This is a genomic window from Sulfitobacter sp. SK025 (genome assembly GCF_003352105.1).
Classification (GTDB): Bacteria; Pseudomonadota; Alphaproteobacteria; order Rhodobacterales; family Rhodobacteraceae; genus Sulfitobacter; species Sulfitobacter pontiacus.
On sequence record NZ_CP025808.1, the window covers coordinates 994,445 to 1,222,183 of the forward strand.

At 59.9% G+C, this 227,739-nt stretch carries 223 protein-coding genes, 2 tRNA genes, 5 pseudogenes and 1 riboswitch (2 of these 231 only partly in view); of the genes and pseudogenes, 138 read left to right on the forward strand and 92 right to left on the reverse strand.

Annotated elements, in window-relative coordinates; translation table 11 throughout:
- The 10 genes and pseudogenes from C1J04_RS04790 to urtE all read left to right on the forward strand — a co-directional run.
- Positions 1-509: pseudogene (locus C1J04_RS04790) on the forward strand (LysR substrate-binding domain-containing protein) (it extends 397 nt beyond the left edge of the window).
- A gap of 291 nt (positions 510-800) precedes the next feature.
- Positions 801-1,503, forward strand: a pseudogene (locus C1J04_RS04795) (IS3 family transposase); the annotation flags it as partial.
- Positions 1,504-1,702: 199 nt separating this feature from the next.
- Positions 1,703-2,773, forward strand: coding sequence for a malate/lactate/ureidoglycolate dehydrogenase (locus C1J04_RS04800; protein ID WP_009826197.1), 1,071 nt, complete (start codon positions 1,703-1,705; stop codon positions 2,771-2,773).
- Between the two features lie 165 nt (positions 2,774-2,938).
- Entirely contained in the window at positions 2,939-4,075 is a 1,137-nt protein-coding gene (locus C1J04_RS04805) for a TAXI family TRAP transporter solute-binding subunit (protein WP_009826198.1), read from the forward strand.
- 94 nt (positions 4,076-4,169) lie between these two features.
- Positions 4,170-6,164 (forward strand): TRAP transporter permease, encoded by a 1,995-nt coding sequence (locus tag C1J04_RS04810; protein ID WP_009826199.1) that lies wholly within the window; start codon positions 4,170-4,172, stop codon positions 6,162-6,164.
- Between the two features lie 339 nt (positions 6,165-6,503).
- Complete coding sequence (gene urtA / locus C1J04_RS04815; RefSeq protein WP_009826200.1) at positions 6,504-7,796, forward strand: urea ABC transporter substrate-binding protein; 1,293 nt, start codon at positions 6,504-6,506, stop codon at positions 7,794-7,796.
- A 74-nt stretch (positions 7,797-7,870) separates the two neighbouring features.
- The gene (urtB, locus tag C1J04_RS04820; protein ID WP_037954189.1) at positions 7,871-9,805 is read left to right on the forward strand and encodes an urea ABC transporter permease subunit UrtB; all 1,935 of its coding nucleotides are present in this window, start codon (positions 7,871-7,873) and stop codon (positions 9,803-9,805) included.
- A 3-nt stretch (positions 9,806-9,808) separates the two neighbouring features.
- Positions 9,809-10,975: an urea ABC transporter permease subunit UrtC gene (urtC, locus tag C1J04_RS04825; protein ID WP_009826202.1), complete on the forward strand. Its 1,167-nt coding sequence runs from the start codon at positions 9,809-9,811 to the stop codon at positions 10,973-10,975.
- Positions 10,972-11,724 (forward strand): urea ABC transporter ATP-binding protein UrtD, encoded by a 753-nt coding sequence (urtD, locus tag C1J04_RS04830; protein ID WP_009826203.1) that lies wholly within the window; start codon positions 10,972-10,974, stop codon positions 11,722-11,724. Before urtC ends, urtD begins: the two co-directional genes overlap by 4 nt.
- Positions 11,717-12,412 (forward strand): urea ABC transporter ATP-binding subunit UrtE, encoded by a 696-nt coding sequence (urtE, locus tag C1J04_RS04835; RefSeq protein ID WP_009826204.1) that lies wholly within the window; start codon positions 11,717-11,719, stop codon positions 12,410-12,412. Before urtD ends, urtE begins: the two co-directional genes overlap by 8 nt.
- Here urtE and C1J04_RS04840 read toward each other — a convergent pair.
- Complete coding sequence (locus C1J04_RS04840) at positions 12,409-14,805, reverse strand: PAS domain-containing sensor histidine kinase (RefSeq protein ID WP_009826205.1); 2,397 nt, start codon at positions 14,803-14,805, stop codon at positions 12,409-12,411. The two genes, urtE and C1J04_RS04840, sit on opposite strands and share 4 nt — an antisense overlap.
- A 282-nt stretch (positions 14,806-15,087) precedes the next feature.
- On the opposite strand from C1J04_RS04840, the gene C1J04_RS04845 reads away from it, so the two are divergent.
- The 3 genes from C1J04_RS04845 (at position 15,088) to C1J04_RS04855 (ending at position 17,755) form a co-directional block, all read left to right on the forward strand.
- Positions 15,088-16,059 (forward strand): mechanosensitive ion channel family protein, encoded by a 972-nt coding sequence (locus tag C1J04_RS04845; protein WP_009826206.1) that lies wholly within the window; start codon positions 15,088-15,090, stop codon positions 16,057-16,059.
- Between the two features lie 24 nt (positions 16,060-16,083).
- Positions 16,084-16,599 carry a DUF421 domain-containing protein gene (locus C1J04_RS04850; RefSeq protein ID WP_009826207.1) on the forward strand — a complete coding sequence of 172 codons (516 nt, stop codon included), beginning with the start codon at positions 16,084-16,086 and terminating at the stop codon, positions 16,597-16,599.
- A gap of 61 nt (positions 16,600-16,660) precedes the next feature.
- The gene (locus C1J04_RS04855; RefSeq protein ID WP_009826208.1) at positions 16,661-17,755 is read left to right on the forward strand and encodes an alpha-hydroxy acid oxidase; all 1,095 of its coding nucleotides are present in this window, start codon (positions 16,661-16,663) and stop codon (positions 17,753-17,755) included.
- Here the strand turns inward: C1J04_RS04855 and C1J04_RS04860 are convergent.
- From C1J04_RS04860 to C1J04_RS04895, 8 genes are all read right to left on the reverse strand, one after another.
- Positions 17,736-18,551 (reverse strand): energy transducer TonB, encoded by an 816-nt coding sequence (locus tag C1J04_RS04860; protein WP_009826209.1) that lies wholly within the window; start codon positions 18,549-18,551, stop codon positions 17,736-17,738. The two genes, C1J04_RS04855 and C1J04_RS04860, sit on opposite strands and share 20 nt — an antisense overlap.
- Complete coding sequence (exbD, locus tag C1J04_RS04865) at positions 18,548-19,039, reverse strand: TonB system transport protein ExbD (RefSeq protein WP_005851864.1); 492 nt, start codon at positions 19,037-19,039, stop codon at positions 18,548-18,550. The genes C1J04_RS04860 and exbD overlap by 4 nt, the downstream gene beginning before the upstream one ends.
- Before the next feature lie 5 nt (positions 19,040-19,044).
- Complete coding sequence (exbB, locus tag C1J04_RS04870; RefSeq protein ID WP_009826210.1) at positions 19,045-19,908, reverse strand: tonB-system energizer ExbB; 864 nt, start codon at positions 19,906-19,908, stop codon at positions 19,045-19,047.
- A 1-nt stretch (position 19,909) separates the two neighbouring features.
- Positions 19,910-20,593 carry a Fe2+-dependent dioxygenase gene (locus tag C1J04_RS04875; RefSeq protein WP_009826211.1) on the reverse strand — a complete coding sequence of 228 codons (684 nt, stop codon included), beginning with the start codon at positions 20,591-20,593 and terminating at the stop codon, positions 19,910-19,912.
- Between the two features lie 64 nt (positions 20,594-20,657).
- Positions 20,658-23,084, reverse strand: coding sequence for a TonB-dependent receptor (locus C1J04_RS04880; protein ID WP_254655147.1), 2,427 nt, complete (start codon positions 23,082-23,084; stop codon positions 20,658-20,660).
- A gap of 186 nt (positions 23,085-23,270) precedes the next feature.
- Positions 23,271-23,747 carry a hypothetical protein gene (locus C1J04_RS04885; RefSeq protein WP_009826213.1) on the reverse strand — a complete coding sequence of 159 codons (477 nt, stop codon included), beginning with the start codon at positions 23,745-23,747 and terminating at the stop codon, positions 23,271-23,273.
- Entirely contained in the window at positions 23,744-23,908 is a 165-nt protein-coding gene (gene hemP / locus C1J04_RS04890; RefSeq protein WP_009826214.1) for a hemin uptake protein HemP, read from the reverse strand. The genes C1J04_RS04885 and hemP overlap by 4 nt, the downstream gene beginning before the upstream one ends.
- Positions 23,909-24,265: 357 nt before the next feature.
- Positions 24,266-25,909: a BCCT family transporter gene (locus C1J04_RS04895; protein ID WP_009826215.1), complete on the reverse strand. Its 1,644-nt coding sequence runs from the start codon at positions 25,907-25,909 to the stop codon at positions 24,266-24,268.
- A gap of 366 nt (positions 25,910-26,275) precedes the next feature.
- Between C1J04_RS04895 and C1J04_RS04900 the strand changes: the two genes are divergently transcribed.
- From C1J04_RS04900 to C1J04_RS04910, 3 genes are all read left to right on the forward strand, one after another.
- Positions 26,276-27,037 (forward strand): hypothetical protein, encoded by a 762-nt coding sequence (locus tag C1J04_RS04900; RefSeq protein ID WP_009826216.1) that lies wholly within the window; start codon positions 26,276-26,278, stop codon positions 27,035-27,037.
- Positions 27,038-27,073: 36 nt separating this feature from the next.
- A riboswitch (cobalamin riboswitch) is annotated at positions 27,074-27,251 on the forward strand.
- A 50-nt stretch (positions 27,252-27,301) separates the two neighbouring features.
- Entirely contained in the window at positions 27,302-27,982 is a 681-nt protein-coding gene (gene bluB, locus C1J04_RS04905; RefSeq protein ID WP_009826217.1) for a 5,6-dimethylbenzimidazole synthase, read from the forward strand.
- Between the two features lie 237 nt (positions 27,983-28,219).
- Positions 28,220-29,218 (forward strand): hypothetical protein, encoded by a 999-nt coding sequence (locus C1J04_RS04910; RefSeq protein ID WP_009826218.1) that lies wholly within the window; start codon positions 28,220-28,222, stop codon positions 29,216-29,218.
- A gap of 203 nt (positions 29,219-29,421) precedes the next feature.
- Here the strand turns inward: C1J04_RS04910 and C1J04_RS04915 are convergent.
- Positions 29,422-29,496: transfer RNA gene (locus C1J04_RS04915), tRNA-Thr, on the reverse strand.
- Between the two features lie 84 nt (positions 29,497-29,580).
- Between C1J04_RS04915 and C1J04_RS04920 the strand changes: the two genes are divergently transcribed.
- The 6 genes from C1J04_RS04920 to C1J04_RS04945 all read left to right on the forward strand — a co-directional run bounded on the left by C1J04_RS04920 (position 29,581) and on the right by C1J04_RS04945 (position 33,945).
- Positions 29,581-29,781 (forward strand): hypothetical protein, encoded by a 201-nt coding sequence (locus tag C1J04_RS04920; protein ID WP_009826219.1) that lies wholly within the window; start codon positions 29,581-29,583, stop codon positions 29,779-29,781.
- A 3-nt stretch (positions 29,782-29,784) separates the two neighbouring features.
- Positions 29,785-31,056, forward strand: a complete 1,272-nt coding sequence (gene murA / locus C1J04_RS04925) for a UDP-N-acetylglucosamine 1-carboxyvinyltransferase (RefSeq protein WP_009826220.1) — start codon at positions 29,785-29,787, stop codon at positions 31,054-31,056.
- The gene (locus tag C1J04_RS04930; RefSeq protein WP_005851890.1) at positions 31,053-31,523 is read left to right on the forward strand and encodes a DUF2948 family protein; all 471 of its coding nucleotides are present in this window, start codon (positions 31,053-31,055) and stop codon (positions 31,521-31,523) included. The genes murA and C1J04_RS04930 overlap by 4 nt, the downstream gene beginning before the upstream one ends.
- Before the next feature lie 81 nt (positions 31,524-31,604).
- Positions 31,605-32,906 (forward strand): histidinol dehydrogenase, encoded by a 1,302-nt coding sequence (hisD, locus tag C1J04_RS04935; protein ID WP_009826221.1) that lies wholly within the window; start codon positions 31,605-31,607, stop codon positions 32,904-32,906.
- Positions 32,907-33,000: 94 nt separating this feature from the next.
- Positions 33,001-33,480 carry a UPF0262 family protein gene (locus C1J04_RS04940; protein ID WP_009826222.1) on the forward strand — a complete coding sequence of 160 codons (480 nt, stop codon included), beginning with the start codon at positions 33,001-33,003 and terminating at the stop codon, positions 33,478-33,480.
- Positions 33,481-33,945 carry an arsenate-mycothiol transferase ArsC gene (locus C1J04_RS04945; protein ID WP_005851897.1) on the forward strand — a complete coding sequence of 155 codons (465 nt, stop codon included), beginning with the start codon at positions 33,481-33,483 and terminating at the stop codon, positions 33,943-33,945. It abuts the gene before it with no gap.
- 35 nt (positions 33,946-33,980) lie between these two features.
- On the opposite strand, the gene C1J04_RS04950 is transcribed toward C1J04_RS04945, so the two are convergent.
- The 3 genes from C1J04_RS04950 to C1J04_RS19285 all read right to left on the reverse strand — a co-directional run bounded on the left by C1J04_RS04950 (position 33,981) and on the right by C1J04_RS19285 (position 35,935).
- Positions 33,981-34,340 carry a hypothetical protein gene (locus C1J04_RS04950; protein WP_107277672.1) on the reverse strand — a complete coding sequence of 120 codons (360 nt, stop codon included), beginning with the start codon at positions 34,338-34,340 and terminating at the stop codon, positions 33,981-33,983.
- A 156-nt stretch (positions 34,341-34,496) separates the two neighbouring features.
- Positions 34,497-35,591: a porin gene (locus C1J04_RS04955; RefSeq protein WP_009826224.1), complete on the reverse strand. Its 1,095-nt coding sequence runs from the start codon at positions 35,589-35,591 to the stop codon at positions 34,497-34,499.
- An 11-nt stretch (positions 35,592-35,602) separates the two neighbouring features.
- The gene (locus C1J04_RS19285) at positions 35,603-35,935 is read right to left on the reverse strand and encodes a hypothetical protein (protein ID WP_156775796.1); all 333 of its coding nucleotides are present in this window, start codon (positions 35,933-35,935) and stop codon (positions 35,603-35,605) included.
- Between the two features lie 11 nt (positions 35,936-35,946).
- On the opposite strand from C1J04_RS19285, the gene lepA reads away from it, so the two are divergent.
- Positions 35,947-37,746 carry a translation elongation factor 4 gene (gene lepA, locus C1J04_RS04960; protein ID WP_009826225.1) on the forward strand — a complete coding sequence of 600 codons (1,800 nt, stop codon included), beginning with the start codon at positions 35,947-35,949 and terminating at the stop codon, positions 37,744-37,746.
- A gap of 59 nt (positions 37,747-37,805) precedes the next feature.
- On the opposite strand, the gene C1J04_RS04965 is transcribed toward lepA, so the two are convergent.
- The 6 genes from C1J04_RS04965 to C1J04_RS04990 are packed head-to-tail and all read right to left on the reverse strand — an operon-like array spanning position 37,806 to position 43,791.
- Positions 37,806-38,555, reverse strand: a complete 750-nt coding sequence (locus C1J04_RS04965; RefSeq protein WP_009826226.1) for a polysaccharide deacetylase family protein — start codon at positions 38,553-38,555, stop codon at positions 37,806-37,808.
- A complete protein-coding gene (locus C1J04_RS04970) occupies positions 38,552-39,691 on the reverse strand; it encodes a glycosyltransferase family protein (protein WP_009826227.1) in 1,140 nt (379 codons plus the stop codon). Before C1J04_RS04970 ends, C1J04_RS04965 begins: the two co-directional genes overlap by 4 nt.
- Positions 39,688-40,269, reverse strand: coding sequence for a histidine phosphatase family protein (locus tag C1J04_RS04975; RefSeq protein ID WP_009826228.1), 582 nt, complete (start codon positions 40,267-40,269; stop codon positions 39,688-39,690). Before C1J04_RS04975 ends, C1J04_RS04970 begins: the two co-directional genes overlap by 4 nt.
- Entirely contained in the window at positions 40,266-41,342 is a 1,077-nt protein-coding gene (locus C1J04_RS04980; RefSeq protein WP_367582021.1) for a glycosyltransferase family 4 protein, read from the reverse strand. The genes C1J04_RS04975 and C1J04_RS04980 overlap by 4 nt, the downstream gene beginning before the upstream one ends.
- Positions 41,342-42,589: a glycosyltransferase family 4 protein gene (locus C1J04_RS04985; RefSeq protein WP_009826230.1), complete on the reverse strand. Its 1,248-nt coding sequence runs from the start codon at positions 42,587-42,589 to the stop codon at positions 41,342-41,344. Before C1J04_RS04985 ends, C1J04_RS04980 begins: the two co-directional genes overlap by 1 nt.
- On the reverse strand, positions 42,586-43,791 hold the full coding sequence (locus C1J04_RS04990; RefSeq protein ID WP_009826231.1) for a glycosyltransferase family protein: 1,206 nt from the start codon (positions 43,789-43,791) through the stop codon (positions 42,586-42,588). The genes C1J04_RS04985 and C1J04_RS04990 overlap by 4 nt, the downstream gene beginning before the upstream one ends.
- A 411-nt stretch (positions 43,792-44,202) precedes the next feature.
- Here C1J04_RS04990 and C1J04_RS04995 point away from each other — a divergent pair, with 411 nt between their 5' ends.
- Together C1J04_RS04995 and C1J04_RS05000 are read left to right on the forward strand one after the other, a co-directional pair.
- Positions 44,203-46,635 (forward strand): mechanosensitive ion channel family protein, encoded by a 2,433-nt coding sequence (locus tag C1J04_RS04995; protein WP_009826232.1) that lies wholly within the window; start codon positions 44,203-44,205, stop codon positions 46,633-46,635.
- A 79-nt stretch (positions 46,636-46,714) separates the two neighbouring features.
- Entirely contained in the window at positions 46,715-47,485 is a 771-nt protein-coding gene (locus tag C1J04_RS05000; protein WP_009826233.1) for an MBL fold metallo-hydrolase, read from the forward strand.
- A gap of 74 nt (positions 47,486-47,559) precedes the next feature.
- Here the strand turns inward: C1J04_RS05000 and C1J04_RS05005 are convergent, their stop codons facing one another.
- The 4 genes from C1J04_RS05005 to C1J04_RS05020 are packed head-to-tail and all read right to left on the reverse strand — an operon-like array spanning position 47,560 to position 53,429.
- On the reverse strand, positions 47,560-48,714 hold the full coding sequence (locus tag C1J04_RS05005) for an ABC transporter permease (protein WP_009826234.1): 1,155 nt from the start codon (positions 48,712-48,714) through the stop codon (positions 47,560-47,562).
- The gene (locus C1J04_RS05010; protein ID WP_005851921.1) at positions 48,711-49,739 is read right to left on the reverse strand and encodes an ABC transporter permease; all 1,029 of its coding nucleotides are present in this window, start codon (positions 49,737-49,739) and stop codon (positions 48,711-48,713) included. Before C1J04_RS05010 ends, C1J04_RS05005 begins: the two co-directional genes overlap by 4 nt.
- Positions 49,736-51,661 carry an ABC transporter substrate-binding protein gene (locus C1J04_RS05015; RefSeq protein WP_009826235.1) on the reverse strand — a complete coding sequence of 642 codons (1,926 nt, stop codon included), beginning with the start codon at positions 51,659-51,661 and terminating at the stop codon, positions 49,736-49,738. Before C1J04_RS05015 ends, C1J04_RS05010 begins: the two co-directional genes overlap by 4 nt.
- Entirely contained in the window at positions 51,654-53,429 is a 1,776-nt protein-coding gene (locus tag C1J04_RS05020) for an ABC transporter ATP-binding protein (protein WP_174226598.1), read from the reverse strand. The genes C1J04_RS05015 and C1J04_RS05020 overlap by 8 nt, the downstream gene beginning before the upstream one ends.
- Positions 53,430-53,589: 160 nt before the next feature.
- Here C1J04_RS05020 and C1J04_RS05025 point away from each other — a divergent pair, with 160 nt between their 5' ends.
- From C1J04_RS05025 to C1J04_RS05075, 11 genes are all read left to right on the forward strand, one after another.
- Positions 53,590-54,084 carry a class I SAM-dependent methyltransferase gene (locus tag C1J04_RS05025; RefSeq protein ID WP_009826237.1) on the forward strand — a complete coding sequence of 165 codons (495 nt, stop codon included), beginning with the start codon at positions 53,590-53,592 and terminating at the stop codon, positions 54,082-54,084.
- A gap of 165 nt (positions 54,085-54,249) precedes the next feature.
- Complete coding sequence (locus tag C1J04_RS05030) at positions 54,250-55,305, forward strand: C4-dicarboxylate TRAP transporter substrate-binding protein (protein WP_037943567.1); 1,056 nt, start codon at positions 54,250-54,252, stop codon at positions 55,303-55,305.
- Positions 55,306-55,332: 27 nt separating this feature from the next.
- The gene (locus tag C1J04_RS05035) at positions 55,333-55,866 is read left to right on the forward strand and encodes a TRAP transporter small permease (RefSeq protein WP_009826239.1); all 534 of its coding nucleotides are present in this window, start codon (positions 55,333-55,335) and stop codon (positions 55,864-55,866) included.
- Complete coding sequence (locus C1J04_RS05040; RefSeq protein ID WP_005851928.1) at positions 55,866-57,206, forward strand: TRAP transporter large permease; 1,341 nt, start codon at positions 55,866-55,868, stop codon at positions 57,204-57,206. Before C1J04_RS05035 ends, C1J04_RS05040 begins: the two co-directional genes overlap by 1 nt.
- Positions 57,203-57,979: an IclR family transcriptional regulator gene (locus C1J04_RS05045; RefSeq protein WP_009826240.1), complete on the forward strand. Its 777-nt coding sequence runs from the start codon at positions 57,203-57,205 to the stop codon at positions 57,977-57,979. The genes C1J04_RS05040 and C1J04_RS05045 overlap by 4 nt, the downstream gene beginning before the upstream one ends.
- Before the next feature lie 28 nt (positions 57,980-58,007).
- A complete protein-coding gene (locus C1J04_RS05050; RefSeq protein WP_009826241.1) occupies positions 58,008-60,104 on the forward strand; it encodes an FAD-dependent oxidoreductase in 2,097 nt (698 codons plus the stop codon).
- A gap of 46 nt (positions 60,105-60,150) precedes the next feature.
- Positions 60,151-61,356 carry an acyl-CoA dehydrogenase family protein gene (locus C1J04_RS05055; RefSeq protein ID WP_114865255.1) on the forward strand — a complete coding sequence of 402 codons (1,206 nt, stop codon included), beginning with the start codon at positions 60,151-60,153 and terminating at the stop codon, positions 61,354-61,356.
- Positions 61,353-62,486, forward strand: a complete 1,134-nt coding sequence (locus C1J04_RS05060) for an acyl-CoA dehydrogenase family protein (protein ID WP_009826243.1) — start codon at positions 61,353-61,355, stop codon at positions 62,484-62,486. The genes C1J04_RS05055 and C1J04_RS05060 overlap by 4 nt, the downstream gene beginning before the upstream one ends.
- Positions 62,437-62,895 (forward strand): PaaI family thioesterase, encoded by a 459-nt coding sequence (locus C1J04_RS05065; protein WP_235208512.1) that lies wholly within the window; start codon positions 62,437-62,439, stop codon positions 62,893-62,895. Before C1J04_RS05060 ends, C1J04_RS05065 begins: the two co-directional genes overlap by 50 nt.
- Positions 62,892-63,665 carry an oxepin-CoA hydrolase, alternative type gene (locus C1J04_RS05070; RefSeq protein WP_009826245.1) on the forward strand — a complete coding sequence of 258 codons (774 nt, stop codon included), beginning with the start codon at positions 62,892-62,894 and terminating at the stop codon, positions 63,663-63,665. Before C1J04_RS05065 ends, C1J04_RS05070 begins: the two co-directional genes overlap by 4 nt.
- Before the next feature lie 83 nt (positions 63,666-63,748).
- Entirely contained in the window at positions 63,749-65,242 is a 1,494-nt protein-coding gene (locus C1J04_RS05075) for a class I adenylate-forming enzyme family protein (protein WP_009826246.1), read from the forward strand.
- A gap of 97 nt (positions 65,243-65,339) precedes the next feature.
- Here the strand turns inward: C1J04_RS05075 and rpe are convergent, their stop codons facing one another.
- Positions 65,340-66,029 (reverse strand): ribulose-phosphate 3-epimerase, encoded by a 690-nt coding sequence (rpe, locus tag C1J04_RS05080; protein WP_009826247.1) that lies wholly within the window; start codon positions 66,027-66,029, stop codon positions 65,340-65,342.
- Between the two features lie 240 nt (positions 66,030-66,269).
- On the opposite strand from rpe, the gene C1J04_RS05085 reads away from it, so the two are divergent.
- The 5 genes from C1J04_RS05085 (at position 66,270) to C1J04_RS05105 (ending at position 70,177) form a co-directional block, all read left to right on the forward strand.
- Positions 66,270-67,289, forward strand: a complete 1,020-nt coding sequence (locus C1J04_RS05085; RefSeq protein WP_037954195.1) for an ABC transporter substrate-binding protein — start codon at positions 66,270-66,272, stop codon at positions 67,287-67,289.
- A 69-nt stretch (positions 67,290-67,358) separates the two neighbouring features.
- Complete coding sequence (locus tag C1J04_RS05090) at positions 67,359-68,126, forward strand: ABC transporter ATP-binding protein (protein ID WP_009826249.1); 768 nt, start codon at positions 67,359-67,361, stop codon at positions 68,124-68,126.
- Positions 68,119-68,925, forward strand: coding sequence for an ABC transporter permease (locus C1J04_RS05095; RefSeq protein WP_174226599.1), 807 nt, complete (start codon positions 68,119-68,121; stop codon positions 68,923-68,925). The genes C1J04_RS05090 and C1J04_RS05095 overlap by 8 nt, the downstream gene beginning before the upstream one ends.
- Before the next feature lie 67 nt (positions 68,926-68,992).
- Positions 68,993-69,208, forward strand: coding sequence for a DUF2945 domain-containing protein (locus C1J04_RS05100; RefSeq protein ID WP_009826250.1), 216 nt, complete (start codon positions 68,993-68,995; stop codon positions 69,206-69,208).
- Positions 69,209-69,211: 3 nt separating this feature from the next.
- Positions 69,212-70,177: a DNA topoisomerase IB gene (locus C1J04_RS05105; protein ID WP_009826251.1), complete on the forward strand. Its 966-nt coding sequence runs from the start codon at positions 69,212-69,214 to the stop codon at positions 70,175-70,177.
- A gap of 7 nt (positions 70,178-70,184) precedes the next feature.
- On the opposite strand, the gene C1J04_RS05110 is transcribed toward C1J04_RS05105, so the two are convergent.
- On the reverse strand, positions 70,185-70,502 hold the full coding sequence (locus tag C1J04_RS05110; RefSeq protein WP_009826252.1) for an ArsR/SmtB family transcription factor: 318 nt from the start codon (positions 70,500-70,502) through the stop codon (positions 70,185-70,187).
- Between the two features lie 84 nt (positions 70,503-70,586).
- Positions 70,587-70,973 carry a hypothetical protein gene (locus C1J04_RS05115; RefSeq protein ID WP_009826253.1) on the reverse strand — a complete coding sequence of 129 codons (387 nt, stop codon included), beginning with the start codon at positions 70,971-70,973 and terminating at the stop codon, positions 70,587-70,589.
- A 71-nt stretch (positions 70,974-71,044) separates the two neighbouring features.
- On the opposite strand from C1J04_RS05115, the gene C1J04_RS05120 reads away from it, so the two are divergent.
- From C1J04_RS05120 to C1J04_RS05185, 14 genes and pseudogenes are all read left to right on the forward strand, one after another.
- On the forward strand, positions 71,045-71,785 hold the full coding sequence (locus C1J04_RS05120; RefSeq protein ID WP_009826254.1) for a cytochrome c biogenesis CcdA family protein: 741 nt from the start codon (positions 71,045-71,047) through the stop codon (positions 71,783-71,785).
- An 18-nt stretch (positions 71,786-71,803) separates the two neighbouring features.
- On the forward strand, positions 71,804-72,376 hold the full coding sequence (locus C1J04_RS05125) for a thioredoxin family protein (protein WP_009826255.1): 573 nt from the start codon (positions 71,804-71,806) through the stop codon (positions 72,374-72,376).
- A 117-nt stretch (positions 72,377-72,493) separates the two neighbouring features.
- Positions 72,494-72,970 (forward strand): sulfur oxidation c-type cytochrome SoxX, encoded by a 477-nt coding sequence (gene soxX / locus C1J04_RS05130; protein ID WP_009826256.1) that lies wholly within the window; start codon positions 72,494-72,496, stop codon positions 72,968-72,970.
- Between the two features lie 38 nt (positions 72,971-73,008).
- Positions 73,009-73,428 (forward strand): thiosulfate oxidation carrier protein SoxY, encoded by a 420-nt coding sequence (gene soxY, locus C1J04_RS05135; RefSeq protein WP_037954197.1) that lies wholly within the window; start codon positions 73,009-73,011, stop codon positions 73,426-73,428.
- 18 nt (positions 73,429-73,446) lie between these two features.
- Positions 73,447-73,776 (forward strand): thiosulfate oxidation carrier complex protein SoxZ, encoded by a 330-nt coding sequence (gene soxZ, locus C1J04_RS05140; protein WP_009826258.1) that lies wholly within the window; start codon positions 73,447-73,449, stop codon positions 73,774-73,776.
- Positions 73,777-73,803: 27 nt separating this feature from the next.
- Positions 73,804-74,658, forward strand: a complete 855-nt coding sequence (gene soxA, locus C1J04_RS05145) for a sulfur oxidation c-type cytochrome SoxA (RefSeq protein WP_009826259.1) — start codon at positions 73,804-73,806, stop codon at positions 74,656-74,658.
- 96 nt (positions 74,659-74,754) lie between these two features.
- Positions 74,755-76,458 carry a thiosulfohydrolase SoxB gene (gene soxB / locus C1J04_RS05150; RefSeq protein WP_009826260.1) on the forward strand — a complete coding sequence of 568 codons (1,704 nt, stop codon included), beginning with the start codon at positions 74,755-74,757 and terminating at the stop codon, positions 76,456-76,458.
- 94 nt (positions 76,459-76,552) lie between these two features.
- Positions 76,553-77,680, forward strand: a pseudogene (gene soxC, locus C1J04_RS05155) (sulfite dehydrogenase).
- A complete protein-coding gene (locus C1J04_RS05160; protein ID WP_037954200.1) occupies positions 77,664-78,689 on the forward strand; it encodes a c-type cytochrome in 1,026 nt (341 codons plus the stop codon). The pseudogene soxC and the gene C1J04_RS05160 overlap by 17 nt, the downstream one beginning before the upstream one ends.
- Before the next feature lie 72 nt (positions 78,690-78,761).
- Entirely contained in the window at positions 78,762-79,199 is a 438-nt protein-coding gene (locus C1J04_RS05165; protein ID WP_009826264.1) for a DUF302 domain-containing protein, read from the forward strand.
- A 183-nt stretch (positions 79,200-79,382) separates the two neighbouring features.
- Positions 79,383-80,267 (forward strand): MBL fold metallo-hydrolase, encoded by an 885-nt coding sequence (locus tag C1J04_RS05170; protein WP_050766236.1) that lies wholly within the window; start codon positions 79,383-79,385, stop codon positions 80,265-80,267.
- A 4-nt stretch (positions 80,268-80,271) separates the two neighbouring features.
- On the forward strand, positions 80,272-81,999 hold the full coding sequence (locus C1J04_RS05175; protein WP_009826266.1) for a SulP family inorganic anion transporter: 1,728 nt from the start codon (positions 80,272-80,274) through the stop codon (positions 81,997-81,999).
- Positions 82,000-82,100: 101 nt separating this feature from the next.
- Positions 82,101-83,669: a class I adenylate-forming enzyme family protein gene (locus tag C1J04_RS05180; RefSeq protein WP_009826267.1), complete on the forward strand. Its 1,569-nt coding sequence runs from the start codon at positions 82,101-82,103 to the stop codon at positions 83,667-83,669.
- Positions 83,670-83,683: 14 nt separating this feature from the next.
- Complete coding sequence (locus C1J04_RS05185) at positions 83,684-85,255, forward strand: acetolactate synthase large subunit (protein WP_254655148.1); 1,572 nt, start codon at positions 83,684-83,686, stop codon at positions 85,253-85,255.
- A gap of 83 nt (positions 85,256-85,338) precedes the next feature.
- On the opposite strand, the gene C1J04_RS05190 is transcribed toward C1J04_RS05185, so the two are convergent.
- The 5 genes from C1J04_RS05190 to C1J04_RS05205 form a co-directional block, all read right to left on the reverse strand.
- Positions 85,339-87,777 carry a mechanosensitive ion channel domain-containing protein gene (locus C1J04_RS05190; protein WP_009826269.1) on the reverse strand — a complete coding sequence of 813 codons (2,439 nt, stop codon included), beginning with the start codon at positions 87,775-87,777 and terminating at the stop codon, positions 85,339-85,341.
- A 161-nt stretch (positions 87,778-87,938) separates the two neighbouring features.
- Positions 87,939-89,195: an OpgC family protein gene (locus C1J04_RS05195; protein ID WP_009826270.1), complete on the reverse strand. Its 1,257-nt coding sequence runs from the start codon at positions 89,193-89,195 to the stop codon at positions 87,939-87,941.
- Positions 89,170-90,948, reverse strand: coding sequence for a glucans biosynthesis glucosyltransferase MdoH (mdoH, locus tag C1J04_RS05200; protein WP_009826271.1), 1,779 nt, complete (start codon positions 90,946-90,948; stop codon positions 89,170-89,172). The genes C1J04_RS05195 and mdoH overlap by 26 nt, the downstream gene beginning before the upstream one ends.
- Positions 90,941-91,105 (reverse strand): hypothetical protein, encoded by a 165-nt coding sequence (locus tag C1J04_RS19425; protein ID WP_005851989.1) that lies wholly within the window; start codon positions 91,103-91,105, stop codon positions 90,941-90,943. Before C1J04_RS19425 ends, mdoH begins: the two co-directional genes overlap by 8 nt.
- Positions 91,102-92,664: a glucan biosynthesis protein gene (locus C1J04_RS05205; RefSeq protein ID WP_174226600.1), complete on the reverse strand. Its 1,563-nt coding sequence runs from the start codon at positions 92,662-92,664 to the stop codon at positions 91,102-91,104. Before C1J04_RS05205 ends, C1J04_RS19425 begins: the two co-directional genes overlap by 4 nt.
- Before the next feature lie 361 nt (positions 92,665-93,025).
- On the opposite strand from C1J04_RS05205, the gene nhaC reads away from it, so the two are divergent.
- Positions 93,026-94,519: a Na+/H+ antiporter NhaC gene (gene nhaC / locus C1J04_RS05210; RefSeq protein ID WP_037954620.1), complete on the forward strand. Its 1,494-nt coding sequence runs from the start codon at positions 93,026-93,028 to the stop codon at positions 94,517-94,519.
- Positions 94,520-94,584: 65 nt separating this feature from the next.
- Here nhaC and C1J04_RS05215 read toward each other — a convergent pair whose 3' ends face one another.
- The 4 genes from C1J04_RS05215 to doeA form a co-directional block, all read right to left on the reverse strand.
- Entirely contained in the window at positions 94,585-96,192 is a 1,608-nt protein-coding gene (locus C1J04_RS05215; protein ID WP_009826274.1) for a class I adenylate-forming enzyme family protein, read from the reverse strand.
- 138 nt (positions 96,193-96,330) lie between these two features.
- Positions 96,331-97,704 carry an aspartate aminotransferase family protein gene (locus tag C1J04_RS05220; protein ID WP_009826275.1) on the reverse strand — a complete coding sequence of 458 codons (1,374 nt, stop codon included), beginning with the start codon at positions 97,702-97,704 and terminating at the stop codon, positions 96,331-96,333.
- A 27-nt stretch (positions 97,705-97,731) separates the two neighbouring features.
- Positions 97,732-98,724 (reverse strand): N(2)-acetyl-L-2,4-diaminobutanoate deacetylase DoeB, encoded by a 993-nt coding sequence (gene doeB, locus C1J04_RS05225; RefSeq protein ID WP_009826276.1) that lies wholly within the window; start codon positions 98,722-98,724, stop codon positions 97,732-97,734.
- A 4-nt stretch (positions 98,725-98,728) separates the two neighbouring features.
- Entirely contained in the window at positions 98,729-99,904 is a 1,176-nt protein-coding gene (gene doeA / locus C1J04_RS05230) for an ectoine hydrolase DoeA (protein WP_009826277.1), read from the reverse strand.
- Positions 99,905-100,022: 118 nt separating this feature from the next.
- Between doeA and C1J04_RS05235 the strand changes: the two genes are divergently transcribed.
- Positions 100,023-100,478, forward strand: coding sequence for an Lrp/AsnC family transcriptional regulator (locus tag C1J04_RS05235; RefSeq protein ID WP_009826278.1), 456 nt, complete (start codon positions 100,023-100,025; stop codon positions 100,476-100,478).
- Positions 100,479-100,499: 21 nt separating this feature from the next.
- Here C1J04_RS05235 and C1J04_RS05240 read toward each other — a convergent pair whose 3' ends face one another.
- The gene (locus C1J04_RS05240) at positions 100,500-100,940 is read right to left on the reverse strand and encodes a PACE efflux transporter (protein WP_009826279.1); all 441 of its coding nucleotides are present in this window, start codon (positions 100,938-100,940) and stop codon (positions 100,500-100,502) included.
- Positions 100,941-101,217: 277 nt separating this feature from the next.
- Here C1J04_RS05240 and C1J04_RS05245 point away from each other — a divergent pair, with 277 nt between their 5' ends.
- From C1J04_RS05245 to C1J04_RS05260, 4 genes are all read left to right on the forward strand, one after another.
- The gene (locus C1J04_RS05245; RefSeq protein ID WP_114865256.1) at positions 101,218-102,735 is read left to right on the forward strand and encodes an ATPase domain-containing protein; all 1,518 of its coding nucleotides are present in this window, start codon (positions 101,218-101,220) and stop codon (positions 102,733-102,735) included.
- Between the two features lie 8 nt (positions 102,736-102,743).
- The gene (locus tag C1J04_RS05250; protein ID WP_009826281.1) at positions 102,744-104,201 is read left to right on the forward strand and encodes a sensor histidine kinase; all 1,458 of its coding nucleotides are present in this window, start codon (positions 102,744-102,746) and stop codon (positions 104,199-104,201) included.
- A gap of 48 nt (positions 104,202-104,249) precedes the next feature.
- On the forward strand, positions 104,250-104,630 hold the full coding sequence (locus C1J04_RS05255; RefSeq protein ID WP_037954204.1) for a response regulator: 381 nt from the start codon (positions 104,250-104,252) through the stop codon (positions 104,628-104,630).
- A gap of 128 nt (positions 104,631-104,758) precedes the next feature.
- Positions 104,759-106,429 (forward strand): mechanosensitive ion channel family protein, encoded by a 1,671-nt coding sequence (locus tag C1J04_RS05260; protein ID WP_254655149.1) that lies wholly within the window; start codon positions 104,759-104,761, stop codon positions 106,427-106,429.
- 103 nt (positions 106,430-106,532) lie between these two features.
- Here C1J04_RS05260 and C1J04_RS05265 read toward each other — a convergent pair whose 3' ends face one another.
- Positions 106,533-107,027 carry a ferritin-like domain-containing protein gene (locus C1J04_RS05265; RefSeq protein ID WP_037954206.1) on the reverse strand — a complete coding sequence of 165 codons (495 nt, stop codon included), beginning with the start codon at positions 107,025-107,027 and terminating at the stop codon, positions 106,533-106,535.
- A gap of 317 nt (positions 107,028-107,344) precedes the next feature.
- Here C1J04_RS05265 and C1J04_RS05270 point away from each other — a divergent pair, with 317 nt between their 5' ends.
- Genes C1J04_RS05270 through C1J04_RS05280 form a run of 3 tightly spaced genes read left to right on the forward strand, consistent with a single transcriptional unit; the run spans position 107,345 to position 109,513 of the window.
- Positions 107,345-107,905, forward strand: coding sequence for a hypothetical protein (locus C1J04_RS05270; protein ID WP_009826285.1), 561 nt, complete (start codon positions 107,345-107,347; stop codon positions 107,903-107,905).
- Positions 107,902-108,300 (forward strand): phage holin family protein, encoded by a 399-nt coding sequence (locus C1J04_RS05275; protein WP_005852019.1) that lies wholly within the window; start codon positions 107,902-107,904, stop codon positions 108,298-108,300. The genes C1J04_RS05270 and C1J04_RS05275 overlap by 4 nt, the downstream gene beginning before the upstream one ends.
- The gene (locus C1J04_RS05280) at positions 108,290-109,513 is read left to right on the forward strand and encodes a DUF3618 domain-containing protein (RefSeq protein ID WP_009826286.1); all 1,224 of its coding nucleotides are present in this window, start codon (positions 108,290-108,292) and stop codon (positions 109,511-109,513) included. The genes C1J04_RS05275 and C1J04_RS05280 overlap by 11 nt, the downstream gene beginning before the upstream one ends.
- Positions 109,514-109,746: 233 nt before the next feature.
- Here the strand turns inward: C1J04_RS05280 and C1J04_RS05285 are convergent, their stop codons facing one another.
- Genes C1J04_RS05285 through C1J04_RS05300 form a run of 4 tightly spaced genes read right to left on the reverse strand, consistent with a single transcriptional unit; the run spans position 109,747 to position 114,428 of the window.
- Positions 109,747-111,957 (reverse strand): xanthine dehydrogenase family protein molybdopterin-binding subunit, encoded by a 2,211-nt coding sequence (locus C1J04_RS05285; RefSeq protein WP_009826287.1) that lies wholly within the window; start codon positions 111,955-111,957, stop codon positions 109,747-109,749.
- Complete coding sequence (locus C1J04_RS05290; RefSeq protein WP_009826288.1) at positions 111,954-112,928, reverse strand: FAD binding domain-containing protein; 975 nt, start codon at positions 112,926-112,928, stop codon at positions 111,954-111,956. Before C1J04_RS05290 ends, C1J04_RS05285 begins: the two co-directional genes overlap by 4 nt.
- Positions 112,925-113,431, reverse strand: coding sequence for a 2Fe-2S iron-sulfur cluster-binding protein (locus C1J04_RS05295; RefSeq protein ID WP_005852029.1), 507 nt, complete (start codon positions 113,429-113,431; stop codon positions 112,925-112,927). Before C1J04_RS05295 ends, C1J04_RS05290 begins: the two co-directional genes overlap by 4 nt.
- Positions 113,432-113,486: 55 nt before the next feature.
- Positions 113,487-114,428 (reverse strand): LysR substrate-binding domain-containing protein, encoded by a 942-nt coding sequence (locus C1J04_RS05300; protein WP_009826289.1) that lies wholly within the window; start codon positions 114,426-114,428, stop codon positions 113,487-113,489.
- 117 nt (positions 114,429-114,545) lie between these two features.
- On the opposite strand from C1J04_RS05300, the gene C1J04_RS05305 reads away from it, so the two are divergent.
- Together C1J04_RS05305 and C1J04_RS05310 are read left to right on the forward strand one after the other, a co-directional pair.
- A complete protein-coding gene (locus C1J04_RS05305; RefSeq protein WP_037943629.1) occupies positions 114,546-115,250 on the forward strand; it encodes an SDR family oxidoreductase in 705 nt (234 codons plus the stop codon).
- On the forward strand, positions 115,240-115,488 hold the full coding sequence (locus C1J04_RS05310) for a DUF6552 family protein (RefSeq protein WP_009826291.1): 249 nt from the start codon (positions 115,240-115,242) through the stop codon (positions 115,486-115,488). Before C1J04_RS05305 ends, C1J04_RS05310 begins: the two co-directional genes overlap by 11 nt.
- Positions 115,489-116,144: 656 nt before the next feature.
- Here the strand turns inward: C1J04_RS05310 and C1J04_RS05315 are convergent.
- From C1J04_RS05315 to C1J04_RS05375, 13 genes are all read right to left on the reverse strand, one after another.
- A complete protein-coding gene (locus tag C1J04_RS05315; RefSeq protein WP_009826292.1) occupies positions 116,145-117,032 on the reverse strand; it encodes a polysaccharide deacetylase family protein in 888 nt (295 codons plus the stop codon).
- Complete coding sequence (locus C1J04_RS05320) at positions 117,033-117,458, reverse strand: hypothetical protein (protein WP_037954208.1); 426 nt, start codon at positions 117,456-117,458, stop codon at positions 117,033-117,035. It lies immediately after the preceding gene.
- Between the two features lie 16 nt (positions 117,459-117,474).
- Positions 117,475-118,965 carry an amidohydrolase family protein gene (locus tag C1J04_RS05325; protein ID WP_254655150.1) on the reverse strand — a complete coding sequence of 497 codons (1,491 nt, stop codon included), beginning with the start codon at positions 118,963-118,965 and terminating at the stop codon, positions 117,475-117,477.
- A gap of 68 nt (positions 118,966-119,033) precedes the next feature.
- Positions 119,034-120,059, reverse strand: a complete 1,026-nt coding sequence (locus tag C1J04_RS05330) for an ABC transporter substrate-binding protein (RefSeq protein ID WP_009826295.1) — start codon at positions 120,057-120,059, stop codon at positions 119,034-119,036.
- Between the two features lie 35 nt (positions 120,060-120,094).
- On the reverse strand, positions 120,095-120,868 hold the full coding sequence (locus C1J04_RS05335) for an ABC transporter permease (RefSeq protein WP_174226601.1): 774 nt from the start codon (positions 120,866-120,868) through the stop codon (positions 120,095-120,097).
- A gap of 10 nt (positions 120,869-120,878) precedes the next feature.
- Positions 120,879-121,730 (reverse strand): ABC transporter ATP-binding protein, encoded by an 852-nt coding sequence (locus C1J04_RS05340; protein WP_009826297.1) that lies wholly within the window; start codon positions 121,728-121,730, stop codon positions 120,879-120,881.
- A 200-nt stretch (positions 121,731-121,930) separates the two neighbouring features.
- Positions 121,931-122,644, reverse strand: coding sequence for a TetR/AcrR family transcriptional regulator (locus C1J04_RS05345; RefSeq protein ID WP_254655151.1), 714 nt, complete (start codon positions 122,642-122,644; stop codon positions 121,931-121,933).
- 175 nt (positions 122,645-122,819) lie between these two features.
- Positions 122,820-124,409, reverse strand: coding sequence for a gamma-glutamyltransferase (gene ggt / locus C1J04_RS05350; RefSeq protein WP_037954216.1), 1,590 nt, complete (start codon positions 124,407-124,409; stop codon positions 122,820-122,822).
- Between the two features lie 71 nt (positions 124,410-124,480).
- Complete coding sequence (locus C1J04_RS05355; RefSeq protein ID WP_009826300.1) at positions 124,481-125,494, reverse strand: ABC transporter ATP-binding protein; 1,014 nt, start codon at positions 125,492-125,494, stop codon at positions 124,481-124,483.
- Positions 125,491-126,465 carry an ABC transporter ATP-binding protein gene (locus C1J04_RS05360; RefSeq protein WP_009826301.1) on the reverse strand — a complete coding sequence of 325 codons (975 nt, stop codon included), beginning with the start codon at positions 126,463-126,465 and terminating at the stop codon, positions 125,491-125,493. The genes C1J04_RS05355 and C1J04_RS05360 overlap by 4 nt, the downstream gene beginning before the upstream one ends.
- Positions 126,462-127,361 carry an ABC transporter permease gene (locus C1J04_RS05365; RefSeq protein ID WP_037954218.1) on the reverse strand — a complete coding sequence of 300 codons (900 nt, stop codon included), beginning with the start codon at positions 127,359-127,361 and terminating at the stop codon, positions 126,462-126,464. Before C1J04_RS05365 ends, C1J04_RS05360 begins: the two co-directional genes overlap by 4 nt.
- Entirely contained in the window at positions 127,358-128,308 is a 951-nt protein-coding gene (locus tag C1J04_RS05370; protein WP_009826303.1) for an ABC transporter permease, read from the reverse strand. Before C1J04_RS05370 ends, C1J04_RS05365 begins: the two co-directional genes overlap by 4 nt.
- A complete protein-coding gene (locus tag C1J04_RS05375; protein ID WP_009826304.1) occupies positions 128,308-129,912 on the reverse strand; it encodes an ABC transporter substrate-binding protein in 1,605 nt (534 codons plus the stop codon). Before C1J04_RS05375 ends, C1J04_RS05370 begins: the two co-directional genes overlap by 1 nt.
- Positions 129,913-130,085: 173 nt before the next feature.
- Between C1J04_RS05375 and C1J04_RS05380 the strand changes: the two genes are divergently transcribed.
- On the forward strand, positions 130,086-130,394 hold the full coding sequence (locus tag C1J04_RS05380; protein ID WP_114865257.1) for a GntR family transcriptional regulator: 309 nt from the start codon (positions 130,086-130,088) through the stop codon (positions 130,392-130,394).
- Between the two features lie 121 nt (positions 130,395-130,515).
- On the opposite strand, the gene istB is transcribed toward C1J04_RS05380, so the two are convergent.
- From istB to C1J04_RS05400, 4 genes are all read right to left on the reverse strand, one after another.
- Entirely contained in the window at positions 130,516-131,280 is a 765-nt protein-coding gene (gene istB, locus C1J04_RS05385; protein WP_114865258.1) for an IS21-like element helper ATPase IstB, read from the reverse strand.
- A complete protein-coding gene (gene istA, locus C1J04_RS05390) occupies positions 131,277-132,776 on the reverse strand; it encodes an IS21 family transposase (protein WP_114865400.1) in 1,500 nt (499 codons plus the stop codon). The genes istB and istA overlap by 4 nt, the downstream gene beginning before the upstream one ends.
- A 213-nt stretch (positions 132,777-132,989) precedes the next feature.
- Positions 132,990-133,448, reverse strand: coding sequence for a hypothetical protein (locus C1J04_RS05395; protein ID WP_114865259.1), 459 nt, complete (start codon positions 133,446-133,448; stop codon positions 132,990-132,992).
- Complete coding sequence (locus C1J04_RS05400) at positions 133,445-134,509, reverse strand: hypothetical protein (protein ID WP_114865260.1); 1,065 nt, start codon at positions 134,507-134,509, stop codon at positions 133,445-133,447. The genes C1J04_RS05395 and C1J04_RS05400 overlap by 4 nt, the downstream gene beginning before the upstream one ends.
- Positions 134,510-134,732: 223 nt before the next feature.
- On the opposite strand from C1J04_RS05400, the gene C1J04_RS19290 reads away from it, so the two are divergent.
- From C1J04_RS19290 to tnpC (C1J04_RS05410), 3 genes and pseudogenes are all read left to right on the forward strand, one after another.
- A complete protein-coding gene (locus C1J04_RS19290; RefSeq protein ID WP_009825779.1) occupies positions 134,733-135,128 on the forward strand; it encodes a transposase in 396 nt (131 codons plus the stop codon).
- Positions 135,125-135,478 carry an IS66 family insertion sequence element accessory protein TnpB gene (gene tnpB, locus C1J04_RS19295; RefSeq protein ID WP_009825780.1) on the forward strand — a complete coding sequence of 118 codons (354 nt, stop codon included), beginning with the start codon at positions 135,125-135,127 and terminating at the stop codon, positions 135,476-135,478. Before C1J04_RS19290 ends, tnpB (C1J04_RS19295) begins: the two co-directional genes overlap by 4 nt.
- A 54-nt stretch (positions 135,479-135,532) precedes the next feature.
- Positions 135,533-136,606, forward strand: a pseudogene (tnpC, locus tag C1J04_RS05410) (IS66 family transposase); the annotation flags it as partial.
- 406 nt (positions 136,607-137,012) lie between these two features.
- On the opposite strand, the gene tcmP reads toward tnpC (C1J04_RS05410), so the two are convergent.
- Both tcmP and C1J04_RS05420 read right to left on the reverse strand, forming a co-directional pair.
- Entirely contained in the window at positions 137,013-137,942 is a 930-nt protein-coding gene (gene tcmP, locus C1J04_RS05415) for a three-Cys-motif partner protein TcmP (protein ID WP_114865261.1), read from the reverse strand.
- Positions 137,909-138,742 (reverse strand): DUF5131 family protein, encoded by an 834-nt coding sequence (locus C1J04_RS05420; RefSeq protein ID WP_114865262.1) that lies wholly within the window; start codon positions 138,740-138,742, stop codon positions 137,909-137,911. The genes tcmP and C1J04_RS05420 overlap by 34 nt, the downstream gene beginning before the upstream one ends.
- A gap of 79 nt (positions 138,743-138,821) precedes the next feature.
- Here C1J04_RS05420 and C1J04_RS05425 point away from each other — a divergent pair, with 79 nt between their 5' ends.
- Complete coding sequence (locus C1J04_RS05425) at positions 138,822-139,058, forward strand: hypothetical protein (protein WP_114865263.1); 237 nt, start codon at positions 138,822-138,824, stop codon at positions 139,056-139,058.
- A 303-nt stretch (positions 139,059-139,361) separates the two neighbouring features.
- On the opposite strand, the gene C1J04_RS19750 is transcribed toward C1J04_RS05425, so the two are convergent.
- From C1J04_RS19750 to C1J04_RS05440, 3 genes are read right to left on the reverse strand one after another with little or no spacing between them, the layout of a single operon-like run.
- Positions 139,362-139,562 carry a heavy metal-binding domain-containing protein gene (locus C1J04_RS19750; protein WP_368074100.1) on the reverse strand — a complete coding sequence of 67 codons (201 nt, stop codon included), beginning with the start codon at positions 139,560-139,562 and terminating at the stop codon, positions 139,362-139,364.
- Entirely contained in the window at positions 139,510-139,956 is a 447-nt protein-coding gene (locus C1J04_RS19300; protein ID WP_162797825.1) for a hypothetical protein, read from the reverse strand. Before C1J04_RS19300 ends, C1J04_RS19750 begins: the two co-directional genes overlap by 53 nt.
- A 12-nt stretch (positions 139,957-139,968) precedes the next feature.
- Positions 139,969-140,709, reverse strand: coding sequence for a LexA family transcriptional regulator (locus C1J04_RS05440; protein WP_114865266.1), 741 nt, complete (start codon positions 140,707-140,709; stop codon positions 139,969-139,971).
- A 105-nt stretch (positions 140,710-140,814) separates the two neighbouring features.
- Between C1J04_RS05440 and C1J04_RS05445 the strand changes: the two genes are divergently transcribed.
- From C1J04_RS05445 to C1J04_RS05705, 54 genes and pseudogenes are all read left to right on the forward strand, one after another.
- Entirely contained in the window at positions 140,815-141,057 is a 243-nt protein-coding gene (locus tag C1J04_RS05445) for a hypothetical protein (RefSeq protein ID WP_162797827.1), read from the forward strand.
- Positions 141,057-141,284 (forward strand): hypothetical protein, encoded by a 228-nt coding sequence (locus tag C1J04_RS05450; RefSeq protein ID WP_114865268.1) that lies wholly within the window; start codon positions 141,057-141,059, stop codon positions 141,282-141,284. The genes C1J04_RS05445 and C1J04_RS05450 overlap by 1 nt, the downstream gene beginning before the upstream one ends.
- Positions 141,281-141,796, forward strand: coding sequence for a hypothetical protein (locus C1J04_RS05455; RefSeq protein ID WP_114865269.1), 516 nt, complete (start codon positions 141,281-141,283; stop codon positions 141,794-141,796). Before C1J04_RS05450 ends, C1J04_RS05455 begins: the two co-directional genes overlap by 4 nt.
- A 1-nt stretch (position 141,797) precedes the next feature.
- Positions 141,798-142,052, forward strand: coding sequence for a hypothetical protein (locus C1J04_RS05460; protein WP_114865270.1), 255 nt, complete (start codon positions 141,798-141,800; stop codon positions 142,050-142,052).
- Positions 142,049-142,285 carry a hypothetical protein gene (locus tag C1J04_RS05465; protein WP_114865271.1) on the forward strand — a complete coding sequence of 79 codons (237 nt, stop codon included), beginning with the start codon at positions 142,049-142,051 and terminating at the stop codon, positions 142,283-142,285. Before C1J04_RS05460 ends, C1J04_RS05465 begins: the two co-directional genes overlap by 4 nt.
- Complete coding sequence (locus C1J04_RS05470; protein WP_114865272.1) at positions 142,285-142,554, forward strand: hypothetical protein; 270 nt, start codon at positions 142,285-142,287, stop codon at positions 142,552-142,554. The genes C1J04_RS05465 and C1J04_RS05470 overlap by 1 nt, the downstream gene beginning before the upstream one ends.
- A complete protein-coding gene (locus tag C1J04_RS05475; RefSeq protein ID WP_114865273.1) occupies positions 142,551-143,435 on the forward strand; it encodes a ParB/RepB/Spo0J family partition protein in 885 nt (294 codons plus the stop codon). The genes C1J04_RS05470 and C1J04_RS05475 overlap by 4 nt, the downstream gene beginning before the upstream one ends.
- Positions 143,435-145,576, forward strand: coding sequence for a DDE-type integrase/transposase/recombinase (locus C1J04_RS05480; RefSeq protein WP_162797828.1), 2,142 nt, complete (start codon positions 143,435-143,437; stop codon positions 145,574-145,576). Before C1J04_RS05475 ends, C1J04_RS05480 begins: the two co-directional genes overlap by 1 nt.
- 59 nt (positions 145,577-145,635) lie before the next feature.
- Positions 145,636-146,379, forward strand: a complete 744-nt coding sequence (locus tag C1J04_RS05485; protein ID WP_114865275.1) for an AAA family ATPase — start codon at positions 145,636-145,638, stop codon at positions 146,377-146,379.
- Positions 146,376-146,987 carry a hypothetical protein gene (locus C1J04_RS05490; RefSeq protein ID WP_114865276.1) on the forward strand — a complete coding sequence of 204 codons (612 nt, stop codon included), beginning with the start codon at positions 146,376-146,378 and terminating at the stop codon, positions 146,985-146,987. The genes C1J04_RS05485 and C1J04_RS05490 overlap by 4 nt, the downstream gene beginning before the upstream one ends.
- Positions 146,984-147,355, forward strand: a complete 372-nt coding sequence (locus C1J04_RS05495; RefSeq protein ID WP_114865277.1) for a hypothetical protein — start codon at positions 146,984-146,986, stop codon at positions 147,353-147,355. The genes C1J04_RS05490 and C1J04_RS05495 overlap by 4 nt, the downstream gene beginning before the upstream one ends.
- Positions 147,352-147,705: a helix-turn-helix domain-containing protein gene (locus C1J04_RS05500; protein ID WP_114865278.1), complete on the forward strand. Its 354-nt coding sequence runs from the start codon at positions 147,352-147,354 to the stop codon at positions 147,703-147,705. The genes C1J04_RS05495 and C1J04_RS05500 overlap by 4 nt, the downstream gene beginning before the upstream one ends.
- Positions 147,702-147,926, forward strand: a complete 225-nt coding sequence (locus tag C1J04_RS19500) for a hypothetical protein (protein WP_114865279.1) — start codon at positions 147,702-147,704, stop codon at positions 147,924-147,926. Before C1J04_RS05500 ends, C1J04_RS19500 begins: the two co-directional genes overlap by 4 nt.
- Entirely contained in the window at positions 147,923-148,102 is a 180-nt protein-coding gene (locus C1J04_RS05510; RefSeq protein ID WP_114865280.1) for a hypothetical protein, read from the forward strand. The genes C1J04_RS19500 and C1J04_RS05510 overlap by 4 nt, the downstream gene beginning before the upstream one ends.
- Positions 148,089-148,739, forward strand: coding sequence for a DUF3164 family protein (locus tag C1J04_RS05515; protein WP_114865281.1), 651 nt, complete (start codon positions 148,089-148,091; stop codon positions 148,737-148,739). Before C1J04_RS05510 ends, C1J04_RS05515 begins: the two co-directional genes overlap by 14 nt.
- Positions 148,740-148,821: 82 nt before the next feature.
- Entirely contained in the window at positions 148,822-149,145 is a 324-nt protein-coding gene (locus C1J04_RS05520) for a helix-turn-helix domain-containing protein (protein ID WP_162797830.1), read from the forward strand.
- Positions 149,142-149,594: a gp16 family protein gene (locus C1J04_RS05525; protein ID WP_114865282.1), complete on the forward strand. Its 453-nt coding sequence runs from the start codon at positions 149,142-149,144 to the stop codon at positions 149,592-149,594. The genes C1J04_RS05520 and C1J04_RS05525 overlap by 4 nt, the downstream gene beginning before the upstream one ends.
- Positions 149,591-149,845, forward strand: coding sequence for a hypothetical protein (locus C1J04_RS05530; protein ID WP_114865283.1), 255 nt, complete (start codon positions 149,591-149,593; stop codon positions 149,843-149,845). The genes C1J04_RS05525 and C1J04_RS05530 overlap by 4 nt, the downstream gene beginning before the upstream one ends.
- Positions 149,842-150,213 carry a helix-turn-helix domain-containing protein gene (locus C1J04_RS05535; RefSeq protein ID WP_114865284.1) on the forward strand — a complete coding sequence of 124 codons (372 nt, stop codon included), beginning with the start codon at positions 149,842-149,844 and terminating at the stop codon, positions 150,211-150,213. Before C1J04_RS05530 ends, C1J04_RS05535 begins: the two co-directional genes overlap by 4 nt.
- Before the next feature lie 102 nt (positions 150,214-150,315).
- Positions 150,316-151,182 (forward strand): N-acetylmuramoyl-L-alanine amidase, encoded by an 867-nt coding sequence (locus tag C1J04_RS05540; RefSeq protein WP_114865285.1) that lies wholly within the window; start codon positions 150,316-150,318, stop codon positions 151,180-151,182.
- 18 nt (positions 151,183-151,200) lie between these two features.
- The gene (locus C1J04_RS05545) at positions 151,201-151,419 is read left to right on the forward strand and encodes a hypothetical protein (RefSeq protein WP_074635308.1); all 219 of its coding nucleotides are present in this window, start codon (positions 151,201-151,203) and stop codon (positions 151,417-151,419) included.
- 6 nt (positions 151,420-151,425) lie between these two features.
- Positions 151,426-151,836 carry a hypothetical protein gene (locus C1J04_RS05550; protein ID WP_114865286.1) on the forward strand — a complete coding sequence of 137 codons (411 nt, stop codon included), beginning with the start codon at positions 151,426-151,428 and terminating at the stop codon, positions 151,834-151,836.
- Positions 151,836-152,231, forward strand: coding sequence for a hypothetical protein (locus tag C1J04_RS05555; RefSeq protein WP_114865287.1), 396 nt, complete (start codon positions 151,836-151,838; stop codon positions 152,229-152,231). The genes C1J04_RS05550 and C1J04_RS05555 overlap by 1 nt, the downstream gene beginning before the upstream one ends.
- A complete protein-coding gene (locus tag C1J04_RS05560; RefSeq protein WP_074635311.1) occupies positions 152,231-152,533 on the forward strand; it encodes a VpaChn25_0724 family phage protein in 303 nt (100 codons plus the stop codon). Before C1J04_RS05555 ends, C1J04_RS05560 begins: the two co-directional genes overlap by 1 nt.
- Before the next feature lie 20 nt (positions 152,534-152,553).
- Positions 152,554-152,847 carry a VpaChn25_0724 family phage protein gene (locus C1J04_RS05565; RefSeq protein WP_074635312.1) on the forward strand — a complete coding sequence of 98 codons (294 nt, stop codon included), beginning with the start codon at positions 152,554-152,556 and terminating at the stop codon, positions 152,845-152,847.
- 1 nt (position 152,848) lies between these two features.
- Positions 152,849-153,421: a DUF3486 family protein gene (locus C1J04_RS05570; protein WP_074635313.1), complete on the forward strand. Its 573-nt coding sequence runs from the start codon at positions 152,849-152,851 to the stop codon at positions 153,419-153,421.
- 43 nt (positions 153,422-153,464) lie between these two features.
- Positions 153,465-153,737, forward strand: coding sequence for a DUF6527 family protein (locus C1J04_RS19755; RefSeq protein WP_368074103.1), 273 nt, complete (start codon positions 153,465-153,467; stop codon positions 153,735-153,737).
- Positions 153,734-154,054 carry a DUF7694 domain-containing protein gene (locus tag C1J04_RS05580; RefSeq protein WP_216825231.1) on the forward strand — a complete coding sequence of 107 codons (321 nt, stop codon included), beginning with the start codon at positions 153,734-153,736 and terminating at the stop codon, positions 154,052-154,054. The genes C1J04_RS19755 and C1J04_RS05580 overlap by 4 nt, the downstream gene beginning before the upstream one ends.
- Entirely contained in the window at positions 154,054-154,329 is a 276-nt protein-coding gene (locus C1J04_RS05585; RefSeq protein WP_114865289.1) for a hypothetical protein, read from the forward strand. The genes C1J04_RS05580 and C1J04_RS05585 overlap by 1 nt, the downstream gene beginning before the upstream one ends.
- A complete protein-coding gene (locus C1J04_RS05590) occupies positions 154,326-156,023 on the forward strand; it encodes a hypothetical protein (RefSeq protein WP_114865290.1) in 1,698 nt (565 codons plus the stop codon). The genes C1J04_RS05585 and C1J04_RS05590 overlap by 4 nt, the downstream gene beginning before the upstream one ends.
- Positions 156,023-156,271 carry a hypothetical protein gene (locus tag C1J04_RS05595; RefSeq protein ID WP_114865291.1) on the forward strand — a complete coding sequence of 83 codons (249 nt, stop codon included), beginning with the start codon at positions 156,023-156,025 and terminating at the stop codon, positions 156,269-156,271. Before C1J04_RS05590 ends, C1J04_RS05595 begins: the two co-directional genes overlap by 1 nt.
- Positions 156,261-157,904, forward strand: a complete 1,644-nt coding sequence (locus C1J04_RS05600; protein WP_114865292.1) for a DUF935 domain-containing protein — start codon at positions 156,261-156,263, stop codon at positions 157,902-157,904. The genes C1J04_RS05595 and C1J04_RS05600 overlap by 11 nt, the downstream gene beginning before the upstream one ends.
- Positions 157,897-159,051: a phage head morphogenesis protein gene (locus C1J04_RS05605; RefSeq protein WP_254693852.1), complete on the forward strand. Its 1,155-nt coding sequence runs from the start codon at positions 157,897-157,899 to the stop codon at positions 159,049-159,051. The genes C1J04_RS05600 and C1J04_RS05605 overlap by 8 nt, the downstream gene beginning before the upstream one ends.
- A gap of 4 nt (positions 159,052-159,055) precedes the next feature.
- Entirely contained in the window at positions 159,056-159,556 is a 501-nt protein-coding gene (locus tag C1J04_RS05610) for a phage virion morphogenesis protein (protein WP_114865294.1), read from the forward strand.
- Positions 159,549-159,875 carry a hypothetical protein gene (locus C1J04_RS05615; protein WP_114865295.1) on the forward strand — a complete coding sequence of 109 codons (327 nt, stop codon included), beginning with the start codon at positions 159,549-159,551 and terminating at the stop codon, positions 159,873-159,875. The genes C1J04_RS05610 and C1J04_RS05615 overlap by 8 nt, the downstream gene beginning before the upstream one ends.
- Positions 159,876-160,085: 210 nt before the next feature.
- The gene (locus C1J04_RS05620; RefSeq protein WP_216825232.1) at positions 160,086-161,135 is read left to right on the forward strand and encodes a phage protease; all 1,050 of its coding nucleotides are present in this window, start codon (positions 160,086-160,088) and stop codon (positions 161,133-161,135) included.
- Positions 161,135-161,572 carry a hypothetical protein gene (locus tag C1J04_RS05625; RefSeq protein ID WP_114865297.1) on the forward strand — a complete coding sequence of 146 codons (438 nt, stop codon included), beginning with the start codon at positions 161,135-161,137 and terminating at the stop codon, positions 161,570-161,572. Before C1J04_RS05620 ends, C1J04_RS05625 begins: the two co-directional genes overlap by 1 nt.
- 12 nt (positions 161,573-161,584) lie before the next feature.
- A complete protein-coding gene (locus C1J04_RS05630; RefSeq protein ID WP_114865298.1) occupies positions 161,585-162,478 on the forward strand; it encodes a Mu-like prophage major head subunit gpT family protein in 894 nt (297 codons plus the stop codon).
- Between the two features lie 12 nt (positions 162,479-162,490).
- Entirely contained in the window at positions 162,491-163,045 is a 555-nt protein-coding gene (locus tag C1J04_RS05635) for a hypothetical protein (protein ID WP_114865299.1), read from the forward strand.
- An 80-nt stretch (positions 163,046-163,125) separates the two neighbouring features.
- Positions 163,126-163,554 carry a gp436 family protein gene (locus C1J04_RS05640; protein WP_114865402.1) on the forward strand — a complete coding sequence of 143 codons (429 nt, stop codon included), beginning with the start codon at positions 163,126-163,128 and terminating at the stop codon, positions 163,552-163,554.
- Entirely contained in the window at positions 163,554-163,982 is a 429-nt protein-coding gene (locus C1J04_RS05645) for a phage tail terminator protein (protein ID WP_114865300.1), read from the forward strand. The genes C1J04_RS05640 and C1J04_RS05645 overlap by 1 nt, the downstream gene beginning before the upstream one ends.
- Positions 163,982-164,128, forward strand: a complete 147-nt coding sequence (locus C1J04_RS19310) for a hypothetical protein (RefSeq protein ID WP_159431869.1) — start codon at positions 163,982-163,984, stop codon at positions 164,126-164,128. The genes C1J04_RS05645 and C1J04_RS19310 overlap by 1 nt, the downstream gene beginning before the upstream one ends.
- Entirely contained in the window at positions 164,129-165,061 is a 933-nt protein-coding gene (locus C1J04_RS05650) for a hypothetical protein (RefSeq protein WP_114865301.1), read from the forward strand. It begins immediately after the preceding gene.
- Positions 165,062-165,080: 19 nt separating this feature from the next.
- Positions 165,081-165,410 carry a hypothetical protein gene (locus tag C1J04_RS05655; RefSeq protein ID WP_114865302.1) on the forward strand — a complete coding sequence of 110 codons (330 nt, stop codon included), beginning with the start codon at positions 165,081-165,083 and terminating at the stop codon, positions 165,408-165,410.
- 158 nt (positions 165,411-165,568) lie between these two features.
- Positions 165,569-165,763: a DUF1799 domain-containing protein gene (locus C1J04_RS19760; RefSeq protein ID WP_368074129.1), complete on the forward strand. Its 195-nt coding sequence runs from the start codon at positions 165,569-165,571 to the stop codon at positions 165,761-165,763.
- Positions 165,760-168,531 (forward strand): phage tail length tape measure family protein, encoded by a 2,772-nt coding sequence (locus C1J04_RS05665; RefSeq protein ID WP_114865304.1) that lies wholly within the window; start codon positions 165,760-165,762, stop codon positions 168,529-168,531. The genes C1J04_RS19760 and C1J04_RS05665 overlap by 4 nt, the downstream gene beginning before the upstream one ends.
- Positions 168,528-168,950 carry a hypothetical protein gene (locus C1J04_RS05670; protein WP_114865305.1) on the forward strand — a complete coding sequence of 141 codons (423 nt, stop codon included), beginning with the start codon at positions 168,528-168,530 and terminating at the stop codon, positions 168,948-168,950. The genes C1J04_RS05665 and C1J04_RS05670 overlap by 4 nt, the downstream gene beginning before the upstream one ends.
- Positions 168,947-169,471: a hypothetical protein gene (locus C1J04_RS05675; RefSeq protein WP_114865306.1), complete on the forward strand. Its 525-nt coding sequence runs from the start codon at positions 168,947-168,949 to the stop codon at positions 169,469-169,471. The genes C1J04_RS05670 and C1J04_RS05675 overlap by 4 nt, the downstream gene beginning before the upstream one ends.
- A complete protein-coding gene (locus C1J04_RS05680; RefSeq protein ID WP_114865307.1) occupies positions 169,468-169,884 on the forward strand; it encodes a C40 family peptidase in 417 nt (138 codons plus the stop codon). Before C1J04_RS05675 ends, C1J04_RS05680 begins: the two co-directional genes overlap by 4 nt.
- Positions 169,881-173,189, forward strand: a complete 3,309-nt coding sequence (gene gpJ, locus C1J04_RS05685) for a TipJ family phage tail tip protein (RefSeq protein WP_114865308.1) — start codon at positions 169,881-169,883, stop codon at positions 173,187-173,189. The genes C1J04_RS05680 and gpJ overlap by 4 nt, the downstream gene beginning before the upstream one ends.
- A gap of 9 nt (positions 173,190-173,198) precedes the next feature.
- Positions 173,199-175,133 (forward strand): hypothetical protein, encoded by a 1,935-nt coding sequence (locus tag C1J04_RS05690; RefSeq protein ID WP_114865309.1) that lies wholly within the window; start codon positions 173,199-173,201, stop codon positions 175,131-175,133.
- 41 nt (positions 175,134-175,174) lie between these two features.
- The gene (locus C1J04_RS05695) at positions 175,175-175,915 is read left to right on the forward strand and encodes a hypothetical protein (RefSeq protein WP_162797831.1); all 741 of its coding nucleotides are present in this window, start codon (positions 175,175-175,177) and stop codon (positions 175,913-175,915) included.
- Between the two features lie 118 nt (positions 175,916-176,033).
- The gene (locus tag C1J04_RS05700) at positions 176,034-176,603 is read left to right on the forward strand and encodes a hypothetical protein (RefSeq protein ID WP_114865311.1); all 570 of its coding nucleotides are present in this window, start codon (positions 176,034-176,036) and stop codon (positions 176,601-176,603) included.
- Positions 176,604-176,870: 267 nt separating this feature from the next.
- Positions 176,871-177,326 (forward strand): annotated as a pseudogene (locus C1J04_RS05705) (IS66 family transposase); the annotation flags it as partial.
- A 269-nt stretch (positions 177,327-177,595) separates the two neighbouring features.
- Here the strand turns inward: C1J04_RS05705 and C1J04_RS05710 are convergent.
- The 3 genes from C1J04_RS05710 to C1J04_RS05720 all read right to left on the reverse strand — a co-directional run bounded on the left by C1J04_RS05710 (position 177,596) and on the right by C1J04_RS05720 (position 179,530).
- Positions 177,596-177,670, reverse strand: a tRNA-Gln gene (locus C1J04_RS05710).
- 293 nt (positions 177,671-177,963) lie between these two features.
- Positions 177,964-178,953: an NADPH:quinone reductase gene (locus C1J04_RS05715; RefSeq protein ID WP_009826310.1), complete on the reverse strand. Its 990-nt coding sequence runs from the start codon at positions 178,951-178,953 to the stop codon at positions 177,964-177,966.
- Positions 178,954-179,023: 70 nt separating this feature from the next.
- Positions 179,024-179,530: an SH3 domain-containing protein gene (locus C1J04_RS05720; protein WP_009826311.1), complete on the reverse strand. Its 507-nt coding sequence runs from the start codon at positions 179,528-179,530 to the stop codon at positions 179,024-179,026.
- Between the two features lie 126 nt (positions 179,531-179,656).
- Between C1J04_RS05720 and C1J04_RS05725 the strand changes: the two genes are divergently transcribed.
- The 4 genes from C1J04_RS05725 (at position 179,657) to C1J04_RS05740 (ending at position 186,675) form a co-directional block, all read left to right on the forward strand.
- Complete coding sequence (locus tag C1J04_RS05725; RefSeq protein ID WP_037954222.1) at positions 179,657-180,643, forward strand: 2-hydroxyacid dehydrogenase; 987 nt, start codon at positions 179,657-179,659, stop codon at positions 180,641-180,643.
- Positions 180,644-180,724: 81 nt separating this feature from the next.
- The gene (ggt, locus tag C1J04_RS05730; RefSeq protein ID WP_009826312.1) at positions 180,725-182,533 is read left to right on the forward strand and encodes a gamma-glutamyltransferase; all 1,809 of its coding nucleotides are present in this window, start codon (positions 180,725-180,727) and stop codon (positions 182,531-182,533) included.
- Between the two features lie 30 nt (positions 182,534-182,563).
- The gene (locus C1J04_RS05735) at positions 182,564-183,976 is read left to right on the forward strand and encodes an FAD-binding oxidoreductase (protein WP_009826313.1); all 1,413 of its coding nucleotides are present in this window, start codon (positions 182,564-182,566) and stop codon (positions 183,974-183,976) included.
- A gap of 206 nt (positions 183,977-184,182) precedes the next feature.
- Entirely contained in the window at positions 184,183-186,675 is a 2,493-nt protein-coding gene (locus C1J04_RS05740) for a GcvT family protein (RefSeq protein ID WP_009826314.1), read from the forward strand.
- A 9-nt stretch (positions 186,676-186,684) separates the two neighbouring features.
- Here the strand turns inward: C1J04_RS05740 and C1J04_RS05745 are convergent, their stop codons facing one another.
- The 14 genes from C1J04_RS05745 to xdhA all read right to left on the reverse strand — a co-directional run bounded on the left by C1J04_RS05745 (position 186,685) and on the right by xdhA (position 202,334).
- Positions 186,685-187,452 carry an HNH endonuclease gene (locus C1J04_RS05745; RefSeq protein WP_009826315.1) on the reverse strand — a complete coding sequence of 256 codons (768 nt, stop codon included), beginning with the start codon at positions 187,450-187,452 and terminating at the stop codon, positions 186,685-186,687.
- Between the two features lie 90 nt (positions 187,453-187,542).
- Positions 187,543-188,325, reverse strand: a complete 783-nt coding sequence (locus C1J04_RS05750; protein WP_037954224.1) for a glycoside hydrolase family 25 protein — start codon at positions 188,323-188,325, stop codon at positions 187,543-187,545.
- 4 nt (positions 188,326-188,329) lie between these two features.
- Positions 188,330-188,980, reverse strand: coding sequence for a DUF938 domain-containing protein (locus C1J04_RS05755; protein WP_009826317.1), 651 nt, complete (start codon positions 188,978-188,980; stop codon positions 188,330-188,332).
- Positions 188,977-190,062 carry an NAD(P)/FAD-dependent oxidoreductase gene (locus C1J04_RS05760; protein WP_009826318.1) on the reverse strand — a complete coding sequence of 362 codons (1,086 nt, stop codon included), beginning with the start codon at positions 190,060-190,062 and terminating at the stop codon, positions 188,977-188,979. The genes C1J04_RS05755 and C1J04_RS05760 overlap by 4 nt, the downstream gene beginning before the upstream one ends.
- 104 nt (positions 190,063-190,166) lie before the next feature.
- Positions 190,167-190,781, reverse strand: a complete 615-nt coding sequence (locus C1J04_RS05765) for a glutathione S-transferase family protein (protein WP_009826319.1) — start codon at positions 190,779-190,781, stop codon at positions 190,167-190,169.
- A gap of 87 nt (positions 190,782-190,868) precedes the next feature.
- Entirely contained in the window at positions 190,869-192,254 is a 1,386-nt protein-coding gene (locus tag C1J04_RS05770) for a PepSY-associated TM helix domain-containing protein (RefSeq protein WP_009826320.1), read from the reverse strand.
- Between the two features lie 68 nt (positions 192,255-192,322).
- Positions 192,323-192,688 carry a hypothetical protein gene (locus C1J04_RS05775; RefSeq protein ID WP_009826321.1) on the reverse strand — a complete coding sequence of 122 codons (366 nt, stop codon included), beginning with the start codon at positions 192,686-192,688 and terminating at the stop codon, positions 192,323-192,325.
- A 131-nt stretch (positions 192,689-192,819) separates the two neighbouring features.
- Positions 192,820-193,893, reverse strand: a complete 1,074-nt coding sequence (locus tag C1J04_RS05780; RefSeq protein ID WP_005852062.1) for a BMP family ABC transporter substrate-binding protein — start codon at positions 193,891-193,893, stop codon at positions 192,820-192,822.
- Between the two features lie 52 nt (positions 193,894-193,945).
- Positions 193,946-194,866 (reverse strand): ABC transporter permease, encoded by a 921-nt coding sequence (locus C1J04_RS05785; RefSeq protein ID WP_009826322.1) that lies wholly within the window; start codon positions 194,864-194,866, stop codon positions 193,946-193,948.
- On the reverse strand, positions 194,866-195,948 hold the full coding sequence (locus tag C1J04_RS05790; protein WP_009826323.1) for an ABC transporter permease: 1,083 nt from the start codon (positions 195,946-195,948) through the stop codon (positions 194,866-194,868). The genes C1J04_RS05785 and C1J04_RS05790 overlap by 1 nt, the downstream gene beginning before the upstream one ends.
- Before the next feature lie 87 nt (positions 195,949-196,035).
- Positions 196,036-197,556, reverse strand: a complete 1,521-nt coding sequence (locus C1J04_RS05795; protein ID WP_009826324.1) for an ABC transporter ATP-binding protein — start codon at positions 197,554-197,556, stop codon at positions 196,036-196,038.
- On the reverse strand, positions 197,553-198,524 hold the full coding sequence (gene xdhC / locus C1J04_RS05800) for a xanthine dehydrogenase accessory protein XdhC (RefSeq protein ID WP_009826325.1): 972 nt from the start codon (positions 198,522-198,524) through the stop codon (positions 197,553-197,555). The genes C1J04_RS05795 and xdhC overlap by 4 nt, the downstream gene beginning before the upstream one ends.
- Complete coding sequence (gene xdhB, locus C1J04_RS05805; RefSeq protein WP_009826326.1) at positions 198,514-200,919, reverse strand: xanthine dehydrogenase molybdopterin binding subunit; 2,406 nt, start codon at positions 200,917-200,919, stop codon at positions 198,514-198,516. The genes xdhC and xdhB overlap by 11 nt, the downstream gene beginning before the upstream one ends.
- Positions 200,916-202,334 (reverse strand): xanthine dehydrogenase small subunit, encoded by a 1,419-nt coding sequence (xdhA, locus tag C1J04_RS05810; RefSeq protein ID WP_037954227.1) that lies wholly within the window; start codon positions 202,332-202,334, stop codon positions 200,916-200,918. The genes xdhB and xdhA overlap by 4 nt, the downstream gene beginning before the upstream one ends.
- 224 nt (positions 202,335-202,558) lie before the next feature.
- Between xdhA and dnaE the strand changes: the two genes are divergently transcribed.
- Positions 202,559-206,092, forward strand: a complete 3,534-nt coding sequence (dnaE, locus tag C1J04_RS05815; protein ID WP_009826328.1) for a DNA polymerase III subunit alpha — start codon at positions 202,559-202,561, stop codon at positions 206,090-206,092.
- Positions 206,093-206,137: 45 nt separating this feature from the next.
- Here dnaE and C1J04_RS05820 read toward each other — a convergent pair whose 3' ends face one another.
- The gene (locus tag C1J04_RS05820; RefSeq protein ID WP_009826329.1) at positions 206,138-206,332 is read right to left on the reverse strand and encodes a SlyX family protein; all 195 of its coding nucleotides are present in this window, start codon (positions 206,330-206,332) and stop codon (positions 206,138-206,140) included.
- A gap of 158 nt (positions 206,333-206,490) precedes the next feature.
- Here C1J04_RS05820 and hisS point away from each other — a divergent pair, with 158 nt between their 5' ends.
- From hisS to hisG, 3 genes are read left to right on the forward strand one after another with little or no spacing between them, the layout of a single operon-like run.
- A complete protein-coding gene (hisS, locus tag C1J04_RS05825) occupies positions 206,491-207,999 on the forward strand; it encodes a histidine--tRNA ligase (protein WP_009826330.1) in 1,509 nt (502 codons plus the stop codon).
- Positions 207,999-209,078: an ATP phosphoribosyltransferase regulatory subunit gene (locus C1J04_RS05830; RefSeq protein ID WP_009826331.1), complete on the forward strand. Its 1,080-nt coding sequence runs from the start codon at positions 207,999-208,001 to the stop codon at positions 209,076-209,078. Before hisS ends, C1J04_RS05830 begins: the two co-directional genes overlap by 1 nt.
- Positions 209,075-209,764, forward strand: a complete 690-nt coding sequence (gene hisG, locus C1J04_RS05835) for an ATP phosphoribosyltransferase (protein WP_009826332.1) — start codon at positions 209,075-209,077, stop codon at positions 209,762-209,764. Before C1J04_RS05830 ends, hisG begins: the two co-directional genes overlap by 4 nt.
- A 135-nt stretch (positions 209,765-209,899) precedes the next feature.
- On the opposite strand, the gene C1J04_RS05840 is transcribed toward hisG, so the two are convergent.
- A complete protein-coding gene (locus C1J04_RS05840; RefSeq protein ID WP_005852088.1) occupies positions 209,900-210,331 on the reverse strand; it encodes a DUF1489 family protein in 432 nt (143 codons plus the stop codon).
- 123 nt (positions 210,332-210,454) lie between these two features.
- Between C1J04_RS05840 and C1J04_RS05845 the strand changes: the two genes are divergently transcribed.
- The 4 genes from C1J04_RS05845 to C1J04_RS05860 all read left to right on the forward strand — a co-directional run bounded on the left by C1J04_RS05845 (position 210,455) and on the right by C1J04_RS05860 (position 214,895).
- Positions 210,455-212,737 carry an adenosylcobalamin-dependent ribonucleoside-diphosphate reductase gene (locus tag C1J04_RS05845; protein ID WP_005852090.1) on the forward strand — a complete coding sequence of 761 codons (2,283 nt, stop codon included), beginning with the start codon at positions 210,455-210,457 and terminating at the stop codon, positions 212,735-212,737.
- Positions 212,738-213,058: 321 nt separating this feature from the next.
- Complete coding sequence (locus C1J04_RS05850; protein WP_009826333.1) at positions 213,059-214,108, forward strand: AAA family ATPase; 1,050 nt, start codon at positions 213,059-213,061, stop codon at positions 214,106-214,108.
- Positions 214,109-214,189: 81 nt separating this feature from the next.
- Entirely contained in the window at positions 214,190-214,642 is a 453-nt protein-coding gene (locus C1J04_RS05855; protein WP_009826334.1) for a DUF6634 family protein, read from the forward strand.
- Position 214,643: 1 nt separating this feature from the next.
- The gene (locus tag C1J04_RS05860) at positions 214,644-214,895 is read left to right on the forward strand and encodes a hypothetical protein (RefSeq protein WP_009826335.1); all 252 of its coding nucleotides are present in this window, start codon (positions 214,644-214,646) and stop codon (positions 214,893-214,895) included.
- A gap of 98 nt (positions 214,896-214,993) precedes the next feature.
- On the opposite strand, the gene C1J04_RS19505 is transcribed toward C1J04_RS05860, so the two are convergent.
- The 10 genes from C1J04_RS19505 to C1J04_RS05910 form a co-directional block, all read right to left on the reverse strand.
- On the reverse strand, positions 214,994-216,799 hold the full coding sequence (locus tag C1J04_RS19505) for a hypothetical protein (RefSeq protein WP_216825233.1): 1,806 nt from the start codon (positions 216,797-216,799) through the stop codon (positions 214,994-214,996).
- Positions 216,800-217,135: 336 nt separating this feature from the next.
- On the reverse strand, positions 217,136-217,972 hold the full coding sequence (locus C1J04_RS05870; RefSeq protein WP_009826337.1) for an OST-HTH/LOTUS domain-containing protein: 837 nt from the start codon (positions 217,970-217,972) through the stop codon (positions 217,136-217,138).
- A 215-nt stretch (positions 217,973-218,187) separates the two neighbouring features.
- Positions 218,188-219,714, reverse strand: a complete 1,527-nt coding sequence (gene tnpC / locus C1J04_RS05875) for an IS66 family transposase (protein ID WP_009827234.1) — start codon at positions 219,712-219,714, stop codon at positions 218,188-218,190.
- Between the two features lie 54 nt (positions 219,715-219,768).
- Entirely contained in the window at positions 219,769-220,122 is a 354-nt protein-coding gene (tnpB, locus tag C1J04_RS19315) for an IS66 family insertion sequence element accessory protein TnpB (RefSeq protein WP_009825780.1), read from the reverse strand.
- A complete protein-coding gene (locus C1J04_RS19320) occupies positions 220,119-220,514 on the reverse strand; it encodes a transposase (RefSeq protein ID WP_009825779.1) in 396 nt (131 codons plus the stop codon). The genes tnpB (C1J04_RS19315) and C1J04_RS19320 overlap by 4 nt, the downstream gene beginning before the upstream one ends.
- A gap of 495 nt (positions 220,515-221,009) precedes the next feature.
- The gene (locus tag C1J04_RS05890) at positions 221,010-222,452 is read right to left on the reverse strand and encodes an argonaute/piwi family protein (protein WP_009826338.1); all 1,443 of its coding nucleotides are present in this window, start codon (positions 222,450-222,452) and stop codon (positions 221,010-221,012) included.
- Positions 222,449-223,795: a DUF4365 domain-containing protein gene (locus C1J04_RS05895; RefSeq protein ID WP_009826339.1), complete on the reverse strand. Its 1,347-nt coding sequence runs from the start codon at positions 223,793-223,795 to the stop codon at positions 222,449-222,451. The genes C1J04_RS05890 and C1J04_RS05895 overlap by 4 nt, the downstream gene beginning before the upstream one ends.
- Positions 223,796-223,955: 160 nt before the next feature.
- A complete protein-coding gene (locus tag C1J04_RS05900) occupies positions 223,956-225,344 on the reverse strand; it encodes a hypothetical protein (protein ID WP_162797832.1) in 1,389 nt (462 codons plus the stop codon).
- A gap of 709 nt (positions 225,345-226,053) precedes the next feature.
- A complete protein-coding gene (locus C1J04_RS05905) occupies positions 226,054-226,386 on the reverse strand; it encodes a hypothetical protein (protein ID WP_009826341.1) in 333 nt (110 codons plus the stop codon).
- A gap of 132 nt (positions 226,387-226,518) precedes the next feature.
- Positions 226,519-226,857, reverse strand: coding sequence for a hypothetical protein (locus C1J04_RS05910; protein ID WP_009826343.1), 339 nt, complete (start codon positions 226,855-226,857; stop codon positions 226,519-226,521).
- 403 nt (positions 226,858-227,260) lie between these two features.
- Between C1J04_RS05910 and C1J04_RS05915 the strand changes: the two genes are divergently transcribed.
- On the forward strand, positions 227,261-227,739 hold the 5' portion of the coding sequence (locus C1J04_RS05915) for a hypothetical protein (RefSeq protein WP_009826344.1). It continues 244 nt past the right edge of the window; 479 of the gene's 723 nt are visible here — the first part of the coding sequence; its start codon is at positions 227,261-227,263; its stop codon lies beyond the right edge, outside the window.

The window sequence follows — 227,739 nt, forward strand, 5'->3', positions numbered from 1 at the left end:
CCATCGAAGGCAGTTTTGATTTGGCCCTTAGAAGTGCCCCGCTGGCGGACAGCAGTTTGAAAGAGCGAAAGTTGTCGGATGACACTCGCGTTCTGTGTGCATCGCCAGGCTATCTGGACGCCCACGGTACGCCCACGCGCCTATCCGACCTGTTGAACCACCGTTTCATTGCATGGTCCAACCTTGAACCACGGGAATTGCTTAGCACCGAGGGTGAAATTGCAAAGCTTGATCCGCAAGCCATGACATGCCGCACAATCGTTGATGACGGCGACGCGCAGCGCGAGACGACGGTATCAGGTGTCGGAATTGCAATCAGTTCGCTGTGGAACATCGAACGCGAAGTCGCGGCAGGACGCCTGGTCCGTGTGCTTCCGGAATGGTCCTTGAACGAAGCGACGGTCCTTTGGCTGGTCTATCCCCGCTCCAATGTTTTGACACCAAAAACAAAAATATTCATAGATTTCCTGATCAAACGGTTGGGAAACCGGTCTGCCTGGTCGATGTGATACCACGTATCTTCGAGGCATGGGTCCAATCTTCAAACTCTCAGGTGTTTCGGTGAACTTGCAGTTCCGGTGTGGTGGGTATTCAGAGCACATTTCGGGGGCTAAACGTCCTATTCGACACTGCAACAAATATCGCGCATTTACTCGGAATAGGGGAAGTTTCATGTGACGATGTATCGAGAGCTGAAAGCGCAAACTCGGCTCTCAGACAACGGTTGCGTTCTGAAGGTAGTGAATAGCCCCTAGATTTGTAGACGCTTTCTTCCCTAACTTTGAGGCAAGAAGGCCGTTATGGGGAAGCCAAATTTCAGTGAAGATTTCAAGCGCGATGCAGTCCATCGGATAACAGTGCGGGGATATGCCGTTCGCGAGGTTTCGGAGCGGTTGGGCGTCAGTACATATTCGCTCTACAAATGGATGAAGCTCTACGCAAAAGCTGGGTCACAGACATCATCTGTTGACCATGAAGCTGAGAACCGCAGGCTCAAGCGTGAGTTGGCCCGTTTGGCTGGGATCCGGGCAGAGATCGGGTACAAACGTAAGCCGGGCAAGTATGGTGGAAGGCCGTCAGTCGTCGTCGACAACACGTTAGACCGGCAGTTTGATGTAACAGCGCCAGACACCGCCTGGGTGTCCGATATTACTTACATCAAAACCTATGAGGGGTTTCTCTATCTGGCGGTTATCATCGACCTTTACTCACGACGTGTGATCGGCTGGGCGACACAATCGCGGCAACCAACAGACCTCGTGCTGCAAGCCCTTCTGATGGCTGTCTGGCGACGCAAACCGAAGCGACGTGTCCTGATCCACACGGATCAAGGCAGCCAATACACCAGCAGGGACTGGGCAGCGTTTCTGCGGGCCCACAATATCGAACACTCGATGAGCAGGCGGGGGAATTGCCATGACAATGCGCGCGTCCATTGTCCTCGGACCAATGGCGGACAAAGACTTGCCTGAGAGCTTCTTCAACCTGCTCAAACGGGAACGCAACGGGGAAACCCAAGCTGCCCCGGGCACCATTTAAACTCTCCGTTGAAAACTTCCCCGCCGTAGACGCCCGCATTGGCTCCTTCCGCTTCCGATGACCCTCCGGCTTGCAGTTTCCGCTTCTTGGCGCGAGGTTGCGATCGTGGGCGTTCGCTTTGGGAGAGGCGGCGTGGACAGCATATTTGGGGGAGGACAGACCGATGGCGGTTGATGCGGGGCGGTTGACGGATTTTGCGACGGCTATTTTGGCGCATGCGGGGCAGGATGCCGGGCGGGCGGCGAAGGTTGCGGCGCGGTTGGTGGGGGCTAATCTGGCGGGGCATGACAGTCACGGGGTGGGGATGATACCCGCCTATGTGGACGGTATTCTTGCAGGGCAGTTGGACGCTGCGGCCGATATCGAGCTGGTGCAGGACAAGGGGCCGTTCCTCTTGGTCGATGGCCACCGTGGCTTTGGCCATATCGTGGCAGAGCAGGCGATGACGCTGGCGATTGATCGTGCGCAGGCCCACCATTTCGCGACGCTGTCCTTGCGCAACAGCTTCCACCTTGGGCGGTTGGGCGACTGGGGCATCATGGCGGCGGAGGCGGGGTTTATCTGCATCCTTTACGCGAATGTTCAGTCCGCGCGCCCCCTCGTGGCACCGTTCGGCGGCAGTGATGCGCGGTTTGTCACCAATCCTTACTGCACGGCGATACCGGCGACCGAAAAGCATCCGATGTTTGTGCTGGATATGGCGACCAGTACCATCGCGATGGGCAAGGCGCGAGTGGCTCAGCTTAGCGGCAAGCCTGCGCCCGAAGGGGCGTTGATTGATGCGCAGGGCAATGCCACGCGCGATCCGTCGGTGGTATTTGACGGTGCGGGCGGGGCGTTGACGGCCTTCGGGCAGCATAAAGGGTTCGGGCTCGCCTTGCTGGGGGATATCTTAGGTGGATCGTTCAGCGGGGGCGGGGCCTATGCACCCGAGCGCGAGGTGCCCGACCGGATCGTGAACAACATGATGGCGATCTTGATCGATCCGAATGTCTTTGGTCTTGCGCAAAGCTTTGGTGTGGATGTGGACAGCTATACAGATTGGGTAAAAGCATCCCCCGCAGCGCCCGGAACGGCGGGGGTGCAGTTCCCCGGCGACCCCGAAAGGCGCAGTACGGCAGAGCGATCGGCCAAGGGTATTCCGCTGGATGCAGGCACATTGGCGCAACTGACGGCGGCGGCGCGAAAGGCGGGTGTTCCCGCGTCAGAACATCTCTGCTCTACCTCTGATTGACGTCACTCTGCGCAGACGCGCCTCGCGCGGTCTTTTGTTGACTCAAGGAAAGGCGCGCTCTTATCCTTTTCCACAGGGCGGAACCACGTTTCACAAGAAAACGGGCCGCTAACCCTGCCGCAGACACGAATGTTCCGTGCCGCAGGATTTTCTGGGAGGAAAGATATGAACGTATTGAAGACGACGGTCGTGGCATTTGGGCTCACGGCTTCCATGGCGTTCGCGCAGGATCTGGACCTGCCGCGTCAACTGAGCTGGACAGCCTATGACACCGGGTCGGCGGGCTATAATCAGGCCGTGGCAATCGGTGCTGCGTTGCAAGATGCCGCGGGGGTGAACCTGCGCGTGCTGCCGGGCAAGAACGACGTGTCGCGCACAGAGCCATTGCGACAGGGGCGGGTTGAATTCTCGGCCACGGGTGTGGGCGGTAGTTTTATGGCGCAGGAAGGTGTGTTTGATTTCGGGGCCGAAAACTGGGGCCCGCAGCCGATCCGCGTGCTGCTGGCGAACAACGGCGGCGCGATCAACCTTGCGGTCGGTGTCGCGGGCGATCTGGGGATCGAGACCTATGCCGACCTCAAGGGGAAGCGCGTGTCCTATATCGTTGGTGCCCCTGCGTTGAACGTGAACACCGAAGCCTATCTGGCCTATGGCGGCTTGACCTGGGACGATGTGGAGCGGGTTGATTTCGGCGGGTTCGGGGCCAGCTGGACCGGCCTGATCGAAGGGCAGGTCGATGCGGCTTTTGCTTCGACCAACTCGGGCAAGGCATATGAGGCCGAAGCGGGGCCGCGCGGGCTGTTCTGGCCGCCGATTGATCCCGACGACACCGAGGGTTTCGCCCGTATGCAGGAGATTGCCCCCTTCTTCACGCTGAACAAGGCCAAGGTCGGGGCCACCATCGACGGGACCGACGGCTATCAGGGCGCGGGCTATGCCTATCCGGTGCTGACCTCGATTGCGGCCACGGACGAAGCGCTGGTCTATAATATGACCAAGGCGATGGTAGAGCTGTTCCCGAAATATGACGGCAATTCCCCCGGCATCGGTGGCTGGGCGCTGGACAAGCAGAACATGGAATGGGTGGTGCCCTACCACGAAGGGGCGATCCGCTATTTCGAAGAAGTGGGCGCTTGGTCTGACACCGCGCAGGCGCATAACGACACACTTGTGAAACGCCAAGAAGCGCTGGCCGCGGCATGGGAAGCGACGAAAGCATCCAACCCTTCTGACTGGGAAGCCGCCTGGTCCGAGGCGCGCCGCAAGGCCTTGGCAGACGGCGGGTTCTCTGTCGTTTTCTGAACCTTTCCAAAGTTCGGGGCGGGCTGGTCATGGTGCCGGCCCGTTCCTGCTGTGCCGCTTACCGGCCTGTACCCCCTAATATGAAAGCGTTTTTATGACCGATCCCGATACATCGCGCACCCCGCAGCCGAAGTTCGAGGAGGTGGCGATTGACGGTGCCACCCCGGCAGAGCGGATCTCGGGGGTGGCACGTTGGGTCGTGGTGATCACCACGCTGCTGTCGCTGGTGCTGGTGGTCAACCAGCTGTTCAACCTTCAGCTTTTCGGGATTGTGCTGATCGACGGGCGGTATCTGTATATCCTTGGGGGGATGTTCCTGGCGTTGACGTTCCTTATCTTTCAGGCCCGCGGCGGCAAGGGGGGGGAGCCGACATTGCTGGACTGGGTGCTGTTTGCCGCTTCGGTCGGGACCACGGGCTATCTGGCGCAGACCGCGCAGCAGAACCTGTCGCAGGGGTGGGAATATGCAGCCCCTGAAACGGCGCAATATGTCTCGGTCATATTCTTCTTTCTGATCTTGGAGGCAACGCGGCGGGCAGGGGGGCTGGTGCTGTTCCTGATTGTCACGCTCTTTGCGTTCTATCCAACCTTCGCGGGCCACGTGCCGGACCCGTTTTCGGGCTTTCAAAGCACGTTTCTGCAAACGGTACCTTACCATATCTATTCCGCCGAAAGCTCTTTCGGCATTCCGATGAAGGCGTTCGGCGGTGTTGTCATCGGCTTCATCCTGTTCGGCGCGGTGCTGCAACGGACAGGCGGCGGGCAGTTTTTCAATGATCTGGCGCTTGGGCTTGTGGGCGGCTACCGCGGGGGCGCGGCGAAAGTGTCTATCTTTGCCAGCGGCTTTATGGGGTCGATGTCCGGCTCTGTCATCTCAAATGTCTTGACCACGGGGGCGGTGTCGATCCCCGCGATGCGCAAGACCGGGTTCTCGGCCAAGACCGCCGCCGCGACCGAGGCCTGCGCCTCGACTGGCGGGGTATTGATGCCGCCGATCATGGGGGCGACGGCCTTTGTCATGGCGTCCTTCCTGTCACGCCCCTATGTCGAAATCGCGCTGGCCGCCGCCATTCCGAGCATTCTGTTCTACTGGGGGCTGTTTGCCCAGATCGACGCCTATTCCGCGAAACGCGGGCTGCGCGGATTGCCCAAGCCCGACCTGCCACGGCTGCGACAGGTGATGATAGAAGGCTGGCCCTATATCTTCGTTTTCGCGCTGCTGCTCTATATGATGATCGGGCTGCGGCAGGAATCCTCTGCGCCCTTCTATGCAACCGCGTTGCTGTTGGTGGTGAACCAGTTCCGCGCCAGCCATCGTCTGAACCTGAGCCGCCTTGGCAATATGATCGTCGGTGTCGGCATGGGGCTGTCAGAACTGACCGCGATCCTGCTGGGGGTCGGGCTGATCGTTGGGTCGTTCTCGGCCACGGGGCTGGCGGGCACATTGGTGAACGAGCTGGTGTTTCTGGCCGGCGACAGCACGTTGATCCTGTTGCTGATGGGGGCGATCACCGCCTTTATCTTTGGCATGGGGATGACGGTGACCGCCTGCTATATCTTCCTTGCGGTGGTGCTGGCCCCCGCGCTTGAGGCCGGCGGGCTGAACCAACTGGCAGTGCATCTGTTCATTCTCTACTGGGGCATGGTCAGCTATATCACACCTCCGGTCGCGCTTGGCGCTTTTGCGGCCTCGACCATGGCGGGGTCCAACCCGATTGCCACGGGGTTCGAGGCGATGCGCCTTGGCGGTGTCATCTATATCGCGCCCTTCTTCTTTGTGCTGAATCCTGCGTTGATTGGTCAGGCCCCCGCGTGGGAGGTCGTCGTCGCGCTCAGCTGTGCGATGATCGGGGTGACCCTGATCTCGGCGGCGCTGCAGGGGTACATCAGCCTTGTCGGCCCGATTGAAGGCCGTGGGGCGCTACCGATGCGGGTCGCGCTGTTCTTTGGCGGCGTGCTGATCGCCATGCCGCAGAACGATCTGGCCGGTTTGGGCTACAGCCTGTCCTTCCTCATCGGGGGCGCCCTTTGTGCGCTGCCGATGTTGCGGGCGTGGCAGGCGACCTCCGCCGCGCGCGTCACCCCCTAAGGCGAAGATGCCGGTGCGCGCTTGTCGCGCGCCTTTCCCCGCAGCCGTGTGCCTGCCGGTTACATTTTAGGCGATCCCGATCTTTGGTGCCAAAAAAAGAGGCGCGGCTAGGGGTGTGTCCTGCGACATGCCATTTTTTCTAGCGACTCCGCCACTGCCCTAGGCATCTTGGCCTTGTGCCGACACAGGCAACACCGTCGCACGGCCAGCGATCCTGGCAGATGTAACAAGCCATGCGACGATCACAACAATATGCTGCGCCTCCTGTCTAACGTGCTTGGGGGCCCCGGAAAAGTGCGTTCTGACGCGCGGGGTAGCAGCGCCAACAGGGGATAGAAGATGACAACATTCACCAAACTCGCCGCCTGCGCGACCGCAGCATTGATGGGCTCCACCTCGCTGGTGATGGCGCAGGACTGTGCCGATCCGGTCAAGGTCGGCGTGCTGCACTCGCTGTCAGGGACCATGGCGATTTCCGAGACGACGCTGAAAGACACCATGCTGATGTTGATCGACGCGCAGAACGAAAAGGGTGGCGTATTGGGCTGCGAGATCGAGGCGGTCGTGGTTGACCCTGCCTCCGACTGGCCGTTGTTCGCAGAGAAGGCGCGCGAGCTGCTGACCGTGAACGAGGTCGACGTGATCTTTGGCAACTGGACCTCCGTGTCGCGCAAATCCGTGCTGCCCGTGATCGAAGAACTGAACGGCCTGCTGTTCTACCCCGTGCAATACGAGGGCGAGGAATCATCCAAGAACGTGTTCTACACAGGTGCCGCGCCCAACCAGCAGGCGATCCCTGCGGTTGATTACTTCCTCGAAGAGCTGGGGGTCGAGAAATTCGCCCTGCTCGGGACCGACTATGTCTATCCGCGTACCACCAATAACATTCTGAAATCCTATCTGATGTCCAAGGGCATTGCCGAAGAAGACATCTTTGTGAACTACACCCCGTTTGGCCATTCCGATTGGGCCACGATCGTGGGCGATGTCGTGGCACTGGGTCAGGACGGCAAGCAGGTGGGCGTTGTGTCGACCATCAACGGTGACGCGAACATCGGTTTTTACAAAGAGCTCGCAGCGGCAGATGTGTCGGCGGATGATATCCCCGTCGTTGCCTTCTCGGTGGGCGAGGAAGAGCTGTCGGGGCTCGATACATCGAACCTTGTCGGGCATCTGGCGGCGTGGAACTACTTTATGTCCGCAGACACCCCTGCAAACGCTGAATTCATCGAACAGTGGAAAGCGTCCATCGGCGACGACAAACGCGTGACCAATGACCCGATGGAGGCGCATTACATCGGCTTCAACATGTGGGTGAATGCGGTTGAACAGGCTGGCACCACCGATGTCGATGCCGTGCGCAGCGCGATGTACGGGCAGACCTTCCCGAACCTGACCGGCGGCACCGCCGAGATGCTGGTGAACCACCACCTGTCCAAACCCGTGCTGATCGGCGAGATCACGGCGGACGGTCAGTTCGACATCATCAGCCAGACCGATCCGGTGCCCGGTGATGCCTGGACAGACTTCCTGCCCGAAAGCGCTGTGCTGACCTCCGATTGGAAAGATCTGGAATGCGGCATGTACAACACCGAAACGGAAACCTGCGTTCAGCTGACCTCTAACTACTGATCCTAACGCCGGGGCGGGCAGGCTGACTGGCCGCCCCATCACCTTATTTCCCAGACTTACCACAAGGGTTCCCTATGTTCCGCCACCTGTTAATGCTCCTCTGTTGGGTGGGCATCGTGGGAACGGCACAGGCGCAAGATTTGCAGCCCGTGCTTCAAGCTCATGCCGATGAAATTGCCAAACCCTCGCGCAGCTCTGTCTCTGTCGCGCTGGATGATCTGGTTGCCTCCGGTGCGCCGCAGGTCAGCGCGTTTCTTGAACGCTGGCAGGACAAAGGGGTCTGGCAACGCGACGCGGATGGTGTGTTCTTTTTCGGCACCGAGACAGGCGACACGCTGGCCTTGCGCGATATCGACAGCGATGCGGAAAGCACGGCACCGGCAAGCGGGTTTTCGCAGCTGAAACCCAATGGCGGAGTGCGCCGCCTGATCGGCACCGCGCTTGTCCAGTTCCAACTGACCGACCCTGATCTTGCACGCCGTCAAAGTGCCGTCGATTCCATCGCCCGCCGCCCGGAGGCGGACCAACTGGCCCCCCTGCGCGCCTCGATCGAGGCAGAGACAGACGCGGCGCTGAAGGCCCGCAAGATCCAGCTGGCTAACTTCCTCTCTGCCAGTTTTGGCGACACAGCCGCCGACCGTATCGCGGCGATCACATCAATGGCCAGCGATACCTCGATCGAGGCGCGGGCGGTGATGAACCAGATTCTGTCGACCAAAACAGCGACGCCGTCTGAAACACCCAGCGGCAACGTCGCGCGGGTACTGACTCCGGGGGAGGATATTTCACCCGATGCGGCCTATGCCCAGCTTGTGGCGGCTGATCTGGCCCCGGCGCCTGTGCCCCCCGCCGCGATCCGCGACGCTTTGGCCGCGAACGTTGTCAACGGGCGTGTGGGTGGTATCCCGACAGCGCGACTGAATACCGATGCGGCGCGTGCGACGGCCTATGCCGCACTCGCCGCTGCGGGCACCGTGCCGCCGCTGGTGACTGCGCGGGACCAGCAAGATGCCATCGCGGGCATGACGTTCTACGAGGTGTATGACGAGCCCGACAGCGCCGTCACAGACGCCGCGCGGGCCACGCTCGACAGCATCGAGACCCGCGTCGCCGCCGCGCAAACCGTTGACCTGACGCTGGACGCGCTGTCGCTCGCGTCGATCTATTTCCTTGCCGCTATCGGCCTTGCCATCACCTTTGGCGTCATGGGGGTCATCAACATGGCCCATGGCGAGTTTATCATGATGGGGGCCTATACCGGCTATGTCGTGCAGCTGTTCGTGCCCGATTACACGCTGTCGATCATCATCGCCCTGCCACTGGCCTTTGCGGTCACATTTGCCGCCGGTGTGGTGATGGAGCGGTTGGTGATCCGGCATCTTTACCACCGTCCGCTGGAGACGTTGCTGGCGACTTTCGGCATCTCTATCGCGTTGCAGCAACTGGCCAAGAACATCTTTGGCACGCAGGCACGCCCGCTGACCTCTCCGGCTTGGCTGGACGGGGCTTGGGTGATCTCGGATGTGATCCAGATCAGCTATATCCGCATCGCGATCTTCGTGCTGGCGCTGCTGTTCCTGGGGCTGATCCTGTTTGTGCTCAAACGCACCCGACTGGGGCTAGAGGTGCGCGCCGTGACGCAGAACCCCGGTATGGCGGCCAGTATGGGTATTAACCCCGACCGCATCAACATGATGACCTTTGGCCTTGGCTCGGGCATCGCGGGGATCGCGGGGGTGGCCATCGGGCTTTATGCCAAGGTCACGTCCGAGATGGGGGCCGATTACATCGTGCAATCCTTCATGACCGTGGTCGTGGGCGGCGTTGGTAACGTCTGGGGCACGCTGGCCGGGGCCTCGCTCATCGGGTTCCTGCAAAAGGGGATCGAATGGTTCAACCCGTCCAATACCCTCGCGGCACAGACCTATATGGTGCTTTTCATCATCCTGTTCATTCAATTCCGTCCCAAGGGCATCGTTGCCCAAAAGGGTCGGGCAGCGGCGGATTGATCCATGCGTAAAACATTCCTTTCCGAAAACCCTTCCGTCCTGTGGTTCATCGCGCTGTTGGGGCTGTTTACCCTCGCGGTCGCCATCGGGTCAGAGGCGACAGGCACGGGCCTGATCTCTACCTCTATGGTCAAGACATTGGGCAAAACGCTGTGCCTGTGTCTGATCGCCATCGCGATGGATGTGGTCTGGGGCTACTGCGGCATCCTGAGCCTCGGGCATTTCGCCTTCTTTGGCATCGGCGGCTATGCCATCGGCATGTGGCTGATGTATGCGCGGACCGAAGGCATCGTCTTGTCGAGCCTTGAAGGTCAGGTGATCCCGCCCACGCCGCAAGAGGTGCAGGACGCCATCGGTAACCAGATTTTCGGCGTTGTTGGCAGCTCTGACTTCCCGTGGCTCTGGGCCTTTTCCGACAGTCTGTTCCTGCAATTGCTGATGGTGGTGATTGTCCCGGGGCTGCTGGCGCTGGTCTTTGGCTGGCTGGCGTTCCGCAGCCGTGTCACGGGCGTTTACCTGTCGATCCTGACGCAGGCGATGACGCTGGCGCTGTCGCTGTGGCTGTTCCAGAACGACAGCGGCCTGCGCGGCAACAACGGGCTTTCCGGTTTGCAGAATATTCCGGGGTACGAAGACACCTCGCAGGCGACCATTAGCCTTGTGTTCTTTATGGGGTCGGCGCTGGCACTGGCGCTTGGGTATATCCTGTTTGCATGGGTGGTATCGGGCAAGATGGGCAGCGTGGTGCAAGGCATCCGCGATAACGAGGCCCGCGTCCGCTTCCTTGGCTACCGTGTGGAACGCTACAAGCTGTTCATCTTTACCCTGACCGCCGTGATCGCCGGTATCGCCGGGGCGCTTTATTACCCGCAGGCGGGTATCATCAACCCGGCAGAGATCGCGCCGATTGCGTCGATCTATCTGGCGGTCTGGGTCGCGATCGGTGGGCGCGGGCGGCTTTACGGCGCGGTGATCGGGGCGGCGTTCGTATCCTTGCTGTCGAGCTGGTTCACGGGCGGCGGTGCCCCTGCCATCAACCTCGGGTTCTATACGATCCTATGGACCGACTGGTGGCTGGTGCTGCTTGGCGTCTCCTTTGTTTGCGTCACCTTGTTCTTCCCCAAGGGGATCGGCGGCCTGTTTGATTATCTGGTGAGGAAACCGTCATGAACGATACCCTGTTAGAAGTCTCCGGCGTGTCGAAATCCTTTGACGGGTTCAAGGCGATCAACAACCTCTCGATCCAGATCGCAGAGCCGGAACTGCGCGCTGTGATCGGGCCGAACGGGGCGGGCAAGACCACCTTTATGGACATCATCACCGGCAAAACGCGCCCCGACAGCGGCCATGTCGTCTGGGGGGAGCGGAATATATCGCTGCTAGGTATGTCAGAGGCGGATATCGCGAACGAAGGGGTGGGGCGCAAGTTTCAGAAACCCACCGTATTCGAGGCGCAGACCGTGCGGCAGAACCTTGCCATGGCGCTGAAGAACCCGAGGGGGCCGCTGGCCGTCCTGCTGCACCGCAAGACCCCGCCCAACGCTGCGCGGATCGAAGGCATCGCGGCAGAGATCGGCCTGACCGACAGCCTGACCCGCATCGCCGGAGAGTTGAGCCACGGGCAGAAACAATGGCTCGAGATCGGCATGCTGCTGGCGCAGGAGCCGCGTCTGCTGCTGGTCGACGAACCCGCCGCCGGCATGACGGTAGAGGAACGCGAAAAGACCACCGATATTCTGAAACGTGCTGCCAAGACCCGCGCCGTGGTAGTGGTGGAACATGACATGGAATTCGTGCGCAGGCTCGACTGCAAGGTCACGGTACTGCACGAAGGATCGGTGCTGGCCGAAGGCAGTCTTGACCACGTGACATCCAACCCGAAAGTGATCGAAGTTTATCTGGGGCGCGGCCATGCTTGAAGTTGAAAATCTGGACCTGCACTATGGTCAAAGCCGCATTCTTTACGAGGTGTCCTTTCAGGCGCCCAAGGGGCAGATCACGACCTTGATTGGCAACAACGGGGTGGGCAAGACATCGACGCTCAAAGCGATTGCCGGGCGGCATCCGGCATCTGGCGGGACGATTACTGTTGACGGGACGCCAGTGCGTTTGACCACAGCCTTTCAGGCGGCGAATGCGGGCATTGCCTATGTGCCGCAGGGGCGCGAGGTTTTCCCGATGATGACGGTGGAGGAGAACCTAGAAACGGGGTTTGCCTGCCTGCCCAAGGCCGACCACCACATCCCCGATCACATTTACGATCTGTTCCCTGTCTTGCGGGATATGAAAGCGCGGCGCGGGGGGGATCTGTCGGGCGGGCAGCAGCAGCAGCTTGCCATCGCACGGGCGCTGATCACGCGACCGCGGGTCTTGTTGCTGGACGAACCGACTGAAGGCATCCAGCCCAATGTGATCCAGCAGATCGGGGATGCGCTGCGGTTGCTGCGCACCCAAGGCGAGATAGCAATTGTATTGGTCGAACAGAATGCCGATTTCGCCTATGCGCTGGGCGACAGCTTTATCGTGGTCGAAGGCGGGCGCAACGGGCCGCGTAAGCTGAAGGCCGATTACACCAAGGATATGCTGATCGCCGATCTGGCGCTTTAGGCCACCATCGCCACGTCGGGGTCTTCGGTCGAGGGGCAGGTGAACCAGAACACGGTTTCCTCCCCCGGCACACTGTCGAACCCGATTTCCCCGCCCATGGCCTCTACCAGATGGCGCGAGATATTGAGCCCAAGCCCGGTGCCACCGCGCTGTCGCGTGTTCGATGCCTCGGCCTGCGAGAACGGCTGGAAGATACGTTCGCGGAACTCCTTCGAAATGCCGTTACCCAGATTGGTGACAGAGATTTTGGTCATGTCGCCCACCGGCGCTGTGGTCACTGTCACTGCGGTTTCAGGGTAGGCGAACTTGCAGGCATTGGACAAGAGGTTGGTCAGCACCTGCATAATGCGGTTCTTGTCGGTCAGCACGTGGTGATCGGGATCGGGCGTGTCTACGTCGATCTCGACTTTCCATTCGCTGGCATAAGGCTCTACCTGTTCGGCGGCGAGGGTGACGATATCGCCCAGCTTTTCCGGTTTCGGCACAACGGTCATGCTGCCTGCGTTGATCTTTTCCATGTCCAGAATGTCATTTACCAGCGCGACAAGCCGGTCGCAGTTGGCCGTGGCGATCTGCACCAGACGCACCGCGCCGGCATCCGGATCGTCCTGTGTCTGGGCCTCAAGCAGCCCCAACGCCCCCTTGATAGAGGTCAGCGGCGTGCGTAGCTCATGGCTGACGGTGGCGACAAAGTCGTGCTTCATCTGTTCAAGTTTGTTGCTTTCGGTGATGTCGATCTGAATACCCAGCATCCGCAGGGCGCGCCCGTTCTTCGCCCGCTCTACCACGACCGCATCCGATTTGATCCAGCGCCAGTTGTCCTGACCGACGCGGATGCGAAAGCGGGCCTCGGCGCGGTCGGTCATCCCGTTCAGACAGGCGAGTTCGATCTTCTTGACCACCGCCGCATCGTCGGGATGCACATGCTGCATCTTGCCATAATAGGGGTTCTGACAGGCGGGATCAGCGGGGTGGTGCATGATGTCGCGCCATGTGTCCGACACCACAGATGTGCCATTTTCCAGATCAATGTCAAAGACCCCGATATGCGCACTGCTGAGCGCGAGGCTCCACCGTTGTTCGGTTTCCGCAATCTTGAGCGTGCGGCGTTCGCTGTCGGTGATATCGCGCAGCATCAAGGTGATACGGGTCTCTGCGTCGGCGGTAAGCCAGGTGTTCTTCTCGACCTCAAGTGTGCGGGATTCTGTCGTACCTTTGTGGGGCGGCACGACGACCTTCGCCCCGCCGTCGGCACGGTGGATGTCGATCTCGGGCAGCAGGTCTTGCACGAAGTCGCCCGTCGCGTCCTTGCGGTGCCCGGCAGCGATCAGATGCTGTCGCGCGGCGTCGTTCAGATGCAGGATTTCACCCGATTGCCGGACCGAGATAATCGGCAGCATCGCGTTTTCGAGGATCGAGCGTTTCTCTTGGTGTTGCGTCTCAAGCTCGCGGGTTTTGTCGGCCACCGTCTGGTTGATGGTCAGATTGCGTTTCAGGATCACCGACTGGATCATCAGGATCAGCGCCGTGATGGTCAGCGACAGCGCCAGCACGATCCATTTGGCGTTGTTCGGTTGCGCGGCCTCGAACGCCGGGGTGCTGGCCCAGTGCAGGGTCATGCGTTGGCCATAGCCCGTATGGTTACGCGAAAATTCAAAGGCCGGTGCGGGGGCATCGCTGGCGACGGTCGGGTGGTGCTGGAACGGGGTGCCATTCTCATCATAGAAGGACACATCCAGCGTGATGAGGTCATTTTGCGCGGCGAAGAGATCGCTAAAGATTTCGTCCACATCGACCATCGCAAAGGCGACGCCCAGAAACGCCGCATCATGATCGCGGGTGCCGTCAGAAGCGGCGGCAGGGCGGATAATCGGTTTGATCAGCAGGGCATGGCAGTTTTCACCGTGGAGCGCAGGGGTTGTCGAAAGCGTCTCGCCGCTTGCATAGGTGGCGAGGGCCGTGGCCAGAAGATCTGCGTTGCTTGAAAACTTTGTCCCGACCATACCGACGAAATCTTGTGACGGCGTGGCGCGCTGGATCACGAAATCCTTCAGCGTGCCGTCGGTTTCGTCATACACAGGGACGGCAAAGCCGATGGCGTCCAGCACGTAGGAACCGTCTGCAATATGGACCGACGTGGCGTAGGTCTCCATATCCTGCGCCGTCACCTCGTCAGAGGCAGCGACAAAGCCCGCGACACCGTCGAGCGTCCTGCCGTATTCGTCGGCGCGCCGCCCCATTGACGACAACCCTTGGCTGACCAACGCGTGAAACCTGTCCTGCGCTTGGACCTGCACAGTATTGCCCGCCACAAAGAAGAACAAAAAGGAAAGCCCGATGCAGACGCAAAGGGTAAACAGTTGGAAGTAGGCTAGCTTGCGCGGAATTGTCATCGTTGCCCTGTCACTCAGTCCTGCGCAGAGGGTCGTCCGCTCTGCATCTCGTGAATTTCTCTGCCATCGTTAATGATTTCTGAAACTGGCGGAATTATGGCGCTGTTGCTCATTTCACACAAAGCGCTTGCGGCCTTGGACGTGTTTGCAGCGCATATACCAAGGGTGTTTCGGGAACCCGCCGCTGTTTCGGGTCGTTTGTCTTGGGGATGTGATCAAATAGCCACGTGAGAACGGGCCTTTTGTGCTCCCGCTGATTCAGTAACGAGTAAGGAAGAACCCATGGAAGAAGTCGACGCCAACCCCGGCCTGATTTTCGATAAACTTGACGGCTGGTTGGACGGCTTTTTCAGATTGCTCCCGAATATCGGCGTTGCGCTGGTTGTGGCCGTGGTGTTCTGGTTTCTGGGAATGGGCATCGGCGCGCTGATCCGCAAATCTGCCGGGCGCCGCGGACGCGAGAATTTGGGCAACGTGGGCGGGTCGCTGATGCGGTGGGCCGTGACGATCATCGGCTTCATGCTGGCGGTGACCATCGTCGCCCCGACGGTCACACCGGGGGATCTGATTGCCGGGTTGGGCGTCAGTTCTGTCGCGATCGGCTTCGCGTTCAAGGATATTTTGCAGAACATGCTGGCAGGTATTCTGATCCTGCTGCGTCAGCCCTTTGAAGTCGGCGACCAGATCGTGTCGGGCGGGCATGAGGGCACGGTCGAAAAGATCGAGACCCGCGCCACGATGATCAAGACCTACGACGGTCGCCGCGTGGTGATCCCGAATTCGGACATCTATACAGATAGCGTGGTGGTCAATACCGCCTTTGACACGCGCCGGTCGGAATATGACGTCGGCATTGGCTGCAGCGACGATTGGGACACCGCGCGCAAGGTCATGCAGGATGCCTGCGCCAGCGTTGAGGGTGTAGAGGCCGACCCAGCCCCTGAAACGATACCGGTCGAACTGGGCGATTCCGCCAACATCGTCCGCTTGCGGTGGTGGACAAAGTCGGACCGTGCGTCGCAGATCCATACCTTCGGGGCGGTGCTGCAGGCCGTCTATAAGGCGCTGGATGAAAAAGGCATCGATATGCCCTATCCGACGCAGGTGCATCTGTTCCACGACCAGACCGAAGCGACCGACGGCGACCGCCGCGCGCAGCGCGAGGGGTGGCCCGCGGGCGAGGGCGACGTGCCGAAATCGCGTGCTCAGCAACGTGACGAGAAAGAAGAGAAAGCGCGTCAATCCGACGCCTAATCAATCCAGAAAAGAAGGAATTATATGTTTTTCGACAACACGGTACTGGATGTTCTGGCCCGCGGCTTCGTGCTCAGCGGTGTGGCGCTGATCTGGATCATCCTCATGGTGCGGATCGTCGGGCTCAATTCCTTCTCCAAAATGACGAACTTCGACTTTGTGACCACCATCGCCTTCGGCTCTTTGCTGGCGGGGGCGGCGCAAGCGTCGGATTGGACGGCGTACTTCCAGACTTTGGTTGCGACCGCTTGCCTGTTCCTTTTCCAGTTCGGCCTATCCTATCTGCGCCGCCGGTCAGAAACCGCTTTGCATACCATCCAGAACGCGCCAGTCTATCTGATGGAGCATGGCAAGATCTGTGAAGAGGCGATGCGGGTCAATCGTGTGTCGCGCAGTGACCTGATGGAGAAGCTGCGCGAATCCAACGTCATGCGGCTGAGCGATGTGCGTGCCGCCGTGTTCGAGACGACGGGCGAAGTCTCTGTTCTATGTGGGGACGAGGTGGATGACGCGATGCTGGAGTACGTCCAACGCGTCTAACCGATATACCTGAGTATTTAAGTCGCTTGTGGCGGCGGGCGTTTTGCGCGATCTGTGGGGTATGCCTGTGACCTTATCAGATTTCGAAGCCTCCGCCCACGCGACCCTTGCCGCTGATGTGTTTGCCTACCTTGAAGGCGGCGCAGAAGGGGAGCTGTCGCTGCGCCAGAACCGCGCCAGCTTTGGCCGGATAGGAGTGCTGCCGCGCCTGTTGGCTGACTGTGCAGGCGGCCATACGCGCACGGCGATATCGGGGCAGCCCGCGGCGCATCCGATTATGGTCGCGCCGATGGCGTTCCAACGGCTATTCCACACGGAAGGGGAAACTGCGACGGCGCTGGCCGCTGCCGCGCAGGAGGCGGTGATGGTGGTCAGCTGCCAGACCAGCACCGCGCCCGAAGACATCGCCACTATCCCCGGGCGACGCTGGTTCCAGCTTTATATGCAGGCGGATCACGATAGCACGATGACTTTGGTCAACCGCGCGGTGGACTGCGGGGCAGAGGCGCTGGTGGTGACACTTGACGCCCCGATCAACGGCCTGCGCGACCGCGAGGTTGCCGCGGGCTTTGCGCTGCCGGATGGCGTGCGCCCCGTGATGCTGGACCCGCTGCCGCAACCGCCGCGACCGCAATTGCAAGACGGGCAGAGCGTGGTGTTCGACGGGATGATGGTCTTTGCCCCCACATGGGCAGACCTGACGCGGCTGATTGCGGACAGCCCCGTTCCGGTGATCATCAAAGGCTGTCTGCGTGCCGCGGATGCGCGGCGGTTTGTGGATGCCGGTGTTGCGGGGATCATCGTTTCAAACCACGGGGGCAGGGTGCTGGATACCGTTCCGGCCCCCGTCACGCAGTTGGCCGCCGTGGTGCAGGCGGTGGGGCAGGATGTGCCGGTATATTTGGATGGCGGCATCCGGCGCGGGAGCGATGTGTTCAAGGCGCTGGCGCTAGGGGCCGAGGCTGTGCTGGTCGGTCGCCCCGTGATGCACGGGTTGATCGTCGACGGGGCACGCGGGGCCAGTCAGGTGTTGCGTCGCTTGCGGGACGAGCTGGAAGTGACGATGGCGCTATGCGGCTGCGCAACAGTTGCGGACATCACCCCCGATATGATCATAGCCTTCGGCGGCGGCCCGATCAGCGAAAGCGATAGCTGATCGGGATTGCCAGATTGAACGGGCCGGCACCCATAGCAGAGGGCGGACGCGGCAGTGTTTGCAGCCGGTCAAAGATATCCAGCGCCGCCTGATCCAACACGGGCCAGCCGGAGGATTTGGACACCTCGCGGGCTTTGATCTGACCGTATTGATCCAGCGTGAAGGCCACGGTTGTCGTCCCCTCGGCGCGGGCTTCGCGGGCGCGGCGGGGGTAATCCTTGGCGGCGTTCAACGCCAGAACCAGCGACTTTTGCCAATCCGTGATCTCTGCCCGTTCGGCATCTGTCAGGCCCTGTTCCTTGGCCGCGCTTTGGTCCTGTTCGTCCTGACCCGCGCTTGCCTTGGGGGCGGCAGCCGTGCTTTGGGCGGCGTTCTCGTTTTCGGTCTCTTCCTGCAACTCGGTCGGCGTTTCGGTCGCCTCCTTGTCGGTGTCGACTTCCTGATCGGGGTTGGCGATCTTGAACTGCAGTTCGGGGTCGTCCGGCGTGTGCGGTATCTGCGCCAGCAGCGGATCGTTTGACGCTTTGGCTTCCTCGCGTTCGGCCGGGCTTTCGAGCGTGGCTTGGCTATCCTCGGCGGGTGGCCCGTCGGGGAGGTCGGTTTCAGGCGCGGCCATGATCATCTCGACTTCGGCCAGATCGATCAGCTCGCGGCCCTGAATGCCCGCTTCTTCCGGTGGCTCGTAGGCCGCGGCCTGTGTCAGCCAAAGTGCGACCAGCGCGCCATGCACGCCGATGCTCAGCCCGGCCCCCAGCATCAACCCGGCACCATATCGCGGGGCGTAGGCAAAGCTCATTCTGCGGCGTCCTGCGCAGCGGGGGCAGGCGAAGCGGTTGCCACGTCACCTGCTGCCGCAGGGGCGGCCCCGCCCTCGTCCTCAAGCCCGACGAGGCCGATCTTCAGATAGCCCTCGCTGCGCATGCGGTTCATCACGGCCATCACCTCGCCATAGGGAACCGACCGATCGGCATTGATATAGATGCGCGTGCCCAGATCCAGACGGGTCAGGATGCCAAGCCGCATGTTCAGATCCCCCAAAGATACCTCTTCTTCGCCCACGCTCAGGCTGAGGTCCTGATGGATGGTGACAAAGACCGGATCATCGGGGCGTGGCGCGGGTTTGCCGGTGGCGACCGGCAGCTCTACGTTGACGTCCACAGTGGACAGCGGGGCCGCCACCATAAAGATGATCAGCAGGACCAGCATCACGTCGATAAACGGTGTGATGTTGATATCCGCATTGGGGGCAAGATCGTCGCCGCCGTCAGAAAGTCGCACGCCCATCGGGGTTACTCCGCTGCCAGTTTGGTGGCGATATCAAGGGTGGTATGGGGCACGTCGGCGGTACGCTCTGCACGGTCCAGATCACGCGACAGACAGCGTTCCACCAGCGCCGCGGCATCCCCCACACGCGCACGGTACCCGGTGACGACGCGGGTGATGTGGTTATACAGCAGCACGGCGGGGATCGCGGCGACCAGACCGATGGCGGTGGCCAGCAGCGCTTCGGCGATACCGGGGGCGACGACTGTCAAGCTGGTGCTGCCGCTTTCAGCGATGCCGATAAAGCTGTTCATGATGCCCCAGACCGTGCCGAAAAGCCCGATGAACGGTGCCGTCGACCCGATCGAGCCCAAGATCATCGCACCAGACTGCATCGCGCGCGCGGCCCCCGCTTCGATCCGCGAAAGTTCGGAGGCGACGCGTTCCTTGATGCCCGCCTTGTTCAACCCGTCAGAGATGTCGATCTCGGCCAAAGCGGCGCGGATCATGGCGCGCATGGGGCCGGAAAAGGATTTCGCCTGCGCGCCTTTGACGGCACCTGCCTTGGCAAGCTTGCGGTAGGACCGGCGCAGCCGCGCGTTGGCCCAGCTGACCTGCAGGATCTTGCCCGCCCACACGGCCAAACCCAGAACCGAGGCGATGGCCAGCCCGAACATCACCGCCTTCACGACGATATCGGCCCCCATGAACATCGCGAGCGGCGAATGGCCGCCCTGTTGCGCTGCGACGCGCATCGGCTCGGACAGGGCAGGGCCGATCCATTCGTCAGCCCATGTGATCAGCGCGATATTGACCGACGCGGTGTCGGCTGCGGCCAGTTGCGGCGTAGCGACAAGGACGGCCGCCAGAAGGATGCTTGGAAATTTCATATCAGGTCTCTGCCCATTGTCGGATGAGGTTGTGGTAGATGCCGGTCAGGCGCACAGCGGTCGGGTCGTTCAGACCCGCGCTGGCCGACAGCTCTTGGATGGATTGATCCAGATCGAAGAGAATCTCGCGCTGGCCGCCGTCGCGGATCATCGACTGCACCCAGAAGAAGGACGCAACACGCGCACCACGGGTGACAGGCGTGACCTGATGCAGCGAGGTTGACGGATAAAGCACGCAGTGCCCCGCCGGTAGTTTGACCGACTGGGTGCCGTAGTTGTCTTCGATGACCAGCTCGCCACCGTCATAGTCGTCGGGGTCATTCAGGAACAGCGTGCACGACAGGTCGGTCCGCAGGCGCTGGCCGGTTTGCGGGTTCACGCGGATGGCGTTGTCGACATGCACGCCGAAGGTCTCTGCCTCTTCGTAGCGGTTGAACATCGGGGGCAGGACATGCAGCGGGAGGGCAGCGGAAACCCACGTGGGGTTGCCCATCAACCGCTGGAGCACCAGCGTCTGCAGATCAGGCAGAACGGGGCTGTCGAGGGGAATTTGCTGATTGCGCTTGGTTTGCGCCGATTGCGCGCCGGCGGTGTTGCGGCCGTCGTCCCATCGGGCCGTGTCGATCACAGATCGGATATGGGCAACTTCCTGCGGTGACAGGATATTTTCAACGCAAAGCAACATGGTGTATCCTTTCGAGGGGATCGGCTGGCGGCGCGGGTCTGCGCCGCCTGCCTTGGTGTGTGGTTTAGAACTTCATGCTGACAGAGATGGACGCAGAGCGACCCGGTGCCACATAGACGAACGGCGTGCCGGAGCGGTACAGCGCGTCATAGTAGGTTTCGTCCAGCACGTTATCGATGCGGAAGTTGACCGAGGCATCATCCGTGATGTGGTAATCCGCCATCAGGTCAAAGCGCCAGTAGCTTGGCAGCTCGTTGCCGTTGGTGGCCGCGAATGTGCCGCCCTGAACGCTGCCGCGCCATGTGGCTTGGCCGCCGAAGCTCCACTGGTCGTTATAGTCGTAACGGGCCAGTACGTTGAACTGCTCGTGCGCGATATTCGCGAACTCTTCGCCAATGTTGTCGGGGTTGCTGCTTTTCAGCACTTCGCTGTCCATCAGGGTCGCACCGCCGAACAGGCTCAGCTTTTCGGTGATGTTGCCGCCAAAGCCCAGTTCGATCCCGCGGACGCGGTATTCGCCGGTCGCGGTGGTCACAACAGGTGCGCCGCGGCCGCCTGTGCTTTCACGGGCATTGTCCTTGGTGGTCTGGAACAGCGCAGCGGTGGCGGTCAGGTTGCCGAACTGCCATTTGGTGCCCAATTCAATCGCGGTGTTTTCTTCAGGCTCCAGCAGCAGGTTCGAGGAATCGATCCCGTTGTAGCTGCCGCCGCCTGCGTCCAGTTCATCCCCGACGGGGTTGGTGGAAGTGGCATAGGACAGATAGATCGACCCGTTGTCGCGGGGTTTCCAGACAACACCGGCATTCCAGTTGAACATGGTGTCATCGCGCGACAGCGTATCGGCACCGGCTTCCGTGGTGGTCCGGCTGACGCTGTAGTCATCCAGACGGGCACCAAGGTTCAACTGCCATTGCGGATTAAAGGTGATCGTGTCGTTCAGATACAGCGACCGTGTGGTGACATCGGTCAGCGTCGCATCTGCGCTGCGGACAGGTGTCGCTGTAGAACAGCCGCTGGTGTCGGGATTGTAGATCGCGACAGAGCACCCTGCCAAATTGTCTTCGACAGTGCCGCCGCCCACTTCGGAGGATAGGCCAACATAGCCGCGCTGGCTGATCTCTTCACGCGAAAGCGCGAAGCCCGCGATCATGTCATGGCGCGCCGACCCGGTGTTGAAACCAAAAGAAAGCTCGCTGGTGTTCGACGCCACTTCGTTGACCTGATACCGGCTTTTGGGGGAGGCCGTCAGCGTCCAGTTCTGCGGATCGGCATCCGAAGTGTCAGGGCGTTCAGGCGCCGACACGATATAGTCGTTCTCGGTCCGGCTGAGACGGGAGCGGTTGGTGAATGTCATGCCCGGTGTGATGTCAAAGGTCGCGCCGAAGGTGGCAACGCTTTGTGTCGCATCGTGGAAATCGCGGTCTGGGTTGCCGTAGAAGGTGTCACGGTCCAGCGTGGGACGGCCTGCGGCGGATTCGGTGAAGGGCACGCCGTTGGTGCCATCCCATGGCACGCCCCAGTCTGGCATCTGTTTCATTTGCAGCTGGTAGGCTTCGAAATCCAGTGTCAGACGGTCGGTCGCTTCGTATTCGGCAGCGATGGACAGACCCAGACGGTCGTCTTTGCTCCCGTCGCGGCCGGCAACGTCACTCACTTGGGCGACGGCACCGATGCGGGTCTTGAAGCGGTCGTTCCAGACCTTGTTCCAGTCGACTTCCTGACGCGCCAGATCGGCGGTGCCAAAGGTCGTGGTGGTTTTGACAAAGTCCGTATCCTGCGCCTTTTTAGTCACCAGATTGACCGCGCCGCCTGTGGTCGAGCGGCCACCGATGGAGCCCGACGGGCCTTTGGTGATCTCGACCTGTTCGGCCATGAATGTTTCGCGCACGGCAACACCGGAATCACGCACGCCGTCGATGAAGACGTCGTTGGAGGACCGGAAGCCGCGGATGAACAGAACGTCGCCGAATGCGTTGCCGCCTTCGCCGGTGCCCAATGTGATGCCGGGGGTGGTGCGGGCGAGCTCGCGCACCGATGTCGCGTTCTTGTCGCGCAGCACTTCCTGGGTGACAGCGGTAACCGTGCGCGGTGTATCGACCAGCGGTTGGGTCAGCAGCGAGTTGCCCGATTGGACGGCCTGATATCCGGCTTCGGGGTTGGCGTAGGGCGACAGACCGTTCTCGCCAGCGACGGGCGCGGCGGGGGCGGCAGCAACGGGGGCCTCGGCCACGACGGGTGCAGGGGCGGGTGCCGGTGTCGCGCGGGGGGCAGGGGCCGCCGCGGCGCGTTTCTTGGCGGGTTGTGGCTTGGGCTTGGCAGCCTGCGGCTCGGAGGTTTCAACCTCGATCCCGGGAAGCAGCAGCGGCTCGTCGCTGGATTGCGCATAAAGTGCTGCAGGAGACGTCGCGCCGATGGCGGCGGCCGTCATCATGCCGATGCTGCGGCTGGCCGTGTGGCCACGCAAGCTGTGTGGTGTTTTCGTCTGAGTCATATCGCCCTCGTCATTGCCCATTCGGGCTGTTTTTAGGGGGCTGGTCTGGACGATTGGCTACCTATTCACGGGCGGGTTACTAAGGCTGATAAAAACAATCAAGTATTAAACTTCGGCAACCTTACAAAAATTTCAATGGGTTGTAGAGTTGCACATAAGGCGCCAATCGGGCGCGCGAAGCGCCCGTTAATGCAGCGTCGGTGCTGCTTCCATTTGCGCGACCTCGCTTGGTGCGCTCAGGCGCATCCGTTTGAGCGCCAGCCCGAAATCCGCAGCAAGCGATGCCACCAGCGGGGCCATATCGGCGCGTACCAGCAGGGTCGCGATCAGCATCGCGTCTTCGCGGTGTCCGTCCGTGGCTGTCGCGATGAAGTTCGCAAAGCAGGATTCGTCCGATCCCAGACATTTGCACGTGACCGAATGGCGCATCAAAGGCCGCCGCCCGAACCGTGCACAAAGCGAGCATAGCTGTTCAAACGTAGCGAGCGCCTTGCTCCCGTTGGTGTGGCCGAGGACGCTGGCAAAATCGCTGCTGACTTTTTCCTGTGCGTCAGGCCCGTCACACCACATCCGCAAATAGATGACCGACGCGGCCTGAAGGCTGTCCAGCTCTGTGATGAACCCTACCGGGGCACCGCCGGGGTGCTGATGTGCGTCATTCATTTGGTCAGGATCAATTTGCCAGCGCGTGTGATCCGCAGGGTGTAGGTCTGGGTATCCAGCACGATTTGGGCCAGATCTCCGCCTTCGGTCAGGTCGCGGGCAGAGTAGGTCGGCAGCGCGTTCATCGGGGCTTGGGTCTTTGGGGGGGCATGAAATGTCATAGGGCTGCTCTATCAATGGTCATGGAAAAGGAACGTTGCACGCGGCACCGATCATCAGGCAGCCCTGCGGCTTGGTCCTGACGGTGAACGGCAGTCTGCGTTCTGGGGAATGGTCTCATCGTGGGACTCCTCACATCATATGTGTCGGGCGTCCCCGTGGTCACGGGCGGGGTGGCTAGACGTTTCCATAAACCTGATTGAAATTATAGGGTATGTCAATCCGACAGTTTTAGTCGGAATACTTTGGGCGCATTTTTGTTTGTCTGTGTCGTGCAAAAGAATACCCCCCGCAGCACGGGGCGGCGGGGGGTATCAGGTGCTTTGACCGGCAAAGCACAAACGTCGGTAAGGGTTGCGTTATTGCGTCTTCATCTCGGCGCGCAGGCCGCGGAAGATTGCGTAGCACAGGAACAGCAGCACCACAGTAAAGGGCAATCCGGTAGAGATAACCATCGACTGAAGCGACTTGAGCCCGCCCGCAGACAGCAGCAACACGATCGCTACGGCACCTTCGAAGATGCACCAGAACACGCGCTGTGGCGCAGGTGCATCGACCTTGCCGCCTGCCGTGATCGTATCGATCACCAGCGAGCCGGAGTCAGACGAGGTCACGAAGAACACGATGACCAAGACGATCCCGATCAGCGATGTGATCCCGGCAAGTGGCAGCGCATCCAGCATGGCGAACAACTGGCGTGGCAGCTCGGCTTCTTGCGCGGCGGTGTAGCCGTCGCTGATCACCTGATCGATCGCAACGCCGCCAAAGACGCTCATCCACAGGACGCAAACGAGGCTCGGGATCAGCAGAACGCAGGTCAGGAACTCACGTACGGAACGGCCACGGCTGACGCGGGCGATGAACATGCCGACGAAAGGCGACCAGCTGATCCACCATGCCCAGTAGAACGATGTCCAGCCTTGCATAAAGTTCACGTCTTCACGGCCGATCGGATTGGACAGACCGGGCAGATATTCCGCATAGGCCAGCAGCGATGACCCGAAAGTCGACAGGATCGCCAACGTTGGTCCGACCAGCAGCACGAAGGCCAACAGCAAAAACGCCAGACCCATGTTGATCTCTGACAGGACTTTGACCCCGCCATCAAGGCCGCGCAGCACGGATACGGTCGCAATCGCGGTGATGCCGGTGATCAGCAGAACCTGTGTTGTTGGACCAACCGCCACACCAAAGAGCTCGTTCAAGCCCGCGTTGGCTTGCGTGGCACCCAGACCAAGCGATGTCGCCAGACCAAAGAGCGTTGCAAATACGGCGAGAATATCGATCACGTGACCGGGCCAGCCCCAGACGCGTTCCCCCAGGATCGGGTAAAAGGCAGAGCGGATGGTCAGGGGAAGACCCTTGTTATAGCTGAACAGCGCCAGCGCCAGACCAACAACGGCATAGATCGCCCAGGGGTGCAGGCCCCAGTGGTAGATCGTGGCCGCCATACCCAGACGCACCGCTTCGGCCTGATCGCCCGCTGCCGCGCCCAAAGGTGCCCAATCGGTGCGCAGGCCGTCTTCGCCAACAGCAGTGCCACCCATGGAGCTCGAGAAATGCGATAGCGGTTCAGAGACGCCATAGAACATCAGACCGATGCCCATGCCCGCCGCGAACAGCATCGAGAACCATCCAAGGTAGGTATAGTCGGGGCTTGCTTCGGCCCCGCCAAGACGCACACGGCCCAAAGGCGTGACGATCAGGAACAGGCAGAACAGCACAAAGATGTTACCGGCAGAGATAAAGAACCAGTCAAAGCCCTTTGTCACCGACGAGAACAGCCATGTGAACAGCGCGCCAGACTGTTCGGGCAGCGCGAGTGTATAGAATACAAAGGCAACAATACACACACCCGAGATCGCGAAGACCGGGTTGTGAATGTCGAAGCCGAAGGGCCCCACGCTGCCTTCTTTGTTGTCTTGGCCGATCTCGTAATCCGTGTCGATTACGGCAGCGGCCCCGTCGGGTGTCGGGATACCCGGCGACGTTTCATCTGTCATTAGATGCTCTCCATTTTATGTATTTGCGACTAATCATAGCGCAACTCCGACAAAACGACCACCGCTGCGCGGGAAATAAGTAAATGAATATCATGGCTTAGCCCCCGGATGCGGGCTTGACGCCCCGTTTGCGGGTCGCGGGCTATGCGTTTTTTCCGTGCTTTACCGCGAATCCCCTCTTTGGATTCGGGTGAAACACCGAGGCGGTTCCGCGTGCCGCACTGCCCACGCCCGTCTGAACGGAGGGGGCAACCGCACCGCGGGATAGCGCCCTATCCCAAAAGATATGCCGCCCTATCCGTCCATGGCCCCGACCCACCTGCTTGCGCAAATGAAAGCGCGGTCGTCTGCGGTCACCATGGTCCCATGACAAATTTTTTCATCATGGGGGATGATATGAAAGTTACTTGCACACTACCAATTATCGCAACCGCGGCACTTCTGGCCGCTACCACTGTCAGCGCCGAAGGGTTCAGCCTGTCCGGTGCGCGCTCTGCCATGCAAAGCGACATCTCGTTCAACGTCATGCAATCCGCAGGGCAGGGTCAGATCAAGCTGCGCCATAAGGTCCAGCCCAAAGCGCAGGTCCGGTCCAAAACCGTGAGCAGCCGCAGCCGGTCTTTCCAAGAGCTCAGCGGGGTCAGCACTGCCGCGGACCTCAAAAGCCTCATCGCTTGGGCCGAGGCGGGTCCAAAGGGCTATGACGCCGTGCAATACGGGGCCAAACGGCTGCCGCCACAGCGTCCGACGCAAATGACCATCGGCGAAATCTACCGCTGGATCGACCGCACGCCGGGCCAACCGCATGCCATCGGTCGATACCAATTCATTCCATCCACGCTGCGCAGTCTGGTGCGACAGGCGGGCCTGAGCAAGAATGACCGCTTTACCTCGGCGGTGCAGGACGGGCTGGCGGATATCCTTTTGGTCGATGCGGGGTTTAACGCGTTCAAGAAGGGCAAGATCAGCCGCCACCGCTTTATGGAAAACCTCGCACGTATCTGGGCCGGTTTCCCGACCTCTAACGGGCAGTCCTACTATCACGGCTATGCGGGCAACAAGGCCGTCATCTCGTGGAACGAGTTCGACGCCGTAATGAAGAAGATTTTCGCAACCAAACGCGGCTGATCCCCGCGTTAGGGCTTGTTCCGGGCGGACAGCCGTGGCCCAATGGCCGGGTCTGGTGTCCGCCTCGCGGAAGAATCGGGAAGCTGGTGAAACTCCGGCACGTGCCCAACGCTGTAATGGGGATGGTTTGCGCATAGGCCACTGGAATATTCCGGGAAGGCGCGCGGACCAGACGACCCTAAGTCAGAAGACCGGCCAGACAGTACAGCTTGCCCCGCATGGACAGCGGGATTGGCGCATAAACGTATTGTTGGGGACTGAACAATGCCGATACCCTCTGCGCTGGCACCCGCCGCGCCTTTTTCAGATGCTGAACGCGACGCCGTGTACAAGGCGATCTTTACCCGCCGCGATGTACGCGATCAGTTTTTACCCGATCCCGTGGCCGAGGATGTGTTGCACCGCATACTGACCGCCGCGCATCACGCACCGTCCGTCGGGTTGTCACAGCCGTGGAATTTCATCGTCATCCGGGATCAGGCCGCACGCGATCAGGTCTGGCAAGCCTTCAACCGCGCAAATGAAGAAGCCGCCCAGATGTTCGAGGGCGACCGCCAGACAACCTACAGGTCGCTGAAGCTCGAAGGCATCCGCAAAGCCCCGGTCAATATCTGCGTGACCTGTGACCGCAGCCGTGGCGGTAAGGTCGTGCTGGGGCGCACCCATAATCAAAGCATGGATCTTTATAGCACCGTCTGCGCGATCCAGAACCTCTGGCTTGCCGCCCGCGCCGAGGGCATCGGGATGGGCTGGGTCAGCGTGTTCCGCGATGCCGATCTGCGTGATCTGCTTAAGATCCCCGACCGGATAGAAATCGTCGGCTACCTCTGCCTGGGCCACGTGGACGAGCTTTACCAGACGCCCGAACTTGAGGTGAAAGGCTGGAGCAAACGGCTCCCCGTGGACGAGATGATCTTTGACGGCACGTGGCAGGGCGATCCTTAGGCGGTTCCTCGTCGTTCGCGACGTCACCTCTCGCGGTGCGGGTATTTTGTATCATCAGCGGAACCATGCCGGTTCCCTGACGTTGCCTTTGTGAAGCCGACGCATACCGCGTGCGGCACGCATAGAGGAGTTCTTCCAAATGGGCGGTATCATTTATCTCGTTGGTCTTGTGGTCGTGGTTATGGCGGTGCTGTCGCTGGTCGGCTTGGCGTAAACAAACGCCGGGGAGGCATTTACATGAACACGACACTCACTGAAAAAACTGCCGATGGATCCTATGTCGACTGGCCCGCAATTTTCGCGGGCACCGTTGTCGCTGTGGCGATCGGCCTTTTGCTGACCACCTTCGGCGCGGCACTTGGCCTGTCGTCGATCACGCTGGACGGAACCGACAATTCATCGACGCTTGAACTGGTGCTGACCGCGCTATGGATGGTGATCACGCTGGTCGCCTCCTATCTGGCCGGTGGTTATATCGCGGGCCGCATGCGCCGCCGCGTCGAAAGCGCTACGGATGACGAAGTGACCGCACGTGACGGGATCAACGGTCTGGTTGTTTGGGGCCTCGGGTCTGTGATCACCGCCGTGATGCTATCCAGCGCGCTGAGCTTTGCAGCCAATACTGCGGGCAATGTTGCTGCGGGTGCAGGCAAAGCGGCTGGTACGGTCGTCGAAGCTGCGGGCTCTGCCGTGGGAGGTGCTGCCTCCGGGCTGGCCGATGCGGCGGGTGCTGCAATCCCGGATGAGGCCAAGAATGATCCGACAGATTACCTGTCGAACCAGCTTTTGCGCCCCAATCAGGTCGACCCGTTGACGGCCGATCCCGAGCAACTGGCAGAGCAGACCGCCAGCATCGTCGCGAATATCTACCGCACGGGTGAGGTGAGCGAGGAAGACCGGACCTATCTTGCCGGCGCTGTTGCTGCACGCACCGACCTGACCCAGGCTCAGGCGAAAGAGCGTGTGGACCAGATTGTGACCCAAGCGCAGGAAGCACGTCAGGAAGTCGAAGACGCTGTAGCCGCTGCCAAGGCCGAGGCTGAACAAGCCGCGGCAGAGGCGAAAGACGCGGCGGTCGAAGCTGCGCGAACCGCGCGTAACGCCGGTATCCTGACCGCCTTTGTGCTGGCCGCTGCGTCGCTGATTGCCGGTGTGGCATCTGTTGCAGGGTCGGTCCACGGGGGTCGCCACCGTGATCAGGGCCGTCTTTTTGCCGGTCTGACATATCGCGGCTAAATTGCTTCACGTGAAAATCGAAACCCCGGCGGCGCAAGCGGTCGGGGTTTTCTTATGCCATCGTGATTCGGGACGTTTTGGGGCAGGGGGCGCTGCGACGCCTTCAGGCGCATCCATGGCGCATGCCAAAACCGCAACGTCAGCTAAATAAGGCCAGCTAAATAAGGCACCAGGGCCAAGCGATATGTTTCAAGGGGGGGATCTGGTGCTGAAGGGGAGGATTGAACTCCCGACCTCGTCATTACCAATGACGCGCTCTACCACTGAGCTACTCCAGCACTGTGGGCGGGTGATTAGACCCATTCGCAATATGGTGCAAGCGTAATCTGGACCATATCGGTCCGCTGCGCTAGACAATCGACATGTCAAAGGATACCGCCCCACAAAAGCCGCCAAAACCCAATGTATTGCGGGAAGACAGGCTGAAAGCCGCGCTGAAAGCCAATATGGGCCGACGCAAGGCGCAAGCGCGTGCGCGCAGCGACAAAAGCCAAAGCGACGACACGCAAAATAATAACGCGCAGACAGATAACGGGCCGACCGGCCAAACCAAGGAAGGCTGAAGGATGGATTCGATTGTGGTCAAAGGCGGCGGTGCGCTGTCGGGACAAATTCCGATTGCGGGGGCCAAGAACGCCTGTCTGACGCTTATGCCCGCGACCCTGCTGTCCGAAGAGCCGCTGACGCTGACCAACGCGCCGCGCCTGTCCGACATCCGCACCATGACCGAATTGCTGCGGTCCCTTGGGGCAGAGGTGACATCGATGCAGGACGGTCAGGTTCTGGCGATGTCCTGTCATGGCGAGATCAACACGCGCGCCGAATATGACATCGTGCGCAAGATGCGCGCGTCGAACCTTGTGCTGGGGCCGCTGCTGGCCCGCGAAGGCCACGCGCAGGTATCACTGCCGGGCGGCTGCGCGATTGGTGCGCGTCCGATGGATATTCACACCGATGGTCTGGCCCTGATGGGCGCAGAGATCGACTTGCGTGACGGCTATCTGCACGCCAAGGCGCAAGGCGGGGCATTGAAAGGTGCGGTCATCGACTTCCCCTTTGCCTCTGTCGGCGCGACCGAGAACATCATGATGGCTGCGACTTTGGCCAAGGGCACGACGGTGATCAACAACGCCGCGCGCGAGCCCGAGATCGTGGATCTCGCGGATTGTTTGCGTGCTATGGGCGCGCAGATCGAAGGCGACGGCACCAGCCGGATCGAGATTCAGGGCGTTGACCGCCTGCATGGGGCCACCCACCGTGTTGTGACCGACCGGATCGAACTGGGCACCTATATGCTCGCCCCGGCGATGTGTGGTGGCGAGGTTGAATTGCTGGGCGGGCGCATCGACCTGCTGTCGGCTTTCTGCGAAAAGCTTGACGCGGCAGGGATCGACGTGACCGAGACGGACAAGGGTCTGAAAGTCGCGCGGCGCAATGGCGTGATCAACGCGGTGAATGTCACGACTGAACCTTTCCCCGGTTTCCCCACCGACCTGCAAGCCCAGATGATGGCGCTGCTGTGTACGGCGGACGGTACCTCGGTGCTGGAAGAGAAAATCTTCGAGAACCGCTTTATGCACGCGCCCGAGCTGATCCGCATGGGGGCCGATATCGAGGTCCACGGCGGCACCGCGACGGTTCACGGGGTCAAAAAGCTGAAAGGTGCGCCGGTGATGGCGACCGATCTGCGCGCATCGATTTCCCTGATCCTTGCCGGTATGGCCGCCGAAGGCGAAACCAAGGTAAGCCGCGTCTACCATCTGGATCGCGGGTACGAACATGTGGTGGCCAAACTGCGCGGCGTGGGCGCAAATATTGAACGGATCAAAGACCAATGACCGAAGATGCACGTTTCGAAGACGGGCGCGAAGCCCCGCTGAACCTCGGCGCGCTGGATGCCGATGACCTCAAGGTGATCTCCTCGCTGGCGCAGGATGCTGTGTTTCCGGGATCGGAAATGCGCTGGCTGCAAAAAGAGGGGCGCTTTGCCCTGCTGCTGAACCGCGTGCGGTGGGAAGACGCGGGCAAGTCGCGCCACGCCCCGGAACGCGTGCAAACAATCTTGATGTTCAGCAACGTGCAGCGCGTGTCCAGCCAGGGCGTGAACAAGGGGGATGCGGATACCATCCTGTCGCTGTTGCAGATCGAATTTACCGAAACCGATGCGCCCTCGGGCGACGTGCTGCTGACCCTCGCGGGGGACGGTGTCATCCGGCTGACGGTCGAAGCGCTGGATGTGACCTTGAAGGATGTGACGCGCCCCTATGTGGCCCCGTCGCGCAAGCTGCCAGAACATCCGGCCTAAGCGTTCTTCCACATTCTTTGCCGTGCGGGGTGCCCGCGTGGCATCCCTTCAAAGCCCATTGCACGTTGCAAAGGACATCCGATGCCCCAATTCCTAGACTTCGATCAGCCCGATTTCGAACAGGCGTTCACCGCGCTGCTCTCTGCCAAACGTGAAGACAGCCCCGACGTGGACGACACGGTGGCCGAGATCATCGCACATGTGCGGTCCAAGGGCGATGCCGCGGTGATCGAGCTGACCCAGAAGTTCGACCGCATCGCGCTGACCCCTGACACCCTGCGCATCACCGCGGCAGAGGTCGACGCCGCGATTGCCGAAGTCTCGGACGCGGATCGCACAGCGCTTGAGCTCGCCGCAGCGCGTATCCGTGCCTATCACGAACGGCAGCTGCCCGAGGATGCGCAGTGGCAGGACGACGCCGGTGCCACGCTCGGCTGGCGGTGGAGCGCGGTATCCGCCGCAGGGCTTTATGTGCCCGGTGGTCTGGCAAGCTATCCTTCCTCTGTCTTGATGAACGCGATCCCGGCCAAGGTCGCGGGGGTAGAACGGCTTGCGATGGTCGTGCCCACGCCGGACGGGGTGTTGAACCCGCTGGTGTTGCTGGCTGCGCGGCTGGCGGGCGTTGACGAGATTTACCGCATCGGTGGGGCGCAGGCGGTGGCGGCGCTGGCCTATGGCACCGACACGATCCCCCCCGTCGACAAGATCACCGGCCCCGGCAATGCCTATGTCGCTGCCGCGAAGCGGCGGGTGTTCGGCAAGGTGGGCATCGACATGATCGCGGGCCCGTCCGAAATTCTGGTGATCGCGGATGGGGACAACGATGCTGACTGGATCGCCCTTGATCTGCTTAGCCAGGCCGAACACGACGAAAGCGCCCAATCTATCCTGATCACCACGGACAAGGCGTTTGGCCGCGCGGTGTCGGATGCTATGGATGCGCGGCTGGAAACGCTGGAGCGGCGGGCGATTGCGGGCATCAGCTGGCGCGAGAACGGGGCGATCATTACCGTGCCGGATCTGGCGACAGCCGCCAAGCTAAGCAACCGTATCGCACCTGAACACCTTGAACTTTGCGTCGCGGATGTGGATGCGCTAAGCGCGCAGATCACCCACGCGGGGGCGATCTTCCTTGGTCAATGGACGCCCGAGGCGATTGGCGATTACGTTGGCGGGCCGAACCACGTGCTGCCCACGGCGCGCTCTGCGCGGTTTTCCAGCGGGCTGTCGGTGCTGGACTTTATGAAGCGCACGACTTTGGCGCGGATGACGCCGGACGCGCTGCGCGCGATCGGCCCGTCGGCGGAACGTCTGGCGCGATCCGAAAGCCTTGAGGCGCACGGTCTGTCGGTCACCGCACGGCTGCGCAAACTGAACGACTGACGCAACGGCCCTTTGCCCGGCCCGCCGATGTCAATTGTAGAACCCCGCCGCCCGGTCTAAGGTCGGCGGGATAGACACTAAATGAGACGTCCCCATGTCCCGGATCACGCATATCGCGCTTGACGACGCGAACCTGCCCCCGCCCACGCCCGAGATAGAGCAAGAGCGCAAGGTCGCCATGTTTGATCTGCTGGAGGACAATGTTTTTACCCTGCCGTCGCGCGATGATCGCCCGGTGCCGCAAGGGCCGTATCATCTGGGCCTGTCGATCCGTGACAAACGGCTGGTTTTCGATGTGAACACCGAAAGCGCTGAAAAGGCGGCGGAATTCCATCTGTCGCTGGGGCCGTTCCGGCAGGTTGTCAAAGACTATTTCCAGATTTGCGAATCCTATTTCGAGGCGGTCAAGAAATCCGCCCCCTCGCAGATCGAGACCATCGATATGGCACGGCGCGGGATTCACAACGAAGGCTCTCGGGTGTTGCAAGAGCGGCTTGAAGGCAAGGCCGAGATCGATACAGACACGGCCCGCCGCCTGTTCACCCTCATCTGCGTTCTGCACTACGGCGGCTAGATGACCCAGAAACTGCCCCAATCGGTGCTGTTTTGCTGCGATCACAACGCGGTGCGGTCGCCTATGGCCGAAGGGTTGATGAAAAAGTTCTACGGCACGGGCACCTATGTGCAATCCGTCGGCGTGATGAACGATCTGGAAATCGATGGGTTCTCTATCGCGGTGTGCCAAGAGCTGGACGTGGAATTGTCCCGCCACCGGTCCCGCAGTTTCGACGAGATGGAGAATTGGGGCGATGATCTAAGCTCTTTCGATCTGATCATCGCGCTGAGCCCCGCCAGCCAACGCCGCGCGCTGGAACTGACGCGGTTCTATCATCTGACTGTGGAATATTGGCCGATCCTCGATCCGACAGGGCTGGGGGAAACGCGCGATGCAAAGATCGCGCAATACCGTGCCGCCCGTGATCAGATCAAAGACCGGCTGATTGACCGTTTCGGCCCGCCTTCGCGGCCACAAATCTAGGGCAGGGGCGTACCCCTGCCGCCGGTGTCACGGTCTTAGGTGGCGCTGCACAGGGTCGATGCTGTCTGGCCATAGGCTTTCCATACAGCCCAGAAATCATTGTCGCTTTTGCGGTCGGACTGGCGCGCCTCTTGCAGGCTGTGAGGGTCCGAGAAAACGCGTACGCCACGGCGCTGTTCTGACGAAGAAAGCTCTTTGTCGGCAACGGCCTGGATACAGCCGCAGCGCGCCGCGCTCGCCTGTTTGCGCCCCGATTTCATGCAGGCGTTGTGGATCGGCCCGGTGGCGAACAAGACAGCGCCCCGGCCAAAGCCGCCGCTGGGGTTATAGCCGCGCGGTCCGCCGCAAGCGGCCAGCGTGCCAACAACACAGATCATCGTGAAAAGTCGTACCATCGTTTTGCCTCATCTCTCGGACGCCGGGTTAATCCCGAGGCTGCCCTAACTGCTGCTGGCATTTATGCCGGAAAACTGCAGATTGAGCAATTCACGATTGAGGGCGCAAAACGGAAATGCCTTTGCCCGAACAGGTCGGGCAAAGGCGTGTGTTGCTTAGAACTTCCAGCGCGCACCAACGAAGGTCACGTCCAGATCCTGATAGGATGCCGACGGATCGTCGAAGTCATAGGTGCGGTGTGTTGCGTAAAGCTCGGTGTTATATGCGTCGAGACGCTGAACAACGGCGACACCCACGGAAGAGGTGCTGGACCCTGCGACAACAAAGTCGTTCCCGTCGTAGTAATCAACGGAGAAGGATGTCGAACCCGCTGCGATGTAATCACGGGTGATGCCCGCTTTGATGTAGGCGTAGTCTGCGTCACCCGCAACGCGGCGACCTGCGGAAACCGCGAGGTTCAGACCGGTTGGTTGGTGCAGAACAGCGGCGGAGCCCATGACCAGATCGTTGCTGGTGTCGCGGAACGAATAGCCCAAGCGCGCGTCGACCGAATAGTCGCCGTAGTCTTGAACGTAGCGTGTGCCGACATCGTAGTAGTCGTTGTCATCGCCCGATTTCAAGACTTCCTGACCGTAGGAAACCGATGCGGAGAAGCCGTTGAACACAGGTGTGTCATAGCGCACACGGAAACGGCGGCTGCCGTCGAAAGAGCTGTTGGTGCCCCCGATTGCAAGGGTCGACAGCGTGCCATCCGCGAAACGCAGTTGCTGGCTGCCCGCGATCTCGTTGATGCCCACATAGGCGGCAACACCGGTGCCCGAGAGGTCCGCTTCGGCCGTGCCATCTGTCGACGTGCTGCCTTGACCAAACGAGAAGATACCCGCGTTTGGCGTGCGGTATGTCAGGTCCAGTTTGCGCAGTTCGGTGCGGTGGTAGTCGAAATCCAGGCTGTCGTCGTCGCCATTGATGGCGGAGGACCCGGTCAGGCCAAGGCCTGCTTCGAAGGTCAGACGCAGTTCGGACCCGTTTTGCAGCGCTTGGGTCATGGTCAGACCAACGCGGCTGTTGGAGTTGTCGTTGTCGATAAACGTGGTGTTTGTGTCTTCACCATCGTCAACGCTCAGAACGCCAAAGTTCAGTTGGCCGTAAACGTCCCAGACGGGGCCTTCTTGGGCCTGTGCCAGCGCGGGAAGCGACGCCAGACCAAGGGCTGCAACGGTCACTGTGCCAAGCGAGTGTTTCATCTTCATCTCAAAATTCCTTATTCGCCCGATCTGCAAGAGTGCAGACCATTTGAGAAGGCTGATCCAACGCCGCCGCCCGCGGGATAAAACCATAAGGCAGCCATACGAAATGCCGGTGTTGCAACATTGCTAAAGGGAGCGGTACCGCGCAGTACTGCCAAGCGCCTTGATACATTGGCGTTGGCGGCGGTATGCGGTTTCTGCATGGCAGGTGACCGCGAAAAAATCACATCCCCCCTTTGACGTTTGCGATCAGAATGCAGGTAAATCCGCTGACGCGCGTCAAATGCCCTAAGGATCAAGGGGAACAGGCGATCCAGCCCATTGACCAGCGCTTGAATCCGCACCATATCCTTGCCTCATGACACCACTTTCACATATCCGCAATTTCTCCATCGTCGCGCACATCGATCATGGTAAATCCACGCTCGCCGATCGCCTGATCCAAGAGACGAACACCGTTTCCCTGCGCGATATGAAAGCGCAGATGCTCGACTCGATGGATATCGAGCGCGAGCGCGGGATCACGATCAAGGCCCAGACGGTGCGGATCAACTACACCGCCCAGAACGGCGAGGAATATATCCTCAATCTGATCGACACCCCCGGTCACGTCGACTTTGCCTACGAGGTCTCTCGCTCCATGCGCGCGGTCGAAGGATCGCTGCTGGTCGTGGACAGCACCCAAGGCGTAGAGGCGCAGACGCTCGCCAACGTGTATCACGCGATTGATGCGGATCACGAGATCGTGCCGGTTCTCAACAAGATCGACCTGCCTGCGTCCGACTGCGACCGCGTGGCGGAACAGATCGAGGATGTGATCGGGATCGATGCTTCCGAAGCGATCCGTGTCTCGGCCAAGACAGGTCAGGGCATTGTCGAAACGCTTGAAGCCATCGTGCATAAGCTGCCCGCGCCTACCGGCACGCAGGACGCGCCGCTCAAGGCGATGTTGGTCGATTCATGGTATGATAGCTATTTGGGCGTGATCGTTCTGGTGCGGATCATGGATGGTCAGCTGAAAAAAGGCGACCGCATCCGCATGATGCAGAACGGGTCGGTGCACCACGTCGACCGTATCGGCGTTTTCCGTCCCGCCATGACCGAGATCGACAGCCTCAACCCCGGCGAGATCGGGTTTCTGACCGCATCGATCAAACAGGTCCGCGACACGCGGGTCGGGGATACGATCACCCACGAGAAAAAGGGCACCGAGACCCCGCTGCCGGGCTTTAAGCCAGCGCAGCCCGTGGTGTTCTGTGGTCTGTTCCCAGTGGACGCCGCCGAGTTCGAAGACTTGCGCGACAGTATCGAAAAGCTGGCGCTGAACGACGCGTCTTTCAGCTTCGAGATGGAAACATCCGCCGCCTTGGGTTTCGGTTTCCGCTGCGGCTTCCTTGGCCTGCTGCACCTTGAAGTCATTCGTGACCGGATCGAGCGCGAGTATGACATCGACCTGATCACCACCGCGCCGTCGGTTATCTATGACATCCACATGAAAGACGGCACGGTCGAGCAGTTGCACAACCCCGCCGACATGCCCGACCTGACCTTCGTGGACCACATCGAAGAACCGCGCATCAAGGCGACCATCCTTGTGCCGGATGACTATCTTGGTGACGTGCTCAAGCTGTGTCAGGACCGCCGCGGCATCCAGATGGACCTGACCTATGCGGGCAGCCGCGCGATGGTTGTTTATGATCTGCCGTTGAACGAAGTGGTTTTCGACTTCTATGACCGGTTGAAGTCGGTGACCAAGGGCTATGCCTCGTTCGACTATCAGATGATCGGCTACCGTCAGGATGCGCTGGTCAAAATGTCTATTCTGGTTAACGACGAACCTGTGGATGCGCTCAGCACTATGGTGCACCGCGACCGTGCCGAAATGCGCGGCCGTGCCATGGTTGAAAAGCTTAAGGATCTGATCCCGCGTCACATGTTCAAGATCCCTATTCAGGCGGCCATCGGCGGCAAGGTGATCGCGCGCGAAACCCTATCGGCGATGCGCAAGGATGTGACCGCGAAATGCTACGGCGGCGATGCCTCGCGGAAACGCAAGCTGTTGGATAAACAGAAGGCGGGTAAGAAGAAAATGCGCCAGTTCGGCAAGGTCGACATCCCGCAAGAGGCATTTATCTCTGCCTTGAAGATGGACAGCTAAGACGATTATTCCAAAAGGGGCGCTTCATGCGCCCCTTTTTCGTTGAATGACACCAAAGGTCAGGGCAGCTCTGTCATCTGTGCAGGCACCGCCCCACCGTCCAGCAGCCGCGCCAGACAAGCGTGGGTGAACCCCCAGATATCTTCGTCATGCACCAGGTGGTGGGTCAGAAACCCCAAGGGTTCCTGCGGATCCGTCAGCCCTTTGCGGCGGTCCTGCAGCAGTTTGGTGATATCCGCAATCAGCGTGTCCGGCGGCACAAGGCTGCGAGTGCCGCGCCAGAAAATCGGGTCGATATGGGTGTTGATCTGCACCAGCCCCGGGGCGGCAATCCGGTTGTTCCGCGGCAGATAGGTCGACACCCCGACATAGCCTGCGTCTGCCAGCACCGGCAGCAACCCATCGTCTAACCGGTTCCACGGCGGCACAAAGATCGGCAGCAGGTCGTCGCCGAAAAGCTGTTGCATCCGGTTCAGCGCTTGGGCCAGCTCGTGGGCCGCATCGGGGCGCGGGTGTCCGAACTCTACCTTTTTCGCCCCGTCGGGCGCGTGGCTGATATGCTGCCAGCCATGCACCAGCGGACGGATCAGCGGACGGTCCTTGCTATAGGCGGCAAGCGCGGGTTCTGCATGTTTAGGGATCACGGCGATATGCACGGGCAGGGACAGATCCTCCGCCAGTGCGGCAAGGCGATCCAGCGCGGGGGTTGGGGCGATGGCATCATCATCGCGCCACCAGATCGGCAGGTGCAATCCCTCTGCACGCCATATTGCAAGCTCGGCGTCAAGATTGGCCCAATCCACGGTCATCGCGTGCCCTTTCGCATCGTCTCGGTCAGGGTGACCGTCCTCGCGGCCCCGTCAAACCCGTCTGTCTGCGCAGGCCGGGTCGGGGCGGCGTGCAGAGTTGCCAAGGCGGATAGCAACCTGTCCGGTGTCAGATCAGCGCTGCGCAGCACCTCGATCCCCGTTAGCGCGGACAGCGCATCGGCGCGCAGCCCCTGTTCCACCTCGTTGCCGGCGTCAAAGGGGACAAACAGCGCCCGCACCCCGCTTTGCAGCACATCCAGCGCGGTATTGTAACCGCACAAAGAGACAGAGGCGGCGGCGTGATACAGCATCTGGCGGAATTCGGGGCGCGCCGGTTCGATCACCACATTCGCGGGGGCATCCTGCATCAGCGCGGCGCTGCGTGCGGCCGCATCCTGCCCCCCCAGCAGCAAGCGCCAGACCCGCCCCGCATCACGCGCGGCCGCGGCGCGGCAGGTGTCGAACACATGCGCGCCCACATCGCCGCCCCCTGCGCTGACGATAATCTCGCCCGCGCCAAGCCGGTCGGGATGGGGGCTGGCGGGGGGCGGTGCAACGAAACCGGTATAGCGCAGCTTGTCCTGCATCGCGCCGGACACCGGCCAGCTGAGCGAGAGCGGCGTCACGGCCTCGTCCGCATGGACCAGCACCGCATCGTAATACTGCGCAACCAGATCATCGGCCAGCTGCGCCTTGGCGGGTTTGGATGGCGGCGCGAGGATATCGCGTACCGATGCGCAGACCAGCGGGCGCGTGGGCAGGGCAACTGAGGCGTCAAGCAGGGCCATGAACTCTGCCTTGAGGGTGCGGCGCCCAAAGGGGAACAGTTCGGTGATCAGCAGATCGGGGGCGCGGGTCTGGATGTGGGTGACCAGCACCTCGCGCCGCGCTGCCTTCAACGCTTCAGAGGCGACCGCACCGTCTTCATCCAGCAGCCGTGCGAAATCCACTCCGTCAGAGCGCAGCGGCGGCAGTTGCACCACGTCAACGCCGTCGCTGTTCAACTGCGGTGCGGGCATCCCGCCCGAGACGACCTGCACATCATGCCCCGCCGCCCCATAGGCGCGGCCAAGGGTCAGGGCGCGGGCCAGATGGCCGGTGCCCAGCAGATGCGTGACGACGATGCTGACCTTCATAAGCGCGGCTCCAGTCGGATGGGATCAGGCTGGGCGGCCCAGCCCTTGGGCGAAATATCCAGCAGATATAAGCGGTTGCGCTTGATCTGAAAGGGGGCGGGGCCAGCGAAATCCCAGCCGGTCGCATGGGCCAGCAAAACACGCATCACGCCAATATGGCAGACGGCGACAGTATCGCGCGTCAAGCCGTTGGCCCAGGGGATCAGCCGTGCGCGCAGGCTGTCGGGGCTTTCGCCGCCGGGTGGGGTGTAGCCCCAGCCCCAATCCTCGATATCGCGGAACCCGCTGGTGGGGTCTGCCTTAAGCTCTACGCCGTGCAGCCCTTCCCATTGGCCCCAGTCCATCTCCATCAGCGCGGGCGCGGTTTTCGGCGCGCGGTCTGCGACCAATCGGGCGGTTTCAGCGGCGCGAGACAGGGGGCTCGACACAAGATCGGCACGGTCCCAAGGCACGGGCAATGCCAGTGCCGCCAGACCGGCGCGAGCGTCATCATCCAGCGGGATATCCGTGCGCCCTTGAATGCGGCCCGCACGGTTCCAGCTTGTATGCCCGTGGCGGAGCAGGGCAAGCCGGATCACGGGCGCACCCCGCAGCTTTCCAACCCCGCCAGCAAGGTCGCGGTGGCCGTGGGAAGCAGATGATGTTGCGCAACAAAATCGCGGGCGGCTTGGGCGCGTGTTTGGCGTAGGGTGGCATCCGACAGCAGCGCTGTGATCTGTGCAGCAAGCGGGGCGGTGCCGCTTTCCGGCGCGGGATAGGGGCCGGGGGCCAGCACATCGCGCACGCCGGGGCGGTCTTGGGCCACGACGGGCAGGCCCGCGGCCTGCGCCTCCAGATAGGCGAGGCCAAAGGCTTCGTTCACCCCGGGCCAGAACAGCAGCGATGCATGACGGTAGGCGGCGGCCATGGCGGTCGCATCAAGCTCCCCAAGAAACCGAACCGCATCGCCAAAGGGGGCCATCATCGTCTCTATCTCGGTGCGGGCGGGGCCGTCACCCGCGATATCCAACCGCCAGCTGTCTGCTGGCAGCAGCGCCAGCGTCTCCGCGATGATCTGATACGAGGCGCGTTTATCCCCGTCGCGCAGCATACCGACAGCCAGCATCGGGCCATCCAGCGCGGACGGCAGAGGCAAAGCGTCCTGTGCGAGAAACGGCGGTAGATGCACCAGCCGCTGCCCCGCGGTCTGATCGCGGCGCAGCGTTTCGGCATCGCGGTGCGTGAGGTAAAAGATCACATCCGCCGCGTCGCTTGCGGCCTCGGCAGCTTGGGCGAAACCGGCCCACGGGCCTGTCAGCCGTTTGCGCGCACGGCTGGATTCGACCAGCAGATAGGGGATGCCAAGGGCGCGGGCAACGGCGGGGCCGATCAGGTCGGGGGCCTTGTAATAGTTATGATAGGTGATCCACGCCTGCCAGCCTTCGGTACGACCGCGGACGATGGCTTGGGGCACTTCGGCCTCGGCAGCGTTGAACAGCAGGGTCTGCGCCGCGCTGTCGCCCGCCCCGTCGCGGCTGCGCAGGGTGCTTGCGACTGTGACGGTCGCGCCCCCCCGTTGCAGGGCAGTCATCAACCCACGCGCCATCGCCCGATCCCCCGAGGGTACCGGATGATCAGGCGACTTTAACGGAGCGTAGAACGCAAGCCGCATCAGCCGCCCTGTGCCAGCATCGCCGTCAGCCGCTTGTGTAGCTGGCGAATGCCGGGGGCCATGGTGAACTCTGCATGCAGGCGGTCGTGGGCGGCTTCGGCCAGCCGAGGGCCAAGCGATGGATCCTCCGCAAAACGCTGCATCGCCTCGGCAAGGGCGGCGGGGGCATCGTCGCTTAGCACGCCGGTGGTACCGCTGGTGATGAATTCGGGGATGGCCGATACGGGCGTGCTGAGCAGCGGAAGCTTCTGGCTTGCCGCTTCCATCAGCACATTGGGCAGCCCGTCGCGGTCACCGTCCTTGGCAATGCGCGAAGGCAGCACGAACAGATCGGCGGCGCGCATGGCCGCGATCACCTCTGGCTGGTCGCAGGCCCCGCGCCATGTGATCCGGTCGTTGATCCCGTGCGTTTCTGCGCGTGCTTTCATCGGTTCCGACAGGTCGCCGCCGCCGATATGGGTCCAGTGCCAGTCAAACTCATTCGGCAGCAGCGCCAACGCGTCGATCAGGTTATCAAAGCCCTTCTTCTCGACCATGCGCCCGACAGACATCATCTGGAACGGGTCGCTTTTGGCGCGTTGGACCCGGGTTGGCGGTTCGGGGAAACGCGCCAGATCCAGCCCGTGATAGACCAGATCGATCCGGTCTGGGGCGGTGGTAAGACTGCGCAGATGTTGCGCGTTAAAGTCCGTGCAGGTGGCGCCAAAGGCGGCACCGTGGCTGGCGGGCTCCAGCTTTTCGCGCAACTCCCATTCGGGCGAGGTCCAGATGTCCTTGGCGTGGGCAGAAAAGCTCCACGGCAGTCCGCGCAGGATCGCGGCATAGCGCGCGACCGAGGACGGGGTGTGCAGGAAATGCGCATAGATGCCGCGGGTCTCGGCGGGGAGCTCATGTGCCATGACGCAGGCCTGCCCAAAGCGGCGACGGCGGTTAGGGGTGTCATCGCGCAAGAGGTCTTGTTGGAAAACCTCCCATGCCGCGTCGTAGCCGGGCATGGCTTTCGCGGCCTCTTGTGCTGCGGCCACACGTTCGGGATCGTCGCGCAGGTATTCCGGTAAATAGCGCACGCGCGCTTGCAGCCGGTCGTGCAACGGGTGGGTTTTCGTATCGGTCGGGTGGCGCAGCGACCAGATGTCGAAGCGCAGACCGGCTTCTTCAAGGGCGACAAGTTCTTGTGCGATGAAGGTCTCGGACAGGCGCGGCCAGCCTTTGACCACAATGGCGAGAGGGGCGGGGGTGTCGGTCATGCGCCACCGCCCATCAGGGCGCGGCCCCGTTCAACCACCACGTCAAGCCCGTCCAGCAGCCCGTCTGCACCGGCTTGCGAGGGTTTGTTCTGATGCGGCAGGTTGCGGATTGCGGCGATCATCGCCTGCGGCGTCATGCCATCACGGGTTTCTTCTAGCATGCGGACAAGCCCCAGCTCTTCGGCGCGGCTGGCACGGATCCATTGTTCCAACCGGGGCACGGTGCGCGGCACGATGACGGCGCGTTTGTCAAAAGACAGCACCTCGCAGAAGGTGTTGTAACCGCCCATGCAAATCACGCCCTCAGCCCCGACATAAAGCTGTTCGATCCGGCTATCAAAGCCAAGCGCGGTCACCCGCCCGCCCAGCTTGGCCACCCGCGCGTCAAAGGCGTCGCGGACGTCGCCGGACAGGAAGGGGCCGTAGATCAACTTGGCTTTTGGCGTCAGGTCGGGGTCTTGCTCGTAGGCGTCCAGCACCAGCGACACCATCGCGGCACCGTCCCCGCCGCCGCCGGGGGTAATCAGCACATAGGGCTCTTCGGCGGGGGGCGTTTCGTCCGGGGCCTCGCGGCGCAGGTAGCCGGTCCAATGCATCCGGTCGTGGGTCGCCTGCGACAGGGGCAGCCCCTTGGTCGGGTCATACACATCGCGCATGCCGTAGACCCAAATCTCGTCATAGTATTTCTCAGTCGCTTCAACCGCGCCCTTGCGTTCCCATTCGGCGGCCAGCACCTCGGGTTCGTCCAGCACGTCGCGCAGGCCCAGCACGACTTTGGTGGTGCCATGTTCGCGCAGCCAGTCAAGGCTGGGCAGCAGTTCCCCGCGAAAGCCCGTCGGCTCTTTATCCACGATCAGCAGATCGGGGGTGTATTCCTCGATCGCGGTGCGGATCAGACCGGCCCGCAGGGAGGTGACCTCGTCGATATCAAGGCCAAGCGTTTGCGCCACATAGCTGCCGTCGGCCAGCTTCGTCACGCCGGGAAGGCGGATGTGGTCGACGCCTTTGGGAAAGGTGAAACGCCCCGCGACGGGGGATCCGGTCAGGATGATGGCCGAGGCATCTTCGTCCCCGTCCATCAAGGCGGCAGCCAGTGCGCGCGACCGCCGTAAGTGGCCCAATCCAAAGGTGTCGTGGCTATAGAAAAGCACCCGCCGCGCTGGTTTGCCATTGCGGGCGTTGTTCGAGACCGTTTGGCGCATGGGCCGATCCTAACTTAGTCAAATATCCTTGGCCGCACCTATCAGTCTGGCGGCTAGAAAGCGTTTATTGTCAAAGGCAGGTGAACCCGTCCCGCCCGATGCACCCAGAAACCGAATACACTCAAATCACCTTGGTCTGCCGGTCGAACAGCCCAATAAGAATACCTTAGGCATCTATGGTGAACATGTCATGCATTTCAGCACCTTCCGCCGTCGCCGCCCCTGAATAGGCTGCGAAAACCGGCGTTTGAGCGGGCCAAGCCCGTGGGCAGATGCGGCGCGTGTCATACTCGGCGTCCTTCGCGGTTCATCGTCAGGGGGAGTAGGTGGGGCCGGGGGGTTAAGATTGCAATGGCACGTGGGGTGCCTTAGCGTCTCAAGACTGCGCCCCAAAGCCATGAGCGAGGACATATGCGGCATTTCATCTTCACCCTTCTTTTGTCGCTGTGGGTCTTGCCCTTTGCCAACGCCGCGACGGCGCAAGGGGTTCTGTCCCTTTTGCCAACAGCGCAAGAAACTGCCGTCAGCGATGCAGAAGGCGACGCCGCACGTCTGCAAGAGGTCATCAGACAAGCCGCTGAAAGCGGGGTGAGCGTGGTGGTGGTCGATAGCGCGGGCCAGTTGTTGAACCAGCCCGCATCTGCCCAACCGGTCGAGGGAGACCGGCAAGAGGCGGCGCTGGCCAAGGAAACCTCTGCGCTGATGCACCTGCAAGAACGGGGCAACCAGTTCCGCACCGCCTTGATCGAACGCATCGTGCAGTTGCCCGACGCGATCAATGAGGTGATCTATATCCTGCGGGCCGCCAGCCCGGATGGCACGCTTTGGGCCTTTGGTGAGACGCTGCTGGTGGCGCTCGCGCTGTTTGCCGTCGGGGCCGTGGTCGAGGTAGAGCTGTTCGGCAAGCGAATGGCACGCGGCTTCGTCACCGCCAAAGTGCAGGCGAACCCCGTCGGCTATACCGAAAAGATGCCGTTTCTGGTGTTTCGGTTTTTCATGGGGATCATCGGCGTTCTGGTGTCGATGGTGGTGGCCTATATTCTGGGCACGCTGCTGTTTGGACCGCTTGAAGACACGGCGATCCAGTTCACTGTCACGCTGATCAACATCGGCTATTTCGTCTGTCGCGTGGCCGCAGGCCTGTGGCGGATGATCCTGTCACCCTTCCTGTCGCAATACCGCATCCCTGTGTTCAGCGACCGCGACGCCAAACGCCTGCACCGCTGGCTGTGGATGATGGCAAGCCTTGATACCGTCGCGATCCTGTTCGGTATCTGGATCGCTGAACTGGGGCTGAACTATGATGTCTATGCTTTCATCGCCTCCCTGATGTCGGCGGCGATCGTCGTGGCCAATATTCTGATGATCTGGGTCAACCGCCGCCCCATTTCAAACGCGCTGCGGCAGGGCAAGCCCGCGTCGGAATGCAGCGCCGTGGGGCGTTTTATGTCGCGGGCCTGGGCACCGCTGGTGGTGGCCTATGCGATTTTTGCCTGGTTCGAACTGACCTATGATCTGGTGCTCGAGAACCCGAGCTCCGTGCCTCTGATCGCGGGGGCCTATGGTATTCTGGTGTCGATCATCGTGGTCTACGGTGTGATCAACTATGCTATTGAACGCGGTTTTGCCCGCGCGCGCATGATGCGCCGCCTGAACGAGCTGCGCCGCGAGAAGCGCGCTGATGCCGCCCTGGACGAGGACGCGCCCGAGGCCGCCGGCACAGCGCAAGCGGATGACACCATGTCGCTGGACGAGGCTGACAGACAGGCCGCAATGGTGCCACGCCAAAGTCTCACCAGCTTTGAAGGTCTGGCGCGGCGCGTGGCCGGTATCCTCGCCTTTGTTACGGGGGCCTATGCGTTCTTCTATATCTGGGACACAGAGGCAACATTGATGGTCGAAAGCCATGCGGACAAGCTGCTGGACGTGATGGTGATCCTGTTTATCGGCTACGTCGTCTATCACGCCTTCCGCATCTGGATCGACAGCAAGATCGAGGCCGAAACCGCCGACCAGCCCGAGGCGGAACTGGGTGACGAAGGAAGCGGCGCGTCCTCTGCCAGCCGATTGGCAACGCTGCTGCCGCTGTTTCGCAACTTTGTCCTGATCGTTCTGATCGTGACCATCGCCCTGATCGTGTTGATGGAATTCGGGATAAATGTCGGCCCGCTGTTCGCCGGCGCAGGGATCGTCGGTGTTGCCGTCGGCTTTGGCAGTCAGGCGCTGGTGCGCGATATCTTTGCCGGCGCGTTCTTTCTGTTCGACGATGCCTTCCGCAAGGGGGAATACCTTGATGTGGGCGGCGTGAAGGGCACGGTCGAGAAAATCTCGGTCCGGTCGTTCCAGCTGCGCCACCATCTGGGCGCGCTGCACACCATTCCCTTTGGCGAGCTGCAGGTGATGACCAACTACAGCCGCGACTGGGTGATCATGAAGCTGCCGTTGCGGGTGACCTATGACACCGATGTCGAACGCGTTCGCAAGCTGATCAAAAAGCTTGGCATCGCGCTGCTGGATGATCCGGTGATCGGCGACAACTTTATCCAGCCGCTGAAATCGCAGGGCGTGATTGAAATGCAGGATTCCGCGATGATCATCCGAGTCAAGTTCATGACCAAACCGGGGGATCAATGGCTGGTGCGCAAGAAGGTCTATGAGGAAATCCGAGCCTTGTTCGAGCGCGAAGGAATCCGTTTTGCCCATCGGGAGGTCACTGTGCGTCTGGCCGACGGCAAGGTCAAAGACCTGAGCGACGAGGAACGCGATGCGGTGACCGCAGCGGCGCAGGCATCGCTGGAAGAAGAGGCACAAACCGGCCCGGAACCGGGCGGGGACGACCGATAGCCGCGTCTCGCGCAGTTGTGACATTGAAACGGCGGCGGCGGGCGCTAGCATCATCGCCACCTGCAACAGGAGAATTCCCATGAAACAGTCCAGACGCCAATTCCTGACGACCACCGCCGCCACCGCCGGGGTTGTGACGCTACTGCCTTATGCCGCGCAAGCCGCGGCTCACGGCGGTAATATGTTCCCCATGACCGGCGGCGAGGTCAAAGTGCACCCCATCGACCACGCGTCCTTTGTGATGGAGACGCCAGCCGGCGTGATCTACTGCGATCCCGTGGGCGAGGTCGCCAACTACAGCGATTTTGCCACCCCCGATCTGATCCTGATCACCCACGAGCACGGCGATCACTATAACGCCGAAACACTGGCCGGTGTGGTGGGCGAAAACACGCAGATCCTTACCAATCCTGCCGTTTTCGACATGCTTCCCGAGGCGCTGAAGGCCAAGGCGAATGCACTGGCCAATGGCGAGCAGGCGATGTTCAACGAGGTCTCGATCGAGGCGATCCCCGCCTATAACACCACCGAAGAACGCAAGCAGTTCCACCCGCAGGGGCGTGACAACGGCTATATCGTGAACCTCGGTGATTTCCGCGTGTATATCTCGGGCGATACCGAAGCGACGCCGGAGATGCTGGCGCTAGAGGATATCGATCTGGCGTTTGTCTGTATGAACCTGCCGTTTACCATGGACGCGACCTCGGCCGCGGCTGCGGTGTCGACGTTCAAACCCTCCTTCGTCTACCCCTACCACTACCGTGGGCGCGACGACGGCACGCAAGACCCCGCCGCCTTTGCCGCTATGGTCGGCGAGGGGATCGAAGTCAAAATGGGCGACTGGTACTGACCCGGCGCAGCGGGGGGCCAGCCCCCCCGCACCCCCCGGGATTTAGACCATTTGGAACTGAAGGCCCCAATGGGTCAGGATTTATACGGATCAAGACTTGCGCGCAGACCATCGCCCAAAAAGTTGAACGCCAGCACCACGACGATGATCGGCAGCATGGGAATGGCGGTCCACCAGTAGATTTCGATGCTCGCCAGATTTTGCGCGTCATTCAGCATGACGCCCCAGCTGACGGCGGGCGCGCGTAGACCCAACCCGAGGAAGCTAAGCGCGGTTTCCCCAAGAATCATCGCCGGGATTGATAAGGTCGCGCTGGCGATTAGATGCGACATGAAATTCGGCAACAGGTGTTTGCGGATCACCCGTGCGGGCGACGCGCCCATCATCTCGGCCGCTTTGACGTATTCCTCTTCACGCAGGCTCAGGAATTTTGACCGTACCGCCCGCGCCAGGCCGGGCCAGTCCAGAATGCCGAGGATGATCGAGATGATAAAGAACACCGACACCGGCCCCCAGTTCGACGGCACCGCCGCCGAAAGTGCCAGCCAGAGCGGGAGCTCTGGCAAGGACCGCAAAATCTCGATCGCGCGGTTGACCAGCCAGTCCGTCTTGCCGCCGAAGTAACCGGCCAGCGATCCAAAGAAGATCCCCAGCACAAAGCTGACCGTGATGCCGATCAACCCCACCGTCAAGGACAGCTGCGCGCCATAGAGGATGCGGCTGAACACATCGCGCCCCAACCGATCCGATCCCCAGAGAAACACCGTCGCCCCGTCAGGCGCACAAAACAGGTGGGTGTCGCTGGGGATGAGCGCAAAGAGGTGGTAGGTTTCACCCTTACAAAAATACTCAATCTTGCGCGGGTTGCTGGTATCGGTGTCGTAGACCCAGCGGAAATTCACCAGATCCGCAGTGCCCGTCGTCTCGTAGACAAAGGGGCCGATGAAACTGCCCTCGTGCCAAAGGTTGATGCTTTGGGGTGGCGCGTAGATGTGTTCGGCATTGCGCTCGTTTGGTGTGTAGGGCGCGATGAACCCCGCCACTGGCAAGATCAGATAGCAGAAGGCCAGAAACAGCCCGGATACCAGCGCCAGCTTGTGCCGCCGGAACTTGCGCCACATGAGCCGAGCGACAGAGGCGTCCATCTCGGCGCGCTCAGGCGCGGAAAGATCGGCGTCGTCGGTCCAGGGTGTGGTGTCGACAAAGCGGTTGTCCGGCTGGATGCTCATGAGCTGCGTGCCCCGTAACGGATGCGCGGATCAAGCAGGACCAGCAGCATGTCAGAGATCATAGTGCCGATCAGCGTCAGCAGGGCCACGAACATCAGAATGAACGCCGCGAGGAACTGGTCTTGGGACTTAAGTGCCACCAGCAGATAGGGCCCGATGGTTTGCAGGCCCAGCACCACCGATACCAGCACAGAGCCCGACACCATTGCAGGCAGCAGGTTCCCGATATCCGCGACAAAGGGGTTGAAGGCCACGCGCAGCGGATATTTCGACAGCAGCCGCGCGGGGCCCATACCCTTGGCCTTGGCGGTCTCCACATAGGGTTTATCAAGTTCGTCGAGCATATTCGCCCGCAACCGCTGCATCATCGCGGCGGCACCGGCGGTGCCGATCACAAAGGTCGGAACGATCAGGTGCAGCAGGACTGAGCGTACTTTCTCCCATGACATGGGCTGGCCCTCAAGCTCGGGGGCCATAAGCCCGCCAATCGGCAGGTCAAAGTATTTATGGCCATAGTAAAACAGGATCAGGGCCAGCAGGAAGTTCGGTGTCGCGAGCCCGAGGTAGCCCAGAAAACCGGCGGTATAATCGACCCAGGTCTCGGATTTGGCAGCGGCGAGCACCCCAAGCGGCAAGGCGATAAGATAAACGAATAATACGGCGGCGAGATTGACCAGCACCGTCATCCATAGCGCATCGCCGACGATTTCGCCCACGGGGCGGTCAAACTCGAACGACCAGCCGAAATTGCCTTGGATCAAGCCGGCAAACCCTTGCGGCCCCGGCACCATGCCGACCCAGATCAGGTATTGTTTCCAGATCGGTTCATCCAGCGCGTATTCGTGACGCAGAAACTCGGCCTTGGCGACGCCTTCGGCCTGACCCGTCGCGCGCAACTCGGCGATCTGGTTCGACAGATAGTCGCCGGGGGGCAGGTTGATGATGACGAAGACCAGAAGCGAGACCACCCAGAGGGTCAGTAGCATGGTGATGAAACGCCACACGGCGTATCGGAGGAAGATCATCGGCTTACCTGCACATGGGGGTCTTGGAAGTAGAATTCGTCGATGCGGTGAATGCCGAAATGCGCGCCGGGATCAAAGGCCCAGATTCCATGCTCCGGTACATTCATCAGATCGTTTGAGACGACGACGGGTTGCGGGGCCTCGGCCAGCACGCCGATGGCGAATTGCTGTTCGGCGTGGATGGCGAGCATCCGCTTCCAGATGTCTTCGCGCACCTGTGGGTCGTCGGTGTGGTTCCAGTCATTCGCCAGCAGCATCAGCCGTTTCGCGGGCTGCATATCGGGGGGCGACCCGGCCTGTCCGACTGTTTGGTAGTATTGTCCCCACATCGGCCAGGCAAAGAATTCCTGATTGGTGGGTGCCAGATAGGAAGGAGAGGTCGACGGCCCCGGAAGCCCGTTGTCCCAGCCGAACCAGACCGAGGCCATGGTCCGCCCCGCATAGATCCGGTTGCGCAGGATATCGCGGTCCAGCGGGCGCATGATCAGGCGGATGCCCAGATCACGCCACGTGTCCGCGATGATCGCCAGCGCGTTTTCTTCCTCGCTGCGTTCGCCGGCGGTTTCGATCACGAATTCCATCGGGCGGCCATCGGGAAGCTTGCGGAGCCCTGCGGGGGTGCGGTCGGTCAGACCCATATCATCCAGCAGCGCGTTGGCGTGGGCGAGGTTCATCATGGACCACGCATGTGTGTTGTCGTCGTTGTAAAGCGCGCTTTGCGACAGGGCGGACATGCCGCCTTCGCTGGCGAGGCCGAAATAGAGCGCGCGGTTGATCATGCGTCGATCGATGCCGAGGCTCAGGGCGCGGCGAAAACGCACGTCGCGCATGACCTCGCGCCACACGGGGTCGGCGAAGTTCAGGTTGGGATAGATGGCGATCTGGCTGGCGGCACCGTTGGCCCAAAGCAGGGTGCGGTATTTGCCGCCGTCCGCCTCGCCTTTCTTGAGGATCGCGACATCGGGGAAATCGAGCCCGCGCGCCTGCAGGTCGACCTCGCCCGCGTTGGCCTTGGCCGCGATCAGCCCGCCGCCGACCACGGTCATCTGCACCACGTCGATATAGGGCAGCTGCACGCCCCGGCTGTCGATACGGTGGAAATAGGGGTTACGCACAAAGAGCTTGCGCGAGCTGTCCTTGTCCGAGGTGTTGATCCACGGCTGCAGGGTCGGCAGCGCGGGGTTGTCGAACTTGTACATATTGTCGCGCTTGTTGTGCAGCGCGGCCCAGCTTTTGACCCGCGCGGCTTTGATCTTTTCGACCAGCGCATCGGGATCGGCGAACTTCTTGTGGAACTGCGACAGGTAGTGGGCGGGGCGATAGATGAACGGTGGGCTTGCTTGCGCCAACAGCGGCAGGAAGTTCGGATTGGGGATCTGCCATTCGAACACGACCGTATGTTCATCGGGGAAGGTGACCTTTCCCAGGCGGTTGTCCACGATCATGAAATCCGGCGGCCCGCTGGGGGTGATGTCTGGGTCGTTGGCAACATTTTCCCACCAGTAACGGAAATCATCCGAGGTGAAGGGCATGCCGTCTGACCAGCGGTGACCGGGGCGCAGGTGAAGCGTAAATTTGCGCCCTTCTTCCACGTCCACCGCGGCGAGGATATCGGGGGCAAGCGTGTAGTCAGGCTGATACCCTACCAGCCGCGCGTAGCCGTAAACGACCATTTGCCGCACGTCCTTGGTGCGCGAGATCAACGTGCGTAGCGTACCGCCCTGACGCCCAAAGCTGCGGCCCTTGGCTTCGAGGTCGACGACCAGCGGCTCTGACGGGATGCGGTCCTGCACGTGAGGCAGGCTGCCGGCATTCACCTCTTGCGCCCAAAAGCTGCTTTCTTGCAGCACGGGGCCGTCGCTATGCGCGGCAAGGGGCGCAAAGGCGAGGGTCGCGGCGAGGGCAAGGAGGAACTTACGCATGACAACGTACCTTATGGCCGGGCTCAAGCTCTCGCAGGGCGGGGGCGTGATGGCCTTCAAAGCGGAACTGTTCGGGCCAGAGCATGGGAGAGCCCGCGCCCTTGGCGACCAGATCAAGATCGATGGGCCGGCTGATGTCGGGTTCGGGCTGTGCTGCGATCAAGGCGCGGGTGTAGGGGTGTTGCGGATTGTAGAACAGCGTGTCGGGCGGGGCCTGTTCGACGATCACGCCAGCGCGCATGACCGCGACCTCGTCCGCGATGCGGGCAACGACCGCCAGATCGTGGCTGATGAACAGATAGCTCAGGTTGGCGCGGTCGCGGATGTCTTCGAGCAGGGTCAGAATTTGCTCTTGGACCGAGACATCCAGCGCCGAGGTGGGTTCGTCGCAGATCAGCAGCTTCGGGTCGAGCGTCAGCGCGCGGGCAATGGACAGCCGTTGGCGCTGGCCGCCTGAAAACGCATGCGGGAAACGGCCAAGCATATCAGGGTTCAATCCGACCCACCGCAGCATTTCGGCCGCCTTTTCGCGGCGGTCGCGGGCAGTGCCGATGTTGTGCACCTCCATCGGTTCGGTCAGGGCTTGCTGCACGCGCATCCGCGGGCTGAGCGAGGAATACGGGTCTTGAAACACCATCTGCGCTTGCCGTTGAAATGCGGTGCGCTCAGTGGGCGACAGATCATGCACGGCCAGCGGTGCGGCGGCGGGGTCGGGGCGAAACAGCACTTCGCCGCCGGCATCGGGACGTTCGGCCCCCATGGCGATGCGGGCGCAGGTGGTCTTGCCCGATCCGCTTTCGCCGACAATCGCCAGTGTCTTGCCACGGGGCAGGTGCAGGTCAACGTGCTGGCAGGCGGAGACGGACACCGGCTTACGCCAGCCGCCCGCCCGCATGGTGTAGGTCTTGGACACGTCGCGCAGATCAAGGATCACATCATCTGCGGGCTTCGTGGATGCGGGGGCAGGGGCGGCCACGGCGGGAATCATCGGGGCGGCGGCGAAGAGCTTGGCGGTGTAGGGGTGGGCAGGGCTGCCCAACACCTCTTGCGCATCGCCCCGTTCCATCACGCGGCCCTTGTTCATCACCACGACACGCTGCGCCATATTCGCCACGACGCCCAGATCATGGGTCACAAGGATCACACCCATACCGGTTTCTGCCTGCAACGACCGGATCAGCCCGAGCACCTGCGCCTGTGTCGTCACATCCAAGGCGGTCGTCGGTTCGTCCGCGATCAACAGCTCGGGCTTGGCAACCATGGCCATAGCGATCATCGCGCGCTGGCGCATCCCGCCGGACATCTCGAACGGATAGCTTTTCCAGGCGCGCAGTGGATCGACAAAGCCGACCTTCTCAAACTGTTCGAGCACTGCACGTTTGGCTGCCCTTCGTCCCATATTGCGGTGCAAGCGCAGCACTTCGGCGACCTGATCGCCAAGCCGGTGCAGCGGCGATAGCGACCGCATGGGCTCTTGAAAGATCATCGAGATGCGATCCCCCCGAATGGCGCGCATCTTCTTTTCGGGGAGGGACAGCAGGTTGACGGCACCCTCGGCCCCGTTGAACCGGATCGACCCGCCGCGCATCTGTGCCGCATCGGGCAGCAGGCGCAAAACCGACCGGCAGGACAGCGTTTTGCCAGACCCGCTTTCGCCCACCAGCGCGAGGGTCTCGCCCGCGTTCAACGCAAAGCTGACGCCGTCCACGACCGAGGGGCCGTTGCCGAAACCGATCGATAGATCATTTACTTCAAGAAGGGGGGCCATTGTCATCCCAAGCGGGTCAGAGCGATCATTACCTATCGAGTGAAGCCGATAAACACCCAAGCGTCTAGGGGGCAGCGCAAAAACCAAGCGTCAGCGGTACACAAAGCGGGGCGGCGTCCCCATGTTGCATCAGTACGACCCAACCCGAAGGAGAACAGCGATGAGCCGCCTGGACATATTTATCAACCGTATGGTGTCACAGCGTGCGTGTATCGACCATGCCGCCGCCCTGACGCAGACAATGACGGGGCCGGTGTTCGAACTGGGATTGGGCAATGGCCGTACCTTTCACCACATCCGTGAAACGATGCCCGACCGCGATATCTTTGTGTTTGAACGCGCGGTTGCATCGAATCCCGATAGCACGCCCGAGGACCATCAGCTGATCCTGGGCGATGTGCACGAAACCCTGCCTGCCGCGCGGGCGCGCTTTGGTGCGAATGCGGCTCTGATTCACGCGGATCTTGGCGGGCACAACCTTGCAAAAAACGATGCTTTCGCGCGTGAAATCTCGCCCTTGATCGAGCCGTTATTGGCCGTCGGGGGCATCATGGTGTCCAGTGACCGGATGTATTTCGACAATTTGATCGAAATCCCCTTACCACCTGAAGCTGTGGAGGGGCGCTGCTTCATGTACCGCCGAGAGAAGTCATGAACTGAATTAAGTACTTGATACGTAATGGTTAAATAGTAAGCGGCGTCGGTATTCCGGCGCCGCTTTAAGTTTCGCTTGCACGTTCCATATCCCCTCCCTAGTGTGCGCTCGAGACATAGTGAAACGATGTTTCGCATGGTAAAACAATTCTTGGGAGGGAATTACATGTCCTTTTTGAAAAACCTATCTTTCGCTGCTGCAATGACTGTGGCGGCTTCCGTTGCCGGTGCTGAAACCGTGCTGATCCACGGCGAAGCGGGCCCGAATCGCGGTGCCCGTGCAGATGCGTTGCAGTGGTTCGCCGATCAGGTTGCCGAGCGGTCGGAAAATGATCTGCGCCTCGACATCCAGTGGGGCGGCGCGCTGTTCAAGGCGAATGCGGCCGTACAGTCCATCGGTGACGGTGTGGCTGACATGGGGTCGGTGATCGCGGTGTATTACCCGCAGGAAATGGCCGCCTATGGCATCGCCGATCTGCCCGTGAACAACCCGGATGCCTGGGTCGGTATGCGCGCCACGGACGAACTGATGCGCTCGAACCCCGCGATTGCGGAAAACCTGGCTGAAAAGAACCTCGTGTACATCGGCACATGGACCACAAGTCAGGTGAACATCGGCTGTAAGGGCGACGCGATCCGTTCGGTCGCTGATATCGCGGGCAAGAAAGTTCGCGGCACAGGGGCCTACGGTAAGGTCTTTGGCGACGAAGGCGCGAACATGGTCAACATGTCGATCTATGACGCGTACCAAGGGCTCGACACCGGTCTGATCGATTGTAGCCAAGGGTATTCCTACGCTGTTGCCGCGCTGAAGCAGGCCGAAGTCATGGACAACTACACCCTGTTGAACTGGGGCCAGGTTGGCGGCGTCGGCATCTTCATGAACAAAGACATGTTCGATGCGCTGTCCGAGGATCAGCAAGCTGTGCTGCTGGAAACCGGTGCGGATCTGTCCGATGAATTCGGCCGCATGATCACAACCGCGAACGACAACGCCATTGCCGCGATGAAAGAGCAAGGCGTCGAAGTGTTCGAACTGCCCGCGGAAGAGCGCGCCAAGCTGGTCGAAGGCGGCGAGAAGTATCTGGCCGAGTGGGTCGAGACAGCCAACCGCACCGGTCTGCCGGGCGAGCAACTGCTGGAAGACTACAAGGCGCTGATCGCCAAATACACGCAAGAGCGCGACGAGAACGGTTACCCTTGGGCCGCTGACAACAATTAAACACAAGCTTTGGGAGGAGCAGGGACCATGTTGGTACCACTTGAGAAAATCCTGTTGGGGTTGGGCGCGGCTGCGGTCATCCTTTTGGGGATCTTGATCACGTCCAACGTGGTCGCACGCGCCGTCTTCGCATCTAGCGTACCCGATAGCGTTACTTTGGTGCGGGAGCTGATGGTTGCGGCCATCCTCCTGCCCCTTGCGGCAGCGACCGCAAACCGCGCTCACGTTAGTGTGGCTTTTGTGTCCGACCGGCTCGGGCCCAAACTCCGGTCCTGGCTTATTGTGCTGGGGTCGGTCATGGGGATGATCGCCTTGGGCGGTCTGATCTATTCCGGCGGCCGCGAATTCCTGAGCGTTTGGGAAAAGGGCAGCTTTTTCTACGGTGACCTGAATCTGCCCAAATGGCCCGGACGTCTGTTGTTTGTGGTCGGTATCGCCGCCTGCTGGCTGCGGCTGGCGGAACTGGCGATCCGCGATGTGCGGACCATCCTCTCCGGGGGCATCGTTTCGGACGAAGAAAACCACACAATCGAGCTCGTTGCCGAAAAAGAGGTGCTGTAATGGATGCGTCGACCATCGGGCTGATTGCCTTTGCTGCCGTTCTGATCCTGTTGGCGCTGCGTGTGCCGATTGCCTTTGCGCTGGCCAGCGTCGCGACGATTGCGACCTTCTTTATCTTTGCCTTTCGCACCGGCACTTTCATGCCCGAACGTGCCATCCGTGCGACAACGTCGATGGTGTTCTCGAACTCCTTTGACCTGATACACTCCTACGATCTATCGATGATACCGCTGTTTGTCGCCCTTGGGCACATTGCCTATCGCGCAGATATCACGACCAAGATCTACCACGCGGCCAAGGTCTGGCTGACGCGTCTGCCCGGCGGTGTTGCCATGGCAAGCGTCATGGGCTGTGGCGGATTTTCGGCCATTACCGGCAGCTCTATCGCCTGTGCCTCGACCATGGGGAAAATCTGTACGCCCGAGATGCTGCGCATGGGTTATGACCCGCGTCTGGCAACAGCGTCGGTCGCGGCAGGGGGCACGCTGGGGTCGCTGATCCCGCCGTCGGTTCTGTTCATCATCTACGGTATCTTCACCGAGACCTCGATTTCGTCGCTGTTCCTTGCGGGTGTTTTGCCGGGGCTGCTGACGCTGGCGGGCTTTATCCTCGTGATTGCCGTCTGGGTCTGGCGCTCGCCAGAAATCGCTCCTTCGACAGCGACACGCTACTCCGCCAAAGAACGCTTTGCAGCGGCGGCTGAAAGCTGGCCTGCGGTCATGCTGTTCGTGTTGATCATTGGCGGTATCTACGGCGGTATCTTTACGGCGACCGAAGCGGCGGCTGTCTGCGTGGTCGCGGCGACGCTGATCGGTTTTGCGCAGCGCAAGCTGACCTTGCAGGGGCTGTGGGATGCGGTCAAAGAGACGTGCATCCAGACCGCAGCGATCTTCTTTATCGCGGCAGGGGCCAAGATCTTTGTGGCCTTTATCGCCCTGACCAACGTTGCCCCGATGATTGTGAACGTCGTGGCCGAGGCAGAGCTGTCCGTCGTGGTCCTGCTGCTGGCGATTGCCGCGATCTATCTGCTGCTTGGCATGTTCCTTGATCCCATCGGCATCATGGTTCTGACCCTGCCGCTGATGATCCCGCTGGTGGAAAGCTATGACATGAACCTGATCTGGTTTGGTGTTGTGGTGATTAAACTGCTGGAAATCGGGCTGATCACGCCGCCTGTCGGGTTGAACGTCTTTGTTATCGCCAATGTGGTGGGCAAAGAGGCTCCGATCGACAAGATCTTTGCCGGTATCACGCGCTTCCTCAGCGTTGACGTGATCGTGCTGGTGCTGATCATGTCCTTCCCGATGATCTCGCTGCTTATTCCTATGGCGGCGCGATGAGTGGGGACACCACAGACAGGAAGTTTGCCAACACTCTGGCGCGGGGGCTTGCTGTATTGCGGGCCTTTCGCGCCAGCGACAGCGGGCTGACCCACGCGCAGATTGCCGACCGGACGGGGCTGCCCAAGCCTACGGTGTCGCGGCTGACCTATACGCTGTGCGAACTGGGCTACCTCAGCCACGGCGGGCGCAATGACCGCTTTCGGCTGGGGCCATCAGCCATCGCGCTTGGCTCTGTCGCATCGGTGGCGGTGAACTTTCTGGATTTGGTGTCCGACGCCATGCAAGAGCTGGCCGATAAAACGGGCACGTTGTTGCTGGTCGCCGTGCGCGACGACGAGAAAATGATGCTGGTGCGCACATGGCGGCCACAGAATGCATCGACCATCTGGCTGGAGCCGGGGCACCGGATTCCTGTGTTCGGATCGTCGTCGGGCATGGCCGTCGTGGCGTCACTTGGCGAAGAGCGCTTTGAGCAGTTGACGCCCGAAGCGGATATGCGAAGGTTCCGGGCGGAGGGATATTCGCAATTGATAGAACAAGGGTTCGCCTACGCGTCGGAGGGCACACGATATGCCAGTACGATCAACGCCGTAAGTGTCCCCTATTTTGCCGAAGAGTTCGGCGAACCGGTATCGTTCACCGCCGGGGCCATGCCACATGATTTGCCCGATTCCCGTATCGTGCAAGAGGTCGGCCCCGCGTTGCGTGAACTGGTGCGCGCGCTTGAACAGCGCACCGGGCGCACCCCCGCGCTCAGCCGCCGGGACTGAAACAAGACTAGACCAAGGAATATGCTAAATGACTGACAAGATTGGATATACCCGCAAAGGCGACGTGGCCGTACTGCGGATCAAGAACCCCCCGGTCAATGCGTTGTCCCATGCTGTTCGTGAAGGTCTGGTTGCCGGTATGGCGCAGGCCGAGGCCGATGACGGCGTCAAAGCCGTGGTTATCGTCGGCGAGGGCCGCGCCTTTATCGCCGGTGCGGATATCACCGAATTCGGCAAAACGCCGCTGGAACCTTTCCTGCCGGATGTGTGCAAACGGATCGAGGATTCCCCGCTGATCGTTGTCGCCTCCATGCATGGTGTGTCCTTGGGCGGCGGGCTCGAGATCGCGCTGTCGGCGCATTACCGTGTGGCGCAGCCGTCGGCCAAAGTGGGCCTGCCCGAAGTGCATCTGGGCCTGATCCCCGGTGCCGGTGCGACCCAGCGTTTGCCGCGTCTGATCGGCGTGGACCCCTCGCTTGATCTGATCACCTCTGGCCGTCAGGTCAAAGCGGCCGAAGCCGAAAGCCTTGGCATCGTCGATCAGGTCGCCGAGGGCGACCCCGAGGATGTGGGCGTCGCCTATGCCGAGAACCTGATCGCCACCAACGCACCGCGCCGCCCCGTCAGCGAGATGGCCGCACCCGCGCCGATTGACTGGGACGCGGCCTATGACGGGACGCTGAAAAAGGGGCGGGGGCAAATCTCTCCGGCGCAGGCGGTCCGCGCGGTTCAGGCTGCGGCAGAGCTGCCCTTTGACGAAGGCATGCTGGCCGAGCGCAAGATTTTCATGGAGTTGATGGAGACAGACCAACGTCAGGGCATGATCCACGCGTTCTTCTCTGAACGTGCGGTAGGCAACCTGCCGGAACTGAAAGGCGTCGAACCCCGCGCGTTGCAATCCATCGGCATCATCGGCGGCGGCACCATGGGCGCAGGCATCGCCACGGCGGCGCTGTTGGCAGGCTTCAACGTCGTGCTGATCGAGATGAAGGAAGACGCCGCAGAGGCCGCGCGCGGTCGCATCGCGGGCAATCTTTCCGGCGCGCTTAAGCGTGGCAAGATCACGCAGATGAAATATGACGCGATGACCAACACCGCGCTTGAGGTGTCGATCAACTATGACAGCCTCGCCTCGGTCGATCTGGTGATCGAAGCCGTGTTCGAGGATATGGGTGTCAAGAAAGAGGTGTTCGGCAAGCTTGATGCCGTGTGCAAACCCGGTGCTATTCTGGCGTCCAACACATCCTATCTGGATGTGGACGAGATCGCGGCCAGCACCTCGCGCCCTGCGGATGTGATCGGGCTGCACTTCTTTTCGCCTGCGCATATCATGAAGCTGCTCGAAGTGGTCGTCGCCGAAAAGACCGCCCTCGATGTGGTTGCCACGGGCTTTGCCCTTGGCAAGGCGCTGAACAAGATTTCCGTGCGCGCCGGTGTCTGCGACGGGTTTATCGGCAACCGTATTCTGGCAACTTACCGCACCGCTGCCGATCACATGGTGCTTGATGGCGCATCGCCGTTCCAGATCGACAAGGCGCTGGTGGATTTCGGCTTTGCCATGGGCCCCTTTGCCGTGGGCGATCTGGCTGGACTCGATATCGGCTGGGCCACACGCAAGCGCAAGGCGGCGACGCGCCACCCTGCCGAACGCGTGCCGACATACCCCGACAAGATCTGCGAAGCCGGCAACTTCGGTCAGAAGACCGGCAAAGGCTACTATATCTATGAGGCCGGATCGCGCGGCGGCGTGCCGAACCCCGAAGTGTCCGAGCTGATCGCCGCCGAACGCGCCGAGCGTGGCATCACCCCGCGTGACTTTACCGACGCAGAGATCGTCCGCCGCTATATGGCCGCGATGGTCAATGAGGCGGCAAAGGTCGTGGGCGAGGGTATCGCAAAGCGGCCCTTGGATGTGGATATGGTCCTGCTCTTTGGCTACGGCTTCCCGCGCTACTGGGGTGGCCCGATGAAATGGGCCGACCTGCAAGGGCTGCCTGCACTGCTGGCCGACATCGAAAGCTACGCCAAGGAAGACGCCTGGTTCTGGGAACCCGCGCCGCTGCTGAAACAGCTGGTGGCCGAAGGGCGCAACTTTGACGACCTGAACAAACAAGCCGCTAAGTAAATGAACAAGGGCGCAATGCCCGACAGTATAAACCGGAGGAAGACAAATGGATCTGAGCTATAGCGACGAAGAAAAGGCTTTCCGCGCCGAAGTGCGGGCCTTTCTTGAGGAAAAGCTCCCCAAGGAAATGAGCGACAAAATCCGCAAGGGTGAAGAGCTGGGCAAAGACGGTCAGGAACAGTGGCATGCGATCCTGAACGCCCAAGGTTGGCTGGCCCCGAACTGGCCCAAGAAATTTGGCGGTGCGGAATGGAACGCGGTGCAGCGTCACATCTTCGAAGAAGAAGCCGCTGCCGCCTATGCGCCACGCATCGTGCCTTTTGGCCTGTCGATGCTCGCGCCTGTGCTGCAAAAATTCGGCTCGCAAGAGCAGAACGACTACTGGCTGCCCCGCATCCTGTCGGGCGAAGACTGGTGGTGTCAGGGCTATTCCGAGCCGGGTGCGGGGTCCGACCTTGCCTCGCTCAAGACCGAAGCGGTTCTGAACGACGAAGGCACGCACTACATCGTCAACGGCCAGAAGACGTGGACCACGCTGGGTCAGCACGCGAATATGATCTTCTGCCTTGTGCGCACCGACAAGACGGTGAAGCAGCAAGAGGGTATTTCCTTCCTGCTGATCGACATGGACACCCCCGGCGTCGAAGTGCGCCCGATCATCCTGCTCGACGGCACCCACGAGGTGAACGAGGTTTGGTTCACGGATGTTAAAGTCCCGGTCGAAAACCTTGTCGGCAAAGAGAACGAAGGCTGGACCTATGCCAAGTACCTGCTGACCCACGAACGCACCAACATCGCGGGCGTCGGGTTCTCGCAAGCGGGTCTGACCGCGGTCAAACGTATCGCCAAGGCAGAGATGTCCGGCGGCAAGCCGTTGATGCAGAACCCGCATTTCGCGGCACGTGTGGCACAGGTTGAAATCGACCTGATGGCGATGAGCACCACAAACCTGCGCATCGTCTCTAAGGCGGCAGCGGGTGCGGCACCGGGTGTTGAATCGTCCATGCTGAAGGTCAAAGGCACGATCATCCGTCAGGAAATCAACGACCTCGCGCGTCGTGCTGCGGGTGCCTATGCGATGCCATTCGCATCCGAAGCGATCGAAGGGTCGAACCTGGCCCTGCCTGATCCGTTGAATGCCGGCCCCGTTGCCGCGCAATATTTCAACAACCGTAAACTGTCGATCTTTGGCGGCTCGAACGAAATCCAGCGCCAGATCATTGCCAAAACAACGATGGGAGGTGGAGAATGAACTTCGACCTGACAGAAGAACGCCAAATGCTGCAAGACAGTCTGCGCCGTTTCCTGCGCGACAAATACGATACAGCAGCCCGCAACAAGATCCTTGAAAGCGACACCGGCTTTTCCGCTGACATCTGGAACGGTCTGGCCGAACTGGGCGTCATCGGCGCGCTGTTCACCGAAGATCAGGGCGGCTTTGGCGGCGCCGGTTTCGACATCGCCGTCGTGTTCGAGGAACTGGGCCGCGCAGGCGTGGTCGAACCCTTCCTTGATACCGCCATTCTGGGCGGCGGTCTGATTGCCGATTTGGGCAACGACGACCAGCAGGCCCACATCGAAGAGCTGATCGGCGGCACGCTGCAGGTGGCCTTTGCCCACGGTGAACCCACCAGCCGCTATGACCTGAACCAGGTCACGTCTACTGCCAAGGCCGAGGGTGACAACATCGTGCTGAACGGTCGCAAGGCTGTTGTGGTCAACGCTGAAAACGCCGACATGCTGATCGTTTCTGCCCGCGAAAGCGGCGAGGCAGGCGACGAAAACGGGATCTCGCTGTTCCTCGTGCCCGCAGATACCAAAGGCATCACGCTGCAAGGTTATGCGCTGCTGGCCGGTGGTCGTGCCGCCGAAGTCACGCTGGATGATGTGACCGTCCCTGCCTCTGCCCGTCTGGGTGAAGCTGGCAAAGCGTTCAAGGCGATCGAGGCGCGCGTCGCTGCGGCAAACGTCGCGATCTGTGCGGAAACTTTGGGTGCGATGGAAACGGCGACACGCCTGACCCGCGAATACCTGATGACCCGCAAGCAGTTCGGCAAGCCCATCGGCACGTTCCAGGCGCTCGCGCACCGCATGTCCGACCTGCTGATCGAGATGGAGCAGGCGCGCTCTGCCGTGATCGTTGCCGCGGGCAACCTCGAAGCGGAGTACAAAGCGCGCGAGACGCATATCTCTGCCGCCAAGAACCTGCTGGGTCGCGCGGGCCGTTTGGTTGCCGAAGACAGCATCCAGATGCACGGCGGTATCGCCATGACGCAAGAATACGAACTGGCCCACATCGCCAAGCGTATCATCATGGCAGACCACCGCTTTGGTGACACAGACCACCATCTGGAGCGTTTCATTGCCCTTGCAGCAGCCTGACGAAAGCCAGCTGATCCGGGACGAGACCGGCACCCAAACCCTGGTCGGATATGTCGTCGACATATCCGATCCGGCCCACGGGCGCTGCTTTCTTGATCTGGGTCCGCAACACTTCAACCGCCATGGGGTTCTTCATGGCGGTATTGCCGCCACATTGCTGGATAACGCCTGTGGCATGACCGGATCGCTGAGCGTGGATCCCACCGGCCAGCACCCGTTCCTCACGATCTCGTTGACGACGCAGTTTCTGGCCGCGGGCCAACCCGGGCGCGTGACCGCGACCGGCACGATCAAGGGCGGTGGTCGCAGCCTGCTGTATATCGACGCTGAGCTTGTCCACGAAGACGGCACGGTCATTGCGACATCCACAGGCGTGTTCAAGCGCGTCCCACAGGAGAAACTGAAATGAGCGCTCGGATCGAAGACAAGGGTGACCGGATCGTCATCTGGAACGGAAACGCGCATAAGCGGGGTGCCCTGTCACCCGAGCTTTACGCCTGCATCGGCCAAGCGATTGAAATGGCCGCCGCGCCGCGTATCCGTGCCGTGATCCTCACCTCCGAAGGGGATTTCTTTTGCGCGGGCGGCGATCTGAATGTCCTGATCGCACGCCGCGACATGCCCAAAGATGAACGTCGGGGCAAGATCAACGAATTGCATAGCCTGATCCGCGCGATCCGGTCCTGTCCGGTGCCGGTGATCGCCGCCGTCGAAGGCGGTGCCGCGGGCGCGGGGCTGTCTTTTGCGCTGGCCTGCGATCTGATCGTTGCCGCCGCCGGTGCCAAGTTCACCGCTGCTTACGTCAAGGCGGGGCTGGTGCCTGATGGGGGGCTGACCGCCTCGCTCGCGCGTGCGCTGCCGCGGCAGCTCGCGATGGAGATGTGCTTGCTGGCGCAGCCCGTCACCGTTGAACGCATGCATGATCTGGGCGTGGTAAATGCCGTCACCGACAAGGGTGGCGCGTTCGAGGCCGCGATGGCGCTTGCCGACCGCTTGGCCGCAGGCCCCCGCGAAGCCCAAGGGGTGATCCGCGGGTTGGTCGCACAGGGCTATGACGTGTCCGAGGCCGACCAGCTTGAAGCGGAATGTGACGCCATGGCCCATGCCACCGGCGCAGATGAGGCTGCCGAAGGCATCGCCGCTTTCCTCGAGAAGCGCACACCGAATTACGGCGGCTGACCCTCGGCCACCGATCTATTGACCCAACCCGCAGCCAGACGCGCTGACCGGGTTCTGAAAGACTGCGGGGAGGCAGAGAATATATGGTACGTGTAGAGCAATTTCTGGCGGATCAAGTGGCCGCACGCGGGGACGCGCCCGCGCTGAGCGACAGCACAGGGGTACGCTGGACGTACAAGATGTTCGACAAGGCAAGCGACGACATCGCGCAGGCGCTCAAGGATGCCGGTGTGCAGCCCAACGACCGCGTGCTGATGCTGTCGGAAAACTGTGCCGCCGCCGTGGCCACTGTGTTTGGCACGTGGAAAGCTGGCGCCGTCATCATCCCCGTCAATGCACGTCAAAGCGCGGGCGAAATCCAGCGGATCATTGAACACGCGGCACCTGCTGCCGTGCTGATGACCTGCCACGCCTCACCCGATGCGACAGCCCATGCGGAACGGCTGGGTGCCGCAGAGATCACCGGTGCCTTCGGCGCGATGCATCTGGCCACGCCGATCGCCAGCAACCCTGATGGGGATCTGAGCGATGTGGCGGTGCTGCTGTATACCACCGGGACAACGGGCGACCCCAAGGGCGTCATGCTGACCCATGCCAACGTGCGCTTTGGCGGCAATGCCTCTGCGACGCTGCGAGGGATCAATCCGGGCGATGTCGTCTATGGCGTGTTGCCCCTGACCCATGTTTTCGGACTGTGTTCGGTTATGACCGCATCCTGCTGCGCCGGTGCCGAAATCCGGCTGGAGGCGCGTTTCTCGGCTGAAAAGCTTTATACCGCGCTGACCACGGGGGTGAACTTCCTGTCGGCCGTGCCGCAGATGCACGCGCTGCTGATGCAATACACGAAAGAGCAAGGGCTGACGCAGCTCAACTCCAAAACGCTGCGCTATGTATCTTCGGGGGCGGCGCCGCTGGACCCCACGTGGAAGCGCAAGGCCGAAGCCTTTTACGGCGTCGCGATCCAGAACGGCTATGGCATGACGGAATCCACCGCCGGTATCTCGGCCACCAGCAACCCGCTGGGATCGCCTGATATCTCGGTCGGCCCGTCCTTGCCCGGTGTCGAGACCAAGATCGATGACACTGTCGAAGGCGGCAGCAATGGCAAGGGCGAGGTCTTGACCCGTGGAGCCCACGTCATGAAGGGCTATTACAAGAACCCCGAGGAAACGGCCAAAGTCCTTGGCCAGGATGGCTGGCTGCGCACCGGAGATCTGGGGACGTTCGACGAACACGGTCACCTGCATATTCTGGGCCGCTCGAAAGAGCTGATCATCCACGGCGGGTTCAATGTCTACCCGCCCGAGGTAGAGGCCGCGATCAACGACCACCCGCAGGTCATTCAGGCCGCTGTGGTGGGCCGGTCCACCGGCAACGATGAAGAGGTGCTGGCCTTCGTCCAGATCGCCGAGGGCGACACGCTGGACCCGCAAGACCTGAAGGCCTTCGTCAAGGAACGGCTGACAGGCTATAAACGCCCTAGCCAGTTTATTATCGGAACGGCCCTGCCTGCGGCCCCCACGGGCAAGATCCTCAAGCACAAGCTGATCGAGACATTCAAGGACCAGTTGGCCTGATTGGCTTCTGATTGTTCCCTGTGCGGTGTCAAGGAAAAGGCCGGTCCCCCGTGTTGGGGGCCGGCCTTTTCCTTTGTCGCTGGTTTGCGGCTGGCGCTTAGACGTAGACGCCTTCGGCAGCGGCGCGGATAGCGCGGATGTTTTCGCCGTAGGGGGAAGGGTTGCTGACCGACCCGCCACGGAATACCGCGGAACCTGCGACCAGCACATCAGCCCCCGCCTGCGCCACACTAGAAGCGGTGTTTACGTCCACACCGCCGTCAATTTCGATATGCACCGGGCGGTCGCCGATCATCGCGCGCAGGGTGCGGATCTTGTCGCTCATATCAATGAACTTCTGCCCGCCGAAACCGGGGTTCACGGTCATCACACAGACCAGATCGGCAACGTCGAGCAGATGCTCTACCGCTGCGGCAGGCGTGCCGGGGTTTAGCGCGACACCGGCCTTGGCACCGGCACCGCGGATCGCTTGCAGCGTGCGGTGGATGTGGGGGCCTGCTTCGACATGGGCCGTGATCACATCGGCACCGGCTTTGGCAAAGGCATCGATGTAGGGATCAACGGGTTCGATCATCAGATGCACGTCCATCACGCCCTTGATATGGGGGCGGATCGCGGCGCAGGTGGTCGGGCCAAAGCTGATATTCGGGACGAAATGCCCGTCCATTACGTCGACATGTACCCAGTCCGCACCCTGTGCTTCGATGGCTTCGCACTCTGCCCCGAAATTGGCAAAGTCGGCAGCAAGGATGGAGGGGGCGATTTTGATCGAACGGTCGAAGGTCATGGGATCGGGCCTTTTGTGAAAGGGAGGGGGCTGATGCAGCGGTGACGCCCATATAGGCAATGTCGCGCGCGCTGGCAATCTGAGGAGCCTTCGGCGAGGATTTAAGGCCATTTGGAAGCGGGCGAGGCTGGGTGCCACAGGCCGTGACGCTTCGTTCGTGAGGGTGGTTTTCGGGGGCCTGCGCTTGACACTACGTCATGCCACGACCCATTGTGCGCGCAAATTCAAGGGGAGGATATCATGACCACATTCAACCGCCGCCAAACATTGGCGACCATGGGGGCCGCTGCCGCGGTCGGGCTTGCTGCACCGGCTGTTGCGCAGGGCAAAAAGATCACTCTGGGCGCGCTGCGCTTTACCAGCCATTCCGGTACATTCGTGGCCTATCAGCGCGAATATTTCAAGCAGGCCGGTCTGGATGTCGAGCTCAAGTTCTTTCAGGCCGCGCAGCCGATGGCCGTGGCGATTGCCAGCGGGGATGTCGACTATGCCGTGACCGCGATCTCGGGCGGGCTGGTGTCGCTGGCGGATAAGGGTGCGATCAAGGTGATCGGCGGTGCCTTGTCTGAAGAGAAGGGCATTGACGGGCAGAAGTTTCTGGCCTCGGACGCGGCCTATCAGGCGGGTGTGACCGCGCCTGCGATGCTGGACGGGAAGAGCTTTGGCATGACCACGGCGGGATCGTCGTTCCATTATATGGGGTCAAAGATGGCGCAGGCCGAGGGGATCGAGTTGTCGTTCAAGCCGTTGCAGAAGGTGGGTGCCATCATCGGCGCGCTGAAGACCGGCCAGATTGATGCCTGGTCCATCGTGCCCCATATCGCCAAGCCACTGGCGGGCTCGGGTGCCGTGCATATCATCGGGAACGTGTCCGATTATCTGCCCGACTATCAGGTCACCACGGTCTTTACCTCGACCAAGAACGCGAGCAAGGAAAAGCAGCAGACGCAGGATTACCTTGCGGCCTATGCCAAGGGGGCGGCTGACTACAACGCCGCGATGATCGAACAGACCGCCGGTGCGGAAGGCGTGGCCGAGATGGTCAAGCTGATCCACAACTACGTCTACACCGACAAAACGCTCGAGGCCGCGACGCCGGGGATTGTCAACGGCACCATGCGTCTGAACGAGGGGGCCGCGTTGAACGTCGCCTCTGTGCGTGACCAGCTGAGCTGGTTCCAGTCCGAGGGGCTGGTGGATGCGGATATCACGCTTGAGACGTTGATCGACACGTCTTTCGTCGACACCATCGGCGCCTGATCGCGCCATCTATACCAACGACAGGTCGGGCAGGCTTTGCCCGGCCTTTGATATTTCAGGACGTTTCTCATGGATCTTAGGTTAGCGGGGGTCAGCCATACTTATGGCGAGACCGAAGTGCTGCGCGATATCAACCTTGATATTCCGTCAGGGCAGATTGTCTGCATCGTCGGGCCTTCGGGCTGTGGCAAGTCGACCTTGCTGCGGATGCTGGGCGGGCTGGAGCAGCCGACTTCGGGCGAGGTGCTGCAACTGGGCACGCCCCCAGCCGGCTGTCTGAACCCGCTTACCTACGTATTTCAGGATTTCGCCTTGCTGCCCTGGCGCAGCGTGCGCGGCAATGTGGCGCTGGTGCTGGAGGATCACGGGCTGGATGCCGCCGCGCGGGCGCGGATCATCGACGATGTGCTGGCCCGTACCAAACTGACCGAATTTGCCGATGCCCTGCCCAAGCAGCTTTCTGGCGGGATGAAACAGCGGGTGGCCATTGCACGCGCCCTGGCGGTGAACCCTGCGGTGATGTTGATGGACGAACCGCTGAGCGCCTTGGACAGTCAGACGCGCGAACTGTTGATGGACGATCTGATCAGCCTGTGGACCCGCCAGCCCTTCACCGCCGTCTACGTCACCCACAATCTGGCAGAGGCCGTGCGGCTGGGGCACAGAATCGTGGTCCTGTCGCGCCGCCCCGGGCAGATCCGCGAGGTGGTTGAACTGACGACACCGTTGGCAGAGCGTGCCTATGGCGATGCCGCCCTCGAGGCGCAACAACAACATTTGTGGGGGCTGATGCGCGAAGAAGCCGCCGCCGCCGATGCGGAGTTGATCCATGTCTGATGCAGCACATACAAACAGCCGCCCCGTCGCCTTTCGCGGTGGCGGTTTTGCCCCCAAGCAACGACGGGGCATGGGGGTCTTGGTCTTTGTCCTGCTGATCCTGTTGGCCGAATGGGGCACGCGCAGCGGCTTTATCTCTAACCTGACGTTGCCGCGTCCCTCGGATGTGGCGATGACCTTTGTCGAACTGTGGCAATCGGGGATGCTGTTCAAACATCTGGCCCCCTCGCTCAGCCGCTTGGCTGTGGGGGCGACGCTCGGGGCCTTGGTTGGAGTCGGCGTCGGGGTGATGATCGGGCTGTTCAGCTATGTGCGTGCCGGGCTGGTGCCCCTGGTTGCGGCGCTGTTCCCGATCCCCAAGATTGCGCTTTTGCCGTTATTCGTGATCTGGTTCGGCATTGACGAGGGCAGTAAATACGCGCTGATCGCCTTTGGGACGTTCACGCCGACGGTCGTGGCGACCTATGCGGCGGTGGACAACGTGGACCGCGGATTGATCCGCATGGGGCAGAGCTTTGGTCTGTCGTGGTGGTCGATCGTGCGCAAGATCGTACTGCCGGGGGCGATGCCGGGCATCCTGTCGGGGCTGCGGATCTCTTTGGCGATTGCGATCATCCTGCTGGTGGCAGCTGAAATGCTGGGCGCGGAATATGGCATCGGGGCGTATATCCTTGAGGCCGGCAGTCTTTATGATCTTGAACGTCTGTTTGCGGGTGTCGTGATCCTGTCGGTGTTGGGGGTTTGCGTGAGCGCCGTGATTGCCGCCATCGAAACCCGCGTGCTGCGCTGGCGGGTCTGACCGGAGGGAACCCGTTTCGGGCATAGGTCGTTATCCTTTCACACCAAACAGTGCAGAGGGGACGACGATGTCAGGCATATCCAAGGGCACCAAGGTCAAATGGGACTGGGGGCAGGGCACTGCCAGTGGCAAGGTGACAGACCGCTTTACCAAAAGTGTGACCCGTACGTTGAAAGGGTCCGAGGTCACGCGCAACGGGTCCGATGATGATCCGGCGCTGTTGATCGAGCAAGACGACGGGGATGAGGTGCTCAAGCTATCGTCGGAAGTCGAGGCCGCCTGACATATGGGCGGCGCGGGGCTGACCTATTATGGCGATGACCGCCCCGGCATTTCGCGTCAGCGTCGCGGGCGCGGGTTTACCTATAAGGCACCGGACGGCACAACCATTGCCCGCGGAGAAGAGCGCGCGCGGCTGGAAGCGATGGCGGTGCCGCCCGCCTATGAAGACGTGTGGATGACGCCTTTGGCGAACGGGCATTTGCTGGCCACGGGGCGCGACACCCGCAATCGCAAACAATATCGCTATCATGAAAAATGGTCAGAGGCGCAGGCAGAGACGAAATTCGCGAGCCTGGTGGATTTTGCGCATGCTTTGCCGCGCCTGCGCCGCTTTGTCGCCCGCGATCTGGATCAGCAGGCAGGGGAGCGCAGCTTTGCCTTGGCCAGCGCCGTCACGCTGATCGACCGCGCGTCGCTGCGGGTGGGTAATCCGGACTACACGCGCGAGAATGGCAGCTATGGCACGCTGACCCTGCGGTCGCGCCATGTCAAACTCGACGGGAATGTGATCCGGCTGCGCTATACGGCCAAGGGCGGCAAGAAGGTGCGGCGGCAGATCAACGACCGGACGCTGGCCAAAACGCTGGAGAAAATTAACGATCTGCCGGGGGCGGAGCTGCTGACATGGGCCGATGCGCAGGGCGAGGTGCATCAGTTGAACTCAGCCGGACTGAACGCCTATATCGCCGAAGTAACGGGGTGCGACGACTTCACCGCCAAGACGTTCCGAACATGGGCGGGCACCGTTGCCGCCTTCGAGGCCGCCGAGAAGGGGCAGGCCACCATCAAGCAATTGGCCGAAGCCGCCGCCGCACAGTTGAGCAATACGCCGACCGTGGCGCGCAACAGCTATATCCATCCGGCGGTGATCGATCTGGCGGGTGAAGCCCCGCCCGAGATCAAGGTCGGGCGCAAGACCGGGCTATTCGCCTCGGAGGCGCGGCTGCTGACGTATCTGGAGCAGGTCTGAGCCGCGTTTACGCGTCGCTGTCCGGTTTGCAGAACATATCATAGACGACTTCCATGATCTTTTGCGGACGGTCATCGGCCAGCCTGTAAAAGATCGTTTTGCCGTCGCGGCGTGGCGTTACCAGCCCTTCAAGCCGCAAGCGTGACAGCTGTTGGGATACCGCCGCCTGACGGGCGGACAGCAGCTCTTCCAGCTCGGTGACGGATTTTTCGCCTGCAGAGAGGTGACACAGGATCATCAACCGCCCCTCGTGGCTGATCGCCTTGAGGAAGTTAGAGGCACGTGCGGCGTTTTCGGCCATACGGTCCCGATCGGCTTGGCTCATTTCTGTGTCGGAACCGGGGGTGCCCACTGGTTAACATCCTTGGCTGAATAAAGGGGGATTGGCGTGCGCATATCGCAATGGGCGCTAGCTTTTGTCGGGGTCTGGCATCAATTTGGCGTCGGATAGCATTTTTTCCAGAACGCCCCAAAAGAAATCTTCGCCCGGGTAGCCTTCGATGCGCGACACCTCATGGCCGTCGACCATCAACACGAACGTCGGCGTGTAATGCAGGCCGCGGGCAAAGTGCAGATCGGCGGGTTTGTCATCGTTGATATCAACGCGGCGTAATGGGGCTGCCTTGCCCGCTTGGGTCTTGGGATAGATCGGGGCGATCTGCTCATTCCAACGGGCACACCACACGCAGCCCTGTTCCTCGACCATGATCAGCGCGGTCTGGGCCGCTGCGACCACAGGGGAAACCGCAAGGCCTGCGGCCACCGAGAGAGACAAGAAAGCAGTGCGCAACCGCATAGGAAATTCACCTGTTGATTTCAAAATACTTAATGTGAATATGTGAATGGTACAAGAGAAAGGCAACCTGCATGCTTGAAATCACCTTTCTGGGCGCGGCGTTTGCCGGGCTTTTGTCCTTTTTGTCGCCCTGCATCCTGCCGATCGTGCCCTTTTATCTGAGCTATCTGGCGGGCGTCGGCATGAACCAGATCACGGCAGACGGGCCGGTGGATGCCGCCGTGCGCCGGCGCGCGGTGATCGCGGCGCTGTTCTTTGCAGCGGGGGTTATCACGATCTTTGTCGGGCTGGGAGCGGTGGCCACGACCTTTGGCCAGATCGTGCGGGACTATTTCGATATTTTGCGATGGGTCGCTGCGGCTGTTATCATTGCGATGGGGCTCCATTTTCTGGGCGTGATCCGTATCGGTTTTCTATATCGCCAGTTTCGTGCGGATGCGGGGAACACGACGGCAACCAGTTTTCTGGGGGCCTATGTGATCGGGCTGGCCTTTGCCTTTGGTTGGACCCCTTGCGTCGGGCCGGTGCTTGCGGCCATCCTGTTCACCGCCGCGGGGGCCGAGACGGCGGGCTCGGGCGCGCTGTTGCTGCTGACCTACGGCTTGGGCATGACCGCGCCTTTCGTGCTGGCGGCGCTGTTCATCGGGCCGTTCATGCGCTGGATGGCGGGGTTCCGGCAACATCTGGGCACGGTAGAAAAGGCGATGGGGGTTCTGCTGATTGTCTTTGGCCTGCTGATTGCCACCAACTCGATCAACTATATTGCGCAGTGGATGCTTGAAACCTTCCCCGTTTTCAGCGCCATTGGCTAACAACCGGAGGGACTTTTGATGAAGATGATCCGAAACGCTTTGGCCGCGCTGGCGGCTGTCGCTTGTATGGTGACTGCGGGCAGTGCCGCGACCCTGGGGGATGATGGTTTGCACAAGACCGCCTGGATGCGTGAGACCTTCAAAGATCTGCGCGACGATCTGGCCGAGGCGACGGACGAGGGCAAGCGGCTGATGGTCATCATCGAACAGCGCGGCTGCATCTACTGCAACAAGATGCACGAAGAGGTTTTCCCGCTGCCCAAGATCGATGCCTACCTACGCGAGAACTTCTTTGTCGTGCAGATCAACATGTTCGGCGATGTCGAGGTCACCGACTTTGACGGAGAGACATTGCCCGAGAGGGACATGGTGCGCAAATGGCGTCAGATGTTCACGCCGACGCTGATGTATTTCCCCCAGACCGTGGAGGAAGGGCAGACGGCCGTTGAAGCGGCGGTCGCGACGGTGCCTGGTGCCTTTGGTCCGGCGACGACCTTTCACATGATGAAGTGGATCGTCGACAAGGGATATGAAGGGGACGAGACGTTCCAGAAATATCACGCGCGTATGCTCGTTGAAGAGCAGGAATAAGGGCGAGGATCCGCTAAATGCCGTGCTTCAATAAAAAATTCAATAAGATGAATTTATAGTTGCGTCATTTTGGCGCGGGGGGTAGGCTTTTGAAAAGGAATGTCTGTGGGAGGACGCATGAAAGTTTCCGTATTTGCCCTAGTGGCCTCTGTCGGCTTTGCTGCGGCGGCGCATGCGGCCGACGTGGCCCCCGGTGACGTGGTCTATGATGAGTATGGCGCGGTTGAACAATCGCTGACCGGCACCCCCGGCAACCCCGAAGAGGGGGCTAAGATCGTGGGCAGCAAAAAGCTTGGCAACTGCGTCGCCTGCCATCAGGTCAGCGCTTTGCCCGATGTCCCGTTCCAGGGCGAAATCGGCCCGATGCTGGATGGCGCGGGGGACCGCTGGACCGAGGCTGAATTGCGCGGCATCGTCGCCAACGCGAAGATGCTGTTCGAGGGGACGATGATGCCCGCGTTCTACAAGGACAGCGGCTATACCCGTCCGGGCAAGGGCTATACCGGCAAGGCGGCCGACGACACGCTGGGGCCTCTTCTGGCCGCCCAGCAGATCGAGGATGTCGTGGCCTATCTTGCCACGTTGAAAGACTAAGAACCCCACCGCGCGGGATCTGACCAGGAGTGATGATAATGGAATTTACACGACGTAGTGCGATTGCGATGGGGGCAGGTGCCTTTGCCGCACTGTCCCTCCCCAAGCTGGCCGTGGCCGCTGCCGGGGATGACGCGATTGCTGCCTTCACCGGCGGTGCAGAGATGGCTGATACCGGCGTGACCCTGACCGCCCCCGAGATTGCGGAAAACGGCAATACCGTCCCGATCGAGGTCGACGCCCCCGGTGCCACTGAAATCATGGTGCTGGCGCTTGGTAACCCCACGCCGCCTGTGGCGAGCTTCAAGTTCGGCCCGCTGGCCGCGTCGCAGCACGCCTCCACCCGCATCCGCTTGGCGGGCACGCAGGATGTGGTGGCCATCGCCAAGCTGGCCGACGGCTCTTTCGCCAAGGCGACCAGCACTGTCAAAGTAACAATCGGCGGCTGCGGCGGCTAAGGCGAAAGGAAGAATAACATGGCATCTGGTGTAAAACCCCGCGTCAAAGTCCCCAAGTCAGCAGCGGCTGGCGAAACCATCACGATCAAGACCCTGATCAGCCACAAGATGGAATCCGGCCAGCGCAAGGACGGGGACGGCAACACGATCCCGCGGTCGATCATCAACCGTTTCACCTGCGATTTTAACGGTGAGAATGTGATCGATGTCGCGCTGGAGCCCGCGATCTCGACCAACCCGTATTTCGAATTCGACGCTACCGTGCCCGAAGCGGGGACATTCACCTTCACGTGGTATGACGATGACGGCGATGTCTACGAGGAAACTAAAGACATCGCGATCGGCTAAGCGTCTGCATCCTTGGGAGGAACAGGAATGAGCAATTTCACAAAAGGTCTGGGCGCGTGCCTTGCTGCGGCGCTGATGTCGACGGGGGCCTTCGCCGATCCCGCGGATGATACGCTGGTAATCAACGGAGAGATCGACATCGTGACCCGCACTGAAGCCCCCGCGCATATGGCGGACTCGTTGGACGAGGTTATGTCGGGCTGGCTTTTCCGCGGTGCCGAGACCCGCGCGATGCAGGCCGATGATTTCGACAACGCGGGCATGATTTTTGTGGAACAGGCCGAAGATGTCTGGAACACCGCCGACGGATCAGAGGGTAAATCCTGCGCGGACTGTCACGGGGCCTCGGCCGAGATGGCAGGCGTGCGTCCGGTCTATCCGAAGTATGTCGAATCCGCAGGCGAGGTGCGCACGCTGGAAATGCAGATCAACGATTGCCGCGAGAACCGCATGGGGGCGGAAAAGTGGAAATACACTGGCGGCGACATGGTGAACATGACGGCGCTGATCGCCTCTGTCTCGCGGGGGATGCCGGTGAACATCGCCATCGACGGTCCGGCCCAATCCACATGGGAGCAGGGCAAAGAGATCTACTATACCCGTTTCGGCCAGCTTGAACTGTCCTGTGCCAATTGCCACGAGGACAATTATGGCAACATGATCCGTGCCGACCACCTGAGCCAGGGCCAGATCAACGGTTTCCCGACCTATCGTCTGAAAAACACCAAGCTGAACGCGGTGCAGGCCCGTTTCAAAGGCTGTGTTCGCGACACCCGTGCCGAGACCTTTGCCCCCGGCAGCCCCGAGTTTGTCGCACTAGAACTTTACGTCGGCTCGCGCGGGAACGGGCTGTCGGTCGAAGGGCCATCTGTCCGGAACTGACCTGAAAAGACCCGTCTCGCCGATGCGAGGCGGGTCTTTCCATCACATTGTTATTCAAATATGCGCATATGAATTGCGCGTCGAAAAGGCCAACCTATGATCTCTCGTCGTGATTTCCTTCAGGCCAGCATGGCTGCAACGGCTTTGTATGGTGCGTCGTCCTTTGGCAACTGGGGCAAGCTTGCCGCGCAGCAGGCGTTGACGCAGGACAAATTGCTTGAATTCGACACCTTCGGCAACGTCAGCCTGATCCATGTGACCGACATTCACGCGCAGTTGAAACCGATCTATTTCCGCGAACCTTCGGTCAACATCGGTGTGGGCGAGAACCGCGGGAAGGTGCCGCATCTGACCGGCGCGGATTTCCGCAAGCTTTACGGGATCGCGGACGGCAGCCCCTCGGCTTATGCGCTGACCTATAACGATTTTTCGGCGCTGGCGCAGGGCTATGGCAAGATGGGCGGTCTGGACCGTGTGGCGAGTGTGATCAACCAGATCCGCGCGGACCGGCCCGATGCGCTGCTGCTGGATGGCGGCGACACCTGGCACGGCAGCTACACCTGCTACCACACGCAAGGTCAGGACATGGTCAACGTGATGAACGCGCTCAAGCCTGACGCGATGACCTTTCACTGGGAATTCACGCTCGGCTCTGACCGCGTGGCAGAGATCGTCGAGGGGCTGCCCTTTGCCGCCCTGGGGCAGAACATCTTTGACGCCGAATGGGACGAACCGACAGAGCTTTTCCCGCCCTACAAGTTCTACGAGACAGGCGGCGTTAAAGTCGCGGTGATCGGGCAGGCTTTCCCCTATATGCCGATTGCCAACCCCGGCTGGATGTTCCCCGAATACTCGTTCGGTATCCGCGATGAGCGGATGCAGGAAATGGTGGACGAGGTCCGCGCCAAAGGGGCCGAACTGGTCGTCTGCCTGAGCCACAACGGCTTTGATGTGGACAAACAGATGGCGGGCGTGGTGACGGGGATCGACGTGATCCTGTCGGGTCACACCCATGACGCGCTGCCCGAGCCTGTGCTGGTGGGCGAGACGATCATCGTCGCCTCGGGGTCGAACGGCAAATTCGTCAGCCGCGTCGATCTGGACGTGCGCAACGGGCGCATGATGGGGTTCCGACACAAGCTGATCCCGATCTTCTCTGACGTGATTGCGCCTGATCCGACGATGACCGCGCTGATCGACGCACAACGCGCGCCATACCTTGACCAGCTGACAGAGGTGATCGGCACCACCGCCGAAGACACGCTGCTGTACCGGCGCGGCAATTTCAACGGCAGCTGGGATGACCTGATCTGCGACGCGCTGCTGTCCGAGCGCGAGGCGGATATCGCGCTGAGCCCCGGTGTGCGGTGGGGGCCGTCGATCCTGCCGGGGCAGGACATCACGCGCGAGGATATCTGGAACGTCACCTCCATGACCTACCCCGAAGCCTACCGGACCGAGATGACAGGTGAATTCCTGCATGTCGTGCTGGAAGATGTGGCCGACAACCTGTTCAACCCCAATCCCTATTACCAGCAGGGCGGTGACATGGTGCGCACAGGCGGGCTGGGCTACCGCATTGACGTGACCCAGCCGCAAGGCAGCCGCATCACTGAACTGACCTTGCTGAAAACCGGGGAACGTATCGATCCGGCCAAGACGTATCAGGTTGCAGGCTGGGCCAGCGTGAACGAAGGCACCGAGGGCCCCGCGATCTGGGACGTGGTCGAAAGCCACATCCGCAAGCAGGGCAGCGTGTCGCTGGACCCCAACACCAGCGTCATCGTCAAGGGCGCGTAACAGGGCAGCATGAAAGCCAAGGCCATGGCACCACGGGAAGACAGCGAACAGACGGGCCTTCTTGCGTGGCGCGCCGACTGCTGGACGAGGGGCGATGGCGGCCCGTAGCGCTGCCGCGCACTCGCCCGTCCCTTGATCGTTGAGCCGCAACCCTGGGCGCAGGGCTTGGGCGATGGGGTGGATGTCACGCCCTACGGTCTGCCGATCCGGTTTGAGCAGGACGTGGTGCGGCGCAATGTGCCGTGGCTGACAGGGCTGCGCCTTTGAGCGGCATCACTCGGGCGCGATCGAACTGTCTAAGCAGGATTACCGCCTGATGGTGAACGGTTTGGTAGACCGCCCGCTGGTGTTCACCTACGCCGATCTGGAGCGTTTCCCGCGCGAAAATCATGTGTATTTCTGCGAATGTGCGGCCAATTCGGGTATGGAATGGGCGGGCGCGCAGTTGAACGGGGCACAGTTCACCCATGGCATGATCCACAATATGGAATACACCGGCGTGCCCCTGCGGTTGCTGCTAGAGGAAGCCGGCTATGACCCTGCGGGCAAATGGGTCTATGTCGAGGGCGCCGATGCGTCGTCGAACGGGCGGTCGATCCCGATGGATAAGGCGCTCGACGATGTGCTTGTCGCGTTTAAAGCGAATGGCGAGGCGCTGCGCAAGGAACACGGCTACCCCGTGCGGCTTGTCGTGCCGGGGTGGGAGGGCAATCTCTGGGTCAAATGGCTCCGCCGGATAGAGGTCACGGACGCGCCCGTCGAGAGCCGCGAGGAAACGTCGAAATACACCGATACGCTGGCCGATGGCACCAGCCGCAAATGGACGTGGGCGATGGATGCAAAATCCGTCATCACCGCACCAAGCCCGCAAGCGCCGGTGCCCCATGGGGCGGGGCCTTTGGTGATCACCGGGCTGGCATGGTCAGGGCGCGGTGCGATCACCCGCGTGGATGTGTCGACGGATGGTGGCGCAAGCTGGCGAACCGCGCGACTGGCCCAAAAGGGGACGCCGATGGCGCTCAGCCGCTTTTACCTCGATGTGCAGTGGGACGGCACAGAGATGCTGCTGCAATCCCGCGCGATGGATGACACGGGCTATGTCCAGCCGACGAAAACGCAACTGCGCGCGGTGCGGGGGCTGAACTCTGTCTACCACAACAACGGCATCCAAACATGGTGGCTGCACGCGGACGGGAGCGTTGAAAATGTCGAAGTCTCTTAAGACCTTTGCTTTGTGCCTCATCGCCACGGCCACGGCTTTGCCCTTGGCGGCGGCCCCCTACGGCCTGGGCCGCGCCGTGCTGCCGGAAGAGATCGCGGCCTGGGATGTGGACGTGATGCCCGATGGGCGCGGTCTGCCCGAGGGGCAGGGCGATGTGCTGACGGGCGAAGCGATCTTTACCGAAAAATGCGCCGCCTGCCACGGGGACTTTGCCGAAGGCCGCGGGAACTGGCCTGCGCTGGCGGGCGGGCAGGACACGCTGGCGGATGCCGACCCGGTCAAGACGGTCGGGTCCTATTGGCCGCATCTGTCGACAAGCTTTGATTATATCCGCCGATTGATGCCCTATGGCGATGCGGGAACGCTGACGGCGGATGAGGCCTATGCCATCGTGGCGTATATCCTGTATTCCAACGATCTGGTGGCAGAGGAATTTACCCTGTCCAAAGACAACTTCGCCACGGTCCGGATGCCCAATGCCGACGGTTTCCTCCGCGATGATCGCGACACTATGGAATTGCCGCGCTGGCAGATCGATCCGTGTATGGAGGACTGCAAGGAAAGCGTGAAAGTCACCATGCGCGCGCTGTCACTGAATGTGACACCCAACGACGCCGCCCCCGCGACTGTGCCGCAAGAAACGCCCGTTGCCGATGTCGAGCAAGTGTCAGAGCCTGCTGCCGACCCCGCCTTGCTCGCCGATGGAGAGTTGGTGTTCCGCAAATGCAAAGCCTGCCATCAACTGGGCAAACGCGCCAAAAACCGCGCGGGCCCGGTCCTGAACGGGATCGTCGGTGCGCCTGCCGGTGGGGTCGAGGGGTTCAAATACTCGCGCGCCCTGATGGCGCAGGCAGAGGATGGTCTGATCTGGACACCCCAGACGCTGGACGCCTTTCTGGCATCACCGCGCAGCTTCATGAAGGGCACCAAGATGGTGTTTTCCGGCTTGAAAAGCGATGCCGAGATCAAGGCGGTGATCGCCTACCTGAACAACTTTCCGGCCCCGTGACGGTGCGCATGATTGGCGACGCGCAGCGAGGGTGTTAGGATAGGCCTGCGCCCGTTTGTGAAAGGACCAAGGATGAGACCGTTACAGATTGCAGCAGCACTTTGCCTTTGTGCCGCGCCGCTCGCCGCGCAGGATCAGGCCGTGACCTATGCCTACGACGGTAGCTTTGACGATGCGACCTTCGCGGTCGAGAACGCGATTGTCGGCAAGGGGCTGGTGATCGACCACGTCAGCCACACGGGCGAGATGCTGGCCCGTACCGCCAGCGACGTCGGCAGCGATGTCGAGATCTTTCGCGCGGCAGACGTGTTTCTGTTCTGCTCTGCCGTGATGTCGCGCAAGGTGATGGAGGCGGACCCGATGAACATCGCCCATTGCCCCTACAGCATATTTGTCACCGACATCGATGGCGAGGTTTCTGTCGGGTATCCGACCTACCCCGACGGCCCCATGCAAGAGGTGCAGGCCCTGCTGGACGAGATCACGCAAAGCGCGCTGGACGGGTTTTGAATGCCCCCGGTGTTGCGTAGAAAAGGCGGCAGGCACAGGACGCTTTGTCGCGGCGGCTATGGCGGGCAGACAGCACAATCCGCTTCTTTGATGACAAATTCCATAGTATGAATATGTTCGACTCGACGGCCGGGGCGCAGCCTTCAGATGTCGGGCGAAAAAGCGCAAACGGAGCAGGTGATCATGACTGAATACCACGTGAATATGGATGTCATCCCCGACGTCTCGGGCCACTTTGATCCGGTGACCAATACGATCAGCTATATCGTGCGGGATCCGAACTCCAACGCCTGTGCGATCATCGATTCCGTGATGGATATCGACTATGCCGCCGGACGGATCACCTATGACCACGCGGACAAGCTCATCGCCGAGGTCGAAGCGCAGGGGCTCGCGCTGGAGTGGATCATCGAGACCCACGTCCATGCCGACCACCTGTCCGCCGCGCCATATATCCAGCAAAAGCTGGGCGGCAAGATCGGCGTCGGAGAGCAGATCATGACCGTGCAGGACACTTTTGGGAAAGTGTTCAACGAGGGGACGGAATTCCAGCGCGACGGGTCGCAGTTCGACGCCTTGTTCAAGGATGGCGATCGCTACCGCGTCGGCGGCATGGAATGTTTTGCTATCTACACCCCCGGTCACACGCCCGCCTGCATGGTGCATGTCATGGGCAACGCTGCCTTCACGGGCGATACGCTGTTCATGCCCGACGGCGGCTCTGCCCGCGCGGATTTCCCCGGTGGCGACGCCGGAGAGCTGTATGACAGCATCCAGAAGGTCTTGTCCCTGCCGGACGACATGCGCCTGTTCATGTGTCACGACTACGGGCCCAATGGGCGCGATATCCAGTGGGAAACCACCGTGGGCGAAGAGAAGGCGCATAACATCCATGTGGGCGGCGGCAAAACGCGCGAAGAATTCATCGCCTTTCGCACCGAACGCGATGCGCAGCTGTCGATGCCGAAGCTGATCATCCCGTCGCTTCAGGTCAACATGCGCGCAGGACATATGCCGCGCGACAAGGACGGGAACCTGATGCTCAAGGTGCCGGTGAACGGGTTGTAATCAGGTGCGTATTCCCGCCGCTGCCCGCCGCTATCTGCCTGTCCTCGATTGGGGGCGCGACTATGACAAGGCGGCCTTGTCCAATGATCTGAACGCGGCGGTGATCGTTACGATCATGCTGATCCCGCAATCGCTGGCCTATGCGCTGCTGGCAGGGCTGCCGCCCGAAGCGGGGCTCTATGCATCGATCGCGCCGATCCTGCTTTATGCCGTCTTTGGCACCAGCCGCGCGTTGGCGGTGGGACCGGTGGCGGTGGTGTCGCTGATGACAGCCGCCGCCTTGGGCAATATCGCCGATCAGGGGACGATGGGCTATGCCGTCGCCGCGCTGACGCTGGCCTTGCTGTCTGGGGTGATGCTGCTGGTGATGGGGGTGTTCAAGCTGGGGTTTCTGGCGAATTTCCTGTCCCACCCCGTGATCTCGGGCTTTATCACCGCCTCTGGCGTGATCATCGCCGCCAGCCAGATCAAGCATATTCTGGGCATTGATGCCTCTGGCGGCAATCTGGCAGAGCTACTGATGTCGATCTGGGCCAATCTGGGCACGGTGAGCGGGACGACGGTGGTGATTGGTGTGTCTGCGACGCTGTTTCTGTTCTGGGTGCGCAAGGGGCTGAAACCTTTCCTGCGCGCGCGCGGCGTGGGGCCGCGGGCGGCGGATGTGGCGACCAAGGCGGGGCCCGTGGCGGCGGTGGTTGTCACCACATTGGCGGTCTGGGCCTTTGATCTTGCGGGGCAGGGCGTCAAGATTGTGGGGGCCGTGCCGCAAAGCCTGCCGCCGCTGACCCTGCCGGACCTGTCGTTCGATCTGATGGGCAGCCTGCTGCTGCCGGCTTTTCTGATCTCTGTCATCGGGTTTGTTGAATCCATCTCTGTCGCGCAAACGCTTGCCGCGAAACGGCGTCAGCGGATCAATCCGGATCAAGAGCTGATCGGTCTGGGGGCGGCCAATATCGGCGCGGCCTTTACGGGGGGCTATCCGGTCACGGGCGGGTTTGCGCGGTCTGTGGTGAACTTTGACGCAGGCGCGCAGACACCGGCGGCGGGGGCCTATACCGCTGTGGGGCTGGCCGTCGCGGCACTGGCGCTGACGCCGCTGGTCTTCTTTCTGCCGCAAGCGACCCTGGCCGCGACGATCATCGTGGCCGTGCTGACACTGGTGGATTTCTCGATCCTGAAAAAGGCATGGGGCTATTCCAAATCCGATTTCGCTGCCGTGCTGTCCACCATGTTGATCACCTTGGGCAGCGGAGTCGAATTGGGGGTGACCTGCGGGGTGGTGCTGTCGATCTTTCTGCATCTCTATAAAACCACCAAACCGCATATTGCCGAAGTCGGGCTGGTGCCGGGCACCGAACACTTCCGCAATATCAACCGCCACGAGGTCGAGACCTGCCCAACGGTGCTGACCCTGCGCATCGACGAAAGCCTGTATTTCGCCAACGCGCGGTTCCTGGAGGATTGCATCTACGACCGGCTGGCGGGCAATACCTGTCTGCGCCATGTCGTGCTGATGTGCTCTGCCATCAACGAGATCGACTTTAGCGCGCTGGAATCGCTTGAAGCGATCAACGCGCGGCTGCGCGATATGGGGATCAAACTGCACCTGTCCGAGGTCAAAGGGCCTGTCATGGACCGTCTGAAAAAGCAGCATTTCATCTCGGATTTGACAGGCAGCGTGTTCCTGTCCCAGCATGCAGCCTATGTCGCCTTGGGAAAAGCTGCCGCATAGTCACCCATCGTTTGCAAGTTCCTGTTTGATCGTTACAACTGCTGTCAGGGGCTGCGGAACGGCGTTCCGCAGCGGGGAGAGAACTATTTCAGGACAGTGATATGATACCGATCAATCCGCCGGCACCGGCGACGACACCCACGAAAACCATCGTCGAGGTCGTGCGCGACAACGCCAAAGCACATCCGGAAAAACCTGCGCTGGTCTGTGACGGGCAAACCGTCAGCTGGGGGGCATTCGACCAGCGCATCAACAAGATCGCCAATCTGCTGCTGTCGCTGGGGGTGAGCAAGGGCGACAACATCGCGATCATCTCGCCCAATTCCATTCCTTATGCAGAACTGTTTATGGGCATCCTGCGGGCAGGGGCCTGCGTGACGCCGCTGTCGACGATGGCCTCGCCCGATGCGCTGCAAAAGATGCTGACCGACTGCGGCGCACGCGCGATCTTTGTCGCGGCGCAATATCTTGAACTGGTCGATGGCTTTATCGCCGATCTGGATCTGGCGCGCTTTGCCATTGATTTCGACCATCCCGCGTTTCAGCCTTATGGCGCTGCGGTTGACGGTGCTTCGGACTCCGACCCCGAAATCCAGATCGAGATGTCGGATGCGTTCAACCTGATCTATTCCTCGGGCACGACCGGCACGCCCAAGGGCATCTTGCACAATCACTGGATGCGGTCGGCGCAGATGGACCGCGTGTCGCCCAACGGGTATGACGATAACGCCCGCACGCTGCTGTCGACGCCGCTCTATTCCAACACAACGATCGTGTCCTTCCTGCCGACGCTCTATGGCGGCTCGACCGTCTATCTGATGCCGAAGTTCGACGCCCGCGGGTACCTCGAGATCGTGCAGCGTGAAAAGATCACCCACACGATGCTGGTGCCTGTGCAATACAAACGCATCATGGACGTGGCTGACTTTGACGCCTTTGACCTGTCATCGATGCAGGTGAAATTCTCCACCTCCGCGCCGCTGCGGGCCGAGGTCAAGGCGGATGTGCTGGCGCGCTTCCCCGGCAAGCTGCTGGAGTACTATGGTCTGACCGAAGGCGGCGGGGTCACGGTACTGAATTCTGCCGAACATCCCGACAAGCTGCACACGGTGGGCCAGCCTGCGCCGGGCAATGAAATCCGCCTGATTGACGAGACCGGTGCAGAGGTTCCCAAGGGCACTGTGGGCGAAATTTGCGGCCGCGGGCCGACGATGATGGCGGGGTATTTCGGGCGCGATGACCTGACCGCTGACTACATCTGGCGCGACGCAGCGGGCAACGTCTTCTTTCGCTCGGGCGATATGGGCCGTTTTGACGAGGACGGCTTTTTGATCCTGTCGGACCGCAAGAAAGATATGATTATCTCGGGCGGGTTGAACATCTATGCCGACGATCTTGAACTGGTGCTGCTGGCGGACCCCGATGTGACGGATGCCGCCGTGATCGGCGTGCCCTCTGACGCTTGGGGCGAAACGCCCTACGGGTTGGTGGTGCTGCGCGAGGGGGCGACGCGTTCGGGCGAAGATATCTGCGCTGACGCCAACGCCAAGCTGGGTAAAAGCCAGCGTCTGTCGGCGGTGGAACTGCGCGAAGAGCTGCCGCGCAGCTCTATCGGGAAGATCCTCAAGAAAGAATTGCGCGCGCCCTTCTGGGCGGCGGTTTCTGCGTGAACAAGGAAGATGACATGAGCAACCAAGACGATACAGACCAGATGAACGGGGCCGATAGCCTTGTGCAGACGCTGCTCGATAGTGGGCTTGATACCTGTTTCACCAATCCCGGCACGTCGGAAATGCACTTTGTTGCCGCGCTGGACCACGTGCCCGGCATGCGGTCGATCCTTGTCCTGCAAGAGGGCGTGGCGACGGGGGCGGCGGATGGGTACTACCGTATGGCCGGCAAGCCCGCCTGCACCCTGCTGCACCTTGGGCCAGGGCTCGCCAACGGGTTGTCGAACCTGCACAACGCGAAAAAGGCAGGATCGGGCGTGGTGAATATTGTCGGCGAACATGCGGTCACGCATATCGAGCTGGACGCGCCGCTGACCTCTGACATCGAAGGGATCGCGCGGCCCGTGTCCCATTGGGTGCACACGTCCATGTCGGCGGCGGATGTGGGCGCGGATGCGGCCCGTGCGGTGCAGGCGGCAAATGTGGCACCGGGGCAGGTGGCGACGCTGATGCTGCCCAGTGACACCGCCTGGAACGAAGGCGGCGCTGTCGCGCCCGCGCGAGAGCCTGCACAGCGCCTTGCCTTTGACGAGGCCGGGTTGGAGGAAGCCGTCGCCGCGCTGTCCGGCCCCGACAGCCTGCTGCTGTTGGGCGGTGCCGCGTTAAGTGCTGAGATGCTTGAGATTGCGGGACGGATCGCGGCCAAGACGGGCTGCAAACTGCTAAGCGAATGGGCCAATGCGCGGCAGGAACGCGGGGCAGGGCGTGTGGTGGTCAACCGCGTGCCCTATCCCATCGATCAGGCGCTAGAGACGCTGGCCCCGTTCAAGCGCATCGTTCTGCTGGGCGCACGCGCACCCATCGGCTTTTTCGCCTATCCGAACAAGCCCGCGATCCTGACCGCCGAGGGCACGCAGATCACCAACCTGTGCACCACTGCGCAGGATATCGCAGGGGCGCTGGAGGCGCTGTGCAGCGGTGTGGGTGCGGCGGACACTCCACCCGCCCATGTGGCCGAAGCCGCCACCGCCGACAAACCCAGCGGCCCGTTGGAGCCGGGCGGCATCGCGCAAGCCCTAGCGCGCACCATCCCCGAGGATGCGATTGTCATCGACGAGGCGATCACCACAGGCCGCGCGTTCTTCCCCGCAACAGCAGGGGCCCCGAAGCACACTTGGGTGAACAACTGCGGCGGGTCCATCGGCTATGGCATGCCCGTGGCGATCGGGGCGGCCGTGGCCTGCCCTGACCGCAAGGTGATGGCGCTGATCGGGGATGGCAGCGCCATGTACACGGTGCAGGCGCTTTGGACGATGGCGCGCGAGGGGCTGGACATCACCATCGTGATCTTCGCCAACCGCGTCTACAAGATCCTGCGTGGCGAGCTGACCAATGTCGGCGTCAGCAATGCGGGCCCCAAGGCGATGGATATGCTGTCGCTTGACCAGCCGACGCTTGAATTTGCACAGATGGCAAAGTCGATGGGGGTAGAGGCAACACAGGTCACAGATTGCGAAGCGCTTGAGCTCGCGATCGAGACAGGGCTGGCGCACAAAGGCCCGTATCTGATCGAAGCGGTGATGTAGCGCCCGCGCCAACCACCCTATACAAAAAGGCCCCCGATCAGCGCTGATCGGGGGCCTTTTTCTATTTCAGTCATCCGCGTCTGTTAGCGGTCTGCACCACCGTCGCCGTCGGCATCATCGCTGTCCGGCACATCGTCTGCCTCGATCGGCTTGGACACGGTTTTGGTCGGCGGCAGGCCTTGATCCTGCGCGGCGGGGCCTTCGATCTTGAACGGCTGGGTGGTGCCGTCCTTGTTCTCGCCCAGCCAGATGGTCTGCTGCGGGAAGGGGATCTCGATCCCACGCTCGTCAAAGACCGTCTTGAGGTATCCGTTGTACATACGCCCGATGCCCCATTGCTTGCCGGGGTCGGTCTTGATCCGCACACGCAGCACCACGGCGCTGTCACCAAGGGATTGCACGCCGAACCATTCCAGCTCTCCCATGATGCTATTGGCGATCTCTGGCTCGTTTTCCATCATGCGGTCGAAGGCGTCGTACATGGCCTGCTTGGCCTCTTCGACATTCTCGCGGTAGGCGATGCCCATGTCACAGACCGTGTAAGAGAAGCCGCGCATATAGTTGCTGACCACATCCACGGTAGAGAAGGGGATCATGTGGAACACCCCTTGCACATCGCGCAGGGACACAGAGCGCACCGACAGCTTTTCGACGGTGCCAGTGGTGCCGCCCACGGTGATCACATCGCCCACGTTGATGACGTTCTCGAATTGGATGAACACGCCGGTGATGATGTCTTGCACCATCTTCTGCGCGCCGAAACCAATCGCCAGACCCAAGACCCCGGCAGAAGCGAGCAGTGGCCCGATATCCAGCCCGATCTCGCTCAGCACGAACATCAGCGTGAGGATGATCAGCGCAATGGTCGCCGCATTGCGCAGCAAGGTGAGCAGGGTGGTTTCCCGCGAGGTTGGCACAGCCCCGTATTCGGGGTTCAGCTTGTAGTCGACAAAGGATGTCAGCGCGAGCCAGATGGCGAAGGCCACCGTCAGGATCAACCCGACAGAGATCAGCGCCTTGGTCATTGCCAGCCCGACCTGCCCCTCAAGCCAGCTGCGCATGTCGATCGTGCCGATCACGTCCAGCGTAAAGAACAGCACGCAGACCAGGAGAAACAGCCGCAAGGCGCTGAAGGCGCGGGGGACAAAGGTGTTGATGCGACGTTCCAGCAGCGGCAGCTTGGCGTTCACGTCCTCGGGCAGTGAAATGCCGCGGTGCACGGCCTGTGCCAACCATCCCGACAGCAGGGCGGCGATGATGATTGCGGCAAGGATCTTGCCCGACCCGACAATCGCGTTCAGCGTAACCTCGGCGGGCTGGGTCATGACCACGATGAACATCACCGCGATATAGGCCAGCGCGAACCAGTGCCAGATGCCTGCCAACCCGTGCAGCGTGCGCGCGATAAAGCCGCGGCGCGCCTCTGCGATGGTGGCGGGGTCGACGCCCTCGGCGGCTTGCGCCTCGCTGGGGTCGGCCTCGCTTTGCAGCCAGCGGGTGACGGCCTTGCGACGGCGCAGCACGATGTAGACAAAATACAGCAGTACAAGGACCGATAGAAGAGCCGACACGCCAGCGCCCGCGGCCGTGTTGACGCTTTGGTTGACGATTGGCACGACCAGCAGTTGCCCGTAGCCCAGAACACTGACCACGATGCTCAGATAGCGCGTCAGCGCCGCGGCGGCCTTGTCACCGACGGGCACCAGACGCAGACCCGACGCAACGGGCGACAGGAACGACCGGATGACGACTTTGGTCATTTCGACCAGCAGGAAGGCGTTCAGATACATCGACTGGCGGATGCCGATCTGCCCGACTTCGCCAACGGCGAGGATGGTGATCAGATAACCAGCGGCCCATGCCACAACAACGATAAAGGCGTCCAGCAGGTTCGACCCCAGAAATAGCCCGATAGAGCGGAAGAGGCCCACATGTTCAGCCGTGCGCCCCATGCGCGCATACAGCCCCCGCGCAAGGTAGCGCAGCACCACAAAGAGCGCGACGGTGATCGCAATGACCGCAAGCAGGCCGGGGATCGCTTCCAGCAATACGGTCAGTTCCGCACCGCTGAGGCCAGAGAAGACCTTGCCGCCGCGTTGGAACCCGTTCCAGAAAGAGGTGAGCGTATTAACCGTGTCTTGGCCGATCTGCTGGGTGATCAGGGCGATTTGCCGCCCGACCGATACGCCTTCGGCATCCGCGGCGGCGGTGATGGTTTCAATCGCGGGGTTTTCATCACCCGCGGGGTCGCCCGAGGCATCCAGCGACTTTTCAAGGTCGGCGATCAGCGCCGCGCGGGCGTTATCGTCCTTAAGCACTTCAAGCAGGGTATCCAGCGGTGCCTTCGCCTCTGCCTCGGGTGTCGTTTCGGTTGTTTCCGTGTTGGAAGATCCGCCACCGGTGAACAGCGATTGCGCCTGCGCCGCGAAGGGGGCAAGCGTCAGGAAGAGTGCCACCACAAGCCCCGTCAGTACGTAGAGCCACCCTTGGGTTGGCATCGCGATCTTTCCGGTTTTTGACATGGGGGCCTCTTTCAACACACTAATTTACACTACGAGATAGGGGAACATTCCCTATTTCCACTGTTTTTCGCTTATGGGCGGTCTTGGACGTAAAGAAAACCCGATGGCAGGGCGAGTCTGCGCATCGGGCGGTCTTTCGGTCATGGCACTAACGGGCTTGTTTACGCAGTGGAACTGCCGGTGATCACCTCGGCGCGCGGGGCCTCGGCTTTGGTCGGGGCGGGCTGCTTTGGCTGCGGCTGTTTGCGGGCGGCTTCGGCCAGCAGGGCGGCGGCATAGCACACAGCGATGGCGGCCAGCGGCAGGGTCCACGGCAGGGCGGTGACCGTAGGTTCGACATCCATCATGATCTGTCCGGCCAGTGCAAGGATCGTCCCTAGCCCAAAGACCAGCAGGCCGTGGCTGCCCATCAGACGCAAGGGGGCCGCATAGCGATGTGCGCAGATGCGGGTCACCACGGGAAGGCACGAAAGCACATAGACCAGCGCGAGGATATGCACCAAGCGCGGCAGCGCGAGCATCGACTTGTTGTGCGTCGTGATGTTGCTAGGCAGGCCAAGCCCGCCAAGCTGCGCCATCTTGTTGTTCATGAACGCCCCCAGACCGGGCACGTAGCGCCAGGCAAAGATGAACAGCAGCAGACCAAGCGCCAGCTTGAACAGGATCGGAGAGTTGCGGACCAACCGTTCGTCCTTGCGATGACGCACGCCAATGGCAAGGCCGATGACAAAGATGAACTGCCAGGTGAGCGGGTTGAAGAACCAGCCGCCGCCACCGGGGTGGTTCGGGATGGTCAGTCGGGTGGCTCCTGCATAAAGCCAGAACGCCCCCGCAACGGCCAAGGTCGTGCGCGGCGCGTAAAGTACAGCGGCGATCAGCGCAGGGCCTGCCAGCAGCAAGACGGTATAGGACGGCAGAATATTCACATAGCCGATCTGGTATCCCAGCGTGACCAGCCCCGCCATCGCGGCACCGGTCTGGTCATACAAGAGGGCGAGGTTGTGCATCACGCGAAATTCCGAGCGCACAAACGTATCTGCCGCCCAGGCATAAAGACCGATGGCCGCGACCGTCAGCACGATATGCACGATATAAAGCTGCCACGCCCGCCGCCACAGAGGGGCCATCGCGTCCCAAAGACGCAGCTCGCCCGACATCCAGCGGCCAATGGCGGGGGAATAGGCGATGCCCGCCGCGATGCCCGACATGATAAAGAACGCCTCTGCCGCGTCGGAGAATCCGATGTTGCGGATGGTCAGATGCTCCCACGGGTTGCCGGGCATGTGGTCGATGATGATCATGATCAGCGCCAGCCCGCGAAACGCATCGATGCGCGGATCACGCGCGCGGCGCGGCAGGTCGACGCCGCGCCGGATGGGAATAAGCTGGGCGTCAGGCCGGTTGGACGATTGTGTCATGCGACGATCCTTCTGGGGCGGCACCCGATCTCAGGTTGTCGCGATATGCTGCAATGACGGCGGGCGTGGCCCGTTCTTGCGGCGTGGTAAAGACTTGGCCGGTGCTCTCGTGCGAGGTCACGGCGATCAACAGCGGCGCGATGGACATGGGCAGCGTCACCGGCAAGAGCCAGAAAATCAGGTTCGGCACCCAAAGATAGACGGCAACAGTCACCGCGACCCCGAACAGCGATACCCAACGGCTGGCACGCCAGCTTTCGGCGAGGGTAAGCCGCCCTTCGCCGCGTGCGGTTGCGGGCCAGCCGCCATCCTTGCCGGCAAAGACCTCGGCGACGGCGCGGCTTTGATACATCAGCATCACGGGCGCAATCAGCGCGGTCAGCAGGATTTCAGACAGGACAGAGCCAAGCGCGCGCAGCGCCCCGCCAAACCCCTTGGCGCGGCCTGTTGCAGCCGCTTCGCCAAAGATCGCGAGCTTGGGTAGCAACAGCAGCCCACCGATCCCAAAGGCAAGCGCCACGATCTGGAAAGTCTTGTCGTCGGGGAAGACGGGGAAAAGCTGATAGGCGTTGGGGAAATAATCAGGGCTGGCATTGGTCGCAGCAGCCAGCAGCGACACGATCAGGAAGGCCCCCCAGGCGACCGATACCAGATAGGCCATGATCCCCTGGACAAAGACGAACCGGCTCCACCCGTGCAGCCCGGGGGCGCCGACCAGACGCATGTGTTGCAGGTTGCCCTGACACCAGCGGCGATCACGGCGCGCAAACGCGAGAAGATTGTCGGGGCCTTCCTCGAAGGAACCGGCGATGCGGGGGTCCATCTCGACGCGCCAGCCGCCGCGTACCAGCAGGGCAGCTTCGACATAGTCATGGCTCAGGATGGTGCCGCCGAAAGGGGCGGGGCCGCTGAGTTCAGGCAGGCCGCAGCATTGCGACAGGGCGCGCACACGGGCGATGGCATTATGCCCCCAGAAGGGGCCCGCGCGCCCCTGCATACGGGCCAGACCGCGTGCAAAAACGGGCGAGTGAAAGCTGGCAGAGAATTGCATCGCACGGCCAAACAGCGACCCCGCGCCAAAGATCTTGGGCAGGGTTTGCAGCAGGCCAAGGCTCGGGTCTGCCTCCATCCGTGCGACAAGATGGCGGATCGTGTCGCCCTCCATCAGGCTGTCGGCGTCGAGGATCACGACGTATTCATAGGCCCCGCCGGATTTGCGGATGAAATCCTCGACGTTGCCCGCCTTGCGGCCATATCGGTCGGTACGGTTGCGGTAGTAGACCGGGTTCGCAGCGCCTTCATCGCCCAAGAGCGGGGCCAGCGCCGCGCGCTCTGCGATCAGGGCGTCGGGGTCAAAGGTGTCGGACAGAATGGCGAAATCAACGGGTACGTTCGAGGCCTGCATGGATTGGCGCATTGCCATAATGCGCGCGCAAACCTCGGTCGGGTTTTCGTTGCAGATCGGCACAAGGATCGCCGTCGGGGGGAAATCCGCGTTGCTCAGGTCCATCTCAGACAGGGGATCGAAAGAAGGCACGCCCAAAAACGCCTGCCCCGCCCCCCAGGCCAACCACGCAGTCGTAAGCGCGATAAGCGCCACGGCGAAGCCGTCCCAGATATCAAATCCGGTATTTAGCCCCGCTTGCGCCAGCGTCGCGGCTGCCGCTGTTGCGCATAGCAGGGCAAAGCAAATGGCGCCAACGCGGCTGACCCGCGTGGCACCATCGCGTAAGTAAGAGGGCATGTCAGGCATTACGCATGAAGATGCGGCTCACCACCTCGAACAGGGAGGGGCGGGCATCATGCTCTAGCACCTGCCGCGGCATATCCAGCGGGGCAGGGCGAGGCGCATAACGGTCAAAGTCGGTCATTTGTTCGGTGGTCGCAGGTGATGTCACAGACGTATTCATTCTTTCAGCCATTGGTATACCCAAGTCTCGGTCAGGCTACGGTCGCCCGCGACCAGATTGGCGCGCAGTTCAACCGTTGCATCAGTTTCGGCGACGACCTCTAGAACCAGTCGCCACATGTGATCGTGGCCGTCGATCTGCTGCAGTACTTGTCCTGCAACTGTGCCGCCGGCGATGTTTACATTGGCTTCAACAACGTTCTCGGCGTTTGGTTCCCCTAAAGTTGCACCTTCGAAGTCGATGACAAACTTTCGGCGATCATTGCGCGGTTTTACGCCCGCGATGCCCCCATTTCCGGCAAGAGTGCGCGATACTTGGGCAAGTGTCGAAGACGCGCCGGGCGGGTTCATCCCCCAGTTCAGACGGTAGGAAATGCTTTTGCTATCCCCCGCCGCGAACCCGTTCTTGTAAGTCCAGAAGGCGACGATATTGTCGTTCCCCTCCAGATCCGACGGGATCTCGATCAGGCGGACCATGCCTTCGCCCCAATCCCCTTTTGGTTCGACCATCAGCGTCGGGCGCAGCTCGTAGTGGGCTTCGGCGTCCAGATAGTCGTCAAAGGCACGGTGGCGCTGCACAAGGCCAAAGGATTTCGGCGATTGCGCGCCAAAGTATGAATTGGCGAGCTTGGGCGGGTTGTTCAGCACGCGGAACAGCGTGTCTTGGCCAGTGTTGACCACCAGCGCCTCGCTGTCGTGGACGCGGGCACGGTAATCGTCAAAGCTACCCTGATCGTTCAGCCCGAACAGATACATCGATGTCAGCGGCGCGACGCCCAGTTGCTGCACGTCCTGACGGAAGAACAGTTCGGTGGTCACATCCATCGTGGTGGTGGCACCGGGGGTCACAGTGAACTTGTAGGCCCCCACGACCGACTGGCTTTCCAGCAGAGCGTAAAAGGTCATCTTCGTCTCGCCGGGTGCGGGACGCTGCAGCCAGAAGGCGCTGAAGCGGGGGAATTCCTCGGGTTCGGAGGTGGCAGTATTCACCGCAAGCCCGCGCGCGCTCAGGCCATAGCGGTTGCCCGCCCCCAAGGCACGGAAGTAGCTCGCCCCGAGGAAGGACACAATCTCGTCGAACTGCTGCGGATCGTTCAGCGGCGCATTCATGCGGAAGCCCGCGACGCCGGGCAGCTCGGTACCGGTCGGGATTTTTTCAAGCGCTTTGGACTGGTAGATGAAATCATCCGAGGTAAAGCCAAGCGGCTGTGCCTTGCCATTGACGATCTCGTAAAGCGACACGGTGCCGTCAAACAGCCAGCCGGGGTGATAGGCATGTACCACCGCCTGCGCCGCAGGGCCTTTCCAGATCGCGCTGTCCTCGCGGAAGCGGATGTTGCGGTAGTCGTCATAGTCCAGCGTGGTAAAAGGCTCGCCCAGTTGCGTCGGCGCGGTGTACTCTTCACCCGCGAGGCTGCGCGCCCGTTCGATCAGAATATCAAAGGAAAAAGGCTCCGCCGTATCACTGGCCTGCGCCCAAGCAGCAGTGTCTTGCAAACCGGTTGTAGCAGCGAAAGCCAAAGTTGCCCCCCCCGCGCGCAATACTGACCGGCGAGACATCGGGCGGGAGCGAGACAAATGATGCATCAAAAATGATTCCTGTTCGTTGCTGCATTGCAGAATTCATATAATTACGCGGGAAGTTCAATAACATGAAGCATGATGCGCAAAATTTTGCTGCACAGTGCGGGGTTTACGCGAAAATCGCGAAATCAGCGCGGCATCATCCGGCAATATTTGGAAAGACATAGCGCCCCTGAGTGCAGGTGTTGTCTAGTCCCTTTGAAATACAGCGGAAAATTGCCGGAAATGACGTTCAATCGCCCTAGAATAAGATTGGTTGGCATCACAGGTCCGCAATGCCACCCTAAAGGGAATCTGTGTGTGTATCAGTAAACAAGAATACAAAAACGAGGACAAAATGGACAATAAAGACCTTCCATCGCTCCCGCTGGCGCTGCTGCCCGTCGTTCTGACGCTTGGCCTTCTGGCGCTGCAACTTTTCTACTATGGCGACTTCACGCCGCATATTCCCCTCATCCTCGGATTGGCCATCACGTCCCTGCTGGGTGTGTTTCGCGGTCAGACGTGGATGGACATCCGCGAAGGCGTGTTCCACGTGATCCACGTGTCGATGCCGTCACTGGCGGTGTTGATCGTGGTCGGCATGATCGTCGGCGTCTGGATCGCGTCGGGCACGGTGCCTACGCTGATCTATTACGGGCTGACCTTGCTGACCCCGTCGATCTTTCTGGCAGCCGCGATGATCCTCTGTGCGGTGGTTTCCCTGTCGTTGGGGACCAGCTGGGGCACGGTCGGTACCATTGGTCTGGCGCTGATGGGGATCGGTGCGGGTTTCGGTATCCCGGCCTATTGGACCGCCGGTGCGGTCGTGTCGGGCGCGTTCTTTGGCGATAAGGTATCGCCGCTGTCGGACACCACGAACCTGGCGCCTGCGGTGACGGGGACGAATGTCTTCGACCACATCAAGAACATGCTGCCCACGACCGTCCCTGCGATGATCATCGCGCTGGTGATCTATGTGGTCGTCGGCTTCATGCTGATCGAAGAGGGAGCAGGCGACGTCAGCAGCATCAATCAGATCACAACCGGTCTGGAGGAACGCTTTAGCCTCGGGATCATCCCGCTGACGCCTGCCTTGATCGTGATTGTGCTGGCGCTGATGAAAAAGCCGCCGCTGCCGTCGCTGTTTGCCGGTGTGCTGGCCGGTGGACTGGTGGCAATTTTCTGGCAGGGCGCGGGGCTGCATGACGTGTTCGCCTTCGCGCAATCGGGCTATTCCATCGACACGGGCATCGCCGACATCGACAGCCTGCTGAACGCGGGCGGCATCCAGTCGATGATGTGGACCATTTCGCTGATGTTGATTGCCTTGGGCTTTGGCGGCGCGCTGGAGCGCACCGGCTGTCTGGAGGCGATCATTCTGGCGATCGTCAGCCGCGTGAAAAGCTTTGGCGCGGTACAAAGCTCGGCCATCGGGACGGCCTTTGCGACCAATATGGTTGCGGGTGATCCTTATATCTCTATCGCGCTGCCGGGTCGTATGTATGCGCCCTTGTACCGTGGGATGGGCTATTCGACCCTGAACCTCAGCCGCGCGGTGGAAGAAGGCGGCACGCTGATGAGCCCGCTGATCCCGTGGAACGCCGGTGGTGCCTTTGTGATCTCGGCTTTGGGGCTGGGGGTCATGGACGGTAACCTGACCAACCTGCTGTATATCCCGCTGGCCTTTGCCTGCTGGACCGCACCGCTGATCGGTGTGTTCTATGCGGTGACCGGTCTGTTCTCGCCCAAAGCGACGGACGAAGATCGGGCCGAGTGGGACAAATCCGGCGAAGACATCATGGACCTTGGCGACCATGAGCTCGCCTACGCGCAACCGGCCGCGACCTGATCGCGCCTGCACCGACACAGATGAAAGCCGCAGCGCCAATGTGCGCTGCGGCTTTTTTCATGCCCTCAGGCCTGCGCCTTCAGCCTGTCGCGAAGCGTGTTCTTGACGATCTTGCCATTGGCGTTGCGCGGCAGGGGATCGGGTTCGAACGTCGCGAAATCGGGGGCTTTGTAGTCCGCCATCATTGTGCGTGCGAAAGCCTTGATCGCATCAATATCCAGCGCGGTATCCGTGGTGTGGATGAAAACATGCATTTTTTCCCCAAGCACCGGATCAGGGCAGCCGATGGCGGCACATTCGATCACGGAGGGGTGGGCGGTCAGGGCGTTTTCGACCTCGGCGCTGTAGATGTTATATCCGCCGCGAATGATCATATCCTTGCGGCGGTCGTGCAGGCAGATGAACCCCTCGGCATCGCGTGACCCCATATCACCGCTTTTCCAATAGCCGTCGTGAAACTCGGAGGCGGTGCGGTCGGGGTTGTCCCAATAGCCGGGCACGGTCATCGCGCCCTTGATCCAAAGCTCCCCATGGGTGCCGTCGGGCACGTCGTTGCCCTGAGGATCGACAATGCGGATGTCGGCGCAGGGTACGGCGATGCCGATGCTATCCGCGCGTTTGGTGCCGAACCCCATCGGCAGGATCGTCACGGCAGAGGTAAGCTCCGTCGCGCCATAGGCGTTCATCAGGCAGAGGTTCGGCAGCTTTTCCGACAGTTCGGTGATGGTGGATTGCGGCATAGGCGCGCCGCCGTAGCCCCCGATCCGCCAGTGTTGCAGGTCGTAGTCCTCGACATTGCAGCGCAGTAGGAACAAGTTGTACATCGCTGGCACCATCAGCGTCTGCGTGACCTTTTCGTCGGCGGTCAGCGACAAGAATTCATGGGCACCGAAGACCTCCATCATCACGGTGCAGCCTGCGGTTTGCAGCATGGTAAAGACAGTGGCGACCAGCCCGGTTACATGGCTTGCGGGCACGCACAGCAGCGACCGTTCACCGGCCCCCAGCTCCATGCAAAGCTCGAAATGCATCGCGGAATGGACGATGTTCAGATGGGTCAGCGTCGCCCCTTTGGGCTGGCCTGTGGTGCCCGAGGTATAGAGGATCACCGCGATGTCATCCGCGTGCAGCGGCACGGCGCCGGTCAGCGGAGCCTGCGCGGGCAGCGTATCAAAAGCGTCTGACCCCTTCACTGTGCCGCCAACGCAAAAGCGGTGGGTCAGCCCGGGCAGATCGGCCGGTGCGGGCAGGCGGTCCGCGACATCCATGCCATGCACGGCGATCTTGGCACCGCATTGACGCAGGATAAACGCCAGCTCTGGCGTGCCTTCGCGGATGTTGATCGGCACGGCAATCGCGCCAAGCCGCAGACAGCCCATCATGGTCGCGATGAATTCCCAGCGGTTCGACAGCAGCAGCGCAACGCGGTCGCCCCTTTCGACCCCACGCGCGCGCAGCCCTGCGGCGATGCGGCCCACGTGCAAGTCAAGCTCGGTATAGGTCAGTCTGGTCTCGCCGCTGACCACGGCCTCTTGATCGGGGGCGCGGGCAAGGGCCGCGGCGAGCATGGCGTTCAGGTCGGCGGGGCGATCCTTGAAGCATTTGATCTCGCGACCGTCAAAATGGGTTTCTGTTTGTATGCGATCCGTGATCGCCTGTGACCAATGTGGCATCTGCGCTCCTCCCGTAGCTTGGGGTAGTCATTGCGCAAACAATCAGGGGCTGCAACGGCCAAGCGCCGTGTTAGCGCCCGCATTATGCCTCACCTGTGGGGGTCGGTTCGCCCTGCGAAACAAGGCGAACCGGGGCGTTTATCCCAGCACGGTTTTTACCGCATCCGCGGTCGCGGCGACGACGGTATCGACCTCGGCACGGGTGATGCAGAAGGGCGGGGCAAAGCCAGTGATGTCGCCTTGGGGCATGGCACGGGCGATCACGCCGCGTTCCAGCATCGCGGCAGAGATCGCGGCCCCCACCTTGGCAGCAGGATCAAGCGGCGTGGCGTCTGCCTTGTCGGCAACATACTCAACCGCGCACAGCAGCCCTTCGCCACGGATGTCCCCCACATTCGGATGATCGCCAAGCGCCTCTTTCATCGAGGCGTTCAGATATCTGCCCACCTCGGCCGCGTTGCTGACAAGGTTCAGGTCGTCGATGAGCTTGAGGTTCGCGACACCCGCCGCGGCACAGATCGGATGCGCCGAATAGGTCCAGCCGTGACCGATGGGGCCGTTCTCGTCCGTGCCCTGTTCCAGCACCTTCCACATCCGGTCCGATACGATCGACCCCGACAGCGGCGCATAGGCCGAGGTCAGACCCTTGGCGATGGTGATCAGATCGGGTTTCAGCCCATAGTGATCCGACCCGAACATCGTCCCCAGACGGCCAAAGCCGGTCACGACCTCATCCGCGATCAGCAAGATGTCGTGGCGGTTCAACACCTCTTGGATCGCGTCCCAATACCCGGCGGGCGGGGGCACGATGCCGCCGGTCCCCAATACGGGTTCCCCGATAAAGGCCGCGATGGTGTCTGGCCCTTCGGCTTGGATCAGCGCTTCAAGCGCGTTGGCGCATTGCGCGGTGAATTCGGCTTCGGACTGGGTGCGGTCCTTGCGGCGGTAGTAATAGGGCGCGTCCGTGTGGATCACGGGGTTCATCGGCAGGTCGAATTTGTCGTGGAACAGCGACAGGCCGGTCAGCGATCCGGTCATCAGCCCCGACCCGTGGTAGCCGCGCCAGCGCGAGATGATTTTCTTTTTCTGCGGGCGACCAAGGATGTTGTTATAGTACCAGACGAGCTTGATGTTCGTCTCGTTCGCGTCCGAGCCGGACAGACCGAAATAGACCTTGGACATATGCGCCGGTGCGCGGTCCATGATCATCTTGGCCAGCGTGATAGACGTCTCTGTCCCGTGGCCCACATAGGAATGGTAATAGGCCAGCTGATGCGCCTGTTCGGCGATGGCGTCGGCGACTTCGGTCCGGCCATAGCCCGCGTTCACGCAATAGAGCCCGGCAAAGGCGTCCAGCATCCGGTTGCCATCGCGGTCCTCGATATGGACGCCCGACGCCCCTGTGATCACCCGCGTCGCGGATTCACCCCGCGCATGCTGTGCCAGATGCGTAGAGGGATGGAAAAAGTTTTCGCGGTCCCATGTGGCGAGTTGATCATCATTGCGAAGCATAGGTCAGGCTTTCTGTTTAGGAGAGTTTCAGGTGAGTTCGGTGGCCAGCACGGCAAGGCAATCGCCCGGCTGTGCCAGTCCGGGATGATGGCGGGCGATCACGATGCCCCCCATCTGGGCGCGGATCTCACGCGGGGGCAGGCCCGTATGCTGGCTGTCCCATAGACGCGCGATCAGGTCGCCTTCGGCCACTGTGTCGCCAAGGGTGACGTTGAAATCGACCAGCCCACCGTGGTTGGTGACGTGAAAACAACGGTCGTCGTCTTGCGACAGCATGCGCGATGGCGCGGTGACGGGCTGGCCTTGCAGGATACCGGCGTGGATCAGCAGGTTGCGCACCCCTTTGCGGGCGATCTGCGCGGTTTCAGGCGTGGCAGTGCCGCCGCCGCCCAATTCGGTGGTGACGAATGTCTTGCCCATCACCTCTGCCGCGTCGTCGTACATGCCAAGCGCGTCGATCTCGCGCATCTCGACACTGAAAGGCGCGTTGAACGCATCGCGCGCGGTGCGGCAGCGGGCCTGTTGGTCAGGGTCGTCCAGCGTGTGACAGGCGGCGAAGGGCAGAAAATCCAGCGTCTTGCCGCCCGAATGGAAATCGAGCACGACATCCGCCATCGGCAGCAGCACCCGTTGAAAGTAATCCGCGATCTTCTGGGTGGGGGTGCCATCGGGGCGGCCGGGGAAGCTGCGGTTCATGTTCACCCCGTCCAACGGAGACACCCGCGTCCCCGCCATAAAGGCGGGGTGGTTCATGAAGGGGAGGATGATCACGCGCCCCGTGACATCCTTGGCCTTCAAGGTCTGGGCAAGCTCGACCAAGGCCAGCGGCCCTTCGTATTCGTCGCCGTGGTTGCCGCCGGTCAGCAGGGCAGAGGGGCCTTCGCCGTTTCTCACTTGGGTCACCGGAATCTGGATCGCCCCCCAAGCGCTGTCATTGCGGCTATAGGGCAGGCGCAGATAGCCGTGCTGCACGCCGTCGCAGTCAAAATCGATGGTGGCCGAGATAGGATTGTCCCGCATAGCGCTATTCCTTGATCACAAGCGCACGCGGGGTGGTGCACAGGCATTCGGCACCGGTTTGCGTGATGACAATCGGCTCTGTGATCTCGATCCCGCCGTCGTCAAGCCAAAGGGCGGGCATGAAGTGGAAGGTCATTCCGGGTTCCAGCACGGTGGTATCTCCTGCGCGGAACGACATGGTGCGTTCGCCCCAGTCCGGAGGGTAGGACAGGCCGATGGCATACCCGCAGCGACTGTCTTTCTCGAACCCGCGATTGCGCAGGGTGGTGTTGAAGGCGCGGGCAATGTCTTCGCAGCGGTTGCCGGGTTTGGCCTGCTCTAGCCCGGCATCAATCGCTTCGAGCACGGCATTCTCTGCATGCAGATACTTCTGCGGAGGCTTGCCCAAGAACAAAGTACGCGACTGCGGACATTGATAGCGTCGGTGCGCGCCCGCGATTTCAAAGAACGTGCCTTCGTTGTTGCGCAGGGGGGCATCGTCCCATGTGATATGCGGCGCGGTGGCATCCAGACCCGAGGGCGTCATGGGCACGCAGGCGGGGTAGTCGCCCCAATGCCCTTCGGCCCCGCTGACGGAGGCGTGATAGATGTCCGCGATCAGATCGTTCTTGCGCATCCCGACCTCGGCCTTTTCGCGGATCACCTCGTGCATCCGTTCAACGATCCGTGCGGCGCGGCGCATATATTCAAGTTCGGTCGGGGATTTCACCGCGCGTTGCCAATTCACCAGCGCCGTGGCGTTCTGGATATTGACGCCCGGCAGCCGCGTTTGCAGCGTCAGGAATGCCGAAGCGGTAAAGTAATAGTTGTCCAGCTCGAACCCGATGCGCGCATTCTCTAGCCCGCGGTCCGCGATGAGACGGGCGAGTTCCTCCATCGGGTGCTTGTCGGGGTTCTGGACGTAGGTGTCATCGTAGCCGACGATATTGTCATCATCCAGATAGGTGGTGCGCTGGGCACCGGCGCTGTCCATGGCGCGGCCCCACCAGACGGGCTGGCCTTCGTGGGTGAGCAGCACGCCTTGATGCACGTAGAACGACCAACCGTCATAGCCCGCCAACCACGCCATATTGGACGGATCGGTGACAAACAGCGCGTCCAGCCCGCGGTTTGCCATTTCGGCGCGTGTTTTCGCCAGACGTGCTGCATATTCGTGCTGTGTAAAAGAATGGTCGATCATGTGGGGATTCCTGCCAGGGTATTGTGCGAGTTTAGCTTTTTCGAGCTGTGCATTTATGCGAATAATGCCGCTACGCGGGTAAAAGCTGCAAACTTTTGTAAGATATGGGGAATTTAGGATGATTGACGCGATAGACCGGAAAATCCTGCATCACGTGCAGCGCGACAATCTGCTCACCAGCGCGCGCCTTTCCGAACTGGTCGGGCTGTCGCAAACCTCGGTCCAGCGGCGCCTTGCGCGGCTGCGAGCGACCAAGGTGATCGAGGCCGATATCGCCGTCGTCTCGCCCGAGGCCGTGGGCCGTTCCCTGACCATGCTGATCGCGGTGGAACTGGCGCGGGAACGGTCCGATATCATCGACCGTTTCAAGCGGGCGGTGCGGGAGCGGGCAGAAGTGATGAGCGCCTACTACGTGACCGGAGAGACCGACTTTATGCTGATCGTCAGCGCCAAGGACATGCAGGATTACGAGGCGTTCACCCGCGATTTCTTCTACAACAACCCCGATATCAAAGGGTTCAAAACCACCGTGGTGATGGACCGGATCAAGGCGTCATTCACCTTGCCGGTCTGATCACCACAATGGGTTGGTGGGCTAGGCGCTTTCCGCCTGCTTTTGCGACCACTCGGGCAGCGGAAAAAGCGTGTCGTAGATTAGGTTAAACACGTAGGAATAAACGAGGTAGAATGCCGCCAGTGCGATATCCAGCACGAAGGCATCCCACAGGCTGATCCCCAGATACCACGCGATGAAGGGCAGCAGAACCATCAGCAGCCCCGCCTCGAACGCCAGTGCGTGCAGCACCCGGACGATGCGCGATTTCAGGGTGGTTCCGGTCAGCCGTTGTAAGGCCAAGTCAAAAAGCACGTTATAGCCAAGGTTCCAAAGCGTCGCGAGCGTGGCGCTGACAATGCCCACGACACCAAAGTCATGTAGGGGCACGTCAAACAGGATCGCGCCTGCGGGGATCACAAGGATCAGCGCGATGATTTCAAAACTGATGGCGTGGCGAAGACGGTCAAATGCAGAGCGCATGTTATACCTCATTGAAGGGCCGGGTCGTCCCGACAGTTTTCCATTCAGGGGAGGTCGTCCTCACACTGCCATAGGTGGCAAAGCCGCGCGGGTTTTTCAAGAGCAATCGGCAACCGCCCCTTTGCCGACATTTTCGCGGGTCATCCGGCACTCTGACGTTCTATCGATACAAATCGATTTGCTTGAATGTTAATCATTGCGTAAAATACGGCGGATACATGGGCCCACTGCTGGAGTAAGGGCACCGTAAGAGTATGATACGAGTGGGGTGCAAGTAATGGGCGATCGTACCACTGGGGCGGCGCAGACGCGGCTGTCGACAGGGACGTCTGGTTTGGATGATGTGCTGTGTGGCGGGTTGACCCCGCATCGGCTGTATCTTGTCGAGGGGACGCCGGGGTCCGGCAAAACAACGCTTGCGTTGAAGTTCCTCATGAATGGTCGCGAAAATGGTGAGCGCGGGCTTTATATCACGCTTTCCGAAACGGTTGATGAGCTCACCGCTGTCGCACAGTCCCATTCCTGGACGCTAGACGATATTGATCTCTACGAGCTGGTCGCGGAAGACGAGTACAGCTCTGATCGGGAGCAATCCTTGCTGCACCCAAGCGAAGTCGAACTTGGGGAGACCGTGCGGGGTATCATCAATCTGGTGGAAGAGAATAATCCGACCCGTGTCGTTCTCGACAGCCTGTCAGAGCTGCGCTTGCTGGCGCAGAACCCGCTGCGCTATCGTCGGCAAATCCTGGCGCTAAAGCATTTCTTTGCGCGGCGTAAGTGCACGGTCTTGATGCTGGACGACCGCACGGCTGAACCGGGGGATCTACAGCTCCATTCTATCGCTCATGGCGTCGTCTCGCTTGAACAACTGGCCAATGATTTCGGGTCGGAACGGCGCAGGTTGCGTGTGATCAAGATGCGCGGCCTGAAGTATCACGGCGGCTACCACGATTTTACCATCGAAAAGGGCGGGCTGTGCGTCTACCCGCGCCTGATCGCGGCGGATCATGCGCGCGATTTTTCGGCTGATGCGGCGACAACGGGGCTGGACGAACTCGACGCTTTGCTGGGCGGGGGGCTTGTGCCCGGCACCAACGCCCTGCTGGCCGGTCCTGCTGGCGTGGGCAAGACAACGACGGCGGTGCGCTGCATGCTGGCCGCGCTGAACCGAGGCGAGAAAGCCGCGTATTTCCTGTTCGACGAACGGCTGTCGACGTTGCTTACCCGCTCGCGGGCGCTTGGCATGGACGTGCAGCCGTTCATCGACAACGGGCAGTTGGAAATCCGGCAGATCGATCCGGCGGAACTGTCGCCCGGTGAATTCGCTAGCGCGGTGCGCACGTCGGTGGAAAAGGACGGTGTAAGTGTTGTCGTGATCGACAGCCTCAACGCGTATTTGCACGCGATGCCAAGTGATAATTTTCTTGTGCTACAGATGCATGAACTGCTCAGCTATCTCGCGCAGCAGGGCGTGGTGTCGCTGATGATCCTTGGGCAACATGGTGTCACAGGGGAACTGCGGACCGACATCGATATCAGCTATCTTGCGGATACCGTCATGATGCTGCGGTTTTTCGAGGCCGATGGCGAAGTGCGCAAATCCATCGCGGTGATCAAGACCCGTACGTCTGACCATGAACGCAGCATCCGTGAATTCAAGATCGACGCGACTGGTATCGTGATCGGCGAACCTATCCGCAGTTTCTCGGGTGTGTTGTCGGGGACGCCGGTGTTCACGCAGCGCACAGACGCGCTTTTGCAGCTCGATCCTCAAACCAGCGACGGTGCAAAGTGACACCACAAATGGCATCGTCATCCGAACCAGAGACCCCGGATGATGCGCTTTTGGTCTCTGTCGGTATTTTCACGCCACGCGGACGGGATGCGGCTGTCGCCGGGCAGTTGCTCGACCAGCAGGATATCGCATCGACATCCGTCGCCTCCCTTGGGGAGCTTGCAGGCCTCGTCGGGCGGCAAATCGGCGCGATTTTGGTGACCGAAGAGGCGCTGGCAGGCGTCGGGGTCGATACCTTGCAAGAGGCGCTGGCCGCGCAGCCCCCGTGGTCGGATGTCCCGTTTATCGTGCTGGCCAATGGCACGTCCTCCAGCCGCAGCAACCACGCGGCGGCAAGGATTGACCAGCTGAGCAACGCGGTGCTCTTGTCGCGCCCTTTGCACGCAGAGGAGCTGGTACGTTCGGTGCGCTCCGCGCTCAAGGCGCGGCGGCGGCAGCATGAGGCGCGCAAACATCTGGAGCAGCTTGAACTGCGGGAGCGTCAGCTGTTCGAGAGTGAGGCAAAGTTCCACGCGATTGCGAATTCGGTCGATCAGATGATCTGGTCCACTTTGCCGGACGGGTTTCACGATTATTACAACGACCGCTGGTATGAATTCACCGGTGTGCCCGAAGGATCGACCGACGGCGAGGGCTGGAACGGCATGTTCCACCACGACGATCAGGAGAAAGCCTGGGCGCGTTGGGGTCACAGTCTTGAGACCGGCGAGCACTATGAAATCGAATATCGCCTGCGGCACCGCACGGGGCAGTATCGATGGGTGCTGGGGCGTGCCCAGCCTGTGCGCGACGAGGCCGGACGGATCACGCGCTGGTATGGCACCTGCACGGATATACACGAGATCAAGGTCGCCGAAGAACAGCGGCAGCTGATGCTGGGCGAGATGAACCATCGGGTGAAAAATACCCTTGCGATGGTCAATGTCATGGTGTCGCAGACGCTGCGGCAGTCCGAAAACCTGAAGGATGCGCAGGTCGCTATCCAGTCGCGTATCGGCATGATGGCGCAGGCGCATGACCGTTTGATCAAGGCCGCATGGGCACAGACCCGTATCCTCGAGGTGATCGAGGCCGCGTTGGCCCCTCACCGGACGGGTGAGGGACGGTTCGCGATAGAGGGGCCGGATGTGCCGATCGGGTCCAAACAGGCGCTGGCCCTGACGATGGCGTTGCACGAACTGTCGACCAACGCCACAAAATACGGCGCTTTGTCCGGTGACGGGGACAACGGCAAGATTGCGGTGCGGTGGAAGGTCGCTCGGGCAAGCGATGGGGCAGAGGAGTTTCACCTCAGCTGGACCGAAAGCGGGGGCCCATTGGTGACACCGCCAAGCCGCAAGGGCTTTGGCAGCCGGATGATAGAACAAGCGCTTGCCGGATATTTTAACGGATCGGCGGAACTAAATTACGCGCCAGAGGGTTTGAGCTTTATGCTACAAGCTCCACTGGCAGGTTTGACGATCTAAGAATGGTGCTCTGCGAGCCCATTGATCATTAATGAAAGCTGTCCAAACGTGGATTATCAGAACCTACCCGCCGTGCTGATCGTAGAAGATGAACCGCTGATCCGTATGGGGGCCGTCGATATGATCGAAGAGGCCGGCTTTAAGACCTATGAAGCCGGATCAGCCGACGAAGCCATAGAAGTGATGCAGACGCATTCTGATATTGGCATACTGTTCACTGACATTGATATGCCCGGCACTATGAACGGGCTCAAACTGGCGGCCTATGTGCGCACGACCTGGCCTCCGGTGGTGATCATGATCGCGTCGGGCGTGATCGAGCTTGACGAAGCGGACGTGCCAAGCGGGGCTGCCTTTGTGCCCAAGCCCTATGCCACGAACCATGTGACCAAGATGTTGCACGAAGCCACAGGGCAGGTGGGGGCCTGATCTTGCGGTCAGGCGCGTCTGGCGGCACGAATTGCCCAGATCAAAACTGGTAGAATGCGGCAGCTGCGCTAGCTCAGTCACAACCCCGACATGTCACGTGATGTCGTGACGCCGGAATGGAGAGTGATTTGAGCAAACTACGATACCTCGCGGGTCTGATGGCCACCCTTTTGATTTTTGCGGCACCGCTTTGGGCGCAGGAGGAAGAGGAGGCCTGCGATACCGCCCGCTGGTATTGCGTCGAGGCATTGAACAGCGGTCTGCCCGCGGTCACGCCGGAAATCGACCGCGAAACACCCCGTGCGACGATGGAAAGCCTTGTGCGGGCCGTGCGCCGCGATGATTGGGTCGGTGCCGCGCATCTGCTTGACCTGTCCGATATCCAGCAGGATCGCCAGCAGGACGTGGGGACATCGCTGATCCGACAGCTTGAAACCGTGATCAGCCGGAAAACTGTGATCAACTGGGATAACCTGCTGGACCGGCCCGATGCGCTGGATGCGGCATCCTCCTCTGACAAGGCGATGGCGGGCACGCCGCGCAAATCGCTGTTGCTGTGGACGCTTGATATGGACGACTACCCCGCGTCCATCCGCCTAAACCGGATCAAGCCCGAAGGGGGCGACCCTGTCTGGGTGTTCTCGCGCCACACGGTGCAGAATATTCCGCGGCTCTACACCCGCTACGGGCCCGGTCGGCTTGAAACCATGCTGCCCGATGTGCTGACAGAAAACACGGTCGTTGACCTTGCGCTGTGGGAACTCATCGGCCTGCCGGTGCTGATCGCGCTGGCGATTTACGTGGCGCGACTGGTCTGGTTGCTAACGGGGTGGATCGCGGAGCGTGTGCCGTCGCAGCTGGCGCGGCAGATATTCCGATCGGTACGCGGGCCCGCCTGCGTGGGCGTGTCGACCCTGTTTGTCATTGTGGTCGAGGCCAAGATTTTCTCTTTCTCGGCAGAGCTTACGACGGTGTTGGTCCCGACCGCATGGCTGGGGCTGATCGGGGCGGGGCTATGGTTTGTGGTCAATTGCGTCGAGGTTATCCTGGATCACCTGACGCAGGTCGAGGAAACCGATCTGACCCTCAAGGAAGAGGTGCACAAACGTACCACCGCAACGCGGATCTCGGCGGCGCGTCGGGTCTTTGTTGTAGCTGTCGTGCTGGTTGGCGGCGGTATATTCCTGTCGCAGACCAATGTGTTCCAGAACCTCGGGCTGACATTGCTGGGGACGGCTGGGGCGGTCACCCTTGTCTTGGGCTTCGCCGCGCGCAGCATATTAAGCAATATCATGTCGTCGTTGCAGATCGCCTTGAACGGGTCAGCCAAGATCGGCGACCGTATCGTGTTCAACGACGCGCTATGCCATGTGGAACGGATCCATTTCACCTATGTGCAACTGCGCGACTGGGATGGCACGCGGCTGGTCGTGCCGGTGACCGAATTCGTCTCCACCCCGTTCAAGAACTGGACCATGCAGGAGCCGGAAATGTTGCGCATCGTTAAGATCAAACTGTCTCACACCGCAGATGTGGATGCGTTGCGAGACGCTTTCGACAAGGTGATCGACGCGCTGGACGAGAACTACGTGGGTAATCGAGATGATGCATGCGTGCGGGTCGCGGGGCAGGACGTACTGGGCAAGGACGTCTGGTTCCTCGTGCCCTGTGCCGACCCCAACACGTCGTGGGAGGCCGCCTGCGACGCGCGTGAAGGCATCATGGCAGAGATCCACAAGCTCGCCGAGAAAGAGGGGGTCGATTACTTCCCCCAAGCGACCGCGGCAGAGGCGAGCTAAAGCCGCGACACGGTTTTTCGAGGTAGGCAGACAAAAGAAAAGCCCCGCTGATCCAGCGGGGCTTTTGCACATTGGTTGGGGGCTACACCCAACTGTCGCAAACTTAGGCTGCGGCTTTGTTCACGCCACCTGTCGCGATGTCTGTCATGCGGCGGTCACCGTCATAGGTCTGGTCCAGACATTCCTGTAGGATGGCACCGTCTTCGTCTTTGCCCAGACGGTTGGCAAAGGCGACAAGGCAGCCGTATCCGGCCAGCGCGTAATGCACCATGCGCTGATACTGTGTGATGATCATGGCGTCGCGTACATCGTCGTCGCCATAGTCTTCTTCCAGCGCGTGAGCCTTCGCCTCTGCAACAAGCCCTTCCATCCCTTTGCAGTGTTCACCCGTGGGCGAAATACCGTGGGCGTTGCAAATCTCGGCAATCTTTTCCATGCCGTCGCTGATGCCGTTTGATCCGGCGATCAGGGCTTCGGAAAGCTCTTTATCCTTGGCGGCACGGCCTAGGGCGACGACCACATCCAGCGACTGTTTGTTCGCGCTGTACAGGTCTTGGAGTTGGTCATGGTACACGTCTTTAAGGCTGTTCATCGGCATATCGATCTCCTTTGCGATGTGATTTGTATTCCCTGTCCAACGCGGAGATGCGCCAATGCGTTCCACGCTGTCTGCGTGCGCGGCGGCTTCGCGCGTGCCTTTATACGCACCCCAAAATCACACTCGTTCCGATGCAAGTTTTATCGTCCCTAAGGCCGGAAGCGGGGAACGAAATTCAACTTTGACGGTTGGTCCTTTGATAACAGGAACGTGACAAAAAAAGGAGAAATTGAATGCATGGAATTTTCTACCTCATCGGCCTGATCGTGGTCGTTCTCGCCGTTCTCAACCTCATCGCCTAACAAAAGGAGCGCATCATGACTGATACAAAAAATAGCAATCCTGCCGGCGCGCAGGACCTGAATGAAAAAGTAAAAGCCACCGCCGCTTCCGCTACGGATGAAGCCAAGGCGCGGGCGAAAGACGTGGCAGACACCGTTGCCTCCGATGCTGCGCGCTATGCAGACGAAGCCAAAGGTGCCGCCGCGAGCGAAGTCAAAGGCGTGGCCAGCGCATTGCGCACCGCCGCCGACGAATTGCGCAGCGGGTCGCCGCAAGAACGCACCTTCAGCCAGCTTGCAGACGGGCTTGCGGATGCTTCTGACTCTATGCGTGACAAGGATCTGGGCGAGATGGTCGGCGCGGTAACTGACTTTGCCAAACGCAACCCCTTCGTCTTTCTGGGCGGTGCTGCCTTGGTCGGCTTTGCCGCGACACGGTTTGCCAAAGCGTCGAATACTGGCGCACGCGGCGAACGCTACGCCTACGAGGGCCGCGAGATGGAGCGCCCCGTACCGGCAGAGCGCGCGCATAACCTAGATACAGGTGATGTCGCCAGCCCCGCCGTAAACACCACACCAAAAGGGAGCACAGTATGACCACCGATCCCAATAAATCCACCGGCAGCCTGCTGAGCGATGCGCTGACCCATGTCAGTTCGCTGGTCCGCAGCGAGGTCGATCTGGCCCGTGCCGAAGTAAACGAAAATCTGAAATCTGCGGGTGCGGCCATCGGTCTGATCGTCGGCGCTGTCGTTGTTGCCCTGACCGCATTGAACGTGCTGTCCGCGGCATTGGTTGCAGCCCTCACCGAAGCAGGTATTCCTGCGGGGTGGTCGGCTCTGATCGTCGGCGTTGCCTTTGCGCTGATCGCCTATGTGATGGTCAACAAAGGGACCAATGCGCTGAAGCTCAGCAGCTTGGCACCGACTCGCACTACCAAAAACGTAAAACGTGACGCGCAAGCCGTGAAGGAGGTTTACGATGACAAGTAATAACCGCAGCCCCGAAGAAATCGAACGCGAGATCGAGCGCGAGCGTGCCGGACTGACCAGCACGCTGGATGATCTGCAAGACAAGTTCTCGGTCGAAACCATTGCCCGCCAATTCTCGGACCAGTTCCGCGAACACGGGGGCGACATTGGCCGCTCTGTCACCGATGCGGTAAAGCGCAATCCGATCGCGCTGGCGCTGACCGGTGTTGGCCTCGCGTGGTTGATGGCCGGCGACAAGATGCCAGGCCGCGACCGCTATGTCTCGCGCGATGATCGCGATTATCGCGACACCCGCGGGCGTGCAAACTATTACGGTGTCCGTCACGACGACCACGACCTTCCGGTCAGTGCGCAGCAGCATGGCGTTGTTCCAGTGGGCCAGCGTCGTGATCTGGGGCCACAGCCCGGCGATCCGTCCAAGCCATATTACTCGGGCGATGTTGCGCGGACGGGTGATGTGCCCTCATGGGCGCTTACCGAAGATGATGATCAAGCCGGTATCGCACAGCGTGCAGGCGATGCGGCGTCGCGCGCCGGGGACCGTGTCTCGGGCGCGGCGTCCAGCGTAGCGGGGTCCGCGCAAAACGCAGGCTCGGCCGTGGCAGACAAAGCCAAGGGCGCCGCAGGTGCGGTGTCTGATGCTGGTCATTCCGTCGCATCGGGCGCTCGCGACTTTGCATCCTCCGCCTCCGAACGCGCAGCGCAGTTGCGCCGCCGTCTGGCCGAGGGCACTGAAGACCTGTCAGAGCAAGCCCGCGAGCGTGTCATTGCCGCCCGTGAAAGCGCCGTTCGCGCCCGTGCGACAGCCGCCTCCTATGGCCGCGAGGGTCGGGATCGTGCCGTCGATATGTACGAAGAACAGCCCCTGATCGCCGGTGCGCTTGCGCTCGCCGTTGGGGCCGCTATCGGGGCCGCACTACCCCGCAGCCGGACCGAGGACCGCTACATGGGTCAGCATAGCGACCAGTTGATGGCCGACGCTGAACGTATCTTCGCCGAAGAAAAGGCAAAGCTCGGCAAGGTTGCTCAGGCCGCCTCTGACGAGGCGAAGAAGGTGTTGCGCGAAACCAAAGAGGACGCGGACGCCGCGGCCCCGGGTGATACGGCGGCAGACGCGATTGTCGAGAAGGCCAAAGCCTCCGGCCAACGCGTTGTCGACGCTGCCGAAGCCGAGGCGGATAAACAGGGTGTTGGGAACGTCAAGAAGTCCTGATAACGCCGATATAGCTGATAAAAGCCCGCGCTTCATTGCGCGGGCTTTTTTGTGTCGTGTCGCCAGCGGTAAGGGCGAAGGGTACCACGACCGCCCCAGGGATCGGGATTGGACGATGCGCTACCCCCGTGCCGGATCTCCTGCCGGGAAATGGCCAAACACAGACAAAACCCCACAAAAAAACCGGCGCAAGCTTTCGCCGCGCCGGTTGCTTTGTTTGCGGATGCAGCCGGTTACATCTCTGGAAGGCCCGACAGGATCTTGTCCATCGTCGCGGGCAGATCGCGTACCCGCACACCGCAAGCGTCGTAGATCGCGTTGATGATAGATGCGCCTGCGCCGCAGATGCCCAGCTCTCCGATGCCTTTGGCCTGCATGGGGTTCGCCCAAGGGTCACGTTCCTGCACGAAGTTCACGGTCAGCTGTGGCACATCAAGGTTTACCGGCACGTGGTATTCAGCCAGATCGTTGTTCACCAGATGGCCGTCGCGTTTGTCGAACATCAGCTCTTCGGTCAGCGCCATGCCGATGCCAAAAGTCATGCCGCCCAGACATTGCGAGCGCGCAGTCTTGGCGTTCAGGATGCGACCGGCGGCGAAGCTGCCGTGCATCCGGCGCACGCGCGTCTCGCCGGTGACGCTGTTCACACCTACCTCGGCAAAGAAGGCACCGAAAGTGGCTTGGCGGCGGTCGGTCTGGGTGTCACCCTTCTTGATTGTGCCCTTGACCGTGAGCGGGCCATGCTTGGTGAATTCCGGCAGATCGGCGCGACGGTTGTTGGCGGTGGCGACACCATCTTGCAGTGTCAGGTCGCGTTCCTCTACGCCCATTGCTTCGGCGATCTTTTTGCGCAGGGCTTCGCAGGCGACAAAGACCGACCCGCCCGAGGATGCGGCCCCCCAGCTGCCACCGGATCCGGCGGCTTTGGGCAGGCTGCTGTCGCCCAAACGCACGGTTACACGGTCCGAGGGCACGCCCAGCATCTCGCCCGCAATCTGGGTGAGGATCGCATAGGTGCCCGTGCCGATGTCTGTCATATCGGTTTCAACCAGCAGGCTACCGTCCTGGTTCAGGGTCACGCGGGCGTGGCTTTCGCCCAGCATATTGACGCGAGTGGCAGAGGCCATGCCGTAGCCGATCAGCCATTCACCATCCGTCTTGCCGACCTCGCGGCTGTCCCAGCCAAAGGTCTTGGCCCCATCATCCAACGCCTCGGCCAATTTGTGGGACGAGAATGCGCGCCCGTCTGACGGGTCGACATCGGGAATGTTGCGGTTGCGCAATTCGACAGGGTCGATGCCACTTGCGACCGCCAGTTCGTCCATCGCGATTTCAAGCGCGGTGATCCCGACCGCTTCCCCCGGCGCGCGGACAGAGCCTGCACACATGCGGTTGATCCGCTTGATGTGCATCCCGATCTCGCGGTTCTCACCACGGTAAAGGAATGGCGTGGCCTGGGCTACCGGCTCTGCAAAGCTTTCGTCCATCAGTTGCGACACGGTAGAATCGTGCCCAATGCCGGTCATGCGCCCGTCGGCATCCGCGGCGAGTTTGATGTGCTGCACGGTCTCGGATCGACGCATTGTCGCTTCTAGCACCTGCTGGCGCGTCAATACGACAGCCACCGGTGCCCCCAGCTCGCGCGCGGCGAGCGCCGCGGCCACAGCCTCGTGGCTGATCCCCAGTTTGGAGCCGAAGCCCCCCCCCACGAACGGGGCCAGAAGATGCACATTCTCTGGGTCGATCCCAAGGGCGTCGGCCAGTTCATTCACATTGTATTTGAGCATCTGGTACGACCCGCGCAGGGTCAGCTTGTCGCCGTCCCATTGCGCGATCGCGGCGTGGGGTTCCATCGCCGACGAGCTATGCCCGCCGGTGCGATAGGTTTCGTCCACGGTATAGGCGGCTTGCGACAGGGCGGCGTCCAGATCACCTTGGGAGGATTGCTTTTCCTTCGGGGTCTCGATCTCTGCCGTTTCCAGGTCGGTGACCGCATCGTCGGGCGTGATCTGAAGCTCGACCATATGGGCCGCGTGGCGGGCCTGCTCGAACGTATCGGCGACCACCAAACCCACGGGCTGACCGACGTAGGAGATCTTGCCGTCCGGCTGCACCGGTGCTTCGTTCGCGGTGCCTTGGGCGGGATTACGCAGGAAGGTCTTACCGTGGAACACACCGCGCACCCCATCCAGCTTGCGGATCGCCTCGGCGTTCAGACCGGTGACCTGACCGCCCGCGACAGGGGCGCGCACCAAAACGCCGGTCATCATGCCCGTGGGCTGATCCTCATGCGCATAGGTGGCGCGGCCTGATACTTTCAGCGGGCCGTCCGGGCGGTCCATGCCGGTGTGGATCAACCCCTGAACCGTGGCATCCAGCCGGTTGCGGTCATCGGGTTCATCCATCGTCAGTTCGGCGGTCGAAATATTGCTACCGTCGGTCATTGCTGTACCCCCGTGAGTTCCTTGAGTGTGGCGATAAGCGTGCGTCGGGCCAGCGGCACCTTGAACGCATTGCCTTCTTTCGGTGCGGCCTCCGCGACCAGAATATCAGCGGCTTTGCCAAACACCTCGCGCGCGGGTTCTTGCCCGATCAACGCGTCCTCGACCGCCGGATCGCGCCAAGGCATTGATCCGATACCGCCGCAGGCAATCGCGGCTTGGGTGATCTTGCCATCCGTCACCTTGATCCGCGCCGCGACCGATACCATCGCAAAGGCGTAGGACGCGCGGTCGCGTACCTTGCGGTAGGTCTGGCGACCCTCGGCGGGGGCGGGGAGGATCACGGCGGTGATCAACTCTCCCGGTTGCAAGACGGTTTCGACGGCGGGGTCGGTGGGGATCAGATAGAAGTCGGACAGCGGCACTGTACGGGTCAGACCATCGGAGGCCTCTATCTCGACCTCGGCCCCTAACATCTGCATGGCCACCGCCATATCGCTGGGGTGGCTGGCGATACATTTGTCGGTCACACCAAGGATCGCGTGCAGTCGGTTCGCCCCCTCCATCGCCCCACAGCCGGAGCCGGGGTCGCGTTTGTTACAGGGCTGATCGGTGTCGTAGAAATAGTAGCAGCGGGTGCGTTGCAGCAGGTTGCCACCCGTGGTCGCCTTGTTGCGCAACTGACCGGACGCGCCCGCCAGCAGGGCAGAGGACAGCGCGGCATAATCCGACCGTACGGTCATATCCGCCGCCAGATCAGAATTGGTGACCAAGGCACCGATGCGCAGCCCGCCGTCGCGGGTTGGGGTAATTTGTTTGAGGTCCAAACGCGAGATGTCGACCAGCCGGTCGGGAGTCATCACCTCCAGCTTCATGAGGTCCAGCAGATTGGTTCCCCCGGCGATGATCGTGGCATCTGGGGTGCCGGTGACATCGCTATTCGCACCGGCGCGGATGTAATCGAACTGTTTCATGACTGCCCCTTCGCCGTTTCGCGGATCGCATCGACAATGTTGGGGTAGGCGGCGCAGCGGCAGATATTGCCGGACATCCGCTCTGATATCTCGTCGTCGGTCAGCTCGGGCGAGGCTGTCAGACTGCCGGATACGTTAGAGGGCCAGCCGGCTTTGAACTCTTCGAGCATGGCGGTGGCTGAGCAGATCTGACCCGGTGTGCAATAGCCGCACTGGAAACCGTCGTGTTTGACAAAGTTCTGCTGCATGTCGGACAGGTTGCGTTCGTCGCCCAGACCCTCGATCGTGGTGATCTCGTCGCCGTCGTGCATACAGGCGAGCGTCAGGCAGGAATTGATGCGGCGGCCGTTGACCATGACGGTGCAGGCGCCGCATTGGCCGTGGTCGCAGCCCTTTTTGGTGCCGGTGAGGTTCAGGTGATTGCGCAGCGCATCCAGCAGCGACGTGCGGGTGTCGGCGTCAAGACTATGGTCTTCGCCGTTAACGGTCAGTGTCGTCTTCATGAGAAGGGGGCCCTTTGTCTTGTGACATCTATGAAGAAGAACCCCCGCCAGCGGGTCAGGGTTCCGCTATGGGAAGGTTGCTTTCGTCGTTTGGAGTTCGGGCGGCCTCTGCCACGTCGTCGCGGGCGCGGCCCAGTAGCCAATCGCGGACATGGGCGGCACCGCTTGGGGAGCCTTGCCGTGGGGACAAAAGGTAAAACCCGCTACCACCGCTCAATGCGCCTTCGATCGGTTGCACCAGCCGTTTCGCACGCAGATCACGCTGGACAAGAAACCGGTTGGCAAGGGCGATCCCCTGACCCGCAAGCGCCGCATCAAGGCTGAGCGTCGTCTGGTTGAACCGCAGACCTCGCGCCGTCGGCACTTCGCGCCCAAAGACCGTTTTGATGAACTGCGGCCAAAGATCGTGCGTGTCATGCAGCAGTGTCGCCTCTGCGATACCTGCCGCGTCCATCGGCGTGTTCAGCGCTTCTGCCAAATGGGGGGCGCAGACGGCGACGATCTGCTGCTCGAACAACAGATCCGCGCGCAGGCTCGCCCCGAACGGCGGATTGCCCTGCCGCACGGCAAGGTCGATACCATCCGCGTGAAAGCTGGACACTCTTTCGGTCGCGGTGATGCGCAGATCGATGCCGGGGTGCGCTTGGGTAAAGGCTGCCAGTCGGGGGATCAGCCATTTCGACGCAAAGGTGGGGGTGACACTGATCGTGACGTGGGACGGCGCGGTGCGCAGCGCATCTGTTGCATCGGCCATCTGGTCGAAGGCGCGGGAAATCGCGATGTGATAGGTGCGCCCTTCTTCGGTAAAGGCCAACCCGCGCGGCTCTCTGAGGAAGAGACGCAGGTTCAGATGGTCTTCTAGCCCGCGCACCTGTTGGGCCACGGCACCTTGGGTCACGCCCAATTCATCAGCTGCGGCGCGAAAGGTAAGATGGCGGCCCGCCGCTGCAAAGGCGCGCAGCCCGTTCAGAGGAGGGAGATCGTTCGAGGTCGGCACAGTAGAAATCCTATCGTCATGCAGCAGTATGTCTGGCTGGTCGAAGCGTTGCAAAGTGCTTACCTGCGGTGAAGCAGGCGCGCTAGCGCTGTCTAACACATAAAGGAGGCAAACGTCATGAGTGTAGAAAAAGTAGCGTTAATCACAGCGGGCGGCAGCGGCATGGGGGCAGGGGCTGCCAAAAAGCTTGCCGCCGATGGGTTCAAGGTCGCGATCCTGTCGTCCTCTGGCAAAGGCGAAGCATTGGCCAAAGAGCTTGGCGGCTTCGGTGTCACCGGCACCAACCAGTCGGTTGATGATCTGGCGCAGTTGGTCGATGGCGCTATGGAGCGGTGGGGGCGCGTGGATGTGCTGGTGAACTCGGCCGGTCACGGACCCAAGGGCGACATCTTGGAGATGACGGATGACGACTGGCATCAGGGCATGGACGTGTACCTGATGAACGTGATCCGCCCCACGCGACTGGTGACCCCGATCATGGCAGCACAGGGCGGCGGCGCGATCATCAACATCTCTACCTTCGCGGCGTTCGAGCCCGACCCGCTGTTCCCCACATCAGGGATTTTCCGCGCGGGGCTTGCTGGGTTCGCCAAGCTTTACGCCGATCAATACGCAGACAAGAACATCCGCATGAACAACGTCTTGCCGGGGTTCATCGACAGCCTGCCCGAAACAGACGACCGCCGCGCGCGCATCCCCATGGGCCGGTATGGCACCGAGGCAGAGGTCTCCTCCCTCATCGGGTGGTTGGCGTCCGACCAAGGCGGCTATGTCACCGGTCAGAACTGGCGCATCGACGGAGGGCTGACCCGTGCCGTCTGATCTGATTGCCTTGCGCAGCAGCACCCGACTTGCGTTCTGGATCAAATGGGCCGCGTCCATCGTGCAGATCCTCGGCTACGCCGCAACGGGATTCGGCTGGACGCCATGGAACCTCTATCTGTTTATCGTCGGCGTCATCGGTTGGTTCATCGTAGGCACCCTGTGGAATGACAGAGCGATCATGTTGATCCATCTTGTCGCACTGGGGTCGATGATGGTTGGCATGGCCAGCCAATAGCGCGTTTGGCATCGCCCCTGCGGTCGCATCGCCACCTGAGTATGTGAAGCCGTTTGGGCCATGCCAGCTACACAGACTTCAGAACCCTCCCCAAGGGATCCTTATGCTGCCGCTCGGCCACCTTGGGTGGCTGGGTACGGCAGAGACTTCGAGGGGGGCGGGTGCCCCTGATCTCTTTCGGATGGTTTACCGCGACCAATGCCTATCTCGGCAGCTCTCCGCGTCTCCGTCTCCAGTCGAGAACCAAGATTAGCCTGCTTGGGTAACGATCACGCTGGGGCGGAAACGGGGGCAATAATACCGCCACCGGATGGGCCGGGTGCTTACGTTATTCATCTAAAGTGAAGTGGCTGGGATGGTAGGATTTTCTGCCATAATATCAGTGCCTTGATAACATTTGAAGGTTTGTCCGGTTTGTTGTTGTGAGAATAGGTTTGAGTCGAATGTGTGTCACAGTCAAGCATGTTGGCCGTCAACCGCTATCACTCTCGTTGTTAACGGGGTGTTAGATATGCGGTGACGGCTGAACGCTCGAGGTCTGCGTTAGCGAAACCGATGCTCTCAGGGGGAAAAAGTTTAACAATCTCGGGTAGCGGTTCGTATGAGAAGCGCAATTCTGCCAAACGCGATACGCTAAAGTGGGCTTACCGTATCGCTCAGGGAACCAAGTCAGATATCGCATCATAACAGTAGTCTGAAATAGCACCGCTTGTCGTCAGCCATATCTGGTCTTGGTGCGAAGCGATATGAGACAGTGCCCGGCGTAAGTGTCTAAGCCTATAGGGCTGTCCGACCAAATAGGGATGCAAAGCGATGCCCATGACGAGTGGTTGCCGCGAAGACTGTTCAAGTATTTCGTCGAAGTTATCGATGATCATATTCGCGAATTCGGCCGCACTATCCTTGCGTGCGACGATAGAGGGAATGTCGTTGACCTCTTGCGGATAGGGGATCGACAAGAGACGTCCGTGGCGTGTTTTCATCCAAACAGGTTGATCGTCCATGCACCAGTTTAGCGTGTATTTGTACCCAGTCTCTGAAAGTAGATCTGGCGTATTCAAGCTTTCCGAGATCCATGGAGATAGCCAGCCCTTTGGCTGTTTACCTTCGGCATCGTGGAGGACTTTCGTAGCTTCGGAGATCAGCTCGGCTTCTCTCTCCGTCGTCAGGTCGCTTTGACGTTCGGAATTCGTTCGCCCGTGCCCGACGATCTCGTCACCGCGCGCGCTGAAAGAGGCCATGAGGTCTGGTGCGTATTCATACATTTCACTGTTGGCGAGCACACTGGCAGGCAGCCCTAATGCATCAAACAACTCTAACAGCCGCCATGCACCAACACGGTTGCCATAGTCGCGCCAAGCGTAGTTTAGGACATCTGGTTGCGGGCCCCCAGGTGCCAGTTCGGCACCAAGTCCAGAGCCAAAGGCAAAATGTTCGAGATTGAGTCCTATGTAGACTGCAAGCCGTTTGCCTTCAGGCCAGTTATAGTCGGCGCGCTTAGAGATTGGAGAGTAGTCGTATCTACCATGATGAGGGAGCATCATTCAGAGTTCCGCTTCCGCTAAGCCAGCCTTGTGCAATATTATTTCGGCACTGTCGTTCCAGACGTCGGTGCTGACAATCTTGCCGTGGCGAACAACGAACTTATCCAAATACCGGTTCGTTTCGAATGTGGTCCCATCCTTCCACGCCCCGTAAAGATAGCCGGTGTTGTAGACATGGACGTCCCCTGTCGCCTCGTCGAGTGCGGCATCGGTGCGTAAGAACTTCTTCTTGACCCAGTCATATCGTTTTGCGTTGAACGCGGCGCTCTCTGCGGGGCCAGCGAAGATGCGTCCCCCAGTAAACACCAATTTGAAATCGTCACTGACATAGGCTGCGGCCCCTTCAGGATCTGGCACCATCGACCGTTCAAGATAGCTTTCCACAATTGCTTTTGCTGTGGCTACAGGGTCTGTTTGCTGGGTCATGGCGGTAACTTTCATCTTAATTGGGGTAGGGGAGCGCGCAGGTCGCGCGGCAGAAGCTTTGCACGACAGCGGATGCTGCTGCGTTCATTAAACGTGTTTGAGCGTTTGTCTCATCCAGCCGTGTAGCGGCATCCGCGGCGCGTTTAGTAAGGCTTGGTTCGTCGAGGGTCAGCACGCGGTCATTGGCGAATACATACTCACCCGCAATCATCACTTCACGCAAGCCAGCACCGTTTTCTGCAAACACAATCTGGTCGAGCGGGGTACGCAGTGGCGTATAGTGGCAATAGCCCGCATCCAAGAACAGCATGTCCGCGGCCCATCCTTCGGCGATCATACCAACATTCTTGAGCCCCATAATCCGCGCGCTGCCTGTCGTTGCCATGGCAAAAGCATCACGGGTGGATATCCATTCTTCGCTGTTGCTTGTCTGTGACCGACTTAGCGTCGCCGCAATGCGCATGGCTTCGAACATGGATTGGCCATCACACGTATTCGACGCATCCGTTCCGACCCCCAGGGTCACACCGCGGTCCATAAGCATTCTTACGGGTGCAATGCCAGACCCAAGCCGCAGGTTGCTAAGGGGATTGTGGCTGATACAGGCGTCGCGGGCAGAAAGGATGTCAGCTTCTGATTGCGATAGCCACACACCATGTGCGCCGCTGAATTGCGGGCTTAGCACCTGTATGTGATCCAGATGTGCGGTGAGGCTGGTGCCATATTTCTGATGTGCGATGACCTGTTGCAGTCGCGTTTCAGCCAAATGGGTTTGCAGCGGTATTTCATGCTGTGCGGCAACGTCTGCGCACGAGGTAAGAAAAGCATCTGAACAGTGCAGCGGGATCGTCGGTCCTATCCCGGGTCGGACACGCCCACTTGGTATGGGCCAAGTCGCGAAAGCCTCATTGCATACTGCGATAATGTCTTGCCAGTCCGGCATCGACAGGGCGGCAACGAGGTCACGCAGGGGCTGGTCAAATTGCTCCAGCAGTCCAGGCAAGGCCTGATAGATGGTCTTGTCTGCGATCATAGGGGCAACGACTGCGCGTAAGCCTGCACCTTGATACGCCTCGGCAACCGCATGGATACCTTCAACTGTCGGGCCTGGTAGTTCTATGAACAGGTCAAAGCAACTTGTGCAGCCTTTGCGGATCAACTCAGCTGCCGAAAGTTCTGCTGCGAGGCGCAGATCATCGGTACTGCGTGACGCATTCAGCCAAGCTGATCCCGCAAGGAACGGTTCAAGCGTCATGTCACCAGCGACGCCACCACGCCCAAGCGCACCGTGTGAGTGGGTGTGGCCGTTCACGAGACCGGGAATAATAAGGCGGTCGCTGAGATCAATGCGCTTCGCATCTTCCGGGCTGTCGCCATCTGCGAGTAGGGCCGTAATTATGCCATCCGTCACAAGGATCGAAACGCGCTCGAAGGTTTCATTCTTAACAAGAACGAGCCCACCACTGAGCAATAACCGATGCTTGGACATATAGAGTTCCGCGAACAAGTTGGTGGGAGAAATTTTCAGGTTACCTCACTGCGGCAGGCGATCACCTGCCGCAGTGAGGCTAAGCGTTAGTTAATGGTTGTCTCGAAGCGGCGCTCATCAACCGGAGGAAGGAAGGACCGGTCAAAAATCTCTGAAGCTTCTGGCAGACGCTCCAGATCATAGCCCTTCGCGACGATCTCGATCGAGCGGGTCAGACGCTCGTCTACAAGATCACCCATGCCGATGTCCGTGACTTCAGGGGCGTTCATCAGATTAGTCAGCGCAAATTCCAACCGCGCGCGTTCCAGGTCGGCATCCACCAGATTGTCATATGCCATGATCGCCTCGATCGAACTGTCTTGATTGGCGGACACCTCCATCGTAGCTTTGTTCACCGCGCGCACCAGCCCTGCAACGGCTTCGGGGTTTTCGGCCAGAAGTTCACGCGACACCATCATGCCGTTGGAATACAGGTCCATGCCGTAGTCTTCGAAGTTGAACCAGGTGTAGTCATTGGCCGGGTCTTGGCGGTTTGCGATCAGGTTGAACCAGCTTGTCGAAGTGAATACGAACGCGCCATCGATATCCCCGCGGATCAACATCGGTTCCTGCAGGTTAGGTGCCATGTTTTCTTGGGCGACTTTATCAAGGTCAATGCCATTGATTTCGGCAAAAACAGGGAAGAGCCGTGTCGTCGGCGTGCCCTGAGCGCCCCCAAGTGTCTTGCCTTCGAAATCTTCAGGGTTTTCGATGCCTGCCGTCTTAGGTGTCACAATCGCGAAAGGGGGACGATTCCACAGTTGATAGACCATGACAGGTGCCTCACCCGGGCGTGCCGCAGCATTCTGAATGATTGCGTTGATGTCGCCAAAACCTGCGTCATAGGCACCACCCATGATCCGCGTCACGGTCGCTGCCGAGCCTTCGCCCTGGTCAATAGACACATTCAGCCCTTCGTCTTCAAAGTAACCCTTGTCCAGCGCCAGAAGGAAAGGCGCATCAGAGCCCTGCGTTTTCCAGCCCAGGGTGAACCGGATGTCGGTCATTTCGGCAAACACTGGGGCTGCGCCGGCCATCAGCGCCAAGGTGGCACCCACGAGAACATTCTTCATTTCAGCTTTCCTTATTTCGATGAGGGGAGGGTTGGTTAGGACATTGCGATGTCATTGCCGCGGGTTGCCCATCCTGTGACGCGCCTTTCGAGAAGCGAAAACAGGGAGTAGAGGGCCACACCAAGCAGAGCGAGAATGATCAGACCTGCGAAAACAAGCGACACTTGGAAGTTCGATGAGGCGGTCATCATCACGTTCCCGATCCCGCGGTTGGAGGCCACGGTTTCGGACAGTACGGCACCGACAAAGGACAGCGTGATCGCAACCTTCAGCGCCGCAAAGAAGTAGGGCATAGTGCGCGGCAGCCCGACATTCCACAGAATTTCTCGCTTTGACGCGCCAAGCGTTTTCAGCACGTCTTCAAGGTCGGGTTCTGTTGTCGCAAGTCCAGTGGCGATATTGACCACAATCGGGAAGACGCAAATGACCATTGCGGTTAGTACCGCTGGTGTCGTGCCCGATCCGAACCAGAGCACAAAAATCGGGACTACTGCGACCTTAGGAATGGATGAAAAGCCAACCAGCAGTGGCGAAGCGACGGCGTAGGCGACTTTGGATGTACCCACCATGACACCCAAGGCTGTTCCAATCGCGACACCAAGAACAAAACCGGTGAGCGTTGAATACAACGTCTGGAGGATGTGGGGCACCAAAATCGGGAACTTGATCCACAGCGTCACGAGGATCTCGGACGGGCGCGGCAGAACAAGGTCAGAGACATCCAGCAATACGCAAAGAACCTCCCATATCAGAAAGAAGCCGAAGATCAGGGAAAAGGACAGCATTCTGATGCGATTTTTCTCGGTCATAGCACTCATCCTATTTACGGACCTGTACGATCAGCTCGCGCAGGCCTTGGGTCATTTCGACAAATTCGGGGCTGTAGATCATGCCAATGTCCCGGGGCTGCGGGATGTTGACGGGTTCGTCTGATATGACCCGGCCGGGTCGTGCACTCATCACGCAGATACGTTTTGCCAGAAAGCCGGCTTCGCGAAGATCATGTGTGACCAGTAGCACCGTCGGTTTGCGGTCCAGATACAGGTCCTGAAGGATTTGCCAAAGTTCTTCGCGCGTGAACTGGTCCAGCGCTCCGAAGGGTTCATCAAGCAGCAACAGATCGGGTTCGTGGATGAGGGCGCGACAGAGGTTTGATCGTTGCAACATTCCGCCGGACAACTGCCATGGATAGTGATTAGCAAAATCCTGAAGGCCGACCTGTTTTAGCAAACGATGTACGCGGTCTCGGTAAGCCCCTTTACGATCCTTGTGGAATGTCGCCTTGAATGGAGCCACGATCTTGAGCGGCAGCATCACGTTCTGCTCGATCGTTAGCCACGGCAGCATCGTGGGGTTCTGGAACGCCATACCGATGCGCAGTTGTTTGGCTGAAGCTTCTCGCCCGCCAACAAGGACTACACCAGACGACGGCTGTATCAGATCGCTGACCAAGCGTAGGATAGTAGACTTGCCGCAACCAGACGGGCCGACAAGCGCCACGAAATCACCTGCATCCATTTTCAGAGAGGTCGGTGACAGTGCTGTTACAGCAGCATCTCCCTTGCCGAAAACAACAGACGCCGTCTGTAGTTCCACTGCGTAGCGATATGGCACCGACTCTGCTTGAAGGGGGGTGCCGGTGCTTTGTTCATGATGATTTAATATGTTCATGCAGTCATCAAACTGCAGAGCCGTGAGCCTATAAATGAAATTAAGTAAAAAATTTTAGAATTAAATTACTCCGCTCAAGAAAGAGGCGCGATTTTGGCCGCTGGCGCGAAAAGACAGCACTCAATGTTCCCTTAATGGGGGAATTTAGGCTTCTTTCTCGTTTGATTAATGCCACGCGCCGTTTTTACAGGACAACAGCGCTAATGATTCTGGATGCCGAGATAGCTCAGAATGACGTCCTTGGCGTGTTGCCGACGTTCTTCTTGCCACGCGTCGTCATGGAGGTTCTGGCCGACAACAATGCCAAGAGTGGCAGCGTTGTTCAGGTGGTGGGCTGAAAGGGCGACAATACTAAGATATAGCTGGGCAGGATCAGGCTTTCGACTGAACACTCCGCTTGAATATCCGCGCTCTACGAGATTCCGAATTGCTACGATGAGAGGCTCCGACATGTCACGCATCACCGCTGAACGCGCGATGTACATCCCGTTCAAGGCGTTTTCATTGCGCGTCATTTTGCGGAAATCGGCGTTATTTTTAAAGTAGTCGAAGGTGAATTCTACCAATTCTTTCAACTTCGTCACAGGATCCCCTACGCTAAAATTTAGCTGCGCTTCTTGGTCTCGGATCTGTTGAAAAATGTCTTCAAGAGCCGCGATGTAGAGCTGCTCTTTCCCACCAAAATAATGGTAGATCATACGCGAGTTGCACTTGGCAGCCTTTGTGATGCGATCAATCCGTGCGCCGTGGAAACCGTGTTCGGCAAATTCGTCTATAGCGACAGCCAATATTTCGGCTTGTGTCCGCGTCGCATCGCGACTTCTGAATTTGGGGGATTTTGTTGGGGCGTTAGGACTACCACCACATTTTGCCGCCATAATTTCCCCGTATCGACCGTTGTTCTTATCTACCACATCTTCTCAGGCCATCTAATCGGTTCGAAACCGGATGGTAAAGCTGGCGTGAAAGTCCCTTAAGCTGACGGTGAGCCCAATGAGAGGCGGTAAATTGAAGAGATAATTTGGGGTTCAGATACCGCAAGCCGCCGATATTTTTGCATGCTGAACCCCAGTAGATCGCAAGAAATTATTAAAATCCCAAAGCCATTCCGTCTTTTCTTGAGTCACTACCACCTGTCAGCAAGCCTGTATCTGGGTCGATATAGATTGCCTGGCTCCCACCTATCGGGGATTCTTGTAAGGCCAGCACGTGCCCGCGCGCCGTCAAATCTTCGCGCACCTCCAAGGCAACACTTGGTTCAATATCCAGCACTCCATCATGCGCAAAGCTGCGCGGTGCATCCATTGCTTCTTGTATGTCCATTCCCAAGTCCAGCACGCCAGACAAAAAGGCAGCGTGGCCAGCCGCTTGATAATGCCCGCCCATGACGCCGAAGGGCATCACGGCGACACCATCTTTGCAAAGCATTCCTGGGATGATCGTGTGCATGGGGCGTTTGCGTGGCGCAATGGCATTGGGATGGCCTTCATTAAGCCGGAACGACGCACCCCGAGAGTGAAAAAGAACACCTGTGGTTGGATCTAAGCGCGTCGAGCCAAAACCGTGGAAGATTGAATTGATGAAAGACAGCGCATTTCCCTGTGCGTCAACGACGCTGAGATAGATCGTATCTTTATGCTCTGGCTCATTCCAAAGCGTAGGGGGCATAGCGCGGCGCATGTCGACCCGCGCGGCCAGTGCGTCTACGACCTCGTCAGACAAAAGTGTTTCGACAACATCTGGGCAGTCTGCAGGATCAGCGATCAAAGCATCGCGGTGATGGTATCCAAGCTTAGTTGCCTCAGCGTGCAGATGGATGCGGTCAGCGTCGGAAAGCCCCTTACCCATGTCAAAGCGTGACAAAATGCGTAAAATGAGAAGGGCCGCCAAGCCTTGCCCGTTCGGTGGACATTCAAAGACATCATGATCTCCGTAACGCGATGAAATCGGTTCAACCCAGTGCGCTTGATCCCGACCTTCGTGGAAATCCGCTTCGGTGTGCAGCCCACCAAGAGATTGCAGATGTGCCGCCATTTTCGCTGCAACGTCACCTTCATAGAATCCTGCAGCGCCTTTTTTTGCTATGATCCGCAGACTTTCGGCGAGCAAGGGTTGTGCGTGCATGTCGCCCGCTTTCGGCGCTTTACCGTCGGGCAGAAACAGCTTTGCTGCATGTTCGTCGCCTGCAACTAAATCTGCGTTCGCAGCCCAATCCATCGCGACGCGCGGTGTTACAGGGTAGCCGTTTTCGGCGTATTTTATCGCGCGTGCGAATAACTGGTCCATTGGCAAAGAGCCATGATCCTTGTGCAACAGGCACCAGCCCGAAATGGCACCTGGGATCGTGACCGAATGTGGACTTGTTTGGGGGATCTCATCCGTGAGATCTGCATTTCTTAGAGCTTCGACCGTTGCAGCAGCTGGCGCGCGTCCCGACCCATTCAGGGCCTTCACCTTACCGCCTTTTGGCGCATAAAGCGCAAAGCAGTCTCCACCTATACCCGTCATCAAAGGGTCGACGACACACTGCACAGCCACTGCCGCAATCGCCGCATCTACTGCATTGCCCCCTTTGGTCAGGATCTCATGGCCGGCTGAGGTTGATAACGGGTGAGAGGTTGCGATCATCGCTGAGGACGCGAGCGTACTGGGGCGGCGAGCAGAGAAGAAGTCAAACATTTCGGGTTTCCTGTAGTTAGCACCACTTGCCATGGGCTCGCGATGATCTTGTGTTAGCTGAAGAGGAACGACTATTTTGAGACCAGTGGATGCAGACACGCGACTGCGCGTTGAGGGCTGAGCTTTCCCAACTGCGGATCCTTCAGTCGGCAATCGTTCTGCGCGCTTGGGCAACGTGTCGAAAAACGGCACCCTTCTGGCAAGTTGAGAGGGCTTGGGATCTCCCCGGGCAATGGTTCTGAAAGCGGCTCAAAAAATTTGGGTGCAGCGGCACGAAGAGCCGCAGAGTAGGGATGAGATGGCGCATTAAGAACAGCGTCGGTCGGGCCAGTTTCGACGATACGGCCAAGATACATGATCGCGATTTCTTCGCAAAGGAAGCTCGCGACTCCAAGGTCGTGCGTAATGAAGATGAGCGTCAGGCCCATGTCTCGCTGTAACGACTGCAGTAGAATTAATAGCTGTGCTTGCGTCGACACGTCGAGCCCTGAAACAGCTTCGTCTGCAACCAGCACTGTAGGCTCCGATGCCAATGCGCGCGCGATAGCCACGCGTCGCACCTGTCCTCCTGACAACCCCGATGGATAGCGCTCAGCAGCGTCTGCAGGCAATCCGACCCTATCAAGCAGTTGCGCAACACGTGAGGCTTCGTCTTCGCGCGATACGATATTGAAGTGCCGAAGCGGTTCTGCAATCAGCGCGCCAATCGTCATACGAGGGTCGAGTGACCCACGCGCATCTTGATAGACCATCGCAACATCGCGTGCAAAGTCGATACCAGTCGCGCGTCCTTCCAGAATGGGTTTGCTGTTATAAAGCGCACGCCCCCCGCTTGGTCGGTCCAGCCCCAGCAGGACCCGAAGCAGGGTAGACTTACCCGAACCGCTTTCTCCGACGACTGCAAGGGACGTGCCTTTGCGAATATTAAGCCTCACCCCATCCAAAGCACGAAGACCTACCGTTTCGCGGCTAAAGATGGAGCGCCCTGGTTTGGGGACTTCGAACACCTGCTCAACCTCGATCAGCTCGAAGATGGGTTGCTCGGGGACAGTCGTATTGGTTTCGGCTAAGGTTTGCACAGTCATTCGGGGTTCCAACACGCAATATGGTGATCAAGCGAGCCTGTCGCGGTCTGCTGGGCTGGCACAAGAGGGGGTGCTTCGTCCGCGCATCGCGTCACTGCGCGTGGACAGCGCGTGCAAAACCGGCAGCCGTTAGGCATTTGCCCGTGAGACGGCACAGTTCCTTCGGGAACAGGTAAGTCTTTGGTACCGATTTCGAGCACACAGGATTTTAGTTGCTTAGTGTAGGGATGGCGATGTCGTTCAAGTACATCGCGTGCTGGGCCGCTTTCGACGACTTGTCCCGCATAGAGCACCGCGATCCTATCACAAGCCTGACTGGCAAGGGCCAGATCGTGCAGCACAAACACACAACTTGCGCCACGTTCACGGGTCAGTTGCAGGATCAGTCGGACAATTTGTGCTTGAATCGTGACATCCAGAGCCGAAGTCGGCTCGTCAGCCAAAAGCAAATCCGGACTACCTGCCAATGCGATAGCAACCATGACCCGTTGCTGCATGCCTCCTGATAATTGGTGCGGGAAGGCAGACATTCTGCCTTCGGGGTCATTGATGCCAACAGAGGCAAATAGCGCAACCGCTTGTTTTCGGGCGTCAGCCTTCGATAGCCCGTGGATGCGATGTAAGGTCGTGCTCAGCTGACGTCCGACTGTGTATGACGGGTTCAACGCAGTACCTGCATCTTGGAAGATCATAGACAAACGTCGGCCGCGAAGCTTCACCATCTTTCGCTCAGATAGCGTGAGAAGGTCACCTTCGCCAATCAAGGTAGCGCTTCCGCTGACCCTCGTATTTTCAAGCAAGCGCATGATCGCAGTGGCGATAGTCGATTTTCCAGCACCGCTTTCGCCGACCAAAGCCATTGTCTCTCCCTGTCCAAGGGCAAGCGTGACACGATCCAAGATTTTAGCGGCACCTCGAAAGACGGTGAGGTCCTTGATCGACAAGACATGATTCACGGTCATATCGCTCATGACTCTCTCCGTAGTTTGGGATCGAATTCTTCGCGCACTCCGTCGCCGACTATCGACAGGGCGATCAGCAAAAGAGCCAGAGCAAAACCTGGCATCGCAGACATCCAAGGTGCAAAGCTGACAAAATCGCGTCCTTCAGCGATCATGAGGCCCCAATCAGGTGTCGGGGGCGTGACGCCGATGCCCAAAAACGAAAGGGATGAAGAAACCAGAATGGCCTCTGAGACGCGTATTGTGACCTGAACGGCCAACGGGAAAATTACATTTGGTAAAACATGACGTAAAATCACACGGAGGTATGAAATGGACATCAGTTGCGCAGCCTCGATGAAAAGCTGAACGCGTACCTGCATCACGTCACTGCGCACCGTTCGCGCAAAAGGCCCTATCATGGAAAGGCCAACTGCGATGACGACCTTGTCTACACCTTGCCCCAGGATCGCGATGAATGCGACGGCGAGGATCAGCGACGGCAATGCAAGGATGGCGTCGATCAACCGCATCAGGCCCCATTCTGCCCACCCACCCGAAAGACCTGCGGCGAGCCCGATGATCAGCCCGCCAACGGCACCAATCATGACAGAGAAAATGCCGATAATAAGCGCATATCGTGCGCCGTATATGACCCGCGACAGGATATCTTGGCCGTAGCTATCTGTGCCCATCCAATGCACCACAGTGGGTGCTTTCATCATGACGTTAAAGTCCTGCTTAATGGGATCGAACGGGGCGACATAGGGCGCGAAAATCGCGGCCAGCACATAAGCTGCTGCAACAAGCAAAGCTGCGGTGAAGAAAGGCCGCCGTATGAAAACAGATCGACGGGATTTCGCAGCGGGTGAAGGGGTGTCCACAATCGGAACCGCGGCGACGCCCTTGGTCATTTGAACGCTCATTTTCTGGTCCTCAGTCGTGGATCAAGGAAGGGGTAGGACAGATCGACCAGCAGGTTGACGCCGATGAACAAAACCGCCGTCATCATAACGCCGGCCTGAACCACGAGGTACTCACGCCCCAGAACAGCAGAGGTTAGCATTTGGCCAACGCCAGGTAAGTTGAAAACTGTTTCTGTAAGGACAGTCCCTTGCAGCAGCACACCCAGTTGCAAGCCAAGAATTGTAACAAGCGGCATGGCGATGTTGCGCACACCATGCACCCAGACGACGCGCCAATTGGGTTCACCGCGTGCGCGAGCCGCTGCAATATAAGGTTGCTCCAACACTTCGATCAGTGTCGCGCGGGTAAGGCGGGTAATCATCGCGATGAAGTAGGTCGAAAGCGTAAGGCCGGGCAGGATCATGTGGTAAATGCCCAGCCAGAAGTTCTCCCACGGAGAGACGTAGCCCATGACCGGAAAAAGTTGGAGCTTCACCGCGAAGAACCAGATCAGCAAGATGCCCAGAAGAAACGAAGGAAACGCCGTGCCGGTCAGGGCAAGTACAGCCGATCCAGCATCAAATATCGTGTCCTTCTTTATGGCTGACAATACGCCTAAAGGAACACCAACAAGAATTGCGAAAAGAAGCGAAAAGGAGGCGAGGGTCAGCGTGACAGGCAACGCCTCCTTAAAGGCATAGGTGAAAATCTCTGCGCGCGCGACATAGGATGTTCCCCAATCGCCCTGCACAAACTGGATCGCCCAATTCGCGTACTGGACAAGGAATGGTTGATCCAACCCCAGTTCGGCTCTTAGTGAATCGTAGCTCGCTTGAGAGAACTCTGACCCGAGCATGATCTGAATTGGATCGCCCGGTGCCAGCTTCAAAAGTCCGAAGCTGGCGACCGACACGACGAATAAGACAACGAATGTCTGCGCGATTTTCCCCAGTGCCTTACCGAGCATCAGCCAATACTCACAGTGTGTAGGTTCACAAGGTCAGCTGGGATATATTGGAACCCCTTAACTTTGGTAGAGAAGACTTTGTAAATCGGCATGTGGGCCATGACAGCGATGCCGGCTTCGTCCATCAGCAAGTCTTCTGCCTTGTTGTACAAAACGCGTCGTGCTGCTGGATCCAACTCGACCTGAGCTTGTGCGCAAAGGTCGTCAAAGTCGGTGTTCACCCAACCGCCAAAGTTCCATGCCCCGTCCGATTTAAATTCGGGATAAAGTGTTTCATCAGGGTCCAGGTCGGCAACCCATTCAAAGTCATAGAGGTCAAAATCGGAGGCGTTGCGGCGCTTCACCCAAGTTGCAGGCTCCACAAGCTCCAGCTTTGCTTTAATGCCAATTTCGGCCAGCATCGGGGCGACAGTTTGAGCCACTCGTGTACCAACAGGACCGCGTTCTGCCATCATATAGACGGCTTCCACCTCACCTTGGTTAGCCGCCTTGGCGCGGAAGGACTTGGCCTTTTCCAGATCATACCACTGACCGCGGCCGCTGGACGCAATGTCAGGATCAAAGAAGTCGGTCATCGGAGGCGAAATAGGCGTATACGCTTTCTGCGCACGACCAAAGTACGCCTGTTTCACGAGGGTATCTCGATCCAGAGCCCAAGCAACAGCGCGACGCAGATTAACGTCGTCAAATGGACCGCGTTTGCAGTTCATCCCGACAAAGGTGTAGTTCCCCTCGATCTCTCCGTACAGGTTCGCATTCGGGAAAGCTTCGACCTGATCGACGAGCTGCATCGGGCAATCGGTCATGCCGTCGATTTGGCCGGACATTAACGCCGCAAGCGCAGTCGAGGCCTCGTTCATCAGAACAAATGTCGCACGCTCAAGCTTTGGCAATCCAGGTTCGAAATAATCGGGGTTTGCTTCCAGTTCGATTGCGTCGTTTTCTTTCCAGGAAACAAACTTGAACGGGCCTGTTCCAACAGGATTCCGCCCATAGTCGGCACCATACTTCTGTACGGCAGCGGGACTAACGATCGTGCCCGCACGTCCGGTCGAACCGTTCAGCGCGACGGGCAAGAAAGCGTATGGTTGCGAGAATGTTAGCTTCACGGTCAGCGGGTCGACGACCTCGATATTGTCCAGCAGAGCTAATTTCCACGCGTGTGGTGACTTGGGTTCCCCTTCTTTGACACGCAGTAGCGAGAATTTGACGGCTTCAGCATCACAGGGTGTCCCATCGTGGAACTTGACGCCACCACGCAGCTTGAAGACGTGAACTTTGTCATCCTCGATGTCCCAGCTCTCTGCCAAGTCGGGTTCGAACGTGACGTTCTTGCCATCGTAGGCGATTTTGAGAAGACCGTTGTGGATATTGTTGATGATCTGAATGGACGACAGAAACCCAGTGAAGTGGGGATCCAAGGTATCAATGACCTTGATGGACGCGATTTTGATGTGACCGCTTTGTTGTGCACGTACAAGAGACGGTGCGCCGGCGGTTGCAGCTGTTAGAATGCCTGCACCAAGGCCCTTAAGTACTGTTCTACGTCCGAAGCGTGCGGACAGACGTTCGGCAAGAACTTTTTTGTGATCGATCGGTTTCATATTTTGTTTTCCCTGTTGGCATTGTCTCCTCCCTTGATCGTTTTGACCGACAAGTATTTGCGCTGGGTTTGTCCCAGTTCGCCGGCCTCGCGTCGGTTTTGAGGCATTCTGATACCGAACTCTCCGGGTTGTTCGGCATCATGTGATTAAAGCTTGCAAGCACATGTATACAAATGGAAGCTAAAAGAGCACAAAGCGACGGGATTGGATGGCTGATGATTATTCGTGCAGCAGATTGCATCTTTGAAAGCCTGATAGAGACTATTATGGTCGGCGAATTGGCCGCGGGCGAACCACTTGTCGAAAAGTCACTGGCCGAAAAATTCGGTGTATCGCGTACTCCGGTAAGGGAAGCCTTGCATCGGCTGGCCCAAGCAGGCCTCGCCGAGCGTGGATCCCGGCGCGCCTACTTTGTACGCGAGATGGCACCCGAAGACCTTTCTGAACTATTCGAAGCCACTGGAGTGTCAACGGCGGAGTAAAATTCGGCCATTGTGGCGGAGCAAAAGTCGGCCAGTTTGGGGCGAGCGCCTTGGAGCGTGCGGCCCTCATATAGCAAGCCCGGTCCAAGGCGCATTGGCCGTCAGGCCAATTCTGTGAGGTTCATTTGTTAGCGGCGGCGAGGCGGGCGCGGCTTTGATTGAGGCGGTAGCTTTCGCCGTTCATCTCGAGGATGTTGACGTGGTGTGTCAGCCGGTCCAGCAGCGCGCCGGTCAGGCGTTCGGTGCTGAAGGTTTCGGTCCACTCCTCGAAGGGCAGGTTGCTTGTGATCAGGGTCGACCCTCGCTCGTAGCGCTGTGAGATCAGCTCGAACAGAAGCTCGGCGCCGGTTTTGCTCAAGGGGACGAATCCCAGCTCGTCGATGATCAGCAGTTTGACCTTGGCGAGTTTGCGCTGGAGTTGCAGGAGGCGTTTTTCGTCGCGGGCCTCCATCATCTCGTGCACGAGGGCTGCGGCGGTCACGAAGGCGACAGGCAATCCTTTCTGGCAGGCAGCCAGTCCCAGCCCGAGGGCGACATGGGTCTTGCCGGTGCCGGAGGGACCGAGCGCGATCACATTCTCCTTGCGTTCGATCCATTCGCAGCGCGCCAGCTCCAGCACCATCATCTTGTTGAGCGACGGGATCGCCTTGAAGTCGAAGCTGTCCAGGCTTTTGATGGTCGAAAACTTTGCGGCCTTGATCCGGCGTTCCACCATGCGCCGTTCCCGGTCGATCAGTTCCAGCTCGGTCAGCCGGGCCAGGTAACGCACGTGATCTACGCCTTCAGCGGCGCAGATACGGGCCTGCTTGTCATGTTCATGCAAGAACGTGGGCAGCCGAAGCGTTTTGAGATGGTGGGCCAGCAGCAGTTCGGGTGCATCCGTCATGCCCCACCTCCTGCCAGCAGGCTCATGTAGGATGCGGCGGAGGTGGTGGTGATGTTGGTTCTGGGCAGGAAGGGATAGACATCCAGATCCAGCCTCGGAGGCCTTTGCTCGACCCTGCACAAGATCAGGTGCTTGATTGCATCGAAGCTGACCGCTCCCATTCGCAGGGCATCTTTGACGGCAAGATGCAGCACGTCAATCTCGAAGCGCTCCAGAAGGCGCAGGACCTGCACATACTCGCGCTTGCCGGCCTTTCCCTGCCGGGCTTCCAGCAGTCGGCGCAGGGTTTTGAACGCTTCGGGCAACTCCCAGCCCTGCAGAGGCGCGGCCTGATCGAAGGACATGATCTTGCGTTCGATCAGCGCCAGGTAATGCAGTGGATCAAACACCATGTCGCCGGTGTCATAGGAGCGCGAATGCTCAGCGATCACCTCGGCGCCGCAGCCGATAACAACCCGGGTCACGAAGCCCTTGATCCAGACCGCACGGTGGCCGTAGGCAACCGGCACCGAGTAATCATTGCCGCGATAACGCACCACCGATGTCGATGTGACCTGGCCACTTTGCAACTCACAAGCCTCAAAGGGGGTGCCGGGCAAATCCCGCATCGCCGCGAGATCGGCCTTCAGCCGTTCCCTGATGCTGACCTTGTGGCCACGCAGAACATCACCCTGGCGCTTGCGGCACTGCTCTTCCAGGTGAGCGTTGAACGCGTGCCAGTCCGGAAAGGACGGGATCGGCACCATGAAGTTGCGACGTCCGTAGCCGACCAGCCCCTCCACGGCCCCTTTGTCATTGCCCTTGCCGGGACGGCCATAGCGGTCCCGAATCACGTAATGCGACAACATCGCGCTGAACCGCTGGGTTCTTTGCCGGGAGCCATCCGGCAGAATCCGGGCTACCAGGCAGCGGTCATTGTCATAAAGAACCGACTGGGGAACCGCGCCGAAGAACGCAAAGGCATGGACATGGCCGTCAAGCCACGCCTCGGTATTGGCCGCAGGATAGGCCCGGATGTAGCATGCGTCGCTGTGCGGCAGATCGAGGGCAAAGAAGTGTGCCTTCTGCTCGACGCCGCCGATCACGACAAGCGCTTCACCAAAATCGGCCTGTGCATGACCGGGCGGATGGCTCAGCGGCACGAACATCTCCTTGCCGGTCCGCTTCCGGTCTCGAACGTAATCCTTGACGATGGTGTAGCTGCCATCAAAACCGCACTCGTCCCGCAACCGCTCGAAAATACGCTTGGCGGTGTGACGCTGCTTGCGAGGGCGGCTCCTGTCTTCAGCAAGCCATTGGTCCATCTGGCTGGTGAACGCATCCAGCTTCGGGCGCCTGATCGGCGCTGTCCGCCGATATCCAGGCGGTTCCGAATAGGCCAACATCTTCGCAACACTGTCCCGGCTGATCCCAAAATCCCGGGCAATCTGACGCCCGCTCAATCCATCCTGGAAATGAGCGTGACGCACCTTCAAATACAAGTCCACGGTGTATATCCCCAAGCCCTCCCGAAATCCGAAAGGGCAAAAGTGGACGACTTTTACGCCGCCCGCGACAACACTATGCCGTCGCTACCGTGGCCGAGTATTGCTCCGCCGTTCACAGGCGGAATGTCCGCTTCGGCGTTGAGGCAAGGGTGCTTTCGCGCATGCAGCGAATGTCTGGTTCCCGCCGTCATCGTCATCGTCCTCCGCCTTTGCCCTTTCGCTTTACCCAAGCTTATGCAGTTCTTGCGCATCTCCAGGGACAACAGGTGAAATTTTTCGTCCAGTTCGCTCCTGATAGGTGAAGACACGGTCCATGTAGCCAACGCATCTCAGCCCCTTCCTATTCTCAATGTGTTCCTGCAACTGTTCGTCAGTCACATCATCATACTCTGGCATGTCTGGCAGCTTGATAGCGGTCGGCAGAGATAGCCCCATTACGGCCTCCGAGGCCTCTGCCATGACGTTCCTTAGTTCAGCCACCTTCATATGATCTATGATATAGCTGTCATGAACCGACAGGATCGGGATGCCTTGCTTGGTAAAGTGGCGATGGACATGGGCGGTGATCTGACTGTCCAAGTACATGAGATGAATGCCACGATCAGTGAACAGGTGGTCGGCTAAAAGCGGGTGCTTTTCGAGGAACACAGCGAGCAGCTTATCTAATTCCTCGTTCTTCATTCTTTTCCTCGGTGCGCGCTAGGAAAACTCTCTCTGAAGGCGCGATAAGCTGATGATTTTTCCTTTGCATTGATTGCAGTAAGGACCAATTGCTTCACAAGCTTTCGTGTCAGTTCAGGTGGATAAGCCTGAAATAACGTTAGAGGGACATCATAGGGATCACCCTTCAGTTCCATCCCAGCTTTGGCATAAAGCATAGCCACATGTAGGCCCTTAAAATCGACCTCGATTGTGGGCTGATCATCAATAAAAATCTTCGAGCGCCAGTCACCATTAACCCGTTGCCACCATCCACCATAGAACCTCCCATTCATTTCCCAGTTACTACGACTGAAGACACGCCGGGATCGCGCAGTATCAGCGTTGATATGAACGTGTGACGCTTCAAGTTCTGGGTGCACTTCGATGACCGGCTTATCCAGTGTGGCAATGTCGATGAAAGATGCGGCCAGAAGGTCGTTGTACGCCTTGAGTTCTTCGCGCATCGCAATCGTTTCTGCGATATCGACATACTCAACCTCTTTACCGACTTTGTTTGCCTCCTTGGCATCCCTAAGGATGATAATTTCTTCCCCCTCGAAGCGGGTCACGTCATCCCGAATGAACTTGGCTTCTCGGAACTTGGTCTGGAGTTCTCCGGAGGCCCTAATTCTGGTCGTTCTGTTCCCTCTTGCACCCGGACCTGCGTAGCTGCCTTTCGCTAAATCCAACAGGCCAGCAGCGTCGAGAGCTTTTATGATCGGTATCAGGCTTTTTGAAAGATGCAGTGCGTTGTAGCGAGAGTTGGTTTTCCATGCGTTGGGTGACATGGAGACGCCAATACTTAACTCAGGATCATCTAGCCAAGCTACATACAGGTCCAGAATTAGGACCCTCAGCTGCTTCTTAAATGGAGTCTTCGGTTTTGGCCCAGTCCTAGCGTTCCCTCCGGCCTCCCCAGTAATCGTCTCTGGCAAATAGCCCTCCCAGAGATCATCTACCAATGCCTTAACCTCAGGATGATCTGACCACCTGTGGACGTCGATCGGGCGTGAGTACGTGGGGTCTTGGATCTCTGTCATGGGGCCTGCTTATTTTCCTTATGGTTGATAGCAACAAAAGCGATAAGGCAGGAGGATACTAGCCCTAATACTAGGGCCCAGGTTAGGTTTCCCCTCTTAGGGATACCCACTTAGGACCTCTACCTCTCTTTCTTCTTCGTAAGCGATGCACCGACCCCACCTTCCTTGTAAGCCCCTGATCTGAGATTCAGCCCTTACGGATGGATTATCAGGGAGTTTCTCCATGGAGCGCTCAACGGAGCTTCTCAGTAACATTGATTTGGTTGTGGGCCCGCGTGGTCACCGCCGGTGGCCGGATGCGGTGAAGGCGCAAATTGTGGCCGAGACGCTGGTGGAGGGTGCCTCGGTGGACGCAGTTGCTCGGCGGTATGACATGCGGGCCAATCATTTGTCGGAATGGCGGCGGATGGCGCGGGAGGGCAAGCTGGTTCTGCCTGCCTTGGCTGAAGAACCGAGCTTTGCAGCGCTGGTTGTGCGCGAGGATGTCGATGTGGCACCTGAACCTGCGCAGCTGTCGCCGTTGGATCTGATCTGTGGTGCTGTCACCGTGCGATTGGATGCAAGAACATCAGCGGCGCGCATTGCCGAGATTGCTCGCGCCTTGAATGCGCCCTCATGATGTTCCCTTCAAACCGGGTGCGGATCGTTGTGGCGACCAAGCCGGTAGACTTCCGCAAAGGTCATGACGGTCTGGCAGCGCTTGTCAAAAACGAGTTACGCAAAGACCCCTTCACGGGGACCGTATTTGTTTTCCGCTCGAAACGGGAAGATCGGCTGAAGCTGTTGTATTGGGACGGCACCGGGCTGGTCATGGCTTACAAGAGGCTGGAGGAGCATATCTTCACCTGGCCCGCCATCAAAGATGGCTTGATGGCGCTGAACCACGCCCAGTTTGAAGCGCTATTCTCAGGATTGGACTGGCGGAAAGTAAGGGCTTTGTCCGCGCGTCCGCCGACTGCGGCAGAATGAATCAGGCCGTCTTTTGCAGGGGTATTGAGGTGCAGGAAATGGTAGTCATTCCCCATGTCAAAACCTGCCGAGCTCCCTAATGATATTGAGGCCCTGAAGGCGCTGCTTGCCGCCTCAGAGGACCGCAATCTGCGCAAGCAGGATCGTATCGATCAGTTGGAGAAACTGGTTGCTGACTTCAAGCGTGCGCTGTTTGGCGCACGCTCTGAGAAGGCCGATCCCGAGCAGTTTGAGCTGGCGCTGGAAGACATCGAAACGGCGATGGCGGCGGTCCACGCTGAAGATGACGCCGTGGATCCACCTGCATCGCGCCCGACAAAACCGCGCAATACCAACCGTGGCTCACTCCCCAAACATTTACTGCGTATTGAAGAAGTGATTGCGCCCGATAGCATGACCTGCGGCTGCGGTGCTGAGCGCCATATGATTGGTGAGGATACGTCTGAACGATTGGACATCATCCCCGCTCAGTTCCGTGTGATCGTTACCCGCCGCCCAAAGTATGCATGTCGGTCCTGCACCAATGGGGTTGTTCAGGCACCCGCACCCGCCCGGCTTATCCCTGGTGGTATGCCGACAGAGGCAACGGTGGCGCATGTTCTTGTCAGCAAATACGCAGATCACTTGCCGTTGTATCGCCAAGCACAGATTTACAGCCGTCAAGGCATTGATCTGGATCGCTCCACCCTTGCAGGATGGGTCGGCAAGGCAGCCTATGAACTCCGTCCTGTCTTCGATGCGTTAATGGCTGATCTGAAAAGCTCAACCAAATTGTTCATGGATGAAACAAGAGCACCAGTGCTTGATCCTGGCAAACGTAAAACCAAAACTGGTTACTTCTGGGCACTGGCCCGCGATGATAGGGCTTGGTGTGGAGCGGCTCCACCGGGCGTTGCCTTTACATATGCGCCCGGGCGTTCCGGCCAATATGCAGATGACATTTTGAAAGGCTTCTCTGGCATCCTCCAAGTGGACGGATATGCCGGGTATAACCGCTTACTCAAACGCGCCGATGACAATGTCGACTTGGCCTACTGCTGGGCCCACGCACGCCGCAAACTGCACGAAGTTGCACAATCTGGCACTGCCCCCATCGCCGAAGACGGGCTGAAACAGATCGCTGCGCTCTTGTAGAGCGAAGGAAATGCTGGCAGAAACAGGGCTTTTAATCCGGAAGAGCCATGATGTGCCCGGAAGATGCCGGATGACTATCCAGCCTTAAAAATATAGCGATTGATGCGAAATCACCCAAAAACACGTGATTGTCGCGCTGCCAAATAAGCTTCGCACCTAAGGTGCAGAAACCAATGGCCAGAAAATGTAGTCCATAAAAATAAGGGATTCGGTGTCGCAAGGTGGGACGGCGACGGCGGCTAACAGCAAAGGCGTCCCACCTTGTTCAAACCCCTTTTAAACATAGCTTTAACAACGATCGAAGTTCGGACGGTTCAAATAAAGGTGGGACGCTTTGGGTCGATCATTTCCCAGTCAAACTTGCATCGAATTCTCAGGTAATCTTTGTAGGTTGCTCAGGTCACCAAGGCAGGTTCGTCTGTCCATCGGCGATTGTGCCCTCTACGGATCCGACTGTCTTCAGGTAGGCCCGCGTCATCAGCTTAGGTGCTTCTGGATGATCGCTGGCGTGAATAAGGTAGAATGATCTCTTCTTGCCAGTGTCGTTCTGGAAGATGGGAAAAGCGTTGACGTGCTTGTATCCGAGCTCAAAGCTGAACCGGGCCGCCACTTGATCGACCATCCCGATCTGGGTCAGGTTCTTCAGCGAGGTCCACTCCGGCCCTCCCCACCACCTATCAATTTCTGCGATCCGGTCGGGCGTTTTGGATTGCGTCAGCGATCGGTGTAGCCATGAAGCGCCGAGAAAATACATCAGCTCAATCTTGGTGCGACCGCCTCGATTGGCTAAAGCCTTGACGGTAGACCAATGGCACTCGGTATTTCGTTGATCCAACAGCGCGAAGATCGCAGCCCGTGGCGTAAAGCGGTCGCTCTTTAGTATGTCGTGGACAATCTCATTGAAGTCACCTTCGTGTACAAAGACCCTTCTTGAACGAGGTTCCCGGTGATGCTCCGCCTTCAGAGTTCTGAGCTGCTTTATACCCGCGGGATCGATGTCGCACAGCCAGAAATTTCTGATCCGCTTAGGTTCAACTTCCAATACGCGCCGCGCTGTCCAAGCCTCTTCGTGGCCACGGCTTTGCGGCGCGGCAAAGCCGTCAATGTACATGCCACCGTTCGTCACTCGTTGAAAATTGGACAAATACTCAGCGATAAGCTTGCTCTTCGAATTTGTCTGGCTAGGCGGCGGGCCGACGCCCCTTTCAGGAATCCTTCCGCCCTCGAAGACGAACACGCTCTTCGGGGCCTTCCCACCTAGCAGATCAACGGGGAAGAGTTCTGGCTGTTCTGAACTCAGGTCGCGGCCCTCTGTGGCAATTGATCCCACTCCTGACCGTCCAGTTTTCTACCCGCGAGCTTCTTGCCGATACGGATCATCTCTGTACCGTCAGCGGCCTTCGCTGTTGCCGTGCGTTTAGCGGTAAGCAGATTGATGCCGTCACCAGGAGCCCAGTCGCCCCACTGCTTGAAGTGGAATGCGACCTCTTGTTCCATGCACTGAGCATGTAGATCGCGGAACCACAGCGGTGAAGCTGGACGTGCCTTTGGGCCACTTTCGCCGCCGGTGATGACCCAGTCGATTGTGGAGCCAAGCCATTTCTTCAAATCAAGTGGTCCGAGCAACGGCTCTGCCGAGATAAACCGGACCTTGGCAGGAATGCTCTCCAAATACGGCAACAGCTCATCTGCACGGGTCTGCAGCTCAACGGTTGTTCCAAGCCAGACGTTGTCGGGCCAGTTGTCCGTCCACCGCGCAAGGCGTGCGACATTCTGTGGACGCTTCGTGAGAAGGAGCCAGTCAAGATTGGGTGTTGCTTCGATCAGATCAAAGAGCCGATCCCGCGTCTCGAGCAGTTCGTCGCGGTCCTCGAACACATCCGCCATGGAGGCACAAAACACGCGCGGACGCTCGTCTGCACCTTCTGCATCCCGGTTCCATTTCAAGGGCTGTCTCCAGTGATTGTCACTGAGAAAACGGCGCTCGGGCTTTGGCCCCCAAACATTCTGACCAACACGCTTTGCCCATGCCTCGGCATAGCAATGCTTGCAGGCCTCCGATACCTTGGTGCAGCCCCACCAGGGATTGAACGTATGTGTCGTCCATTCGATCTTTGAATTCGCGCCCATGATGTTCTCCTTTACGAAAGTTCTCGCATAGATATCATTGGCTGGGAACCCACCGTTAATTGTCCGCAAAGGAATCGCAATGCAGAAAATCGACCCAAACCCGATCGAGACATTTGAATGCAAGGACCAGGACGGAATTTCTGTAACCGTAGGCAAGCATGAAGTTAACAATGAGAGCAATTCGGTGCTTGACGATAAAGTCCGCACGTCCAGCGCGGGATATACCTTTCTGATGAATGGCCACGAGGTCGTTCAAATTGATGAGCAGACATTTAGGGTGCCTAAGACTGATCAGATTTTGAAGATCCAGGCCTGATTGACGGCGAAGAACATCATGTTTTCGCGAGGGCAAGCATCCAAATCGTTAGCTGTGCAGCGCCATCTGATGTATGCATAACCCAGCATTATATGGGTTTTCAGTTATGTTAGACGGCAGTGTACAGCGGCATAAACTGCACGCAAATTGGCAGCGATTTACAAATTACATTGAAGAACAACGGCTTGCTGTGCTGGAAACGCGCATTGAGCGCAGAAAGCGCATATTGGCCGACGATGTGGCCGAGCGGCGCAGGATCATGATGCGGGCGATCCGTAGGATGCGCCGGGCTGAGGGAAAAACTTAGGCCGCTGCCGGTTTCTCAATCTTCACAGCCGTTCCAGACGCTACCAGCATAACCATGCTCCAGCCGCCGTCGCCGATCTGCACGTAGTCCAGGTCAACGGCCACGACTGCGTCTGCACCAAGCAGGGACGCTTCCTGCTTCAGCTCATAGAGGTGGTGGATTTTGAAAAGCGCTCTTTTGGCATTCGGTTCCTCCACGCATCCAGTATTCGGTCCAGTTCCGGTATGTGTCGCGAGCAGATTTTATCCCATATGGCGCTTTGATCGAAACTCTCGTGTTTGATCCTTCCCTCTCTATGCGGGTGAGGGAAATCGTAATCGGATTAAATGCCGCAATACCTTGCCTGATCTCGGCATATCCGAGTTCGTTGTAAAGCTGACCATCCAAAGTAACTGCTCCAGTACCGCCGATGAAAACCGTGCCAGGCTTTAAACAGATGCGCATAGTTCTCAGCGCCCTTGCGTAGGTGGCCTGATAGTTGCCAGAGATCAAAAACTGCTTCTCGAACGGTGCACTTTCGACCGATGCGGTGTCTTGGCAACCAGATAGAATAAATAATGCGGTCATACCGGCTATAAGTGACTTCAGCATAAGCAATCTTTCTCAAATCCAATTGTGTTTAAATGTAGGGTGCGCTTGCCCTGCCTGGCGAGGCTTCTGCCTTCGCGCGTCGTGACTGTGTCCAGACCATGCGAGGGATCCGATGATCCGAACGCGGTTGGCATCTTCACCTTGTCGCAACTCAGTGGGACAATCCGGGTTTTCTGATCGGAGCAAAAGCCCATTGTCGATCAGCTCAATCCTCTTGATCCTGGTATCACCTTCAATATCGACGACACCATAAATTTGACCGTCGCGTAAATCGGCTTGGCGCCGGTCCAATAGGACAAGGTCACCTTCGAACAATAAAGGCTCCATGCTGTTTCCTCCGACACTGCAAACGACACACTTATCTGCGACCAGACCCTTCTCCGACAACCAGTCTATCCGAAAAGAGACGGGAGAGAGTTTCTTGGCATTGTTACCATTCGCTCCAGGGCCAGCCGAGAGTTGAACATCGAAGCGCTCTACAAACGCAAACTCACTGAGTAATTCAACCTTTTGGTGGCTACTGCGTGGAATTACTGCTTCAGAGCTCCTCGGCGGGCCGAAATACAGTTCAAGCCCGAGCACCTCAGACATCGCACTCAATCGTTCGATACCGGGAGATTTCCCTCGTCGCAGCCCTTGGATTGCCGCACTGCTATCTTGTCCGAATGCACGCATGGCAACTTCGGCTTGGGAGAGGCCGAGCTTCTTTCGATACTCTTCAATGAGAGCGTAAATCTCGGCTGTTTCTATCATGGTGCCAAAATACACTAAATCCGGATATCAGCAAGGAAACACATAGTTTCCAAACTAGTGCCTAAAGGCATTGACATTAAGATGCCTTTAGGCACTAATGGGTGCATGGAAACGGATACACTCATAAAGTTAGCTGAAAGCTTCACCGCCCACGCGGGCGGAAGCGAGGCGACGATCTCGAATAAGGTCACAACGAACGCACGGCTTTTTAAGCGGCTGCGAGATGGGAAAGGGTGCGCCGTTTCCACGTTTAATGCTGCCTTGGTTTGGTTCAGCGAAAACTGGCCAGCAGACCTTGAATGGCCTGCTGACATTCCCCGCCCCCGCAAAAAGAAGGACGCCGCATAATGCGTGATCATCCGCCACTTTCGCTGGACGGGGTCGAAGTCGCCCGCGCAGCGCTTGGTCAGCTGACCGAGGCTCAGCGCTTGGCGTTGGCCATCGAAATCACCATCGGCGCGTCAGACCCGGCGTCGACTTTTCATCTGGTTCGTCTTGAGCGGACAGCCGCAACCGCCGCCCAAGACCTGACCCGCGTTCAGTTCGTCACCGAGGAGATGCGCAAGTGCCTATGACCCATGAAGAAGCCACAGCAGTGAAAAATCAGATCAGGGATGCTTATGCAAAGCTACGCGCAATCGGCTGGTTGAAAGAGGATTTTGGTCCGCTGCCTCATCTCGAACCCCAGGAACAGCAGGCGAAAGCCGTCCTGGCAAGTTTCGATCTTTATTATCTCACCGGTGTCAGCAGCTTGACCGACGGGATGGATATGGAGCCTTCGGATAAGCTCCAGCCCTACCAACCTGCGCGCCGTCAGCGTGATGATGGCGAACGGGCTTGCCAGCGCGTTGCACAGCTTGAAAAGCGCGTTGCGGGGATTGAGGTCGACCTAGTCAGTTTGCTCCGTGAACTCGCCCCCAGCGGTGGTCACGAAGACAGGGGCGAGAAGATTGGAGAGATGCACCGCCAGTTCGAGATCCCTGGCACCTTGAGCGAGCGGCAGGCGCGCGTATTGCGCGCACTCCTTGCTGATTTCACGCAGGTCTACGACCTCCTCGTTTCCCAGTTTCAAGAGGAGGCTTCTTAAGATGACCTCCAAGGCTTTTATCCTTACGTGCAGCTCCGCAATTTCAGCGGTTTCGACGTTCTTCATTGGCTCACTCCGTCGTTTGGTTTGCGTCTTCGACGGTAAGGGAGCGTCCGATGCGGTGCCAACGAAATCAGCACCGCGTCGTGACAGCTTCAAGTTGCCTCCAACGATTGTTGAAGATGCCATCGCAGGCATTGCGTTCGTGGTCATCTGTGTGGCGGGATACTTTCTTGCCTGGGGAGGTCTGACATGAGCCGCTCTCCGGTACAGTCCTTTGCGGCGCTCAAGGATGCGCTGACCCAGATGGTGTCGCTGAATGATGCGATGGATGATGACACGCTCGGCCAAGAGGTGGGGCTGATCAACAAGTGGGACGATCAAGCCAATCTCGCTATGGCGTCGTTTTCAGAACTGGTTCAGCACGAAGATGCCTTGCGCGATATCGAAGCGCTGTTGGCTGCAACCTATGACGGGGTGCCCAGCTGATGCACGCCGCCACGATGTCCTCCGATCGGCTGCGCCGGGTGAACAAGCTGCTGTCTGATCGCAAGCCGCACTCCACACGGGAGATCATGCGCCGCGCCCATGTTTGCGCGATCAACAGCTGCGTGGCCGAGCTTCGCCAGCTTGGGGCCGAGATCGTCTGTGAGCGCCAGCATATCAACGGCAAATTCATCTTCTTTTACACGATGCTCACCCCACCGGATGACGCCCCCGAGAACGACCAAACCCTAGATTTTACGGATGACGTATGACTGATACTCCGACGCCCCCTGTCAAAAGCCAAACCCATGATCTGCGCCGTGTTACGGTTGCGTTGATCGAAGTCGAAGGGCGGTTGCGCCCTGCGCGTGCCCATCGGATCGAGGCGCTGAAGCAGGATATCGACTGCAACGGGCTGACCCATCCCTTGCTGGTGGTGCGCAAAGGGCAGAAGTACCGGTTGATCGCGGGTTTTCAGCGTCTGGAAGCGGTCCGCGCGCTTCGTTGGGCCGAAGTGCCTGTCACGGTCTTACCGGAAGACACGCCCCCAGCTGATCTGCGCTTTGCCGAGATCATGGAGAATATAAACCGTGAAGAGCTGACAAAGCTTGAACGGGCTGAACATCTGGCTGCGCTGAAAGCCACATGGGAAGAGATGAACCCGGCTGCACGTCACGGTGGTGACCGGCGCAGTGCAAACGTCCGTCTTGTGAAAGATGCTGAAAACGCTGAGAAAAATCAAAGTGCAATTTTTGCACTTTGTTCTGACATTGCCGAGAAGGTCGGACTTTCAAGACGTTCATTTTTCAACGCACTCGAGATCGCCAACGGCCTTTTCCCCAAGACCAAAGACCGTATCCGCGACACGTGGATTGCCGACCATCAGGCGGGGCTGCAGGCGCTGGCCAAGGTTGCAGCGGATGTGCAGGAGCGCGCCTGCGATGCCCTTTTGTCGGATCCGCCCCAAGCGACCAGTGTTACCGACGCTCTTTTGCTGGCCGAGGGCCGCGCCCTGCCACGCAATGATGACAAGCATTATCACCGCGTAACGGCCACCTGGTCGCGCCTGTCCACCAAGAGCCGTCGCGCGTTCATTGATGAGCACAAGCGCGAGATCCTCGAGCATGCCCGCGCGCAGGGATGGAGCCTCTGATGCTTTGGGTTTCGGCACAGCAGATTGCGGATGCGGCGGCGGCAGGGCTGATGCCTGGCCTGCCGACGTCCAAGCGGCGCGTAAATGCGCTTGCCGCCCGCGACCGCTGGGCTGAAACCGGACTGGCACGGGTCCGCGAAGGCCGCGAAGGCGGTGGCGGGCTTGAGTATCACGTCGATGCCCTCCCAGCCCCCGCACGAGCCGCTTGGCTGGCTAGCCATCTGACCCTGGAAGCGCGGGATCTTCGCCCCGTCGTTGCGGATACCCCGATGGATCAGTCAGCGGACGCCCGCGCTCTGATCCTCAGCCTGGTTCACAAGTTTCAGGCAGATAACGCGCTGCCGCAAACTGCTGCGGATGCGATGTTTGCAGAGATGTTCACGGGCGGTTCAATAGAACTTCCAGCCTGGATTAAAGCTGCTGTTCCGAGTGTTTCGGCGCGCTCGATCGCCCGGTGGCGCAAGGCGGCACACGAAGGCACGGCGACATCCCGCAGGGGCCGTCCCAAAGGGTCCGGCGTGCTGGATGTGGCACATGACGGGCAGGTTCGCGCAATGATGCTGGCCGCGATCGCCAAGCAGCCGTTCCTGTCCGCCAAGCATCTGCGGATCCTGGTGAAGGACAAGTTCGGTAAGACGCTGGACGTCACCTGCGCCAAGACCGGTGAGACCAAGACATCACCGCTGCCCACAATCCGCATGTTCCAGACTGTCATCACCCGCTGGAAGACTGAGTATCGCAACGAGCTGATGCGCCTGACCAACCCGGACGGCTATCGCTCTCATGTCCGCTTTGCTGCGACTGGAAGCCAGCGTGCGCAGCGCCTGAACGAAGTCTGGCAGGTGGATGCGTCACCTGCGGATGTGATGCTCAAAGGTGGACGGCATTCGATCTACATGGCCGTCGATGTCTACTCCCGGCGCGCCATCGTGCTTGTGAGCAAGACGCCGCGCGCCTCTGCCGTAGGTCTGCTGGTCCGCAAATGCATCATGGCATGGGGCGTGCCTGAGAAAATCCATACCGATAACGGGTCGGATTTCGTGGCAAAGCAGACGAAGCGCTTGTTTTCTGCATTGGAAATCGAGGTTGAGCTCAGCATCGCATATGAGCCGACCGACAAGGGGATCGTCGAGCGCACGATCGGAACCTATCAGCGCGATATCGCGGTCTGCCCTGGCTTCATTGGTCACTCGGTGGCCGATCGCAAGATCATCGAGCAGCGCAAGGCATTCGACAAGCGTCTCGGTGCCACGGATGAAGCACTTTACGATGTCGACATGGATTTCGCCGAGTTCCAGGAGTGGAGCGATATTTGGGCGCAAGACATGTATGGACGGGATGAGCATTCCGCCCTTAAGAAGCGGACCCCCTTCGAAGTTGCAGCGGCCTACGCAGGCCCGATCCGCAAGATCGAACATGAGGCCGCATTGGATGTGCTGCTCGCCCCGATCGCGTCAAACGGTGGTTTGCGGACGGTGACCAAGCAAGGTGTGCGGGTCGATGGCGCTTACTACCTGCCGATGTCCGCGATGCCAGGCGATGAGGTTTTGGTTCGGATGGACCCCGCCGATATGGGCCGCGTCATGCTCTTCGATCCGGAAACGGAGGCCTATCTGGGCGAGGCGTTGAACGCCGATCTGGCGGGGCTGAACCCTGCTGAGGTGATCGCGAAAGCCAAAGCAATGCAGCGCGCGTTCGAAGACGAAAAGCTGACGGACATCCGCCGCGCCAGCCGCAAGATCGGCAAGCGTGACGTGGCCGATGCAATGCGCCGCGATGCCGCCGAGAAGGCTGGCGTAATGGTCGCCTTCCCGCGGGCACGAGAGGTCTACACCACACCCGCTTTGGAAGCGGCAAGAGACGCCTCAATTCTGCCGCCGAGAGAAGCACCCAAAAGCCGTGTGTCTGATGATCGTTTGGCGACGATGCGCGCCGAACATGAGCGTACAGCCGAGGTGGTTATCAAGCCGGAGACACCCAAGGAAAGGTTCCGCCGGTTCCTTGTCTTGGAGCAGCGGATCAAGGCGGGTGAGCGTGTCTTGCCCGAAGAGCAGAAGGCGCTCGCAGCCTATCAGCGCCAGCCTGAGTACATCGGGCACATGAAGATTTTTGAGGATTTCAGCTGGGCAATGTTCGGCTGATTTAGGTGCCCCCGGCAACGTTGCAGGCTGACCGGGGGCGATAACGAAGTGAGGATAGAATGACAGAAGAATTCAGGCATAACAACTCTGTTGCACCGCTGCGCAATGTCGTGGCTTTGGTGGAACTTATCGAGCGGGTTAATCAGCGTGGTCCTGGGCTTCCGGGGCTGGGCGTTTTCTACGGATGGTCCGGATACGGCAAAACGACAGCGGCAGTTTATGCGGCGAACAAGTTTCGGGCGTATCAGGTCGAAGTCAAATCGGTATGGACCAAGAAGAAGCTCTGCACCGAGATCCTGCGCGACATGGGCGTGCTGCCCGCCAAGACGATCTCGGACATGGTCGACCAGATCGCCCAGGAGCTCGCCCGCAATAGCCGCCCCCTCCTGATCGACGAAATCGATCACCTGGTCGATCGCAACATGATCGAGATCGTGCGCGACATTCACGAAAGCTCCGGCGCCACGATCATCCTGATTGGTGAAGAGAAGCTGCCGCGCAAGCTGATGGCTTGGGAACGGGTGCACGGTCGCATTCTTGACTGGGTCGCTGCTGAAGAAGGTCAGATCGACGATGTAGGCTATCTCGCAGCGATCTACTGCCCCGGTGTTTCGCTCGAAGAGGATCTGAAGCTTCAGGTTTTGGAGGAATCACATCGGTCGATCCGGCGCATTTCCATCAACCTCGAGCGGGTCAAAGAATTCGCCCAGACCCGGAACCTCAAGTCCATCGGCCGGAAGGATTGGGACAATCGTCCCTTCTTCACTGGCGAAGCACCCACGCCGAGGAGAGCTCCGAAATGAGCAGGATTTCAGCAACCGAAGCGGCCACGTCCCGTGAGCCGCAAGGCCGTCAGCCGCTCTGGGATGAGATGGTCAAGTTCAACGGTGCACCGTTCACGATCACCGATATCTTCGATCAGACCTACGTCAATCGCCACACGATCCGCAGCTATCTCAAGTCTCTTACGCTGGCGAACTATGTCGAGCGCATCGAACCTGAAGAAGGCGCTATCCGCGAGGACGCCGCGATCAAGTTCCGGATTATCGCGGATCCTGTTCCTTATCACGCTCCCCGCCTGAACCGGGACGGCAAGCCGGTCTCGCAGGGCGGTGGCGTCGAAAACATGTGGCGGACGATGCGCATGATCGGACAGTTCACGCCCCGTGATATCGCAGCACATGCCACGACCGACATCGTGAGCGTTACGGACAACACCGCAAAGGCCTATTGCACCAAGTTGCTGAAGGCGGGCTTCTTGAAGGTTGTCAGCAAGGCCCAGCCCCCGGCGAAGCAGGCAGTGTATCGCCTGATCCGGAATACGGGGCCACAGCCACCGATGATCCAGCGGACCCAACAAGTGTTCGATCCAAACACGCGGAAAGCCTATCCGGTGGGAGGGCAATCGTGAACGGACCCGTCGATATCGCAAGAAACGCCTGGGGCGATGACCTGCCGGATTGGGTATTAGCGTTGGCCCAGGCGTGCGCCCTTACCAGCCAGAACCGCGTAGCCGAGGATCTCGGGAGATCAGCTTCCTTGGTCAGCACGGTGCTGCGCAAGAAATATCCAGGCAACATGGAGGCCATCGAAGAGCGGGTGCGCGGCGTCTTCATGTCGGCCGTCATCTCATGCCCGGTCCTTGGCGATCTGCCGACGGATGTCTGCCAGATGTGGCGACAGCGGGCCAATCGCTTGCAAACCCATAACACACACCGGGTGCGGATGTTTCGCGCCTGCAGACAGTGTCCCCGCTACATCGGAGAGGAGCAGTCATGACCAATCGAGCCACTGAAATCGTTTCGCTGGCACTGCAACGCGTACCGCCAAAGGTCATTGCGCAGCGCCTCTGCGTGCATCCCAACACTGTCTACCAGAGGATTAGGGAAGCGCGTCAAGCCGGGGAGGTTATTCCTTACTTCAAGACACCATCAAAGCTCGAGGCAGCCGAAGCTCGACCTTCGGCAAGGCCAGAGGAAGCCGAGGCGTCACCATCGACCAAGCATATCGTGGTGTCGGTACGCCTGTATTCGTTGCTGACGACCGAAGCAGCGCGGCGCGGGCTGACGCCTACTGAGGCTGCGCAACGGCTGCTTGAGAAAGCCCTCTTGGGCACGGTGGTGGCATGAGGGATCAGGTCAAACGGTTCTCAGAGGCTGAGATGATCCGTCTTGCTGCCAGCGGCGTCGCCAAGGTGGATCTTATGGGCCGACGCGGGACGACCCTCTGCACGATAGATGAGATCGAAGCGATGGCCGCTATGATCGTGGTAGCCGACGTCTTGCCAGGGCATCCGGCCGATCCGGCGCGCCAGCCCATGTTTGTTGAAGCTGAAGGGAGCGTCCGATGATCCGGCCAACATATTACGATGAAGGGCGTGAGGTGAAATTTCAGAGTGATGATGGCGTCCCTATTACGATTTGCTCTGCTGATCCCACGCTTCCATTCCCTGAGCTTGTGGCGAGTGAAATCGCCGATGCCCTAAATGCAAAATCCGCGAAGGATAAATTCCATGACGACTTTTAAAACCGCAGCACTTCCCGATGGCCGCAAGGAAATTGATGGCAACATCTACATGCGTGATGGCAAGGGCGGTCTGCAGCCGATCGAGAATATCGCCGCGCGTGATCTGCTTCAGGACGAAACCACTCGCAAAATCATCGGCCACGCCATTCCGCTGTCTGACCAGGTGGCGCGGTTCAAGGAGCATACCTTTGATGACATCGGTGCATTCGAAGCAATCCTGGCGCAAGAATACGGCGCGACCTTCGGCGGCAAGAAGGGCAACAAGACACTGATGACTGTGGATCAACTCTACAAGGTTGAGGTCCGGATTGCAGATCAGATCAACTTTGGGCCTGAGCTGCAGATTGCCAAGCAGCTGGTCGATGAGTGCCTTAATGAATGGTCTGCCGAGAGCCGTCCGGAGATCCGCTCGATCGTGACCCGTGCGTTCAACACGGACAAGGCCGGTCAGATCAATCGCGCCGAGATCTTCATGCTGCTGCGTCTCGAAATCACGGATGCCCGCTGGCAGGAAGCGATGCGCGCCATCAAGGATGCCATTCGCGTCGTAGGGTCCAAAACCTATGTGCGCTGCTCCAAGCGTGACAGCCACGACGCGCCGTGGCAGGCAATCACGATCGATTTGGCCAAGGCTTGAAGCGATGTTTCACGAGCGATCATCACCCCCACGCGACGTTCAGGTACAGGACATTCGCTCGCACGTGGCCAGTCATTTTGGAGTGACTGAGGAAGAGTTGCTGGCCCGTTCGCGTCAGAGCGAGTTCGTGAACCGCCGGGCCATCTGTTATCAGCTTTGCCGGGAAATGTCGGACGCGAGCCTGTCACAGATCGGCAGATATATGGCCAATCGCGATCACACCACGATCATTGCAGGCCTGAAGCGCAAGCTGCCGTTGGAAATGCAACTGGCGAAAAACCATATCCGCTTTGCTCTGGAGCAAGGATCACCGCATTCCCTGACCTTCGTGCGTGCCGCTCCGTTTCAGACCCGTCGAACCAAACCAGAGCCTGTGTTTAGGTCCAGAAGAGGAACAGGAGAATGAGCCGGGCGTTGCAGAAAACAATCCATGTCGCTTGCCGGGAACTCGGTATTGCGAGCGATGACCGGCGCGCACTTCAGCTCGAGGTATGCGGTAAAACATCCATGTCAGACATGACCGCCGCCGATCTGAAAAAGGTTCTCGATCGTCTCAGGAAGGACGGGTTCAAAGGGGCTTTAACCAGCCCTAAAAAGCGCCCTGCGGCCTCCCGTGCGGATCTGAGGCTGGTCCACGTGCTCTGGGGAAAGCTTGGGGCTGCAGGCGTACTGGACAGGCCCGGCCGGGATGGTCTGAACGCCTTTATCCGGGCACGGTTTGGCGAGACATGGGAAATGGTTCCTGCGGACGTGGACATGCTGCGGGATCATAATCAGATCGATGCCGTGATCTCCGCTTTGAAAGACTGGGGCAAACGCGCCAATATCAATTTTGACTGGAGCGGACGGAAATGAGCCGCCGCTCTGACATCGTCACTGATCACGCGGTGGTCCGTTATCTTGAGCGGGTATACGGCGTTGACGTAAAGTCCCTGAAGCGCCGGATCGAGCTGGTGACGCGAGAAGGCCGCCACCAGGGCGCGAATGCGGTCAACAGCGGCGGCGTCCATTATGTTTTGAGCAAGAGCGGCAAAGTCACCACGCTCTATGGCTGCAATGACACCGTCGCAAGACGCGGTCAGCGGTGGAGGGCGCGCCACAAATGACAGAGGCCCCCAAGACCCCTGCAAACGTCCAGGTCTACGAAGAAATTCTCGGCACGGATGGCGCAGTCGAGTTCCTCCTGACCTTTGGCGGCGCGGAGCTCTACATGCCCACCGATCCAAAGGGTGGATCGAAGGTTGCTCAGCTGGTCGGTATCGAAAAGGCCCGCGCATTGGCCGATGCATCGCACGCCATGAAGGCCCGCATTCCGACCGCGAAAAGGTGGATCGCTCAGGTCCTTAAATCAAAAGGCTTGCCCGTTGCAGAAATTGCACGCAAGTTGCACATGACCGATGTGACGGTGCGAAAGTATCTCGCTGACGAGTTCACTTCGGAAGAGACCTTTTCCAAACAAATGAAGCTGTTCTGACGCCACCCCGCAAGCGCTTGCGGATGTTTTGAACAGGCATCAAACGCCATTTTAAACCCCACAAGGTAGCGCGCCGCCCGTGCTTCGCGATTGGGGTCCACAATGAAATTCAAAAATCACATTGCCCAGGGCATCCCGTTTGATCGCGCGCAGAATATCGGCGGCGTGATCGCACCAACCATCGTCGTTTTGCATGACACGGCCGGGCGCTTGGAACACGGCAACTCTGCCAATTACCTGCGGACCGCACCGCGCGGCGTCTCGGTTCACTTCATCCTCGAGCGTAATGGCTCAATCTCTCAGCAGGTGCCCACCAACCGCCGTGCGGGGCACGCCGGGACATCGCATTACCATGGGCGAGATGGTGTCAACGATTTCTCTATCGGTATCGAGATCGTCAACCCTGGTCGGATGACGGATGCGGGCAACGGGAAAGCCCGTGCGTGGTACAAGCAGGAATTCGATATCGCTGAGTTCGGCGTCCAGGCTGTCACTACTCCTGAGCATGGCAGCGGGCTTTGGATGGATTATACCGAGGCGCAAGTCGAAGCCCTAGAAGCGCTTCTGAACGGTCTCTTCGATTACATCCCAACACTCACTGATATTACTAGCCACTGGTACATCTCCCCAGGTCGCAAGGTCGACACCAACCCGCTATTTCCGCTGACGCAGATGCGTGCGCGGGTCTTGGGCCGTGACGATGCTCAATCGGCTGAGGCGGATGAGGCGTCCGCGCCAACACAGCACGAAGACGAGATGGTCGCGATCACCGTGCCCGGTGACACGCTGAATATGCGCCGTTGGCCCTCATTTAATCCCAATGTGATCTCGACCATCACAGACGGTGTGGTCGTACCCGTCATCCGTGAAGGCATCTTCGACGGTCGTGCATGGCTGAAGGTCCGTCACGGCGGCCTTGAGGGCTGGATCGTCAAGTCTCACGCCGACCCGATCATTCAATCCAACTGAAACTCTGAGGAACTCGACATGTTTAAAGAAACGAAATCCCCCTTCCTGTCTCTGGGCGTCCTTGGCGGCGGCGGTGCCATCATCACCGGTCTTGCCCAGATCGCAGGCTACGCGGTCACACCTGCTGATGCCGCAGATCTCAGCACGGCTGTGACCGGCCTGATCACCTCCGCTGCGGGCTTGATCGCTGTGATTGGTCGGATCCGCGCGACGAAGCGCGTCTCGCTGCTGGGCTAATTGTCCATGAGCTTGGAATGGTCCGCCGTCACGCTTGCAAGTCACGCGAGCCTCGTGCTTGCCACCGTGTTTGCGTTTCTCAACGCAATTACGGTGCGCAGGTTCTGGGTTGCCCAGCCGTCACTTGCTGTTTTCGAACGGCTGGAAAGTCCGATCTTCGCAATCGCCGCCGCTCTGATGGTGGAGCGTAGCTACTACGTTTGCGCCAGATTGTTCGTAAAGACGGATTTTAATCTTTGGGAGGCCCATCCTGCACCTGAGGTCCTCGCATTCATGCTGGCAGGAAGCATGTTCTGGCTGGCTATCTCAATCCGAACGATGGGCGAAATCGGCGGCCTGGGCGCGCAACGCGCTCTGATCCTTCAATCCGCCACGATGGTGGCTTTGTTCACAATGCTCGCCTGGGGTCTTTGGTAATGGACTGGTTCTCATGGTTCTCTGAGGGCCAGAAGCTACTCGGCTTCATTGTGCTGATTGTTACCTCTCTCGCAGCCGTGGGGCGCTGGTTCTGGGGCCGTGTTTCGACACGCGTCAATGATGGCATGTCGGGTCTGCAGGTGGGTCATCAGAGCATCGAAAAGCGTTTGGTCGCCGTCGAAGGCAGTCTGGGAAAGGTGAACGATGATCTTGGCCGGGTTCGTGTCCGCATGTCGACAATCGAGTCCCGGATCGATCTGCTTGCCACGGCTAGAGAGCAGCATGACCTCGCCATTCTCGTTGCGCGGATCGGCGCAAGTCAGGAAGCCCAGGGCAACATGGTCCGCATGCTTTATGAGGCCGCACAGCGCGCAGGCAAAGGCGGAGACAAGTGATGTTCAAAGCCTGGCCGATCGAAACCGTCGAGACCGAATTCCGTCGCTTGAAGGTGCTTCAATATCTGGCGGGCATTCCCGGCTATGAGGCGGCGGCATCGGTGATGCGTCTGCACTGTGGGCGCATCGGTGTGCCGACCAATGCCGATCAAGCAGTCGCGGCAATCGCGTGGCTTGACGAAATGGAGCTGGTCACCACCCGCGATTACCAGGGCGAGCCTATCGCACGCCTGACCAACAAAGGCCGTGAGGTCGCCACCGGGGCGACCAGTATGCCCGGCGTTATCCGTCCCGACCCATAACCTTCTTTGGAGCCTTCCCCATGGCAGACAGCACCGAGACCGAACACCGTCGCCTCGCGATCCTCAAGCACCTGGAGAGATCGTCCGAGTTCACATCCAATGCGTCAATCCTGATAGATGTCGTGCGCGGCGTCGGCATCGCCTCTTCGGACGCGCAGATCCGGGGAGCATTGGCGTGGCTGGACGAACAGGAACTGATCGAGATGACCGATCACGGTCATGTTGTGATCGCGACAGCGACCGTGCGCGGCGCGGAGGTCGCGCGCGGCCTGGTCCAGCATCCCGGTGTCAAACGCCCAACGGCACGGCGCTGACATGCCGCCGCCCCGCAAGATCGACCTCATTCCGCAGGAGATCAGGCTTCGCCTTCAGGACCTCCTGAAGGAGCGCGGCTTCTCTGACTATGTCGCGGTAACCGAAGATCTGAACTTCTGGCTGGAAGAGGCCGGTCTTGAAATGCGCGTGGGTAAATCGGCGGTCCATTCCTTTGGCCAGGAATACGAGCAGATGGCGCGCGCGCAGGAAGAAGCATCCGCTTGGGCCGTGAGCTGGATGGAAGGCAATGGTCTCGAGGAAGAGGCCAAGCGCCACAATGTGCTGTTTCAGATGATTACCACTCTCGCATTCAAGGTCATGAAGTCGGCGATGCTGAAGGAAGGCGATGAGATTGACCCGAAGGAGTTGCACTTCTTGGGCAAGATGCTGAAAGACGTGATGAGCAGCTCAGGCATTCGCGAAAAGCTGACGGCTGATGAGCGTCTGCGGATTGCAAAGGAAGAACGCGCCAATGCGGCAGAGACCGCAGTCAAGGCCGCGCGGCAAGCGGGCATGTCCTCAGAGACGGCCGAGAAGATCAAAGCCGATATCTTGGGGGTTTCAAATGGGTGATCCAAGGGCACCAAGAGCGACCGGCCCACTGCGCGCAATCAACATGGTTGATTTCGATGCATTCAAGAAGCACCGGCATCCCGGAAGCTACCATGTTGTTCCCGGAGACGCGCGTGGAGAATGGTTCTTCTGGTATTGCTGCCCCTGTGGCTGCGGCGTGATTGCACCCATCACCGTCGGGGCAAACTTCAAGCCACCACAAAGCCCCAGTTGGAATTGGAACGTCTCAACGACTGAACCGACGCTGACACCTTCGGTCCATCACAAGGGGCACTGGCATGGCTGGTTGACCGATGGCTACTGGAGGTCGGCATGACGTTGCCACGCTTCAAGAGCGATGAAATCCGAGGTTTCAAGGTTCACGTCGATGATTTGCTTGGTCTTCTCAGCGTCTCTCACGCTGGCGCGATCAGCTGGGACGATCTGCAATACATCAAGAACATGGTCTGGGGCGAGCAGATCCGGGCAATTGAGATCTACCCGGCGCAAGCCGATGTCGTGAATTCGCGCAACATGCGCCATCTCTGGCGGCTGGGTAACCATGATTTTTGCCCAGACCTGTTGGGCAATGATGATGGTCAGGACGGAATTCAGGCGCGACACGCTGTTGCCTGGGCGGAGGCGCGCGGCTGATGGCTACTCCGGCTGAAATTGCCAATGACATGGCGGCACATGCTGCCTACTGGCAGAAACGCGATCGCAAGACCTTTGAGGCCTGTAACGATGCCACGCGGGTCATCCGGATGTTTCTTGCTGGGCAGCACGTCGATGGGCGCACATATTACGGACTGCATCGACGGCTGCTTGATCTGACTTCCAGGTACTCTGCCGGGAGGGTTGCTGGAGCACCGAACTTCGATCGCGCGTTGCAGATTTTGCATCAGCTGCGCGCAGGGGCCACCAAATGACCGCGCCTATCTCCAAAGCTGACTGGGAACGCCAGCGGCGCGAGGCGACCGATGTCATGCCTCAGCTGGTGGGCAGCGTTGGCCTGCCAAAGGTTCTCCTACCCTATCAGGCCAGGACAGTCGGCCTGCTCGACACGGTGTCGACGAAGGTGCTGTTCGTCGAGAAGTCGCGCCGGATCGGGCTGACATGGGCGCTGGCAGCCTATGCTGTGCTGAGGGCGGCACGGGCGAAGTCAGCACGCGGCATGGACGCGATGTATATCTCCTACTCCCAAGAGATGACCCGCGAGTTCGTCGATGCTTGCGCGATGTGGGCTCGCGCGTTCAATATCGCCGCTTCCGCCATTGAGGACGGATTGTTCGAAGAAGGCGACGACGACGGCGACAAATCGATCCAGACGTTCCGCATCCGCTTTGCCTCGGGCTACCAGATCAAGGCACTCAGCTCGGCACCGCGTGGCTTGCGCGGCAAAGAGGGTGTGATCATCATCGATGAGGCCGCGTTCGTCGACAGCTTGGGCGAATTGATCAAGGCGGCAATGGCATTTCTGATCTGGGGGGGTCAGGTCATCGTCTGCTCCACACACGATGGCGCGGACAATCCCTTCAATGAAAACATCCAGGACATTCTTGGCGGCCGGCTTCCCTATGAACACCTACACATTGATCTCGATGAGGCCCTGACCGATGGCCTTTATGAGCGGATCTGCCTTGTGGGTGGTACCGAGTGGTCGCCCGCTGACGAAGCTCAATGGCGTCAGGATCTGATCGACTTCTATGGCGATGGTGCGGACGAAGAGCTGTTCTGTATTCCGTCCCTCAGCTCCGGTGCCTGGTTGCCCGCCCCACTGATAGAGGCGCGCATGACAGCAACGGCTCCGGTTCTGCGGTTGGAACTGCCCGGCGATTATCTGCACATGAGCGATCTGCAGCAAAAGGCGCTGATGGCCCCATTCCTCGAAGAGCTCGAGGAAGTGCTTGGGCCGCTCGACATGGATTTGCGTTACGCGGCCGGGTTTGACTTTGCGCGCGTCGCAGACCTGAGCGTCATGCCCGTGCTGGCGATAGAGCAGAACCTGAAGCGCACCGAGGCTTTCTCGATCGAGATGCGCAATGTGCCTGGGGACGAGCAGAAGCTGGTCGTCGGCATGGTGCTGGAAAAGCTGCGCGAAAGGCTTCTGGGCGCTGCTTTTGACGCCACCGGCATGGGTTGGACCGTGGCTGAAGACATGGGGCGTAAGTTCGGCCTGCGTGAGGCCGAGGACGGATCAGGTCTGATCTGGGCCATCAAGTTCACTGAGGACTGGTACCGGATCAACATGCCGCCCCTTAAAACCGCCTTTGAAGACGACATGATCGCGATCGGTGCCGACGAGGATCACCTGAGCGACATGCGCTCGGTCAAGCTCGTGCGAGGCATTCCCCGCGTCCCCGCGATCCGGACCAACGAAAAAGGCGAGGCAAAGGACAAGAAGGGCAAGAAGCGGCACGGCGACTATGCCATCGGCTTAGCTTTGGCGCATTTTGCGGCCCGTATGCGGTGGGTCGAATACGGCTACCGCGCGGCCAGTTCAGGATTGCGCCATCAACGCGCCGAAGGCCGCATGCGCGATACGCCTAACAAAGAAGATGCCTTGGGGCGCAGGAATGCCTTCGATGGGCCGCTTGGGGCAAGATTGAGAGGGAGCGTCTGATGAGCGTTGCTTTGATATGGTTTACGCTGGGCTTCGCGGTGGCAGCGGCAATTGCGTGGCTGCGCACATGTCGCGCCGAGGCTCAGTTCCGTGAGACGTTGATATCAATCTATCATGGGTTTGGCGAACCGGATGAGGCTGGCCGGGTTGGCTGGTTCCGCGACAACCGAAACGGAAGCCCGTTCTACGAGGCGGGGAACATCGTCGTCGACGCCAAGCAGATAAAGGAGCCTTCAAATGGCCATTAAGCCTGTTTTACTCGACCGCTGGGGTCAGCCTGTCAAGCGGGCAGCACTGACCGAAGAAGTCGCAGCAGCCACGCTCGGCGGCGTGCGATCCCCGCTGTCCGGACATCCGGGTGACGGGCTGAACCCCATTCGCCTGGCAAACATCCTGCGCGAAGCGGATCAGGGCGACCCGGTGCGTTATCTAGAGCTGGCAGAGGTGATAGAGGAACGCGACCCCCATTATCTTGGTGTGCTTGGTACACGCCGCCGGTCGGTAAGCCAGATCGAGATCACGGTCGAAGCAGCCTCAGACGAAGCCTTCGATGTCGAGATGGCCAACATGGTGCGCGAGTGGCTCGATCGCGACGAGCTGAGCGATGAGCTCTTCGATATTCTGGACAGCATCGGCAAAGGCTATTCGTTCACCGAAATCATCTGGGACACGTCGGAAGGCCAGTGGCAGCCTGCGCGCCTGGAGTGGCGCGACCCGCGCTGGTTCCGGTTTGACCGCGTCAATCTCGCCACCCCGATGAAGCTCGATGACCACGGCCAAGAGGTTCCGCTTGAGGCGTTCAAGTTCATCTATGCCAACGTGAAGGCCAAGTCGGGGCTTGCTTTGCGTTCAGGTCTTGCGCGGGTCGCCATGTGGGGCTGGATGTTCAAGGCCTTCACGCAGCGCGATTGGGCAATCTTCAGCCAGACCTATGGTCAGCCGCTGCGCCTGGGCAAATGGGGGGCCGGTGCCAGCGAAGCGGACAAGAACACGCTTTTTGATGCCGTCGCCAATATCGCAGGGGATTGCGCGGCAATCATCCCAGAGAGCATGTCGATCGACTTTGTGGAAACCAGCAATGTCGGTGCCTCGGCCGACCTCTATGAAAAGCGCGCCGACTGGCTGGACAAGCAGATCTCGAAAGCGGTGCTGGGTCAGACGGCAACGACCGATGCCGTCACAGGTGGCCTTGGCTCAGGCAAGGAGCATCGTCAGGTCCAGGAGGACATCGAGCGCGCGGATGCCAATGCATTGGCAGCGATTTTGAACCGGGATCTGATCCGTCCATGGATCCAGCTCGAGCACGGACCTCAGAAGCGGTACCCGCGGCTGAAGATCGGGCGTCCGGAACCAGAGGATCTGAAGCAGATCGCAGACGCGCTCGGCGTGCTTGTGCCAATCGGCTTGCAGGTTAGCGAAAGCGAGATCCGCGCCAAGTTCGGATTTGCGGACCCAAAGCCGGGCGACCGGATCCTGATGGCGTCTAAGCCGGATAACACTCTACCAGCCGCACCGGTTGGGACCGCTGGGGTCGAAACCGCCCCGCAGAGCGAATTTGAATACCGTTTGAATACCCTTCAGCCCAAATCCGGCGTCCTTGCCCGTCAGGCGGAACAATCGCCCTCAGAGGCGATTTCTGGTGGTGAGCCGATTGATGCGCTGACGGCCCAGCTTCAGGAGGCCGCACAGCCCGCTGTAGCAGAGATGATTGCACAGGTCGAAATCATGCTCGAGAGTGCGGGCTCGATCGAGGAACTGCGCGAGATGTTCTTCGCGGCCTATTCCAATCTGGACGCCAGCGCTCTTGGTACTGCGATTGCCGATGCGATGGAGGCGGCAGACGCAGGTGGGCGGGCGCTGGCGGAGACCACAAGTGGCTGATGAGGTCCGCGCCACCTTCCGGCAACCGTTCAAGGAACAGGTCGCCGCGTTTCGGCTGCGGCTGGGTGATCTCGTTCCCACATCGAGATGGGATGATATCTCCAAGGCTCAGCACGATCGTGCCTTCATGGTGGCGGGCGCGGTGAAAGCAGATCTGCTGGCTGATCTTGGTGCGGCGGTCGACAAGGCAATTTCGGAAGGGACAGGACTGGAAGAGTTCCGGCGCGACTTCAGGCAGATCGTAGAGCGCAACGGATGGCATGGCTGGACAGGTAAAGGCACCGCGAAAGGTGAGGCGTGGCGCACCAAGGTCATTTACAAGACGAACATGCTGACCACGATGGCAGCCGGCCGGCACGCGCAGCTCATCGACGGTAATTTTAAGTTCTGGGTCTATGAACACAGTGGCGCAGCACATCCGCGTCTCGATCACTTGTCTTGGAACGGGCTGATCCTGCCTTCAGATCATCCCTTCTGGGCCACGCACTATCCCCCAAACGGCTGGGGATGCGGCTGCCGTGTTCGTGGGGCCCGCACTTTGGCGGGCGCGATCCGTGTGGGCGGAGATCCGTCAAAGGTTCTCCCGGACGATTGGCAGGCAATTGATCCGCGTACAGGCGTGCCGAACGGGATTGGCAAGGGATGGGACTATGCCCCAGGAGCAACTGTCAGCCATATTATCACCGCACTAAAGCCGAAGCTATCGGATCTTCCGCGTCAGCCCTCGATCAATCTCATTCAGGATTGGCTCTCAGGGCGGGGCTTTGAAAGCTGGATTAAAGATCCGATCGACTTTTGGCCTCTCGCTAGATTGCCGGTCAAAGATGCAGAGCAGTTGAACCTGCTCAATCCGGTCGCGTGGTTGTCGGCGGAAACTATTGCGCGACAGGGTCGCCGCTACCCAGACATCACACCACGCGATTATCAACTGGCGCAGACCGTCATCGACAGGGCGAGCAAGAATGTTGCAAAGCGTGGCAATACACTGATCTTCCTTCAGCCCGATCCAAGCCAACCCGGATATGTTCTGGTTCTTACGGCAACGGTCCGAAACGGAGAGCTCTACCTGACCAGTTTTCGCCGCCTGACCGAAGCTCAAGTCAAAGCAAACCGGCGTTTAGCCCCGTTGCTCAGACAGGAGGGGTGATACGATGATCACCGTCGAGCTGGAAGACGCAGACGTCGAGCGGATCCTCGCCAGGCTTTCTGCCAGCCTGTCTGACATGTCCGAGGTCATGAATGAAATCGGTGAGCAGCTCGAGTTCGAAACCGTAAAGCGCTTTGAGGACGGGGTCGCCCCGGATGGCACGCCATGGGCCCCGAAGTCACCGACTACGATCGCGGCCTATGAACGACGCGGCCAGACCGTCGATGTCAGACCGCTGTTTGGTCCCAATGTTGATGGGCAACCTCTGCGCACGAGCTTCTTTCGCGATTATGGTCCTGACTTTGTCGAATTGGGCACCAACAAGATCTACTCGGCCGTCATGCAGTTTGGCGCTGCCAAAGGTGCATTCGGTACGGATGCGCGTGGTGGCTCCATCCCTTGGGGAAACATCCCCGCGCGTCCCTTCCTCGGGGTCTCTGATCAAGACCGTCTCAACATCGCCGCGATCGTTGAGGAATGGCTCGAGGACATCGTAGATGGATGAGGCGCTAAAAAAACGGCAAACTAGTCTGTTGAAGTCAGTGGGTTTAGAGCTTGATATGCCACTCGACGAAGGGATTGCCGATGCCGTGCACATTCTACGGGCCGCTGGAATTGAGACGATCGAATCCTGCGAAGGAGGAGAAGGCCATCCGTTTCACGAGCCGACCATACGGCTCTGCGGCGGACCCGGCGAAGGGTTCCGAGCCTATGGCGTGGCTGTAAGGGCCGGGCTGCAGCCCAGAGCAATCGTGCGCATATGGACAGTTGATGATGGTGAGCTAACCGGCCCTTACTGGGACCTAATTTTCAGATCAGGCTAAGTTCACGAGAGCGTTTTGCAACGGCTGCACTTGGCGAGGCCCCAAGTGTTGGAACTATGAAACAGATTGACCGAAGCCGCCCGTCGCGCCTAGTCTGCCATCAATTCCCGACATTATCTGGACTACTCCGCAAGCGCTTGCGGATGTTTTGACGCGGCTTCCTGCGGCAATTATCGCTGCATGAACGTAGCCCCTCAATTCACAGCGCTTATGAGTGCCCAGGCTCTGCCAGACGTCGCAGTTCTTGGCGGTGCGCCCGAATGGATCCACCTGCTGCCCGCAGGCCTGATCCAGACGGGCGACAAGCGCGGTCCTTACCTCGCTGCGAATTTCGAGCAGATCATTGCCGAGAGCTTCCTGCACGCTCCCAAACTCCCCATCGACATCAATCACGCCATCCACCTGCGCGCGCCAAAAGGCGAAGAAGCCCCGGCGTTTGGCTGGATCGTGGCCATGCAGGCGCGTGAAGACGGTCTTTGGGGCAAGGCGGAGTGGACTACGGCTGGCGCAGAGCTGGTCACATCACGGGCCTACCGGGGCATCAGCCCCGTTATCCGGCACAGGGCAGACAAGACGGTCACGTCGATCGAATGCGTCAGCCTGGTCAATAAACCCAACCTGCGCGGTCTGACTGCGCTTCATCAACAACAGGACATTCCCCCAATGGATTGGACGAAATTTCTGGCCGACATGCTCGGCCTGCCGGAGACGGCAACCGATGAGGAAATCAAAAAGGCGCTGAAGGGCAAGATGCCCGGTGGAGACGACAAGCCCGCTATGCAGTCTCAGATGTCCGAAATCGGGCTAGCCCTAGGCCTCAGCGCAGACAGTGCGCCAGCCGATATTCTGGTTGCGGCGCAGAGTGCATCGAGTGACCAAGGCGCGGACGATACCATCGTCGCACTGCAGGCCGAAATCACCACGTTGGCAACCTCGCTGAATGAGCTTCGCGATACCGGTGCCAAGACTGCAGCGACCACATTTGTTGATGGTGCAATCAAGGCGGGCCGTGTCGGCGTGAAGCCGATGCGTGATCGCTACATCTCCATGCATATGAAGGATGCCTCGGGGACCGAAGAGCTGATCGGTGCAATGCCTGTGCTCAGCAGTTCCGGGACCTCGATCATCGCACCTGCACGCAAGGATGGTGAGCTCTCGCTGAACTCCGAGCAACTGAGCATCGCCAAGATGCTGGGGCAGGATCCCAAAGACTATGCCGCCACGCTCGCTGAAGAGCAGGCCAACTTGGAGGACAACTGATGACCGCACTGACCGCAGGACGCAACACGCCCCAGATCGCAGGTGATATCCGCAATGGTCTTCTTGCCGCTTCAGCGTCGGCTTTTGCGGGATCGCTTCTGATGCGCAACGCTGCCGGATTTGTCGTCAAAGGTGCGACTGCCACAGGCCTCGTGGGCATTGGTCGCGCAGAAGATGCGGGCGACAATGCCGCAGGCAGCGCCGGAGACGCAGCGGTGCTCTACCGCCCCGGTGTCTTCCGCTTTGCGAACTCCGCTGGAGCGGACGAGATCACCGTCGCTGAAATCGGTGACGTGGTCTTCGCGGTTGATGATCAGACCGTCGCCAAAACCGATGCAACGGCATCGCGCTCTCCGGCCGGGTTTGTCGACAATGTCGATGCCCTGGGCGTCTGGGTGCGCTTTGACGAAGTCCTCACCAAAATCGCTACGGCGTAAGGAGACCATTCAATGCTCATCAACACTCCAAATCTCGAAGCCATTCGTGTCGGCTTCAACACCGCTTACAAACGGGGTCTCGGACAGGCCGAGACGCAGTACACGCGGATCGCGACTGTGGTCCCCTCGTCGACGCGCGAAAGCCGCTACGGCTGGCTCGGCAAAATGCCAAACATGCGCGAATGGCTTGGTCCCCGCTTGATCCAAGGTCTTGCCGAGCATGACTATGCGATCAAGAACAAGGATTTCGAACTGACCATCGGCGTTGATCGCAACGACATCAAAGACGACAACCTCGGGATCTACGAGCCCATGTTCGTCGAGATGGGCGAAAGCACGGCTGCTCACCCTGATCTGCTGACTTTCGGTGCGCTGGCAGGTGGCTTCGCAACCGAATGCTATGATGGCCAGTATTTCTTCGACACCGATCACCCCGTGATCAACGAAGATGGCTCTATGGGTACAGTCGCAAACACCGACGGTGGTTCGGGCGCGCCTTGGTTCTTGCTCTCGACCAACCGGTCGCTGAAGCCGATGATCTTCCAGGATCGTGAAAAACCCATGTTCGTGGCCAAGGATAACCCGAAAGACCACAACGTCTTCATGAACAAGGAATTCGTCTACGGCACCGATGCCCGGTACAATGTCGGGTACGGCTTCTGGCAGATGGCATGGGGGTCCAAACAGACCTTGAACGCCGCACGCTACGCCGCCGCTCGTGCCGCGTTGCAGGGCATGAAGGGCGACCATGGGCGTCCTCTGGGCATCAAGCCAAACCTGCTGGTTGTGCCGCCCTCGATGGAGCAGGCAGCGCTCGAGCTGCTGAATGCCGAGCGCGACGATGCCGGTGCCACCAACGTCTGGAAAGGCACTGCGGAGCTGCTCATCGTTCCGTGGCTGGCATAAGGGGCTGATCGAATGACACGTTCGAAGAAAACAGCCGCCAGCAAGGCCAGCGAGACCAAAGAAACCGAAGCCGCAAAGCCAGCGGCTCCGGTGGTGGAAAGCGCCCCTGAAGCCTCGCAGCCCACGCCTGAAAATGGCGCGGGTGAGACCAAGGCGACTGAAGCCGCCAAGCCACTGTCGCTTGCAGCGGATCAGGCGTCTGAAGTCGCGCAGTCCGTTGCCGAAAGCGGCGCGGGTGAGAGCAAGGCCGCCAAGGCCCCAAACGAGCCTGCCACTGACATTGAAGACATCTCTGCAGCCTTGACGTCCGACGCAAAGCCTTCCCCTCCGAACGAAACACGTGCCGAGGCGGTAGGCAGTTTGGCAGCAGCGTTGCAGCCACGGGATGAGGAAGATCTGATCGTGGTGGTCATCGGCCCCAAAGGTGGTCTCTGGCGGGCCGGTCGGCATTTCACACCCGAACCGACGCGCATCCTTGCCTCCGAGCTCAGCGATGAAGAGGCTGCCATGCTGCGCGATGAGCCGAAGCTCGCGATCAGCCTGATGAAAGCTGACGTCGCCGAGTAAGGCATCCGTCGCGCAAAAATTGACCGGCGGCGGGATTGTCGCCGCCGGCCTTCTCACATTCAATTCGGATGGTTCCCACCGTGCCCTATACATCCCTTTCAAAACTGATTGCGAAGTTTGGCGAACACATGCTGATCTCCCTGACAGATCGGGGCGATGTGGCAACTGACGCTATCGATACGGATGTGATTGACCAGGCGTTGGCCGACGCGGACGCGATGATCGATGGTTACGTGGGGGTCCGTTACGCGCTCCCGATGGAGACCACGCCGCCCCTGATCGGAAGCCTTGCGCTCGCAATCACGATCTACAACCTCCACGTGGCCAGCCCGGATCCCAAGATCGAAGAAGACTACAAGGCCGCCTTACGCACCTTGCGGGATATTTCCAGCGGTGGTGTCCGCTTGCCCATCGCGGGGGCTGATGCGCCCGGTACCGGAAGCTCCGGGGCACGGCTGACTGATCGAGAGCGTCCCCTCACGCAAGCCAGCATGAAGGGCTTCATCTGATGATCGAGAGCATCATCTCCCGTCTCTCATCGGAGGTCGCCATCTTCGAGCATCGCGTAGAAGGCGCGGGCAATTTCGCCGATCTGATGCAGCGCAATGCTTTGCCCCAGCACACTCCCGCAGCGCATGTGCTGCCCCTGGGCTTGATCGGGCGTCAGGCAGACGCTGGTGCCGGTGCGTTCACCCAAGGGATCGAAGAGGCTATCGCGGTAATCCTGACCATCCGCAACCACACGCCCGCGGGCCAAAAGGCCTTGGCAGAATTGCGCGATGTGATCTTTGCGATCGTCAACGCCATCGCCGGTTGGGCCCCGTCTGATGAGATCGGCGTGTTTCGTCTGACCCGTGGCTCCATTTTGAACGCCTCCAAGGGCACCGTCGTCTACCAGATCGACTTTGCCATCACTGATCAGCTGAGGATCCTCTGATGAAAGCACCAATCCTTCCGTCCCGTGGGGGCAGCTACACCCGCAGCAAGAATGGCAAGCTGACCCGTAAGGAGGGACCGGTCACCCCGGACCCCGAAGAAGTGGTCGCTGAGCCTGCTGAAGAAACATCGGAAAAGGAGGCTTAAATGGCCCTTAAATGGAAATCCAAAATCCTGCTGGCAAAGCTGGAGACAACGTACAACACCGACGCTGAACCAACCGCGGCTGCAAATGGCATCCTCGCCACGGAAATCACGCTGACACCGATGGAAGGCAGCGACGTCAGCCGCAATCTGGAAATCCCCACTTTGGGCGCTCAAGGTTCGGTGCCGATCGATGTTCACGCCAAGCTGACCTTCAACGTGGAGTTGGCCGGATCCGGTACCGCGGGCACCGCACCCGCTTGGGGTCCACTGATGCGCGGCTGTGCCGTTGCCGAAACGATCGTGTTGGACACATCTGTCACTTATAATCCGGTCAGCGATGATCACGAGAGCCTGTCGGTCTACTTTCTAATCGAGGGCACCCAGTTCGTGCTGACCGGCGCACGCGGCAATTGCACGATCGACTTCACGACCTCGGCAATTCCCTATCTCAAGTTCGAATTCTGGGGACTGTTCAATCAACCGAGCGAAGAGACGCGGGTGAACCCCACGCTGACGGCGTTCAAAAAGCCGCTGGCTGTGACGAAGGCCAACACGCCGACCTTCACGTTGGCCGGTGTGTCTCTCGTGATGCGGTCTCTGATGCTCAATCTCGGCAACGCAGTTGAGCCACGGTTTTTGGTCGGATCGGAAGGCATTCTGATCACCGACAAGGAAGAGAGCGTCGAGACCAAGGTGGAGGCTGTCCCGCTGGGTACGCTCAACCCCTTCACGATGGCGGCTGACCAGACGGATGTTGCAATCAACCTTGTGCATGGACTGACGGCTGGGAACACCGCAACCCTCGCGATCACGAAGGCGCAGATGCAGCGGCCTCAGGGTCTCGAGAATGCTCAGAATATCGTCGAGTGGCCGCTCCGCCTGGTCCCGATCCCGACGGTAGGCAACGACCAGTGGTCTCTCACCCTCACATAATTCGAAAGGAACTGCCCCAGTGTTCAAGATCAATCAGGCCCCGACATTTACCCGCGATGTGTCAATCCAGATCCCCGACGGGGAAGGCTTTACCGAAGCGGAGCTGAAAACCACCTTCCGCGCCATGCCGATCTCGGAAGCAGACGGGTTCGACCTCAGCACGGGCACCGGCACGCTCGACTTTCTGAAGGCTGTCGTCGTGAGTTTCGACAATCTGGTCGATGACGATGACAACCCCGTGCCGTCGACACCCGAACAGATCAGTCAGGAACTGGACAAGGCCTATATTCGGCTCGGTCTGGTCAGCGGGTATTTCAAGGGGTTGCACAAGGGCACGCTGGGAAACTGAAGGCCGCGGGGGCTGCATGGGCAAAAGGATCGCCCAATGAGACCCCGCGGCAAGACGATGCGAGTTCGGATGCAGCACAGCTTGGGATCGATCTCGGACAGTACCAAGACAACACCGACGCAGAAGAGCTCGAACTGTGGTCCTGGCATCTTGAGGCACTGGAGGCGTTTTTCGCGATCTGCTCCCAATGGAGAGTAATCGCAATCGGAGCCCGGATCGTGCCTATCGGTCTCGACTACACGGCAGCCCAATCCGGGCTGCAGCTGGCAGGCCTCACAGTCGATGCGGACATGTGGGGCGATATCAGAACCATTGAGCAAGGTGCTTTGGCTGAAATTCGGAGAATGATGTGAGCGGCTTCAAGACCAGTCTTTATGTCGGAGGGGATGCAACCGGGGCGAAGAAAGCCCTGGCCGAGACCACGTCCGCATTGGCTGGTACAAAGAAGGCCACTGACAGCCTGGGGAAGAGCACCGCGGCGCTGGATCAATCGACCAGATCCGCCGCAAACGAAAACACCAACTTCACGACCGGCGAGAAAGCGGTTCAGCAGGCTGTCACGAGATCCAACACCGCCGTCCAGCAGCGCATCGAACGCCTGACCGGCTACGGTGCCGCGACCAACAGTGCGCGTCAAAGTGCGGCGGCATTTGGTGGCACGCTCGATCAGAACAAAGCCAGCTTCGATGCGATGCGCATGTCGCTCGACCCGGTCTACCGCGCCTCAAGACAGTACGAAGCCGTTGTCGATGAGACCCGCCGCTCGGTCGCCGCCGGTGCTGCAACCCAAGCCGAGGCAAATAGGATCCTATCTCTGGCGGAAGCGCAGTACCTAGCAACCGGTCAAAGCGCTCAGATCATGGGGCGTTCAAACAACGCGGCGGCGGGCCAGATGGGCAACCTGGTCGCGCAGTTCAACGACATCGGCGTGATGATGGCTGCGGGACAGAACCCGCTGACCCTCGCGCTTCAGCAAGGTACCCAGATCACTCAGGTCATCGGGCCTATGGGAGCTGCGGGTGCCGTGAAGGCACTGGGCGGTGCCTTTTTGGGCATGCTGAACCCCGTGAGCTTGATCACGATTGGATCAATCGCTGCAGGGGCGGCCATAGTTGGGTGGTTATCTAGCGCTTTCCCCAAAGCAGTTTCTTTGGGCGAAGCGATAGACGATCTGTCTGACAGTATTGACGTATACAAGTCTGCTACAGATTCTGCCAACGCATCCGCCGACGATATGATTGATCGTTTTGGGTCGCTGTCCGAGCAGGGACAGAAAGCACTAAAGAATATCGCCGCCGCTGCAAGAGAGGAAACCGAGAGCGTAGTCAAAGATATCTTGGCATCCATGGCAAAGGGCGGAGAGCAGGTTCTTAACTTGAAGGGTCGCGCTTCGTGGGATGTCACTGGAAGCGACATTATGATCGCTCGTTCTCAGGTTGACATTGCAGCTGCTGAGGGGCCCGAAGCTCAAGTCGCAGCTTTGGAGAAAGCGCGTGACAAAATGGAAGCGCTGGCGGCTGCTGGAGAAAAACTCACATCCAACCAACGGCAGTTTCTATCCGTCGTAAATGAGACAATCATAAAGGTTGCGGAGCTTCGAGGTCTCGAGGATCAGCTTCAATCCGGTCGGCGCGCCATTGAGCCAGAGTTTGAACGCCAGATCGCTTGGAACGAAACGATCGTTCAGCAAAAGAAAGACGAGCTAGAGCTTCAAGGCAAAATATATGGGTTTTATGCCAACTCCAGACAGGCTTCTGATATTGCCGCCTCACAAGGTCAGGTGCTCCTTGATCAACTGAACCAGCAAGCTGAAATCCAAGCCCTTGTTGTCCGCTACGGAGAGGACAGCCGTCAGGTGGCCGAGGCGCGGATTGCTGCAGAGCGAGAGGTGTTTGAACGGACACGGCTGACTGCGGATATGTCCCAGTCCCTGAAAGATGCGATCATGGCCGCCTGGGATGCGGCCAACGGTCTTTCGCTAGTAGATATCGCGGCAGGCATTTCTCCGGCGGTGGCACAAGCTGCAGCTCTCGCCCAGAACCTTGGGATTGCGCTGAACGAGGCGCTGTCGCTGCAAAACATGCAGGCCGGTGCTGTCTACAGTGGACGTGGCGATGGCATGGCCGAGGTGCGTGCGCGTAGAGGCGAGACCAATAAGACCGACGGCCGCTTCGTTTATACTGGCCCCCGTCTGGACGCGAACAACAACCCCATCGTCAACAAGACGCGCTCGGGTGGCGGCGGCGGCAGTGCAGCCAATGCTCTCAAGAAAGAGCGCGAAGCCGTCACGGATCTGATCACCGGCCTGGAAGACGAGCTTGCGATCCTGCGCGAGAGCGACCCGGTTCAACAAGAGATGCTGCGCCACCGCGAAAAACTTGCCGGCGCAACTGAAGCCGAGCGGGCCAAGATCAGCGAGCTGATCGCGACCCGCAACCGCGAGAAGACCGCTGTGGAAGAGCAGAAGGCTGCTTGGGACAGCTACCGCGACATCGCCCATGGCACCTTTGAGGATCTCCGGCGCAGCGGGGGCGATCTTGGCGGCGTGCTGGACACGTTGTCGGACAAGATCCAGGACATGGCGTTTCAAGCTCTTCTCTTGGGAGAAGGGCCTCTCGCGCAGATCTTGGGCACCTCAGGCGGCGGTGGTCTGATTGATCTGGCCTTGGGGGCCATTTTTCCCGGCCAGAAGCCCGCCGGTCAAAAGCTTGCTGTTGGTGGCATGGTCTATGGTCGCGGCGGCGGGACATCGGATCAGGTGCCGCTCTGGGGGTCGCCCGGCGAATACATGGTCAATGCCAAAGCGACGGCAAAAAACCGGACGCTGCTGGAAATGATCAATGCCGGGGCTGACATTCCCGGCTTTGCAAACGGCGGGCAGATTGGCGGCACATCTGGCGGCTTCGGCGACATCGACATGCGCCCCCAAATCACCATCGAGAACCACTCAAGCGCCCCGATCACCCAGACCCGCCAGGAGAGCGTTGACAGCCAAGGTCGGCGCAGCACCAAGCTTGTCCTGGCAGACGCTGTCGGTGACGCGATGACCCAGTCCGGTGGCGGGGCAAAGCGGGTGCTGAGCAACCGCTACGGTTTGCGGCAGAAGGGAGCGCTGAGATGAGCGTTCCGACATGGCCAACAGATCTGCCCAGACCTCAGCGGGAGGACCTCCAGGTCCAGATCAATGATCCCCGTCTGCGCAAGCCAACCGAGACCGGCCCACCAGGCTATCGGCGGCGCTGGTCCAGTGTCGCGCGCACGGTCACATTGTCGATTGATGTGCCACGCAGCCTGAAAGCCGTCTTCGACGGGTTCTATGAGTACGAGACCAAGTTCGGTAGCTTGCCATTCTGGATGCCCGATCCCATGACCGATGGCTGGCCACTGTTGGACGGATCCGGCAACCCTTTGCTGACCGACGGCGGCTCTCCAATCCTGCTCTCCGCGCAGTGGCTCTGCCTGTTCGGAGAAGAGACACCGGTGCAAAGCATCCGGGGCATCCGGTTCGTCATCGCGTTTTCCGTGACAGTGATGCCATGAGACGGGTCTCCCTGAACGCGCGCACGGCCTTTGACGCGCCCACCACGGCTGAGATCGAGATCGCGCTGATCATGATCGAGCATCCTGAGCTGGATACCCCTGTGCGCCTCTCAACGGATCCCACCGAACGGCTCTGGGTCGATCCTTTGATGTATGGGACGCGCTCGTCTTGGATGGACAGCGACCCCGCCACTGAACCCTTTCTGTTCATTCTCGCGTCAACGGATATTCCAAGCGACCTTGAAGATGCACCGGCGGCGGCCAATATCGTTGTCGAGAATGTGGACAGCGACATCGCCGCTCTGCTCCGGTCTTTCACCGATCGTCCAACGGTCCATATGGCTGTCGTTCTCGCGGGATCACCGGATCTCGTTGAGGTGGAGTTTCGCGGGATGGTGATGGTCGCGGCTGATGGCAACACGGGTTCGGTCAGTCTTCAGGTTAGCCGCGCGCCGGTCGAGGAAGAAAGCGTTCCAATGGACCGTTTCACCAAAGACCGCTTTCCGGGGCTGTTCCGATGAGCTGGTCAAACACATATGTCGGCATCCCCTACGAGGACCTCGGCCGTTCTGTCTCCGGATGCGATTGCTGGGGTCTGGCCAAGGTGGTTTATCAAGGCGAACTTGGTCTGAATCTGCCCGACTACCGCGATGGGTACGTGAGCGCCGAGGAACAAGCAGAGGTCGCGTCCCTGATCGGGAAAGAGACCGCCACATCGATCTGGTCGCTTGTTGAAGAGCCGATGGCGTTTGATCTCCTGCTGTTTCGGCATGGCCGTCTTGAAAGCCATGTCGGGATCTACGTTCGGCCCAGCGTGATGCTGCACATGGCAACCGAAGACCAAGCCAAGCATGAGGACTACCTCTCGCCCCGCTGGCACCGTCGTCTCGCAGGAATATTCCGGTTCACAGCCGGTTTGAAGGAGGCTTCATGAGCGCTTCAAACGTCTCGGTGATGGCGGCCCCGCTCTTCGATCCCGGTATGGCACGGGTCTCGCTCGACGTGCCACCTGGTCTGACCATCGACGAGATTGTCACGCGAGCTTTGCCGCATGCCCGTCCGGCGTCCGGATTATTGCGCGTCATCCTGGTCAACGACCGTGGCGCGTCTGTTGCAGAGGAAAAATACTGGTCGGGGCTGAGACCAACTGCGGGCACGCATGTGGTAATCAGAACAATCCCTGGCAAGAACGCTTTGCGGTCTGTCTTGTTGGCGGTTGTCTCGGTCGCTGCTCTGGCCTTTGCCCCCGCTATTGCAGGCTTTCTTGGTGTCACCAGCAAGATCGGGATTGCACTTGTTGGTGCCGGTCTGAGCATCGTGGGGCAGCTGCTGGTCAACGCCCTCATTCCGGTCCAAACGCCGGATGCGCTCGAGAAAAAGAACGTCTACCGGATTGAAGGATGGCGCAACGAGCTGCGCCCCGGTTCCCCCATACCCTTCGCCGTGGGCAAGCACCGCTATGCGCCACCGTTCGCCGCTCAGACCTACACCGAAGTGGTCGGGGATGATCAGTATGTCCGCGCGCTGTTCTGCTTCGGATATGGTCCGTTGCGTATCTCCGACCTGCGGATCGGCGACACGTCAATTGAAGATTTTGAGGACATCGATGTCGAGATCCGGGAAGGCCGCGAAGGCGATGGCCCGCTGACACTTTATCCGGAGCAGGTCCTTCAGGAAAACGACGGCGCTGAACTGGTCCGACCTCTACCGCGCGGTGTGGATGGTGAATCTGTGCCAGGCCCCAGCATTGAGACCCCGGTCATTCGGTTCACCTCGACCAACGCCGCACGCGCCTCGGTCATTCTCGGCTTTCCAGGCGGGCTGTTTAGGATCGACGATAAAGGTCGCCTGAAGGGCTATACTGTCTCGGTACGGATCAGGGCGCGGCTGAACGGAGTTGGTGTCTGGACGGATGTCGTGACATTGAACGTGAACGCTGCAAAGCAGGAGAGTTTTCTGCGCCAGCACACTTGGACTTTGCCGACCCGTGGTCGCTGGCAGATTGAGGTGACCCGTCTGTCTGAGGACAACCTCAGCACGCAGGTGTCTGACAAGGTCGTGCTGTCTGCGGTCCAATCGATCCGGCCCGAATATCCGATCAATCTTGATAAGCCAGTTGCCTTTGCAGCGATCCGCGTACGCGCAACCTACCAGCTGAGCGGTCCTCTCAATGCGTTCAACGCGCTGCTCGAGCGGGAGGCTCAAGTGCGTGTCGATGATGAGTGGGCGCTGGGATACGGCAGAACACCGGCGACAGCATATCTCGCTGCGCTCACAGGCCCACAGAACCCTTATCCGGCATCGACTACTGAAATTGATATGGATCAGATCGCTGATTGGCACGACTGGTGTGTCTCGAAGAGGCTGAAATACGATCGTGTCCATGACACGCAGGAAGCCCTGGGCGAGATGCTCAACGCGATCTGTGCTGCAGGACGGGCAACCCCTCGCCATGATGGCACCAAATGGGGCGTGGTGATTGATCGGCCGGAGACATTGGTCATCGACCATATCAACCCGCGCAACAGCGACCAGTTCGAATGGTCACGATCATACTTCGATGCCCCCGACGGCATGCGGATCACGTTTCTCGATGAGACCAACGACTATGTGCAGGCCGAGCGCATTGTGCCGTGGCCCGGCCACGAAGGCCCGGTCAACCTTACAGAAGCGATCGAACTGCCCGGCAAGACCGATCCCGATGAAATCTGGATTGAAGCCCGTCGCCGGATGTATGAGCTGCAATATCGCGCAGACAGCTTCTCCGCCATGCAGTCCGGCCGTGCCCGCGTCGTCACGCGTGGGGATCTGGTAATGGGCAGCTTCGACGTGCTCAGCCGGACACTCGTGGCGGCGCGTGTCACCTCCGTTTCTGGCAATTTGGTCGAGATTGATGAAGAAGTCATCGCAGGCGAAAGCTTTGGGGTTCGGTTCAGAACCTTTGCTGATCCGGAGGATGTCATCGGTGCCTCATTCGTGCGAGCGATCGCTCCGGCGTCGGAGCCTTCGCGAGCATTGCTGCTGACAGGCACCGGTCCACTACCGAGTGTTGGTGAGGCCGTACACATCGGGCCAATCGCGACGGAAAGTCTCGCCTTGAGGGTAAGAGGCATAGAGGCTGCAGAAGACTTCCAGGCGCGCATTCTCATGGTCGCAGCGGCTCCAGAAATCGATATGCTGACAGATGCTGAAGAGCCGCCCGTGTGGGACGGCCGTGTGGGCGCTGAGGTTGATTTGGCGGCTGCGGTACCGGCAGTACCGGTATTCGTCTCGATCGCAAGTGGTGTCGCCGGGACGGGTGATCCGGACGGCCTCGAAATTATCCTGCGCCCTGGAACTGACTCTACGGCTGGCGTGACGGATTTTGAGCTTGATCACCGTCTTCAGGGGGCCTCTACCTGGGTGACAGTGACAATCCCTGCAGCTTCTGCGGGCGCATCTCTGGAAGTCTATTCTGCGACGGATCAAGTTGAGCTTCGCGCGCGGGCCTTGGCCTCGACCACGCCGGGAAACTACACCGACATCGCGTCGATCATAGTGGGTGGCAACGATCCAGCGATCCCACCCGCCCTGGCTAGCGATGCCGTCACCGTGATGGGTGTGCTTGGCTACGCAACGCTTACCATATCTGTGCCGACTGCGGGTGCACCATCCCAAATTCAGATCTACCGCGTTCCTGCTGGCAATCCTCTGGACCGTGAGACCCACGCAGTTGGATTGCCAATCCTCGTTGCCGCTGGGTCGACAGTTTCCTACGTCGATGGCGACGGTACACGCACCAACCTCATCACTGACAGCGCGTTCAATTCCGGCATGGGGTGGACGCCGGGAGATGGCTGGACGATCGCAGGTGGTGTAGCGACCCACGTGCCTGGCACCGCTGGAACGCTCTCTCAGGGGCTGAGCCTAGAAGCTGAAAAAACCTACCGGACTGCATTCACCATCACTGAATTCGTTGCCGGTACAATTACTCCGCGCCTGGCCGGTGGAACTGACGTGAGCGGGGATCCCGCCAGCTCGGTCGGGTTGGTATTGGACCGTTTATCAGCAGTCAGTGGCAACACAGAATTCGCAATTGATGCCGTCTCGGCGTTCGACGGCGCAATCGATGACCTCATTGTCTTCGTCGAGACCGCTACCTGCGTCGATGCCGGAGCTTGGGATTACTGGGTGGAACCTCAGAATGACGAAAACATCGCGGGTCCGGTTTCGGGGCCGTTCGCAGTTACAATCTACTAGGAGAAAGTGATGTCAGAAAACGGCGTTAAAACAACAGACCTTTCCAAAGGAAATCTATTAGATGAGGTAATCGGAAATAAGGACAACAGCACGATCTCGGTGCCATTCGTTGAATTTGCTAAACAGCTTTCTGGCAGTGGCGAAGTTTCAACCCGTGTTTTGGCTCTTGAAAACCAGAACCTTGATCCTCGAATTTCCACTCTTGAAGAACAGACATTCGAAGCAGATCCGATCTACCCAGATACAGATGCGGGATTGGGCGCAACGTCACTGGGCGATCCGTTCAAGGTTCTGAACGCGGATCCTGATATCTCGTATGATATTTTCACGCACGGGGCTGGCCCATTGGCAGTTTATGTGGCGTCAGTCCCCAGCTTGGTAGGCTTGGCAGATGTCAAAACGCTAGATGATATCGAGGCGAATTTTTGGGCGGCAGCTGAAAAGCGACGCGCCGATGTTCGCGCCCGTATTGCGGCAAAAATCGCAGCGATAATATGCGGTAAAGCGGGGCAATCTCTGGCGTACAAGCGGCTTTCGGGAACCACGATCCTTTCGGCACCGGGGCACCTCATGTTCAATGGGGGGCCATATACCAACGATTTTCAGCACGCGGCGACTAACGTTACTTGGACTGCAAGCATCGACGATATGGCGTCGATTGTTCAGTATTCCGAGGCCGATGGCTATGAGGGTCTGAGCCGCGCTGACGGCATTGCTTTAGCAGGGCAGTTTGATCTGGTGGCCTCATTTAGTGCTGCAATCGGAGCGCGGACGCTGGATGTTCTGTTTAACGGTGGACCACGCAATAACTTGATGGCGGCAGTTGAGCAGATGGCCAAAATGGTAGAAGCGAAAGAGGGTGGGCGCTATGCAGCAAAGCCCATCTGGGATTTTCTCCACGGCGAAGCGGATGCTTCTGCAGGCAACTCTAAAGCCGATTACATTGCAGATTTTGACAATGCTATTTTTGACATCAGAGCTTTCTCTGCTTGGGCGATCGATGATCCAGACTATATTGCGCCGATTGCTGTTCATCAAATGATGCTTTCAGACTTAACGGAAGCCTTCCACGAGATTTTACAAGCTCAGCAAGAGGTGGTTCAACGTACCGTCCTTTGTGAATTTGTGACCTCAGCTTACCCCTATCCTCATGAAGCGGATGAAGTGCATCCCGTCGGGGAAGCATTTGCGCTTAAATCTGAGTATTCGAAGCTGCGCCTTGTCGAAATGCTCGCGGGCACTTCGAAGGGCGGATCGCCAGTTTGCGCCTACGCAACGCGCGAAGGTGGTCTTATTCGGGCGCGAATTGCGACAAAAGGTGGTGCGGGTCTCGATATAGATACCAACATTGATTTTGGGCGCGGTATCGACGGGGCGACAGAATTGTTTGGTTTCCAGTTTTACCGCAATGGTGCTCTGATTGATCTGACTGGGGCATCTTTGAAGGTTCGCGGGCAGATGCTCGAGATAAAACTGGCTGCGGATCCGGGCGTTTATCTTTCAGATGAAGAGCTGCGCTATGCCATGCAAGAGGATGGCTCGTCGCTGCAATCGGGCGGGCACCTTCGGTCTGGCGGCAACGTTAAATCGCTTGAGCCCGCATATTTTTCAAGCTTGATGACGATGCATCGTTTCACGTTCATTAACGGTATCACCGCTGCCGGTGCGGCAGGTGATGGTCCAGGTGGGAGGACCATCACTGGTCAGACATCTGGGGCAACGGCTTTGGTTCACGCCGTCACCTACACATCAGGGTCCTTCGACACTGATGATGCGCAGGGTGAGTTCACCGCTTATCGTGTCAATGGGACGTTTCTTGATGGTGAAGTTGTAGAAACAGGTGCCATCGACATGACACTTTCGAGCGCACCTGTCGAAGAACAATTCAAACATGAAAATTGGCTGACACGCTTTGCCGTGCCTGTCACAGAAGCAGCGGAGTAACAGATATGCTAGCCAAATGTTTTACCATTCCTAAACCTCGTATGGGTTTTTTCTTCACCAATCGCCCGGGGTTCTATGACGCGCAAAGCAATCGCTTTCTGAACGTATTCCAAGGGCAAGGGGTCCAAGACTGCGATCTCGACGTTGTCGAGGGTAGCGTATCATTTCGGTCTGACTTTGGATCGAGGTCTCGTGAATGCATTCGCCTCGATGACACGACCCGTTTTCAGTTTCGCAACCCGATCCCCTATGAGGGAACAATGATCGCAATCGCAAAGGTAGATATGCTGGGCGGTGGTGCCACTAGCCGGTCGATTTTTCCGATTATATGCGCCGACAACGCTAACCCAAATTTGGCACCGTCTTGGAATTTTTCATATTTTTCCGGGGCGGTCACGATGAGGCATAATTGTACTACCAGTGGTGTCGGTGCAGCACTTGGCTCGTTTTCTCACGGTCCCGAACAAGAATTTTTGTTTGCGAGCGCATTCGATCAAACCCGACGCGAGAATGCCTATATCCTTAACGAAGGTTCTGTAACGCAAGGAACTACAAGCCTGACGACCACAAGCGGAAATGCTATGGCATTTGGTGGGCGGCAAAAGGCTAAGTTCGGAGACATGAACAATGATGCCGCAGTGTCAGACCCTGCTATGGCCGACTACGTCGACATTGCCGCACTGCTGTTTTACGGCGGCAACGCGGTTCGCGACGCGGAGGCTGACGTGAATGCGCTCTACGCTGAAGCGGATAAATTCTATGGGTTGCGGTACGGGTCCTAAAACTTGCAGCTTTTCAGACCGGAAATAAGAATGCACAATTTTGTCAATCGAATCGTGATCGGATCGTCAAATTCTCGCGCACGTGGCAGCACGGGCTTAACTACCGAAGAAAGCAATTATGACAAAAATAAAAGCATATATCGCGATCTTCCTAGGCTACTTGGGTTCTGCAATCGGTTTGCTATATTCAATTTTTCTTTTGATAGAGCTCTGGTTAGGCAGAACCTCCACACCTGAAAATTTCAAGGCACTCCCGAGAAGGGCAGATGCACTGATCGAGTGGTTCCTATCGCAGCCATGGCAGATAGCATCGTTGGTGCTTTTATCGCTTGTTGCCGGCTCAACATACCTTCTAATTATTGGTATCAGAGGCTTGGTTTCCACCGAGGAAATAACCGTGCGTCTGCCAGAAGGTTACATGACGGCAGAGCAGGCCAAAGATATTTTGAATCTTATCATTCAAGTTCAAGGCCTAGAAAGAAACACTGCAAAGATGCTGGCTATGCACGGCAATCTTGGTGAGCGAGTAGACAATTATAAGAATGACCTTGTCGAGGCTCTGGGATGTACTCATTCATTGTCCAACGATGTGATGGCGACGATAGGTAGAATGTATGATCAGCAGCAGGAACTTGTTAACGCAGTTCAAGCGATGAGCGAACAAATCCAGTCTCAAAAAACACGTTGATTAAGAGCGCTTAGGTAACCTTTTCGAGTGCCAGCCGGTTGGGAGCCTATCCGCGAGCAGCGGCGAACACAGAATGCCGACTCATTAGTAGATAGGGGTTTGGCTGCCGCTCGTTAGCAAGTTGGTTTGCTGCACGCCTGGGGCGCTTTGAAAGCGTGTTTAGAAGTGGGTTGGAAAAGATGTTTCGGTCAGCCGTATTTTTTGCCCGTCTAAATAGTGCTGACAAATAAGCTGCGTTTTTCTGCCAACATTTTCTTCGCGCTACAGCTCTACCTGATCGAAAAGGATATCCGGGGTCTGGCACCCGAGGTGCGATTGGCAGCACGGCAAGACCAATCGGCACCGTTGATCGTCGCGTTTGAGGAGTGGCTCACGACCAACCGCGCGCGGCTGTCTGCTAAAGCCCCTTTGGGTGAAGCGCTCAAATACATCGCAAAATACTGGGACGGGCTGTGCCTGTTTTTGACCGACGGCCGCATCGAAATGGACAGCAACGCAGTGGAACGCACGATCCGTCCCATAGCTCTGAACCGCAAAAACGCACTCTTCGCTGGCCACGACGACGGGGCCACAAACTGGGGCGTCATCGCTTCCTTGATCGAGACCTGCAAATTGAACAGTGTCGATCCGCATGCCTATCTGACAGATACGGTCACTGCCATCGTCGCAGGCCACAAACAAAGCCAGATCAACGATCTGCTACCGTGGAATTACGTCAAATAGGTGGGATCGGCGCACCGCTTACTCTTCTTCTCCCTTCTTATTCATTACTTATACCTATTACCTAGATACCATCATGAATGATGGAGCGGGTCATCCCTAGCTATATCAAGGTAACCACTGATCCGTCCTGACCAGAGCCCCACCTGTAGCCTCAGAAAAATGGCTAAGTAGAGCGAAGGAAGGCCTACCCTAGGCGAGGGGCATTATCAGGGGCATTTCGGACCCTGCAGCGGCCCGAAGGCCTGATCATAATAATGTCTAAAGTGAAGTGGCTGGGATGGTAGGATTCGAACCTACGGTACACTGTACCAAAAACAGTTGCCTTACCACTTGGCTACATCCCAACGTGTGGGCGTAATTAGTCCGGAGTGCGGGGGGGTGCAATACCTTTCTGGAGAAAAAGTGGGGAGAATCTCGGAATTTATTCTTGAGCCGTGTTTGGGGCAGAGCAGGCTGTGTTCTATTGGGGAGGATCAGCGGGGTCGCTCGGCCGCAGGGGCCTATTGCCGCTGTATGTCTCGCTGCTGATATCCTGCATCCGGGCGAACACGTGATCGCGCGACAGGGGGGACGTGGGGGCGCACCGCCGCCGTCCCCCTCGCTTCAAGGGTGCAGTATGTGTCGCGTGCGAGGGCTGTCAGCCTTCGCAGTTGATCAAGATCGCACCGGCGCGGGCACCGGCTTCGACGGCTTCATGGGCCTTGACCGTGTCTGACAGCGCGAATGTCTGCTCGACCGGGCAGTGCAGCGCCCCTTCGGCCAAGGCTTGATGGGTTTTCTTGATCGCGAGGGCACGTTCGGCCTCGGTCAGCAGGTAGACGAGAATGATGTCGATGGTCACCGCCTTAAAGAGCAGGGGCAGGAAGGGGAGCGTCGGCTCCATCACCTTGGCAGAGCCATAGGCCGCGATGCGCCCGTTGGGTTTGATCACCTCTGCATCCAGCGCGATATTGGCCCCGAATTCGACCTCGATGATCTGGTCGACGGGGGCACCACCGTTGGCATCAAGCACCTGTTGCGCCAGATCGGGGGTGCTATAGTCCAGCACGACCTGTGCGCCTGCGGATTTTGCGCGCTCGGCCCCGTTGGCTCCGGTGGTGGCGATAACGCGCGCCCCTGCCCAGGCGGCGAATTGCACGGCGAGATAGCCGACGGTGCCCGCGCCCCCCTGGATAAGCAGCGTTTGCCCCGCGACATCACCGCCGTTGAACACGGCGTGGGCCGCGGTCAGCCCGGGGATGCCAAGGCTGGCGGCAGTGTCAAAGCTCACGTCATCGGGCAGCGGGACGGCCTGCGCTTGCGGCAGGGCGATATGGGTCGCGGCAGTGCCGAAGGGGCGCTGCCATTGACCGTTCCAGATCCAGACGCGCTGTCCCACGCGGGCTTGGTCCACACCGTCGCCCACGGCCTCGATCACGCCGGCACCATCGCTATGCGGGATCACAGTCTCGAAGGGCGGATGGGTCATGCCGGGGCGCCCGCGTCGGGATTTCACATCGGACGGGTTGACGCCCGACACGGCCAGCCGCACCAGCACCTCGCCCGCAGCGGGGGTAGGGGTTGGCATCTCGGTCAGGGTCAGCACGTCGCGTGCTTCGCCAAGGGTGGAATAGGTGACTGCGCGCATGAGAGCTCCTGATCATGGGGACGGTGTTGTGTCACCTAAGCGCAAGACCGCGGCATGTGCAATTGCGCGGTCAGTCGCGTAGCTCTTTCGGGCCCACGCCCCAGAGCCGCGCTTTGGGGGCCCAGCCTTTATAGCCGCCGACCCGCAGGAAACACCATTCAAGATCGCAGGCTCCGAGCCGCGCGATCACGCCCAGTTCAAGCTCTGCCTCGACGGGGGCTTTGGGGTCGGGGCGGACAAGCAGCTGCAGACGGTCCTGTTCCACCAGAACGGTGCGCGTGCCCGACAAAAGCGAATAATGCACCCAGCCGCCCATACCGTCGCGGTCTTCGACGCGGCGCCAATGGCCATGCTCTGCCGTGATGCGCAGGGGGAGGTCGCGATGTTTGAACACCCAATCGATCCGGTGCGTCAGCGACGGCCCGCGCCGCACGTTCCCCTCGCTCGCTTTCATGGACACGAAACGGGGCACCGGCAGGTTGGTCACCTGGCCGACCTCTTGCGCGAAAACCGGGGTGGTGCACAGGTGAACGGCTGCAAGGGTGCCCAAAAGGACGGAACGTAACATCGGTTTCATGACTGCCTGTCTGGTCTGTTGCCGTTGATTTAATGCAGTTTTGCCCTGCGAGGTTCTTGTGCCTCGTCTCTGCTTGGGACACCATGCCACCAAGCACAGTGCAAAGCCATATTTGGGAGGCCCACAATGTCAAAGCAACCGCTAAGTGTTGTAGTCACGCGACGGTTGCCGGAAGTCGTCGAAAAGCGATTGACGGAACTGTTTCATGTGACGTTGCGCGCGGATGACACGCCGATGACCCGCTCTGAACTGGGCGAGGCGATGAAAACTGCGGATATTCTGGTGCCCACCGTGACCGATGAAATCGACGCGGCACTGATCGGGCAGGCGGGGGACCGGCTGAAACTGATCGCGAACTACGGGGCGGGGGTCGATCATATTGACGTGATGACAGCGCGGCAGCGCGGGATTCTGGTCTCCAATACCCCCGGCGTGCTGACGGAAGACACCGCCGATATGACCATGGCGCTGATTCTCGCGGTCACACGGCGCATGTCCGAAGGCATGGCGCAGATGCAAAAAGGCGATTGGCAGGGCTGGGCCCCGACTGCGCTGCTTGGCGGGCGCGTCAGCGGCCGCCGTTTGGGTATTCTGGGGATGGGCCGCATTGGTCAGGCCGTCGCACGGCGCGCGGCTGCCTTTGGCATGCAGGTCCACTACCACAACCGCCGCCGTCTGCGCCCCGAGATCGAAGAGAGCCTTGGCGCGACCTATTGGGAAAGCCTTGACCAGATGGTGGCCCGCATGGACGTGATGAGCATCAACTGCCCGCACACCCCCAGCACCTTCCATCTGATGAACGCCCGCCGCCTGAAGCTGATGAAGCCCGACGCGGTGATCGTAAACACCTCCCGGGGGGAGGTGATCGACGAAAACGCGCTGACGCGGATGCTGCGCGCGGGCGAGCTGCAAGGCGCAGGGCTGGACGTGTATGAACACGGCACCGACATCAACCCGCGCTTGCGCGAACTGACCAATGTCGTGCTCTTGCCGCATATGGGGTCTGCGACGCTCGAAGGGCGGGTAGAGATGGGCGAGAAGGTCATCATCAACATCAAGACCTTCGAAGACGGGCACCGTCCGCCGGATCAGGTCGTACCCTCGATGCTTTAGGCGCAGCGCCGGTGCGGTTCAATTTGCGCTGGCGCTAAAAACAAGTAGGTTGACCCCGAGCACCGGAACGGGGAGGGGACCATGCTTGCACATCACATCGTAAAGTACATCGGGCGGACCTGCACAGCCATCGCCGTAGGTGGTTTTGTAAGCGGGGCCGCTTTCGCGCAACAGGCCGCCGATAGTGTCGCGCCCGAAGGTGCAAGCCAAGGCAGCTTTACCGGCATGTCGCCGCGGATCACCGCCGCCTTCGAGGCTAAGGATGCGGGCAAACCCGTCATCGCCCGGAACTGGATGGTCGCCGCCGCCAACCCTCATGCGGTTCAGGCGGGGGCGGATGTGCTGGCACGGGGCGGCACCGCAGCCGATGCGCTGGTCGCCGTCCAAGCGATGCTGGGGCTGGTGGAGCCGCAAAGCTCTGGCCTGGGCGGCGGGGCGTTTCTGGTCTGGTATGACGCCGCATCGGGCAAGCTGACCACGCTGGACGGGCGCGAAACCGCGCCGCTGGCAGTGACGCCGCAACTGTTTCAGGACGACCGAGGTGTCCCGCTGGGGTTCTTTGACGCCGTCGTTGGCGGGCGGTCGGTCGGTACGCCGGGCACCCCTGCGTTGATGGCCGCTGCGCATGAGAAATGGGGCAACCAGCCGTGGGCCGAGTTGCTGGCCCCCTCTGTCGCATTGGCCGAGAAGGGCTTTGCCGTGTCCCCACGTCTTGCGGGGCTGGTGGCTGATGACGCCGAACGGCTGGCAACGTCGGAAACGACAGCATCCTATTTCATGCCCAATGGCGTGCCGGTTCAGGCAGGCGATACGCTCAAGAATCCCGATTATGCCCGCACGGTTGCAGCGCTGGCGGAACGCGGGGCGAAGGCTTTCTATACCGGCGACATTGCGCGCGACATCGTGGGGGCTGTCCAAGGGGCCACCAACCCCGGTGTGCTGTCAGAGGTCGATCTGTCGATCTATCGGGTCAAGGAACGCGACGCCCTTTGCGCGCCCTATCACGGGCATGAGGTCTGCGGCATGGGGCCGCCGTCCTCTGGTGCGTTGGCCGTTGGGCAAATACTGGGGCTGTTGGAAAACGCGGACCTGAGCGCCGGACCGGCGGACGCAGATGTGCTGCGGCTGATCGGCGATGCCTCGCGGCTCGCCTTTGCAGATCGGGGGCGCTATGTGGCCGATACCGATTATGTGCCGGTGCCGGTGACCGGTATGCTCGACCCATCCTATCTGGCGGAGCGCGCCAAGCTGTTGCAGGGCGACGATGCGCTGCCCGAAGTCACCGCGGGCGCGCCCGCTTTCGACCATGCCCTAAACTTTGCCGATGATATCTCTATCGAGCTGCCGTCGACCTCGCATGTGTCGATCGTGGACAACATGGGCAATGTCGCAAGCATGACCACCACCATCGAAAACGGCTTTGGGAGCCGACTGATGGTGCGCGGGTTTTTGTTGAACAACGAGCTGACGGATTTCTCTTTCCGGTCGCATACCGATGGCGTGCCGATTGCCAATCGGGTCGAGCCGGGAAAACGTCCGCGCTCGTCGATGGCACCGACGATTGTGATGAAAGATGGCGCGCCGGTTCTGGCCGTGGGCAGCCCCGGTGGCAGCCGCATCATCGGCTATGTCGCGGGCGCGATCATCGCGCATCTGGATTGGGGGATGGGTGTGCAACAGGCCGCCGCACTGCCCCATGCGATCAACCGTTTCGGCCCCTACGACCTTGAGGAAGGCACCGACGCCGCCACGATGGCCGATGCGCTGACCGGCCTTGGCTATGAGGTGAACACCCGCGCGCTGACCTCGGGGTTGCATATGATTTCGATTGGCGATGACCTTCGCGGCGGGGCTGACCCGCGCCGCGAAGGCATCGCCCTTGGCGAGTGATCGCCCATTCTGAACCAAAGGAAAGACCATATGGCACAGGCCACCGACATGCCCCGCAACGAGACCGGGATCGACACCGCTTTGGGTATCCTCAAGCAGCAATTCGGCGAACGCTTCCAGACGGGGGACGCGATCCGCGAACAGCACGGGCATACGACGACCTGGATCAGAAATCAGGCCCCCGATGCCGTGGTCTTTGCTCGCTCGACCGACGATGTCGCGGCTGTGGTCAAGGTCTGCGCCGCGCATAAGGTGCCGGTCATCGCCTTCGGCACCGGCACCTCGCTTGAAGGGCATGTGAATGCGCCGGCGGGGGGCGTGTCGATTGACGTCACGCAGATGGACGCGGTGGTCGAGGTCAACGCCGGCGATCTGGATTGCCGTGTGCAACCCGGCGTCACGCGCGAGGCGCTGAACACCCATTTGCGCGATCAGGGCCTGTTCTTCCCCATTGATCCCGGGGCCAATGCCTCGCTTGGCGGGATGACGGCGACGCGGGCCTCGGGCACCAATGCGGTGCGCTATGGCACGATGAAGGACAACGTTCTGGCGGTCGAGGCGGTGATGGCCGATGGCACGGTGATCCGCACCGGCGCACGGGCGCGCAAATCATCCGCCGGATATGATCTGACGCGTCTGATGGTGGGCTCTGAAGGGACATTGGGCGTGATCACCGAGATCACGCTTAAACTGCAAGGCATCCCCGAGGCGATCAGCTCTGCCCGCTGTTCTTTCCCCACGGTCGAGGCAGCCTGTGAAACGGTGCAAAGCGTGATCCAATACGGGCTGCCCGTCGCACGGATAGAGCTGCTGGACGCGATGGTCGTGCGCGCGGTGAATGGCTATGCCAAACTGTCGCTGCCCGAAACGCCGATGTTGCTGCTGGAGTTCCACGGCTCTGACGCCGGTGTGGTCGAACAAACCGAGACATTCGCCGCACTCGCCGATGAAAACGGCGGCACCGATTATCAGGCGACCACCACGATGGAGGAACGTAACAAGCTGTGGCAAGCGCGGCACGATGCCTATTGGGCGATGCTGGCCCTGCGCCCCGGCTGCAAGGCGGTGGCGACCGACGTTTGTGTGCCGATCTCAAAACTCGCCGAAGCGGTCGGGCGCGCGAACGCCAAAGCGGCGGAGCTGGACCTGATCGCGCCCATCGTCGGCCACGCAGGCGATGGCAATTTCCACGCCTCGCTGCTTCTGGATATGGACGACGCGGATGAAGTCGCCCGCGCCGAGGCGTTCATTAGCTGGCTCAACGAACTCGCGATCTCGATGGAGGGGACATGCACGGGGGAGCATGGCATCGGACAGGGCAAACGCCCCTATCTGGTCAAGGAACTGGGAGCGGCCGTGGGCGTCATGGGCGCGATCAAACAGGCGCTCGACCCCGATAACATTATGAACCCGGGCAAGATTCTTCCCGAATCCCTGGCGTAGTCGGGGCGGCGCGGGCGGTATATCGATCCCTGCCACGGGCAGGGATGCGATGCCTCCGGCGGGGATTTTTAACCATTTGGAAGCGGCCTGCGCGCGAGTTTTTCGACGTTGGTCGCATTTGTGCTGTCTTTGGTCGGCTGGGTTCTGCGTTTTGCGCGGGGACTGCTAAATGTCGCTAAGACCTATTCTGGCGGAGCATTGGATTCATGAAAACTCAAGTCAAAGCACTGGTTGTGGGCGGCGGCGCCGTTGGCACGTCGATTGCCTACCATCTGGCCCGCGCCGGATGGGACGATGTGATGTTGCTTGAGCGGGACGAGCTGACCTCGGGGTCTACATGGCACGCGGCGGGGTTGCTGCCCTATTTCAACATGTCCTATGCGACGACCCACATCCACGACTATTCGATCAAGTTCTACAAAACGCTTGAGGAAGAGACCGGCCTGAATGCGGGCTTTGCCGTTGTGGGAAACCTGCGCATGGCGCAGACGGACGAACGCATGGATGAATACATGCTCTATGCCTCCACCGCCGAGACCTGCGGCGTGCCCTATACCTTCATGACGCCGGACGAGATCAAGGCAAAATGGCCGCTGATCAAGACCGACGATCTGAAAGGCGCGCTGTACCACCAGACGGATGGCTACATTAACCCCGCCGATGTCACCATGGCGATGGCCAAGGGCGCGCGGCAGCGGGGGGTGGCGATCGAGCGCAAGTGGCAGGCGGATGCCTTTCACTGGAATGGCGCGGCGTGGGAGGTTACCGTCACCAAGATGGTCGAGAAGGGCGGGAACCTAGTCCCCTCGGACGAGCAGGTCGTGATCACCGCAGAGCATGTCGTCACCGCCAGCGGCAACCACGCGCAGCGCACCGCCAAGATGCTGGGCATCAAGATGCCTGCTATTCCGGTCGAACATACGTTTATCGTGATGGATCAGGACCCCGAGCTGGTCAAATGGCGCGCCGACGGCAATCCGGAGCATCCGGTCGTGCGCGACGCCGACAATGAATCCTACGCCCGCGAAGAGCGGGGCGGCTGGATTTTGGGCATCTATGAGCGCGGCGCGCCTGCGCGGTTCGAATATGGTGTGCCGGACAGCTTCCGGGCCGATCTGTTTCCGCTGGATCTGGACCGGATCGCGGATCAGTATATGGCGATGGCCGACCGCGTCCCGTCTTGTGCGGACTCCGGTCTGAAGGACGATTTCAACGGGCCGATCTGCTATACGCCCGACGGCAACCCGCTGGTCGGTCCGGCACCCGGCCTGCGCAATATGTGGCTGGCCGAAGGGTTCTCTTTCGGGATCACAGCTGCGGGGGGCACGGGCTACTACCTTGCGCAGATGATGGTCGAGGGCGAGGCCGAGATCGACATGGCGTCGCTGGACCCCAAACGCTATGGCGACTGGATGACCACCGAATATGCCGCGCGCAAGAACGAAGAAGCGTATGAGCACGTCTATATCCTGCACCACCCGGATGAGGAGCGCCCCGCCTGTCGGCCCTTGCGCACCTCGCCTGCCTATGACCGTCAGGCCGCCCGTGGCGCACAGTTCGGTCATGTGAACGGGTGGGAACGCCCGAACTACTTTGCGCCGCTGGGGTTCAATGACCACGACAGCCGGTCCTTCCGGCGCGGCGGCTGGTGGCAGCATGCGGTCGATGAGGCCAAGGCGATCCGCGAGGGCGTGGGGCTGATCGATGCGACTGCCTTTACCAAACATCTGGTCAAGGGGCCGGGGGCCACTGCCTTTCTGGATTGGTTCACCTGCAACAAGCTGCCCTCGGTCGGGCGCATCAACCTGACCTATGCGCTGACGATCAACGGCACCACGCGCACCGAATATACCATCGTGCGGCTCGCTCAGGATGAATACTACCTTGTGTCCGCCGGGGCCTGGACGGCCTATGACAGTGATTTCCTGCGCAAGGCCATCGCCGATAAAGCGCCCGAATTCGGCTATATCGAATGTCATGACGTGACCACGCAATGGGGTGTCTTTGCCATTGCCGGTCCGAAATCGCGCGACGTGTTAAAAGAAGTCATCAAGGACGCGGACCCCGAGACGGTGCTGAGCAACAAGCGGTTCCCCTGGCTGACCATGCGCAATATCGAGCTGGGGATGGTCCCTGTCCGCGCCATCCGCGTCGCCTATACCGGAGAGCTCGGCTGGGAGCTGCACCACCCGATCGAGATGCAGAACCACCTGTTCGATCTGCTGGAGAAGGCGGGCGAGAAACACGGGATGAAACTGGTCGGCGCGCGGGCACAGAACTGGCTGCGGCAAGAGAAATCCTACCGCGCTTTCGGCAATGAACTGGGCCGTGATGCCACCCCGCTAGAGGCCGATCTGCCGCGCTTTGTCGACCTGTCCAAGGACTTCCACGGCAAGGACGCAATGCAGGCCCATGGTATCCGCAGCAAATGTGTGACCTTGCTGATCGACGGGCCCGACGACGCCGACCCTTGGGGCCGCGAAGTGCTGTATCACGGCGACACCCGCGTTGGCCGCCTGACCTCGGGCGGGTATTCGGTGGCCTTCGGGAAATCCATCGGCATGGGCTACGTCAAACCCGACATCGCGGAGGTCGGCACGAAGCTGAAGGTCAAGATGTTCGACCAGCTATGGGACGCCGAAGTGGTGGAGGACAGCCCCTACGACCCGAAAAACGCAACGATCCGCGTGGATGGGTGACGCTTGAACCTAGTCGAGCGGCGGCATGCTCTGCCGCTCGGCCATGCGCTGCCGGTGATGCTCCAGATACGCAGGGTCGGGCAGGAACCGTTCTGGTAATTGCAACCTTTTGGAGGCCCCGACAGCTAGTTTGCGTTTAGAGTCAGCGGGCAAATCATCGGCCATGATCATGCGGTAATCATCGTCAAAACTGATCAGATGTCGGTCAAAGGCGCGATCATGAAGGGCGTTCAGGCAAATGCCATTTTCGGGGTAGAACCGTTGAGCATCGTCCTCTTGCCACCCGACGATATGGCTTGCGGTCAGCAGGCGCGTATCGTCGATACCCGTTAGTGCACAGCGAGAGCGATAGTTGTTCAGGATCATCTCGCGGAAGAAGCTTTGTCCGCGTCGCTGCACAACAGTACGTTCGGTGACTTCGGCTTGCTTAGCGATCCAGTTTGCCTGCCGCTGCTCGGAAAAACCGGGTGTCTGCTGGGGTGACGGCAAGATCTGCGCTTCATAGGCATTAAATACGATAGAGGGGTCTTGCCGGAACCGCGCCCAGACTTGCCGGTCCATCGCAGAAAGGTTGCCAAGCCCCCTTTGCGGCAGTGTGTCATCCAGCGCGGCAAGATTGGACAGTTTCATTGCCACGGCCGATGGCGTGCGTCCGATCCGTTCTGCCATGCGGATGATCTGCGGTGTGTCGGAATGGAACTTGCCAAAAGGAAGCCGCAAATACAGTGACAAAGCCTCAGTGACCTCGTCTTCGGTCCAATTTCGACGTGTCGTCATATACCTGCCGTTTTCGCTCGGAAAATCCTGCCAGGTTCAATTTATAACTGCAATGCCAAAGGTATTGCTCTGCTAGATTGTGGCGGCGATCTACCGCACCTGACGCCGCGCGAGCCAGTTGTCCCAGCTGCTGGGGCTACCGGCATAGACGTTGATGTCGATGTCGCCGGCGGCTCCGGGGATGCGGCCGGTGCTGGTGTATTGCCAGAAGGTCCAGCGCTCGTCGGGGTATTTCTCGGACGGGTGGGCGGCGGTGGAGCGGAGCCAGAATTCAACACCGCGCAGACGCCCCATGTCATTCTGGGCATAGAACTCCGGCGTGGTGTAGACGACGGGCTGCTGCCCGTAATGCGCGCGCAGGATGCTTAGAAAGGTCTGCGCGTTGCGGCGGACGGTATCGGCGGGCGGGCGCAGGGTGCAGGTGGGGGAAAAGGGATTCCACTCCAGATCCAGCACGGGGGGCAGCATACCTGCGGTCTTGGGCACGTTTTCGATGAACCAGCGGGCCTGTTTCTCGGGCGTCGTGCAGAAATAATAGAAGTGATAGGCCCCGCGGGCGACACCGGCGCGGCCCGCACCCTCCCAGTGGTTCTGGAACATCGGGTCCAGCAGATCGCCGCCTTCGGTGGCTTTGATGAAGGCGAAGTTCACGCCGGAGACGCGGGCCTCGCCCCAGTTCAGCGGTTGCTGGAAGCGCGCCACATCGATGCCGTGCACCGCATAGCGGTCGGGGCTTTGGCCGGGCCAGTCGAACGGCTTGCGGTCGCCGAAATTGGCCGCCGTCACATCCCCCACAGGGACAGAGAGTTGCGGCGCACCACAGGCCGAAAGGGCAAGGGCAGAAAGGAGGGCAAGAACGCGAAGTCGGGGCATAGGGTCACGGCTTTCGTGCGATAAAGGCCAGATTATTAGCGGGCATGTCGATCCTGTCGATCGGGCTTAGTGCAGCATCGCTGAGCCAACGTGTGATGTCGACCGTATCCTTGTACCCGATCGCAGGATCGGCGGTGCGCAGCTCGGCGTCGAATTTCGCATCTCCGTCGGAGGTGAGCACACCCTCGTGGCGGAACGGACCATAGAGGATCAACGTGCCACCGGGGGCGAGCGCAAGCGCGGCTTCGGTGATGAGCTGCTGCGCGGCACCCGTCGGGATCAGATGCAGCAGGTTGGCGAGGAAGATCAGGTCTTGCGGTGGCAGTGGCTTGTGCCAATCCGCCGCCGTTGCATCCAGCGGTGTGGCGGGGGCGACGTTGGTCAGCCCGGCCTCGGCGATATAGGCGTCGATGCTGGCGCGGCGGTCGGGGGCGGGCTCGGTCGGCTGCCAGTGCAGATCGGGCAGGGCGCGAGCGAAGGCGGCGATATGCTGCCCCGTCCCGCTGGCAATCTCGAGAGCGCGACCTGTCTGAGGTGCATGGTCACGCAGCAGGTCACACAGGGCGTCCTTGTTCCGGTCGGCGGCGGGGGCGTGCAGCATGGCACCGCGGGTGGGCAGAGCGACGCTGGCGCTTGGGGGAAGCTTGGCTGTCATGCGCGCAGCCTATCGGGGCGCAGTGCCTCGACCACCGGATCGGGCAGCGAGGGGGCGTTTCCGAGGGTCAGATCGGCCACCAGTTGCGAGGCGGCGGCGCTGGTCTGGAAACCGTAGCCGCCTTGTCCCGCGCTCCAGATAAAGTTGGTCTGGGCGGGATCGGGGCCCAGCACCAACGTGCGGTCCACGGCAAAGCTGCGCAGCCCCGCCCACGTTGCGATGGGTTTCGTCAGCGGCACGGCGACCATGTTCTGATACCGCTCCAATCCCTCGGCCAGCACCATGTCGTCGGCCCATGCGTCCTGCGGTTCGGTTGCGTCCTCATCGGCGGGCGAGATCAGCAGCGCACCTGCGTCGGGCTTGGCGTACCATGTTTCGCCCACGCCAAAGAACATCGGCCAGCGCGACAGGTCATGCCCGCCCGGTGCCGCAATGCGGGCCATGGACCGGCGGTAGGGGGTGATGCCGATGGGGGGCACACCGGCCAGAATGGCGATCTGGTCGGCCCAGGCTCCGGCGGCGTTGACCAGTTTTGCGGCGTGATAGATGTGCGGGCCTGCGGTGACCTTCCACGTATTGCCCGTGCGGGTGATGGATGTGACGGGATGCCCGGTTTCGATCCGTCCGCCATTACCGCGCAGTTCTTTGGCGAAGTCCTGCAGCAGACGGTCGGTATCAATATCATGGGCGTCAGCGTGGTAGCCGGCAAAGGCGATGCGCTCGGCGGCCAGGATCGGCACAAGTCGCAGGGCATCGTCGGGGGTGATCCGTTCGACCCCCATATGGGCGAGATCGCTGTGAAACGCCTCTTCCTCGTGGCGGTCGGCGATGATCATCAGGCCGCGCGGGGACAGGTAGCTGCCGTCGCGCAGATAGCCGACGGTGGCCTTGTTTAGCGCCTGCACAGAGGGCGCACCGTAATTCTCTTCGATCAGCGCGGCCGACCGGCCAGAGGCGTGATAGCCAAGCGCTTTTTCCCCTTCGATCACCGTGACTTTTGCATCACCAGACAGGCGCGCCGCGGCAGAGATGCCCGCGATGCCGCCGCCGATCACAAGGATATCGGATGTGTTTTCTGTCATAGGTACCCCCTGTCCCTTGCACTGGTTTTGCGCTGGCCTGTCCCGCCGGCCCCAAGCTCTTTGCTTATGGGTGACATGGGCCGGTGGGACGTGCAACCGCGCGGTTAGGCATCGGTCTTGCCGCGCGCGGTGGCGCGACCATAGGCGGGGCGCGCGTGGATCATCTCGACAAAGCCAGCGAGTGCGGGATAATCCTTGGCGCGGCCCTGCTGCATCGCGATCTCTGCCGGAAAGCTGAGCATGATATCCGCCGCCGACAATGTATCCTGCACAAAATGCCCCGAGGCCCGCACACGGCTGTTCATGTAGCTATAGTGGTTGTCCAGTTCAGACGCGATGCGCGGATGCAGCGGCGCACCGGCGTCGCCCAAACGGCTGACATAGAGGTTCAGCAGGATCGGCGTCATCGCGGACCCTTCGGCGAAATGCATCAGTTCAAGGTGCTGCAGATAGGCGGCGCTGTCACGATCGGGGATCATCTGCGGCGCGAAACGGGTGCAAAGCATCTCGGTGATGGCCGCGCTCTCGGCGATCAGCGTGCCGTCGATCTCGACCATGGGGGATTTGCCCAAGGGGTGCACGAGCTTTAGTTCGGGCGGGGCGAGGTTGGTCTTGGCATCGCGGGTATAGGGGATGACATCATAAGGCGCGCCGATTTCTTCGAGCAGCCACAAAATGCGATGAGAGCGGGACCGGTTCAGGTGGTGGATTTTGATCATGACGCTGATGATAGCGTGTTGCAGGCGGATGGGTAGTGGGCATGCATCCCCCGCGCCGTATTTGACAAGCGGCGCGGGGGCTTGAGGTCAGGTCAGGCGGTGGCGCAGCGCGGGCAGGCGCGACAGGATCAACACATCGACCGCCAGCACGCTCAGCAGCACGGCCCCTGCCATGGGGAAGGCCATCGATACGAACAACCCGACCAGCACAGCACCCTGCCACAACGGCAGCTCTGACGGCATGGGCGGGGCGGACAGGCGGCCAGCGGCGGTAGGGCGACGCTTCCACCAAAGCACCAGCGCACTGACGCAGAGGAACAGGACCGACAGGCAGACCAGTGTATTGGCCAGCACGCTCAGCAGCCCCAAGGTGCCCATGTGCAGCGCAATCCCCACTGCCATGGCTTTGCCCGCAAGCGAATAGTCGGCATAGCGCACATCGGCGAGGATATTGCCGCTGTGCTGGTCGACATGCACGGTGCGGTCCGACATCGGGTCGGTGCTGTCGGTGTTCATGGAATCGCGGCTCAGCGTCCAGACGCCGGTATCGTCCTGCGGCAGGTTCATCTGATAGCGCGCGTCAAAGCCGATCTCGCGCGCCAATGCATCGATTCTGTCAATCGTGACGGCCCCTGCAATGCCCGCCTCCCCAGCCGCGCTGCCAGAGGCAGGCATCTGCGTTTGTTCCAGCGCCCAAGGCACCTCGCGGCGGTGGTGGTTCATGCTGGCGTGGATGTCGTCCGATAGGGGCACGGCATCCCATTTCTCGGCGGGGAACTGGCTCCAGGCTTGCACCATCTTGCCGCCCCAGATGCTCGCCCAGGACAGGCCCGAGATCAGGAACAGCACCAGAAATGCCGATACCCAGATGCCCACAACACCATGCAGCGATTTCCACATCGCACGGCCCTGGCTGAAACGCGGCACCAGCGTCCCGCGCCAGCCTGCACCACGCGGCCACCACATATAAAGCCCCGTGGCGATCAGCACCAAGGCGATCGAGGCCGCGGCTTCTATCATGCGGTCACCGGTCACCCCCAGCATCAGATCACTGTGGATGCTATCCGCGAAATCATACCAGCCGGACCGCCGCGGAAAGCTCTCGATCACCTTGGCCGTATAGGGATCAACCGCAACCATCACCGCATCCCCATCGTGGTCCACGCGGAACAGGGCCGCCAGATCAGGCGCGCGTGGGGCCACATATTGCACCAGCGTGCCGCCGGGCACGGCCTCGACCGCGGCTTGCGACTGTGCCGAGACTGACAGGGCGGTTTCCTGCACGGTCACCGGGGTAAATTCACCGTCGCGCCCGTCGATCCAGGCGATCCACAGCATCGCCATGCCGGTTATGGCGAGAACCGACAGAAAGGGCAGCACGAACAGCCCCGCATAGAAGTGCCAGCGCCATGCAGCAAAATAGAGTTTGTTCACGCCGCCGTCGGGCTGCGTGGTTTGGGTAGGGGTCGTCATATGAGGGCTCCAAGCCTAAGGGCCTGCATCATCGGCAGGCGGAAAGAATGAACAGATGGGATCGGTGTTCAGACTTGGGGCGGGGCGCGGGTCAGCCGGCTGGGGTCAGGCTTGCGTGTGTGCAGCAGCCGTTTCGCCACAAAGCGCAGGGTCTGCGTTTTCTCAAGCACGGGAACGGGCAGGCCGGAGACCGCTTCGGGTAGCACCATGGCACCGATCAGACGGCAGGTCTTGCAATCGGCCATAGTGCCCGAGTGCGGGCTATCACCGGTGCCGCAGAGGTCCGCCAGCGCGCCGCCATTGGCAACATAGGCTTGCAGCTCGGGCGACAGGTCTACGGGCGCGAAACGATGCGCAAACCCCGATGTCGCAAGCGACAGCAGCACCAGAACGGTGGCAAGCAGCTGGCAGGGGGAGGCGGGCAGAAAGCGCATGTACCTTCTGTAGGCAGCTTGGTCGCCCCGTACCAGATGCGTTTTGTCACCAGACGGGCACCGCGCTGATTTCGCATCAAAAAAGGCCCCGCGGATGCGAGGCCTTTGATCGTGTCAGGTCAGTGTCCGGCTTAGTTCGGAATGTCGCCCTTGATGCCTTCGACATAGAAGTTCATGCCCGCCAGCGTGCCGTCATCGGCGGTTTCGCCTTCCGCCAGGAAATCGGAACCGTCCTGCTTTTTCAGCGGGCCGGTGAACGGGTGGTAGGACCCATCCGCGATCGATGCTTTCAGCGCCAGCGCTTCTTCTTTTACGTCGGCAGGAACTGCGTCCGTAATCTCGCCGATACCAACCATGCCGGCACCGATGCCGTCCCATGTGTCTTTGCTTTCCCATGTGCCATCCATGACCGCTTTGGTGCGGGCGATGTAATAGGGGGCCCAATCGTCAATGATCGACGAGACGCGCGGCTTGGGCGCGTATTGCGCCATGTCGGACGCCTGACCAAAGGTGATCACGTCACCCGCTTCTTGCGCCGCTGCCTGAGGTGCTGTGGAATCGGTGTGCTGCAGGACAACATCGGCACCCTGTTCGATCAGAACCTTCGCGGCGTCTGCTTCTTTGGCGGGGTCAAACCATGTGTAGGCCCAGACGATCTTGAACTCGACATCGGGGTTCACCTTCTTGGCGTGGATATAGGCCGAGTTGATGCCCCGGATCACTTCGGGGATCGGGAAGGAGCCGATATAGCCGATAATGTTCGATTTGGTCATCTTGCCCGCGATGTGACCCTGAATGGCGCGACCTTCGTAGAAACGCGCGGAATAGGTCGACACGTTGTCGGCACGCTTGTAGCCGGTGGCGTGTTCGAATTTCACATCCGGGAATTTGCCCGCGACGTTGATGGTGGGGTCCATATAGCCAAAAGACGTGGTAAAGATCAGGTCCGCGCCGTCCAGCGCCATCTGCGTCATCACACGCTCGGAATCGGGGCCCTCGGCCACGTTTTCAACAAAGACGGTTTCGACAGCGTCGCCGAATTCTTTCTCGACTGCCAGACGACCCTGGTTGTGTTCATAGGTCCAGCCGCCATCGCCGACGGGGCCAACAAAGACAAAACCGACTTTGGTCTTGTCTTGGGCATATGCGCCGCCCGCAAGCCCCAGCGCCAGTGCCGCGCTGGCCATAAGTGTGGTGAATTTCATATCGTAGTCCCCTGAGTAACGCGCCTTTTATCCGGCGCTTGAAGATAGGCCCCTAGTGAGAGGCGTGGAAAGTGCGGCCCAGCGATGCCGGCGCAGCGCTTTTATCCGCGGAAAGGATCACCAGCACAAGGATGGTGATGAGGTAGGGCGACATTGCCAGATACTCGACCGGAATGGCAACGCCCGCGCCTTGCAGATTCAGCTGAAGCTGCGTGATACCGCCAAAAAGATAGGCACCCAGCAACAGCCGCCAGGGCTTCCAACTGGCAAAAACCACCAGCGCAAGGGCGATCCAGCCCACACCTGCGGTCATGCCTTCTGTCCATTGGGGCACACGGATCAGGCTGATGTAGGCCCCGCCCAGACCGGCACAGGCCCCGCCGAACATGATCGCCAGCGTGCGGATGCGCACCACTTTGTAGCCAAGGGCGTGGGCCGCCTCGTGGCTTTCGCCGACAGCGCGCAGGATCAGCCCCATGCGGGTGAATTTCAGCATTGCCCAAACGGCGACGACCAGCGCAAAGCCCAAGTACAGAATGATATCATGGGAAAAGAAGATCGGCCCGATGACGGGGATGTCATGCAGCGGGCCAAAGTTCACATCCGGCAGACGCGGTGGTTTGATCCCGACATAGCTTTGCCCCAGCAATGCCGAAAACCCCAGCCCGAACAGCGTCAGGGCCAAGCCCGATGCGACCTGATTGGCCAATGTGATCTGCGTCAGGAAGGCGAACAGTAGGCTCAGCAACGCGCCCCCTAGGGCCGCGGCGGCAAAGCCCAACAGGGGCGATCCGGTTTCAACGGCAGTTGCAAAGCCGCAGATTGCGCCGATGATCATCATCCCTTCGACGCCAAGGTTCAGCACGCCGGATTTCTCGACCACCAACTCGCCCAAAGCGGCAAAGATCAGTGGCGTCGCTGCCACCAGAAAGCCCGCGACAAAGAGCACCGGATTGATTGCAGACAGATCCATTACGCGACCTCCGTCCGGCCAAGGCGCAGCCGGTAATGGGTGAAAAGATCAAAGGCGAGCAGGAAGAACAGCAACATCCCCTGAAACACCTGAATGGCGGCGGCAGGCAATCCCAACTGGCTTTGCGCGATGTCACCCCCGATATAGGTCAGCGCCATCAGACCACCGGCCAGCAGGATACCCACCGGATGCAACCGCCCCAGAAAGGCGACGATGATCGCGGTGAACCCGTAGCCCACGTTAAAATCGATGGTGATCTGACCCGCAGGGCCCGCGACCTCGAACATCCCTGCCAGACCGGCCAGCAGACCCGACATGCCCATGCAGAACAACACCAGCCGCGTCGGGTTCACGCCGGAAAATCGCGCCGCCCGCGGTGCCTCTCCGGTCACGCGGATGGCAAAGCCCAACCGGTGCCGCGCCAATAAGACATAGGCAAAGATCACCGCGATCAGGGCGGCAACCACCCCCCAATGCATCCCCGATCCCGCGATCAACTCGCCATTATGGGCCGATGCATATTGCTGTAGGTTGCGGCTGCCCGGAAAGCCGAAGCCTTCGGGGTTTTTCAGCAATCCAAGGCTGACAGAGGCGAGGAACTGTTCCGCCACATAGACCAGCATCAATGACACCAGGATCTCGTTCGTCCCGAACTTGACCTTGAGCACGGCAGGGATCATGGCCCAGACCCAACCGCCAAGCGCGCCTGCAAGCACCATCACCGGAAAGATAAAAACACTCTCTGCGGGGTAGAAGGCCAGACCTGCACCGGCACCGCAAATGGCCCCCATGATGTACTGGCCCTCGGCCCCGATGTTCCAGATCCCCGCCTTGAACCCCAGCGACAGGCCAATGGCGATCAAGACCAGGGGTGCTCCTTTCACCAGCAGTTGCGGGCGATAGTAAAAGGCGAAATCGCCGAACAGCGGCTCCCAGAAAATCGTCATGATCGACGCCACAGGGTCTTTGCCAAGCACCGCGAACAGCGCGCCGCCAAAAACCATCGTGGCAATCACCGCCAGAACCGGCGTTGCATAGGAAAACGCCCGGCTGGCCTGCGGCCGTTTCTCAAGCCGCATCATGCCGCGCCCCAGTTCTTGTCATCTGCTTCATTTTGCAAAGAAAACTCCACGGGGGTGTGGGGGTGTGAAACCCCCGCAAGCAACGCGTCAAACATGCGCCACCTCCATCCCGTGGGCCCCGCCCATCATCAATCCGATCTCGTCCACCGTCAGCCCTGCCGCGGCGCGCGGCTCCGACAGGCGGCCCTCGTTCAGCGCGGCGAAGCGATCCGAGATTTCCATCAGCTCGTCCAGATCCTGACTGATCACGATCACCGCTGTGCCATTCTCGGCCAGATCCAGCAGCGCCTGCCGGATCGCCGCCGCGGCAGAGGCATCGACACCCCATGTCGGTTGATTGACCACCAACACCTGCGGATTTTGCAACACCTCGCGGCCGATGACGAATTTTTGCAGGTTCCCGCCCGACAGCGACCGCGCGGCATTGCCGGGGCCGGGGGTGCGCACGTCGAAATCGGCGATGATACGTTCGGCAAACCGTTTGGCGGCGGGCCAGTTCAACATGCCGCGCCGCTCCAGTTTTTCGCGCACGGCACCGGTCAGCATCGCGTTCTCGGTCAGGGACATATCAGGGGCGGCGGCATGGCCAAGCCGTTCCTCGGGCGCGGTCAGGATACCCAGACGGCGGCGCGCGGTGGGGCCAAGCTGGCCCACGTCCTGACCCTCGAACCCGATCATGCCAGCGGCGGTCGGCAGCTCGCCCGACAGGGCCGACAGCAATTCATCCTGCCCGTTGCCCGCCACGCCACCGATGCCCAAAATCTCGCCCGCGCGGACTTGCACGGTGATGTCACGCAGCGGCATGCCAAAGGAACTGGGCGAGGGCGCGGACAACCCCCTCAGGTCCAGCTTCACCGCGCCGGGGGTCTTGCCCGCCCGTGTCGGTGTCTTGAGCGTGCTGCCCACCATCATTTCCGCCATATCCCGTGCCGTTGTCTCTGACGGGGTGCAATGGCCTACCACCTTGCCCAATCGCAGGATCGTGGCGCTGTCACACAGGCTGCGGATCTCTTCGAGCTTGTGCGAGATATAGAGGATCGCGGTGCCCTCGGCGCTGAGCTTGCGCAGGGTTTTGAACAGGATTTCAACCTCTTGCGGGGTCAGAACGCTGGTGGGTTCATCCATGATCAACAGTTTGGGGTCTTGCAGCAGGCAGCGGATGATCTCGACCCGCTGGCGTTCACCGGCCGAAAGGTCGCCGACGATGCGGTCGGGGGCCAGCGGCAGGCCGTAGGCCTCGGACACGTCGCGAATCTGCTTGCTGAGGGTGCGCAGCTTGGGCGCGTTCTCCATCCCCAGGGCGATGTTTTCGGCCACGCTCAGTGCGTCAAACAGCGAGAAATGCTGGAACACCATGCCCACACCGGCGGCGCGTGCGGCGCGGGGCTCGTGCGGGGCGAAACTGGCTCCGTGCATCTGCATCGTGCCGCTATCGGGTTTGACCAGCCCATAGATCATCTTGACCAGCGTCGACTTGCCCGCGCCGTTTTCCCCCAGCAGCGCGTGGACCTCGCCCGGCGCGATCCGCAATGACACGTCATCATTGGCGACAACACCGGGGTAGGCTTTGGTCAGCCCGGAAAGCGCCAGAAGGGGCGTGTCGGTCATGCGCAGCGTTCCTTTTGTGTCAAACGAACCTGTTTATTCGTGCGGGCGGGTTCAAATTGCAAGAGTTGCGTGGCCACCCCAAGCGCAATCGCTTGAGGATGCTTGCCAAATTGCCGCGCGCCGATGGGGCAGGTGATGCGGGCGATCTGTTCGGGGGCATGGCCAAGGGCGGCCAGACGGCTGCGAAACCGCGCCCATTTCGTGTCTGACCCGATCAACCCGCCAAAGGCGAAATCGCGTTGCAGCAAGCGGTGGCAGAGCTCCAGATCGTCGTCATGGGCCGGTGTCATGATGAAATGCGCAGCGTCATCTTCACCGCTGTGCAGCGCGGCACCCCAAGGGGCATCGACGCCGCTGACGCCCTCTGGTAGATCGTCCAGATACCCGGGGCGCGGGTCGGCGAGTGTGACGCGAAACTGCGGTAGCGGGGCCAGAATACGCGCCAGCGCGCTGCCGACATGGCCCGCGCCGTGAATGACCACCTGACGCGAGGGCTGCCACAGCGGCTCTGCCAGCCAGCCACCGTGCAGGGTAATGGCGAGCGGTGTCGTGCTGCCACTGGCACGGTCGATCTTGGCGCGAAAACTGTCTGCAAGGGGCGGGGCCGCAGGATCGACAGCACGCAGGTAGATGTCGGGGTAGGTGTCGGGCAGGGCTTCGACTGTGCCGGCGTCGAAACGCTCTGTCACCACTGTCACCGCCCCGCCGCAGCATTGGTTCATCGCGGGGCCAAGGGCGGCGCGGGTCAGCTTGCTGCGCGGGCCACCCGCGAGCATGGTCGCGGCACCGCGCATCGATTGTAGCTCAAGCTGGCCGCCGCCGATGGTGCCGGACGCACCGCCCGCCCAGACCAGCATCGACGTCCCCGCCGGACGCGGGGCAGAGCCTTTGACCTGCACCAGAACGATGCGCGCCACCGTGCCATGCGCGGCAACGGCCTGCGCCAGGGCTGCGCGGTCAAAGGGCATTGCGGGCCTTCCCGATGGCGGTCAGTACAGCTTCGGCCGTGGCGGGTGTTTGCAGGTCGCCAAACCCGTCGCCACAGGCGCTCACCGCATCCGACAGCGCCATGAAGGCCGAGATGCCCAGCATCAGCGGCGGCTCCCCCACCGCTTTTGACCGGTAGATCGTTTGCGCGGGGTTGGGTTCGTCCCAAAGCGCCACGTTGAACACATCGGGCCGGTCCGAGATGGCGGGGATTTTGTAGGTCGACGGCGCATGGGTTTTCAGCGTGCCTTTGGCATCCCAGACGAGTTCCTCGGTCGTGAGCCAGCCGGCCCCCTGCACATAGCCGCCTTCGATCTGGCCGATGTCCAGCGCGGGGTTCAGCGATGCGCCCGCGTCGTGCAAGATGTCCGCACGCAAAATGCGGTTTTCGCCCGTTAGCGTGTCGATCACCACTTCGGTAACGGCTGCGCCGTAAGCAAAATAGAAGAACGGGCGGCCGCGGCCCTTGATGCGGTCCCATTCGATTTCGGGCGTCTTGTAGTAGCCGGTGGACGACAGCGACACGCGGTTTTCATAGGCGGAAGCGGCGGCTTGGGCAAAGCTGATCGTCTCCTCCCCGATATGAACCTGCCCATCGGCAAAGCGTATCTGGTCTGCGGTGGTCTGATAACGCTCGGCCAGATGGTCGGCGATGCGGTCGCGGATCGTGTCGCAGGCCGCTTGCACCGCCATGCCGTTCAGGTCCGTCCCCGAAGACGCCGCCGTGGCCGAGGTATTGGGCACCTTGCCGGTATCCGTTGCAGTGATCTTGACGACCGAGAGGTCAACGCCAAAGCGACTGGCGGCGACCTGCGCGACCTTCTGGAACAGGCCCTGACCCATTTCAGTGCCGCCGTGGTTCAGGTGGATCGACCCGTCCTGATAGACATGCACCAACGCCCCCGCCTGATTAAGGTGGGTGAGGGTGAAAGAGATGCCGAACTTGACCGGCGTCAGCGCGATGCCGCGTTTCAGAACCGGCTGCGTCGCGTTCCAGTCGGCAATGGCGGCGCGGCGGGCGGCGTAGTCTGATGTCTGGGCCAGCCGGTCGGTTAGCGCGTTGATGATACAGTCTTGCACCGGTTGGTGGTAGGGCGTGGTTTGCAGACCCGTGGCCTTGGGTGGCGTGCTCTCTTGTGGTGCGGGCGGTGCCCCGCGAGACGCAAGATCAGCCTCGGCATCATGGGGCAGGGCGCGGTGGTCATGGGCCTGTCCGCTTGCGTCAGGCTGCATCACATCGGCGTAGAAATTGGCGCGCCGCACAGCCAGCGGATCAAACCCGAGTGACTGCGCGATATGGTCCATGACCCTTTCGATGCCCACGATCCCCTGTGGCCCGCCAAACCCACGAAACGCCGTGGCGCTTTGCGTGTTGGTGCGCAAGCGGTGCGAGGTGATGCGGATGTTATCGAGGTGATAGGCATTATCCGCATGCAGCATCGCACGGTCGGCCACGGGAAGGGACAGGTCCATCGCCCAGCCACAGCGGGTGTAATGGGTGAAATCCAGCGCCGAGATGCGGCCAGTGGCGTCAAAGCCTACGGTATAGTCGATGCGGAAATCGTGGCGTTTGCCTGTGACGATCATATCGTCATCGCGGTCATAGCGCATTTTGCAGGGGCGTCCCGTGCGGGCGGCTGCCACGGCACAGGCCACGGCGAGCGCATTGCCCTGACTTTCCTTGCCACCAAAACCACCGCCCATGCGCCGCGTCTCTACCCGCACGGCGTGCATCGGCGTGCCAAGCGCCTCTGCCACCTTGTGCTGGATCTCGGTCGGGTGCTGGGTCGAGGAATGGACAACCATGTCGCCATTATCTTGCGGCAGGGCGAGGGCGGCCTGACCTTCGAGGTAGAAATGCTCTTGCCCGCCGATATTGATCGTCCCGCTCAGAGTTTGGGGGGCGGTGGTCAGCGCGGCTGTGGCATCGCCTTTTTGGTAGATGCGGGGGCCATCCTCGAACCGTGCATCGGCGGCCAGCGCCTCTTCGATGGTGAGTATCGGGGTGGTCGAGGTGATGTCCACATGCCCCAGCCGTGCGGCGTGGCGAGCGGCAAGGTGGGTCGTGGCGATGACCATGAAGACGGGCTGGCCTGCATAATGCACCGCATCCGTGGCGAGCAGGGGTTCATCATGGTTGGAGGGCGATACGTCATTGTCAAACGGCAGATCTGCCGCCGTCAGTACGGCCACCACACCGGGGGCAGCAGCGACATCGCGCAGGTCCATGCCGTTGAGCGTGCCCGCGGCCACCGTGCTCAGGCCAAAGGCGATGTGCAGCGTTGTGGCCGGTGTCGGGATGTCATCGACATAGCGCGCAGCCCCCGTGACATGGAGCTTGGCTGCATCATGGGGGAGAGATTTCGCAACGCTCATGCTGTCACCTCGTGCAGGTCCGTGGGCAGGCCGTTCACGTCATGCAGATAGCGCAGCAGCAGGTTCTGGGCGGTCAGCAGGCGATACTGCGCCGAGGCGCGCATGTCGGTCATCGGCTGATAATCCAGTGCCAAGGCATCCATCGCGCGGCGGATCGTCGCCTCGTCAAAAGGTTGGTTGATCAACAGCGCTTCGGTCTGGCTTGCCCGTTTCGGCGTGCCTGCCATGCCGCCAAAGGCGATGCGTGCGTCAGTGATCACATCGCCGGCGCGGGTGATGTTCATGCAGCCGCACAGCGCCGAGATGTCCTGATCGAAACGTTTACTGATCTTGTAGCAACGCAGGGTGTCGTCGCTGCCGGTGGGGAGTTTCGGGACGGTGATCGCCTCGACAAATTCTCCGGGGGCGCGGTCCTGTTTGCCGTAGTCGATAAAAAAATCCTCAAGCGGCAGGCTCCGGCGGGTGTCGCCGTGACGCAGGTGCAATGTTGCCCCCATCGCGATCAGCGCCGGAGGGCCGTCCCCGATGGGCGAGCCATTGGCGATGTTGCCCCCGATGGTGGCCGCATTGCGCACCTGCGCCGAGCCATACCGCCGGAGCATCGCGCCCAAGCTGGGGTAGAGCGGGGCAAAATGCGCGGTGAGCGTGGCAAGGGTGGTGGCTGCGCCGATGCGCCAGTGATCCCCGCCATCGGCGATGCCGCGCAGGTCGGGGATCTGGTTGAGAAACACGACCGGCCCCAGATCGCGGAATTGTTTGGTGACCCAGAGGCCGACATCCGTTGCCCCCGCAATCAGGGTCGCATCGGGGTGATCGGCGTACCAGTGGGCCAGTTCATCCGTGGTCGTGGGGCGCGAGGTCGCAGGGGGCTGTCCGCCCCCGTCCGGCTGCGCCGGCCCCCCCGAGGATTTAAGGCCATCTGGAAGTTTGAGGTTGCGCAGGTGGGCGGGCACGGGGGCGGCCTCGGCGGCTTTGGCGGCGCGGATGATTGGGGCGTACCCAGTGCAGCGGCACAGGTTGCCCGCGAGCTGCGTGTCGTGATCAGTGGCCCCGTTCAGATGGTCGGTGGCCATGGTGACGGCAAAGCCCGGCGTGCAAAAGCCGCATTGGCTGCCGTGATAGTCTACCATGGTCTGCTGCACGGGATGCAGGCTGCCGTCAGGTGCCGAGAGCCCTTCGACGGTGGTGACGGATTTGCCGTTGATCTGGGGCAGGAACAGGATGCAGCCGTTCAGGGCGCGGTGGCCTTGGTCGTCGCTGATCATGACGGAACAGGCGCCGCAATCGCCTTCGTTGCAGCCTTCCTTGGTGCCGGTCAGATGTCGGGTTTCGCGTAGCCAGTCCAGCAGCGTCATGGTGGGAGAGACGCCGGTCAGTGACACGACTTCCCCGTTGAGGAGAAAAGTGATGTCCATAGGGTTCGTTCCGCCGCGGTACCTCAGCCCGTGATCTGCGCGGCGTTCGATGCGACGTAGAACGCGGCGCGGGCAAATGTTGAACGAGGCTAGGCGGGGGCAAGGGGGCTTGGCAAGAGATTTCGTGGCGTCCTGCGCTCAAGGGCCTGTCGTGTTGCTGGAAAAACGGGCGCAGGGTGCCGGTGGGACTGGTGACTGCGGGTGGGCTTGGGTAAGTTGCCCCCATGGCACAAGCACCCCGATTCATTCACCTGCGCACGCACTCCGAGTATTCGTTGTTGGAAGGGGCGTTGCGGCTGAAAAAGCTGCCTGATCTGTGCAAGGGGGCCGATATGCCGGCGCTGGCCCTGACGGATACCAATAACATGTTCGCCGCGTTGGAATTCTCGGTCGCCATGGCGGGGGCCGGTGTGCAACCGATCATCGGCTGTCAGGTGGATCTGGCCTATGTGAAGGTGCAACCAGGGGAAAAGCCGCGCGATCCGGCCCCTGTGGTTTTGCTGGCCCAATCCGAGGCCGGGTATGAAAACCTGATGAAGCTGAACTCCTGCCTCTATATCGACAAGGGCGGGGCGCTGCCGCAGGTCACTTTGGAGGAGCTGGAGGCGCTGAACGGTGGGCTGATCTGTCTGACAGGCGGGGCAGGCGGCCCCGTGGGGCAGCTGTTGCAGGGCGGTCAACGTCCCGCGGCAGAGGCATTGATGGCACGGCTGCACGGGGCTTTTGCCGACCGGCTTTATGTCGAGTTGCAGCGCCACCCCGGCGAGGATGGCCAGCCCGTAGCCGAACAGCTGACCGAACGGGGCTTTGTCGAGATGGCCTATGACATGGGCATCCCTTTGGTCGCGACGAATGATGTCTATTTCCCCAACGCCGATATGTATGAGGCCCATGACGCGCTGATCTGTATCGCGGATGGGGCCTATGTCGATCAGCAGCACGAACGCCGCCGGCTGACCGCGCAGCATTACTTCAAGTCGCAGGCCGAGATGGTGACGCTGTTCGCCGATCTGCCCGAAGCCATCGAGAACACGGTCGAGATCGCCAAACGCTGTGCCTTTATGGCCTATCGCCGTGATCCGATCCTGCCGAAGTTTGCGGATGACGAGATTGAAGAGCTCAAGCGGCAGGCGCATGAGGGGCTGAAAAACCGGCTGAAGGTGATCCCCCATGCCACCACCGTCGAGGAATATGAAAAGCGGCTGGATTTCGAGCTGGGCATCATCGAGGGCATGGGGTTCCCCGGCTACTTTCTGATCGTTGCCGATTTTATCAAATGGGCGAAAGACAATAATATTCCCGTCGGGCCGGGACGGGGCTCGGGGGCGGGCAGTCTGGTGGCCTATGCGCTGACGATTACCGATCTGGACCCGCTGCGCTATCAACTGCTGTTTGAACGGTTCCTGAACCCCGAACGGGTCTCGATGCCCGACTTTGACATCGACTTTTGCATGGATCGCCGGGAAGAGGTGATCCAGTATGTGCAGCGCAAATACGGGCGCGACAAGGTGGGGCAGATCATCACCTTCGGGGCGCTTTTGTCCAAGGCGGCGGTGCGTGACATCGGGCGGGTGTTGCAGATGCCTTACGGGCAGGTGGATCGTCTATCCAAGATGATTCCTGTCGAGGGTGTGAAACCCGTCAGCATCGAAAAGGCGCTGGCGGATGAACCGCGCCTGCGCGAGGAGGCCAAGAACGAGGAAGTCGTCGCGCGGCTGTTGAACTATGGCCAGCAGGTCGAGGGGCTGTTGCGCAACGCATCGACCCACGCGGCGGGGGTTGTGATCGGGGACCGGCCACTGGACGCGCTGGTGCCGCTGTATCAGGATCCACGCTCCGATATGCCCGCGACGCAGTTCAACATGAAATGGGTCGAACAGGCCGGTCTGGTCAAGTTCGACTTTCTGGGCCTCAAGACCCTGACCGTCATCCAGAACGCGGTAGACCAGATCAAATCCTCGGGCCGTCACCTGCATGTGGCCGCCGACGGGACAGAGCTGTTCGAGCCGCCCGAGGGGCTGATCGACGATATCGCCACCATCCCGCTGGACGACGAGGCCTCTTACAAGCTTTATGCCAGCGCCAAGACGGTGGCGGTGTTCCAGGTGGAATCCAGCGGCATGATGGATGCGCTCAAGCGGATGAAGCCGACCTGTATCGAAGACATCGTCGCCTTGGTCGCGCTGTACCGGCCCGGCCCGATGGAGAATATTCCGGTCTATTGCGAGGTCAAGAACGGCCAGCGCGAACGGGAATCCGTGCATCCGTCGATTGACCATATCCTCGAGGAAACGCAGGGCATCATCGTCTACCAAGAACAGGTGATGCAGATCGCGCAGGTCATGGCGGGCTATAGCCTTGGCGGCGCTGACCTGCTGCGCCGTGCGATGGGTAAAAAGATCGCCGAGGAAATGGCCAAGGAACGCCCCAAGTTCGAAAAGGGTGCGATGGCCAACGGGGTCGACAAGAAAAAGGCGTCTGAGGTTTTCGACCTTCTGGAAAAATTTGCCAACTACGGTTTCAACAAATCCCACGCCGCCGCCTATGCGGTGGTCAGCTATCAGACCGCATGGCTCAAGGCGAACCATCCGGTCGAATTCATGGCTGGTGTGATGAACTGCGATATCCATCTGACCGACAAGCTGGCGGTCTATTTCGAAGAGGTCCGTAAACGGCTGGAACTGCCCTGGGTGCCACCTTGTGTGAACCGCAGTGACGCGACGTTCAAGGTGGTCGAGGGCGCGTTGGTCTATGCCTTGGGCGCGCTGAAAAACGTCGGGGTAGAGGCGATGAAGCTGATCACCGAAGGCCGCAAGGTTGACGGTGTGGACAAGCCCTTTGCCACGCTTTTTGATCTGGCGCGGCGGGTTGATCTGAAACGGGTGGGGAAACGCCCGCTGGAAATGCTGGCCCGCTCCGGAGCGTTCGACCAGCTGGACAACAACCGCCGCCGCGTCTGGCAGTCGCTGGACGGGTTGGTCAGCTATTCCGCCGCGATCCACGAGCAGAAAGCCTCCAATCAGGTGTCGCTGTTTGGCGAGGCGGGGGATGACTTGCCAGAGCCGCGCATCGTGCCTTGCGACGATTGGGAAGCCGCCGAGCGCCTGACCGAAGAGTTCAAGGCCGTGGGCTTCTACCTGTCCGGCCACCCGCTGGACGATTACATGGGGCCGATGAAGCGCAAATCCGCAACAGGCGGTGTGCCCTTCCTGACGCTGGACGAGCTGACCGAGAAAGTCTCGGTCAAAGGGGCGATGAATGCCCGCCTGGCAGGGATCGTCGCCGGACGGCAGGAACGTAAATCAGCGCGCGGCAACCGCTTTGCTTTTGCGCAACTGTCGGACCCGACGGGCGCTTATGAGGTGACGCTGTTCTCGGACACGCTGGAACTGGCGCGCGACCACCTTGAGACAGGGTCGAAGGTCGTGGTTATGGTCGAGGCGACGATGGAAAGCGACCAGTTGAAACTGCTGGGCCGGTCCGTGGTGCCGATCGATACGGTGGTCGAGGATGCGGGCAACATGGGGCTGCGGATCTTTGTGGATGATGCGGGGGCTATTCAGGCGGTCGCCGATGTGTTGGCCGGTGCCCGATCCGCGGCGCGCAGCGCGGGCAAGGGGCCGGTGCAACTGTGCCTGATGGACCCGACCCTGCCCGGCGAGGTGGAGGTAGACCTCTGCGCCGAATACCCTGTCACCCCCAAGATCAAGGGCGCGATCCGGTCCCTGACCGGCGTGATGGAGGTAGAGGAAATCTAACGCGGCCCAATGGGGCGACGGCAGCTTCCTGGATGAGGCATCCGATCAATAGTGCGGCGGGCGTTCGTTGCCGATGACAACCCCGTCGGCGCCCGCTGCCTCGCGTTCGCCCTCGCGCTGCATCAGCATATGAACCCGCCGTGTCAGCACCGCGATCTCTGTCTCCTGACGGGCGACGACATCGGACAGGTCATCCACCGTACGGATCAGATGGGCCATTTGTTCTTCGAGCTTATCCATGAGGGCACCTTGCAGCTTGCGCGTTTGCCGTCCTCCTAACAGGTTGTATGGCGTTCGATAAGGGGGGATGCGTGCCGCGGCGGGGCCGCGTCGCTTGCCCTTGGCGGGGGGTTGGGCTAGACGCGAAGCGCGATATTCAGCCCACAGGATGTGATCCAATGGCCAAGCCAAAAAAGACCCCCCGCCCCAAGGCCGAAACGCCAAAGGGGTTTCGTGACTATTTCGGTGCAGAAGTAACACAGCGTGCCGAGATGCTGCATAAGATTGCGCAGGTCTATCATCGCTATGGCTTTGACGCGCTGGAAAGCTCCGGGGTCGAGACGGTGCAGGCTTTGGGCAAGTTCCTTCCCGATGTGGATCGCCCCAATGAGGGCGTCTTCGCGTGGCAAGAGGATGCAGAGGCGGACAAGCCCGGCGACTGGCTGGCCCTGCGCTATGACCTGACAGCACCGCTGGCACGCGTCTATGCTCAACACCGCAATGATCTGCCCACGCCCTATCGGCGCTATGCGATGGGGCCGGTCTGGCGCAACGAAAAGCCGGGGCCGGGCCGCTTCCGCCAGTTCTATCAATGTGATGCCGATACGGTCGGCGCACCGTCGGTCGCGGCCGATGCTGAGATCTGCGCGATGCTGGCCGATTGTCTGGAAGAAGTCGGGATCGACCGCGGCGATTACATCGTGCGGGTGAACAACCGCAAGGTGCTTAACGGTGTGATGGAGGTCGCAGGCGTGCTCGACCCCGCCAACCCCGACAATTTCGCCCACGAGCGCGGCATCGTGCTGCGTGCGATTGACAAGCTCGACCGGCTGGGACTGGACGGCGTACGCGCATTGCTGGGCGCGGGCCGCAAGGATGACAGCGGCGACTTTACCGATGGCGCAGGGCTGAGCGATACTCAGGCCGATGTGGTCATGGGCTTTATGCAAGCCAAACGCGACAGCGGTGCGGAAACCGTCGCGCGGCTGCGTGAACTGGTCGCGGGTTCCGAAACAGGGGCGCAGGGCGTGGACGAGCTGGAAACCATCGCCGATCTGATGGCGGCCGGCGGCTACGGCGCTGACCGCGTAGAGATCGATCCCTCTGTCGTGCGCGGTCTTGGCTATTACACCGGTCCGGTGTTCGAGGCGGAACTGACCTTCGAGATCCAGGACGAAAAAGGCCGGCCCCGCAACTTTGGCTCTGTCGCAGGGGGCGGGCGGTACGACGATCTGGTCAAGCGCTTCACCGGTCAGGAAGTCCCTGCAACGGGGGTCTCTATCGGCGTCGACCGGCTGCTTGCAGCACTGCAGGCCAAGGGCCGGATGTCGGCGCAGGCCGAAGGGCCCGTGGTGGTGACCGTGATGGATAAGGCACGCATGTCCGACTATCAGGCGATGGTCGCCGAATTGCGTCAGGCAGGCATCCGGGCCGAGGTTTATCTCGGCAACCCAAAGAACTTTGGCAACCAGCTGAAATATGCAGACCGCCGCGCCAGCCCGGTGGCGGTGATCGCGGGCGGGGATGAATTCGACAAGGGTATGATCCAGATCAAGGACCTGATCCTTGGCGCGAAAATCGCTGAAAGCGCCACGCTGGAGGAATGGAAAGACCGCCCCAGCCAATACGAAGTGGCGCGTGGGGATCTTGTCTCTAAAGTGCGCGAGATACTGGAGCTGAACCGCTGATGGCTACACGATCCGATATCCTCGCCAAAGCCGCAAGCCTGCGCTCTTTGTTCGAGGCGCAGGGCGCCGCCGTGGTGGAACCGCCGATCCTGCAACCCGCCGAGACCCTGCTCGACCTTTATGGCGAAGACATCCGCGCGCGCGCCTATGTTACCTCGGATGCGATGCGGGGCGAACAAATGCTGCGCCCCGATTATACCTTGCCCGTGGTGCAGATGCATATGGCCCATGGGGCGGACCCGGCACGCTACACCTACGCGGGCGAAGTGTTCCGCCGTCAGGAACGTGATCCCAACCGCGCCAATGAGTATATTCAGGCGGGCTACGAAGTCTTTGACCGCGGCGATCCCGCGGCAGCCGATGCCGAAGTCTTTGCCCTGATCCAGGGCGCGTTGGAGGGGCTTCCGGTCACTGCCGTGACGGGGGATATCGGTATCTTGATGGCTGCGGTTGCGGGGCTGGATACATCGGCGTCGCGCAAGGCGGCACTGATGCGGCACATTTGGCGGCCCCGCCGGTTCCGTGCGCTGCTCGACCGCTATGCTGGCAAAACGCCGATGCCCGCGACCCGCGCGGCGCTCTTGGCCAGTGACGGTGCTATCACCGCACCTCTGATCGGCCTGCGCAGTCTGGACGAGATTGAAACACGCATCGCCGCCCTGCGCGCCGACGCCACCGAGCCGGCCCTGTCGCGGACGCAGGTGTCCTTGCTGCTGGCGCTGCTGGATGTGCGTGAAACCATGCCCAATGCGATCAGCCAGTTGCATGACCTTGCCGTCGATATGCCCGCGATCTCTGATGCGGTGGACCGTGTCGCGGCGCGGGAAAAGGCGCTTGCCGGCCGCGGTGTCGATACCGGTAACCTGATGTTCGAAGCCAGCTTTGGCCGCGTGTCGATGGAATATTATGACGGGTTCGTCTTCGGCTTCCGCGCGGCGACACGGCCCGATCTGCCCACCATCGCCACAGGCGGACGCTATGACGCGCTGACACGGCGGCTGGGGCAGGGCGGCGAAATCCCCGCGGTGGGCGGGGTCATGCGCCCCGGGCTGATGCTGGAACTGGAGGCAGGCCAATGACGATCAAACTCGGTGTGCCCTCCAAAGGGCGTCTGATGGAGAAAACCTTTGAATGGTTTGCCGCGCGCGGGATCACCTTGCAGCGCACGGGCTCCGAACGTGAATACGCGGGGGCCGTGGAAGGCATTGAGGGCGTGTCGTTGATCTTGCTCTCTGCGGGCGAAATCCCCCGCGAACTCGCCGCTGGCCGTATCCATCTGGGCGTCACCGGCACCGATCTGGTGCAAGAGAAACTGGCGCTGTGGGATCAGCTCGTCGCCCCGGTAGAAGAGCTCGCCTTCGGGCACGCCGATCTGATCATCGCGGTGCCTCAGGCCTGGATCGATGTTGATACGCTCGATGATCTGGATGCCGCCGCCTCGGCGTTCCGCGACAAGCACGGGTTCCGCCTGCGCATTGCGACGAAATACCACCGGCTGGTGCGGGAATTCCTGCGCAGCACCGGTGTCGCGGATTATGCGCTGGTCGACAGCCAGGGGGCGACCGAAGGCACGATCAAGAATGAAACCGCAGAGGCCATCGCCGACATCACCTCGAGCGGGGAGACATTGCGCGCCAATCACCTCAAGATCCTGTCCGACGGGCTGATCCTGCGGTCACAGGCGACGCTTTGGCGCAGCCGGATGGCAGAGATGGATGATACGGATCGCGCGACGATGACGGCCCTGCTGGCGCGGCTGTCCTGACGCGCATGCGCGCGGCATCCTGCGGATGCGCCTCCGGCGGGAGTTTAAGGGCAAAATGAAGAGGCACGCGCGGCCCTGCTTCATTTTGCCAAGTAAACTCGAACCCCGCGGGGGATGCGTGCGCAGGCGCTGCTGCTAGAGCACGCCGATCTCGGCCAGCGCGCGGTTCAACTCGATGGGCAGGGGCTCTTCGTGGTCGCGGCCTTCGGGCAGATCGGCAGGGGCATCCTGCGGCGCGAGGTAGCGCCACCCCTGAAACGGGCGTTTGAGGCTGCCTTGCACCCGGATGATCTTGGGGTCCAGCACGATCGCGCAGCGGCGCACGCCGTCCGCGCCCGATGTCTCGTCCAGACGCAGGATTTTCTGACGACACTGGATCACACCTTTGATCACCCAGAAGATCGACCCGCCGTTCAGAATCTCGGGTTCGCGTTTGGGCCACATGCGCGTCACGTGACGGGGAAAACCGTCCTCGGTTTGCACGCGTTTTTTTTCCTGCCATGCGGCCAGGTCATCGACGGTTTCCGTGCCAACGGACAACTTGATGAGATGTATATGATTTTTCACAGAATCCTCCGTCGCTGCTACAGCATCATGTATTCTAATACACACTTTCTTCAACCTGTTGTGCTTGCGCTTTGATTTGGGGTATGGTGAACACCTTCCCAAACAGCCCTCAAGGAATCGAATATGTCACGATTTGCCGCCCCCATTGCCGAACAGATTTGGGACATGAAATACCGTTTTAAAGATGCCGACGGCACGCCGCGTGATGTGACGGTAGAAGACAGCTGGCGGCGAATCGCCCGTGATCTGGCACAGGTCGAAAAAGCACCGGAAAAATGGGAAGAGGCATTTTACGAAGCGCTGGAGGATTTCAAATTCCTCCCCGCGGGCCGCATCACTGCCGGGGCAGGTACTGCGCGCCGTGTGACATTGTTCAACTGTTTCGTCATGGGTACCGTGCCTGACAGCATGGCCGGCATCTTCGACATGCTCAAGGAAGCCGCCGTGACCATGCAGCAGGGGGGCGGGATCGGCTATGACTTTTCCACCATCCGGCCCCGTGGCGCGGACGTGCTGGGGGTCTCTGCTGACGCATCGGGCCCGCTGAGCTTTATGGATGTCTGGGATGCGATGTGTCGGACCATCATGTCCGCCGGGTCGCGCCGTGGCGCGATGATGGCCACAATGCGCTGTGACCACCCCGATGTCGAAGACTTCATCGCCGCGAAATCCGACCCCGCGCGGCTGCGGATGTTCAACATGTCCGTGCTGATCACAGACCCTTTCATGGATGCGGTCAAGGCCGATGCCAGCTGGGATCTGCAGTTCAACGGCAAGGTCTATCGCACCGTTCAGGCCCGTGATCTGTGGAACCGGATCATGAAAGCCACGTATGAGTTCGCCGAGCCCGGTGTGATCTTTATTGATCGCATCAACGAGGCCAACAACCTGAGCTATTGCGAAACCATCGCCGCCACAAACCCCTGTGGGGAACAGCCGCTGCCGCCCTATGGTGCCTGTTTGCTGGGGTCGATCAATATGGCGCGGATGGTATCCGATCCGTTTGGCGACAACCCTCAGCTGGATGTCGAGGCGCTGAACAAGCTGGTCGCGACCGCTGTGCGCATGATGGACAACGTCGTTGACGTGTCGAAATTCCCGCTGGACGAACAGCAGGCAGAGGCGAAAGCCAAGCGCCGCATCGGTCTGGGTGTCACCGGTCTGGCGGATGCCTTGTTGATGGTCGGGCTGCGCTATGGCTCGGACGCGGCGGCAGAGCAGACCGAGGCGTGGCTCAAGGCGATTGCGCGGGCGGCCTATCTGGCCTCCGTCGATCTGGCGAAGGAAAAGGGTGCCTTCCCGCTGTTCGAGGCAGACGCCTATCTGGCTTCCGGCACCATGCAGCAGATGGATGAGGATGTGCGCGACGCCATTGCCGAAAACGGCATCCGCAACGCGCTTTTGACCTCGATTGCGCCCACAGGCACCATCAGCCTTTATGCAGGCAACGTCAGCTCGGGGATCGAACCGGTCTTTGCCTATGCCTACACCCGCAAGGTTCTGCAAAAGGATGGCAGCCGCACCGAGGAAGAAGTCGTCGATTACGCCGTACAGATGTGGCGCGATCTGAAGGGCGACGCGCCCTTGCCCGACTATTTCGTCAATGCACAGACGCTGGCCCCTCTGGATCACGTCAAGATGCAGGCCGCGGCACAGAAATGGGTCGATAGCAGCATCTCGAAAACCATCAACTGCCCCGAAGACATCAGCTTTGACGCGTTCAAGGATGTTTATATGGCCGCTTGGGATCAAGGCTGCAAAGGCTGCACGACCTATCGTCCCAATGACGTGACCGGATCGGTTCTGTCGGTGTCGGAAAGCGCCGATACAGCCCCGGGCGAGGTTGCGGCCCAAGCCACCGCAGAGGAAGGCGGCGAGGTCGTTTATATGTCCGATCCGCTGGACCGCCCGGAAGAGCTTGAGGGCTCCACCTACAAGATCAAATGGCCCGACAGCGAGCATGCGCTGTATATCACCATCAACGATGTGGTGATCGGCGGGCATCGTCGTCCGTTCGAGGTCTTTATCAACTCCAAGAACATGGAGCATTTTGCCTGGACGGTCGCGCTTACCCGCATGATCTCTGCCGTGTTCCGTCGCGGTGGCGATGTGTCCTTTGTCGTCGAAGAGCTGAAGGCCGTCTTTGATCCGCGCGGCGGCGCCTGGATGCGCGGCAAATACATCCCGTCGATGCTGGCCGCCATCGGGGGCGTGATCGAACAACACCTGATCGCCACCGGTTTTATCGCGGGCGAAGGGCAGGGGCTGAAATCCGACCCGCAAGCCAAGGTCGTCGGCCTGGAGGCCCCCCGCGGCAAAGCCTGCAGCAGCTGCGGCCAATACGATCTGCGCATGGTCGAAGGCTGCATGACCTGCGGCAGCTGCGGCCATAGTAAGTGTGGCTGATTGGAGTTGGGGTGAGTGTTTGTCCTTGTTTCGGCGGGCAATTGAGGGACATTCCGGCCAGAAAAACGGACTCTTGCTGGGTATAAAATGACCACTGGAAGCTAAGTCATTGATATTGCTTGATCTGAAGAATGCCGGTCCGAGGAGGCCGGCATTCTTGCGTTCCGGGCGGTCTCCTTGGCGCCTAGGTTGACCCGGCCGGCGCCATGTTCTCATAACCTTCTTAAGGATCCGGATCCTCTTACTGAAACCCCTGGCAGCCCCGCGCTGCCGAATGTTGGTCGCCAATCGAATGGCGCGCCGGCTCAGAGAGGACATCCAATGCCCCGAATACCGTTTGCCGATGTCAGGTTCCCTCCCGAAAACCTGCAGTCTGAATTCGAGATCAATACGCGCCTGAAACGTTTCCTGTGGCGGTACAGGGAGAACATGGAGAATCCTCCAGATGAGTTGGGCTTGTCGGAAGAGGACCGCGCGAAGATAGAGCGCCGGACGCAAAAATATCTCCGCACGGTCGCGAACCAATCCGGGTTGGCGCACCTCGACAGAAAAGACCGTGCGCGGCTCGAGGTCTTCCGGAAGGGTGCAATGCTTATGCCGGTCGAGACCGAGCATCGCGCCGACGAGATCGCCAGCGCCCTCCACACGGAGATGCCCTGGATGGCTCCTGCAACAGAGCGTCTCTGGCAAGACATGCGCGCTTCGGTCCGCAACGGCGATCCTGCGCCCCTTGTCCGGCCCATGCTTCTCGTCGGCCCGCCTGGGATCGGGAAGAGCTATTTTGCCCGCCTGCTTGGGGATCTGCTCTCCGTGCCAACGACAATCATCGAAGCCACAGGGGAGCCTGCGCCATTTGCTGTTACGGGGTCTCAGCGGGGCTGGGGATCCGCAAGCCCAGGAAAGGTTCTGGAAGGGATCATGGCGTCTCAAATAGCCAATCCTGTGATCGTGATCGACGAGATCGAGAAGGCTGGGGGTGTCCAGTCGACTGGCGGTCAGCGCTATTCTCTGGATGAGGGGCTGCTGCCACTCCTCGAAAGGTCTACCGCGCTTCGTTGGGCGTGTCCGTACTTCCGTATTTCTTTCGACATGTCCTGGATCACGTGGGTGCTCACAGCCAACACACTCCGCGGTTTGTCAGAGCCGTTTCTGAGCCGTTGCCCTCCCACCGAATTGACGGCCCTCACACAGGAACATCTGACCGGCTTTGCGGACCAGGAAGGGGCGCGTCGTGATCTTCCCCAGGATGCCGTTGATGCGGTCAAGGAGGTCGTCGAGGCCATCCGGACCCCGCACCATGTCAGCCTGAGATCGGTCGTTCGGATGCTGGATGCTGTCGAGCATGCAGTGAACCGCCCTGTGTTGCACTGAGAATTGTCGCGAGGGGATGGCAATGACCTCCCCGACCGCCGTCGTCCATCAATCATGCCTTTTTCAATTTTGGAGTTCGCCATGAACAAGAAACCTGCTCAGCCCCACTGGGCCAAAAAGATACGTGCCGCCATCAAAGCCGCCGATGGTGGCCCTTCCGAAACTGACCTCGCCGAGGCACCTGTGCTGAACTACTGGCGTCCCCATGTGTCTCGCCGCGGCGCACCAATCCTTTGGGGCATGGTGTCGGGTCACCCGAGACTTGCGGGCGGTTGGATCACGACCTCACAGCTCGTCGCGATTGACGCCAACCGGGGTTGGGCACGCACGGCATCCCGGTGGTATGCGCTGGGTCGCCCGTTCTCCGACTATGAGAGGTCCATAGCCAAGGGGCTCGGGATGGACGAGGCACCTTCCGGCTTCGTGCAGATCGACGTGCCTGGGTATCGGCCGCTGGATGACTTGTCCCTGCTTGATGAACTGTTGGGGGCCTGGCGAGAACGTATGGTGTTCAACGACAGTGGGGAGGGCTGACATGTCCGATGAAGAAGGCCCCAAGCACTTCAACTTCGCGGAACGGCAACGGCAGAAAGCGCGCGCTCGGCAACACGACGAGGAGCGGCTGGAACGTGGGGAGATCTCACCGCGGGAACTGCAGGAGGAGAACATGCCGTTTCGAAAACTCAGGCGCGACCGGGTGGCGATCCATAGGAACAAGAAGACTGGCGAGTTCGTATGGACGTCCTTGGAGCGGAAACGCGGGGCCGAAGATGGCAGTGAGGATTGACGTTGCACAACAAGGGCCGGCCGCAATTCGGCGTGTGACGGGTTTGCGCCCTCGTATTGCGCGCGCCTGCGCAAAGCCGGCAACACAAGATGAGATTCTTACACTCTTTCGAAACGGACCCAGGAAGAGGCATCGTCACCGGTCATCCTGTGGGCGGCTTTCCTGAACCCGGCATCCATCCAGGCGTTTGCTTGAGAGTGCCCACCATTCGCCCACCAAACCGCGACACGGGACCGCGATGACGGCGGAAGACTTGCCTCAAGGATCTGCTCCATTGCCGCAAAGCTGAGCGTTGCTGTCTGCTGCGAGTCCGGCAACGTCAGCAGGTATGCGTTGAACGGCGTGTACTTGCCATACTGGCCGAGCCTTCTTGGGACGACCGCGTGCGACCTCGACTTCATCTCAGCGGTTGCGGCGATGTTTTCGGGATTGGTTTCCGCCTCTTGAGGCTTATTGCCCACGGTCATCTGATGGGCCAGCTCGTAATGCCAGTTGGTGCGCGTGGTCGTGTCGTACCGGCGCATCTCGACGCCCGGGATGACCGGAGCATCGGAGAGTGCGTGGTATGCAATCCTCTTTCCTGCGTAGCCTCGGGAGAGCCGTTCAAAGGCTGCCAGGTAGCTTTGTCCGCCGACGAAAATCAGGTCTGTATCGGAGCCTTGGGGAAGCATGCTGAAGTCCAGCCAACCGTCATCGCTTCGGCGCAGGGCATGGTCCGGCGTCCCCTGTGAACGGCTGAAGGTGACATCGTAGTTCGGCAGCAGGAAATTGCTCGGCACGATCCCCCAGCAGGCCGAGAGGATATACGCATGATCGGTCAACTTGCAGAGACTGTCGTACGCCGGATTGGTATAAAGCTTGCCAGCCGGATGGAGGCCGAAAGGGTTGCTTCTGGTCGCGCGGTATCGGGCATTGTAGGCCAGAACAAAACTCCGCCAGCTCTGACCGTCATGCGCGATGTCATCAGGATGCGCTGCGCGGGTGCCCGGAACGGAAGGCGCCAAGGCAGGATCAGCCACAAACCGGATCTCTGTCCCATCGAGATCCAGGAACCAACCGCCGGTGCGCTTCGACTTCGCGCATTGCATCACAACTCTTCTGGCTGCGGTTTCGGGGGGTGTCGTTGCGGAACCAGATGCGATCTGTGCAAAAACCTTCAGGAAGTCCGGGTCATAGTCCTCTGCGACATGATTGCTATTCCACAGCCCGGAAAGGCGTATTGGCGCGCGGTCACTCATGTGGCCCAACCATCCTTGCGACGGGCGCTCTTGGCCCGCCAGAAGGGCGATCGCATTGCGTTCGACAAAGCCGCGCAGAGAGGCCCGGCCTGGCGCATCAGGCACGTCCAGCCATGCGATTGTCATTTGCCCCAAGACATCGCTGACCCGCGCTTCGAGATCGGCCTCGATTGCGCGCTGGTCAGGCGTGCCACGCTTGCTGTCTCCCCAACCGGGAATATCGGCTCCGGCTTTTCTTAAAAGCGCCCGTCCGACACGATCGCGAAAAACGGATCCCCTGTGATTGCCGCCCTTGGGATTAACCGTGCCGCGATGCTGGCTAAGGCGCCCCCAGAGCGTGGACTTGCTTCCATCTGTCAATGCATGGGTGCCAATTCGGACAACGCGCGGAGACCCATCCGAGCGTGTCTCTCCGTCTTCAAAGAAGAAGTAGACGCCGCGCTCGGGCCAGGCATTCTGCCCGCTGCACTCGCCGAGTCGCCGTGTCGGCAGCTGTGCGAGAATGCTGTAAAAGGCCTCGACATCTTTCAACCGTTTCGATTGCATGGCTGCAAGATCCCTGACCCGATTACCAATAGAGGCAACATGGCAATCATTCGGTGCAAAGACCACCCACCAAAGGGCAGGACCCGGACCTACGAAGCCGCTGTTGAACCGGTAGGACATCCCGAGAGCGCCTTGGTCTGTGGCTCTAAACACTGCAAGGCGAGTGGGTTGATCTGGCTCGAGGTTCATGAGGCGACGGATTATGCAGAAAGTCGGCGGATCTTTGATGCCTTCAGCGGATCGGCAATTAAAATGCGTGCAAGGTAACGAAACTATTTTTCGGTTTGCGTGACGGATTCTGCATCCGGTTTTCATCTCGGCTAAGCTCAGGAAGCAGATGCAGCCGGAGGTACATCTATGCCGGATTTGCCCGCTGCTGACGCCCAGCTCTGGTCATCCGGTCAACGCGCAGCGGACCCATACTCCTTTTATGTAGGAGCGATTCCGTCCAGTGCCTCAGGTGGGTTCGCCTCGCCCGGGTCGTGGGCGATACCAAGCTTGGCGCCGACCATTTTCCCTACGGATTTGCAGATCGAATAGTCTGGTCTCATGGATCAGCTGACGCCAAGTGCGGCAGCCATGGCTCTCCGGCCGCTCGTCGGGGCAGCGCGCGGTGATCCATGTCGTTGCAGCTTCGACCGAAGTCCAGCCGTCCTGTGACAGCGCCGTCGCAGCTTGGTGCAGGGCGCCCGCAATCGTTGTGAGGCGCCAAGGGTGCCGGCCGCTGACAAACCAGTCGCGAACGTCGGGAGATGCAAGATGTTCAGCAAATACCTTGCGGACTTGATCCATGTCCGCCGCCAGAACGTCCAGCTTCTTGTCGGCACGGGTGACCCGTTCGATGATGCCCGAGATGTCCCTTTTTGCGACACGACAGCCTTCCTCGGATAGAAGGTCATGCTCCTCAAGAAAGTGATGGACCAATGCATTGCGCTTGGCAGTCAGTTTGCGGTGCTCAGCCTCAATGCGCGAGAACTCGTCGGCCGGAAGCGCGATCTGCATCAGGAAGGAAAACGCCGGAGCATCTTCTGCCTCGTCCCGCAATCCTTGTTGCCCCTCCGGCACGAGGACGTTTCCCATCAGATCGCCCACCAGCCCGCCCATCGTCTTTCGGCGCGTTTCGTCGATCCTCTGCGCCCGCAGCTGTTCCAGCAAATCTGCGGGGCCGGATAACCGATGGGTCGCCACGATAGCCTTCAGCCGTAACTCAAAGGCCTGCAGACGCAAGAGGCACTGCCCTAATAGGCGTTCGATCTCGTGACGTTCCAGGGGCGGGGCGGTGTCGGGTGCCATTTTCTCTCCCCGTTTCGTTCAGTGACCTGCAGCGTGCCGGATCGCACCATGGCGTGCAACCGAACGCGGCGCAATCTGCTTTGGCAGACGAAGAGGACTGCCCAAAGCCGCCATCTGAAGAGACACTCCACGCTGCAACGTAGCTTTCGCGCAGCGGTCGCTGACGATAGGGTGACAGAAAATGAGGTGATGCGTAAGCGGTGCGCCGATCCCACCTATTTGACGTAATTCCACGGTAGCAGATCGTTGATCTGGCTTTGTTTGTGGCCTGCGACGATGGCAGTGACCGTATCTGTCAGATAGGCATGCGGATCGACACTGTTCAATTTGCAGGTCTCGATCAAGGAAGCGATGACGCCCCAGTTTGTGGCCCCGTCGTCGTGGCCAGCGAAGAGTGCGTTTTTGCGGTTCAGAGCTATGGGACGGATCGTGCGTTCCACTGCGTTGCTGTCCATTTCGATGCGGCCGTCGGTCAAAAACAGGCACAGCCCGTCCCAGTATTTTGCGATGTATTTGAGCGCTTCACCCAAAGGGGCTTTAGCAGACAGCCGCGCGCGGTTGGTCGTGAGCCACTCCTCAAACGCGACGATCAACGGTGCCGATTGGTCTTGCCGTGCTGCCAATCGCACCTCGGGTGCCAGACCCCGGATATCCTTTTCGATCAGGTAGAGCGCAGCGATCTGTTTCAGCCCGTCTTCGGCGATGGGGGCAGTGCCAGATTGTGCAACTTCGTGCAGTTTGCGGCGTGCGTGGGCCCAGCAGTAGGCCAAGTCGACATTGTCATCGGCGCGTTTGAGTAAGCGGTTATACCCGGCATATCCGTCCACTTGGAGGATGCCAGAGAAGCCTTTCAAAATGTCATCTGCATATTGGCCGGAACGCCCGGGCGCATATGTAAAGGCAACGCCCGGTGGAGCCGCTCCACACCAAGCCCTATCATCGCGGGCCAGTGCCCAGAAGTAACCAGTTTTGGTTTTACGTTTGCCAGGATCAAGCACTGGTGCTCTTGTTTCATCCATGAACAATTTGGTTGAGCTTTTCAGATCAGCCATTAACGCATCGAAGACAGGACGGAGTTCATAGGCTGCCTTGCCGACCCATCCTGCAAGGGTGGAGCGATCCAGATCAATGCCTTGACGGCTGTAAATCTGTGCTTGGCGATACAACGGCAAGTGATCTGCGTATTTGCTGACAAGAACATGCGCCACCGTTGCCTCTGTCGGCATACCACCAGGGATAAGCCGGGCGGGTGCGGGTGCCTGAACAACCCCATTGGTGCAGGACCGACATGCATACTTTGGGCGGCGGGTAACGATCACACGGAACTGAGCGGGGATGATGTCCAATCGTTCAGACGTATCCTCACCAATCATATGGCGCTCAGCACCGCAGCCGCAGGTCATGCTATCGGGCGCAATCACTTCTTCAATACGCAGTAAATGTTTGGGGAGTGAGCCACGGTTGGTATTGCGCGGTTTTGTCGGGCGCGATGCAGGTGGATCCACGGCGTCATCTTCAGCGTGGACCGCCGCCATCGCCGTTTCGATGTCTTCCAGCGCCAGCTCAAACTGCTCGGGATCGGCCTTCTCAGAGCGTGCGCCAAACAGCGCACGCTTGAAGTCAGCAACCAGTTTCTCCAACTGATCGATACGATCCTGCTTGCGCAGATTGCGGTCCTCTGAGGCGGCAAGCAGCGCCTTCAGGGCCTCAATATCATTAGGGAGCTCGGCAGGTTTTGACATGGGGAATGACTACCATTTCCTGCACCTCAATACCCCTGCAAAAGACGGCCTGATTCATTCTGCCGCAGTCGGCGGACGCGCGGACAAAGCCCTTACTTTCCGCCAGTCCAATCCTGAGAATAGCGCTTCAAACTGGGCGTGGTTCAGCGCCATCAAGCCATCTTTGATGGCGGGCCAGGTGAAGATATGCTCCTCCAGCCTCTTGTAAGCCATGACCAGCCCGGTGCCGTCCCAATACAACAGCTTCAGCCGATCTTCCCGTTTCGAGCGGAAAACAAATACGGTCCCCGTGAAGGGGTCTTTGCGTAACTCGTTTTTGACAAGCGCTGCCAGACCGTCATGACCTTTGCGGAAGTCTACCGGCTTGGTCGCCACAACGATCCGCACCCGGTTTGAAGGGAACATCATGAGGGCGCATTCAAGGCGCGAGCAATCTCGGCAATGCGCGCCGCTGATGTTCTTGCATCCAATCGCACGGTGACAGCACCACAGATCAGATCCAACGGCGACAGCTGCGCAGGTTCAGGTGCCACATCGACATCCTCGCGCACAACCAGCGCTGCAAAGCTCGGTTCTTCAGCCAAGGCAGGCAGAACCAGCTTGCCCTCCCGCGCCATCCGCCGCCATTCCGACAAATGATTGGCCCGCATGTCATACCGCCGAGCAACTGCGTCCACCGAGGCACCCTCCACCAGCGTCTCGGCCACAATTTGCGCCTTCACCGCATCCGGCCACCGGCGGTGACCACGCGGGCCCACAACCAAATCAATGTTACTGAGAAGCTCCGTTGAGCGCTCCATGGAGAAACTCCCTGATAATCCATCCGTAAGGGCTGAATCTCAGATCAGGGGCTTACAAGGAAGGTGGGGTCGGTGCATCGCTTACGGTGATGCGATGGGAAATCGAATAGTGGGCAGCCTTATCGGGGGAGCAATCGGCTTCCTTCTAGGTGCTGGTACCGGCATCGTTGGCGGAGCGTTCGGCGCGATTGCTGGTGTTGCAGTCTTCACAGTAATTGGTGCCGGTTGGGGATGGAGCGCAGGGCCTGATCTTGCTCAATTCGTTCGGCGTTGGCGCAGGAAGTGACGGCCCAATAGTAACGCTTGGACGCGGGCGCGAGGCATGGCCGCTTCCGGCCCTGAGCGGACCTTGGTAAGGTCGGCTATCGCTGCGGCGCGGCTTCCCCGAAGCAGCCTTTCATGGCATACGAGATGCCGTTGGGTGTGCGCATCCACCGCATCAGTTCAGAATGGTTTCAAACGGGACAACGATGCGGCAATGACAGCGAAACCACTTCAAGTGTAGAATCGGAAGTCCGCCCTAACCATGCCGCTCTGCGCGACGTGCTTGAGGACACGCCCTACCTCTCTTGATGCCCGTATTGGAGCGGGCAACTTCTGGTCGAACTGGGTGGAGTTCCAGTTCACTTTGGTCAGCGCTAGGATTTCCTCCGCGATCTGCGTGATGCTCCTATCGGTTTGCTTGTGGGGACATAAGAGCAAAGGGTTTGGGACCCGCATCCCTGGATATGTCGAATAGTAAGGAACGCTGCCCCTGGTATAGAGGAGGCCCTTTCCGTCCAGTTCAACAAATGTGCCCCGAAGGACAGGATAGCTCCCGTTCCTGAGCAACGAGATCGGAGAGCTTTCCTGGACCCAAACCATGTCACACATGCTGACATCAAGTTCCTCCAGGGCGTCGTCAACGCCGTCAGCCTCCTCGTCCCGGAAGTGAGAGGTTTTTAGCACCACGAGCCGGGCAGGAAGGGCTTTGTGGTGCTCCTTGTATGACCGCAGGGCATCCAGCACCAACGCCTTCATGTCAGCCCTGGTTAGGTAGGGACGACGCCCTCTCGTTTCGGTCTGTGCCCTTGCCCCACGGAGGATCAGGCCGTGCCCAGTCTCGTCGAACATCTGGGCCGTCGATGTCCAAAGCTGCTGACCATCCAGACTCCGGTGAAACCCGATCCCGAGAAAGTTGGTGGTGTAGTCACGGGGTTCATAGAGCCGCCATGGGACCTTGCCCGCCTTGTAGAACAGGCCATTCAGAAGGTTCCAGGTTCGAGTGGCAGGGCTTTGGATTTTCCTATCCTTCTGACGTTTGATTTTTTGCGGAATCTTCGCGTCCGGATCGAACACGTCCGGCCAGACGATCTGCGTCGCCACGCCCAACTCCATCATCTTGGCCTTCATCATGTCTCTGAAGTTCAGAACGTCCGGACCGCCATCGTCATCGGGTTCCCCGTTCTCCGACCTTGCCATTACGACCTTCTCAATCAGATCGATTGGCATGGAGAACACAACAACGTCAGGCTTTGCACTGCTTTCTTGGAGAACCCGAGCTTCTGCCTCCACCGCATCCAAGAGCAGGTTGATAGCCTCCTGAGTGGAACTGGCCTGGACGATCTTTTTGATCTGCCGCTTGCTCAGGGCCCGTTGTCCGGTGTTCGGCACAACAAAACGACAGCCAAACGGATTCGCATTGCCCAATCCTGGGAAGTCAGGGTTGAGGTTCGGAAGCGTGTTCGATGCGGCTTCCACGCCCTGCTGCGACTCTGTCAAGAACTGCGTAAAGCCCTCGGCGGTTTCCGATGATCCGATAACCCCGACTGTCACGACCTCACCGGCGTGGAGTTGAAGCGGTCCCAAACGGCGGAGCCCTTCTCGTGGATCGACATGCTTCTGCCCATCGCCAAATTGCAATTCCGGTTCATCGAATACAGTAGCTTTGAACGTCATACCGGCAACTCCCACTGGTCACTTTCGTCCACCACGGCATCGGAGCCGCTACTCCTCGACCAAGCAGCCTCAGGTGTCGCGACGGGCAACTCAATGACGGGAGCCGGTTCAAATCTCAGAGTTTCCGGCACTCTCTGTGAAGGTTCATGAAAAAGATCGTCGATCTCCCGTTCATCAGCCTTGCACAGCAGGTGCTGCCACATCAGCACCTGGCCCCAGATGGCGGAGTTCTTTTCCAACCGCTTCTTTCCGCTCAGGAACGCCTCGGCTCTTTGGTGCCACCGGAAGCCATCGTGGGTGAAGAAATAGGTTGGCTCGACCACCAAGAACCAATGCTGGCCGATGCGTTCGAACTTGGGATGAAAGGCATGGTGCCGAACATATGCCACACGATCTTCTTCATCTTTGCGCATCTTGACGGCAACCACCCGGGCTTTTGCCGGGTTTGTCGCCGAACGGTAGGCATAGTCGAGGGGTTTGCAGATGTCCTCAGGTCGGAACATCAACAGAGGTCGACCCTGGTGACGACCAAACATCAGGCGATCTTCGAACTGTCGCTCCAGACATCTCCGGAGAAGGTGCGCGATATCATTCTGATCATCCTGGTCGTCTGTGCTCGCGACGAGTTTGGTGTCCACAGCTTCAACGGTATCCGGCTCGACCAACAACTCAGAGCTTTCGCCACGTGGGTCATGGAAGGATACAAAGCGATTGCCCCTGATCGACCAGTCGAAGCGCCCATCATCTTCCTCGGCCATCACAGCGCTGGCCTGACGCCCGTTGGGGTAGGCCGGAACTGCAACGAAAATCTCATCCGGCAGAACCACTCGGAACATGTTGAGTACCGCCTTCTCACCGGAATTCAGTGGCGGTATCCACACACCCGGTGACGCCTGGTCGATCATCAGATTGGCAATCGCGTCTACGGAGGACTGCATGAGCCGATCTGCCACCTTATCGAACCGAAGACGGCGCTCTTCACCCGGAACATGATCCGATATGCTCTTCCAAAAGGTTGAATTGTCTTCCAGCCGATGAAGTGCGATTATCACCGGAAGATTGGCTTGCTTCCAGTTCGCAAGGTCTTTTGGGTCGATCAGGTAATCGAACGAAGTGTCCGTTTCGAACGAGTAGCGCCCTTTGACCGTGGTTTTCGCCTGAACGGCGACGAACTGGGATGAAGTGACCCCCGTATTCGGATCGCGTAGCTCGACCACGCCGTCCGTGCCGGACTCCAAGCGTCCGAAGCACTGATAGATCAGTCCAACCTTCAGGAACTCGGCCTTGATGATTGCCTCACCAGCCTCACCTGTAATCTGGTTGTTTGTGACGACCTTCGACATTCGCATCTTTCAATAGGGGGGAGACCAAACGGCTACCACATTTTGTCCCCGAGAACAATTTAGCATCAGGATACGGTCCTATTTTTCGTTGGCCGCAATCAATCGAAATTACCCTCATTGGTGATCGTTCAGATATTTCCGGCGCTGTCCCCGCACCCGTTTACGTCGGTACAATGACATTGGTGACCGAGGTGAGGACGTGTTTGGGTGTGAACTTGTAGTGTACGCGACATGTAATTGGATCGAAGATCGCGTGGCTAATAGTTGGAAATAGCTCGTCAGGCACAGGGAACTTCGCCCAAGGATTGTGGAACATGGTCACTGTATCGCCCCATCCTTCGTCGTAATCCTCAGAGTCCACATCTGTGACAAAGGGTTCGGAACTAACTTGATCTTTACCTATCCACATCCCCATGCGCAGCATTTTCACATTGGCATTTCCGAGGCCAGCAATCTTCCCCATTCGGCCAAAGGTGGTTATCGTTGCTCCGTTCGAGAACAGAACGGCGCTGACATTTTCGGCTCCAGGTTGGGCGAAGAAGCGGCTTGGTATCGTCTTCGTTCCGTGCGTGTGTTCCGCGACCACTCTTATAGCCGGTTCAAGTCCGTTTCGGCCTACAACCATCCTGGGAGAGACTCTGTCGCCGTCGACAATAACGTCGTCACGAACCCCGTAAAGATAGTTGACCAGTCCGGCCCTTGACCAAGTCATCGAACCAGGCGTGTCCTGCGTCGCGAGACCGTGGTAGTCGTGGATCGCCAGCACGAACGGGTGGCCAGCGACGTGGGGTAGCTCCCAATACTTGGTTTTCCGACTGAGTTTCTTGAACAGAGGGCTGCCAAACTTGATCGGCATATAGTCTTTCGACAGCTCTGCAATCTCGGTCGCACTATTTGCAGGCACGTCAAAGTCGGGATTTTGACCAACGGTTACGGCCTCGACAAAGAGGCTGAATCCGAATTTTGACAAGCAATAGTCCGGCACGGGATGGGAACTATCGATTTCAAAGCCAGACTTGTGAAAAAGAACGTACAGAAAAAGTTCCCATAACCTTTGATCAAATCCAGAAGTTTGAAATTGCTGAACGTAGTTTCCATCGACATCGACGAAGGAATAGGCGATCTCCTGAATGAGGTTTCGTGCCGCTTCCCGAAATTCGGATTCTATAAGAAATTTGAAATATTGATGCTGCTGCTGTTCCGGTACTACCGGCGCAAAAATATCGAGAGTTGGTTCGATCTCGTCACCTTGCGGGTAGACAGCTATACCATCTGCTTCATACGGTTTTATCGCTTCTTTAAGTGCGGCTTCCGCCTCATCCGGAGTTCTGAACCAAGTGCCACCAACTTCTAGCGCCCTGAATATTTTGCGTTGGTCTCTGCCCAAAATGATGTAGCCAAAATCCCGGTCAGTGCGGTCAAATACCACTAGGCCAAGATTAGTTAGATCAGCTGTTTCATAGTGCCGGACCTCTGCGGCCATTAGGTGCATGTATGGTGCCCTGACGTAGCAAAGCGCATCAAATCGTCTTGCTGTGATCTGCTTCAATTTACCCCTCCGGTCTGAACGCTTTGGTCGATTCGGCAATAGGCGGGAGGTCCCACAGAAGCCTTTGGAGTTGAGGGTATCATCGTTTCGACCGAATTGAACACTAGAGGCAGCCGTAAGATGCGCAAACGACAGTCAGAAAGTCGAATGTCGTCGATGATTTCTCCAGGTTAAATGTTGGCATGTATCATGTTCGGTCCTCTTAAGCAGGCACTGCTTTTCGCGAAGAGCTGCATTAACCCACAGCGTTCGGTATCACTATCAGGGTGCTGAAAAAGGATTTACGAACGCACTTCTCGTCCTGCTCGTCGGTCCCCGGCGCGATCAATTTTCATCAGCTCAACGAGAGAGCTCGAAAGTTGACGTGCTTTCGCGACGAAACGGCTCGGCCCTGACTTTTTCAGCGGCCTGCAATACCGCCTGTCGAAACCGTCTTCTCGAGATTTCCGTAACGTGACGGGTTTTGATAGCTCAGCCCAGCCGTCGTCGGCCGCTACCTCATTGACAACCACTTTAGCCTCGAAGGAGCAATGCGGTGGCGCTGCAAAAGTGCTAAAATTTATCCTGCTGGGAATGTCGGCTCTTGGTCCCCCCGCTTTTCCAGTTCGCAGGTGCAGAGAATGACGGCAATCCGCCCTTCGAGTAGGGCATGCCCATTCGATAGCCCTAGAAGCATCAGCCGCCCTTCTGCGTTACCAAGCTCATCGGGCTATTCACCGGTTGCCTCACCTATGAGAAGGTCCAACGCCTTGATGACATCATCAATCTGGTAATGCGGCCGACCATCCGCCATAGGCATTTTCGAGCACACGCAATTCGCCTCAAGGATTTCGACAACCCTCTCAGGGAGGTGCTTTGGATCGATAGGCTGTCCAGCCCTGAGCGCTCTGCGGATAATCGACAAAGTAACCAGGGTGGCCTCATTAACTTCGTCGGCCTTAGTCAGCTTCCGTGGCATCTTTGCCCCCGTTGGGGGCTCAGGAGGGCCGATGAAGCTCTTTTGCTCGCGCCGGATGTCATCAAAGGTGGGGCGATCACTCATGGGCTGTCTGTCGCTTCTCCCTGGCAAGCCTTGCCGCCAATGCCATCACGGCGATGATCTTGGTTTTGGCGACCAGGTCAATGTTGTCAGTAGTGCTAAGAGGGTGCCCCATGGCAGGTTAGGACCATGGGCCTATTCATCCCCGAAATACTTGTCAGCTTCCCCGACCCCCAATGTCTCGAGTGCCCCACGGTCAAGTTCAGTCCCCTCCGGCCGAACCAACACATGCGGGATGAACGGACCGTTGTAGTCCATCACGGGCTGGCCTTGATGAGTACGCAGCTCCCCATTCGCTTCCTGTGCCAACATGATGTAGTCGAGGAGGTACTGAACGCCATCGAACAAGGCGCTGCGCTCTTCCACGGGAAGGTCAACGATTGTCTTAAGGTCAATCACCCGGTTCATCAAATCGACGAACTCCTGCTCGGTGAAGTTCTTGGGAAGTTGCTTGGCGAAGTCGGAAAGGTTCATGGGGGTAGCCTAACATTCTTAAGGTGTGGGTGTGGTCGTTTGGATGTGTGGTCGGAGCTGATCGTCTGTCGAGTCGCGTTCGAAGGTATGTATAGGACGTGCCCTATGGCAAGTGATAATCCGAAGGTCTTGTCATTTAAGTATCTGTATTTGTTGCGAAAAGTGGGGACGTCTTTAAAGGCCGCATGGTTCCTTCATGTCACTCCGTCATGCGGTTGACGCTGCTGTCCTTCGGAGGGGCGCGGGGTATGAGGAGGTGCAAAATTATGAAAAAACAATACCTTGTTGTGATGATAGGTATGAAGGCCGAACTGTTGGCGGGGCGGTGCGTCGCCTTCGGGAGTGGTAGATCTACATGGGAATGTGCCTCGTCAGCTTCTGTCGAGGATGCGAGAAGCGATCCATGATTGATTTTCGCAAACTCACTGACGTCGAGCCCGCGCTGCAGTTGTCTCCGTTGCTCCGAGCTGCACATCGCACCATGCAGTATGCCGCCGAGAACAATGGCATCGGCCTGACCGCCACGAAGGCATTTCAGCGCAAGTTCGTCCATTGGGCCGTGGAGCATGTCGACTGGCCAGGGTACGGGCCCGCGGAGGCCTTCAGCGTCAGCAAGGTAGTCAACGAGTACGAGTTTCCGCCGATCCAGGTCGTGCATTTCTTACTTCTGCAGCTGAAGCTCGGGCGTCATTACAAGGGGAAATTTCTTCTGACGAGGAAGGGGAAGGACCTTCTAACAACCCCCGGTGTACTCTTCGGCGAATTGATCCCGTTCTTCCTGCTCGAAGTTGATCACACCTCAGACGGTCGTCTGGATGAGCGCCCTTTCGGGACATGGGATGTCTGGCTCAACGTGATGAATGTCGAACTGGAGCAGGGGCT

Bases quoted from the DNA above. Each gene is read 5' to 3' on its own strand.
- C1J04_RS05335 (WP_174226601.1), bottom strand. From the start codon at position 120,868: ATGACCGAGAAAAATCGCATCAGAATGCTGTCCTTTTCCCTGATCTTC.
- C1J04_RS05745 (WP_009826315.1), bottom strand. From the start codon at position 187,452: ATGACGACACGTCGAAATTGGACCGAAGACGAGGTCACTGAGGCTTTG.
- C1J04_RS05860 (WP_009826335.1), top strand. From the start codon at position 214,644: ATGTCCGATGAAGAAGGCCCCAAGCACTTCAACTTCGCGGAACGGCAA.
- C1J04_RS05490 (WP_114865276.1), top strand. From the start codon at position 146,376: ATGAGCAGGATTTCAGCAACCGAAGCGGCCACGTCCCGTGAGCCGCAA.
- C1J04_RS05765 (WP_009826319.1), bottom strand. From the start codon at position 190,781: ATGATCAAAATCCACCACCTGAACCGGTCCCGCTCTCATCGCATTTTG.
- C1J04_RS04855 (WP_009826208.1), top strand. From the start codon at position 16,661: ATGCCTGTGACCTTATCAGATTTCGAAGCCTCCGCCCACGCGACCCTT.
- C1J04_RS19755 (WP_368074103.1), top strand. From the start codon at position 153,465: ATGGTTGATTTCGATGCATTCAAGAAGCACCGGCATCCCGGAAGCTAC.
- C1J04_RS05500 (WP_114865278.1), top strand. From the start codon at position 147,352: ATGACCAATCGAGCCACTGAAATCGTTTCGCTGGCACTGCAACGCGTA.
- C1J04_RS04940 (WP_009826222.1), top strand. From the start codon at position 33,001: ATGTCCCGGATCACGCATATCGCGCTTGACGACGCGAACCTGCCCCCG.
- ggt (WP_009826312.1), top strand. From the start codon at position 180,725: ATGCTTGCACATCACATCGTAAAGTACATCGGGCGGACCTGCACAGCC.
- C1J04_RS05510 (WP_114865280.1), top strand. From the start codon at position 147,923: ATGATCCGGCCAACATATTACGATGAAGGGCGTGAGGTGAAATTTCAG.
- hisS (WP_009826330.1), top strand. From the start codon at position 206,491: ATGGCCAAGCCAAAAAAGACCCCCCGCCCCAAGGCCGAAACGCCAAAG.
- C1J04_RS05770 (WP_009826320.1), bottom strand. From the start codon at position 192,254: ATGACGACCCCTACCCAAACCACGCAGCCCGACGGCGGCGTGAACAAA.
- murA (WP_009826220.1), top strand. From the start codon at position 29,785: ATGGATTCGATTGTGGTCAAAGGCGGCGGTGCGCTGTCGGGACAAATT.
- C1J04_RS05450 (WP_114865268.1), top strand. From the start codon at position 141,057: ATGCGTGATCATCCGCCACTTTCGCTGGACGGGGTCGAAGTCGCCCGC.
- C1J04_RS05340 (WP_009826297.1), bottom strand. From the start codon at position 121,730: ATGAACATATTAAATCATCATGAACAAAGCACCGGCACCCCCCTTCAA.
- C1J04_RS05785 (WP_009826322.1), bottom strand. From the start codon at position 194,866: ATGGATCTGTCTGCAATCAATCCGGTGCTCTTTGTCGCGGGCTTTCTG.
- C1J04_RS05160 (WP_037954200.1), top strand. From the start codon at position 77,664: ATGTCGAAGTCTCTTAAGACCTTTGCTTTGTGCCTCATCGCCACGGCC.
- urtB (WP_037954189.1), top strand. From the start codon at position 7,871: ATGTTCCGCCACCTGTTAATGCTCCTCTGTTGGGTGGGCATCGTGGGA.
- C1J04_RS05845 (WP_005852090.1), top strand. From the start codon at position 210,455: ATGTCACGATTTGCCGCCCCCATTGCCGAACAGATTTGGGACATGAAA.
- C1J04_RS05355 (WP_009826300.1), bottom strand. From the start codon at position 125,494: ATGACTGTGCAAACCTTAGCCGAAACCAATACGACTGTCCCCGAGCAA.
- C1J04_RS05630 (WP_114865298.1), top strand. From the start codon at position 161,585: ATGCTCATCAACACTCCAAATCTCGAAGCCATTCGTGTCGGCTTCAAC.
- lepA (WP_009826225.1), top strand. From the start codon at position 35,947: ATGACACCACTTTCACATATCCGCAATTTCTCCATCGTCGCGCACATC.
- C1J04_RS05615 (WP_114865295.1), top strand. From the start codon at position 159,549: ATGGATGAGGCGCTAAAAAAACGGCAAACTAGTCTGTTGAAGTCAGTG.
- hisD (WP_009826221.1), top strand. From the start codon at position 31,605: ATGCCCCAATTCCTAGACTTCGATCAGCCCGATTTCGAACAGGCGTTC.
- C1J04_RS05285 (WP_009826287.1), bottom strand. From the start codon at position 111,957: ATGACCGACGGTAGCAATATTTCGACCGCCGAACTGACGATGGATGAA.
- C1J04_RS19290 (WP_009825779.1), top strand. From the start codon at position 134,733: ATGGAGCGCTCAACGGAGCTTCTCAGTAACATTGATTTGGTTGTGGGC.
- C1J04_RS05820 (WP_009826329.1), bottom strand. From the start codon at position 206,332: ATGGATAAGCTCGAAGAACAAATGGCCCATCTGATCCGTACGGTGGAT.
- C1J04_RS05165 (WP_009826264.1), top strand. From the start codon at position 78,762: ATGAGACCGTTACAGATTGCAGCAGCACTTTGCCTTTGTGCCGCGCCG.
- C1J04_RS04840 (WP_009826205.1), bottom strand. From the start codon at position 14,805: ATGACAATTCCGCGCAAGCTAGCCTACTTCCAACTGTTTACCCTTTGC.
- C1J04_RS05740 (WP_009826314.1), top strand. From the start codon at position 184,183: ATGAAAACTCAAGTCAAAGCACTGGTTGTGGGCGGCGGCGCCGTTGGC.
- C1J04_RS04805 (WP_009826198.1), top strand. From the start codon at position 2,939: ATGAACGTATTGAAGACGACGGTCGTGGCATTTGGGCTCACGGCTTCC.
- C1J04_RS05025 (WP_009826237.1), top strand. From the start codon at position 53,590: ATGAGCCGCCTGGACATATTTATCAACCGTATGGTGTCACAGCGTGCG.
- C1J04_RS05570 (WP_074635313.1), top strand. From the start codon at position 152,849: ATGCCGCCGCCCCGCAAGATCGACCTCATTCCGCAGGAGATCAGGCTT.
- soxA (WP_009826259.1), top strand. From the start codon at position 73,804: ATGAGCAATTTCACAAAAGGTCTGGGCGCGTGCCTTGCTGCGGCGCTG.
- C1J04_RS05180 (WP_009826267.1), top strand. From the start codon at position 82,101: ATGATACCGATCAATCCGCCGGCACCGGCGACGACACCCACGAAAACC.
- dnaE (WP_009826328.1), top strand. From the start codon at position 202,559: ATGGCACAAGCACCCCGATTCATTCACCTGCGCACGCACTCCGAGTAT.
- xdhC (WP_009826325.1), bottom strand. From the start codon at position 198,524: ATGCCCTTTGACCGCGCAGCCCTGGCGCAGGCCGTTGCCGCGCATGGC.
- C1J04_RS05480 (WP_162797828.1), top strand. From the start codon at position 143,435: ATGCTTTGGGTTTCGGCACAGCAGATTGCGGATGCGGCGGCGGCAGGG.
- C1J04_RS05000 (WP_009826233.1), top strand. From the start codon at position 46,715: ATGAAACAGTCCAGACGCCAATTCCTGACGACCACCGCCGCCACCGCC.
- C1J04_RS05425 (WP_114865263.1), top strand. From the start codon at position 138,822: ATGCAGAAAATCGACCCAAACCCGATCGAGACATTTGAATGCAAGGAC.
- C1J04_RS05485 (WP_114865275.1), top strand. From the start codon at position 145,636: ATGACAGAAGAATTCAGGCATAACAACTCTGTTGCACCGCTGCGCAAT.
- C1J04_RS05890 (WP_009826338.1), bottom strand. From the start codon at position 222,452: ATGACGTTCAAAGCTACTGTATTCGATGAACCGGAATTGCAATTTGGC.
- C1J04_RS05220 (WP_009826275.1), bottom strand. From the start codon at position 97,704: ATGCTTCGCAATGATGATCAACTCGCCACATGGGACCGCGAAAACTTT.
- C1J04_RS05445 (WP_162797827.1), top strand. From the start codon at position 140,815: ATGGAAACGGATACACTCATAAAGTTAGCTGAAAGCTTCACCGCCCAC.
- C1J04_RS05680 (WP_114865307.1), top strand. From the start codon at position 169,468: ATGAGCTGGTCAAACACATATGTCGGCATCCCCTACGAGGACCTCGGC.
- C1J04_RS04930 (WP_005851890.1), top strand. From the start codon at position 31,053: ATGACCGAAGATGCACGTTTCGAAGACGGGCGCGAAGCCCCGCTGAAC.
- C1J04_RS05475 (WP_114865273.1), top strand. From the start codon at position 142,551: ATGACTGATACTCCGACGCCCCCTGTCAAAAGCCAAACCCATGATCTG.
- C1J04_RS04900 (WP_009826216.1), top strand. From the start codon at position 26,276: ATGACAAATTTTTTCATCATGGGGGATGATATGAAAGTTACTTGCACA.
- C1J04_RS05075 (WP_009826246.1), top strand. From the start codon at position 63,749: ATGGTACGTGTAGAGCAATTTCTGGCGGATCAAGTGGCCGCACGCGGG.
- C1J04_RS04860 (WP_009826209.1), bottom strand. From the start codon at position 18,551: ATGAGCTTTGCCTACGCCCCGCGATATGGTGCCGGGTTGATGCTGGGG.
- C1J04_RS05010 (WP_005851921.1), bottom strand. From the start codon at position 49,739: ATGATCTTCCTCCGATACGCCGTGTGGCGTTTCATCACCATGCTACTG.
- C1J04_RS05700 (WP_114865311.1), top strand. From the start codon at position 176,034: ATGACAAAAATAAAAGCATATATCGCGATCTTCCTAGGCTACTTGGGT.
- C1J04_RS04920 (WP_009826219.1), top strand. From the start codon at position 29,581: ATGTCAAAGGATACCGCCCCACAAAAGCCGCCAAAACCCAATGTATTG.
- C1J04_RS05360 (WP_009826301.1), bottom strand. From the start codon at position 126,465: ATGAGCGATATGACCGTGAATCATGTCTTGTCGATCAAGGACCTCACC.
- C1J04_RS05195 (WP_009826270.1), bottom strand. From the start codon at position 89,195: ATGACACAATCGTCCAACCGGCCTGACGCCCAGCTTATTCCCATCCGG.
- exbB (WP_009826210.1), bottom strand. From the start codon at position 19,908: ATGAAATTTCCAAGCATCCTTCTGGCGGCCGTCCTTGTCGCTACGCCG.
- C1J04_RS05535 (WP_114865284.1), top strand. From the start codon at position 149,842: ATGACAGAGGCCCCCAAGACCCCTGCAAACGTCCAGGTCTACGAAGAA.
- tnpC (WP_009827234.1), bottom strand. From the start codon at position 219,714: ATGTCAAAACCTGCCGAGCTCCCTAATGATATTGAGGCCCTGAAGGCG.
- C1J04_RS04980 (WP_367582021.1), bottom strand. From the start codon at position 41,342: ATGCGGCTTGCGTTCTACGCTCCGTTAAAGTCGCCTGATCATCCGGTA.
- C1J04_RS05020 (WP_174226598.1), bottom strand. From the start codon at position 53,429: ATGGCCCCCCTTCTTGAAGTAAATGATCTATCGATCGGTTTCGGCAAC.
- C1J04_RS05400 (WP_114865260.1), bottom strand. From the start codon at position 134,509: ATGACAGAGATCCAAGACCCCACGTACTCACGCCCGATCGACGTCCAC.
- C1J04_RS05790 (WP_009826323.1), bottom strand. From the start codon at position 195,948: ATGATGCGGCTTGAGAAACGGCCGCAGGCCAGCCGGGCGTTTTCCTAT.
- C1J04_RS05170 (WP_050766236.1), top strand. From the start codon at position 79,383: ATGACTGAATACCACGTGAATATGGATGTCATCCCCGACGTCTCGGGC.
- tnpB (WP_009825780.1), top strand. From the start codon at position 135,125: ATGATGTTCCCTTCAAACCGGGTGCGGATCGTTGTGGCGACCAAGCCG.
- C1J04_RS19425 (WP_005851989.1), bottom strand. From the start codon at position 91,105: ATGAATACGTCTGTGACATCACCTGCGACCACCGAACAAATGACCGAC.
- C1J04_RS05565 (WP_074635312.1), top strand. From the start codon at position 152,554: ATGGCAGACAGCACCGAGACCGAACACCGTCGCCTCGCGATCCTCAAG.
- exbD (WP_005851864.1), bottom strand. From the start codon at position 19,039: ATGGGCGTGCGACTTTCTGACGGCGGCGACGATCTTGCCCCCAATGCG.
- C1J04_RS05045 (WP_009826240.1), top strand. From the start codon at position 57,203: ATGAGTGGGGACACCACAGACAGGAAGTTTGCCAACACTCTGGCGCGG.
- C1J04_RS05830 (WP_009826331.1), top strand. From the start codon at position 207,999: ATGGCTACACGATCCGATATCCTCGCCAAAGCCGCAAGCCTGCGCTCT.
- C1J04_RS05560 (WP_074635311.1), top strand. From the start codon at position 152,231: ATGTTCAAAGCCTGGCCGATCGAAACCGTCGAGACCGAATTCCGTCGC.
- C1J04_RS04875 (WP_009826211.1), bottom strand. From the start codon at position 20,593: ATGTTGCTTTGCGTTGAAAATATCCTGTCACCGCAGGAAGTTGCCCAT.
- C1J04_RS05295 (WP_005852029.1), bottom strand. From the start codon at position 113,431: ATGAAGACGACACTGACCGTTAACGGCGAAGACCATAGTCTTGACGCC.
- C1J04_RS05645 (WP_114865300.1), top strand. From the start codon at position 163,554: ATGATCGAGAGCATCATCTCCCGTCTCTCATCGGAGGTCGCCATCTTC.
- C1J04_RS05085 (WP_037954195.1), top strand. From the start codon at position 66,270: ATGACCACATTCAACCGCCGCCAAACATTGGCGACCATGGGGGCCGCT.
- C1J04_RS05670 (WP_114865305.1), top strand. From the start codon at position 168,528: ATGAGCGTTCCGACATGGCCAACAGATCTGCCCAGACCTCAGCGGGAG.
- C1J04_RS05675 (WP_114865306.1), top strand. From the start codon at position 168,947: ATGAGACGGGTCTCCCTGAACGCGCGCACGGCCTTTGACGCGCCCACC.
- C1J04_RS04965 (WP_009826226.1), bottom strand. From the start codon at position 38,555: ATGACCGTGGATTGGGCCAATCTTGACGCCGAGCTTGCAATATGGCGT.
- tnpB (WP_009825780.1), bottom strand. From the start codon at position 220,122: ATGATGTTCCCTTCAAACCGGGTGCGGATCGTTGTGGCGACCAAGCCG.
- C1J04_RS05040 (WP_005851928.1), top strand. From the start codon at position 55,866: ATGGATGCGTCGACCATCGGGCTGATTGCCTTTGCTGCCGTTCTGATC.
- xdhA (WP_037954227.1), bottom strand. From the start codon at position 202,334: ATGGACATCACTTTTCTCCTCAACGGGGAAGTCGTGTCACTGACCGGC.
- doeB (WP_009826276.1), bottom strand. From the start codon at position 98,724: ATGCGGGACAATCCTATCTCGGCCACCATCGATTTTGACTGCGACGGC.
- C1J04_RS04800 (WP_009826197.1), top strand. From the start codon at position 1,703: ATGGCGGTTGATGCGGGGCGGTTGACGGATTTTGCGACGGCTATTTTG.
- C1J04_RS05715 (WP_009826310.1), bottom strand. From the start codon at position 178,953: ATGCGCGCAGTCACCTATTCCACCCTTGGCGAAGCACGCGACGTGCTG.
- C1J04_RS04850 (WP_009826207.1), top strand. From the start codon at position 16,084: ATGTTTTTCGACAACACGGTACTGGATGTTCTGGCCCGCGGCTTCGTG.
- C1J04_RS05050 (WP_009826241.1), top strand. From the start codon at position 58,008: ATGACTGACAAGATTGGATATACCCGCAAAGGCGACGTGGCCGTACTG.
- C1J04_RS04995 (WP_009826232.1), top strand. From the start codon at position 44,203: ATGCGGCATTTCATCTTCACCCTTCTTTTGTCGCTGTGGGTCTTGCCC.
- C1J04_RS05305 (WP_037943629.1), top strand. From the start codon at position 114,546: ATGAGTGTAGAAAAAGTAGCGTTAATCACAGCGGGCGGCAGCGGCATG.
- C1J04_RS04970 (WP_009826227.1), bottom strand. From the start codon at position 39,691: ATGAAGGTCAGCATCGTCGTCACGCATCTGCTGGGCACCGGCCATCTG.
- urtD (WP_009826203.1), top strand. From the start codon at position 10,972: ATGAACGATACCCTGTTAGAAGTCTCCGGCGTGTCGAAATCCTTTGAC.
- C1J04_RS05420 (WP_114865262.1), bottom strand. From the start codon at position 138,742: ATGGGCGCGAATTCAAAGATCGAATGGACGACACATACGTTCAATCCC.
- C1J04_RS04910 (WP_009826218.1), top strand. From the start codon at position 28,220: ATGAACACGACACTCACTGAAAAAACTGCCGATGGATCCTATGTCGAC.
- C1J04_RS04990 (WP_009826231.1), bottom strand. From the start codon at position 43,791: ATGCGCCAAACGGTCTCGAACAACGCCCGCAATGGCAAACCAGCGCGG.
- C1J04_RS05120 (WP_009826254.1), top strand. From the start codon at position 71,045: ATGCTTGAAATCACCTTTCTGGGCGCGGCGTTTGCCGGGCTTTTGTCC.
- C1J04_RS05100 (WP_009826250.1), top strand. From the start codon at position 68,993: ATGTCAGGCATATCCAAGGGCACCAAGGTCAAATGGGACTGGGGGCAG.
- C1J04_RS05395 (WP_114865259.1), bottom strand. From the start codon at position 133,448: ATGAAGAACGAGGAATTAGATAAGCTGCTCGCTGTGTTCCTCGAAAAG.
- C1J04_RS05555 (WP_114865287.1), top strand. From the start codon at position 151,836: ATGGACTGGTTCTCATGGTTCTCTGAGGGCCAGAAGCTACTCGGCTTC.
- C1J04_RS05625 (WP_114865297.1), top strand. From the start codon at position 161,135: ATGACCGCACTGACCGCAGGACGCAACACGCCCCAGATCGCAGGTGAT.
- C1J04_RS05855 (WP_009826334.1), top strand. From the start codon at position 214,190: ATGAACAAGAAACCTGCTCAGCCCCACTGGGCCAAAAAGATACGTGCC.
- C1J04_RS04985 (WP_009826230.1), bottom strand. From the start codon at position 42,589: ATGACCGACACCCCCGCCCCTCTCGCCATTGTGGTCAAAGGCTGGCCG.
- C1J04_RS05725 (WP_037954222.1), top strand. From the start codon at position 179,657: ATGTCAAAGCAACCGCTAAGTGTTGTAGTCACGCGACGGTTGCCGGAA.
- C1J04_RS05125 (WP_009826255.1), top strand. From the start codon at position 71,804: ATGAAGATGATCCGAAACGCTTTGGCCGCGCTGGCGGCTGTCGCTTGT.
- C1J04_RS05205 (WP_174226600.1), bottom strand. From the start codon at position 92,664: ATGTCTCGCCGGTCAGTATTGCGCGCGGGGGGGGCAACTTTGGCTTTC.
- C1J04_RS04955 (WP_009826224.1), bottom strand. From the start codon at position 35,591: ATGAAGATGAAACACTCGCTTGGCACAGTGACCGTTGCAGCCCTTGGT.
- C1J04_RS05275 (WP_005852019.1), top strand. From the start codon at position 107,902: ATGACCACCGATCCCAATAAATCCACCGGCAGCCTGCTGAGCGATGCG.
- C1J04_RS05035 (WP_009826239.1), top strand. From the start codon at position 55,333: ATGTTGGTACCACTTGAGAAAATCCTGTTGGGGTTGGGCGCGGCTGCG.
- C1J04_RS05610 (WP_114865294.1), top strand. From the start codon at position 159,056: ATGATCACCGTCGAGCTGGAAGACGCAGACGTCGAGCGGATCCTCGCC.
- C1J04_RS05460 (WP_114865270.1), top strand. From the start codon at position 141,798: ATGACCTCCAAGGCTTTTATCCTTACGTGCAGCTCCGCAATTTCAGCG.
- C1J04_RS05850 (WP_009826333.1), top strand. From the start codon at position 213,059: ATGCCCCGAATACCGTTTGCCGATGTCAGGTTCCCTCCCGAAAACCTG.
- C1J04_RS05330 (WP_009826295.1), bottom strand. From the start codon at position 120,059: ATGAAGAATGTTCTCGTGGGTGCCACCTTGGCGCTGATGGCCGGCGCA.
- C1J04_RS05550 (WP_114865286.1), top strand. From the start codon at position 151,426: ATGAGCTTGGAATGGTCCGCCGTCACGCTTGCAAGTCACGCGAGCCTC.
- C1J04_RS05905 (WP_009826341.1), bottom strand. From the start codon at position 226,386: ATGAGTGATCGCCCCACCTTTGATGACATCCGGCGCGAGCAAAAGAGC.
- C1J04_RS05320 (WP_037954208.1), bottom strand. From the start codon at position 117,458: ATGACCCAGCAAACAGACCCTGTAGCCACAGCAAAAGCAATTGTGGAA.
- C1J04_RS05005 (WP_009826234.1), bottom strand. From the start codon at position 48,714: ATGAGCATCCAGCCGGACAACCGCTTTGTCGACACCACACCCTGGACC.
- C1J04_RS05795 (WP_009826324.1), bottom strand. From the start codon at position 197,556: ATGACCGACACGCCCCTTCTGGCGCTTTCCGGGCTGACCAAAGCCTAC.
- soxY (WP_037954197.1), top strand. From the start codon at position 73,009: ATGGAATTTACACGACGTAGTGCGATTGCGATGGGGGCAGGTGCCTTT.
- C1J04_RS05720 (WP_009826311.1), bottom strand. From the start codon at position 179,530: ATGAAACCGATGTTACGTTCCGTCCTTTTGGGCACCCTTGCAGCCGTT.
- C1J04_RS05375 (WP_009826304.1), bottom strand. From the start codon at position 129,912: ATGAAACCGATCGATCACAAAAAAGTTCTTGCCGAACGTCTGTCCGCA.
- urtA (WP_009826200.1), top strand. From the start codon at position 6,504: ATGACAACATTCACCAAACTCGCCGCCTGCGCGACCGCAGCATTGATG.
- C1J04_RS19505 (WP_216825233.1), bottom strand. From the start codon at position 216,799: ATGTCCTACCGGTTCAACAGCGGCTTCGTAGGTCCGGGTCCTGCCCTT.
- C1J04_RS05585 (WP_114865289.1), top strand. From the start codon at position 154,054: ATGGCTACTCCGGCTGAAATTGCCAATGACATGGCGGCACATGCTGCC.
- C1J04_RS19300 (WP_162797825.1), bottom strand. From the start codon at position 139,956: ATGCTGAAGTCACTTATAGCCGGTATGACCGCATTATTTATTCTATCT.
- C1J04_RS05215 (WP_009826274.1), bottom strand. From the start codon at position 96,192: ATGCCACATTGGTCACAGGCGATCACGGATCGCATACAAACAGAAACC.
- C1J04_RS05580 (WP_216825231.1), top strand. From the start codon at position 153,734: ATGACGTTGCCACGCTTCAAGAGCGATGAAATCCGAGGTTTCAAGGTT.
- C1J04_RS04880 (WP_254655147.1), bottom strand. From the start codon at position 23,084: ATGACTCAGACGAAAACACCACACAGCTTGCGTGGCCACACGGCCAGC.
- bluB (WP_009826217.1), top strand. From the start codon at position 27,302: ATGCCGATACCCTCTGCGCTGGCACCCGCCGCGCCTTTTTCAGATGCT.
- C1J04_RS05250 (WP_009826281.1), top strand. From the start codon at position 102,744: ATGGCATCGTCATCCGAACCAGAGACCCCGGATGATGCGCTTTTGGTC.
- ggt (WP_037954216.1), bottom strand. From the start codon at position 124,409: ATGTTTGACTTCTTCTCTGCTCGCCGCCCCAGTACGCTCGCGTCCTCA.
- C1J04_RS05650 (WP_114865301.1), top strand. From the start codon at position 164,129: ATGGCCCTTAAATGGAAATCCAAAATCCTGCTGGCAAAGCTGGAGACA.
- urtE (WP_009826204.1), top strand. From the start codon at position 11,717: ATGCTTGAAGTTGAAAATCTGGACCTGCACTATGGTCAAAGCCGCATT.
- C1J04_RS05015 (WP_009826235.1), bottom strand. From the start codon at position 51,661: ATGCGTAAGTTCCTCCTTGCCCTCGCCGCGACCCTCGCCTTTGCGCCC.
- C1J04_RS05530 (WP_114865283.1), top strand. From the start codon at position 149,591: ATGAGCCGCCGCTCTGACATCGTCACTGATCACGCGGTGGTCCGTTAT.
- C1J04_RS05525 (WP_114865282.1), top strand. From the start codon at position 149,142: ATGAGCCGGGCGTTGCAGAAAACAATCCATGTCGCTTGCCGGGAACTC.
- C1J04_RS05455 (WP_114865269.1), top strand. From the start codon at position 141,281: ATGACCCATGAAGAAGCCACAGCAGTGAAAAATCAGATCAGGGATGCT.
- C1J04_RS04945 (WP_005851897.1), top strand. From the start codon at position 33,481: ATGACCCAGAAACTGCCCCAATCGGTGCTGTTTTGCTGCGATCACAAC.
- C1J04_RS05750 (WP_037954224.1), bottom strand. From the start codon at position 188,325: ATGCCCCGACTTCGCGTTCTTGCCCTCCTTTCTGCCCTTGCCCTTTCG.
- rpe (WP_009826247.1), bottom strand. From the start codon at position 66,029: ATGACCTTCGACCGTTCGATCAAAATCGCCCCCTCCATCCTTGCTGCC.
- C1J04_RS05245 (WP_114865256.1), top strand. From the start codon at position 101,218: ATGGGCGATCGTACCACTGGGGCGGCGCAGACGCGGCTGTCGACAGGG.
- C1J04_RS05895 (WP_009826339.1), bottom strand. From the start codon at position 223,795: ATGTCGAAGGTCGTCACAAACAACCAGATTACAGGTGAGGCTGGTGAG.
- C1J04_RS04950 (WP_107277672.1), bottom strand. From the start codon at position 34,340: ATGGTACGACTTTTCACGATGATCTGTGTTGTTGGCACGCTGGCCGCT.
- C1J04_RS05775 (WP_009826321.1), bottom strand. From the start codon at position 192,688: ATGCGCTTTCTGCCCGCCTCCCCCTGCCAGCTGCTTGCCACCGTTCTG.
- C1J04_RS05110 (WP_009826252.1), bottom strand. From the start codon at position 70,502: ATGAGCCAAGCCGATCGGGACCGTATGGCCGAAAACGCCGCACGTGCC.
- gpJ (WP_114865308.1), top strand. From the start codon at position 169,881: ATGAGCGCTTCAAACGTCTCGGTGATGGCGGCCCCGCTCTTCGATCCC.
- C1J04_RS05185 (WP_254655148.1), top strand. From the start codon at position 83,684: ATGAGCAACCAAGACGATACAGACCAGATGAACGGGGCCGATAGCCTT.
- C1J04_RS05545 (WP_074635308.1), top strand. From the start codon at position 151,201: ATGTTTAAAGAAACGAAATCCCCCTTCCTGTCTCTGGGCGTCCTTGGC.
- C1J04_RS19285 (WP_156775796.1), bottom strand. From the start codon at position 35,935: ATGGTGCGGATTCAAGCGCTGGTCAATGGGCTGGATCGCCTGTTCCCC.
- C1J04_RS05910 (WP_009826343.1), bottom strand. From the start codon at position 226,857: ATGAACCTTTCCGACTTCGCCAAGCAACTTCCCAAGAACTTCACCGAG.
- C1J04_RS05115 (WP_009826253.1), bottom strand. From the start codon at position 70,973: ATGCGGTTGCGCACTGCTTTCTTGTCTCTCTCGGTGGCCGCAGGCCTT.
- C1J04_RS05055 (WP_114865255.1), top strand. From the start codon at position 60,151: ATGGATCTGAGCTATAGCGACGAAGAAAAGGCTTTCCGCGCCGAAGTG.
- C1J04_RS05735 (WP_009826313.1), top strand. From the start codon at position 182,564: ATGGCACAGGCCACCGACATGCCCCGCAACGAGACCGGGATCGACACC.
- C1J04_RS05600 (WP_114865292.1), top strand. From the start codon at position 156,261: ATGGCCATTAAGCCTGTTTTACTCGACCGCTGGGGTCAGCCTGTCAAG.
- hisG (WP_009826332.1), top strand. From the start codon at position 209,075: ATGACGATCAAACTCGGTGTGCCCTCCAAAGGGCGTCTGATGGAGAAA.
- C1J04_RS05760 (WP_009826318.1), bottom strand. From the start codon at position 190,062: ATGACAGAAAACACATCCGATATCCTTGTGATCGGCGGCGGCATCGCG.
- urtC (WP_009826202.1), top strand. From the start codon at position 9,809: ATGCGTAAAACATTCCTTTCCGAAAACCCTTCCGTCCTGTGGTTCATC.
- doeA (WP_009826277.1), bottom strand. From the start codon at position 99,904: ATGATCGACCATTCTTTTACACAGCACGAATATGCAGCACGTCTGGCG.
- C1J04_RS05470 (WP_114865272.1), top strand. From the start codon at position 142,285: ATGCACGCCGCCACGATGTCCTCCGATCGGCTGCGCCGGGTGAACAAG.
- soxZ (WP_009826258.1), top strand. From the start codon at position 73,447: ATGGCATCTGGTGTAAAACCCCGCGTCAAAGTCCCCAAGTCAGCAGCG.
- C1J04_RS05270 (WP_009826285.1), top strand. From the start codon at position 107,345: ATGACTGATACAAAAAATAGCAATCCTGCCGGCGCGCAGGACCTGAAT.
- C1J04_RS05540 (WP_114865285.1), top strand. From the start codon at position 150,316: ATGAAATTCAAAAATCACATTGCCCAGGGCATCCCGTTTGATCGCGCG.
- C1J04_RS05620 (WP_216825232.1), top strand. From the start codon at position 160,086: ATGAGTGCCCAGGCTCTGCCAGACGTCGCAGTTCTTGGCGGTGCGCCC.
- C1J04_RS05780 (WP_005852062.1), bottom strand. From the start codon at position 193,893: ATGAAATTCACCACACTTATGGCCAGCGCGGCACTGGCGCTGGGGCTT.
- C1J04_RS05365 (WP_037954218.1), bottom strand. From the start codon at position 127,361: ATGAGCGTTCAAATGACCAAGGGCGTCGCCGCGGTTCCGATTGTGGAC.
- C1J04_RS05240 (WP_009826279.1), bottom strand. From the start codon at position 100,940: ATGCGCTCTGCATTTGACCGTCTTCGCCACGCCATCAGTTTTGAAATC.
- C1J04_RS05590 (WP_114865290.1), top strand. From the start codon at position 154,326: ATGACCGCGCCTATCTCCAAAGCTGACTGGGAACGCCAGCGGCGCGAG.
- nhaC (WP_037954620.1), top strand. From the start codon at position 93,026: ATGGACAATAAAGACCTTCCATCGCTCCCGCTGGCGCTGCTGCCCGTC.
- C1J04_RS05440 (WP_114865266.1), bottom strand. From the start codon at position 140,709: ATGATAGAAACAGCCGAGATTTACGCTCTCATTGAAGAGTATCGAAAG.
- C1J04_RS05380 (WP_114865257.1), top strand. From the start codon at position 130,086: ATGGAAGCTAAAAGAGCACAAAGCGACGGGATTGGATGGCTGATGATT.
- C1J04_RS04810 (WP_009826199.1), top strand. From the start codon at position 4,170: ATGACCGATCCCGATACATCGCGCACCCCGCAGCCGAAGTTCGAGGAG.
- C1J04_RS05465 (WP_114865271.1), top strand. From the start codon at position 142,049: ATGAGCCGCTCTCCGGTACAGTCCTTTGCGGCGCTCAAGGATGCGCTG.
- C1J04_RS19310 (WP_159431869.1), top strand. From the start codon at position 163,982: ATGAAAGCACCAATCCTTCCGTCCCGTGGGGGCAGCTACACCCGCAGC.
- soxX (WP_009826256.1), top strand. From the start codon at position 72,494: ATGAAAGTTTCCGTATTTGCCCTAGTGGCCTCTGTCGGCTTTGCTGCG.
- C1J04_RS04895 (WP_009826215.1), bottom strand. From the start codon at position 25,909: ATGACAGATGAAACGTCGCCGGGTATCCCGACACCCGACGGGGCCGCT.
- C1J04_RS05105 (WP_009826251.1), top strand. From the start codon at position 69,212: ATGGGCGGCGCGGGGCTGACCTATTATGGCGATGACCGCCCCGGCATT.
- C1J04_RS04885 (WP_009826213.1), bottom strand. From the start codon at position 23,747: ATGAATGACGCACATCAGCACCCCGGCGGTGCCCCGGTAGGGTTCATC.
- C1J04_RS05515 (WP_114865281.1), top strand. From the start codon at position 148,089: ATGACGACTTTTAAAACCGCAGCACTTCCCGATGGCCGCAAGGAAATT.
- C1J04_RS05090 (WP_009826249.1), top strand. From the start codon at position 67,359: ATGGATCTTAGGTTAGCGGGGGTCAGCCATACTTATGGCGAGACCGAA.
- C1J04_RS19320 (WP_009825779.1), bottom strand. From the start codon at position 220,514: ATGGAGCGCTCAACGGAGCTTCTCAGTAACATTGATTTGGTTGTGGGC.
- C1J04_RS05315 (WP_009826292.1), bottom strand. From the start codon at position 117,032: ATGATGCTCCCTCATCATGGTAGATACGACTACTCTCCAATCTCTAAG.
- C1J04_RS05870 (WP_009826337.1), bottom strand. From the start codon at position 217,972: ATGGCACCCGACACCGCCCCGCCCCTGGAACGTCACGAGATCGAACGC.
- mdoH (WP_009826271.1), bottom strand. From the start codon at position 90,948: ATGCCTGACATGCCCTCTTACTTACGCGATGGTGCCACGCGGGTCAGC.
- C1J04_RS05635 (WP_114865299.1), top strand. From the start codon at position 162,491: ATGACACGTTCGAAGAAAACAGCCGCCAGCAAGGCCAGCGAGACCAAA.
- C1J04_RS05030 (WP_037943567.1), top strand. From the start codon at position 54,250: ATGTCCTTTTTGAAAAACCTATCTTTCGCTGCTGCAATGACTGTGGCG.
- C1J04_RS05370 (WP_009826303.1), bottom strand. From the start codon at position 128,308: ATGCTCGGTAAGGCACTGGGGAAAATCGCGCAGACATTCGTTGTCTTA.
- C1J04_RS05070 (WP_009826245.1), top strand. From the start codon at position 62,892: ATGAGCGCTCGGATCGAAGACAAGGGTGACCGGATCGTCATCTGGAAC.
- C1J04_RS05290 (WP_009826288.1), bottom strand. From the start codon at position 112,928: ATGAAACAGTTCGATTACATCCGCGCCGGTGCGAATAGCGATGTCACC.
- C1J04_RS05060 (WP_009826243.1), top strand. From the start codon at position 61,353: ATGAACTTCGACCTGACAGAAGAACGCCAAATGCTGCAAGACAGTCTG.
- C1J04_RS05095 (WP_174226599.1), top strand. From the start codon at position 68,119: ATGTCTGATGCAGCACATACAAACAGCCGCCCCGTCGCCTTTCGCGGT.
- soxB (WP_009826260.1), top strand. From the start codon at position 74,755: ATGATCTCTCGTCGTGATTTCCTTCAGGCCAGCATGGCTGCAACGGCT.
- C1J04_RS05265 (WP_037954206.1), bottom strand. From the start codon at position 107,027: ATGCCGATGAACAGCCTTAAAGACGTGTACCATGACCAACTCCAAGAC.
- C1J04_RS05690 (WP_114865309.1), top strand. From the start codon at position 173,199: ATGTCAGAAAACGGCGTTAAAACAACAGACCTTTCCAAAGGAAATCTA.
- C1J04_RS05235 (WP_009826278.1), top strand. From the start codon at position 100,023: ATGATTGACGCGATAGACCGGAAAATCCTGCATCACGTGCAGCGCGAC.
- xdhB (WP_009826326.1), bottom strand. From the start codon at position 200,919: ATGAGCGTTGCGAAATCTCTCCCCCATGATGCAGCCAAGCTCCATGTC.
- C1J04_RS05755 (WP_009826317.1), bottom strand. From the start codon at position 188,980: ATGACAGCCAAGCTTCCCCCAAGCGCCAGCGTCGCTCTGCCCACCCGC.
- C1J04_RS04845 (WP_009826206.1), top strand. From the start codon at position 15,088: ATGGAAGAAGTCGACGCCAACCCCGGCCTGATTTTCGATAAACTTGAC.
- C1J04_RS05695 (WP_162797831.1), top strand. From the start codon at position 175,175: ATGGGTTTTTTCTTCACCAATCGCCCGGGGTTCTATGACGCGCAAAGC.
- istB (WP_114865258.1), bottom strand. From the start codon at position 131,280: ATGACGGATGCACCCGAACTGCTGCTGGCCCACCATCTCAAAACGCTT.
- C1J04_RS05595 (WP_114865291.1), top strand. From the start codon at position 156,023: ATGAGCGTTGCTTTGATATGGTTTACGCTGGGCTTCGCGGTGGCAGCG.
- C1J04_RS19500 (WP_114865279.1), top strand. From the start codon at position 147,702: ATGAGGGATCAGGTCAAACGGTTCTCAGAGGCTGAGATGATCCGTCTT.
- C1J04_RS05280 (WP_009826286.1), top strand. From the start codon at position 108,290: ATGACAAGTAATAACCGCAGCCCCGAAGAAATCGAACGCGAGATCGAG.
- C1J04_RS05190 (WP_009826269.1), bottom strand. From the start codon at position 87,777: ATGTCAAAAACCGGAAAGATCGCGATGCCAACCCAAGGGTGGCTCTAC.
- hemP (WP_009826214.1), bottom strand. From the start codon at position 23,908: ATGACATTTCATGCCCCCCCAAAGACCCAAGCCCCGATGAACGCGCTG.